The 229,124-nt window shown below is 69.9% G+C and carries 200 protein-coding genes, 1 tRNA gene, 1 pseudogene and 1 riboswitch (2 of these 203 cut by a window edge); of the genes and pseudogenes, 106 read left to right on the forward strand and 96 right to left on the reverse strand.

What is annotated here, in order from left to right; translation table 11 throughout:
* Positions 1-751: the final stretch of a glycerol kinase GlpK gene (glpK, locus tag ACEYYH_RS06160; protein ID WP_374977369.1), read on the forward strand. It extends 788 nt beyond the left edge of the window; 751 of the gene's 1,539 nt are visible here — the last part of the coding sequence; its start codon lies beyond the left edge, outside the window; its stop codon occupies positions 749-751.
* Position 752: 1 nt separating this feature from the next.
* Here glpK and ACEYYH_RS06165 read toward each other — a convergent pair whose 3' ends face one another.
* Positions 753-1,613 carry an Fpg/Nei family DNA glycosylase gene (locus ACEYYH_RS06165; protein WP_374977370.1) on the reverse strand — a complete coding sequence of 287 codons (861 nt, stop codon included), beginning with the start codon at positions 1,611-1,613 and terminating at the stop codon, positions 753-755.
* Positions 1,614-1,700: 87 nt separating this feature from the next.
* Positions 1,701-2,267, reverse strand: coding sequence for a GNAT family N-acetyltransferase (locus ACEYYH_RS06170; protein WP_374977371.1), 567 nt, complete (start codon positions 2,265-2,267; stop codon positions 1,701-1,703).
* A gap of 241 nt (positions 2,268-2,508) precedes the next feature.
* On the opposite strand from ACEYYH_RS06170, the gene ACEYYH_RS06175 reads away from it, so the two are divergent.
* Positions 2,509-3,414 (forward strand): endonuclease domain-containing protein, encoded by a 906-nt coding sequence (locus ACEYYH_RS06175; RefSeq protein WP_374977372.1) that lies wholly within the window; start codon positions 2,509-2,511, stop codon positions 3,412-3,414.
* Positions 3,415-3,716: 302 nt separating this feature from the next.
* Here the strand turns inward: ACEYYH_RS06175 and trpS are convergent, their stop codons facing one another.
* The 7 genes from trpS to sdhC all read right to left on the reverse strand — a co-directional run bounded on the left by trpS (position 3,717) and on the right by sdhC (position 10,642).
* Complete coding sequence (gene trpS / locus ACEYYH_RS06180) at positions 3,717-4,724, reverse strand: tryptophan--tRNA ligase (RefSeq protein WP_374977373.1); 1,008 nt, start codon at positions 4,722-4,724, stop codon at positions 3,717-3,719.
* Between the two features lie 30 nt (positions 4,725-4,754).
* On the reverse strand, positions 4,755-5,621 hold the full coding sequence (locus ACEYYH_RS06185) for an exodeoxyribonuclease III (protein ID WP_374977374.1): 867 nt from the start codon (positions 5,619-5,621) through the stop codon (positions 4,755-4,757).
* Positions 5,622-5,661: 40 nt separating this feature from the next.
* Positions 5,662-7,017 carry a YihY/virulence factor BrkB family protein gene (locus ACEYYH_RS06190; RefSeq protein ID WP_374977375.1) on the reverse strand — a complete coding sequence of 452 codons (1,356 nt, stop codon included), beginning with the start codon at positions 7,015-7,017 and terminating at the stop codon, positions 5,662-5,664.
* A gap of 76 nt (positions 7,018-7,093) precedes the next feature.
* On the reverse strand, positions 7,094-7,894 hold the full coding sequence (locus tag ACEYYH_RS06195; protein ID WP_374977376.1) for a succinate dehydrogenase iron-sulfur subunit: 801 nt from the start codon (positions 7,892-7,894) through the stop codon (positions 7,094-7,096).
* Positions 7,894-9,717: a succinate dehydrogenase flavoprotein subunit gene (gene sdhA / locus ACEYYH_RS06200; protein WP_374977377.1), complete on the reverse strand. Its 1,824-nt coding sequence runs from the start codon at positions 9,715-9,717 to the stop codon at positions 7,894-7,896. Before sdhA ends, ACEYYH_RS06195 begins: the two co-directional genes overlap by 1 nt.
* A 44-nt stretch (positions 9,718-9,761) precedes the next feature.
* The gene (locus tag ACEYYH_RS06205) at positions 9,762-10,211 is read right to left on the reverse strand and encodes a succinate dehydrogenase hydrophobic membrane anchor subunit (RefSeq protein WP_116194102.1); all 450 of its coding nucleotides are present in this window, start codon (positions 10,209-10,211) and stop codon (positions 9,762-9,764) included.
* Positions 10,211-10,642, reverse strand: a complete 432-nt coding sequence (gene sdhC, locus ACEYYH_RS06210) for a succinate dehydrogenase, cytochrome b556 subunit (protein WP_082497100.1) — start codon at positions 10,640-10,642, stop codon at positions 10,211-10,213. Before sdhC ends, ACEYYH_RS06205 begins: the two co-directional genes overlap by 1 nt.
* Before the next feature lie 397 nt (positions 10,643-11,039).
* Between sdhC and ACEYYH_RS06215 the strand changes: the two genes are divergently transcribed.
* The 9 genes from ACEYYH_RS06215 (at position 11,040) to ACEYYH_RS06255 (ending at position 22,014) form a co-directional block, all read left to right on the forward strand.
* Positions 11,040-12,203, forward strand: a complete 1,164-nt coding sequence (locus ACEYYH_RS06215; RefSeq protein ID WP_374977378.1) for an endo-1,4-beta-xylanase — start codon at positions 11,040-11,042, stop codon at positions 12,201-12,203.
* Positions 12,204-12,304: 101 nt separating this feature from the next.
* Entirely contained in the window at positions 12,305-13,420 is a 1,116-nt protein-coding gene (locus ACEYYH_RS06220; RefSeq protein WP_374977379.1) for a mannose-1-phosphate guanylyltransferase, read from the forward strand.
* Positions 13,421-13,599: 179 nt separating this feature from the next.
* Positions 13,600-14,745, forward strand: coding sequence for a BMP family protein (locus ACEYYH_RS06225; RefSeq protein WP_374977380.1), 1,146 nt, complete (start codon positions 13,600-13,602; stop codon positions 14,743-14,745).
* A gap of 113 nt (positions 14,746-14,858) precedes the next feature.
* Positions 14,859-16,373 carry an ABC transporter ATP-binding protein gene (locus tag ACEYYH_RS06230; protein ID WP_374977381.1) on the forward strand — a complete coding sequence of 505 codons (1,515 nt, stop codon included), beginning with the start codon at positions 14,859-14,861 and terminating at the stop codon, positions 16,371-16,373.
* Complete coding sequence (locus ACEYYH_RS06235; protein ID WP_374977382.1) at positions 16,370-17,737, forward strand: ABC transporter permease; 1,368 nt, start codon at positions 16,370-16,372, stop codon at positions 17,735-17,737. Before ACEYYH_RS06230 ends, ACEYYH_RS06235 begins: the two co-directional genes overlap by 4 nt.
* Entirely contained in the window at positions 17,734-19,020 is a 1,287-nt protein-coding gene (locus tag ACEYYH_RS06240) for an ABC transporter permease (protein ID WP_374977383.1), read from the forward strand. The genes ACEYYH_RS06235 and ACEYYH_RS06240 overlap by 4 nt, the downstream gene beginning before the upstream one ends.
* Before the next feature lie 97 nt (positions 19,021-19,117).
* Positions 19,118-19,519, forward strand: coding sequence for a cytidine deaminase (locus tag ACEYYH_RS06245; RefSeq protein WP_116194095.1), 402 nt, complete (start codon positions 19,118-19,120; stop codon positions 19,517-19,519).
* Positions 19,516-20,805, forward strand: coding sequence for a thymidine phosphorylase (locus tag ACEYYH_RS06250; protein ID WP_374977384.1), 1,290 nt, complete (start codon positions 19,516-19,518; stop codon positions 20,803-20,805). The genes ACEYYH_RS06245 and ACEYYH_RS06250 overlap by 4 nt, the downstream gene beginning before the upstream one ends.
* Before the next feature lie 93 nt (positions 20,806-20,898).
* Positions 20,899-22,014, forward strand: coding sequence for an adenosine deaminase (locus ACEYYH_RS06255; RefSeq protein WP_374977385.1), 1,116 nt, complete (start codon positions 20,899-20,901; stop codon positions 22,012-22,014).
* A 121-nt stretch (positions 22,015-22,135) separates the two neighbouring features.
* On the opposite strand, the gene ACEYYH_RS06260 is transcribed toward ACEYYH_RS06255, so the two are convergent.
* The 12 genes from ACEYYH_RS06260 to ACEYYH_RS06315 all read right to left on the reverse strand — a co-directional run bounded on the left by ACEYYH_RS06260 (position 22,136) and on the right by ACEYYH_RS06315 (position 34,261).
* Positions 22,136-22,849 carry an endonuclease domain-containing protein gene (locus ACEYYH_RS06260; RefSeq protein ID WP_374977386.1) on the reverse strand — a complete coding sequence of 238 codons (714 nt, stop codon included), beginning with the start codon at positions 22,847-22,849 and terminating at the stop codon, positions 22,136-22,138.
* A 543-nt stretch (positions 22,850-23,392) separates the two neighbouring features.
* Positions 23,393-24,349, reverse strand: a complete 957-nt coding sequence (locus tag ACEYYH_RS06265) for an SDR family oxidoreductase (protein ID WP_374977387.1) — start codon at positions 24,347-24,349, stop codon at positions 23,393-23,395.
* A complete protein-coding gene (locus ACEYYH_RS06270; protein ID WP_374977388.1) occupies positions 24,346-25,374 on the reverse strand; it encodes a bile acid:sodium symporter family protein in 1,029 nt (342 codons plus the stop codon). The genes ACEYYH_RS06265 and ACEYYH_RS06270 overlap by 4 nt, the downstream gene beginning before the upstream one ends.
* On the reverse strand, positions 25,371-26,762 hold the full coding sequence (locus tag ACEYYH_RS06275) for a flavin-containing monooxygenase (RefSeq protein ID WP_374977389.1): 1,392 nt from the start codon (positions 26,760-26,762) through the stop codon (positions 25,371-25,373). The genes ACEYYH_RS06270 and ACEYYH_RS06275 overlap by 4 nt, the downstream gene beginning before the upstream one ends.
* Positions 26,763-26,875: 113 nt before the next feature.
* A complete protein-coding gene (locus tag ACEYYH_RS06280; RefSeq protein ID WP_374977390.1) occupies positions 26,876-27,604 on the reverse strand; it encodes a TSUP family transporter in 729 nt (242 codons plus the stop codon).
* A gap of 4 nt (positions 27,605-27,608) precedes the next feature.
* Positions 27,609-28,418, reverse strand: a complete 810-nt coding sequence (locus ACEYYH_RS06285; RefSeq protein ID WP_374977391.1) for an alpha/beta hydrolase — start codon at positions 28,416-28,418, stop codon at positions 27,609-27,611.
* 26 nt (positions 28,419-28,444) lie between these two features.
* On the reverse strand, positions 28,445-29,632 hold the full coding sequence (locus tag ACEYYH_RS06290; protein WP_374977392.1) for a mannitol-1-phosphate 5-dehydrogenase: 1,188 nt from the start codon (positions 29,630-29,632) through the stop codon (positions 28,445-28,447).
* Positions 29,632-30,069 carry a PTS sugar transporter subunit IIA gene (locus ACEYYH_RS06295; protein ID WP_374977393.1) on the reverse strand — a complete coding sequence of 146 codons (438 nt, stop codon included), beginning with the start codon at positions 30,067-30,069 and terminating at the stop codon, positions 29,632-29,634. Before ACEYYH_RS06295 ends, ACEYYH_RS06290 begins: the two co-directional genes overlap by 1 nt.
* Positions 30,070-30,233: 164 nt before the next feature.
* Positions 30,234-31,826 (reverse strand): PTS mannitol transporter subunit IICB, encoded by a 1,593-nt coding sequence (locus ACEYYH_RS06300; protein WP_374977394.1) that lies wholly within the window; start codon positions 31,824-31,826, stop codon positions 30,234-30,236.
* 44 nt (positions 31,827-31,870) lie between these two features.
* Positions 31,871-33,526: a phosphoenolpyruvate--protein phosphotransferase gene (ptsP, locus tag ACEYYH_RS06305; RefSeq protein ID WP_374977395.1), complete on the reverse strand. Its 1,656-nt coding sequence runs from the start codon at positions 33,524-33,526 to the stop codon at positions 31,871-31,873.
* A 3-nt stretch (positions 33,527-33,529) separates the two neighbouring features.
* Positions 33,530-33,808: an HPr family phosphocarrier protein gene (locus ACEYYH_RS06310; RefSeq protein WP_045300983.1), complete on the reverse strand. Its 279-nt coding sequence runs from the start codon at positions 33,806-33,808 to the stop codon at positions 33,530-33,532.
* 51 nt (positions 33,809-33,859) lie between these two features.
* The gene (locus ACEYYH_RS06315; RefSeq protein WP_374977396.1) at positions 33,860-34,261 is read right to left on the reverse strand and encodes a PTS sugar transporter subunit IIB; all 402 of its coding nucleotides are present in this window, start codon (positions 34,259-34,261) and stop codon (positions 33,860-33,862) included.
* Positions 34,262-34,624: 363 nt separating this feature from the next.
* Here ACEYYH_RS06315 and ACEYYH_RS06320 point away from each other — a divergent pair, with 363 nt between their 5' ends.
* A complete protein-coding gene (locus ACEYYH_RS06320; RefSeq protein WP_374977397.1) occupies positions 34,625-36,559 on the forward strand; it encodes a BglG family transcription antiterminator in 1,935 nt (644 codons plus the stop codon).
* A gap of 126 nt (positions 36,560-36,685) precedes the next feature.
* Here ACEYYH_RS06320 and ACEYYH_RS06325 read toward each other — a convergent pair whose 3' ends face one another.
* The 4 genes from ACEYYH_RS06325 to ACEYYH_RS06340 form a co-directional block, all read right to left on the reverse strand.
* On the reverse strand, positions 36,686-37,822 hold the full coding sequence (locus ACEYYH_RS06325) for a hypothetical protein (RefSeq protein ID WP_374977398.1): 1,137 nt from the start codon (positions 37,820-37,822) through the stop codon (positions 36,686-36,688).
* A gap of 129 nt (positions 37,823-37,951) precedes the next feature.
* Positions 37,952-38,536 (reverse strand): GNAT family N-acetyltransferase, encoded by a 585-nt coding sequence (locus ACEYYH_RS06330; RefSeq protein WP_374977399.1) that lies wholly within the window; start codon positions 38,534-38,536, stop codon positions 37,952-37,954.
* A 6-nt stretch (positions 38,537-38,542) separates the two neighbouring features.
* On the reverse strand, positions 38,543-40,747 hold the full coding sequence (locus tag ACEYYH_RS06335; RefSeq protein ID WP_374977400.1) for a phospho-sugar mutase: 2,205 nt from the start codon (positions 40,745-40,747) through the stop codon (positions 38,543-38,545).
* 11 nt (positions 40,748-40,758) lie between these two features.
* Positions 40,759-41,592, reverse strand: coding sequence for a purine-nucleoside phosphorylase (locus ACEYYH_RS06340; RefSeq protein ID WP_374977401.1), 834 nt, complete (start codon positions 41,590-41,592; stop codon positions 40,759-40,761).
* Between the two features lie 102 nt (positions 41,593-41,694).
* Between ACEYYH_RS06340 and ACEYYH_RS06345 the strand changes: the two genes are divergently transcribed.
* Positions 41,695-43,152, forward strand: a complete 1,458-nt coding sequence (locus ACEYYH_RS06345; protein WP_374977402.1) for an NAD(P)H-quinone dehydrogenase — start codon at positions 41,695-41,697, stop codon at positions 43,150-43,152.
* 114 nt (positions 43,153-43,266) lie between these two features.
* Here the strand turns inward: ACEYYH_RS06345 and ACEYYH_RS06350 are convergent, their stop codons facing one another.
* From ACEYYH_RS06350 to ACEYYH_RS06360, 3 genes are all read right to left on the reverse strand, one after another.
* Positions 43,267-43,566, reverse strand: coding sequence for a hypothetical protein (locus tag ACEYYH_RS06350; RefSeq protein WP_374977403.1), 300 nt, complete (start codon positions 43,564-43,566; stop codon positions 43,267-43,269).
* A 42-nt stretch (positions 43,567-43,608) separates the two neighbouring features.
* Positions 43,609-45,375, reverse strand: coding sequence for an acetyl/propionyl/methylcrotonyl-CoA carboxylase subunit alpha (locus tag ACEYYH_RS06355; RefSeq protein ID WP_374977404.1), 1,767 nt, complete (start codon positions 45,373-45,375; stop codon positions 43,609-43,611).
* 166 nt (positions 45,376-45,541) lie between these two features.
* Positions 45,542-46,249, reverse strand: a complete 708-nt coding sequence (locus ACEYYH_RS06360; RefSeq protein ID WP_374977405.1) for a Maf family protein — start codon at positions 46,247-46,249, stop codon at positions 45,542-45,544.
* A gap of 123 nt (positions 46,250-46,372) precedes the next feature.
* Between ACEYYH_RS06360 and ACEYYH_RS06365 the strand changes: the two genes are divergently transcribed.
* From ACEYYH_RS06365 to ACEYYH_RS06380, 4 genes are read left to right on the forward strand one after another with little or no spacing between them, the layout of a single operon-like run.
* Complete coding sequence (locus ACEYYH_RS06365) at positions 46,373-47,719, forward strand: class I SAM-dependent RNA methyltransferase (protein WP_374977406.1); 1,347 nt, start codon at positions 46,373-46,375, stop codon at positions 47,717-47,719.
* A gap of 22 nt (positions 47,720-47,741) precedes the next feature.
* On the forward strand, positions 47,742-48,419 hold the full coding sequence (locus tag ACEYYH_RS06370) for a response regulator transcription factor (RefSeq protein ID WP_374977407.1): 678 nt from the start codon (positions 47,742-47,744) through the stop codon (positions 48,417-48,419).
* Positions 48,409-49,659, forward strand: coding sequence for a sensor histidine kinase (locus tag ACEYYH_RS06375; RefSeq protein ID WP_374977408.1), 1,251 nt, complete (start codon positions 48,409-48,411; stop codon positions 49,657-49,659). The genes ACEYYH_RS06370 and ACEYYH_RS06375 overlap by 11 nt, the downstream gene beginning before the upstream one ends.
* The gene (locus tag ACEYYH_RS06380) at positions 49,656-50,774 is read left to right on the forward strand and encodes a hypothetical protein (RefSeq protein ID WP_374977409.1); all 1,119 of its coding nucleotides are present in this window, start codon (positions 49,656-49,658) and stop codon (positions 50,772-50,774) included. Before ACEYYH_RS06375 ends, ACEYYH_RS06380 begins: the two co-directional genes overlap by 4 nt.
* Before the next feature lie 402 nt (positions 50,775-51,176).
* Here the strand turns inward: ACEYYH_RS06380 and ACEYYH_RS06385 are convergent, their stop codons facing one another.
* Both ACEYYH_RS06385 and ACEYYH_RS06390 read right to left on the reverse strand, forming a co-directional pair.
* The gene (locus tag ACEYYH_RS06385) at positions 51,177-51,428 is read right to left on the reverse strand and encodes an acyl-CoA carboxylase subunit epsilon (RefSeq protein ID WP_374977410.1); all 252 of its coding nucleotides are present in this window, start codon (positions 51,426-51,428) and stop codon (positions 51,177-51,179) included.
* Entirely contained in the window at positions 51,425-53,032 is a 1,608-nt protein-coding gene (locus tag ACEYYH_RS06390) for an acyl-CoA carboxylase subunit beta (protein WP_374977411.1), read from the reverse strand. Before ACEYYH_RS06390 ends, ACEYYH_RS06385 begins: the two co-directional genes overlap by 4 nt.
* Positions 53,033-53,128: 96 nt before the next feature.
* Here ACEYYH_RS06390 and ACEYYH_RS06395 point away from each other — a divergent pair, with 96 nt between their 5' ends.
* From ACEYYH_RS06395 to rfbF, 8 genes are all read left to right on the forward strand, one after another.
* Positions 53,129-53,941, forward strand: coding sequence for a biotin--[acetyl-CoA-carboxylase] ligase (locus ACEYYH_RS06395; RefSeq protein ID WP_374977412.1), 813 nt, complete (start codon positions 53,129-53,131; stop codon positions 53,939-53,941).
* Positions 53,942-54,014: 73 nt separating this feature from the next.
* A complete protein-coding gene (locus tag ACEYYH_RS06400) occupies positions 54,015-54,599 on the forward strand; it encodes a PH domain-containing protein (RefSeq protein ID WP_374977413.1) in 585 nt (194 codons plus the stop codon).
* Positions 54,600-54,663: 64 nt separating this feature from the next.
* Complete coding sequence (locus tag ACEYYH_RS06405; RefSeq protein ID WP_374977414.1) at positions 54,664-55,800, forward strand: 5-(carboxyamino)imidazole ribonucleotide synthase; 1,137 nt, start codon at positions 54,664-54,666, stop codon at positions 55,798-55,800.
* Between the two features lie 267 nt (positions 55,801-56,067).
* Positions 56,068-56,535, forward strand: a complete 468-nt coding sequence (purE, locus tag ACEYYH_RS06410; protein WP_374978171.1) for a 5-(carboxyamino)imidazole ribonucleotide mutase — start codon at positions 56,068-56,070, stop codon at positions 56,533-56,535.
* Positions 56,532-58,010, forward strand: coding sequence for an LCP family protein (locus ACEYYH_RS06415; RefSeq protein ID WP_374977415.1), 1,479 nt, complete (start codon positions 56,532-56,534; stop codon positions 58,008-58,010). Before purE ends, ACEYYH_RS06415 begins: the two co-directional genes overlap by 4 nt.
* Before the next feature lie 3 nt (positions 58,011-58,013).
* The gene (locus ACEYYH_RS06420; RefSeq protein ID WP_374977416.1) at positions 58,014-59,144 is read left to right on the forward strand and encodes a glycosyltransferase; all 1,131 of its coding nucleotides are present in this window, start codon (positions 58,014-58,016) and stop codon (positions 59,142-59,144) included.
* A gap of 50 nt (positions 59,145-59,194) precedes the next feature.
* Positions 59,195-59,695 (forward strand): GtrA family protein, encoded by a 501-nt coding sequence (locus ACEYYH_RS06425; RefSeq protein ID WP_374977417.1) that lies wholly within the window; start codon positions 59,195-59,197, stop codon positions 59,693-59,695.
* 62 nt (positions 59,696-59,757) lie between these two features.
* Positions 59,758-60,537 (forward strand): glucose-1-phosphate cytidylyltransferase, encoded by a 780-nt coding sequence (rfbF, locus tag ACEYYH_RS06430; protein ID WP_374977418.1) that lies wholly within the window; start codon positions 59,758-59,760, stop codon positions 60,535-60,537.
* A 15-nt stretch (positions 60,538-60,552) separates the two neighbouring features.
* On the opposite strand, the gene ACEYYH_RS06435 is transcribed toward rfbF, so the two are convergent.
* The gene (locus ACEYYH_RS06435) at positions 60,553-61,542 is read right to left on the reverse strand and encodes a glycosyltransferase family 2 protein (RefSeq protein ID WP_374977419.1); all 990 of its coding nucleotides are present in this window, start codon (positions 61,540-61,542) and stop codon (positions 60,553-60,555) included.
* 82 nt (positions 61,543-61,624) lie between these two features.
* Between ACEYYH_RS06435 and ACEYYH_RS06440 the strand changes: the two genes are divergently transcribed.
* Together ACEYYH_RS06440 and ACEYYH_RS06445 are read left to right on the forward strand one after the other, a co-directional pair.
* On the forward strand, positions 61,625-62,458 hold the full coding sequence (locus tag ACEYYH_RS06440) for a transketolase (protein WP_374977420.1): 834 nt from the start codon (positions 61,625-61,627) through the stop codon (positions 62,456-62,458).
* A complete protein-coding gene (locus tag ACEYYH_RS06445; RefSeq protein WP_374977421.1) occupies positions 62,451-63,332 on the forward strand; it encodes a transketolase family protein in 882 nt (293 codons plus the stop codon). The genes ACEYYH_RS06440 and ACEYYH_RS06445 overlap by 8 nt, the downstream gene beginning before the upstream one ends.
* A 33-nt stretch (positions 63,333-63,365) precedes the next feature.
* Here ACEYYH_RS06445 and ACEYYH_RS06450 read toward each other — a convergent pair whose 3' ends face one another.
* Positions 63,366-64,304, reverse strand: coding sequence for an NAD-dependent epimerase/dehydratase family protein (locus tag ACEYYH_RS06450; protein ID WP_374977422.1), 939 nt, complete (start codon positions 64,302-64,304; stop codon positions 63,366-63,368).
* 93 nt (positions 64,305-64,397) lie between these two features.
* Here ACEYYH_RS06450 and rfbH point away from each other — a divergent pair, with 93 nt between their 5' ends.
* From rfbH to ACEYYH_RS06465, 3 genes are read left to right on the forward strand one after another with little or no spacing between them, the layout of a single operon-like run.
* A complete protein-coding gene (rfbH, locus tag ACEYYH_RS06455; protein ID WP_374977423.1) occupies positions 64,398-65,702 on the forward strand; it encodes a lipopolysaccharide biosynthesis protein RfbH in 1,305 nt (434 codons plus the stop codon).
* A gap of 1 nt (position 65,703) precedes the next feature.
* On the forward strand, positions 65,704-66,765 hold the full coding sequence (rfbG, locus tag ACEYYH_RS06460) for a CDP-glucose 4,6-dehydratase (RefSeq protein WP_374977424.1): 1,062 nt from the start codon (positions 65,704-65,706) through the stop codon (positions 66,763-66,765).
* Positions 66,762-67,742 carry a PDR/VanB family oxidoreductase gene (locus ACEYYH_RS06465; RefSeq protein ID WP_374977425.1) on the forward strand — a complete coding sequence of 327 codons (981 nt, stop codon included), beginning with the start codon at positions 66,762-66,764 and terminating at the stop codon, positions 67,740-67,742. Before rfbG ends, ACEYYH_RS06465 begins: the two co-directional genes overlap by 4 nt.
* 7 nt (positions 67,743-67,749) lie before the next feature.
* On the opposite strand, the gene ACEYYH_RS06470 is transcribed toward ACEYYH_RS06465, so the two are convergent.
* Both ACEYYH_RS06470 and ACEYYH_RS06475 read right to left on the reverse strand, forming a co-directional pair.
* A complete protein-coding gene (locus ACEYYH_RS06470; RefSeq protein ID WP_374977426.1) occupies positions 67,750-69,420 on the reverse strand; it encodes a hypothetical protein in 1,671 nt (556 codons plus the stop codon).
* 133 nt (positions 69,421-69,553) lie between these two features.
* Complete coding sequence (locus ACEYYH_RS06475; RefSeq protein ID WP_374977427.1) at positions 69,554-71,848, reverse strand: LGFP repeat-containing protein; 2,295 nt, start codon at positions 71,846-71,848, stop codon at positions 69,554-69,556.
* A 96-nt stretch (positions 71,849-71,944) separates the two neighbouring features.
* Between ACEYYH_RS06475 and ACEYYH_RS06480 the strand changes: the two genes are divergently transcribed.
* Positions 71,945-72,253 (forward strand): hypothetical protein, encoded by a 309-nt coding sequence (locus ACEYYH_RS06480; protein WP_374977428.1) that lies wholly within the window; start codon positions 71,945-71,947, stop codon positions 72,251-72,253.
* A gap of 143 nt (positions 72,254-72,396) precedes the next feature.
* On the opposite strand, the gene ACEYYH_RS06485 is transcribed toward ACEYYH_RS06480, so the two are convergent.
* Positions 72,397-73,809 carry a sugar nucleotide-binding protein gene (locus ACEYYH_RS06485; protein ID WP_374977429.1) on the reverse strand — a complete coding sequence of 471 codons (1,413 nt, stop codon included), beginning with the start codon at positions 73,807-73,809 and terminating at the stop codon, positions 72,397-72,399.
* Positions 73,809-74,807, reverse strand: a complete 999-nt coding sequence (gene rfbB / locus ACEYYH_RS06490; RefSeq protein WP_374977430.1) for a dTDP-glucose 4,6-dehydratase — start codon at positions 74,805-74,807, stop codon at positions 73,809-73,811. Before rfbB ends, ACEYYH_RS06485 begins: the two co-directional genes overlap by 1 nt.
* A 72-nt stretch (positions 74,808-74,879) precedes the next feature.
* Between rfbB and rfbA the strand changes: the two genes are divergently transcribed.
* A complete protein-coding gene (rfbA, locus tag ACEYYH_RS06495; protein ID WP_374977431.1) occupies positions 74,880-75,764 on the forward strand; it encodes a glucose-1-phosphate thymidylyltransferase RfbA in 885 nt (294 codons plus the stop codon).
* A gap of 6 nt (positions 75,765-75,770) precedes the next feature.
* Here the strand turns inward: rfbA and ACEYYH_RS06500 are convergent, their stop codons facing one another.
* Complete coding sequence (locus ACEYYH_RS06500; protein ID WP_374977432.1) at positions 75,771-78,278, reverse strand: glycosyltransferase; 2,508 nt, start codon at positions 78,276-78,278, stop codon at positions 75,771-75,773.
* Between the two features lie 99 nt (positions 78,279-78,377).
* Here ACEYYH_RS06500 and ACEYYH_RS06505 point away from each other — a divergent pair, with 99 nt between their 5' ends.
* Genes ACEYYH_RS06505 through ACEYYH_RS06520 form a run of 4 tightly spaced genes read left to right on the forward strand, consistent with a single transcriptional unit; the run spans position 78,378 to position 84,218 of the window.
* Complete coding sequence (locus tag ACEYYH_RS06505) at positions 78,378-79,292, forward strand: ABC transporter permease (protein ID WP_374977433.1); 915 nt, start codon at positions 78,378-78,380, stop codon at positions 79,290-79,292.
* Positions 79,292-80,515 (forward strand): ABC transporter ATP-binding protein, encoded by a 1,224-nt coding sequence (locus ACEYYH_RS06510; protein WP_374977434.1) that lies wholly within the window; start codon positions 79,292-79,294, stop codon positions 80,513-80,515. Before ACEYYH_RS06505 ends, ACEYYH_RS06510 begins: the two co-directional genes overlap by 1 nt.
* A 30-nt stretch (positions 80,516-80,545) precedes the next feature.
* Entirely contained in the window at positions 80,546-82,366 is a 1,821-nt protein-coding gene (locus ACEYYH_RS06515; RefSeq protein ID WP_374977435.1) for a rhamnan synthesis F family protein, read from the forward strand.
* Entirely contained in the window at positions 82,353-84,218 is a 1,866-nt protein-coding gene (locus tag ACEYYH_RS06520) for a rhamnan synthesis F family protein (RefSeq protein ID WP_374977436.1), read from the forward strand. The genes ACEYYH_RS06515 and ACEYYH_RS06520 overlap by 14 nt, the downstream gene beginning before the upstream one ends.
* Before the next feature lie 17 nt (positions 84,219-84,235).
* Here ACEYYH_RS06520 and ACEYYH_RS06525 read toward each other — a convergent pair whose 3' ends face one another.
* Positions 84,236-86,560, reverse strand: a complete 2,325-nt coding sequence (locus tag ACEYYH_RS06525) for a glycosyltransferase (protein WP_374977437.1) — start codon at positions 86,558-86,560, stop codon at positions 84,236-84,238.
* Here ACEYYH_RS06525 and ACEYYH_RS06530 point away from each other — a divergent pair.
* Positions 86,450-87,367, forward strand: a complete 918-nt coding sequence (locus ACEYYH_RS06530; RefSeq protein WP_374978172.1) for a glycosyltransferase family 2 protein — start codon at positions 86,450-86,452, stop codon at positions 87,365-87,367. The two genes, ACEYYH_RS06525 and ACEYYH_RS06530, sit on opposite strands and share 111 nt — an antisense overlap.
* 57 nt (positions 87,368-87,424) lie before the next feature.
* Here ACEYYH_RS06530 and ACEYYH_RS06535 read toward each other — a convergent pair whose 3' ends face one another.
* Positions 87,425-88,393 carry a glycosyltransferase family 2 protein gene (locus ACEYYH_RS06535; protein ID WP_374977438.1) on the reverse strand — a complete coding sequence of 323 codons (969 nt, stop codon included), beginning with the start codon at positions 88,391-88,393 and terminating at the stop codon, positions 87,425-87,427.
* A gap of 149 nt (positions 88,394-88,542) precedes the next feature.
* Here ACEYYH_RS06535 and ACEYYH_RS06540 point away from each other — a divergent pair, with 149 nt between their 5' ends.
* Entirely contained in the window at positions 88,543-89,499 is a 957-nt protein-coding gene (locus ACEYYH_RS06540) for a glycosyltransferase (protein WP_374977439.1), read from the forward strand.
* Between the two features lie 5 nt (positions 89,500-89,504).
* On the opposite strand, the gene ACEYYH_RS06545 is transcribed toward ACEYYH_RS06540, so the two are convergent.
* Genes ACEYYH_RS06545 through ACEYYH_RS06565 form a run of 5 tightly spaced genes read right to left on the reverse strand, consistent with a single transcriptional unit; the run spans position 89,505 to position 96,181 of the window.
* Complete coding sequence (locus ACEYYH_RS06545) at positions 89,505-90,758, reverse strand: lipopolysaccharide biosynthesis protein (RefSeq protein ID WP_374977440.1); 1,254 nt, start codon at positions 90,756-90,758, stop codon at positions 89,505-89,507.
* Positions 90,728-91,855 (reverse strand): glycosyltransferase family 4 protein, encoded by a 1,128-nt coding sequence (locus tag ACEYYH_RS06550; protein WP_374977441.1) that lies wholly within the window; start codon positions 91,853-91,855, stop codon positions 90,728-90,730. Before ACEYYH_RS06550 ends, ACEYYH_RS06545 begins: the two co-directional genes overlap by 31 nt.
* Before the next feature lie 3 nt (positions 91,856-91,858).
* Entirely contained in the window at positions 91,859-93,061 is a 1,203-nt protein-coding gene (locus tag ACEYYH_RS06555; protein WP_374977442.1) for a glycosyltransferase family 2 protein, read from the reverse strand.
* On the reverse strand, positions 93,058-94,251 hold the full coding sequence (locus tag ACEYYH_RS06560; protein WP_374977443.1) for a glycosyltransferase family 4 protein: 1,194 nt from the start codon (positions 94,249-94,251) through the stop codon (positions 93,058-93,060). Before ACEYYH_RS06560 ends, ACEYYH_RS06555 begins: the two co-directional genes overlap by 4 nt.
* 4 nt (positions 94,252-94,255) lie before the next feature.
* Entirely contained in the window at positions 94,256-96,181 is a 1,926-nt protein-coding gene (locus tag ACEYYH_RS06565) for a DUF6541 family protein (protein WP_374977444.1), read from the reverse strand.
* Positions 96,182-96,359: 178 nt separating this feature from the next.
* On the opposite strand from ACEYYH_RS06565, the gene glf reads away from it, so the two are divergent.
* The 3 genes from glf to ACEYYH_RS06580 are packed head-to-tail and all read left to right on the forward strand — an operon-like array spanning position 96,360 to position 99,076.
* Complete coding sequence (glf, locus tag ACEYYH_RS06570) at positions 96,360-97,496, forward strand: UDP-galactopyranose mutase (RefSeq protein WP_374977445.1); 1,137 nt, start codon at positions 96,360-96,362, stop codon at positions 97,494-97,496.
* A 24-nt stretch (positions 97,497-97,520) separates the two neighbouring features.
* A complete protein-coding gene (locus ACEYYH_RS06575; RefSeq protein ID WP_374977446.1) occupies positions 97,521-98,327 on the forward strand; it encodes an ABC transporter permease in 807 nt (268 codons plus the stop codon).
* On the forward strand, positions 98,327-99,076 hold the full coding sequence (locus ACEYYH_RS06580) for an ABC transporter ATP-binding protein (RefSeq protein WP_374977447.1): 750 nt from the start codon (positions 98,327-98,329) through the stop codon (positions 99,074-99,076). The genes ACEYYH_RS06575 and ACEYYH_RS06580 overlap by 1 nt, the downstream gene beginning before the upstream one ends.
* A gap of 18 nt (positions 99,077-99,094) precedes the next feature.
* On the opposite strand, the gene ACEYYH_RS06585 is transcribed toward ACEYYH_RS06580, so the two are convergent.
* From ACEYYH_RS06585 to ACEYYH_RS06600, 4 genes are read right to left on the reverse strand one after another with little or no spacing between them, the layout of a single operon-like run.
* A complete protein-coding gene (locus ACEYYH_RS06585) occupies positions 99,095-100,075 on the reverse strand; it encodes a glycosyltransferase family 2 protein (RefSeq protein WP_374977448.1) in 981 nt (326 codons plus the stop codon).
* The gene (locus ACEYYH_RS06590; protein ID WP_374977449.1) at positions 100,072-101,985 is read right to left on the reverse strand and encodes a glycosyltransferase; all 1,914 of its coding nucleotides are present in this window, start codon (positions 101,983-101,985) and stop codon (positions 100,072-100,074) included. Before ACEYYH_RS06590 ends, ACEYYH_RS06585 begins: the two co-directional genes overlap by 4 nt.
* 56 nt (positions 101,986-102,041) lie before the next feature.
* The gene (locus ACEYYH_RS06595; protein WP_374977450.1) at positions 102,042-103,397 is read right to left on the reverse strand and encodes an O-antigen ligase family protein; all 1,356 of its coding nucleotides are present in this window, start codon (positions 103,395-103,397) and stop codon (positions 102,042-102,044) included.
* Positions 103,394-104,857, reverse strand: a complete 1,464-nt coding sequence (locus tag ACEYYH_RS06600) for an O-antigen ligase family protein (RefSeq protein WP_374977451.1) — start codon at positions 104,855-104,857, stop codon at positions 103,394-103,396. Before ACEYYH_RS06600 ends, ACEYYH_RS06595 begins: the two co-directional genes overlap by 4 nt.
* A 301-nt stretch (positions 104,858-105,158) precedes the next feature.
* On the opposite strand from ACEYYH_RS06600, the gene manA reads away from it, so the two are divergent.
* From manA to ACEYYH_RS06620, 4 genes are all read left to right on the forward strand, one after another.
* Entirely contained in the window at positions 105,159-106,307 is a 1,149-nt protein-coding gene (gene manA / locus ACEYYH_RS06605) for a mannose-6-phosphate isomerase, class I (RefSeq protein WP_374977452.1), read from the forward strand.
* 186 nt (positions 106,308-106,493) lie between these two features.
* Positions 106,494-106,820 carry a WhiB family transcriptional regulator gene (locus tag ACEYYH_RS06610; protein WP_374977453.1) on the forward strand — a complete coding sequence of 109 codons (327 nt, stop codon included), beginning with the start codon at positions 106,494-106,496 and terminating at the stop codon, positions 106,818-106,820.
* Positions 106,821-106,907: 87 nt separating this feature from the next.
* Positions 106,908-109,784, forward strand: coding sequence for a glycosyltransferase (locus ACEYYH_RS06615; RefSeq protein ID WP_374977454.1), 2,877 nt, complete (start codon positions 106,908-106,910; stop codon positions 109,782-109,784).
* Positions 109,781-111,187, forward strand: coding sequence for a DUF5719 family protein (locus ACEYYH_RS06620; protein WP_374977455.1), 1,407 nt, complete (start codon positions 109,781-109,783; stop codon positions 111,185-111,187). Before ACEYYH_RS06615 ends, ACEYYH_RS06620 begins: the two co-directional genes overlap by 4 nt.
* A 13-nt stretch (positions 111,188-111,200) precedes the next feature.
* Here the strand turns inward: ACEYYH_RS06620 and ACEYYH_RS06625 are convergent, their stop codons facing one another.
* Positions 111,201-111,641, reverse strand: coding sequence for a metallopeptidase family protein (locus ACEYYH_RS06625; RefSeq protein WP_374977456.1), 441 nt, complete (start codon positions 111,639-111,641; stop codon positions 111,201-111,203).
* A 105-nt stretch (positions 111,642-111,746) separates the two neighbouring features.
* Here ACEYYH_RS06625 and ACEYYH_RS06630 point away from each other — a divergent pair, with 105 nt between their 5' ends.
* Positions 111,747-111,953, forward strand: coding sequence for a DUF3499 family protein (locus tag ACEYYH_RS06630; protein WP_374977457.1), 207 nt, complete (start codon positions 111,747-111,749; stop codon positions 111,951-111,953).
* Positions 111,954-111,969: 16 nt separating this feature from the next.
* On the opposite strand, the gene ACEYYH_RS06635 is transcribed toward ACEYYH_RS06630, so the two are convergent.
* Positions 111,970-112,881, reverse strand: a complete 912-nt coding sequence (locus tag ACEYYH_RS06635; protein WP_374977458.1) for a class I SAM-dependent methyltransferase — start codon at positions 112,879-112,881, stop codon at positions 111,970-111,972.
* Between the two features lie 118 nt (positions 112,882-112,999).
* On the opposite strand from ACEYYH_RS06635, the gene ahcY reads away from it, so the two are divergent.
* Complete coding sequence (ahcY, locus tag ACEYYH_RS06640) at positions 113,000-114,499, forward strand: adenosylhomocysteinase (RefSeq protein WP_374977459.1); 1,500 nt, start codon at positions 113,000-113,002, stop codon at positions 114,497-114,499.
* Positions 114,500-114,557: 58 nt separating this feature from the next.
* Here ahcY and ACEYYH_RS06645 read toward each other — a convergent pair whose 3' ends face one another.
* Complete coding sequence (locus ACEYYH_RS06645; protein ID WP_374977460.1) at positions 114,558-115,430, reverse strand: RDD family protein; 873 nt, start codon at positions 115,428-115,430, stop codon at positions 114,558-114,560.
* A gap of 16 nt (positions 115,431-115,446) precedes the next feature.
* On the opposite strand from ACEYYH_RS06645, the gene ACEYYH_RS06650 reads away from it, so the two are divergent.
* The 3 genes from ACEYYH_RS06650 (at position 115,447) to katG (ending at position 119,344) form a co-directional block, all read left to right on the forward strand.
* The gene (locus ACEYYH_RS06650) at positions 115,447-116,442 is read left to right on the forward strand and encodes a stage II sporulation protein M (protein ID WP_374977461.1); all 996 of its coding nucleotides are present in this window, start codon (positions 115,447-115,449) and stop codon (positions 116,440-116,442) included.
* A gap of 64 nt (positions 116,443-116,506) precedes the next feature.
* On the forward strand, positions 116,507-116,992 hold the full coding sequence (locus ACEYYH_RS06655; protein ID WP_374977462.1) for a Fur family transcriptional regulator: 486 nt from the start codon (positions 116,507-116,509) through the stop codon (positions 116,990-116,992).
* Positions 116,993-117,034: 42 nt separating this feature from the next.
* Positions 117,035-119,344, forward strand: coding sequence for a catalase/peroxidase HPI (katG, locus tag ACEYYH_RS06660; protein ID WP_374977463.1), 2,310 nt, complete (start codon positions 117,035-117,037; stop codon positions 119,342-119,344).
* Positions 119,345-119,414: 70 nt separating this feature from the next.
* Here katG and aqpZ read toward each other — a convergent pair whose 3' ends face one another.
* From aqpZ to ACEYYH_RS06690, 6 genes are all read right to left on the reverse strand, one after another.
* Positions 119,415-120,212: an aquaporin Z gene (aqpZ, locus tag ACEYYH_RS06665; protein ID WP_374977464.1), complete on the reverse strand. Its 798-nt coding sequence runs from the start codon at positions 120,210-120,212 to the stop codon at positions 119,415-119,417.
* 163 nt (positions 120,213-120,375) lie between these two features.
* On the reverse strand, positions 120,376-121,677 hold the full coding sequence (locus ACEYYH_RS06670; protein WP_374977465.1) for a DUF58 domain-containing protein: 1,302 nt from the start codon (positions 121,675-121,677) through the stop codon (positions 120,376-120,378).
* 5 nt (positions 121,678-121,682) lie between these two features.
* Positions 121,683-122,699: an AAA family ATPase gene (locus ACEYYH_RS06675; RefSeq protein ID WP_374977466.1), complete on the reverse strand. Its 1,017-nt coding sequence runs from the start codon at positions 122,697-122,699 to the stop codon at positions 121,683-121,685.
* Positions 122,696-123,883 (reverse strand): DUF4350 domain-containing protein, encoded by a 1,188-nt coding sequence (locus ACEYYH_RS06680; RefSeq protein ID WP_374977467.1) that lies wholly within the window; start codon positions 123,881-123,883, stop codon positions 122,696-122,698. Before ACEYYH_RS06680 ends, ACEYYH_RS06675 begins: the two co-directional genes overlap by 4 nt.
* Positions 123,880-124,566 (reverse strand): DUF4129 domain-containing protein, encoded by a 687-nt coding sequence (locus ACEYYH_RS06685; RefSeq protein ID WP_374977468.1) that lies wholly within the window; start codon positions 124,564-124,566, stop codon positions 123,880-123,882. Before ACEYYH_RS06685 ends, ACEYYH_RS06680 begins: the two co-directional genes overlap by 4 nt.
* Positions 124,557-126,140 carry a glycerophosphoryl diester phosphodiesterase membrane domain-containing protein gene (locus ACEYYH_RS06690; protein WP_374977469.1) on the reverse strand — a complete coding sequence of 528 codons (1,584 nt, stop codon included), beginning with the start codon at positions 126,138-126,140 and terminating at the stop codon, positions 124,557-124,559. The genes ACEYYH_RS06685 and ACEYYH_RS06690 overlap by 10 nt, the downstream gene beginning before the upstream one ends.
* 198 nt (positions 126,141-126,338) lie before the next feature.
* Between ACEYYH_RS06690 and mtrA the strand changes: the two genes are divergently transcribed.
* The 6 genes from mtrA (at position 126,339) to ACEYYH_RS06720 (ending at position 133,371) form a co-directional block, all read left to right on the forward strand.
* Positions 126,339-127,019, forward strand: a complete 681-nt coding sequence (gene mtrA / locus ACEYYH_RS06695; protein WP_045297395.1) for an MtrAB system response regulator MtrA — start codon at positions 126,339-126,341, stop codon at positions 127,017-127,019.
* Between the two features lie 6 nt (positions 127,020-127,025).
* Positions 127,026-128,750 carry an MtrAB system histidine kinase MtrB gene (gene mtrB, locus ACEYYH_RS06700; RefSeq protein WP_374977470.1) on the forward strand — a complete coding sequence of 575 codons (1,725 nt, stop codon included), beginning with the start codon at positions 127,026-127,028 and terminating at the stop codon, positions 128,748-128,750.
* Positions 128,747-130,456, forward strand: coding sequence for a hypothetical protein (locus tag ACEYYH_RS06705; RefSeq protein WP_374977471.1), 1,710 nt, complete (start codon positions 128,747-128,749; stop codon positions 130,454-130,456). The genes mtrB and ACEYYH_RS06705 overlap by 4 nt, the downstream gene beginning before the upstream one ends.
* Before the next feature lie 95 nt (positions 130,457-130,551).
* The gene (locus tag ACEYYH_RS06710; RefSeq protein ID WP_374978173.1) at positions 130,552-131,211 is read left to right on the forward strand and encodes a phosphoribosyltransferase family protein; all 660 of its coding nucleotides are present in this window, start codon (positions 130,552-130,554) and stop codon (positions 131,209-131,211) included.
* A gap of 120 nt (positions 131,212-131,331) precedes the next feature.
* Entirely contained in the window at positions 131,332-131,991 is a 660-nt protein-coding gene (gene hpf, locus ACEYYH_RS06715; RefSeq protein ID WP_116194017.1) for a ribosome hibernation-promoting factor, HPF/YfiA family, read from the forward strand.
* Between the two features lie 168 nt (positions 131,992-132,159).
* A complete protein-coding gene (locus tag ACEYYH_RS06720; RefSeq protein WP_374977472.1) occupies positions 132,160-133,371 on the forward strand; it encodes an amidohydrolase family protein in 1,212 nt (403 codons plus the stop codon).
* Between the two features lie 52 nt (positions 133,372-133,423).
* Here ACEYYH_RS06720 and ACEYYH_RS06725 read toward each other — a convergent pair whose 3' ends face one another.
* Positions 133,424-134,782, reverse strand: a complete 1,359-nt coding sequence (locus ACEYYH_RS06725) for a hypothetical protein (protein WP_116194015.1) — start codon at positions 134,780-134,782, stop codon at positions 133,424-133,426.
* 207 nt (positions 134,783-134,989) lie between these two features.
* Between ACEYYH_RS06725 and ACEYYH_RS06730 the strand changes: the two genes are divergently transcribed.
* On the forward strand, positions 134,990-136,669 hold the full coding sequence (locus tag ACEYYH_RS06730; RefSeq protein WP_374977473.1) for a SulP family inorganic anion transporter: 1,680 nt from the start codon (positions 134,990-134,992) through the stop codon (positions 136,667-136,669).
* 69 nt (positions 136,670-136,738) lie between these two features.
* Here the strand turns inward: ACEYYH_RS06730 and ACEYYH_RS06735 are convergent, their stop codons facing one another.
* The 7 genes from ACEYYH_RS06735 to ACEYYH_RS06765 all read right to left on the reverse strand — a co-directional run bounded on the left by ACEYYH_RS06735 (position 136,739) and on the right by ACEYYH_RS06765 (position 145,802).
* Complete coding sequence (locus tag ACEYYH_RS06735; protein ID WP_374978174.1) at positions 136,739-138,559, reverse strand: DEAD/DEAH box helicase; 1,821 nt, start codon at positions 138,557-138,559, stop codon at positions 136,739-136,741.
* A 120-nt stretch (positions 138,560-138,679) separates the two neighbouring features.
* Positions 138,680-141,490: an ABC transporter permease gene (locus ACEYYH_RS06740; protein ID WP_374977474.1), complete on the reverse strand. Its 2,811-nt coding sequence runs from the start codon at positions 141,488-141,490 to the stop codon at positions 138,680-138,682.
* A complete protein-coding gene (locus ACEYYH_RS06745; protein ID WP_116194012.1) occupies positions 141,487-142,206 on the reverse strand; it encodes an ABC transporter ATP-binding protein in 720 nt (239 codons plus the stop codon). The genes ACEYYH_RS06740 and ACEYYH_RS06745 overlap by 4 nt, the downstream gene beginning before the upstream one ends.
* Positions 142,203-142,820, reverse strand: a complete 618-nt coding sequence (locus tag ACEYYH_RS06750) for a PadR family transcriptional regulator (RefSeq protein WP_374977475.1) — start codon at positions 142,818-142,820, stop codon at positions 142,203-142,205. The genes ACEYYH_RS06745 and ACEYYH_RS06750 overlap by 4 nt, the downstream gene beginning before the upstream one ends.
* A 23-nt stretch (positions 142,821-142,843) precedes the next feature.
* Positions 142,844-144,052, reverse strand: coding sequence for an ABC transporter permease (locus ACEYYH_RS06755; RefSeq protein ID WP_374977476.1), 1,209 nt, complete (start codon positions 144,050-144,052; stop codon positions 142,844-142,846).
* Positions 144,049-144,876: an ABC transporter ATP-binding protein gene (locus tag ACEYYH_RS06760; protein WP_374977477.1), complete on the reverse strand. Its 828-nt coding sequence runs from the start codon at positions 144,874-144,876 to the stop codon at positions 144,049-144,051. Before ACEYYH_RS06760 ends, ACEYYH_RS06755 begins: the two co-directional genes overlap by 4 nt.
* Complete coding sequence (locus ACEYYH_RS06765; protein ID WP_374977478.1) at positions 144,873-145,802, reverse strand: efflux RND transporter periplasmic adaptor subunit; 930 nt, start codon at positions 145,800-145,802, stop codon at positions 144,873-144,875. Before ACEYYH_RS06765 ends, ACEYYH_RS06760 begins: the two co-directional genes overlap by 4 nt.
* Before the next feature lie 237 nt (positions 145,803-146,039).
* Here ACEYYH_RS06765 and secA point away from each other — a divergent pair, with 237 nt between their 5' ends.
* The 3 genes from secA to ACEYYH_RS06780 all read left to right on the forward strand — a co-directional run bounded on the left by secA (position 146,040) and on the right by ACEYYH_RS06780 (position 150,616).
* A complete protein-coding gene (gene secA / locus ACEYYH_RS06770; protein ID WP_374977479.1) occupies positions 146,040-148,877 on the forward strand; it encodes a preprotein translocase subunit SecA in 2,838 nt (945 codons plus the stop codon).
* 81 nt (positions 148,878-148,958) lie between these two features.
* Positions 148,959-150,185, forward strand: a complete 1,227-nt coding sequence (locus tag ACEYYH_RS06775) for a pyridoxal phosphate-dependent aminotransferase (protein ID WP_374977480.1) — start codon at positions 148,959-148,961, stop codon at positions 150,183-150,185.
* A 74-nt stretch (positions 150,186-150,259) separates the two neighbouring features.
* A complete protein-coding gene (locus ACEYYH_RS06780) occupies positions 150,260-150,616 on the forward strand; it encodes a hypothetical protein (RefSeq protein ID WP_374977481.1) in 357 nt (118 codons plus the stop codon).
* Positions 150,617-150,724: 108 nt separating this feature from the next.
* On the opposite strand, the gene ACEYYH_RS06785 is transcribed toward ACEYYH_RS06780, so the two are convergent.
* Positions 150,725-151,165 (reverse strand): Rv3235 family protein, encoded by a 441-nt coding sequence (locus ACEYYH_RS06785; protein WP_116194005.1) that lies wholly within the window; start codon positions 151,163-151,165, stop codon positions 150,725-150,727.
* Between the two features lie 129 nt (positions 151,166-151,294).
* On the opposite strand from ACEYYH_RS06785, the gene ACEYYH_RS06790 reads away from it, so the two are divergent.
* Positions 151,295-151,903 carry a hypothetical protein gene (locus ACEYYH_RS06790; RefSeq protein WP_374977482.1) on the forward strand — a complete coding sequence of 203 codons (609 nt, stop codon included), beginning with the start codon at positions 151,295-151,297 and terminating at the stop codon, positions 151,901-151,903.
* A gap of 45 nt (positions 151,904-151,948) precedes the next feature.
* Here ACEYYH_RS06790 and ACEYYH_RS06795 read toward each other — a convergent pair whose 3' ends face one another.
* Positions 151,949-152,230 carry a helix-turn-helix domain-containing protein gene (locus ACEYYH_RS06795; RefSeq protein ID WP_116194003.1) on the reverse strand — a complete coding sequence of 94 codons (282 nt, stop codon included), beginning with the start codon at positions 152,228-152,230 and terminating at the stop codon, positions 151,949-151,951.
* A gap of 98 nt (positions 152,231-152,328) precedes the next feature.
* Between ACEYYH_RS06795 and ACEYYH_RS06800 the strand changes: the two genes are divergently transcribed.
* Genes ACEYYH_RS06800 through ACEYYH_RS06810 form a run of 3 tightly spaced genes read left to right on the forward strand, consistent with a single transcriptional unit; the run spans position 152,329 to position 155,779 of the window.
* Positions 152,329-152,961 (forward strand): SAF domain-containing protein, encoded by a 633-nt coding sequence (locus tag ACEYYH_RS06800; protein WP_374977483.1) that lies wholly within the window; start codon positions 152,329-152,331, stop codon positions 152,959-152,961.
* Entirely contained in the window at positions 152,958-154,271 is a 1,314-nt protein-coding gene (locus tag ACEYYH_RS06805) for a CpaE family protein (RefSeq protein ID WP_374977484.1), read from the forward strand. The genes ACEYYH_RS06800 and ACEYYH_RS06805 overlap by 4 nt, the downstream gene beginning before the upstream one ends.
* A 23-nt stretch (positions 154,272-154,294) precedes the next feature.
* A complete protein-coding gene (locus ACEYYH_RS06810; protein ID WP_374977485.1) occupies positions 154,295-155,779 on the forward strand; it encodes a sensor histidine kinase in 1,485 nt (494 codons plus the stop codon).
* Between the two features lie 152 nt (positions 155,780-155,931).
* Here ACEYYH_RS06810 and ACEYYH_RS06815 read toward each other — a convergent pair whose 3' ends face one another.
* Complete coding sequence (locus ACEYYH_RS06815) at positions 155,932-156,180, reverse strand: WhiB family transcriptional regulator (protein WP_018171995.1); 249 nt, start codon at positions 156,178-156,180, stop codon at positions 155,932-155,934.
* 246 nt (positions 156,181-156,426) lie between these two features.
* Between ACEYYH_RS06815 and ACEYYH_RS06820 the strand changes: the two genes are divergently transcribed.
* Positions 156,427-156,849 carry a histidine kinase gene (locus ACEYYH_RS06820; protein ID WP_374977486.1) on the forward strand — a complete coding sequence of 141 codons (423 nt, stop codon included), beginning with the start codon at positions 156,427-156,429 and terminating at the stop codon, positions 156,847-156,849.
* Here the strand turns inward: ACEYYH_RS06820 and bcp are convergent.
* The 3 genes from bcp to aroA form a co-directional block, all read right to left on the reverse strand.
* On the reverse strand, positions 156,846-157,316 hold the full coding sequence (gene bcp / locus ACEYYH_RS06825; RefSeq protein ID WP_374977487.1) for a thioredoxin-dependent thiol peroxidase: 471 nt from the start codon (positions 157,314-157,316) through the stop codon (positions 156,846-156,848). The genes ACEYYH_RS06820 and bcp overlap by 4 nt on opposite strands.
* 9 nt (positions 157,317-157,325) lie before the next feature.
* Positions 157,326-158,405, reverse strand: a complete 1,080-nt coding sequence (gene rsgA, locus ACEYYH_RS06830) for a ribosome small subunit-dependent GTPase A (RefSeq protein ID WP_374977488.1) — start codon at positions 158,403-158,405, stop codon at positions 157,326-157,328.
* Between the two features lie 83 nt (positions 158,406-158,488).
* On the reverse strand, positions 158,489-159,862 hold the full coding sequence (gene aroA / locus ACEYYH_RS06835) for a 3-phosphoshikimate 1-carboxyvinyltransferase (RefSeq protein ID WP_374977489.1): 1,374 nt from the start codon (positions 159,860-159,862) through the stop codon (positions 158,489-158,491).
* Between the two features lie 62 nt (positions 159,863-159,924).
* Between aroA and ACEYYH_RS06840 the strand changes: the two genes are divergently transcribed.
* The gene (locus ACEYYH_RS06840) at positions 159,925-160,647 is read left to right on the forward strand and encodes a sigma-70 family RNA polymerase sigma factor (protein WP_374977490.1); all 723 of its coding nucleotides are present in this window, start codon (positions 159,925-159,927) and stop codon (positions 160,645-160,647) included.
* Positions 160,644-160,886: a zf-HC2 domain-containing protein gene (locus ACEYYH_RS06845; RefSeq protein WP_045297433.1), complete on the forward strand. Its 243-nt coding sequence runs from the start codon at positions 160,644-160,646 to the stop codon at positions 160,884-160,886. The genes ACEYYH_RS06840 and ACEYYH_RS06845 overlap by 4 nt, the downstream gene beginning before the upstream one ends.
* 17 nt (positions 160,887-160,903) lie before the next feature.
* On the opposite strand, the gene ACEYYH_RS06850 is transcribed toward ACEYYH_RS06845, so the two are convergent.
* Together ACEYYH_RS06850 and ACEYYH_RS06855 are read right to left on the reverse strand one after the other, a co-directional pair.
* Positions 160,904-161,809 (reverse strand): diacylglycerol kinase, encoded by a 906-nt coding sequence (locus ACEYYH_RS06850; protein WP_374977491.1) that lies wholly within the window; start codon positions 161,807-161,809, stop codon positions 160,904-160,906.
* Complete coding sequence (locus ACEYYH_RS06855; protein ID WP_374977492.1) at positions 161,806-163,479, reverse strand: FAD-binding oxidoreductase; 1,674 nt, start codon at positions 163,477-163,479, stop codon at positions 161,806-161,808. The genes ACEYYH_RS06850 and ACEYYH_RS06855 overlap by 4 nt, the downstream gene beginning before the upstream one ends.
* Positions 163,480-163,513: 34 nt before the next feature.
* Between ACEYYH_RS06855 and ACEYYH_RS06860 the strand changes: the two genes are divergently transcribed.
* The 3 genes from ACEYYH_RS06860 to ACEYYH_RS06870 all read left to right on the forward strand — a co-directional run bounded on the left by ACEYYH_RS06860 (position 163,514) and on the right by ACEYYH_RS06870 (position 167,144).
* On the forward strand, positions 163,514-164,101 hold the full coding sequence (locus ACEYYH_RS06860; RefSeq protein WP_374977493.1) for a TetR/AcrR family transcriptional regulator: 588 nt from the start codon (positions 163,514-163,516) through the stop codon (positions 164,099-164,101).
* Positions 164,098-165,657 carry a glycerol-3-phosphate dehydrogenase/oxidase gene (locus tag ACEYYH_RS06865; protein WP_374977494.1) on the forward strand — a complete coding sequence of 520 codons (1,560 nt, stop codon included), beginning with the start codon at positions 164,098-164,100 and terminating at the stop codon, positions 165,655-165,657. Before ACEYYH_RS06860 ends, ACEYYH_RS06865 begins: the two co-directional genes overlap by 4 nt.
* An 89-nt stretch (positions 165,658-165,746) precedes the next feature.
* On the forward strand, positions 165,747-167,144 hold the full coding sequence (locus ACEYYH_RS06870) for an APC family permease (protein WP_374977495.1): 1,398 nt from the start codon (positions 165,747-165,749) through the stop codon (positions 167,142-167,144).
* A 33-nt stretch (positions 167,145-167,177) separates the two neighbouring features.
* Here the strand turns inward: ACEYYH_RS06870 and ACEYYH_RS06875 are convergent, their stop codons facing one another.
* On the reverse strand, positions 167,178-170,915 hold the full coding sequence (locus ACEYYH_RS06875; RefSeq protein ID WP_374977496.1) for a multifunctional oxoglutarate decarboxylase/oxoglutarate dehydrogenase thiamine pyrophosphate-binding subunit/dihydrolipoyllysine-residue succinyltransferase subunit: 3,738 nt from the start codon (positions 170,913-170,915) through the stop codon (positions 167,178-167,180).
* Positions 170,916-171,093: 178 nt separating this feature from the next.
* On the opposite strand from ACEYYH_RS06875, the gene ACEYYH_RS06880 reads away from it, so the two are divergent.
* Entirely contained in the window at positions 171,094-172,566 is a 1,473-nt protein-coding gene (locus ACEYYH_RS06880; RefSeq protein ID WP_374977497.1) for a GuaB1 family IMP dehydrogenase-related protein, read from the forward strand.
* 232 nt (positions 172,567-172,798) lie between these two features.
* Here the strand turns inward: ACEYYH_RS06880 and ACEYYH_RS06885 are convergent, their stop codons facing one another.
* Positions 172,799-173,767: a hypothetical protein gene (locus ACEYYH_RS06885; RefSeq protein ID WP_374977498.1), complete on the reverse strand. Its 969-nt coding sequence runs from the start codon at positions 173,765-173,767 to the stop codon at positions 172,799-172,801.
* A gap of 345 nt (positions 173,768-174,112) precedes the next feature.
* Positions 174,113-174,988: an LLM class flavin-dependent oxidoreductase gene (locus ACEYYH_RS06890; RefSeq protein WP_374977499.1), complete on the reverse strand. Its 876-nt coding sequence runs from the start codon at positions 174,986-174,988 to the stop codon at positions 174,113-174,115.
* A 160-nt stretch (positions 174,989-175,148) separates the two neighbouring features.
* On the opposite strand from ACEYYH_RS06890, the gene ACEYYH_RS06895 reads away from it, so the two are divergent.
* Positions 175,149-176,477 (forward strand): hemolysin family protein, encoded by a 1,329-nt coding sequence (locus tag ACEYYH_RS06895; protein ID WP_374978175.1) that lies wholly within the window; start codon positions 175,149-175,151, stop codon positions 176,475-176,477.
* Positions 176,474-177,532, forward strand: coding sequence for a hemolysin family protein (locus ACEYYH_RS06900; protein WP_116193986.1), 1,059 nt, complete (start codon positions 176,474-176,476; stop codon positions 177,530-177,532). The genes ACEYYH_RS06895 and ACEYYH_RS06900 overlap by 4 nt, the downstream gene beginning before the upstream one ends.
* A gap of 61 nt (positions 177,533-177,593) precedes the next feature.
* Here ACEYYH_RS06900 and ACEYYH_RS06905 read toward each other — a convergent pair whose 3' ends face one another.
* Positions 177,594-178,658 (reverse strand): NADH:flavin oxidoreductase/NADH oxidase, encoded by a 1,065-nt coding sequence (locus tag ACEYYH_RS06905; RefSeq protein WP_374977500.1) that lies wholly within the window; start codon positions 178,656-178,658, stop codon positions 177,594-177,596.
* A 41-nt stretch (positions 178,659-178,699) separates the two neighbouring features.
* Between ACEYYH_RS06905 and ACEYYH_RS06910 the strand changes: the two genes are divergently transcribed.
* The 5 genes from ACEYYH_RS06910 to ACEYYH_RS06930 all read left to right on the forward strand — a co-directional run bounded on the left by ACEYYH_RS06910 (position 178,700) and on the right by ACEYYH_RS06930 (position 183,291).
* Complete coding sequence (locus ACEYYH_RS06910; protein WP_374977501.1) at positions 178,700-179,566, forward strand: NAD(P)H-hydrate dehydratase; 867 nt, start codon at positions 178,700-178,702, stop codon at positions 179,564-179,566.
* Between the two features lie 35 nt (positions 179,567-179,601).
* Positions 179,602-180,810: a hypothetical protein gene (locus ACEYYH_RS06915; protein WP_374977502.1), complete on the forward strand. Its 1,209-nt coding sequence runs from the start codon at positions 179,602-179,604 to the stop codon at positions 180,808-180,810.
* 54 nt (positions 180,811-180,864) lie between these two features.
* Complete coding sequence (locus ACEYYH_RS06920; protein WP_374977503.1) at positions 180,865-181,191, forward strand: MTH1187 family thiamine-binding protein; 327 nt, start codon at positions 180,865-180,867, stop codon at positions 181,189-181,191.
* 89 nt (positions 181,192-181,280) lie between these two features.
* A complete protein-coding gene (locus ACEYYH_RS06925) occupies positions 181,281-182,498 on the forward strand; it encodes an MFS transporter (protein ID WP_374977504.1) in 1,218 nt (405 codons plus the stop codon).
* Positions 182,499-182,535: 37 nt separating this feature from the next.
* Positions 182,536-183,291, forward strand: coding sequence for an NUDIX domain-containing protein (locus tag ACEYYH_RS06930; protein ID WP_374977505.1), 756 nt, complete (start codon positions 182,536-182,538; stop codon positions 183,289-183,291).
* A 13-nt stretch (positions 183,292-183,304) separates the two neighbouring features.
* Here ACEYYH_RS06930 and ACEYYH_RS06935 read toward each other — a convergent pair whose 3' ends face one another.
* Positions 183,305-184,510 (reverse strand): homoserine O-acetyltransferase, encoded by a 1,206-nt coding sequence (locus ACEYYH_RS06935; protein WP_116193979.1) that lies wholly within the window; start codon positions 184,508-184,510, stop codon positions 183,305-183,307.
* Between the two features lie 68 nt (positions 184,511-184,578).
* Here ACEYYH_RS06935 and ACEYYH_RS06940 point away from each other — a divergent pair, with 68 nt between their 5' ends.
* Positions 184,579-184,827 (forward strand): hypothetical protein, encoded by a 249-nt coding sequence (locus ACEYYH_RS06940; RefSeq protein WP_374977506.1) that lies wholly within the window; start codon positions 184,579-184,581, stop codon positions 184,825-184,827.
* Positions 184,828-184,890: 63 nt separating this feature from the next.
* Here ACEYYH_RS06940 and ACEYYH_RS06945 read toward each other — a convergent pair whose 3' ends face one another.
* On the reverse strand, positions 184,891-186,213 hold the full coding sequence (locus ACEYYH_RS06945) for a bifunctional o-acetylhomoserine/o-acetylserine sulfhydrylase (protein ID WP_374977507.1): 1,323 nt from the start codon (positions 186,211-186,213) through the stop codon (positions 184,891-184,893).
* Positions 186,214-186,382: 169 nt separating this feature from the next.
* On the opposite strand from ACEYYH_RS06945, the gene ACEYYH_RS06950 reads away from it, so the two are divergent.
* From ACEYYH_RS06950 to ACEYYH_RS06965, 4 genes are read left to right on the forward strand one after another with little or no spacing between them, the layout of a single operon-like run.
* Complete coding sequence (locus tag ACEYYH_RS06950) at positions 186,383-187,171, forward strand: SDR family oxidoreductase (protein WP_374977508.1); 789 nt, start codon at positions 186,383-186,385, stop codon at positions 187,169-187,171.
* Positions 187,168-188,037: a metal-dependent hydrolase gene (locus ACEYYH_RS06955; protein ID WP_374977509.1), complete on the forward strand. Its 870-nt coding sequence runs from the start codon at positions 187,168-187,170 to the stop codon at positions 188,035-188,037. Before ACEYYH_RS06950 ends, ACEYYH_RS06955 begins: the two co-directional genes overlap by 4 nt.
* A 1-nt stretch (position 188,038) precedes the next feature.
* Complete coding sequence (locus ACEYYH_RS06960) at positions 188,039-188,731, forward strand: uracil-DNA glycosylase (RefSeq protein WP_374977510.1); 693 nt, start codon at positions 188,039-188,041, stop codon at positions 188,729-188,731.
* Positions 188,732-188,766: 35 nt separating this feature from the next.
* A complete protein-coding gene (locus tag ACEYYH_RS06965; protein ID WP_116193973.1) occupies positions 188,767-189,378 on the forward strand; it encodes a GNAT family N-acetyltransferase in 612 nt (203 codons plus the stop codon).
* A 3-nt stretch (positions 189,379-189,381) separates the two neighbouring features.
* Here ACEYYH_RS06965 and ACEYYH_RS06970 read toward each other — a convergent pair whose 3' ends face one another.
* The 8 genes from ACEYYH_RS06970 to ACEYYH_RS07005 form a co-directional block, all read right to left on the reverse strand.
* A complete protein-coding gene (locus ACEYYH_RS06970; protein ID WP_374977511.1) occupies positions 189,382-189,804 on the reverse strand; it encodes a hypothetical protein in 423 nt (140 codons plus the stop codon).
* Positions 189,782-190,852: a M4 family metallopeptidase gene (locus ACEYYH_RS06975; protein ID WP_374977512.1), complete on the reverse strand. Its 1,071-nt coding sequence runs from the start codon at positions 190,850-190,852 to the stop codon at positions 189,782-189,784. Before ACEYYH_RS06975 ends, ACEYYH_RS06970 begins: the two co-directional genes overlap by 23 nt.
* 254 nt (positions 190,853-191,106) lie before the next feature.
* The gene (locus ACEYYH_RS06980) at positions 191,107-191,856 is read right to left on the reverse strand and encodes an ABC transporter ATP-binding protein (protein ID WP_374978176.1); all 750 of its coding nucleotides are present in this window, start codon (positions 191,854-191,856) and stop codon (positions 191,107-191,109) included.
* A 41-nt stretch (positions 191,857-191,897) separates the two neighbouring features.
* Positions 191,898-192,731, reverse strand: a complete 834-nt coding sequence (locus ACEYYH_RS06985; protein ID WP_374977513.1) for an ATP-binding cassette domain-containing protein — start codon at positions 192,729-192,731, stop codon at positions 191,898-191,900.
* Positions 192,728-193,627: an ABC transporter permease gene (locus tag ACEYYH_RS06990; protein ID WP_374977514.1), complete on the reverse strand. Its 900-nt coding sequence runs from the start codon at positions 193,625-193,627 to the stop codon at positions 192,728-192,730. The genes ACEYYH_RS06985 and ACEYYH_RS06990 overlap by 4 nt, the downstream gene beginning before the upstream one ends.
* Positions 193,624-194,574 (reverse strand): ABC transporter permease, encoded by a 951-nt coding sequence (locus ACEYYH_RS06995; protein ID WP_374977515.1) that lies wholly within the window; start codon positions 194,572-194,574, stop codon positions 193,624-193,626. The genes ACEYYH_RS06990 and ACEYYH_RS06995 overlap by 4 nt, the downstream gene beginning before the upstream one ends.
* The gene (locus tag ACEYYH_RS07000) at positions 194,571-196,085 is read right to left on the reverse strand and encodes an ABC transporter substrate-binding protein (RefSeq protein WP_374977516.1); all 1,515 of its coding nucleotides are present in this window, start codon (positions 196,083-196,085) and stop codon (positions 194,571-194,573) included. The genes ACEYYH_RS06995 and ACEYYH_RS07000 overlap by 4 nt, the downstream gene beginning before the upstream one ends.
* A 162-nt stretch (positions 196,086-196,247) precedes the next feature.
* Positions 196,248-197,204, reverse strand: coding sequence for an alpha/beta fold hydrolase (locus ACEYYH_RS07005; RefSeq protein ID WP_374977517.1), 957 nt, complete (start codon positions 197,202-197,204; stop codon positions 196,248-196,250).
* 68 nt (positions 197,205-197,272) lie between these two features.
* On the opposite strand from ACEYYH_RS07005, the gene ACEYYH_RS07010 reads away from it, so the two are divergent.
* From ACEYYH_RS07010 to ACEYYH_RS07020, 3 genes are all read left to right on the forward strand, one after another.
* The gene (locus ACEYYH_RS07010; protein ID WP_374977518.1) at positions 197,273-197,782 is read left to right on the forward strand and encodes a carboxymuconolactone decarboxylase family protein; all 510 of its coding nucleotides are present in this window, start codon (positions 197,273-197,275) and stop codon (positions 197,780-197,782) included.
* Positions 197,776-198,561 (forward strand): tyrosine-protein phosphatase, encoded by a 786-nt coding sequence (locus tag ACEYYH_RS07015; RefSeq protein ID WP_374977519.1) that lies wholly within the window; start codon positions 197,776-197,778, stop codon positions 198,559-198,561. The genes ACEYYH_RS07010 and ACEYYH_RS07015 overlap by 7 nt, the downstream gene beginning before the upstream one ends.
* A gap of 72 nt (positions 198,562-198,633) precedes the next feature.
* Positions 198,634-199,110, forward strand: coding sequence for an SIP domain-containing protein (locus ACEYYH_RS07020; protein ID WP_374977520.1), 477 nt, complete (start codon positions 198,634-198,636; stop codon positions 199,108-199,110).
* A 15-nt stretch (positions 199,111-199,125) separates the two neighbouring features.
* On the opposite strand, the gene ACEYYH_RS07025 is transcribed toward ACEYYH_RS07020, so the two are convergent.
* The 4 genes and pseudogenes from ACEYYH_RS07025 to ACEYYH_RS07040 all read right to left on the reverse strand — a co-directional run bounded on the left by ACEYYH_RS07025 (position 199,126) and on the right by ACEYYH_RS07040 (position 203,385).
* The gene (locus ACEYYH_RS07025; protein WP_374977521.1) at positions 199,126-199,584 is read right to left on the reverse strand and encodes a Fe-S oxidoreductase; all 459 of its coding nucleotides are present in this window, start codon (positions 199,582-199,584) and stop codon (positions 199,126-199,128) included.
* Positions 199,581-200,456: pseudogene (locus tag ACEYYH_RS07030) on the reverse strand (arginase family protein); the annotation flags it as partial. The pseudogene ACEYYH_RS07030 and the gene ACEYYH_RS07025, both read right to left, overlap by 4 nt.
* 79 nt (positions 200,457-200,535) lie before the next feature.
* Positions 200,536-201,273: a PspA/IM30 family protein gene (locus ACEYYH_RS07035; protein ID WP_116193962.1), complete on the reverse strand. Its 738-nt coding sequence runs from the start codon at positions 201,271-201,273 to the stop codon at positions 200,536-200,538.
* Between the two features lie 99 nt (positions 201,274-201,372).
* The gene (locus ACEYYH_RS07040) at positions 201,373-203,385 is read right to left on the reverse strand and encodes a TPM domain-containing protein (RefSeq protein WP_374977522.1); all 2,013 of its coding nucleotides are present in this window, start codon (positions 203,383-203,385) and stop codon (positions 201,373-201,375) included.
* Between the two features lie 242 nt (positions 203,386-203,627).
* On the opposite strand from ACEYYH_RS07040, the gene ACEYYH_RS07045 reads away from it, so the two are divergent.
* From ACEYYH_RS07045 to ACEYYH_RS07095, 11 genes are all read left to right on the forward strand, one after another.
* The gene (locus ACEYYH_RS07045) at positions 203,628-204,476 is read left to right on the forward strand and encodes a DUF3097 family protein (RefSeq protein ID WP_374977523.1); all 849 of its coding nucleotides are present in this window, start codon (positions 203,628-203,630) and stop codon (positions 204,474-204,476) included.
* 124 nt (positions 204,477-204,600) lie between these two features.
* Positions 204,601-205,266, forward strand: a complete 666-nt coding sequence (gene trmB, locus ACEYYH_RS07050; protein ID WP_374978177.1) for a tRNA (guanosine(46)-N7)-methyltransferase TrmB — start codon at positions 204,601-204,603, stop codon at positions 205,264-205,266.
* A gap of 161 nt (positions 205,267-205,427) precedes the next feature.
* Positions 205,428-206,642 (forward strand): MFS transporter, encoded by a 1,215-nt coding sequence (locus tag ACEYYH_RS07055; RefSeq protein ID WP_374978178.1) that lies wholly within the window; start codon positions 205,428-205,430, stop codon positions 206,640-206,642.
* 32 nt (positions 206,643-206,674) lie between these two features.
* The gene (locus tag ACEYYH_RS07060; RefSeq protein ID WP_374977524.1) at positions 206,675-207,556 is read left to right on the forward strand and encodes a type II CAAX prenyl endopeptidase Rce1 family protein; all 882 of its coding nucleotides are present in this window, start codon (positions 206,675-206,677) and stop codon (positions 207,554-207,556) included.
* A 57-nt stretch (positions 207,557-207,613) separates the two neighbouring features.
* Positions 207,614-207,678, forward strand: a riboswitch (guanidine-III (ykkC-III) riboswitch).
* 9 nt (positions 207,679-207,687) lie between these two features.
* Entirely contained in the window at positions 207,688-208,008 is a 321-nt protein-coding gene (locus ACEYYH_RS07065) for a DMT family transporter (RefSeq protein ID WP_374977525.1), read from the forward strand.
* A gap of 187 nt (positions 208,009-208,195) precedes the next feature.
* Entirely contained in the window at positions 208,196-209,731 is a 1,536-nt protein-coding gene (locus tag ACEYYH_RS07070; protein WP_374977526.1) for a M20/M25/M40 family metallo-hydrolase, read from the forward strand.
* A gap of 317 nt (positions 209,732-210,048) precedes the next feature.
* The gene (locus tag ACEYYH_RS07075; RefSeq protein WP_374977527.1) at positions 210,049-210,219 is read left to right on the forward strand and encodes a hypothetical protein; all 171 of its coding nucleotides are present in this window, start codon (positions 210,049-210,051) and stop codon (positions 210,217-210,219) included.
* Positions 210,220-210,276: 57 nt separating this feature from the next.
* Positions 210,277-211,929 (forward strand): SulP family inorganic anion transporter, encoded by a 1,653-nt coding sequence (locus tag ACEYYH_RS07080; RefSeq protein WP_374977528.1) that lies wholly within the window; start codon positions 210,277-210,279, stop codon positions 211,927-211,929.
* Positions 211,930-211,969: 40 nt separating this feature from the next.
* Positions 211,970-213,841: an alkyl/aryl-sulfatase gene (locus ACEYYH_RS07085; RefSeq protein ID WP_374977529.1), complete on the forward strand. Its 1,872-nt coding sequence runs from the start codon at positions 211,970-211,972 to the stop codon at positions 213,839-213,841.
* A gap of 140 nt (positions 213,842-213,981) precedes the next feature.
* Positions 213,982-214,452 (forward strand): hypothetical protein, encoded by a 471-nt coding sequence (locus tag ACEYYH_RS07090; protein ID WP_374977530.1) that lies wholly within the window; start codon positions 213,982-213,984, stop codon positions 214,450-214,452.
* Positions 214,449-215,438 (forward strand): cation diffusion facilitator family transporter, encoded by a 990-nt coding sequence (locus ACEYYH_RS07095; protein WP_374977531.1) that lies wholly within the window; start codon positions 214,449-214,451, stop codon positions 215,436-215,438. The genes ACEYYH_RS07090 and ACEYYH_RS07095 overlap by 4 nt, the downstream gene beginning before the upstream one ends.
* 13 nt (positions 215,439-215,451) lie before the next feature.
* On the opposite strand, the gene ACEYYH_RS07100 is transcribed toward ACEYYH_RS07095, so the two are convergent.
* The 5 genes from ACEYYH_RS07100 to ACEYYH_RS07120 all read right to left on the reverse strand — a co-directional run bounded on the left by ACEYYH_RS07100 (position 215,452) and on the right by ACEYYH_RS07120 (position 217,758).
* Entirely contained in the window at positions 215,452-215,715 is a 264-nt protein-coding gene (locus ACEYYH_RS07100; protein WP_116196768.1) for a hypothetical protein, read from the reverse strand.
* A gap of 111 nt (positions 215,716-215,826) precedes the next feature.
* On the reverse strand, positions 215,827-216,165 hold the full coding sequence (locus ACEYYH_RS07105; RefSeq protein ID WP_374977532.1) for an ATP-dependent DNA ligase: 339 nt from the start codon (positions 216,163-216,165) through the stop codon (positions 215,827-215,829).
* A 161-nt stretch (positions 216,166-216,326) separates the two neighbouring features.
* A complete protein-coding gene (locus ACEYYH_RS07110; RefSeq protein WP_374977533.1) occupies positions 216,327-216,623 on the reverse strand; it encodes a DUF6766 family protein in 297 nt (98 codons plus the stop codon).
* A 190-nt stretch (positions 216,624-216,813) separates the two neighbouring features.
* Positions 216,814-216,889: transfer RNA gene (locus tag ACEYYH_RS07115), tRNA-Arg, on the reverse strand.
* Between the two features lie 44 nt (positions 216,890-216,933).
* The gene (locus tag ACEYYH_RS07120) at positions 216,934-217,758 is read right to left on the reverse strand and encodes an SGNH/GDSL hydrolase family protein (protein WP_374977534.1); all 825 of its coding nucleotides are present in this window, start codon (positions 217,756-217,758) and stop codon (positions 216,934-216,936) included.
* Positions 217,759-217,919: 161 nt separating this feature from the next.
* Between ACEYYH_RS07120 and ACEYYH_RS07125 the strand changes: the two genes are divergently transcribed.
* From ACEYYH_RS07125 to prfA, 9 genes are all read left to right on the forward strand, one after another.
* Positions 217,920-218,774, forward strand: a complete 855-nt coding sequence (locus tag ACEYYH_RS07125; RefSeq protein WP_374977535.1) for a transglutaminase family protein — start codon at positions 217,920-217,922, stop codon at positions 218,772-218,774.
* A gap of 46 nt (positions 218,775-218,820) precedes the next feature.
* Positions 218,821-220,488, forward strand: a complete 1,668-nt coding sequence (locus ACEYYH_RS07130) for an arginine--tRNA ligase (RefSeq protein WP_374977536.1) — start codon at positions 218,821-218,823, stop codon at positions 220,486-220,488.
* Between the two features lie 2 nt (positions 220,489-220,490).
* Complete coding sequence (locus tag ACEYYH_RS07135; RefSeq protein WP_374977537.1) at positions 220,491-221,324, forward strand: DUF2993 domain-containing protein; 834 nt, start codon at positions 220,491-220,493, stop codon at positions 221,322-221,324.
* A gap of 148 nt (positions 221,325-221,472) precedes the next feature.
* The gene (gene lysA, locus ACEYYH_RS07140; protein ID WP_374977538.1) at positions 221,473-222,921 is read left to right on the forward strand and encodes a diaminopimelate decarboxylase; all 1,449 of its coding nucleotides are present in this window, start codon (positions 221,473-221,475) and stop codon (positions 222,919-222,921) included.
* The gene (locus ACEYYH_RS07145; RefSeq protein WP_374977539.1) at positions 222,918-224,231 is read left to right on the forward strand and encodes a homoserine dehydrogenase; all 1,314 of its coding nucleotides are present in this window, start codon (positions 222,918-222,920) and stop codon (positions 224,229-224,231) included. The genes lysA and ACEYYH_RS07145 overlap by 4 nt, the downstream gene beginning before the upstream one ends.
* Before the next feature lie 24 nt (positions 224,232-224,255).
* Positions 224,256-225,344 (forward strand): threonine synthase, encoded by a 1,089-nt coding sequence (gene thrC / locus ACEYYH_RS07150; protein WP_374977540.1) that lies wholly within the window; start codon positions 224,256-224,258, stop codon positions 225,342-225,344.
* Positions 225,341-226,288, forward strand: coding sequence for a homoserine kinase (thrB, locus tag ACEYYH_RS07155; RefSeq protein WP_374977541.1), 948 nt, complete (start codon positions 225,341-225,343; stop codon positions 226,286-226,288). The genes thrC and thrB overlap by 4 nt, the downstream gene beginning before the upstream one ends.
* 203 nt (positions 226,289-226,491) lie before the next feature.
* The gene (gene rho, locus ACEYYH_RS07160) at positions 226,492-228,717 is read left to right on the forward strand and encodes a transcription termination factor Rho (protein WP_374977542.1); all 2,226 of its coding nucleotides are present in this window, start codon (positions 226,492-226,494) and stop codon (positions 228,715-228,717) included.
* A 6-nt stretch (positions 228,718-228,723) separates the two neighbouring features.
* A protein-coding gene (gene prfA / locus ACEYYH_RS07165; RefSeq protein WP_374977543.1) for a peptide chain release factor 1 crosses the window boundary here: on the forward strand, positions 228,724-229,124 show its 5' portion. Its footprint extends 679 nt past the window's final position; the window shows 401 of its 1,080 coding nt (coding positions 1-401); the start codon lies at positions 228,724-228,726; the stop codon falls past the right edge of the window.

A 229,124-nucleotide genomic window follows, 5' to 3' on the forward strand; every position in this document is an offset into this window, starting at 1 on the left:
GAACACCTACGGCACCGGGAACTTCCTCCTCGTGAACACCGGGACCGAGATCGTGAGGTCCGGCAGCGGTCTCATCACCACCGTCGGCTACCGGATCGGGGATGAGCCCGCCCGCTACGCCCTCGAAGGGTCGATCGCGGTGACCGGATCGCTCGTGCAGTGGCTGCGCGACAACCTCGGCATCATCCAGCGCTCGGAAGACGTCGAGACCCTGGCGGCGAGCGTCGACGACAACGGCGGCGCCTACTTCGTGCCGGCGTTCTCGGGGCTGTTCGCGCCGTACTGGCGCCCCGACGCGCGCGGCGCGCTCGTCGGCCTCACCCGGTACGTCAATAAGGCGCACATCGCGCGCGCGGCGCTCGAGTCGACCGCGTTCCAGACGCGCGACGTCATCGACGCGGTGGTCGCCGACACCGGCCGCACGCTCGACGAGCTGCGTGTCGACGGCGGCATGACCCGCGACGACCTGCTCATGCAGTTCCAGGCCGACATCCTCGGCATCCCCGTCGTGCGGCCGAAGGTCGTTGAGACGACTGCCCTCGGCGCCGCCTACGCCGCCGGTCTCGCGTCCGGCGTGTGGGGCGACCTCGACGAGCTGCGCGCGCACTGGCAGGAGGACGTCCGCTTCGAACCGCGGATGCCAGACGACGAGCGCGAGCGCCGCTACCGGCAGTGGCGCAAAGCGGTGTCGAAGTCGCTCGACTGGGTCGACGACGATGCGCGGGTGCTCATGGGCACGACGGGCGACTGACCTACTTCAGGAGGCGGGACAGGCGCCGGTCGGCGAGGATCTTCCCGCCGGTCTGGCAGGTGGGGCAGTACTCGAGCGAGTTGTCGGCGAAGAAGACGCTCCGCACCTCGTCGCCGCAGACGGGGCAGGTCGAGCCCCGACGCCCGTGGACCTGCATGCCGCGGCGCTTGGCGTCCTTCAGTTCGGCCGGTGGCTTTCCGGATGCCTCGGCGACAGCATCCGTCAATGTCAGGGTCATCGCGTCGAACAGGCGCGTGATGTCGTCGTCGGAGAGCGAGGAGGCGAGTGCGTACGGCGACATCTTCGCCGCGTGGAGGATCTCGTCGGAGTAGGCGTTGCCGACGCCCGCGATGATCGTCTGGTCGCGCAGCACGCCCTTGATCTGCGTGCGGCGGCCGGCGAGGAGGTCGGCGAAGGTGTCGCGGGTGAAGGAGGCGTCGAGAGGATCGGGGCCGAGCCGGGCGACACCGGGCACGTCGGAGGGGTCGCGCACGACGTAGTACGCGAGCGACTTCTTCGTGCCGGCCTCGGTGAGGTCGAACCCGGCGCCGTCGGAGAGCGCGACCCGCAGCGCGATGGGCGTCTTGCCGGGGCGGATGATCGTCTTCGGCAGCTCGTCGTACCACCGAAGCCACCCGGCCTTGGCGAGGTGGAACACGAGGTGCGGGCCGGTCGTGGCGAGGTCGATGAACTTGCCGTGGCGTGCGGCGCCGGTGATCTCCTGCCCGTGGAGGGCGTCGATGGGCGGGTCGTAGGTCTTCAGCGCGGCGATGTTCGCGACGGTCGCCCGCGTGATCTGCACGCCGGTCAGCCGCTCGCCGAGGAAGTCGACGAGTCCCTGCACCTCGGGCATCTCGGGCATGCGCTCATCCTGCCATGCCGCGGCGACACGCGGGCCGGTCGTCGGCGGTCGGGACGACGCTGCCTCGCAACCTGAGCGGGTCGGTCGTCAGTCCTCGAGGACAGGCCAGGGCTGCGGCATCCGTTCGTCCGTCTTGAGGAGTGCTGCGATCCAGCCGTCGTCGCGATGCTTCGCGCTGACGAGCGCCTGGCGCAGGGTGCCCTCGAAGCGGAAGCCCAGGGCGCGGGCGACCCGAGCCGATGCCTCGTTACCCACGACGGCACGCCACTCGATACGCGTAAGGGCCGCTCCCTCGGACGAGAACGCCCAGTCGATCACGGCGTTCGCCGCTTCGCGGAGGCGCCCGCCGCCGCGCTGATCCGGGGCGACCCAGTACCCGATCTCGCCGTTGCCCTGACCGTCGAGGCGGTAGAAACCGATGGTGCCGACGAGGGTCGCGCCGTCGCGGATCACCCACGTGCGGTGCAGCTCGCCCGCCCATTGCTCGGCGACCGCGACGATGAACTTCTCGGCGTCCTCGCGCGCGTACGGAGACGGCACCCGCGTGTACCGCTGGATGTCGGGGTCCTGGCACGCTGCGTAGACGGCGTCGACGTCCGCCGCGCGCGGCACCGACAGCTCGAGGCGCGCGGTGCGCAGGGTCACGGGCTCCATCCGCCCACCCTATGCGGCCGCGGGCGGAGCGGCGGCCGAGCGTCTGCAGCGTCCGTGCGAACCCCCCCGGTTCGCAACTCAGGATGGTTGCCCCCCGTGCAGCCCGGATGCGCCTGGACGAGGCATCCATCCTGAGTTACGAACGCGACCCTTTCTCCCCAGCGGACGGGCCGAAGTGCTTGTCCACAGATCCCGCCGTCGCCGGACTGTTCGGGGGGTTGCCTCCGGGAAGGTCTGAAGCGTGTGGGACACTCATCGAACCCGGGCCGACCTGTTCGCCGACGGCCTGTCCGGTCGCCAGATCACCGCAGCTGTCAGGGCAGGTGAGCTTATCCGGGCACGGCGTGACCGCTACCTGCCTCCTGAGACTCCGGACGAGGTCGTCCGTGCGGTGCGAGTGGGTGGGCGGCTCACTTGTCTATCGCTGCTGCGGCTGCATGAGATCTTCGTGTTGACGAACAGCCGACTCCACGTGCAGCTGCCGCCGCGAATGAGCCGCATGCGGTCACCGCATGACCGCTCCCGCCGGCTCAACCTGGCGAAGCTTCATGGGACGCGGCTCCACTGGCTCGCGCCGCGCGAGGACGACGGCGCCGCCACCTGCGCGAGCGTCGTGGTGGCACTCGCCCACGCCGTTCTCTGCCAGGCGCCGCGCGCCGCGATCGCCTCGATCGACAGTGCTGTGAACAAGGGCCTCGTGCGGACCGAGGACATCGCGACCATCTTCCACCTGCTTCCCGCCAAGTACGAGGTGATGCGCCCGCTGATCGACGGGAGGGCTCAGTCAGGGCCGGAAACACTCGTTCGCCTGATGCTTCTCGGACTGGGGTGCGTGGTCGATCTGCAAGTCGAGTTCGACGGCGTCGGCTTCGTGGACATCGTCGCCGACGGCTGGCTCGTGGTGGAGTGCGACAGCAAGCAGCATCACGCCGACTGGGACCAGCAGGTGAAGGACTACACGCGTGACCTCCAGCTCGCGCAGCGCGGATTCGCAGTGCTGCGCTTGACCGCGAAGGACATCATGGAGCGCCCGGAAGAAGTGCTGGCAGCGCTGCGGGGGCTGGTCTTCGCTGGTGGGCGCCCGTCTTCCCATGCGCGCGGTACCGGCGCCAAGAGACGGAGCTCTCGATCGCGGAGTCGTTCGTAACTCAGGATGGATGCGGCTGGAGGTGCGGTGTCGCTGGCTTTGCGTGCGTTGATCCTGAGTTGTGCACCGGGCGGCGGGGTGCGGCCGGGCGGCGGGCAGGACGGTGCCCGGGGCGGGGGCGTGTCGCGAGGGTGTTCGTAGCTCAGGATTGATGCAGCTTGAGGGGCTGTTTCGCTGGCTTTGCGCGCGTTGATCCTGAGCTGCGCGTCGGGCGGCGGGAGCTTGTCGCGTCGGGCTCGGGCGATGAGACGGAGACTGGGCGGGTTGGATGCTGCGGCCCGGGGCCAGCATCCGCTCCGGGGTCAGCGGGAGCGGCGGAGGAGGCCGACCTTGTCGTAGACGTCGGCGAGGGTGCGGTTCGCGACCTCTTCGGCCTTGCCGGCGTTCACCGCGAGGACGCGGTCGAGCTCGGCGGGGTCGGAGAGCAGCTCCAGCGCCCGCGAGCGCACCGGGCCGAACTCGTTCACCACGACTTCGGCGAGGCCCTTCTTGAAGTCGCCGTAGCCGCGGCCCGCGTACTCGTCCTCGATGGACGGGATCTGGCGGCCGGTCAGGGCCGCGTAGATCACCAGCAGGTTCGAGACGCCGGGCTTGGCCTCACGGTCGTAGCGCACCGAGCCCTCGGAGTCGGTGACGGCGCGCATGATCTTCTTCGCCGAGACCGCCGGGTCATCGAGCAGCCACAGCACCCCGGCGTCCGTCTCGGCCGACTTCGACATCTTCGCGGTGGGGTTCTGCAGGTCGTAGATGCGGGCCGTCTCCTGCTGGATGACCGGCATCGGCACCTTGAACGTCTCGCCGAAGCGGCTGTTGAACCGCTCGGCCAGGTCGCGGGTCAGCTCGACGTGCTGCTTCTGGTCGTCGCCCACCGGCACGATGTCGGTCTGGTACAGCAGGATGTCGGCGGCCATCAGCACCGGGTATGTGAACAGTCCGACCGAGGTCGCGTCCGAGCCGTAGCGCGAGGACTTGTCTTTGAACTGCGTCATGCGCCCGGCCTCGCCGAAGCCCGTGATCGTCGACAGGATCCACGCCAGCTCGGGGTGCGCGGGCACGTGCGACTGCACGTACAGCGTCGACTTCGAGGGCTCGATGCCGGCGGCGATGTACTGCGCGGCGGTGCGGCGCGTCTTCTCGCGGAGGTGCTCAGGGTCCTGGGCGACGGTGATCGCGTGCAGGTCGACCACCGAGAAGAACGCGTCGTACGACTCCTGCAGGTCGCGCCACTGCATGAGAGCCCCGATGTAGTTGCCGATCTGAAGGGAGTCGGCGGAGGGCTGCATGCCGGAGTACAGGCGCGATCTGGTCATCCGACAAGTCTATAAAGCGGATGCTGCGCCTCAGCGCCCGATCGAATAGTCGGCGACGACGGGGGAGTGGTCGCTCCAGCGCGTGTCCCACGACGGTGCGCGCACCACCCGGTAGTCGGCGACCCGCTCGCCCAGCTCGGGCGTCGCGAGGTGGTAGTCGATGCGCCACCCGGTGTCGTTGTCGAACGCGCGTCCACGCATCGACCACCACGTGTACGGCCCGTCGACGTCGCCGTGGAAGCGGCGGCCGATGTCGACCCAGCCGAGCCCGGGGCCGGTCGAGCCGTCCGCACCGGCGACCTCCGCGCCCTCTTCTCCGAAGAAGCGGTCGAAGTACGCGCGCTCGCGCGGGAGGAACCCGGCCTTCTTGACGTTGCCCTTCCAGTTGCGGATGTCGAACTCGCGGTGGCCGACGTTGAGGTCGCCCATCACGAGCGCGAGCGGGGATGCGGCCTTGAGCTGTGGCATTCGCCTCTCCATCGCGTCGAGGAAGGCCCACTTCGCGTCCTGCTTGGGAGTATCGGCCTCGCCGGTGTGGACGTAGGCGCTCACGACGATCAGGCGTTCGCCGTCGATGTCGAAGTCGGCCTCGATCCAGCGGCCGGCGCTGTCGAGTACCTCGGCCGCGTCCTCGGCCGCGGGGCCGAGGACGCGGCGCACCTCGACCGAGGGGATGCGGCTGGCCACGGCGACGCCGGCGCGACCCTTGGCGAGGGCCTCGTCGTTCACGATCTCCCAGCCGGGCAGAGCCGCACGCAGTTCGTCTTCGGTCGCACGGACCTCTTGCAGCGCCATCACGTCGATGTCGGCGGCGTCGAGCCACTCGAGCATGCCCTTGCGCGTCGCCGCGCGGATTCCGTTGACGTTGACAGAGGCGATGCGAACACGGCGAGACACGACGGCAAGACTATCCGGGGCCACCGACACCGGAGCGCGCTCAGAGCAGGTCCGACGGCCCGCCGGCCGCCTTCGACGCCTTCCTGCGCTTCTCGGCCTTCGCCTGCTTACCGTTGGCCGCCTTGCCCTGCGTGCCGTTGGTGCCGTTCGCCGGGGCAGGCGCCGTCGGGGCGCCGTGATGGGACGGGTGCGCCGGCGCGGCGGGCGCGGCAGCCTCGACCTGACTGAGCTCTTCTTCGGCGTCGCGCACCGCCCGGTCGGCGACCCACACGCGGTACCAGGGCGCCTGGTCGCGGGCGTCCTGCGCGGTGCGCAGCCGCACGCGTGCGGCCACGAGCAGCGCCGCGTGCTCGGCGGCGACGCGCTCGGCATCGGTCTGCGGCAGCAGCACGACGTCGCGGTCCTTCGCGGCGACGGCGATCCAGGCGGCGGCGACCAGCATGACGATCCCGAGCAGCCGGAACCACAGCAGCATCCCGATGAAGATGGCGAACGTCGCGAGCAGGGGGTTCGAGGGCGTGTAGCTGAGGAGCAGGCCGGCCCCGAGCTGCAGCACCGAGATCCCGAGGCCGCCGAGCATGGCGCCGGGCCAGATGCGGCGCCAGGGCAGCTTCGTTCCGGTGAGGAAGCGGAAGAGTCCGGTGAGCGCCGCCGACGTCACCACGAAGCCGATCAGCAGCGACCCGATGCTCGCGCTGATCTCGGTGAGCGCGCTGGTGTCCTTCCAGCCGAGCAGCGAGAACACCCAGTTCATCGCGAGGGTGCCGACGGTGCTCAGCGCGGCGCCGAGGATCAGCGCGGCGCCGAAGATGAGCGCCGCAAGGAAGTCGCGGGCCTTGAGCAGGAAGTAGCTGCGCCGATCCGGTGGAATGGCGAAGAGCACGCGAACGGCCCGGCGCGAGTACGTCACCCAGTCGATGGCGGTCCAGATCAGCGTGCCGAGCGCGATGATACCCGTCCACCCGAGCACCCCGGTGTTCGACGAGGCGATCGCCTGTACCTGCTCCGGGGTGGCGAGGCCTCCGGAGTCCGCGATGAGTCCGGGGATGTAGACGTTGATCAGATTGATCAGCGCGTCCACCGCCTCCGAGCTCCCACCCAGCCAGATCCCCACGATCGCGAACACGAGGTAGATCGCCGCGAAGCAGGCGAACAGCGCGACGTAGCTGACACCGGCCGCGAGGAGGAACCCGTTCTCGATGAGGAAGTGGCGCCACACCCGCACCGGGAACCACGCCATCGTCGCCTGCGTGAGCCGCGTCGCGCGGCTGATGGGCGCGTCGAACCGCTGGCGGAGGTTGTGCTCCGTCGCCTCCCAGCGCTCCCGGAGCGATTCCTCCTCGCGCTGCGCGGCGTCCGCCGCCGCACGGGCGTCGGGCGGGGGAGTGTGCGTCACGGTTTTCAGATTAGCGACAGACGGATGCCGCATCCCTCAGGGATGCGGCATCCGTCTGCCTGAAAGAGAACGGGGGCTATGCGCGCCCGCGGAGGACCGCCTGCTTGACCTCGGCGATCGCCTTGGTGACCTCGATGCCTCGCGGGCACGCCTCCGTGCAGTTGAAGGTCGTGCGGCAGCGCCACACGCCCTCTTTGTCGTTGAGGATGTCGAGGCGCACGTCGCCCGCGTCGTCGCGCGAGTCGAAGATGAAGCGGTGCGCGTTGACGATCGCGGCCGGCCCGAAGTACTGGCCGTCGGTCCAGAACACGGGGCACGACGAGGTGCACGCGGCGCAGAGGATGCACTTCGTCGTGTCGTCGAAGACCTCGCGGTCGACGATCGACTGGATCCGCTCCTTGCCCTTCTCGGGCGTGGAGTTCGCGATGAGGAACGGCTGCACCTCGCGATACGACGCGAAGAAGGGCTCCATGTCGACGACGAGGTCCTTCTCGAGCGGCAGACCTTTGATCGCCTCGACATAGATCGGCTGCGAGATGTCGAGATCCTTGATGAGCGTCTTGCACGCGAGCCGGTTGCGGCCGTTGATGCGCATCGCATCGGAGCCGCAGATGCCGTGGGCGCACGAGCGGCGGAACGTCAGCGAGCCGTCGACCTCCCACTTGATCTTGTGCAGGGCGTCCAGCACGCGGTCCGTCGAGTACAGCTCGACGTCGTAGTCGACCCAGCGCGGCTCCTCGTCGACCTCGGGGTCGAAGCGCCGGATGATGAAGGTGACGAGGAACGACTGGATGCCCGTGTCGTTCTGGGCCTCTTCGGCCTTGACGGGAGCGTCGGCGTCGGTGCGCTCGATGACATCGGTGACCGAGGTCGCCATCAGTACTTCCTCTCCATCGGCGGGTAGTTCAACTCGCCCTTCTCGTTCTTCGTGAAGACGACGGGTTTCCAGCCCAGGCGGATGTGGTCCTCGGCGTTCGACGAGTGCGGGTCGCCGGACAGGTACGCCATGGTGTGCTGCATGTAGTTGTCGTCGTCGCGCTTCGGGAAGTCATCGCGCATGTGGCCGCCGCGGCTCTCCTGGCGGTTCTTCGCGGTGACGACGACGACCTCGGCGATGTCGAGGAGGAAACCGAGCTCGACGGCCTCGAGCAGGTCGGTGTTGAACCGCTTGCCCTTGTCGTCGACATGCACGTTCTTGTACCGCTCGCGGAGCTCTTCGATCGTGAGGAGCACTTCGCCCAGCGACTCGTCGGTGCGGAACACCTGCGCCTTGCGGTCCATCTCGTCCTGCAGCGTCTTGCGGAGCACGGCGATGCGCTCGGTGCCCTGGTTGTTGCGGAGGCCCTCGATGAGGTTGCGCACCTCGGCGGCGGGGTCCTCGGGGAGCGGCACGAAGTCGGCGGTCTGGACGTATTCGACGGCATTGCGGCCGGCGCGCTTGCCGAACACGTTGATGTCGAGCAGCGAGTTGGTGCCGAGGCGGTTCGACCCGTGCACCGAGACGCACGCGCACTCGCCGGCGGCGTAGAGGCCCGGGACGACGGTCGTGTTGTCCGAGAGGACCTGCGCGTCGTTGTTCGTGGGGATGCCGCCCATCGCGTAGTGCGCGGTCGGCATGACGGGCACCGGCTCGACGACCGGGTCGACGCCCAGGTATGTGCGGGCGAACTCGGTGATGTCGGGGAGCTTCGTCTCGAGGACCTCGGCGCCCAGGTGGGTGCAGTCCAGCAGCACGTAGTCGCGGTGCGGGCCGGCACCGCGTCCCTCGGCCACTTCCTGCACCATGCAGCGGCTGACGATGTCGCGGGGGGCGAGGTCCTTGATGGTCGGCGCGTAGCGCTCCATGAACCGCTCGCCCGAGACGTTGCGGAGGATCGCGCCTTCACCGCGGGCGCCTTCGGTGAGAAGGATGCCGAGCCCGGCGAGGCCGGTCGGGTGGAACTGGAAGAACTCCATGTCCTCCAGCGGCAGACCCTTGCGCCAGATGATGCCGACGCCGTCACCGGTGAGGGTGTGGGCGTTGGACGTCGTCTTGAAGATCTTGCCGAAGCCGCCGGTCGCGAAGATGACGGCCTTCGACTGGAACACGTGCAGGTCGCCCGTGGCGAGCTCGTAGGCGACGACGCCCGCGATCTGCTTGTCCTTGCCCTCGCCGACGGTGATCAGGTCGAGCACGTAGAACTCGTTGAAGAAGTTGATCCCGAGCTTGACGCAGTTCTGGAACAGCGTCTGGAGGATCATGTGGCCGGTGCGGTCGGCGGCGTAGCACGCGCGGCGCACCGGGGTCTTGCCGTGGTCGGCCGTGTGGCCGCCGAAGCGGCGCTGGTCGATCTTGCCCTCGGGCGTGCGGTTGAACGGCAGGCCCATGTTCTCGAGGTCGATGACCGCGTCGATGGCTTCCTTCGCGAGGATCTCGGCCGCGTCCTGGTCGACGAGGTAGTCGCCGCCCTTGACGGTGTCGAAGGTGTGCCACTCCCAGGAGTCCTCTTCGACGTTGGCCAGGGCCGCCGCCATGCCGCCCTGCGCCGCGCCGGTGTGCGAGCGGGTGGGGTACAGCTTCGTGATGACGGCCGTCTTCGCCCCGGGGCCCGCCTCGATGGCGGCGCGCATGCCGGCGCCGCCGGCGCCCACGATGACGATGTCGAACTGGTGGTAGTGGACGCCGTCCTTGACGTAGCTGTCGGTGGTCTCAGTGCTCACGCTGTGTGCTTTCGATGGTCGATGCTCGGGGGTCGCCCGAACGCTTAGGCGCAGATTCCGATGATGACGTCGGACGCGGTCTCGGGGTCGAAGCCGATGCACGGGTCGAACGTGAAGACGACGAGCGTGCCGAGAACGATGAGGAACGCGGCCGCGAGGCCGAGCGCCCAGACCAGCACCCGGCGCGTGCCGGCGTGGGTCACGTAGTCGTTGACGATCGTGCGCATGCCGTTCGCGCCGTGGATCAGCGCGAGCCACAGCATGAGGACGTCCCACCACTGCCAGAACGGCGTGGCGTACTTGCCGGCGACGAACGCGAAGTCGATGCCGTGGATGCCCTCGCCGACCATCAGGTTCACGAAGAGGTGGCCGAAGATGAGGACCACGAGCAGCACGCCGGAGGCGCGCATGTAGACCCAGCCCCACTTCTCGAGGTTGGCGCCCCGGCGACGGACGGCGGCGCGCGGTGCGCGCGGATCGGCGATGGCGGTCATCAGTGGCCCCCTCCCGGAGCGAAGGCGAGCATGAGGTGGCGCGGGACGAAGCCGAGCATCGTCACGGCCCAGAGGCCGAGCACGCCCCACCACAGCTGGCGCTGGTGGCGGGTGGCCCACGACCACATGTCGACCAGGATGATGCGCAGGCCGTTGTACGCGTGGTACGCGATGGCGCCGACCAGGGCGACCTCGCCCAGGGCCATCACCGGGTTCTTGTACGTGCCGATCACCGCGTCGTAGGCCTCGGGCGATACTCGGATGAGCGCCGTGTCGAGGATGTGGACGAGCAGGAAGAAGAAGATGGCGACGCCGGTGATGCGATGCAGCACCCACGACCACATGCCTTCGTTCCCGCGGTACAGCGTGCCGCGGGGAACTCGGGAGGTGGTCTCGGATACCGACGGTGTGACGCGTGCTGGTGCAGACACGTCCGTCCTCCTTGGATCGAAACACGATGGGGCTGGCCTCGGACTGTGAGGACGTCCCCCGAAGAGGGCCCGGGGCTTCGGCCATCGGCGTCACGCGGGCGCTGCGACCATCCTATTCCCGCATTTCGCGCAGGGGCGACGAAGGCCACCCTTACGGCACCTCCTTCCGGAGGGATCTTCGCGTCCGCAAAGAACCGCCGTTCTTGCGACGCGCGGGGGCCCAGTCGCGAACCAGGCGGCTCTCCGGGACCGCCGAGAGACGTACAAGCGCGCGGATCATGGAAAACCGCTCGAAACTCTTTGCCCGCTCGGAGAGACGCGCCTAGCTTTTGTTGGGCAACGAAACATATGCCTCACCGATGCGGCATATGCACGACGACGATGTCAGGAGTAATCCATGCGCCGATCGATCCGATCGCTCTTGGTGGCCACCGCCGCCGCAGCCCTGGTTCTGCCGCTCTGCGCCGCCACCGCGGCGAACGCCGCGCCCCCGGGATTCAGCCACGCCGACAAGGACGCCCTGCGAAATCAGGCACCGCGCGACCTCGCCATCGGCAGCGCCGTCTGGGGTGAGCGGGACCTCCTCCAGTACGACCGCAAGGCGCCCACCGAATACCAGCAGGTCCTCAGCGCGCAGTTCTCATCGCTCACGCCGGAGAACGACATGAAGTGGGACGCCGTCCACCCCGCTCCCGGCGTCTACGACTTCGAGTCCGCCGACGCGCTGGTCGCCTTCGCCGAGGCGAACCACCAGCAGGTCCGCGGCCACACCCTGCTCTGGCACAGCCAGAACCCGGCGTGGGTGAGCGAGGCGAGCCAGACCTGGACATGCGATGAGGCGCGCGCCGTCCTCGAGGACCACGTCCGGACGGTGGTCGGTCACTTCAAGGGTCGGATCTACGAGTGGGATGTCGCGAACGAGATCTTCCAGGACACCTGGGACGCGGGCGGCGTGCGTCTGCGCACGGAAGCCAATCCGTTCCTCAGGGCTTGCGCCGCGGACCCGGTCGCGCTCCTCGAGGACGCCTTCCGGTGGGCGCACGAGGCCGACCCTGACGCCGTCCTGTTCCTGAACGATTACAACGCGGAGGGGATCAACCAGAAGACCGACGCCTACTACGAGCTCGCGCAGCGCATGCTCGCCGACGGCGTCCCGCTCGGTGGATTCGGTGCGCAGGGCCATCTGAGTCTGCTGTACGGCTTCGACACGTCCATCCAGGCGAACTTCGAACGCTTCGCCGCGCTGGGGTTGAAGGTGGCCGTGACGGAGGCGGACGTGCGCATCCCGCTGCAGCCGGGAGAGACGGGACCCACGCCGGAGCAGGTCGCCGTGCAGGCCGACCGCTACGACGCGATGCTCGAGGCGTGCCTCAACGTGACCGCGTGCTCCTCCTTCACCGTGTGGGGCTTCCCGGACGCGAACTCGTGGGTTCCGGACGTCTTCCCCGGCGAGGGCTGGGCGACGATCTTCGAGGACGACTTCTCGCCCAAGCCGGCGTTCGACGCGATGCTGGAGTCACTGCGCGCGGCGACTCCGGGCACCTCTCCGCGGCAAGGCTGAGCGCAACGGCGACGGCGGCGGGCCGGAAGGCTCGCCGCCGTCGTCACGTCCCGGCCACACGCTCGCCATCTCTTCGAAAAGCTGCCCGATAGCCTGGTGCCATGTCCGGACCCATCGACGACTTCTACGCCGTGATCCCCGCCGGCGGCATCGGCAGCCGGCTCTGGCCCCTGTCGCGCGCCGACGCGCCGAAGTTCCTCCACGATCTCACCGGCTCGGGCAACACGCTGCTGCGCGACACCTGGAACCGGCTCGAGCCTCTCGCCGGGGCCGACCGCATCGCGGTCGTGACGGGCCGCGCGCACAGGGCTGCGGTGGAGAAGGAGCTGCCCGGCATCGCCGACAGCAACGTGTTCCTCGAGTCCGAGCCCCGCGATTCGACGGCGGCGATCGGCCTGGCCGCCGCGATCCTCTCGCGCCGCGAACCGGACGTGATCATCGGCTCGTTCGCCGCCGACCATGTCATCCGCGTGCCGCAGCTGTTCGAGTGGGCGGTGAACCAGGCCGTCGCGACCGCGCGCGAGGGCTACATCTGCACCATCGGCATCCAGCCGTCCGAGCCGTCGGTCGGCTTCGGCTACATCAAGAAGAGCGACGCCCTCAAGGTCGAGGGGGCGCCGGAGGCGGCGCTCGTCGAGAGCTTCGTCGAGAAGCCCGACCTCGAGACGGCGAAGGAGTACTTCGCCGATCGCAACTACCTGTGGAACGCGGGCATGTTCATCGCGCGCGCCGACGTCCTGCTCGGCGAGATCGCCGAGAACGAGCCTCAGCTCTATGCGGGCCTCATGGACCTCGCCGAGGCCTGGGACGACCGCGACCAGCGCGGACCGGTGGTCGACCGGGTCTGGCCGACGCTCAAGAAGATCGCGATCGACTACACGGTGGCCGAGCCCGCCGCCGCGAAGGGGCGCCTCGCCGTCATCCCCGGGCACTTCGACTGGGACGATGTGGGGGACTTCGCCAGCCTGGCCAAACTCAACTCCCACGGCCGCAAGAACGACCTCGCCATCCTCGGCGAGAACGCCCGCATCCTCTCCGACGCCGCCAGCGGCATCGTCGTCAGCCAGACCCGGCGCGTCATCAGCCTCATCGGCGTGCGCGACATCGTCGTCGTCGACACCGAGGACGCCCTGCTGGTCACCACGAGCGAGCACGCGCAGCGCGTCAAGGGCGTCGTCGACGCCCTCAAGCTCAGCGGGCGCGGCGAAGTTCTGTGAAAACGGATGCTGCGGCCCGCGGCATCCGTTTTCCCTGATCGTCTGCTCATCTGAGCGGGATATTGCGTCTTTGTAACCTTTCGCGAACGGGGCCACGCGGAGCATGCAACCGCGCCGTCACAGTGGGTAACTTTATGCAGTCCCCGTGACGGACGCGGGGGAACGTAGTGGAGGCTGAGTTGACCATCTCACGCACCAAGAAGCTCGTCGGCGTCACCGTCGCCGCGGGCATGCTGATCGCCCTCGCCGGCTGCGGCTCCGCCCCTGAGGAGACGGACCCCACGGGAGACGCCGGAGACGTCGTCGAGGGCTTCACCCCCTGCCTCGTGTCGGACGACGGCGGCTTCAACGACAAGTCGTTCAACCAGTCCGCCCTCGAAGGCATGGAGCGCGCCGCCGACGAGCTCGGTGTCGAGGCCATCGAGGTCGAGTCCAGCTCGGCCAATGACTACGCCCCGAACCTCGAGAACCTGATCGCCGAGGGCTGCACCTTCATCGTCTCGGTCGGCTTCAAGCTCTCCGCCGACACGATCACCTCGGCGACGGCGAACCCCGACGTCAGCTACGCGATCATCGACGACTGGGCGGACAACACCGGCGCCACGGACGACGACGGCAACGACATCGGCGACGGCACCACCGATGCGCCGAACATCAAGCCCCTCATGTTCGACACGGTCCAGGCCGCGTACCTCGGCGGCTACGCCGCGGCGGCGTGGTCGGCGCAGGCTGGCGTCAACAAGGTCGGCACCTTCGGCGGCATCCCGATCCCGCCCGTGACGATCTTCATGGACGGCTTCGTCGACGGCGTCGAGAAGTACAACGAGGACAAGGGCGCCGCGGTCGAGACCTACGGCTGGGACGTCGCCGCGCAGGACGGCTCGTTCACCGGTGGCTTCGCCGCCAACGACACCGCCAAGCAGACCGCGCAGGGCATCCTCGACCAGGGTGTCGACGTGATCCTCCCGGTCGGCGGCCCGATCTACCAGAGCGCGCGTGACGCGATCACCGACGCCGGCAGCGGCACGGTCATGCTCGGCGTCGACTCCGACCTCGCGGTCGCCGACCCCTCGGTCGCCGACATGGTGCTGGTCTCGATCATGAAGCGCATCGACGAGGCCGTCTACCAGGCGACCATGGAGGCGTCGACGGGTGACTTCGACGTCACGCCGTACGTCGGCACGCTCGAGAACGAGGGTGTCGGCCTGTCGGGCTTCGGCTCGTTCGAGTCAGAGCTGCCGGAGGGCCTGCTCGACGAGCTCGCCGCCCTGCAGGAGCAGATCATCTCGGGCGACCTCGAGGTGACCTCGCCCAGCTCGCCGTAAGGCAGCAGGAATCAGCGGAACGCGGCCGGGTGGACGACTCCACCCGGCCGCGTTCTTCCCCGTCGCCATCGGATGGATGGCGCGGCGGCCGACAGCATATATAGGGTGCACATATGAAGCTCGAGCTCCGTGGGATCACGAAGCGTTTCGGGTCCCTCGTCGCGAACGACCACATCGACCTCGTGGTCCAGCCGGGTGAGATCCATGCCCTTCTCGGCGAGAACGGCGCCGGCAAATCCACACTCATGAACGTGCTCTACGGCCTGTACCAGGCCGACGAGGGCGAGATCCTCCTGGACGACGCGGTCCAGCACTTCCGAGGCCCCGGCGACGCGATGAACGCGGGCATCGGCATGGTGCACCAGCACTTCATGCTGATCCCGGTCTTCACCGTGGCCGAGAACGTCATGCTGGGCCACGAGGACACCAAGGCGCTCGGCGCACTCGACCTCGCCAAAGCCCGCCAGCACGTGCGCGCCGTCGCCGACCGGTTCGGGTTCGAGGTCGATCCCGACGCCGTCGTCGGCGACCTCCCCGTGGGGGTGCAGCAGCGTGTCGAGATCATCAAGGCGCTGTCGCGCGACGCGAAGGTGCTCGTGTTCGACGAGCCCACCGCGGTGCTCACGCCGCAGGAGACCGACGAGCTGATGACGATCATGAAGCAGCTGCGGGACGAGGGCACGTCGATCGTGTTCATCACCCACAAGCTGCGCGAGGTCCGCGCCGTCGCCGACCGCATCACCGTCATCCGGCTCGGCAAGGTCGTCGGCGAGGCGTCGCCGACCGCGTCCAACGCGGAGCTCGCGTCGCTGATGGTCGGTCGCGCGGTCGAGCTGACCGTCCACAAGGACCCGCCCCAGCGCGGCGAGGGCGGCCTCGAGGTGCGCGACCTCCGTGTCGTCACCGCGAACGGGACCGTCGTCGTGGACGACGTGAGTTTCGACGTCCGCCCCGGCGAGATCCTCGCCGTCGCCGGAGTCCAGGGCAACGGCCAGACCGAGCTCATCGAGGCGATGGTCGGTCTCGGGGAGCGCGTGAGCGGGTCGATCGAGCTCGGCGGCGTCGAGCTCGTCGGCAAGAGCGTGCGCAGCATCCTCGACGAGGGCGTCGGGTTCGTGCCCGAGGACCGCACCGAGGACGGCCTCGTCGGCACTTTCACGGTCGCCGAGAATCTCATCCTCGATCGATCGGGCGACAAGGCCTTCGTCACGGGCGGGACGATCCGCCGCGGGGTGCTCGACGACTTCGCCAAGGCGCGCATCACGGAGTACGACATCCGGACGCAGGGTCCCGATGTCCCCGCGGGGACGCTCTCCGGCGGAAACCAGCAGAAGGTCGTGATCGCCCGCGAGATGAGCCGCGAGCTGAAGCTGCTCGTCGCGGCGCAGCCGACGCGCGGCGTCGACGTCGGCTCCATCGAGTTCATCCACAAGCGCATCGTCGAGACACGGGATGCCGGCATCCCGGTCGTCGTCGTCTCCACCGAGCTCGACGAGGTCGCGGCGCTCGCAGACCGCATCGCGGTGATGTACCGCGGTGCGATCGTCGGCATCGTGCCCGGCGACACCCCCCGTGACGTTCTCGGCCTGATGATGGCCGGCGAGAAGCCAGAGGAGGCCGTCGCGTGAACGACCAGAACCCCGCCTCGGGCGCAGACCCGCTCAAGGGCCTGCCCGCAGAGCAGCTTCCGCCCGTGTCGGGTCCGCTCACAGGTTCGCCCGACCTCCCGGCGCCCACGCCCGAAGCTCCCGGTGCCGTCGACGGCGAGGTGCCCGCGCCGCCACGCCAGAACGTCTTCATCAAGGAGCTGCTGCGCAGCAACTGGGTCACCACGGTGCTCGCGATCGTCGTCGCGATGGTCGTCGGCGGGATCCTCATGGCCCTCACCGACGAGGACGTCCAGGCGGCGTCCGGCTACTTCTTCGCGCGACCCGGCGACACTCTCGGCGCGATCTGGAACGCGGTGTACGGCGGGTACGAGGCGCTCTTCCGCGGGGCGATCTACAACCCCCGCGCGAACGACTTCGCGACGCAGATCCGGCCGCTCACCAACACGCTCGGCTTCGCCGCCCCGCTGATCGCCGCGGGCCTCGGCGTGGCGCTGGCGTTCCGCGTGGGCCTGTTCAACATCGGCGGTCGTGGCCAGATCCTCATCGCGTGCGCGACCGCGGCGCTGTTCACGTTCAACCTGAACCTGCCCTTGTTCCTTCAGCTGCCTCTCACCCTCGCGGCCGGCATCGCCGGCGGTGCGATCTGGGGTGGCATCGTCGGTGTGCTGAAAGCCCGCACCGGCGCGCACGAGGTCATCCTCACGATCATGCTCAACTACGTCGCGTTCTACCTCGTGACGTGGATGGTGCGGACGCCCGGCATCCTGCAGCGTCCGGCCGGCGACCAGCCCATCTCGGCCGCGACGCCCGCGAACGCGCAGTTCCCCGACCTGATCGGGCCTCGCTTCCCGCTGCTGGACTGGGGCTTCGTGATCGTGATCGCCGCCACGGTGTTCGTGTGGTGGCTCGTCGAGCGCTCGAGCCTCGGCTTCCGCCTGCGCGCGGTCGGCGAGAACCCGCACGCCGCGCGCGCGTCCGGCATCTCGGTGCAGCGCATGTACATCTACGCCATGCTCTTCGCCGGTGGCCTGGCGGGCCTCGCCGGCATGAACCAGATCCAGGGCTCGGTCACCACCGGGTTCGACGGGCTCATCGACGCGGGCATCGGCTTCGACGCGATCACCGTCGCCCTCCTCGGCCGCAGCCGGGCGTGGGGCGTCTTCGCGGCCGGCATCCTGTTCGGCGCCCTCAAGGCCGGCTCCTTCACGATGCAGGCGTCGCAGGGGATCCCGGTCGACATCGTCCTGGTCGTGCAGTCGCTCATCGTCCTGTTCATCGCGGCCCCGCCGCTCATCCGCACGATCTTCTTCCTGCCGAAGACCGATGCCGAGAAGGCTGCCAAGGCGCGAGCCAAGGCCGCGAAGAAGGCGGTGTCCGCATGACCTCGCTCGCACCCGCACCCGCGTCCGACGGGACGATCCAGCTCGCCACCGTGAAGGTGCGCCACTTCAAGCTGCCGGTGACGCTCGCGATCGCGACGGTGCTCCTCGCGCTGCTGTTCCTGCTCGTGCCGCGCAACGGCGTCAGCACGTTCCGCCTGGGCGACCCGGGGTCGTCCATCGCGCTGCCCAACATCAGCGTTCCGACGGCGCTCACGTGCTGGATCGTGGTCGCGCTGCTCGTGCTCCTGACGCTGTGGGCGTTCTGGGACGCGATGTCGTACCGCCGCACGGGCATCTGGCTGCCGATCGTGTTCGGCCTCCTCGCCGTTTTCGCATTCCTGGTGTGGGCGTCGGCGGGCGGGCTCGTGCCCGTCACCGGACTGCTGTTCGGCGCGCTGTCGCTCTCGGTTCCGCTGATCTTCGGTGCCCTCGGCGGCGTCATCGGCGAGCGGGTGGGCGTCGTCAACGTCGCGATCGAGGGCCAGTTCCTCTTCGGCGCCTTCAGCGCGGCGCTGCTGGCGAGCATCACGCACAATCCCTTCGTCGGCCTCGTCGGCGCGATGATCGGCGGTGTGCTGGTCGCATTCGTGCTCGCCGCGTTCTCGATCAAGTACCTGGTCGACCAGGTCATCGTCGGTGTCGTGCTCAACGTGCTCGTGACGGGCCTCACCGGCTTCCTCTACGGCGCTCTGCTGGTGCCGAACGAGGCGGAGCTGAACCGCCCCGTCCGCTTCACGCGCTGGGAGATCCCCGTCCTCAGCGAGATCCCGATCATCGGACCGGTGCTGTTCAACCAGACCTTCATCGTCTACCTCATGTACGCCACGGTCGCGCTCGTCGCGTGGGGCCTCTACCGCACCCGCTGGGGCCTGCGCCTGCGCGCGGTCGGCGAGCACCCGCAGGCGGCCGACACCGTCGGCATCAAGGTCAACACGAGCCGGTTCTGGAACGTCTCGCTCGCGGGCGCGATCGCCGGCATCGGTGGTGCGTACTTCACCCTGGTCTCGGTGGGCCAGTTCACGAAGGAGATGACAGCGGGCCTCGGCTTCATCGCCCTCGCCGCGGTGATCTTCGGCCGCTGGGATCCCATCCGTGCGACTCTCGCCGCGCTGCTGTTCGGCTTCGCGACGAACCTGCAGAACCTGCTGACGGTGCTGCGGACGCCGATCCCCAGCGAGTTCATGCTGATGCTGCCGTACGTCGTCACGATCATCGCCGTCGCCGGCTTCGCGGGGCAGATACGCGGCCCCGCGGCGGCGGGCAAACCGTACATCAAGGGGTGACGCGGGTGCCTGCAGTGCCGATGAGGGCCGACGGATGCCGGGACGCGGCATCCGTCGACCCTCCTGATACCCGAACCGACGCGAACGGAGCGCGCTCATGACCGATATCGACTGGGATGAGCTGCGCGCCGCGGCGACGGACGCGATGCAGCGCGCGTACGCCCCGTACTCGCGCTACAAGGTCGGCGCCGCCGCCCTCGTGACCGACGGGCGCATCGTCACCGGGTGCAACGTGGAGAACGCGTCGTACGGCATCAGCCTCTGCGCCGAGTGCGGGCTCGTGAGCGAACTCGCGAACTCAGGCGGCGGAAGCCTCGTGGCGTTCGTGTGCGTCAATGGCCACGGCGACACGATCATGCCGTGCGGCCGCTGCCGGCAGCTGCTGTACGAGTTCGCGATCCCGGGCATGCTGCTCGAGACGGTGTCGGGCATCCGCACCATGGACGAGGTGCTGCCCGACGCGTTCGGCCCGCGAGATCTCGAGGAGGCCGCACGATGACCGTCGAGGCCTTCGACGCGGTCGACGTCATCCGGACGAAGCGCGACGGCGGCGCGGTCGCCGAGCCGGCCCTGCGCTGGATGGTCGACGCGTACACGCGCGGGTATGTCGCCGACTCGCAGATGGCGGCCTTCGCGATGGCCGTGCTGCTGAACGGCATGACCCGCGACGAGATCCGTGTCATGACCGACGCGATGATCGCGTCGGGGGAGCGGATGAGCTTCTCGGGGCTCGGCAAGCCGACGGTCGACAAGCACTCGACCGGCGGCGTCGGCGACAAGATCACGCTTCCCCTCGCCCCGCTCGTGGCGAGCTTCGGTGTCGCGGTGCCGCAGCTGTCGGGCCGCGGACTCGGCCACACCGGCGGCACGCTCGACAAGCTCGAGTCGATCCCGGGCTGGCGCGCCGCACTGTCGAACGACGAGATGTTCGCGCAGCTGCGCGACGTGGGTGCGGTCATCTGCGCCGCGGGCTCCGGCCTCGCGCCGGCCGACAAGAAGCTCTACGCCTTGCGCGACGTCACCGGCACGGTCGAGGCGATCCCGCTCATCGCGTCGAGCATCATGTCCAAGAAGATCGCCGAGGGCACCGACGCGCTCGTGCTCGACGTGAAGTTCGGCTCCGGCGCCTTCATGCGCGACGTCGACCGTGCGCGCGAGCTCGCCCGCACGATGGTCGCGCTCGGCACCGACTCGGGCGTGAAGACGACGGCCCTGCTCACGGACATGAACACCCCGCTCGGCCTCGCCATCGGCAACGCCAACGAGGTGCGCGAGTCGGTCGAGGTGCTCGCCGGCGGCGGCCCCGCCGACGTGGTCGAACTGACGGTGGCGCTCGCGCGCGAGATGCTGGCGCTCGCCGGTCAGCCCGACGCCGACGCCGAGGCGGCACTGAAGGACGGCCGCGCGATGGACGCCTGGCGCGCGATGATCCTCGCACAGGACGGGGATCCGGATGCTGCGCTCCCGACCCCGAACGAGACCCACACGGTCACCGCGACCGAGGGCGGCTTCGTCACCGGCATCGAAGCCCTCCCGTTCGGCATCGCCGCCTGGCGCCTGGGCGCCGGACGCGCGCGGGCGCAAGACCCGGTGCTGCACGCCGCGGGCATCGACCTTCACGTGAAGCCCGGCGATCAGGTCGCCGCCGGTCAGCCCCTGTTCACCTTGCTCGGCGAGGATGCCTCCCGGTTCGACCGCGCTCTCGAAGCCCTCGACGGCGCGTGGGAGATCGGACCGGACGCACCGGAGCGCACTCCTCTCGTCCTGGAACGCATCACGGCCTAGGCTGGGGCAGTCCCGCGCCGGACCCCGACGTGGCGCCCGGGCCGCAGCATCCGTCCACACCCCCACCTTGCGATCGCAACCGAGGAGAACCCCATGCCCATCGATCAGCACGGCGACGCCATCCTCGACGGAGTCTCGCTGCGGAGCCTGCCCAAGGTCTCTCTGCACGATCACCTCGACGGCGGCGTGCGTCCCGCGACGATCATCGAGCTGGCCGACGCGATCGGGCTCGAGGTTCCCGAGTCCGACCCGGACGACCTCGCCGACTGGTTCGCCGAGAAGAGCGACTCGGGCTCGCTCGTCGAGTACCTGAAGACGTTCGACCTCACCACCGCGGTCATGCAGACCCGCGAGGGGCTGACGCGCGTCGCGCGAGAGTTCGTCGAGGACCTCGCGGCCGACGGCGTGATCTACGGCGAGGTGCGCTGGGCGCCCGAGCAGCACCTCGGGCGCGGGCTGTCGCTCGACGAGGTCGTCGCCGCAGTGCAGGAGGGCATCGAGGAGGGCGAGGACGCGGCGGAGAGCCGGGGACACGACATCCGCGTCGGTCAGCTCATCACGGCCATGCGCCACGCCGATCGCTCGCTCGAGATCGCACGGCTCGCGGTGCAGTGGCGCAATCGCGGCGCTGTGGGCTTCGACATCGCGGGCGCCGAGGACGGCTTCCCGGCCTCGAACCACCGCGACGCGTTCGATTACCTCGCCTCGGAGTTCTTCCCGGTCACCGTGCATGCGGGCGAGGCGGCGGGGCTGGACTCGATCCGCTCGGCCCTCATCGACGGCCGTGCCCTGCGCCTCGGCCACGGCGTGCGCCTCGCCGAGGACCTCGAGGTCGTCTCGCGGGCCGGCGAAGAGGTGCTCGTGCAGTTCGGCGACCTGGCGCGCTGGGTGCGCGACCGCGAGATCCCGCTCGAGCTGTCGCCGTCGTCGAACCTGCAGACCGGCGCCATCGAGCGCTGGGGCACGACCCTCGAGGACCACCCCTTCGACCTGCTCTACCAGCTCGGCTTCGCGGTGACCGTGAACGTCGACAATCGCACGATGAGCCGCACGTCGCTCACGCGCGAGCTGGCCCTCCTCGCCGAGACCTTCGAGTACGGCCTCGACGACCTCGAGGCCTTCCAGCTCAACGCCGCCGCCGGCGCCTTCCTCCCGGTGGAGGAGCGCGAGGAGCTCATCGACCTCATCGCCGACGGCTTCGACGCGTAGCCGACACTCCCCCGGAGAAGGGATGCCGCGTCTCGGGGCGTCCATTCTCCAAGTCCGCGGCCGCGTGGTCGCGTCATAACTCCTCAGTTTCCTGGGTTCTGCGCCGATGTCGCGGGCACATTCAGCGCCGGGTTGCGGAAACTGAGGAGTTGGAGCTCCGTGCTCGCCGGCGCGGCCCGTGTCCGAGCACCTCAGCCAGCGCTTCGCGGACCTCGTCACGGTGGTGGAAGACGTCCTCAGCGATCACACGCACGGTGGAGTAACCCAGCCGGGCGGCAGCAAGATCCCTCCGCCGGTCGCGCTTCTGCGCCGCCCACCCGGAGTGATGCTCCTCGCTGTCGCACTCGATGATGAGCCAGCCGTCGACGACGAAGTCCACGCGTCCGACGCCTCGGATCGTGACCTGAAGCTGCACGTCGCAATCGAGTGTGCGCAGGATGAGGCGCATCAGGGTTTCGGAGCCCGACTCGCTGCGCGCGTCGATCAGACGTCGCAGCGCCTGGAATCGCTTCGGCAGTCGAGAGAAGACGCTGTCCAGTGCGTCCTCGTCGATCATTCCCGCGTGCAGGGCACTGTCGAGTGTCGCGACGGCCTCACGCGGCCCCTGACATCGCACGGCCTGGGCCAGTGCCTCCGCCAGATCCGCCGTCAATGCGGCGGCCGGAGACTGCGAGCTCCGCCAGTGGCAGACCGCTCCGGCCAGGCGAGGGGGCAGTCTGCTGGCCCCGACATCCACCTGAAAGTGCAGGGGAGACGGGCTGAGGACGAACACCCCGAGGTGGCGCAGGAGCGAGACGCAATCGAGGCGGCCACCCATCCTCGCGACGGCGATCACGTCGGGATGCAGCTCGCTCTGGACATACCGCCCTCTGCGTACCCGGATGATCCGCTTGTCGCGCAGAGCGCGAGAGAGGTGGCGGCGGGTGATGCCATGACGGGCGAGCTCGTGGCGGCTGAGGAATGTGGCGGACATCAGCTGTGCGGGCGTGCGATCGACTGCGGTGAGCATGCGTGCCAGCGTGCCTGCCGACCGGCGGCGACAGTTCGACCCCCGGGTCGCTCGGTGGACAGGTGGCGCGGACACCTGCCTGGGGAGGAGCCGCAACTCCTCAACTCAGAGCGATCTCGGAGTGCCCCCGAGATGCCGACCGCCGAGGCTCGACGAATCTGAGGAGTTGGCGTCACCCGGCAACGCCTGTCGGCGGCGACGCCCGATATCCCCGGTTCACCCGGTGACCGACCGAGTCCCCCGGGGCGTGGGCGGCAACTCCTCCGATCGCGCCCGTCCCGGGCGGCCGGGCGCGTGTGGCGGGGGCAGGCGCCAGGAGTTTGAGGAGTTGCTGCTGATGGATGCCGTTGCCCGGGGCACGGCGGCCGATCAGCGGCGGGCCACGCCGGGGTGCGACTCGAGGTACGCCTCGAAGGCCTCGGACGACGTCTTCGACGGGGTGAAGCCGAACTCGTCCTTCAAGCGCGCGTTCGCGAGCACCGGGCGATAGCGGAGGAAGCCGACCTGTTCGGGTCCGTGGACGGTGAGGCGCAGCATCCGTCCCATCCGCAGGCCGAAGCCCAGCAACCCGGCCGGCACGGTCACGACCGGCTTGCCGAGGCGCCGGGCGATCTCGGGCACGGTCACCCGGCCGTCGCCGGCGACGTTGTAGACCCCGGCCGGGCCGTCGGTGGCGGCGCGCGCCATCGCGGCCGCGACGTCGTCGACCCAGACGAAGACGAAGGGCGACTCCGAGCCGCGCACCTTGAGAAGGGCGGGGCCGTCCCAGAGGGCCGTGATCTGGTTCTGCACGGTCGGCCCGAGGATCGTGCCGATGCGGAACACCACCTGCTCGAGCTCGGGGTGCGCGGCGCGGTAGCTCCCGAGCAGCTGCTCGACGAGTCGCTTGTGCTTCGAGTACGGGAACTCGTCGTTGCCGCGCACGGGGTCGCTCTCGCTCAGCCATTCGGGGTTGTCGGCGTGGTACCCGTAGGCGGCGCCCGATGACGACACGACGATCCGCTTCACGCCGGCCTCGACGCACGCCTCGAGCACGTGACGCGAGCCGTCGACGTCGACCCGGTACTCGAGACCGTGGTCGCGTCCGGGGTTGACGATGGCGGCGAGATGCACGACCACGTCGATCCGGTGGCGGCGCAGGAGCGCCACGAGGCCTGCCGGCTGGGTCACGTCGCAGTCGTCATAGACGATTCCATCGACAGGATGCTGCGGCCGCCGCACGTCGCCGGCCACGACCAGTTCGACCTCGGGGCGGGCAGCGAGCGCCGCCGCGACGTGGGATCCGAGGAAGCCGGAGCCGCCGGTGACCAGGATGCGCCGGCTCATGCGACCGGCTCCGTGGGACCCGCCGGGTCGGTCGCGGGACCCGCCGGATCGGTCGCCGGGCCCGCCGTGCCATCCGCCGGGGCGCCGCGGCGCGCATGGCGTGACGCGTCGCCCTGGGCCGAGCCCGTGCGATTCTTCGTGTGCCGCGCCCAGAGAGCGGCGACGATGAGTCCGGCGATGATGTCCCAGATGCCCCACCAGCCGGCGACGATCGCCATGCCGCCGAGGCCGCCGAAGAACGCGAACACCAGCCCGAGACCGAGGCCGGCGTTGCGGATGCCGACCTCGAAGGTAATCGCCTTGCGCTCGCGGGTGCCGAGGCCGCCCACGACGGCCGTGCTGTAGCCGATCGCCAGGGCGACGGCGTCGTGGATCGTGACGACGAGCACGATGACGCCGAGGAACGCGACGAAGTACGCCCAGTTGCCCGCGAGGGCGGCGACGATGAACCCGACGAGCGCGAGCAGCGAGAACCACTTCACGAACGGCTGCACCCGCTTGGCGAGCGCGGGGAAGCGGTGGCGGATGAACAGGCCCAGGGCGAACGGCACCCCGATGATGAGCAGGATGTCGGCGAACATCGTCCACGGGTTGAGCTCGACGGCGACCAGCAGCTCGCGCGCGGTCGGGTGCAGCGATCCCCAGAACGCGACGGAGAGCGGGAGCACGAAGATGTAGATGAGGTTCGACACCGCCGTCATCGACACCGACAGAGCGACGTTGCCGCCCGAGCGATGCGTGAGCACCTGCGAGATGTTGCCCGGTGGGCAGCAGGCGACGAGGATCATGCCGAGCGCCATCGACGGCGTCACCGGCAGGATGAGCGTCAGCGCGAACGTGACGGCGGGCAGCACGATGAGCTGCGCGAGGATCGCGATCGCGAACGGCTTGGGCTTGCGCGCGACGACCTTGAAATCCTCGAGGGTGGTGTCCAGCGCGATGCCGAACATGATGAGCCCGAGCACGACGTTGAGGATCACGAGCGTGCCCGGATTGAAGTTGAGCAGCACGTCGTCGGGGTTCATGCCGTCACCTTCTTGCGCGCGGCGCGGCGTCCGCGTCGCGGACCACGGGGCGCAGCATCCGTCTTCAGCGCCCGCGTGGCGGTGCGCACCGCGCCGCGGTACGCGTCCTTGTTGACGTAGTACGACATACGCTCGAGTCCGAGGTAGTTGTACCCGCCGGTGAGGTCGGGCCACGGCTCGCCGGTCACCCGTGCGCGGAAGGCCGCGGCACGGTCGGGGTGCCGTTCGAGCGCTGCGAGGTAGGCGGCGATGAGCTCGGCCTGCTCGTAGCGGCCCTGCCAGCCGATTCCGGATGCCTCGATCATGCCCATCACGTAGAGGCCGTTGAACGTCGGGGTGAACGTGTTGAGGAACAGGCGCGGGGCCATGCCCGACCACTCGAGCGCGGCGCGGTCGACGAACGGATAGTCGAGTCTGTAGCCCGTCGCGAGGAGGACGGTGTCGTACTCGCCCGACGACCCGTCGCGGAAGTGCACGGTGCGGCCGTCGAAGCGGTCGATGTCGGGGACGATCCGGAGGTCGCCCTGGCCGAGGTGGTGGAGGATGAGCGTGTTGACGATGGGGTGGGACTCGTAGATCTTGTAGTCGGGCTTCGGGAACCCGAACCGCACCGGGTCGCCGGTGAAGGCGCGCAGCACGCGCGTGTCGACGAACTGCTTGAACCGAGCAGGCAAGGGCCTGCCTTGGTTGAGGGTGTCGGAGGGCTTGCCGAACAGATACCGCGGCACGAAGTAGTAGCCGCGGCGCACGCTCATGTCGACGGAGGCCGCGTGGTGCACCGCGTCGACGGCGATGTCGCAGCCGGAGTTGCCGGCGCCGATGATGAGCACGCGCTTGCCGGTGAGCTGGGTCGCGGACTTGTAGGCGCTGGTGTGGAGGAGCTCACCCGTGAACTCGCCGCGGAACGCCGGGACGTTCGGCTCGGCGAGGGTGCCGTTCGCGAGGATCACCCCGTCGTAGCGCTGCTCGACCGCGGCCCCGTCGTCTGAGGCGGGGCCGGTCCCTGAGCCTGCCGAAGGGCCTTCGGCGCGCAGCATCCACCCGCCGTCGTCTGTGGGGATGAGCGAAGTGACCTTCGTGTCGAACCGGAAGCGCTCGGTCAGCCCGAAGTGGTCGGCGAACTCACGGAAGTACGTGATGAGCTCGCGGTGGCTCGGGTAGTCGGCCTTCGTGCGCATCGGGAACTCGGCGAACTCGGTGGTCGTGCGCGATGAGATGAGGTGCGCCGACTCGTACATGGTGGAGCGCGGGTTCTCGATGTCCCAGAGCCCGCCGACGCCGCGCGAGGCCTCGAAGCCGTCGAACTCGATCCCGGCCCTCTGCAGCGCCCGAGCGGCGGAGAGCCCTGACGGGCCGGCGCCGATGATGGCATAGCGGCGCGCGCTCATGCGTTCTTCATTCCTTCTCCACACGTCGTCGTGTCGTCGGCGCGACGGTGCCGACCCCAGGTTCGAAGCAACCCTAAGCGTGAGTCGGGATTAACTGAAATCCGGCATCACGCTCAGACGAAGACTGCCAGGAGGCCCCTCACCAGCACCACCGTCGCACCGGCCCACGCGATGGCGAGCATGGCCGCGCGGGCGATCCGCGGAGAGACGTTGCGCGACAGGATCGTGCCGATCGCGATGCCGGCGACGGTGGCGACCACCAGGGTGCCCACGTCTTCGATCGGCGAGACCGGCAGCCCGCGCAGGACGACGGAAGCGACGCCGAACGCGAGGAAGATGACCTGCACGCTGGCCGCGAAACGGCGCTGCGGCCACTTGTCGCCCACGGCGTAGGCGGCCAGAGCGGGACCGGACAGCCCGCTCGCCGCGTTCATGAACCCGGCGGCCGATCCGGCGACGATGGCGCCGGCGCGACCCGAAAGGGATGCGGAGAGCGCGGGGATGTGGCTCGCGACGAGCGCGAAGTACGCCATCGCGGCGATGAGGAGGAGCAGCGCCGCCTCAGGGAGCAGGTGCACCAGCAGGACGCCGAACGGCGACGCGAGCAGGCCCGGCCAGATCAGCCGCCACGTGCGCCGCCACTCGACCTGTGTGAACACGAACGGGACCGCGGTGCACGCGGCCACGAGCGCGAGCAGCACGGCGATCGTGACCCCTTCGACGGGGCCGTAGAGCACGACGATCGGCCCCACGAGCACCAGAACGAACCCGAGCCCGGTGATGCGCTGGATCACGGCCGCGACGAACGTCGCGATCGCCGCGAGGACGAGGGTGAGGGCCACGCGCTCAGCCCTGCGCGAGGGCGAACGTGCCGACGAGCTCGGTGAGGTGGTCCCGCATGTCCTGGTCGGAGATCGTCGGGGTGTTGTCGCCCGCCTGCAGGCCATAGTCGCCGAACGAGGAGTGGCTGGCGCCCTCGATCTCGTGCATCTCGGCGTCCTCGGGGAGGAGGTGCCGCGCGTCGGCGATCTTCTGCGGTGTCGAGAGCCCGTCCTCGCTGCCCGAGACGCTGATCACCGGCAGGCCGGACTCCGACAGGTCGTTGGAGCAGTACGAGCCGAATAGAGCGAGGCCGTCGGCATCCGTCGCGAGCTGGCAGGCCCGCACGCCGCCCAGCGAGTGGCCGCCGACCAGCCACGTGTCGACGTCGGGAGCGAGGCCGGTGAAGGTCGACAGCGGCCTGACGTCGAAGAACGCGAGGTTGAGCCACGGCTTGGTGATGACGACCGTGACCCCGTCCTCGACGAGGCCCGACACCTTGTACGCGTAGGCCCACGGGTCGACCTTGGCGCCCGGGATGTAGACCAGGCCCACGTCGGCGGACTCGCCGGCGGGGGAGAGCACGATGCCCGCGTCGGTGTCGGTGATCTCGATCGCGGGGTTCGCCGTCACCTCGGCGAGCGGCTCGGGTTCGGCGGCCATCACGCCGACCTGGCTCCAGATCACGATGCCGACGACGGCGAGCACGATGAGCGCCCCGAGTGAGCCCAGGATCCACCACAGCACCCGCAGCCCACGCCGCCGGGGCTTCGCCGCCGGCTCGGACCGGGTGTCCGTCGAGGTATCGGGCTCGGGTTCGGCGTCGCGTGCGGTCACCCCACGAGCGTAGCCCGGCCGGGAATCTACCCTTTCTCGCCTCCGAGTTCCGCCTGCCGGGCCGCGACGACGGCCTCCACCTTCGGGAAGAGCGGATGCTGCGGCTCGAGGCCCGTGACCGACCCGGTGAAGGACGCGGCATCCTGTTCCCGCAGCATCCGCTGCAGGTCCACGGACTGGGCGTCCTCGGTGTCGTCGAACGCGAGCGCCGCGCCCATCGCGGCGACCAGGGCGTCGACGCCGAGCCCGCGCTCGGCGGCCTCGGCCGCGGGGCCGACGAACCGTTCGTGGCGCGAGAGCTTGCGCAGCGGCTGCCGGCCGACGCGCCACACCGTGTCGGGCAGGGCCCTGTTGCGGAACCGCCCGAGGATCGTCGCGCGGTAGTCCGCCAGCGACGCGGCGTCGAGCCCGTGCTTGGCCTCCAGCAGCGCCGAGGTCTCCTCGAGGGCTGCCTCCACGCGCGACGCGATGTCGGGATCGGCCAGCGCCTCGGCGATCCCCTCGACGCCGGCCTGCGCGCCGAAGTACGCGGTCGCGGCGTGCCCGGTGTTGACGGTGAAGAGCTTCCGCTCGATGTAGGGCGCGAGGTCGTCGACGAAGTGCGCGCCGGGGATGTTCGGCGGGTCGTCGCCGAATGGCGGCCGCTCGATCGCCCATTCGAAGAACGGCTCGACGGTGACGTCCACACCGGCGCCCTCCGGCTGCGCCGGCACGATCCGGTCGACGGCGGTGTTGGCGAACACCGCGCGCGCCGCGAGTGCGTCCCACGCGTCGCCGGCGAGCGCCTTGATCTCGTCGCGGAGCAGGTCGGTGGCGTTGATCGCGTTCTCGCACGCCATGATCTGCAGCGGCGGGCTCGACGGGTCTCGGAGCGCCAGGCCCGCGACGATGTGCGGTGCGACGAACTTCAGGATCGTCGGCCCGACGGCGGTCGTGACGACGTTGGCGCCGGCGATCTCATCGATCACCCTGTCGGGATGCTCGGCGCTGTTGATGGCCGTGAAGCCCGTCACCACAGCGCTGCGGCCCTCCGTAACAGCACCGTCGCGACCGCCCTCGCCCACCTCGTGCACCGTGTAGCGGGACACGTGGTTGATCGCGTCGACGAGCGGTGCGGCGACGTCCGAGAAGACGAGTTCGTACCCGCCTTCGTGCAGGAGCAGCCCGACGAACCCTCGCCCGATGTTGCCGGCCCCGAAGTGGACGGCCTTCATCACACGCCCGCCGCCGACACCAGGCCGAACAGCTCCTCCGGCGTCTGCGCGGTCTTGAGCCGTTCGACCTCGTCCTCGTCCGAGAACAGGATCGCGATCTGCGACAGGATCTCGAGGTGCTCGTCGCCCTTGCCGGCGATGCCGATCACGAAGGTCACGGGGTTGCCGTCCCAGTCCACACCGCCGTCGTAGCGCACCACCGATAGTGCCGAGTCGAGGATCTCGCCCTTGGTCTCGTTGGTGCCGTGGGGGATCGCGAGCTCGTTGCCCATGTACGTCGACACCGTCTGCTCGCGCTGGAGCATCGCGTCGTAGTAGGCACCGGTGACGGCGCCGGCGGACTGCAGGATGTCGGCCGCCTCCCGCATCGCCTCGTCGCGCGACGCGCTCCCGGAGTGGATGCGCACCTGGCCGATGCTCAGAACCTCGCGTGCCATGTTCTCGCCTTTCTCGTCTTTCGTATCCGTTGTCGTCTGTGCTGTCGTCGGAGGAGATACGGATGCCGCGTCCCGCCGCCCGTTCCGAGCAGCGGGGCGCGGCCGTGCCGAGAGCGGTGGGACCGGGGGCAATGAGCGCCCGCCCGGCCCCACCGCGGTCTCAGCTACGCAGTCCCATCCTCGTGCTGGGCGCGGACGAGGTCCACGACCTCGTCGTAGCGGGGCGAGTTCATGAAGTTGTCGACCGACACGTGGACCGCGTTCGGCGTCTTCTGCCGCGCGCGATCCGTGAGCTGGTTCTGCGTGATGACCAGATCGGCCGACGCGTCCAGGGCAGCGATCGCCTTGTTGGTGACCGTGACGTCCTCGACGCCCGCCTTCTTGATCTTGTTGCGAAGGACGCTCGCGCCCATGGCCGACGAGCCCATGCCCGCGTCGCACGCGAACACGATGTTGTGGATCTCGCGCTCGGTCATCGTGGCCGGCTCGATGCCGCCGTCTGCGCTCGTGGCGGCGCCGCTGCGCAGGCCGTCCAGTGCCGCCGAGGACTTGCCCTTGGCGGCCGCAGTCTGCGTGATCGCCGCGCCGAAGGCGTCGTCGGTCGCCGCCATCGCCTCGAGGTCGCGCTTGCGCGACGCCCGCAGGATGACCCACGAGATGAGGAACGTCACCGTCGCCGCCAGCACCACCGAGAGCAGGACGGCGAAGTACGCGTTGTTCGCGACTTGGGCGATCACCGCGAAGATGCTGCCTGGTGCGGCCGGGGCTCGCAGCGCTCCGCCCAGGAGCATGTTCGTCGTGACACCGGTCATGCCGCCCGCGATCAGGGCGAGGATCAGCATCGGCTTCATCAGCGCGTACGGGAAGTACACCTCGTGGATGCCGCCGAAGAACTGGATCACCGCGGCGCCCGGGGCTGAGGCGCGCGCGGCGCCGATGCCGAAGAACGTGAAGGCGAGCAGCAGGCCCACGCCGGGACCGGGGTTGGCCTCGAGGAGGAACAGGATCGACGAACCCGTCTCGGCGGACTGCTGGATGCCGAGCGGCGTGAGCACGCCGTGGTTGATGGCGTTGTTCAGGAAGAACACCTTGGCCGGCTCGATGATGATGCTCGTGAGCGGCAGCAGGTTCATCTGAACCAGCCAATCGACCGCGTTGCTCAAGACCTGCATGATGCCGTTGACGAGCCACGCGATCGGGTAGAAGCCGATGATCGCGAGGACGAAGCCCCAGATGCCCGCCGAGAACATGTTCACGAGCATTTCGAAGCCCGCCCGGATTTTGCCCTCCCACAGGTTGTCGAGCCACCGCATGCTGTAGGCGCAGATCGGCGCCATGATCATCGCGCCGATGAACATGTGCACCTGGCCGAGAGCTTGGAACTTGTCGGCTTCGTTTCCGGCCGCCAGCCACGCTTCGAGAGCACTGGCGTTGGTCTGAGCGATCAGGTAGTCCGACCCGGCGATGGCGCCGAACGTGCCGATCGAGGCGACCACGCCGCCGCGCACGCCGTAGATGATGTTGCCGCCCGTGTACGCGATCAGGATCGGCAGGAGGTAGTGGATGAAGGGCCCCACCAGCGTCGCGAGCGCCGGGACAGGGGTCCAGCCGACCGAGATGAAGAACGCGGTGAAGATGCCCCACGCGATGAGCGCGGGGATGTTCGGCATGATCATGCCGGACAGGAACGTGCCGAAGCGCTGGACTCCGACCCGCGCCCTGCTTGTGCCCGAGGCGGGCACTGACGCCGTTGTCATTTTGCTGTCTCCCTTGTGTGTGGGTTCCAGGCCGCCGGGGCGACCTATCGGGTGGCCGCCTGCTGGGCTGCGGACCGGGCGGATGCCGCGTCGTTCGCGGCGAGTGCTGCCTGGGCGATGTCGCGTGCCTGGGCGATGGTGTGCTGGAGAAGGGTGGCGCGCACGTCGGCGAGGGCCGTGGGTGCCATGGACAGGCTCGTGGCGCCCAGGCCGACGAGCACGACGGCGAGCAGGGGATCTGCCGCCGCCTCACCGCAGATGCCGACCGGCTTGCCGTTCGCGGCGCCGGCGTCGCCGACCTCGCGGATCAGGCGCAGCACGGCAGGGTGCCACGGGTCCTGGAACGACGCGACCGACCCGAGGAGGCGGTCGGCGGCGAGCGTGTACTGCGTGAGGTCGTTGGTGCCGATGGAGGCGAAGTCCGCGTCCACCAGGATGCGATCGGCGAGCAGCGCCGAGGACGGCACCTCCACCATGACGCCGGCGGTCTTGATGCCGTAGTCGCGCGCGAGGTCTGTGAAGTAGTTCGTCTCCTCGACGGTGGCGATCATCGGCGCCATGACCCAGAGGTCCGCGTCGGTGGCGGCATCCGCTTCGGCGAGAGCCGTGAGCTGTTCGCGCAGGATGTCTTCGCTGGCGCGCAGGGCACGGATGCCGCGCAGCCCGAGTGCGGGGTTCTCCTCGTGTGCGTCGTTCAGGAACGCGAGCGGCTTGTCGGCCCCGGCGTCCAGTACGCGCACGACGACCTTCTTGCCGGGGAACGCGGCGAGCAGCTTCGTGTACGCCTCGCGCTGCTGCTCGACCGTGGGCGCCTGGTTGGAACTCAGGAAGAGGAACTCCGTACGGAACAGGCCCACGCCCTCGGCGCCCAGCGCGACCGCGTCGGTGGCGCCCTCCGGGTTGCCGAGGTTCGCCAGCAGCGGGATGGCGGTGCCGTCCGCGAGTGCTCCGTCGGTGATCGGTGCGGACGCGCGCGCGGCCCGGGCATCGGCGCGGTTCTGCGCCCGCTCGAGCTCGGCCATGGTCGGCTCGGTCGTCACGACGCCGGCGGCGGCATCCACGATCACCGTCTCGCCGTCGCGCAGCCCCGTCGCCGAGGTCGCACCCACGATCGCGACGATCGACTTCTCGCGCGCGAGGATCGCGGTGTGCGAGGTCGGTCCGCCCTCGGTGGTCACGAGGGCAAGCACCTTGTCGAGGTCGAGGAGCGCCGTGTCGGCCGGCGCGAGATCCTTCGCGACGAGGACGAACGGATGCCCCGGATCAGGAACACCCGGAGCAGGCACGCCGCGCAGCCGGGCGATCACCCGCTGTGCGACGTCGTCGAGGTCCGCCGCGCGCTCGCCGAGGTAGCCGCCCATCGCCGTGAGCTGGTCGCGGAAGGACGCGAACGCGTCGAACACCGCGAACTCGCCGGTCTTGCCCTGGGCGAGCCGCGTGCCGATCTCGTCGGCGAGCGTCGGGTCCTCGGCCATCATGGCCTGCGCCTCGAGCACCTCCTGCGCCGCTCCGCCCGCCTGCGCGCCACGAGCCTCGAGCTCACGCGCGACGGCGGCGACGGCATCCGTCACCCGCGCCTGCTCCTCGTCCGCGCTGATCGTGCTCGGCGCGTCCGAAGGTGCCGGGGCAGGCTCGGCCATGCGCGCGACGGGTCCCTTGGCGACGCCCAGCCCGATTCCCACACCCCGCAGTTCGGCCATGGCTCAGGCCTCCGCGTCGTGGTCGGTGGTCAGGAGTTCCGCGAGCGTGTCGAGCGTCGACTCCGCGCCGTCGCCGTCCGCTGTGAGGGTCACGTAGTCGCCCTGCTCGATGCCGAGTGCGATCACGCCGAGGATGCTCGCCGCGTTGACGGGGCTCCCGGCGTCCTTCGCGATGGTGATCGGGATGCCGGCATCCTTCGCCGCCTGCGCGAACAGCTTCGCCGGACGCGCGTGCAGACCGTGCGCCGATCCGATCCGGACGGTGCGGGAGATGGGTGGCATGTCGTGACCTCTCTGTCTGGTCTTGGTTGGTGTCTCAGAACCGCTCGCCTGTCACGAGTCGCCGCATTCGGAGGCAGGTCGTGACAGGGGAGCGGAAATCGAGGGGGGGTTCTGCGGCGCCGCGTCCGCGGCCGGGAGCGGCCCCCCGGGGCTCCCGATCGCGGCGCGGACCAGCGCGAGTGTCCGCGTGCCGTCCCGGTCTCCGAAGATGTCGGGCGGCAGCAGCACCACCGTCGTGCCCCGCGCGGCAGCATCCCGTTCTATGCGCTCGAGCGCATGGAGCAGGTGCGGACCCACGAGGACGACGTCGGCGGCATCGAGATCGATCGGAAGCGACTGCTCGGTGCCGGCGAAGGCGGAATAGTCGAGTCCCTCTGCGTGGGCCGCGTGACGCACACGCTGAGCGACGAAGGTGCTCGAGGCACCCGCTCCGCAGACCACCAGGATCCTCATCGATCCGCCTCCTCTTGGCCATTCTTGTGAGAACGCTGGGAAGGGACAACCACTCCTTCTTCCGCAGGGGCGGAAACGACAGGCGTCGGCGGCCGCAGACCCGGGCGCGTCCTCCCGGTCGTTGAGCGAGCGAGGAACGAGCGAGTCGAAACGCGCTGGGTATCGGGCGGCCTCGGGCACCGTGCGTCTTCCCCCGGTCGTTGAGCGAGCGAGGAACGAGCGAGTCGAAACGCGCTGGGTATCCGGGCGGCCTCGGGCACCGTGCGTCTTCCCCCGGTCGTTGAGCGAGCGAGGAACGAGCGAGTCGAAACGCGCTGGGTATCGGGCGGCCTCGGGCACCGGCGCGCGTGGTTGACTGGGCGTGTGACCCGAGCCCGGCAAGATCGTGTGCTCGGACTGCTCCTGCGCGACGGCGACTGGGTCACAGCATCCGCGCTCGCCGATGCGCTGGGAGTGACTCCGCGCAGCATCCGCTCCTACGTCACCGGCGCGAACGCGCGGGTGGCGCCGGGCGTCGCGGTCGAGTCCGGGCCGCAGGGTTACCGCGCCGGATCAGACGCCGCGGCGGCGCTGCGTGCGGGCGGCGACACGGGCACGCCGCGCGACCGGCTGCACACGCTGGTGCGGGCGCTGCTCGACGCCCCCGACGGCATCGACGTGTTCGAGACCGCCGACGCGCTGCACGTCTCTCCCGCGACCCTCGACGCCGACCTCGCCCGCGTCCGCGGCCTGCTGGGCGGCACCGAACTGACCCTGGAGCGCTCCGCATCGCGTGCGCGGCTGCGCGGAACCGAAGGTGCGCAGCGGCGACTCCTCAGCAAACTTGCGCACGACGAGATGGACGCCGGATCCTTCGACCTCGCCGCCCTTCGCCGCACGCTCGGCGAGGGGTCGGTCGGCGCCCAGGCGTTCGGTCCGTTCAAGACGGAGCTCGTCGCTCGCCTCGGCGAGCTCGGCTGGTTCGTGAACGAGTTCGGCATCGCCGACGTCGTGATGCACATCGCGATCGCGGCCGACCGCACCTCGCGTGACCGCCCGCTCGACGCCGTCGGGGGTGTGGTCCGGGAGCGACCGACCCAGAGCCAGGTCGCCGAGATCATCGCGGAGCTCTCCGAACGACACCTCGGCGTGCGGCTCGGCAGCGCCGATCTGCAGCACCTCGCGACGCTGGTGCTGACGCGCGTCGTGGCTCCCGACGGGCATGAGGACGCAGCATCCGGGACCGCCCCTTCGTCCCTCGATCCCGAGGTCGAGATCGTCGTGCGCGAGGTCGTGACGGCGGCCGCCGATGAGTTCCTCGTCGACATCGCGCACGACGACTTCGTCGCGCGGCTCGCGCTGCACGTGCAGAACCTGCTGCACCGTGCCCGCGAGCAGGCGTGGTCGCGCAACCCGCTGACGCGGTCGCTGAAGTCGACGTACCCGATGATCTTCGAGGTCGCGGTGTTCATCGCGAGCCGGCTGCAGCAGCGGCTGGGCATTCCCTTGCCTGACGACGAGATCGCGTACATCGCGATGCACGTCGGCGGAAGGCTCGAGCGCAGCCGCCGCGCCGACCAGCTGCTCACCGCGACCATCGTGTGCCCCGGCTACTACGACCTTCACGAGCTGCTGCGTTCGAGCGTCGACCGCTCCCTCGGGCAGGCGATCGAGGTCGTCGGCGTCGAGACGCGTGTCGATCCCGACTGGGCATCGATCGACACCGATCTCGTCCTGACCACGATCGACCCGCCGACGACGACGGACCGGATCGTGCGCATCCAGCCGTTCCTCACCGACGCCGACGTCGAGCGCGTGCAGTCGGCGGCGGGCCGTATCCGGCGCTCGCGCCGGCTCGCCCGGCTGCGCGCCGAGCTTGAGCGCTACTTCGAACCGTCGGCGTTCCTGCGCGGCCTCGATGAAGCTGCGGGGGAGGAGGGGGTGATCCGCGGGCTCGGCGCCCTGCTGCAGGCCCGCGGCGTCATCGACGCCGAGTACGTCGAGCGCACCATCGAGCGCGAGCGCCTGTCGTCGACCGCGTTCACCGACGCGTTGGCGGTGCCGCACGCACTCGAGATGACGGCATCCCGCACCGCCATCGCCATCGGCATCGCCGACCCGTCGATCCCGTGGGGCGACGGCCGCGTGCAGGTCGTGGCGCTGGTGGCGTTCTCCGAGAGCGACCGCGAGGCCTTCCAGACCGTGTTCGAGCAGTTCGTCGAGGTGTTCAGCGAGCGCGACAGCGTGCAGCGCATCGTGCGCCGCGGCACCGATTTCAACGCCTTCCTCGACGAGCTCGTCGCGGTGATCGACGGCTGAGCCGCGGCATCCGTCGTCGCGTTGCCCGCGTCTCTGAAGGCTCTGGGTGCACCCGCTCGGAGTTGCCGACGGGTTTGGGGTGCAGATTCTCCCTTGGGGCGTAGATTCTGCGCCCCAAGGGAGAATTCACGCCCCAAACCGAGCGTGCGAAGTGTCGAAGGGCCGGATGCCGAACGCGTCGAGACGCGCGCCGAGTTCGGACGCCGTCACCAGGTGCGGCCAGCCCCATCGCGCGTACCGACGTTGAGTCGTGCCCCGGATCCAATCCTCGCGCTGCTTCTCTTCGTCGAGTGCTTGGGAGGAGGTCCGGCCGTCGAGAAGCCTCCCGTCGATGTACTTGATCGCCCCGTCGAACTCGCCGAAGGCCGCGACGTCCTCGAGGCCGACATCCACGTAGTAGCGCTTCCCGCGCGGCCCAGGAACCATCACCTGCAGCTCGAGGATGCGGAACCCGAGCTGTCGCAGCCGGATCCGGCTGATGCTCTCACCAGGAGACTGGGCGCGGCCGTCGGCGAAGTCCAGAGCTCGTCGGGCTCGCGTCTGGCCGTGCGCAGATCGTCTGACGATCTCGGTGACTCCTTCGCGAAATGCTTCGGCGCCATCCAGGTCGTACTCGCCGGGTCCGATCGCGAACTGTGTGCGCAGTGCCGCATCAGCGATCGTGACCGCCTGCTCGAACGTCGCGGTGCGCGCGACATCCGCGACCGTGCGCGCGAGCGACGTGACTCGCAGGCCGTCGATCTCGACCACGTCGTCGTCGGACAGCTCACCGCGATGGCGGACGACGCCGAAGGCAGCGCCGGGGCGATCCGCCGTCGCGATGGTGTGGACACGCTCTCGATCGGGGCGATAGAGGGGCAGTTCGTGCGCAGCCGCCGCTGTTTCGTGCAAAAAGATGGGCGGGATCACTGACACCGCGGCCAAAGCATGGGCGCGGGCGACCACGCGCGCTTCGGGTTTCGCGGCCCTCCACGCGTCGCCACGAACGAACACGCCGGGTCGAATCCTCACGAGCTTGCCGGCCTGCAGTGCCTGAGCGAGACGCCGCGGGCTCAGCCCGCGCAGGAGCAGGTCGTCATTCCGGAGCAGGCTCAAGGCAGTCACTGTCGAGTATTCGCAACGACCACACTCTCGGTGGGCGCAGGTGGCCTGGCGGTGGACAACGCCGCGGGGCGGCGGGGTGCGGCCGTCTGGGGAGGAACCCGCACCGACCCGCGCGGCTTCGTTGGCGGGGGATCGCGCGGGCTGCGTGGTTTGGGGCACAGATTCTCCGTTGGGGCGGAGAAACTGCGCCCCAACGGAGAAAACGCGCCCCAAACCCGGGAGTGGGTCGGAGGCAGCAAGGTCGGGTCGGCACACACCCAGAAGAGGGACGGATGCTGCGCCCCCGGTTCAGCCGCGGGCGAGGCGCTCGGTGAGGTCGAGGCGCACCGCGGGCCACTCGGTCGGGAGGATCGAGAAGACCACGGTGTCGCGGAGCGTGCCGTCGGGGCCGAGGCGGTGGTTGCGGAGCACGCCGTCCTGCTTGGCGCCCAGACGCGCGATCGCGGCACGGGACTGGCGGTTGTGCCAGTGCGTGCGGAACTCGACCGCGATCGCGTCGCACGGCTCGAACGCGTGGGCGAGCAGCAGCAGCTTCGACGCCGTGTTCACGAAGGTGCGCTGCGCCTCGAGCGCGATCCACGTGTGCCCGATCTCGACATGCCGGTTGGCCTGGTCGATGTTGCAGAACGTCGTCTCGCCGACGACCCGGCCGGTGTCGAGCCGGCGCACCGCCCACGGGTTCATGTGCCCCTCGTCGCGCCATGCCACCCGCTGGGCGATGTCGGCCGCGATGCCCTCCGGGCGCGGCACCGACGTGTACCAGGTGTGCTCCAGGCCGGCCGCCGCGGCGGCCAGGTCGGCCTCATGCTCGGGTGACAGCGGCTCGAGGCGGACGTGCGCGTTCTCGAGCGTGACGGGCGAGGTGAGGAGCACGTCCGGTCAGCCGCCGTACTCGGCGAGCAGCGCGCGGGCGCCGTCGGCGAGGGCGGCGATGCGTGCGGCGGCGGCTTCGCGGGACTCGCCGCGCACGTCGAGGTAGAGCTTGAGCTTCGGCTCGGTGCCGCTCGGGCGCACGATGACCCGCGAGCCGTCGGCCAGCCACAGCCGCAGCACGTCGCCGGGCGGCAGGTCGTCGACGCCGTCGAGCAGATCGTCGATGCGCTCGACCGAGACGTCGCCGACGGACGAGGGATGCCGCTCGCGCAGCGCCGCCATGATCCGGGCGATCTGCGACACGTCCTCGACGCGGATCGAGACCTGGTCGCTCGCGAACGCGCCGAACTGCTCGTCGAACTCGGTCAGCAGGTCGGCGAGGCTCGCGCCCCGGCCGCGTGCCTCGGTCACCAGGCCCAGCATCGCGACGGCGGCCGAGATGCCGTCCTTGTCGCGCACCGTGCCGGGGTTCACGAGGTAGCCGAGGGCCTCTTCGAAGCCGAACACGATCCCCGGTGCGCGGGAGATCCACTTGAAGCCCGTGAGCGTCGCGTGGAAGTCGAGGCCGTAGTGCTCGGCGACGACCGCGAGACCGGGCGACGACACCAGCGAGCACGCGAGCGAGGATCCCTCGACAAGGCCGTCGGCGGTCGCGAGCCGCCCGGCGCGCCAGCCGAGCAGCAGGCCGATCTCGTTGCCCGTGAGGCGGCGCCAGCCGCCCTCGGCGGACTCGTCCGGCAGGGCGACGGCGAGCCGGTCGGCGTCGGGGTCGTTCGCGATGACCAGCTCGGCTCCCGCCTCGCGCGCGGCTTCGAAGGCGAGGTCCATCGCTCCCGGCTCCTCCGGGTTGGGGAACGCCACAGTCGGGAAGGAGCCGTCAGGCTCGAGTTGTGCCGAGACCGGCACCGGCGCGGGGTAGCCCGCGGTCTCGAGGATGCGCGAGAACGTCTCCCAGCCGACCCCGTGCATCGCCGTGTACACCCAGGTGAGACCCTCGGCTCCGGCGGGGGCGGGGGCGACCGCCGCGGTCGCTGCGACGTACTCGTCGACGACGCTCTCGGTCGCGAGCTCGAAGCCGAGCGAGCGCGGGACCGTGCTGATGTCGCCGGCCTCGGCCACGCGCTCGATGTGCGCGGCGATCTCGGCATCGGCGGGCGACACGATCTGCGAGCCGTCGTCGGCACCGCCGAGGTAGACCTTGTAGCCGTTGTCGTCGGGCGGGTTGTGGCTCGCCGTGACCATGACCCCGGCGGCGGCGCCGAAGTGCCGCACCGCGAACGCGAGCACAGGCGTCGGGAGCAGTCGCGGCATCAGGATCGCGCGGAGCCCCGCGCCCGCGAAGATCTCGGCCGAGTCGCGCGCGAACACATCGGAGTTGCGGCGACCGTCGTACCCGATCACCACGATCGGCGCGTCGTCGAGGATGCCGGGGACCCCCGGCCCCTCGGCCTCGAGCGCGTCGGCCGACGGCGTCTCGGTGAGCTCGGGCGCCGACGGCTCGGCGAGCTTTTCGGGAACGGATGCTGCGCCCTCGTCGTCCTGCGCGGCTTCCGCGTCGGTGTCGGTGTCGGTGGCGTCGTCGCTCGGCTGGTCTTCGCGTTCTGCGGCGACGTCAGCGGGACCGTCCGCCGGCGCCGGCGAAGCCGCGTCCTCGGACTCCGCGGGCGTCGAATCCGTCGGCCCGCCGCCCGCCTCCTCGGTCGCCGCTTGGTCCGCAGGCTCAGCGTCCGACTCCGCAGGTGCGACCACGACCCCGTCATCCCGCGTGCCGTCATGGGTGGCGGGAGCAGCTCCCGTGTCGTCGGAGGCGGAGGCGGAGGCGGAGGCGGAGGCGGAGGCGGAGGCGGAGGCGGAGGCGGAGGCGGAGGCTGACGCGGCGTCGACGCCGACCGGCGGGAGTCCCGCCTGCTCGCGGACGAAGGCGGCCAGTCCCGCGGCGGCCTGCGCGACGAGTACGCGGTTCATGCGGTTGCTGCCGGCCCCGAGGGCGCCGCGCAGTCCGGCCGTTCCGAAGGCGAGGCGTCGGGAGAAGCGATCCTCGAGATCTTCGACCGCGGCGGGGTTGCCCGATTCCGCGGCCTCGATCAGCGCACGAAGCTCGGCGCGGGTCTCGCCATCCGGGTCCTGTGCGAGCCACGCATGTGCGCGCGCGAGGACGTCGGCGGCAGCATCCGTTCCCGTCGAAACCTCCTCGCGAGCGGGCTCCTGCACCTCCCCGCCGTTCACAGCGCCCCGATCACGCGGGCCAGCAGCGACGAGATGACCGGCTCGGCCTCGCGGCCGGCGTCGAGCACCTCCTGGTGGCTGAGAGGGGTCTTCTGGATGCCCGCGGCCATGTTGGTGATGAGCGAGAAGCCGAGGATCTCCATGCCTGCCTGGCGCGCGGCGATCGCCTCGAGCGCGGTCGACATGCCGACGATGTGCCCGCCGAACGACTTGACCATCTGCACCTCGGCCGGGGTCTCGTACTGCGGTCCGCGGAACTGCGTGTACACGCCCTCGTCGAGGGTCGGGTCGATCGAGCGGGCGAGATCGCGCAGCCGCAGCGAGTAGAGGTCGGTGAGGTCGATGAACGTCGCGCCCTCGAGCGGCGTGTCGCCGGTCATGTTGATGTGGTCGCTGATCAGCACCGGGCGACCGGGCGTCCAGGTGTGCTTGATGCCGCCGGCGCCGTTCGTCAGCACCATCGTGCGTACGCCTGCGGCGGCGGCGGTGCGCACGCTGTGGACCACGCGGCGCACGCCGTAGCCCTCGTAGTAGTGGGTGCGGGCGCCGATCACCAGCACGCGGCGACCCTTCGGCGTGACGATGCTGCGCAGGGTCCCGACGTGGCCGGTCAGAGCCGGGGCGCTGAAGCCGGTCACCTGCGTGGCGGGGAAGGTCGACGTGGTCTCGCCGAGGAGTTCCGCGGCCTTGCCCCAGCCGCTGCCGAGCGTGAGCGCGATGTCGTGACGCTCGACGCCGGTGATGCGGGCGATGTCCTCGGCGGCGGCGGCGGCGACCGCGAACGGGTCGGCCGTGGGGTCGTCGAGAGGATTGCCGGTGGTGTCTGACATGGGACCACTTTAGGAACGGACGGCGACGAGGGCCAGCGAAGCCGCCTCAGCGCGCTCCCGGGAGTGTCGCCGTGTCGTGCCCAGGGTGCTCGGCAGGGGAGAATGGAATCCATGTCGATCAGCTTCGAGACCACCCAGAGCGTCGCCATCCTCGGCGGCGGACCCGGAGGCTACGAAGCGGCGCTGGCCGCCGCCCAGCTCGGAGCCGAGGTGACGGTGGTCGAGCGCGCCGGCATCGGCGGCTCGGCCGTCATCACCGACGTCGTCCCGTCGAAGTCGCTCATCGCGACCGCCGACGCGGCCGTCGCGATCGCGGGCGCCGGTGACCTCGGCGTGCAGCTGTTCGCGAAGAGCAAGGACGGCAAGCCCCTCAAGCCCGAGATCGCCATCAACCTCACCGCGGTGAACAAGCGCCTCCTGACGCTGGCCCGCCAGCAGTCCGACGACATGCGCGCCTCGCTCGCCGAGGCGGGCGTGCGCATCATCTCGGGCCACGGCCGCCTCGAGGGCGACAACGCCGTCGTCGTGTCGACCGGCCCCGGCGGCACCGACTTCGACCGCATCGAGGCCGACACGCTCGTCGTCTCGGTCGGCGCGTCGCCCCGCGAGCTCGCCAGCGCGAAGCCGGACGGCGTGCGGATCCTCACGTGGACCCAGCTGTACAACATGACGGCGCTGCCCGAGCATCTCATCGTCGTCGGCTCGGGCGTCACCGGCGCCGAGTTCGCCGGCGCGTACATGAACCTCGGCGCGAAGGTCACCCTGGTCTCGAGCCGCGATCAGGTGCTTCCCGGTGAGGACAAGGACGCCGCGGCCGTGCTCGAGCGCGTCTTCAAGCGCGGCGGCATGAAGCTGCTCTCGAAGTCACGGGCCGACAAGGTCGAGAACACCGGTGACGGCGTCGTCGTGACCCTGTCGGACGGCCGCACGGTCGAGGGCAGCCACTGCCTGATGGCGGTCGGCTCGATCCCGAACACGAAGGGCATCGGCCTCGAAGGCGCGGGCGTCCAGATGACCGAGTCCGGCCACATCCAGGTCAACCGCGTCGCGCGCACCTCGGTGCCGAACATCTACGCCGCCGGCGACTGCACCACGTTCGTGCCGCTGGCCTCGGTCGCCTCGATGCAGGGCCGCACCGCCGTCTTCCACGCGCTCGGCGACGTCGTCATCCCGCTGGAGCGTCGCCGCATCACGTCGAACATCTTCACCGCCCCCGAGATCGCGACCGTCGGCTGGCAGGAGAACGACATCGAGGACGGCCACATCAACGGCGTCGTGCACAAGCTGCCCCTCGCGGCCAACCCGCGCGCCAAGATGATGGGGATCAAGGACGGCTTCGTCAAGATCATCGCCCGCGAGGGCAGCGGCACCGTCATCGGCGGCGTCATCGTCGGCCCCCGCGCCTCCGAGCTCATCTACCCGATCGCGATCGCCGTCGAGCGCCGCCTCACGGTCGACCAGGTCTCCCGCGTCTTCGCGGTCTACCCGTCGCTGTCGGGCAGCATCACGGACGCCGCGCGCGCGATGCACGTCGTCGACCACAACGTCTACGGCGGCTGACGCCCCGCGTTCAGATCGTGTGCTCTCACGTTGTTCGCATACACGACGTGTGCGTTCGGCGAGGTCACGTGATGTGAACGGATGCCGCGGCCCGCAGCATCCGTGATCACGAACTCAGCTGAGGCCGGTGTTGCCGCGCCAGAGTTCGGCGGCGCGGTTCGCGGCCGCGTCCACCAGAGCGCGCAGCTCGGGACGGTCGGGCATCGCGAACGACACGTATGCGCCGCGGCCGCCGGCCGTCGGGCGGCCGTACGCCTTGACCGCTACGGAGTGATCGGGCAGCAGCCGCACCGTGAGCGACTGCAGTTCGAACTCCTCACCGCGGCGCACGTCCGTCCAGCGCAGCTCCGGCGGGATCACGACGTTGATCGCGAGCGCCGACACCTCGGGCGAACCGGCGGAGGAGGCATCCATCCGCTCATCCTGCCGCGCGCGCGGCTCCGCGTCGAGGACGCGTCAGGAGATCGTCAGGAGCTGGTGGCCCGCCGACACGGTCGTGCCGGGGTCGGCGTTGATGGTGCCGATGACGCCGTCCTTGTGGGCCTGGATGGGCTGCTCCATCTTCATCGCCTCGAGGACGATGACGAGGTCGCCCTTGACGACCTGCTGGCCCTCCTCGACCGCGACCTTCACGACCGTGGCCTGCATCGGCGACTTCACCGCATCGCCCGAGGCCCCCGCGACGACCGAGGGCGAGTGCGAGCGGCGCGACGGCGGCACGGCGGCCGGGCGTCCGGCGACACCCACGGGCGCCACGACGCGATCGGGCAGGCTCACCTCGAGACGCCGGCCGGCGACCTCGACGACGACCGTGTGACGCGCTTCGGCGGGAGTCGGCTCGCTGAGCTCGCCGTCCCACGGGGCGATGTCGTTCACGAACTCGGTCTCGATCCAGCGCGTGTAGACGCCGAATCGGCCGTCCTCGGCGGTGAACGCGGGGTCGCGCACGACGGCGCGGTGGAACGGCAGCACCGTGGGCAGACCCGAGACCTCGAACTCGTCGAGCGCACGGCGCGAGCGCTCGAGCGCCTCGGCGCGGTCGCGGCCGGTGACGATGATCTTCGCGAGCAGGGAGTCGAACGCGCCCGACACGCTGTCGCCGGCGGTGACGCCCGAGTCGAGACGGATGCCGGGGCCGCCGAACGTCTTGAACACGTGGATCGGTCCGGGCTGGGGGAGGAAGCCGCGGCCCGGGTCCTCGCCGTTGATGCGGAACTCGATCGAGTGCCCCTCGGGCTTCGGGTCGTCGTACCCGAGTTCCTCGCCCTCGGCGAGGCGGAACTGCTCGCGCACGAGGTCGATGCCGGTGACCTCTTCCGAGACCGGGTGCTCGACCTGCAGTCGGGTGTTCACCTCGAGGAAGGAGATGGTGCCGTCGGCCCCGATGAGGAACTCGCACGTGCCCGCGCCGACGTAGCCGACCTCCTTGAGGATGGCCTTCGACGCGTCGTAGAGGGTCTTGTTCTGCTCGTCGCTCAGGAACGGCGCAGGCGCCTCCTCCACGAGCTTCTGGTGACGGCGCTGCAGCGAGCAGTCGCGCGTCGAGATGACGACGACGTTGCCGGCGGCATCCGCGAGGCACTGGGTCTCGACGTGACGCGGCTTGTCGAGGTACTTCTCGACGAAGCACTCACCGCGGCCGAAGGCGGTGATCGCCTCGCGGGTCGCGGACTCGAACAGCTCGGGCACCTCGTCGATGGTGCGGGCGACCTTGAGGCCGCGGCCGCCGCCGCCGTACGCGGCCTTGATCGCGATCGGCAGGCCGACCTCTTCGGCGAACGCGACGACCTCGTCGGCGCCGGCGACGGGACCGGGGGTGCCGGGGGCGAGCGGTGCGCCCACCTTCTCGGCGACCGCGCGGGCGGTCACCTTGTCGCCGAGCGCCTCGATCGCCTCGGGCGACGGGCCGATCCACACCAGCCCCGCCGCGATCACGGCGCGGGCGAAGTCCGCGTTCTCGGCGAGGAAGCCGTAGCCGGGGTGCACCGCGTCGGCGCCGGAGCGACGCGCGACGGAGAGGATCTTGTCGATCGACAGATACGTCTCGGCGCTCGTGGCGCCCTCGAGCGCGTACGCCTCGTCGGCGAGGCGGGAGTGCATGGCGTCGCGGTCCTGATCGGCGTAGACGGCGACGGACGCCTTTCCGGCGTCGCGGGCGGCGCGGATGACGCGGACGGCGATCTCGCCGCGGTTGGCAACGAGAACCTTGGCGATCTGAGGCATGAGTGCCAGCCTACCGACGGCATCCCGAGGGCTTTTGACCGGTTCGTACAAGAACCGACCAGAAACGTGGGCTTCCTACTACAAAGGAGAACGCCCTCACTGCGCCCCGTACCCCACAAAAGAGAACGCCCTCACTGCGCCCCGTACCCCACAGAGGAGAACGCCCTCACTGCGCCCCGTCTTCCACGAACGACTTCTCGCCGATATCGGCCCGCTCGAGCGACGGATCCGTCGTGTTCCACAGCGCCGTCCACTCCACGCCCACCTCGCGCACGAGCCGGCGCAGCGTCGACACCGACATGCCCACCACGGTGGACGGGTCGCCGTCGACCCGCTCGATGAACGCGCCGCCCAGGCTGTCGACGGTGAACGCCCCGGCCACGTGCAGAGGCTCGCCGGTCGCGACGTACGCGTCGATCTCCGCATCCGTCACGTCCGCGACGAAGGAGACGGATGCTGCGGCCGTCGCGTGGACCTCGCGCGGCGGCTGGCCCGGCTCGATGCGCACGACGGCGTGACCGGAGTGCAGCACGCCCGTGCGCCCGCGCATCGCGCGCCAGCGGGCGGCGGCGTTCTCGGGCGTGTACGGCTTGCCCAGCACGTCGCCGCCGATCTCGAACATGGAGTCGCCCCCGATCACGACGCCGTCGAAGTCCGGGATGTCGTCGCGCAGCCTCGCCGCGACGTCCGCCGCCTTGCGCCGCGCGAGCAGCAGCACGTGCTCGTCGGGCGCGAGCGTGCGCGCCTCGGCCGCCTCGACCGCCGCGATGACCGCCTCCTCGTCGACGTCAGGGGCCACGGTGAGCGGACGGATGCCGAACTGCCCGAGCAGCATGAGCCGGGCGGGCGAGGTCGAGGCAAGGCAGACGCGCATGCTCCCACCGTACGCGGCCCGCCCGTTCGCAATTCAGGCGGCAAGGCGGCGTCGGGTATGCGACGGACGTGTTCGGGTCGGTTCCGCCTGAGTTATGACCCGGATGCGCCGTAGGCTCGTCGGGTGAGTGAAACCGGCGACCTCCTCGATCTCGACATCACGGGCGTCGCCCACGGCGGCGTCTTCGTCGCCCGGCACGAGGGGCGCGTCGTGTTCGTGCCCGACGCGATCCCGGGGGAACGCGTGCGCGTGCGGCTCACCGACACCGCGAAGAAGTCGTTCTGGCGCGGCGAGACGCTCGAGGTGCTCGACGCATCGCCGCACCGGCAGCTGCACGTCTGGCGGCAGGCCGACGTGGACGTGCCGCCCGAGCAGCGCCCGGGCGGCGCCGACTTCGGCCACATCGCGCTGGAGCACCAGCGCGCTCTCAAGCTCGAGGTGCTGCGCGACGCCCTCCATCGCTTCGGTGGCATCTCCGAGCCCGTCGCCACGATGAGCGGCGTCACCCCGGTCATCGCGGACGGCGGAGCGGAGGCCGACGGCGAGTCCGTCGACGGCACCGCCTGGCGCACCCGCGTGAGCCTGCACGTCGATGCCGACGGCAACGTCGGCCAGTACGCCGCGCGCAGCCACCGGGTGGTCGCGCTCGAAGACCTGCCCCTCGCCACCGCCGAGGTCGAGCGCGCCGCGCTCGCACTGAACGGCGGCGAGCCCGGCCGGATCGATCTCATCCAGCCCGCGGACGGTCGCGTTCGCGTGCTCCCACGGCCGGAGCGGGGAACGGATGCCGCGCCCCGACGCGGTCGCGGTGCGCGACCGGCCGCCGCGAAGCGCCGTAAGGCCCCGGCGCCCGAGGTCGTCCTCGAGCGCGTGGGCGGCCGCGACTTCCGCGTCGACGCCGGCGGGTTCTGGCAGGTCCACCGCCTGGCGGCGCACACCCTCACCACGACCGTCTCCGCCGCGCTGCGCGCCCGGCCCGGCGATGCGCCGGCCGTGGACCCCGACGCGTGGCACCTCGACCTCTACGGCGGCGTCGGCCTCTTCGCCGCGACTCTCGGCGGCCTCGGCGGCCCCTCGACCCGCGTCACGAGCGTCGAGTCCGACGCACGTGCCACGGAGCACGCGGGGGAGAACCTCGCAGACTGGGTGGGCGCCCGCGCCGAGACCGGACGCGTCGACCGGTGGCTCGCGCGGCTCGCGGCCGAGGCATCCATCCCCGAACGCGAGCGACTGTCGCGGGGCGTCGTGCTGCTCGACCCGCCCCGCTCCGGGGCGGGCCGCGACGTCGTCGATCACCTCACCGCGCTCGCGCCCGCGACGGTCGTCTACGTCGCGTGCGATCCGGTCGCTCTCGCCCGCGACATCGCGACCTTCCGCGCCGGCGGGTACGAGGTCGCAAGTGTCGATGGCCTGGACCTTTTTCCGAATTCGCATCACGTCGAAGCCGTGGCGGTGCTCACCCGCGCGTGACACTCGTCGCTAGGCTGGCGGCATGACGCGGGTGGCCTTCATCGACGATCACGAGTCGGTCCGACTCGGCCTCGAGGCGGCGTGTGCGCGCGCCGAGACCATGAGCGTCGCCTTCTCGGGCAACACCGTCACCGAGTACGTCGACTGGCGTGCGATGTCGAGACAGGCACCCGCCGACGTGGTCGTGCTCGACCTGACGCTCGGCGACGGCACCACGGTCACCGAGAACGTCCGGCGTCTCGTGCTCGACGGTTCGAGCGTCATCATCCACAGCGTGGCCGACCGGCCCGCGGCCGTGCGAGAGGCGCTGGCCGCCGGTGCGGCCGGCGTCGTCAGCAAGTCCTCGCCCATCGGCGATGTGATGGCGGCGGTGCGCACGGTCGCGCGCGGCGAGCCGCTCAACAACGTGGAATGGGCCAGTGCCGTCGAGGGCGACCGCGCCTTCGCCGACGCCCAGCTGTCGGCGCGTGAGCGCGACGTGCTCCGCCTCTACGCCGCCGGGCTGCCCCTCAAGGTCGTCGCCGATCGCCTCGGGGTCGCCTACTCCACGGCGAAGGAGAACATCACGCGCATCCGCGTCAAGTACGTCGAGGTCGGCAGGCCCGCGCCGACGAAGATCGATCTGCTGCACCGGGCCGTCGAGGACGGGATCCTTGTCGAGCCCTCGGCGGACCCGGGAGATCTCACGCGTGGCCGGTGACGCGCAGACCGGCGTGCTCGACACAGCGTGGGGGCAGATCCCTCACTCGCAGCAGACGACTGCCGGGATCGGATCCTTCACGCGCTCGCGCGTCGAGCGCATCATCTCGCTCGTCGCGGGCGGTTTCGGCTCGCTGATCCTCGGACTCCAGTCGTTTCTGAGCGCCCTTGGACCTGCCCCCGAGCGCCCGGGGTGGCACGTGCCGCTGATGGTCGTCGTCTTCGGAGCCCTGGCGGTGATGGTGCTCGCGTGCGTGATCGGCCGGGCGGTGCGCCCGGCCGCCGGCGTGTTCGCGATCGTCTACGTCCTCGTCCTCATCGTGTGGCCGATCGCGACGGCGGGGGTGAAGCCCCCCACCACGGACGAGCCGTGGATCTGGTACCTGCTCAATCTCGCGACACTGGCCGCCGTCCTCGCCTTCCCCTTCCCACTGCAGATCGCCTTCACGATCGCGCTGCCGCTTCTCTTCGGCGTCGTGCGGATGATCCAGGTCGAGTTCGTGGCCGAGTACTGGCCCGTCGTGATCCTGGACGTGACCTTCGCGCTCCTCCTGGGTGGGGTCATCCTGACGCTGGGGTGGCTGTTCCGATCGGTGGCGGTGAACGTCGACAAGACCCGCGCACAGGCGGTCTCGTCGTATGCGCAGGCCGCCGCGGCCGATGCCGCGGAGCAGGAGCGCGTCGCGGTGGCGGCGTTGATGCACGACAGCGTCCTCGCGGCGCTGATCGCTGCCGAGCGGGCCACCACCCCTCGCGAGCGCACGCTGGCGGCGACGATGGCCCGCGAGGCCCTGACCCGCCTGGCCAACACCGAGCAGGACGAGCACGAGGGCCCCGACGAGCCCTGGCTGCCGGTCGCGCTGGCCGAGGAGATCACCCAGGCCGCCCGCGAGCTGGGGGTCGACGTCGATGTGCAGCGCGAGATCGACCCCGACGCCCCGCCCATTCCCGGCCGCGTGGCTCGGGCCATCGCGCTCGCCGCGACGCAGGCGATCGCGAACGCGCTGCAGCACGCCGGCGGCGCAGGGCTGGGCGTCGTGCTGAGGGCCGCGTTCGGGACGGTCCGCGTCGAGGTCCACGACGCGGGCGAGGGATTCGACCTGGACGCCGTGCCGGATGACCGCCTCGGCATCCGGGCCTCGATCATCGCGCGCGTCGCTGCGGTGGGCGGACGTGCCGACCTGGAATCGGGGCCCCACGGCACCGTCGTGCGGCTCACCTGGCAGGAGCCGTCGTCATGATCAGCGTCAAGAACGTCCTCACCGTGCTCGGTGTCGCTTTCACCGCGTACTTCGCCGCGCGGGGTCTGCTGTGGACCGGACAGCCGATCCCTCACCCGGTGATCATCGTCGTCGTCGTGGGCCTGTATCTCGCGACGACGTGGCTCTGCATCTTCTGGCAGCCGGCATCGCCTCGATCCGAGTCGCGGCCCGGCGCGGCCGGCTCGACGGACGCGGAGCCGCCCGAGAGCCTCGAGGCGCAGGCGGCGCCGCATCTGGCCGGCGAAGGCATCCGCGGGCCACTCCCGCTGCCGGTCACAGCCCAGATCCTCGCGCTCGTCTGCGCGGTCATCGTGCCGAACGCCATTCCGATCGCGGTCGGCGAGACCGCCCGCACGGCCTCCTTCGCGACCTGGTATCTCGGCGGGATCGGCGCGCTCATGACCATCGTCATGGTGCGGCGCCGCCCGTGGACGGCATGGGCCGGAATCGTCATTCTCGCAATCGCGTCCTCCCTGTGGATGGGGCCGCTCACCGCGCTCAGGCTCGGACTCGTCGGGTCGATCGTGTGGGTGACGTGCGCCCAGCTGCTCGTGTTCTCGATGGACCGCGCCGCCCGCGACACCTCGCGCCTCACGCGGCTGCAGCGGGCCGCCACCGGCTGGCAGACGTCGCAGGTCGTGCGCCAGCGCGAGCGGCGCGTGCAGGTGCAGCGCGCGCTCGCCGTCGCGGGTCCGGTCCTCACGCGCACCGTCGCGCACGCGGGCGTGCTCAGCGACGCGGACCGCCTGGAGGCACGTATCGCGGAAGGCCGGCTGCGCGACGAGATGCGCGGACCCCGCCTCCTCGACGACGAGGTGCGCGGCGAACTCGAACGCGCGCGGCGCCGCGGCGCCAACGTCACCGTCCTCGACGAGGGCGGACTCGACGATGTCGACGACGAGACCCTCGGCATCATCCGCGCCCAGCTGGCGGAGGCGCTGCGCTCGGCGAGCTCGGACCGCCTCTACATCCGCACCTCGCCGGACGAGCGCGTCGCGGTCACCGTCGTCGGTCGCTCGCCCTCGGTGGGCGGCCCCAGCGATGAGGATTCCGTCGACCTCTGGCGCGAGATCCCGCACCCCGGCAGGGCCTGACCCGCCGCGCCGCATGCCTCGACAGCGGCGTCTGATCGCCTCGTCAGGACGGTGATGGATGCTGCGGCCCCGCGATTCGCGGGTGCCAGATCGGCGCGCTTCGAGGGCAGACTCGCTCTCCGCCGGAAAGGGGGAGGGGATTCTGGCGGAGAGCGGGAGTTGAAGGAGGCGAGGGGCGGCGAAGCCGCCCGCCCCTCGCCTGCGCGGACGGTTACCCGAAAACCATCCGCATGGCCGGACCCGGGGCATCCGCTAAGCGGTGTCGGATCGACCGAACGCAGAAGCGTTCCAGCGAGTCAAGTATCTCGGGGTTGCAACGGATGTGTCTGTAGGTATTTCGGGGGACAAAGCCGCCGACCCGTGGACCGCGTCCAAGAACGCGTTGATCCGGGCGCCCGCGCGTCAGGGGCGTCCGCCGAAACGGCCCCACCCGAGATCGCGGTCGAGCGGCTGACGCAGGGCACGCTGCGACAGCTGCCACCCGGTGCGGTTCTCGCGGTCGTCGGCGACGGCCTCGGCAGCCTCGCCCGTGTACGCCTCGCTCACGACCGCGATGAGCGCGGCGAGCTCTACCTCGGTGGGCGCACCGCGGCGGACCTCGATGGTCGGACCCTGGGGCGCAGCATCCGTCGCCCCACCGTCTGCGAGGCTCACAGCGGGATGTTCCCGTGCTTCTTGGGCGGGAGGCTCGCGCGCTTGCCGCGCAGGGCGCGCAGCGCCTTGGCGATCGAGACGCGGGTCGCGGCAGGCTCGATGATGCCGTCGAGCTCGCCGCGCTCGGCGGCGAGGAACGGCGAGGCCACGTTGTACGTGTACTCGTTCGCGAGGCGCGTGCGCACGGCGGCGACATCCTCGCCGTTCTCCTCGGCCTTCTTGATCTCGCCCCGATACAGGATGTTGACGGCGCCCTGGCCGCCCATCACCGCGATCTCGGCCGTCGGCCACGCGAGGTTGATGTCGGCGCCGAGCTGCTTGGAGCCCATCACGATGTAGGCGCCGCCGTAGGCCTTGCGGAGGATCACGGTGACCAGCGGCACGGTCGCCTCGGCGTACGCGTAGAGGAGCTTCGCGCCGCGGCGGATGACGCCCGTCCATTCCTGGTCGGTGCCGGGGAGGTAGCCCGGCACATCGACGAGGGTGACGATCGGGATCGAGAACGCGTCGCAGAACCGCACGAAGCGGCTGGCCTTCTCGCCGGCCTCGATGTTGAGCGTGCCCGCCATCTGCGAGGGCTGGTTGGCGATGATGCCCACCGAGCGGCCCTCGATGCGGCCGAAGCCGATGACGATGTTCGGGGCGAACAGCGGCTGCACCTCGAGGAAGTCCTCGGCGTCGACGATGCCGCGGATCACCTGGTGGATGTCGTACGGCTGGTTCGGCGAGTCGGGGATGATCGAGTTGAGTGCGCGGTCGGCATCGGTCGTCTCGAACTCGAAGCCGCTCTCGTAGACCGGCAGCTCAGCCATGTTGTTGTCGGGGAGGAAGCCGAGCATCGAGCGCACGTAGTCGATCGCGTCGTCCTCGTCTTCGGCGAGGTAGTGCGCGACGCCCGAGCGGGTGTTGTGCGTGTGCGCGCCGCCGAGCTCCTCCATGCCGACGTCCTCGCCGGTCACGGTCTTGATGACGTCGGGGCCGGTGACGAACATCTGGCTGGTCTTGTCGACCATCACGACGAAGTCGGTGAGGGCGGGGGAGTAGACCGCGCCGCCCGCGGCCGGGCCCATGATGATCGAGATCTGCGGGATGACGCCCGACGCGCGGGTGTTGAGGCGGAAGATCTCGCCGTACTTGCCGAGGGCGACGACGCCCTCCTGGATGCGCGCGCCGCCGGAGTCGAGGATGCCCACGATCGGGATGCCGCTGCGGAGGGCGAACTCCATGACCTTGATGATCTTCTCGCCGGCGACCTCGCCCAGCGACCCGCCGAAGGTCGAGAAGTCCTGCGAGTACACCGCGACGGTGCGGCCGTGGATCGTGCCGACACCGGTGACGACCGAGTCCCCGTACGGGCGGGAGCGGTCCATGCCGAAGGCGGTCGTGCGGTGGCGCACGTACTCGTCGAGTTCGACGAAGCTGCCGGTGTCGAGGAGCATCTCGATGCGCTCCCGGGCGGTGCCCTTGCCTTTCGCGTGCTGCTTCTCCTTGGCGACCTCCTCGGGATCGAGGACGGCCTCCTGGAAGCGGGCGCGGAGGTCGGCGATCTTGCCGGCGGTCGTCGACAGGTCGGGCTGCTCTGGCGCATGAGTCACGGATTCCACCCTATCGGCGGGTCCGGTTGATCTGTTGGAGGGTTCGCACAAGGGGTTGCGGCATCCGCTGTCCATCCCCGGAGCGAGGGGCGTAGCGTGAGCGGCATGACGTTCTCGTCCCAGGGGTTCCCGCTCACCGCCGCCGTGAGTCCGCGCGTCCAGGTCGTGGAGACCACGGACTCGACCAATGTCGACGTCACCCGGCACGTCGTCGATGCGCCGCACGAGTGGCCGCACCTGTCGCTGCTGCTGACGAACGATCAGCGCGCAGGCCGCGGGCGCCTCGACCGGACGTGGGTGACCCCGCCGGGCTCGGCGCTCGCCGTCTCGGTCGCGGTCGACGTGTCGGCACTCCCGATCGCCGCGCGCGGGTGGATCCCGCTCATCGCGGGGGCGGCGATGACCCGCGCGATCGCCGCGCAGCTGGCCGGGTCGGTGCACTCCGCCACGCTCAAGTGGCCGAACGACGTGCTCCTCGACGGCGCGAAGGTCTGCGGCATCCTGGCGGAAGTGGTGCCGGGGCACCCCGACGTCGTCGTGATCGGATCGGGCGTGAACACCCGCATGGCCGAGGTCGACCTCCCCGTTGCGACGGCCACCTCATTCGCGACGGTGGGGCTCACCTGCGATGAGGACCGGCTGCTCGCCGACTACCTCAGCGCTCTCGACGAGCAGCTGAAGGCCTTGGGCGCAACGGGTGGAGACGCGGCGGCCTCGGGAGTGCTCGCCGAAGTCGAGGCGCTGTGCAGCACTCTGGGGAGCGACGTCGCGGTGTCGCTGCCGAACGGCGACACCCTCTGGGGTCGTGCGCAGCGGATCGATCCCGACGGGCGCCTGGTGGTCGTGCAGGACGCCGAGTTCGAGAGCGTCGTCTCGGCCGGAGACGTGGTGCACGTGCGGAGCCGCCCCGCCGGCTGAGTGGCAAGGTCGCGCGTGACGGAAAACGGCGGGTGATCAGCGCACTGTCGGCCGCAACCCGCACAATGGGGACATGACGCAGCCGACGAGCTACGGTGGCAGGCCGCTGACGCCCGCTCCCGGTGCGCCCACGCCGGAGCTGCTCGTCGCGCGCTTTCGCGCCCACGCCCGGCGCCTCGCCTGGTCGGCGCTCGTGCTGATCGTCGTCGCCGGCGTCGTCGGCTACTTCTATGGCAATCTGCCCGCCCCTTTCGAGAATTGGATGCTGCTCGCCGGCGCCGCGCTCGTGGTGCTCCTGCTCGTCGTGCTGCCGTATCTGGCGTGGGCGGGCCACGTCTACACGATCACCACGCGGCGTGTGATGGAGCGTCGCGGAGTCTTCGCCGTCAAGCGCCGGGAGCTGGCGCACGTCCGTGGCTACACGCTCAAGGTTCACCGTGGCCTGCTGCAGCGCATGTGGGGCGCCGGCACGATCACGCTGACGAACGGCGTCGACGAGCCGCTGAAGCTCGCGAACATCCCCAGCGCCGAGCTCGTGCACGAGGCGCTCGTCGACCAGGTCGAGGTGAACCAGATCCTCGCGCACCGCGACGCACAGCCCCTTCCGCCCGGGCCTCAGCCGGCGGTTCCCCCGAGGCCTCCGCTGCCTCCGGCCTGACCCCGGCGCGTTCGTCGTCCCGCGGGTGCGGGATGATGGAGGGACGCTTACGAGAGGGAATGGCATGGCGCTGCGAGTCGGAGTCGTCGGGGGTGGGCAGCTGGCCCGCATGATGATCGCGCCGGCGATCGAGCTCGGAGTCGAGATCCGGGTGCTCGCCGAAGACGAGGGGATGTCGGCATCCCTCGCCGCCACCGCCGTCGGCGATTACCGCGACGCCGACACCGTCCTCGCCTTCGCCCGCGACGTCGACGTCCTCACGTTCGACCACGAGCACGTCCCGCAGGATGTGCTCGCGACCCTCGTCGGCGAGGGCATCTCGGTGCACCCCGGCCCCGACGCGCTGAAGTTCGCGCAGGACAAGCTGGTCATGCGCGCACGCCTGCAGGAGCTCGGGATGCCGCAGCCCGACTGGGCTGCCGTCACGAACGCCGACGAGCTGCAGGCCTTCATCGACGACCACGGCGGCCGTGCCGTCGTCAAGACGCCGCGCGGCGGGTACGACGGCAAGGGCGTGCGCGTCGTGTCGGCAGGTACCGAGGCCGATGACTGGTTCGCGACCCTCGCGGAGGACGCCCACGGCGGCGCCCTCCTCGTCGAGGAGCTCGTCGACTTCACGCGCGAGCTCGCGCAGCAGGTGGCACGGCGGCCGTCGGGCGCGGTCCGCGCGTACCCGGTCGTCGAGACCGTGCAGCGCGACGGCGTGTGCGCCGAGGTGATCGCGCCCGCTCCGCACTCGAGCGATCGCCTGCAGCAGGTGGCGGCTCAGATCGGCGTCTCCATCGCCGAGGGTCTGGGCGTGACCGGGATGCTGGCGGTCGAGCTGTTCGAGACGACCGACGAGCGGCTCCTCGTGAACGAGCTCGCCATGCGCCCGCACAACAGCGGTCACTGGAGCCAGGACGGTGCGGTGACGAGCCAGTTCGAGCAGCACCTGCGCGCCGTGCTCGACCTGCCGCTCGGCGACACCGACCCGGTCGCCGGGTGGGCCGTGATGGTCAACATCCTGGGCGGTCCGGCGGAGGAGTCCCTCGACGCGCGCTTCGCCGCCGCGATGGACGAGCACCCCCAGGCGAAGGTCCACACCTACGGCAAGGCGCCGCGCCCCGGGCGCAAGGTGGGCCACGTCAATGTCGTCGGCGACGAACTCGACGACGTGGCGTACCAGGCCCGGGCCGCAGCATCCTTCTTCCTGGACTGACGTCTTCCGGCTTGTCCCCCCGCTCGTTGAGCGAGCGAGGCGCTAGTCCTCCGGTCGTTGAGCGAGCGAGGAACGCGGTCGTTGAGCGAGCTTGCGAGTCGAAACGCAGAGTCGAAACGCCCGAGCGCGGCGCAGACCTCTCGTCGTGACGCACCTCACCCGGCCGGACGTGCCGCGCCGTTGCGGGGAGTTTCCAGCCTCGACCCCTAGCCTTGACGGGTGACTGCGCCCCTTCATTCCTCCGAGGCGCCGCTCGTCGGCGTCGTCATGGGCTCCGACTCCGACTGGCGGGTCATGAGCGACGCCTCTCAGTCGCTCACCGACTTCGGCATTCCGCACGAGGTGGAGGTCGTCTCGGCGCACCGCACGGTCGACAAGCTCGTCCGCTACGGGCGTGAGGCGCGGGCGCGCGGGTTGCGCGTGATCATCGCCGGCGCCGGCGGAGCAGCGCACCTGCCGGGCATGCTGGCATCCCTCACCGCGCTGCCGGTGGTGGGAGTCCCGGTGCAGCTGGCGACGCTGGACGGCATGGACTCGCTCCTGAGCATCGTGCAGATGCCCGCCGGCATCCCCGTCGCCACCGTCTCCATCAACGGCGCGAAGAACGCCGGACTCCTCGCCGCGCGCATTCTCGGGGCGTCCGATCCCGACGTGGGCGATCGCGTCGAGGCGTACGCGCGCGACCTCGAAGCGCAGGTCGAGCAGAAGAACCGGCGGCTCAAGGAGTCGCTGTGAGCGTCACGAGCGCGCCTCGCACCACCGCCCGCCCGGCAGGGCCGGGCGTCGTCGAGGAGCGTCCGATGCGGAATCCGGATGCCTCGTCCCGCGCCGTCATGACGCGCCGCGGATGGTGGCTGGTCGGGCTCAACTTCCTGATCCCGGGTTCTGCGCAGGTGCTCGCGGGCAACCGAAAGCTGGGTCGCTTCGGGATCGCCGCGACGCTGGTGATGTGGGTGCTGCTCGTCGTCGCGCTGCTGTTCGCGCTGCTTGCGCCGACCGCGGGGCTCAGCATCGTGACGAGCGCGTGGCTTCCCGACTGGCTCGGACTGCTGCGCCCGCTGCCGCTGCTCATCGCGCAGGGGCTGCTGATCGCGTACGCGGTGTTGTGGGTCGTGCTGACCATCGACACGCTGCGCCTGGTGCGACTGGTGAAGACCGGAGGCCTTGCGCGCTTCGCGATCGCGCTCGTGGCCGTCGGGCTTCTCGTGGTCGCCAGCGGCACTGCGGTGTACGCCTCGAACGCCGTCGGCGCGGTGCGCAGCACCATCAGCACGATCTTCGGGGCGAGCGGCCCCACCGTGCCGCCGTCGGACGGCTACTACAACATCCTGCTGCTCGGCGCCGACAGCGGCGAGGGCCGGGACTCGATGAGGTTCGACAGCATCTCGGTGGTCTCGGTGAACGCGGCCACCGGTGCGACCACGATCACCGGCATCCCCCGTGACATGCCGAACTTCCCGTTCGCCGCAGGGCCGATGCAGGACGAGTACCCGAACGGCTTCGAAGGGCACGGCGACCCGAACTGCGGCTGGGGGAGCGGGATCAATCAGCTGACCAACGCCGTCGAGCAGTGCCGCGAGGATCGTGGGACGGGGCTCTATCCGGATGCTGCCGCCCAGGGCTCTGCGCCCGCGATCGAGGCCACGAAGGATGCGGCGTCGGGAATCCTCGGCATCGAGATCCCGTACTACGTCTTCGTCGACATGCACGGGTTCGCGTCTCTCGTCGACGCGCTCGGCGGGGTCGACATCAACGTGGTCGAGCGGCTGCCCAAGGGCGGGCCGCCGGAGGGTGTGGACCCGCACAACGTCGACGCGTGGGCGATCGGCTGGATCGAGGCCGGCCCGCAGCACATGGACGGCGACACCGCCCAGTGGTACGCCCGCTCGCGGTACACGACCAGCGACTTCGACCGCATGCGGCGTCAGCGCGAGCTGCAGGAGGCGATCCTCGCCCAGTTCACGCCGCAGGTCGTGCTGACGCGTTTCCAGGATGTCGCGAACGCCGGTGCTGACATCGTGGAGACGGATCTGCCGCAGTCGCTCATCCCGACTCTCGTCGACCTCGGGCTCAAGGCGAAGGAGCAGCAGGTGCAGACCCTCGAGCTGACGCCCGAGGGCGGCATCGACGAGTTCGCCCCCGACTACGCGTACATCGCCGACCTCGTGCAGACGACGCTCCACCCGCCGACACCCACGCCGGCGGGCTGATCGATGGTGGCCACGCTGCGCGTCATGCTGGATCAGCTGGTTGCGCCTTCCGAGCCCGAGTTGGTCGAGGCGTCGCGCGAGCTCGCGCGGGCGTTGGTGCTGGGTGCGCCGTCGGGATGCGAGGTCGAAGCGATCGCGCCGGCCGGTGGCGTCGACGGGGCTCTGGATGCGGTGCCGGGGCTGGCGGGAGTGCGTCGGACCGCGTTGCCTCGACGGGAGCTCGCCGGTGCGTTGCAGTTGGGGGTGGGCACTGGGATCGGCGGCGGGATGATCCACTCACCGTCGCTGTTCGCTCCCTTGGTGCGCCACGACCGCGTGCACGACCACGATCAGACGGTGGTGACGGTGTGGGATCTGCGGCCGTGGGAGTCGCCCTCGGAACTGCCCCGGGCGGTCGGGGCGTGGCACAAGGCGATGCTGAAGCGCGCGGTGAAGCATGCGGACGCGGTGGTGGTGCCGACGCACTCGCTGGCTGCGCGACTGCTCGAGATCGCGCCGGCCCTTCGCGACCGGGTACGGGTGATCGCCGGCGCGTCGCCACTCGGGTTCGCGGTGCCGACGGATGAGGTCGGGCGTCGTCGATCGCTGGGTGTGCCCGAGGGCTATGTGCTTCTCGCCGGTAACCCGCTGGCCTCGGAGGGCTTGGATGCCGGACTCGCTGCGGTCGTCGCATCCGGTGTCGATCTTCCGGTCGTGGTGATCGACGTCGAGGAGGGCCATGAGCCCGCGGTGGCAGACCTCGCCTCGGCGGTGGGGCTGCCGGAACGGGCGCTTCACGTACGCGGGGTGCTGTCTCCGGAGGATCGCGCGGCGGTGTTTGGCGCAGCCGTGGCGTTTGTGGCGCCTTCGCGACGGGCGGCGTTCCCGTGGCGCGTCGTGGATGCCCTCACGCTCGGGGTGCCGGTGATCGCGGCCGCGTCGGCCGTGCACGACGAGGTCGTGTTCGACGGCGGCACGCTCGTGCCGGCGACCGGTGCTTCAGAGTTGTCCGATGGCCTCGGTGCGGCGCTCTCGGCCGGCGTAGGGTCGACGGCGGCGGCTGAGCGACTCGGCGTGCTCGCGGGCGACCGCGGGCGCGCGTTCTCATGGCGCGAGGCGGCGGACAAGGTGTGGGCCCTGCACGCCGAGCTGTAGTAGTGGGCGCTCGGCAATCTCGGAGCGGCCTCGGCGTAGGCTGTCTCGCGATGGATGAGTCAGACGCGAAGCCCTCCGCAGGCGTGACCGGATTGCGCAAGCTCTGGGCGGATCATCGGATCCGCTTCCTCTTCGTCGGTGGCTTCAACACGGCGTTCGGGTTTCTGATGTTCGTCCTCGTGGGGTTCGCGGTCTCACCCCTCAAGACAGTCACCGGCCCAGCGCTCGCGTCGATCGTAACCCTTCTGGTCTCCCACCTGCTTGCTGCGGTCGTCGCTTTCATTCTCTACCGACGATTCGTGTTCCGGGTTTCGGGAAACGTCGTCATTGACTTCGTGCGGTTCGAGAGCGTGTACCTCATCCCTCTCGGAGCCAACGCCATCCTCCTCCCAGCGCTGGTTGTATGGGGAATGAACCAGGTGATCGCACAGGGATTGATCCTCATCACGATGACCCTCGTGAGCTACTTCGGTCATCGCTACTTCTCATTCCGACGCTCCAGTACAGAGCATCGGAGCACGCCGCCCTCCGCGGATGAGAACGCCGGCTGATACCCTCGGAAAGTCCATGCGCCCATAGGGGGCGCATCTCTTTTTGATTGGGTTCCACGACTATGAAAGCTGTGCTCCTCGCCGGAGGCCTCGGTACCCGGATGCGTGAGGAGACTGAGTTCCGACCGAAGCCTATGGTCGAGGTCGGTGGCAAGCCGGTTCTCTGGCACATCATGAAGATTCTCAGTTCGCAGGGGATCAAGGACTTCGTTGTGTGCACGGGGTACAAGAGCGAGTACATCGCGAACTATTTCGCAAACTATGGCGCCGTCAGCAAGGACTTCACTGTCACGCTCGGAGATGAGCATTCGATCGTCTACCACGATCGGCACGATGAGCTGGACTGGAACGTGACGGTCGCCTACACGGGCGCGGCGACGATGACCGGGGGGCGCATCAAGCGGATCCAGCGGTACGTCGGCGATGAACCGTTCCTCTGCACATACGGCGACGGTATCGCGCCCGTCGACATCACCTCGCTGCGGGAGTTTCATCAGAGCCATGGAAAGCTGGCCACGATGACCACCACCCGGCCCTACAGCAGGTTCGGCGTCGTCGACATCAACGACGATGGCGATGTCGCGAGCTTCCGAGAGAAGCCGCAGAGCGATGACTGGATCAACATCGGCTACTTCATCTTCGAGCCGGGAGTCTTCGAATACCTCGACGACGACACAACCGTGCTAGAACAGGAGCCGCTTCACCGCCTCGCGCGGGAAGGGCAGCTCTCCGCGTTCCGGCATGACGGATTCTGGCAGCCGATGGACACCTACCGCGAGTCGCAGATGCTCAACGATCTGTGGAACTCCGGGGACGCCCCCTGGCAGATCTGGGATCGCTGAGAGGGAGCGCCCGGATCAGCAGTTGATCCGGGCGACCTCGATCATCGGCGGTGCCGGCCGGACGGTCTGATGGATGCTTACCACGTACTCGCCGATCAGGCCTAGGAAGAACAACTGAAGGCCGCCGAAGAAGAACATGCCCACGATCAGTGTCGGAATGCCCTGTGCAACATCCTGCTGGCCGAAGAGGAACAGCACGACATTGACGATCGCCGTCACGATTCCGACGATGGCGAGCAGGATGCCGATCAGCAGCGCCCAACGGATCGGTGCGCGCGCCGTGGAGATGAGTCCGTTCAGACCCTGGTCGATCAGATCGCTGAGCGAGTTCCGGGAGCGGCCGTGCTCGCGCACGCCCCATTCGTAGTCAACCTTGTCCCACCGGGGGTTCGTCTGCGCGACCAGTCCGCGGATGTACGGGTACGTGCCGGCGACCGCGTTCACCGACTGGATGATGTGCGCCCGGGCGAGCAGAAACTCTCCGGCGTGGGACGGCGGGTTGGAACCGCCGCCGACGCGCACGGTCCAGTAGTACGCCGCGCGTGCGGCGGCAAGCCAGAGCGGATCCTTGCGCTTCGTGCGCACTCCGTACACGACGTCGATCTGGTCCGTCATCTTCGCGACCATTGCGGGCACGACATCCGGCGGATCCTGGATGTCGGCGGGAATCATGGGCACGACGTAGTCGCCTGAGACGCTCCGCAGCCCGTTGGCCATGTTCCGGAAAGGTCCGACGTTCCGGGAGTTGACGATGACCTTGACACGCGGATCGGTCGCGGCGATCGTCCGGAGACGCTCGACTGTCTCATCGGTGCTCGCGTTGTCGCAGAAGAAGTGCTCGTAGTCGTACTCCGGCAGCTGTTCCTGCATCACCCGGCGCACCTCGCTCGCACACCGTTCCACGTTCGCCTCTTCGTTGTAGCAGGGCGTGACGATGGAGATCAGCGGTCTGTCGGGTGTCGCCGTGGTCACAGAAATGCTCCTTGTACTTCCAGTGGTTCCCACACGAGGGTACACACCGAGTTCGGTCAGGACGCGTGGTCTAGGCTCGACTCCGTTCCGTTTGCATGAAGGCAGAGAGTCGCGCATGAGTCAGCAGTCGACGACCGAGGCGTTCGCCCGCACGATTCGGCGCCGCACGCTCGAAATGGTCACGAGGTCCGGGTCGTCGCACGTCGGGTCTGCGTTGTCGATCGCCGACGTGGTGGCCGTCCTTTACGACGACGTACTGCGCGTGGACCCCGCGCGGCCCCGTTGGGAGGAGCGCGACCGCTTCATCCTGAGCAAGGGCCACGCCTGCTCGGTGATCTACGCGGCATTGGCGAGCAAGGGATTCTTCCCCATCGAGGAACTTGAGGACTACGCGCAGCCCGGTTCGCGTCTGCTCGCGCACATCAGCCACAGGGTGCCTGGCGTGGAGTTCTCGACCGGCTCCCTCGGACACGGACTTCCGTTCGGAGTCGGCAAAGCGAATGCGGCACGCCTGTCGCGTCGCGCATGGCACACATTCGTAATTCTCGGCGACGGCGAGATGGACGAGGGCAGTAACTGGGAGGCTCTGTTGTTCGCTGCGCATCACAAACTGTCGAACCTCACTGCGGTCATCGATGCGAACAACCTGCAGAGTCTGACAACCGTCGAGGAGACGCTGGGCCTCGAGCCGTTGGGCGACAAGCTCCGCGCCTTCGGCGCGGACGTGGTCGAGGGCGACGGCCACGACCTTGCGTTCCTTCGCGAGGCGCTCACCCCCGGCGACGACTCTCAGCGTTTCGAACGCGGTCCTCGCATAGTCATCGCGCGCAGCGTGAAGGGCAAGGGCGTCTCGTATATGGAGAACAGCGTCGCCTGGCATTACAAGAATCCCACGGCGGACCAGCTGGAGCGGGCCGTCGCCGAACTCGAAGGAGCCTCGCGTGCGTAATCAGTTCGTCGACCACCTCACTCGCTGGGCGCAGCAGGACGAAACGGTCACGCTCATCGTCGGCGACCTGGGGTTCGGAGTCGTGGACGAGTTCGCCGAGGCGCTTCCCCAGCAGTTCATCAACGCCGGCATAGCAGAGCAGTCCATGATGACAATGGCGGCGGGGATGGCCTCCGAGGGCTTTCGCCCCTTCGTCTACTCGATCGCCAACTTCCCCACGTTCCGGGCGGCTGAGCAGATCCGCAACGACGTCGGTCACCATGAGTTGCCGGTGACGGTCGTCGCCGTCGGCGGCGGACTGGTCTATGGGTCGCTCGGCTACTCGCACCATGCAGTGCAGGATTACGCGCTGATGAGGGCCATGCCGGAGATGACGATTTACTCCCCGGGGGATCCGCGCGAGATGGACGCTGTCGTGGCTTTGATGAAAGAGCATCCCGTCCCCGCATACCTGCGGATCGGAAGTCCGGCGACTCCGACCGTGCACGACCGTGAGATCAGTGTCACGCCGGGCGGGCTCGTACACGTCGCCGGTCCGGAGGACGCCGACCGGACCCTGTTGGCCACCGGCGCGGTCCTCGCGCTCGCTCGAGGGTGGCTCGAACTGCCCGAGTACGAAGGGTGGGCGCTCCACTCGATTCCGGTCTGGGGCGCGCGACTGCGTGAGCCGTCCTTTGAACGGCTTGCCGGTTTCTCGGAGATCGTCACCATCGAGGACCACCTTCTCGACGGCGGTTTCGGTTCGTGGGTGCTGGAGACTTTCGCGGCGGCCGAGGACCGTCCGCGCATCCGCCTTCGCGCCCTGGATCCGAGCGTGGCTGAGGCCGTCGGCAAAGAGGACTACCTCCGTGCTGTCGGGGGCCTACTTCCCTGAGAAGCCGTGCGAGGCGCCGCGTCCCCGGTCAGGTCAGCGCTGCGCCATCAGCCCTTCGCGAGTCGCGCGGATCTGGTCGTCGAGCCCGAGTGGCGTGAACGAGAACTCGGCGCACGCCATGCGCCAAGCCAGGCCGTCGTTGTGATACCGGTTCGCGGGGCCGTGGCTCATTGGCGGGCGACTGACTTCAAGGCCTGGGTCGACCACCCGGCGGACCGCATCAGCGAGTCCGGCCATCTCCACGAGTGGGCCGCCGCTCTCCACGATCCCCGACCGCCGCGCCGCCGTTGCGGCGGCGACTGCGAGCAGTTCGTCGACCGCGGTGTACCTGCGCCACACCTCCACCGGCGCCTTGATCTCGATGCCCGTACCACCCTCGGCTTGAAGGATCATGTCGGAAAATGCGAAGGTTCGCGGGAACTGCACGTGCCCACCCGACACAGCCCACGCCCGCGCGACCACAGCGTGAACACCGGAGTCGAGAGCCTGCCCGAGCAGAGCCTGCTCTGCCTCGCGCTTCAGGTACCCGTAGGGGTTGTCGTCGAAGGGGAGTGTCAGCGCGTCCTGCGGGTAGACCGCCGCTCCACTGGAAATGGTGATAACGGTGTGGACGGTGGGCAAAGCCGCGGCCGACAGCATTTGGGACGTCAGCGTCCGATTGATCGTTATGTATTCCGCCATGCGGTCTTCGCTGAGTCGATCGCGGGTGAGGAATGCGCAGTCGATGACGAGCTCGGGCTGGAAGCGTGTGACGTCTTCGGCATCCCACGTGCGAACGTCGATGTCCCGATTCGAGACGCGAATCGTACGAGATGTCGACGCTGTGCAGTAGAGCTGCGCATCTGTGCCGGCGAGAAGGTCGACCGCCGTCCTGCCGAACCAGCCGCTGGCCCCCGTGACCAGAACGCGAGCGCCTTTCGGCACGTTCGAGGTGAACAAGGAACGGGCGGCGCTGCTGATCAGGCGACTCATGCCCGCCATCCTGGCACAGCGGTCCTCGCCGGTCGGTGAAGGTTCGACCGGCCCGTACAATAGGGGGTCGGCTTGTCTTGATAGGAGTAGCGCGTGGTCTCGACACGGGAGCAGATCCTGGGTTCGGTTATGGAGTTCGCGGAGGAGAAGCTGGCGGCTCGCCCCTTCATCGCCGGCGAGACACCGGTGCCCGTTTCCGGCAAAGTACTTGACCCCGCCGACTATGCGTCCCTCGTGGACGCATGCCTCGACGGCTGGCTCACAGCGGGTCGATTCCACCGTGAGTTCGAAGAGAAGCTTGCGGGCTATGTCGGCGCGCGCAGCTCCCTTTTCGTCAACAGTGGGTCCAGTGCCAACCTCGTGGCACTCAGCGGCCTGACGAGTCCCAAGCTCGGGCGTCGCGCGCTCCAGCCGGGAGACGAGGTCCTCACCGTCGCCGCAGGGTTCCCGACGACGGTGAACCCCATCATTCAGAACGGGCTGCGCCCGGTGGTCGTGGACGTCGAACTCGGAACCTATGACGCCATCGCCGACCGGCTTCGCGAGGCAGTCGGACCGAAGACCCGCGCCATCATGATGGCGCACACCTTGGGAAACCCATTCGACCTCGACACGGTTCAGGAGCTGTGCAAGGAGCACCGGCTGTGGCTCGTCGAAGACTCCTGCGACGCGCTGGGCTCGACGTACCGCGGCCAGCGCACCGGCAGCTTCGGCGATACGGCGACGGTGAGCTTCTACCCGGCTCACCACATCACCACGGGCGAGGGTGGTGCGGTGTTCGTGAAGTCGCCGCTCGTCCGCAAGCAGGTCGAGTCCTTCCGCGACTGGGGTCGCGACTGCTACTGCGAGACGGGCCAGGACAACACCTGCGGCAAGCGCTTCGGCTGGCAGCTGGGAGAGCTGCCTGAGGGGTACGACCATAAGTACACCTACAGCCACATCGGTTATAACCTCAAAGCGACCGACATGCAGGCTGCGCTAGGCGTCTCGCAGCTGGACAAGATCGACCGTTTCGTAGAGGCGCGCAAGGCGAACTACCGGTACCTGACCGCGCGTCTGACCGGGGTCGATGGTCTCATCCTTCCGGTCGCCACACCGAACTCCGATCCCTCGTGGTTCGGTTTCCCGATCACAATCGATCCGGCGCACCCCGCCGACCGCGAGGAGCTCATGCGCTTCCTCGAGGAACGCAAGATCGGCACGCGTCTCATCTTCGCCGGCAACCTGACGAAGCAGCCCGCCTATCGCGACGTAGACTTCCGCATCGTTGGTGACCTCACCAACACCGATATCGTGATGACGCGATCGTTCTGGGTCGGCACGTACCCGGGCCTGACCGAGCCAATGCTCGACTTTGTCGCGGACTCGATCATCGAGTTCATGGCCGCCTCGGTCTGATATGCGGATCCTGATAACGGGCCACACCGGCTTCAAGGGCTCGTGGTTGTCGCTGATGCTGGCTTCGGGAGGACACGAGGTCAGCGGCATCGCCCTGGATCCGCTCGCGGGCGGCCTCTACGAAGCCGCGCGCGTTGGCGAGCTTCTTCACCACGATGTGAGGCTCGACATCCGTGATGCGGCCGGACTGCGCGATGCCATGAGCGACTGCGACCCGGAGCTCGTCCTGCACTTGGCTGCTCAGCCGCTCGTTCGGGAATCGTACGCTGACCCGCGCACGACGATCGAGACGAACGTCCTCGGCACGCTCAACGTCCTTGAAGCGCTCGTGGCGGCGCCGTCGGTACGAGCTGCTGTCATTGTCACGACAGACAAGGTCTACCGCAACGTAGGACGGCTCGATGGGTACGCGGAGGACGCCGCTCTCGGGGGTCATGATCCCTACAGTTCGTCGAAGGCGATGGCGGACATTCTGACCGAGTCCTGGGTCGCCAGCTTCCCCGGAGTGCCCACCGCTGTCGCGCGCGCCGGCAACGTCATCGGTGGCGGAGACGTCAGCAAGGATCGTCTGATGGTCGATCTGGTGGCGGGCTTCGTCGAGGCCGATCCGGTGGCCATCCGCTATCCCGACGCGGTACGGCCCTGGCAGCACGTTCTCGACTGCCTGTCGGGCTATATCACCCTCGCCGGCTCGCTATTGCGAGGCGGCGAAGCCGGTGCGTGGAACTTTGGACCGGATCCGGATGGGTTTCAGACGGTGCGTGAGATCGCGGACGCAGCTGTCGCCCAGTGGGGTGGCACTGCCCATTGGGTTGACGACAGTGCAGGTACTCACCCGCACGAGGCCGCTCTCCTCACTCTTGATCCCGCCAAGGCGCAGCGGGAACTGGGCTGGCGGAACAAGATTCCCTTCCCGGAGAGCGTCGCCTGGACGATCGACTGGTACAAGGCTGTCGCGAACGGCGCCGATGCGCGCACAGTCACGCTGGGACAGCTCGATCGCTTTGCCGAGCTCGCACCTGATGCGCCATGGCTACAGGCGCTCTCTAACGTCTCGAGGTGATCGCCACGTCCGCCCCCACTGAGCAGATCCGCTCGACCCGCGTCGTCGGGCGCCGCGAGCTCGCCGACGACGTCATCGAACTGGAACTTGCGGCGAACGGGCCTATGCCCCTGGCCGATTGGGAGCCCGGAGCGCACATCGACCTGAGGCTGGGCCTCGACGTGATCCGGCAGTACTCGCTCGTGCCGGCGGCAAGCGGCGAGGACGGTCGCTGGGCGGTCGCCGTGCTGATCGAGAAGGAAGGTCGTGGCGGGTCGAAACTGATCGGCCATGATCTCCACGTCGGTTCGGTAGTCAAGACCTCTGGCCCTCGGAACCACTTCGCATTCGAGCCTGGCGAGCGTTACCTGTTCATCGCGGGCGGCATCGGTGTCACGCCGTTCATCGCGATGAGCCGTGCCGCGGCTCGCGCAGGCGCGGACTGGCGCCTCGCATACCTCGGACGCTCACGCAGCTCGATGGCCTACGTCGCCGATCTCGAGGCGGAATTCCCGGATCGCGTGGACGTCTACGCTGCGGATGAGGGGCGCCGATTCGACGTCGATTCCACGATCGCAGCACTAGCCCCTGAGACGCGCGTGTACTGCTGCGGTCCGGATCGGCTTATGAACGCCGTGGAAGAAGCAATGAGCACTCCGGAGTTGCTCCCGTACGTTCATCTCGAGCATTTCCACCCGAGGGACACAACCGACGATACGCAGAACGAGGAGTTCACGGTATACGCGGCGGCCTCCGACATCGAGTTCATCGTGCCTTACGACGAGAGTGTACTCATGGCGGCTGACTTCGCTGGAGTCGTCGTACCCGGGGATTGCCTCGAGGGGACGTGCGGCTCGTGCGAGACGCGGGTGCTGTTGGGCGAGGTCCAGCACCGCGACTCGATTCTTAGCCCTCAGCAAAGGCGAGAATCGACATCGATGATGATCTGCGTGTCTCGGGCAAAGCCCGGCTGCCCCCGTCTAGAGCTCGATCTGTAGATCGAGTTCACTGAACCGGGGTGATGTCCGCGTCCGGGAAGGCATCCTCGAGCTGAGCGATCGCGTCGTCCAGGGCATCCGTTCTGATGTAGACGCCCTCGTCAACACCGATCGAGGTCACGTCGATGCGCGAGTAGTCCTGCTCGATGAGACCGGCGAGCGCGGGAGCATTCTCGAGGATGTTGAAACCCCAAACGTCATTGTCCTCATCGCTGAAGACCAGAACCGGGTTGTCGGCGCTGAGACGGTCGGCCATCTCATCGTCCATCATGTCGCTGAACCATGGCACAACTCCCGCGAACCCCCCGGCCGGCATTCGTCGCGTCACCACGAAGTCATAGGCGTTGTTGATGCTCAGCTCGCCGTACTTGCCCCCCTCCGGCACGAGTGTCCGGATGAGTTCGGATCGATTCGCGTTGGGGAAAGCGACAGGTGTCGTGAGGGTGTGTCGAGATTGGTACACCGTGGCGACGTAAGGCAGGGTCGCGACCAGTGAAACGAGGCCTAAGGCGCCCGCGGCAATGAGTACGGGCAGACGTGGCCTGCTCGTCGAACGCCATGCGACTGCCGTGCACCACACCAGAAGTCCCAGGCATCCGATCATGAACGCCCACAACGGTTGGGCGTGGAAGCCGTTCCAGCCGCGCGTCGCAACCAGACTCGCCATCCAGAGCAGGCCCACACCGAGCACGACGCGTACCCTCGCGAACACCACGACTACGCAGCCGAGGACGACGAGCGCGATCAGCTCGCGGATCGCGGCGACCGGGCTCGTGCCGAACAGGGCGGGCAGCCACACGGCGTGTTGGAAGATGTCGACGAGGCCCGAGTAGAGCGGCGTCGCTACGCTCGACCCCAGACCAAACGCTAGATACAACGGATAGTAGGTGCGGTTCAGCACGTACGCCTGCTCGTACGCACCCATCAATGCACCCGTTACTGCGAGCACGGCGAAAATCAGCAGGAAAGGCGCGATGAACACGGCAGCACGCATGGCCACGAATCGGGCCCAAGCTCCTGCGCCGCGGAGACTTCGGCGCGCGTCGATGACTGTGAGGACGGTGGCAGTGAGCACAGCTCCGGCAATGAAGTAGACGGAGACGAACGCGACGCCGAAGGCGAATGCGCTGGCGAGGCCGATCACGATCCACCGTTGGAGCGAGATGTCGCGACGGACCGCCAGGCCAACCACCTCGAAGAGAAGGTAGAGGCACATGATGGCCTGGTAGTTGTCCGACAGGACGGTGTAAGACAGTTCCGGGTTGTAGAAGTGCATCGTCGAAACGAGCGTCACGACGACGAGCAGGGGAACGCGACCGAATTGCCGGACATTGCGTGCGTAGAGTCCGGCGAGCAGCACGGCGAAGACGGCGAACCCGTAAAGACGCTGCCCGCCGAAGTACTGCGCGCCCAGCAACTGACCAAGGCTGGATATCCAGTAGGCGACAGGAGTGTGCTGGCTGAGGTAGTCGACATAGATCGCACCGCCGTGTGCAACGACGTTGCCGCCGATCATGTTGTCGAATTCGTCGAGGAACGTGGGCTGCGACCAATAGGGGAGGTGCAGAACAAAGAGAAGGATCGCCAGGGCGATCGACTCCATTGCGAGGCGCCACCAGGGATGGTGTGCCGCCCGCGGGGAGTAGTTCCTCAGCCCGTCCGCGAACTTCTCGAACACGCTGCTCCTCTTGTGGTCACGGTCTCGGAAACCAATCGGGCGCCGCCGACCGTGATCGTCTTGCCCCAGAAGGTTTGAGTGTAGCTGGCCACGGCGGTGCCCTGCGAATCAGCAGAGCGTGGCCGTCCAGGGATTACTGTCGCGTGTATGTCGGGTTGCCGGCGGCGTCGACCGCGATCGTGCCGCCCTGGAAGTTCTGGATGTAACCGCCGTTGGCGGACGGTTGGGAACCGGAGGTGGGGAAGCCGAGCCATCCGTTCTCGTAGCCCTGGCTCACCCATGCCGTGTGGATGCTGGGGCGCATGGTCTGTGCGCCGGTGGCGGGGGAGTACATGACGAGCCCGCCCTGGAACAGCTGCCAGCAGCCGCCGTCCTTGATGCCGCACACGCTGGGAGAGGTCGGGTACCCCATCCAGCCGTTCTCGTAACCTTCCGCGACCCACGCTTGGTGGACGAACGGGCGCATGGACTTTGCGCCCGTTGCTGGCGAGTACATCACCACCCCGCTCTGGAATGCCTGCCAGCAGCCCCCATCCTTCCCCCCGCAGACGACCGGCGTTCCGGCTGCGCCGAGCCACGATGCCGCCAGGACCTCGTTGGCGATCGCGGCGTGAGGAGTGGTGGTGCCCTTGCCCGTGAAAGTTGGTATCCCGTTTGGGTCGACGGCCACTTCGCCGCCCGCAAACGATTGCGTATAGCCTCCCGAGTTCGTCTGCTGCGGTTCGCTCACGGGATATCCGAGCCAGCCTTCCTCGTACTTCTGCGTGACCCAGGCGGCGTGAGTCTGAGAGCGCATGGTGTGGGCGTCGGTCGCCGGGGAGTACATGACGACTCCACCTTGGAAAGCGCGCCAGCATCCCCCATTGATCGAACCGCACACCACCGGTGTACCCGCGATGCCGAGCCACGGCGCGGTAAGGGCTCGATTCGCGATCGCGGCCGCGCCTGCATTCTGCGCATCTCCGGTGTATGTCGGGTTGCCGGCGGCGTCGACCGCGATCGTGCCGCCCTGGAAGTTCTGGATGTAACCGCCGTTGGCGGACGGTTGGGAACCGGAGGTGGGGAAGCCGAGCCATCCGTTCTCGTAGCCCTGGCTCACCCATGCCGTGTGGATGCTGGGGCGCATGGTCTGTGCGCCGGTGGCGGGGGAGTACATGACGAGCCCGCCCTGGAACAGCTGCCAGCAGCCGCCGTCCTTGATGCCGCACACGCTGGGAGAGGTCGGGTACCCCATCCAGCCGTTCTCGTAACCTTCCGCGACCCACGCTTGGTGGACGAACGGGCGCATGGACTTTGCGCCCGTTGCTGGCGAGTACATCACCACCCCGCTCTGGAATGCCTGCCAGCAGCCCCCATCCTTCCCCCCGCAGACCGTGGGCGTAGTCGGGTAACCCATCCAGCCGTTCTCATAGCCCTCCGACACCCACGATTCGTGGACGAACGAGCGCATCTCATTCGCCCCGGTGGCGGGCGAGTACATGATCACGCCGCCCTGGAACAGCTGCCAGCAACCGCCGTCCTTGATCCCGCACACGACCGCTGTGGCCGCGGCGCCGAGCCAGCTCGCTGAGCCCCCGAGCGAGTTGTACTTCTCAATGATGGCAAGTTCACCCGGCCCCTTCGTTGGAGGACCGAACCAGTCGGTGTAGAAGCGCCAGAAGTTGCGGTTCCCGTATGACGAGCACGCGTCGCCGGTCCCGTAGAGATTGGCCAGTGCGGCTGCGTTCGGGGTGTACGGCGTGTAGATGTACAACGCCCGCGTCGCATCGTTGCGTATGTACACGCGTTTGGTTCCGCATGCAGATTCGACGTCGTAAAGAATGTTGTTCCAGCCGATGCGATATGCGAACGAGCCGGGATATTTCATGTAGATCTGGAACTGGCGAGCCCCGTAGTACACCTGTCGATAGAAGCCGCTGAGAGCGGAATCGCACGGCGCCGTGTCAGGACAGCTCTGCCCCATCGCTGCACGATAGTTCCACGCGGTCGGCGACGTCGCCGTCACCAGACCCTGCTCCTTCTGGAGCATCACGATCAGGACCTTTGGACTTATTCGGCACGATTGAGCGGCGGCCACGATGATCTGTGCGGCGGACATGGTGCCGCCAGGCATCCCTTGACAGATCGAGTCGGCGGCGATCGCCGTTGCGTTGGTGGAATAATCCTTCAGGCACGGTTGGCCGTTCGCCCCCACGCACCTGCTCACCCGCGCGTTCAAGAAGGCCTGCACGGCGCCGGCGTCCAGGGATCCGTAGTCGAAGAAGTTCTGATCGGAGATGATGTAGCCGTCTTCGAAGTCCGCAGCGTTGGCTGCGGCCGCCGACTCGGACGGCATGGGCACCAGCACGGCCGCGATTGCGGCGAGAAGCGCGACGAGGATTCCGGTTGCGCGCCATCGGCTCGGTCGCGTCGCTGTCGACGAAATCACGGGACGCTCACCGCCACCGGACCCGATACAAGTGATTGCCCAGTCGACTGATAAAGGAGTTCGAGAGTCCAGGCGCCAGATGGCACGACGATCCGAATGGTCCCGCAATTCATCGATGACGTCGCCGGAGCGGCATCAAGGGTGGCTGTGTGGACTTCCCCGTTCGCCGTTGCAGTGAGAGTGCACTTCGCTGCCGGCTCCACGAGGTCGGGGACGATACCGGAGGCGTACACGCCGCTGTCGTCGGCGCCGTATGTGACGAGCACCACCCCGGCGTCCCCCAGATCCTGCGAGTCAATCGGAGGAGGCGACGGAGCAGATGATGTCACCCCCGGCGTCGCCGAGCCCGTCGACGCCGGGGACGCCGCCCTCGTCGTCTCCGGCGACGCGGCCGGTGTGGCCTGATCGCCGGCTTCGGGAGCGCACCCCGTGATCAGCAGCGCTGAGGTGAGTAGCACACAGCTCCCACCAACCACACCAGAAACACGGATCACACGGTCACAGTACTCCCCGATGTGGTCTGGTCTGGGGATTCCGCGCCGGGTTGGTCAACCGCGAGTCAAAAGGCGCATCAGCCCAGCGCGTGAATCCTCCGGAGCGAACCCGGTCGCTTCCATCCGTGAGAGGTCGAGGACGCTGTTGCGTGGGCGTGGGGCGACGGGATGAGAAGCGACAGCGAAGTACTCCTCGGTCGACACACGTTGAACGCGGTCGGGGTCGTTCCCGGTGAGCGCGAAGACCTCGCGTGCCACGTCCGCCCACGACATCGGATCTCCGCTGCCGGTGAGGTTGTATGTCCCGTAGGGCGCCTCACTGTCGATCAGGTGGAGGATACCCCTCGCGATGTCGTCCGCGAAGGTGAGGCGTCCGAGCTGATCGTCGACGACCTTCGGGTCGACGCCGCGTTCGGCGAGGGAGGCCATCGTCCGGACGAAGTTCTTCCCTTCGCCGATCACCCACGACGTCCGGATGATGTAGTGCCGAGGAGAGGTGGCCACGATCGCGTCGCCCGCCGCTTTGGTCTGCCCGTAGACGCCGAGCGGCGCGATCGCGTCGTCTTCGCGGTAGGCACGCTCGCTGGTGCCGTCGAACACGTAGTCGCTGGAGATGTGGACGAGCGTGATGCCGTTCTCAGCGGCGATCCTGGCGAGCGTCGACACGCCAGCCACGTTGGCGGCCCATGCGTCGACGCGGCCGGCGGGCGTCTCGGCAATGTCGACGGCGGTGTACGCGGCTGCGTTGATGATCGTCTGGTAGTCACGCCAGCGGCGTGCCGTCGCAAGATCCGCCGACGAGAGATCGAGCTCGGCGCGCGTGGCGTACTCCACATGGTCCTCGTCGCCCAGTTCCACGCGAAGCGCGCGACCGAGTTGACCCGCGGCGCCGATCACGAGGGTCTTGCGCGGCGCCATGGGGGTCACGTCGGCCAGGCGCGGATGTGCGAGGTCCTTAGCCGAGATCTCGACATCCGAAAGCTGGATCGGCCAGTCGATGGCGGCCGTCTCGTCGGCAAGGTTGAGGAAGGTGTAAGTCGCGTCCGGCGACCAGTGGTCGTTGACGAGGTAAACGTAGGCGGTATCGGCCGCCAGAGTCTGATAAGCATTGCCAACCCCGCGGGGGACGAAGATCGCGCGGGACGGATCGATCTCGGTGGTGAACACGGCGCCGAAGGTGGGTCCTTCGCGCAGGTCGACCCAGGCGCCGAAGATCCGGCCGGTCGCCACGGATACCCACTTGTCCCAGGGTTCGGCGTGGATACCGCGGGTGGTGCCGACGGCATCATTGAACGAGATGTTGTTCTGCACAGGCCCGAAATCAGGCAGTCCCGCTGCGAGCATCTTCTCGCGCTGCCAGTTCTCCTTGAACCAACCGCGACTGTCGCCGTGCACGGGCAGATCCCACACCACCAGCCCGGGGATCGGCGTCATCGTCGGTGCCAGGCTCTTGCCGAACTCCGCCATCACTGACCCTTGGAGGCGTAGAACGCCTCGACCCCGTCTTTGGACGGCGCCCACCAGTCCTCGTGCGTCCGATACCAGTCGATCGTCGCTGCCAGGCCTGCTTCGAAGTCGCTGTAACGAGGCGCCCAGCCCAGTTCGGTGCGGAGCTTGGTGGAGTCGATGGCGTACCGCAGGTCGTGGCCGGCCCTGTCGGTCACGTGGTCATAGGCGGCGGCATCCTGACCCATCAGCGTGAGGATGAGCTCGACGACTTCTTTGTTGTTGCGTTCGCCGTCCGCCCCGATGAGGTAGGTCTCGCCGATCTCGCCGGCCTCGAGGATCCTGAGTACTGCGGATGAGTGATCGTCGGCGTGGATCCAGTCGCGGACATTCTCGCCTGCACCGTAGAGCTTCGGACGGATGCCTCGTACCACGTTGGTGATCTGCCTCGGGATGAACTTCTCGACATGCTGGTAGGGGCCGTAGTTGTTCGAGCAGTTCGAGATCGTCGCCCGTACCCCGAAGGAACGTACCCACGCGCGCACCAGGAGGTCGGAGCCGGCCTTCGTCGACGAGTACGGGGACGACGGGTTGTACGGGGTCGACTCGGTGAAGCGGTCGGGATCGTCCAGTTCCAGGTCGCCGTAGACCTCGTCGGTCGAGATGTGGTGCAGTCGCGTTCCGTGCCGACGTGCAGCTTCGAGCAACGTGTACGTGCCGATGATGTTCGTGTCCAGGAACGGGCGCGGATCGTGCAGCGAGTTGTCGTTGTGGGACTCCGCCGCGTAGTGAACCACCGCGTCGGCGGAGCGGAACAGCTCGTCCACCAGCGCGGCGTCTGCGATGTCGCCCTGTACGAACGTGAGGCGGTCATCGGGGATGCCGTCCAGCGAGGAACGGTTGCCCGCATAGGTGAGCTTGTCGAGCACGGTGACGTGGTCGTCGGAATTGCTGATCACGTGGTGCACGAAGTTCGAGCCGATGAAGCCGGCTCCCCCCGTGACGAGGAGTCTGCGCATTCCACAAGACTACCGGCGCCACGAACGTGTCCCGTTTTGTCCGGCGACCCGAGATGACCGAGACTTGTGAACATGCGTGGCATCATCCTCGCCGGCGGCACCGGCTCGCGGCTCCACCCGATCACCCAGGGCATCTCGAAGCAGCTGGTCCCCGTGTACGACAAGCCGATGATCTACTATCCGCTGTCAACGCTTCTCCTCGCGGGCATCCGCGATGTGCTGATCATCACGACCCCCCAGGATTCGGAGCAGTTCCGGCGGCTGCTGGGCGACGGCTCGCGCTTCGGCATTTCGATCGCCTACAAGACCCAACCCTCACCGGACGGGCTTGCGCAGGCGTTCATCCTCGGCGAGGAGCACATCGGCTCTGAGAGCGCGGCGCTGGTACTGGGCGACAACATCTTCTACGGGCAGGGGATGGGGACGCGCCTGCGTCGATACGCCGATCTCACAGGGGGTGTCGTCTTCGGGTACTGGGTCGACGATCCCACCGCGTACGGCGTCGTGGAGTTCGACTCGGGCGGCAATGTCGTCTCCCTCGAGGAGAAACCTGTTGCTCCCAAGAGCAACTACGCCGTGCCTGGACTCTATTTCTACGACAACGACGTCATCGAGATCGCTAAATCTCTGACTCCGTCCGCGCGGGGAGAGCTCGAGATCACCGACGTGAACAAGGAATACCTCTCTCGCGGGGATCTCAAGGTGGAGCTCCTTCCGCGGGGGACCGCTTGGTTGGACACCGGGACGTTCGATTCGCTCAGCGAGGCTACCGACTTCATCCGCACCGTCGAGAAGCGCCAAGGGCTGTCGATCGGCTGTCCGGAGGAAGTAGCTTGGCGGATGGGTTTCCTCTCCGACGACGAACTCCGTGAGCGAGCGGAGCCCCTCGTCAAGAGCGGCTATGGCGCGTACCTGCTGAAGGCGCTCGAACACGGCCGCGAGCTTCCCGCAGGCTGAGCTGGCTCAGAACCCCAGACGGAATCTCACTCGGCGCACGAGGCCTCGAGGCCCCTCCCGCACGAGGTAGTGCGACGCCAGTCTTGCCGACTTTCCGAGTCCACGGTACCTAGCCCGGATGGCGTCGGCTGTCGGGTCCGGCATACGCAGCACATGGGCGTGGGAGCCGCGCTGTCGATCGGGTGCGGTCCGCGGGGCCGCGCAGAAAGAGGTGAGCGGCTCGAGGGCGTGGCTCCACGAGAACTCCTCGCGGACGGATTCGATCGCCGACGCGACCGTCGCCCGGAGGTCCTGGTCGTAGAGCACGCGGATGATGCCCTCGGCCAGCGCATCGACGTCCTGCTCGGGCACCGTGACGCCGAGGGGCGACGAGTCGATCAGATCCGCGAAGCCGTCGCCGCGAGTGGTGACCATGGGAAGCCGCGCCCACAGATAGTCGAGGATCCGCGTGCGGAAGGAGAACGACGTCTCGATGTGCTCGAAGTGCGTGCTCACCCCGGCATCGGCGTCGAGCAGGTAGTTGTGGCGGTCGTCGAACGCCACCCACTCGCGGTTGAAGAAGACGTACTTGTCGGTGAGTCCGAGTTCGGCCGAGAGTTCGAACGTCTTGGCCTGAGCCTTCATCACGGGAACGCCGGGATTCGGGTGCGCAACGCCGAGGAAGAAGAGCCGCGCGTCAGGGTGCGTCTGGACGACCTTCGCCATCGCGCGCAGCAGGGTTGCCGTGTCGAACCAGTCGTAGATTCCACCACCCCACAGCAGCACCTTGTCGTCGGGGCCGATCCCAGGGACGGTGCCCTTGATCGCGTGGCGGCCCTGAGGGGGCATGTCCGGATCGAGCCCGAACGGTGCGACGTCGAGGAGATCGCGCAGAGCGTTGTCGGCCTCGTAGGTCATGGCGTTGACCCGTCCCACGGCGGCGAGCTGCCCTAGCCAGAAGTCGCGCTGCTTCTCCGAGGCGCAGAGGAGGAAGTCCGCCTTCGCAATCTGCTCGTTCAGCACTTCGGAGGCCAGGATGACGTGTGTGTTCCAGTCATCGAAGCGGGCGGTGCGGGCTTGCTCCAGCTGCTCGAGATGGAGCGGGTCGTAGATGTCCGCGACAAGGATCTTCTCCGTACGGGCAAGTGAACGGAACTGGTGCAGGATGTAGCCCTGCATCACGATCACATCCGCCCATTCCTCGTGCTCCCGCATCGCGCGGTCATCCGGCGTGTGGAACACCTGGAACGAGGTCGAGGCCCGCGTCGGCTTGATCGGGCTGACGAGTCTGACATCGTTGCGCACGGCGAGCTGCTCGCACATGTTCCAAGCCCGGATCGCCGGCCCCGCCATGCGCGGGCCGAGAAGGTCGCCCGTGATGACGAGCACGCGGATGCGTCCGCCGGGCGTCGTGATGCCGAGCGCGCCCGCGATCTCGTCGAGGCTCTGTCGAACCGGTCCGTCGGGCTGGAGGGCGTCGGTGGAATTGCCGAACAGCGGGAACACCGCGTCGTCGCGGACGACCCTGCGATTCTGAATCCGGGTTCTCTCAGGAGCGAGTTCGCCGAGGATGTCCACGAACTGGTCGATCCCATAGAGACCAGCGAGGGTCTCGCTCCCCACGGTGACTTCCCCGACGGGCGACACATCTTCTCGATCCGACTCGGGTCTGTCGAACGAGCGAGAGTCCAAATTGGACGCGGTGACTGCACGCCGTGCAGCGAGTCCGAGCGCTCCGGCGAGGAAGCGGCCGAGGTTCGCGTCGTCAACGTTCTTGTACAGCAGGATCAATGAGTTGCGCTCGCGGAGATAATGCGCCTGGGGCCCGTCGCCGTCGCCCGGGGACCCTTCGCCGTTCTCCGGCGCGCGAACTGCCGAGGTCGGCGTGTATCTGAGCCGATGTCCGAAGAGGTTGAGACGCCACCCCAGGTCGACGTCGTCGAATTGCGCAGCGAGCCGCTCGTCAAATCCGCCGAGGTCCGCGAAGAGCTTCGTGCGGACGAAGAGCGCACTCCGGCTGCCGAACAGGAGGTCGCGCGGTCGTTCCGGGGCAGAGGGCGCCCCGTTGCCTGTAAGGCTGTAACCCCTGCCGAACCATGTCAGACTTCCTCCGGCGAAGGAGGCTGTGGCGCCGTCGTGCGAGACGACCTTGCTCGCCACGGCCCCGATCTGTGCGCCAGCATGGAAAGTACGAACCGCCTGACGGATCCAGTCGGGTTCAGGGCGCGCACCCGACTCCAGAAAGCCGACATACTGCCCACGGACGTTCGCGGCGCCGAGGTTCAGTCCGGCCGTCACCGTCGCCTCTGCCCGTGTCCTGACCACCCGTGCGGGAGCCTGAACGGACCGGAACGGGTCCTCGCGACCTTCGGGTGTGTGCGGCGCGACGACCACGACCTCGAGGAGATCCCGGGGCCAGTCCACACGCTCGAGCGCAGCGACACTCGAGATGGTGTCCTCCGGGGAGCCGTCATCCACGATGACGATGGAAACCAGATCAGGGCGGTGAGACGGCATCGAGTTGAACTCCTCCAAGGCGCCGAGACAGGATATCAGGGCCTGCCCGGCGACTCTGGCGGCTGTCCACGGGAACCGTGCGGGCGGCGGATGGCGACGCAACGTAAACTCGTACGGATGTCTCCAGTCAACGATGAGGCGAGCGCCCGCATCCGCCGCCTCGCCTCGATGCCGCTTCAGCCCGTCGGCGGTGTGACGAGCGGCAGCCGCGGAGTCTGGTCCCCGATCGCGAACGTCGTCGGCAGGAGCGAGCTTCTCAGTCTTCTCGTCAGGCGAGACCTGAAGGCTCGCTACAAGGACTCAGCTCTCGGCTTCTTCTGGTCGCTCGTTCGGCCCCTTCTTCAGCTCGCGATCTACTTCGTCGTCATGGGGCAGTTCCTGCAGGCCGCCAAAGGCATCCCGGACTTTGCCGTGTATGTTTTCGCCGGACTGACCGCTATGGGCCTGTTCACTGAGATCGTCGTCGGCGGCACGGGGTCGATCGTGGCGAATGCCGGACTTGTGAAGAAGGTGTACCTTCCGAGGGAAGTGTTCCCGCTCGCCAGTGTCGGGTCGGCTCTTTTCAACTTCGCGATCCAGATGGTGGTGCTCCTCGGTGCCACCTTCCTCGTGGGCCAGCCTCCCATCCACTGGCAGTTCTTCTACGTCATCCCCGCCCTCTTGGTTCTTCTCGCATACGGCACCGCATTCGCGCTCCTGCTCGGCGCGATCAACGTGTATCTGCGCGACATGCAGTACTTGGCCGAAGTCGGGACGATGCTGCTCTTCTGGGCGAGCCCTGTGGTGTACTCGTGGCAGATGGTGAGTGAGCTCGTGACGAACCCGGTGGCGCTCGAAATCTACACGAACAACCCGTTGACGCTCGCCGTCCTCGGTTTCCAACAGGCGTTCTGGGTGGCCGGGGAGTCCGTAGAGCAACCGGACGCGCTGCTGTTGCGCCTTCTCATCGCGCTGGTGATCGGGGTCGTCTTGCTGCTCGTCAGCCATCGTGTCTTCCTGCGCCTGCAGGGCAACTTCGCTCAGGAGCTGTGATGTTCGGAAACACGGAAGCGACCGTGGCTGCTCGAAGCGAGTGGCCGCACGTCGTCCGGATCGCCAGCGCGTCCAAGAGATTCGTTGTTCGCAGGGACTCCTCGATAAAGGAGAGGATCGTCACGTTCGGACGCGCCGGGCGGCGCCACCGGAAGGACTTCTGGGCGCTGCGGGATGTGTCGCTCGACATCAGGGCGGGCGAGACCATCGGACTCATCGGGCACAACGGGTCGGGCAAGAGCACTCTGCTCAAGCTGATCGGCGGAATCATTGAACCCACTTCGGGTTCGATAGCAGAGCGGGGCCGCGTGGCCGCCCTATTGGAGCTCGGGGCTGGGTTCCATCCGGATCTCACCGGGCGAGAGAACGTGTATCTCAACGCCGCAGTGTTGGGTCTGTCGCGAGAGGAGACGGACGCACGCTTCGACGAAATCATCGCATTCGCCGCCATCGACGAGTTCATCGATACGCAGGTGAAGTTCTATTCGTCAGGGATGTACGTGAGACTGGCCTTCGCGGTCGCGGTTCATACCGACCCTGACATCCTGCTCGTCGATGAGGTGCTCGCCGTCGGCGATGAAGCGTTCCAGCGCAAGTGCATGGATCGCATCGCCGAGTTCCAGCGCGAGGGGCGAACGATCATCATCGTCAGTCACGCCCTCGGCCAGATCGAGGAGCTGTGTACTCGCGCGGTGCTGCTCGACAAGGGGCGGATCGTTCACGACGGCGATCCATCGCGTGCGGTCGCGAAGTTTCGTGACCTGTTGGAGGACCGCCGAATCGACGAGCGACGTGCCGCCGTCAGCGCAGAGCAGCGCCGCGACGGCGCCGTGGTGGCCTGCTCCGTTAGTGGCGTCGGCAAGCCGCCAGGCCAGCAGATCTCCCGGGGCGAGGACGTGGACGTCCGACTGACGATCGCGGCCGAACGACTGGAATCATGGATCGCCGCCATCCAGATCGACGACCCGATGGGACAGAAGGTATTCGAGACGGCGACCGATCGATTGAACTTTCCACCCGGTCTCATCGAGGGCCAGCGAGAGATCGTTTTCCGCCTCGCCGATGTGCCGTTCGGTGGCGGCCGCTATTTCATAAACACGCTGCTACGAGATACGGATGGGCACAACCTGCACAGCGCGATGCAGATAGCCTCCTTCGAGGTCGCGGCGGACACCCGGTCGAGCGGGTTCGTCAGCATCGACGTGAACGTCGCGGAGCGCTGAGGTGCGCGCGGCACCTGCAAGGTAATCGAGATGTCGCATGGCCCGTCGCAGTTCCCGAGCCAGGGACGCCGCCTCGTCGTGTTTTCGGTGCGACACTCTGTCAACGGCGACGATCCTGCGCGCGCGTTCGCGCTGCGCTCGCTTCGCCTTCACGCGTCCCGACTGCTGATTGCGGGGCCCGAAGCGATGACCGATTCAGAGCGAGCGATACTGCGCGACCTAGCTGATGCTGTCGTGGTCGTGGAGGACGCGGAGTCGCTGGATGACCCACCGCATCTCCTCACCGAGATCGACGACTTGGACGACTTCGACGAGATCGTTTTCACCGACGACTCCTGGTTCGGTCCCATCTTTCCGTTTGAAGCGCTCTTCGCGCTGATGAACCCGCGGAGAATCGACGGCTGGGTCATCTCCCCACGGCAACGTATGCGCCCCAACTGGATCGCCGTCCGCGCGCGGGGGCTCGCCCAACTGCGCTCCGCCTACGGAAGCGGTGCAGGTGCGGGAAGGCGGCGCCAGCGCATTGATGACCTGGACGTTTACCTCGCCGAGAGCGGCTTGGTGATCGCCGTGGCGGGGAAGGTTGCTGGTGAGTCGGGCAGGGAATCCGTCTCAGGGTCGCAGCCAGGCTTTCCGCTCGACGGCTCTCCGCTGGTGAGCGCAAAGTCACTGTCCGCCGACCCCCTCCTTCTCGATGCGCTGGGAGTCAGCCCTCAGCAGGTGCTCGCAGAGATGGGACGGGCGGGCTTCCCGTCTTCGCTCGTGCTCCAGCGGCTCGCGCGGACGACGGCCCCCCGGGAGCTTCACGTCGATCTCGGAATGCTCGAGGTGATCACAGACGCGAAGGCGTCCAGGGACCGTTCTCGGGCCACGCTCGTCGCGGCTCACGTCGCGCCCGGTTCGGACGCGACCGAGCTGTTCCGTCGGCTGCATTTGGTGCCGAAGCCCTTCGACGTCCTGGTTACGGTCACCACCGCGGATCGCGAACGCGTAGAGGTCATGCTTGCCGGTGACACGCGCTCGTGGGAGAGCGCGGAGGTCCGCACCGTACCCGACGACGCGCATGACGTCGCTGCCCTTCTCGTTGGTTGCCGTGATCTGCTGGTCGATCCGCGGCACGATGTCGTGGTGCGGCTACGGACTGGGTCGGCTCCGGGGGAGAGTGCGAACATCCGCCGCAATGCGAGGCGCGCGACATGGGAAAACCTGCTGGACTCGGAATCGCATGCACGGTCCGTCCTCGACCTGTTCGATCGCGAGACCGGGCTCGGCGTGGTCCTTCCTCCCACCGGCTATATGCTGCCGAACGACGTCGGCAAAGGGTGGGACGGCATCCGCGAGGACGTGGAGCGGCTGCGACGTCTGCTCGGCATCCGTGTCCCTCTTGGCGCCGCACCCCTCGCGCCCGCCGATGGGATGTGGGCTGCGCGGGCGGAGGCGCTCCGGGTCTGGGCAGACGTGACCTGGTCCTGGGACGACTACGCCGCATCCTCGCGCTGGAAGCGTCTGGGCGAAGCGCAGGAGGCGCTCCTCCTCCATGCGGCGGGTGAGCTCGGGTATCACGCCCGGACCGTGGCTACCCCTCGCTACGCGGCGGTGAGCCATGCAGCGGCGCAATACATGGTCGACCAGCTGGCGTCTACCACGGACGGTGCACCGCTCGACCGTGTGCGCCTGCTGCGGAGGCTCGGTCCGGTCCGCGGAGGCGGTGCACTCGACTTCTTCAGGATGCACCTCCGCGCCAATTGTGGGGGACTGCTGACACGTTGCAGGTTGCTCGCACGCTTCGCACGGGCCGCACGTGGCGGACGAGTCCCTCAGACGAAGGGGCAGGACGATGACGGTCGGTAAGCCTCGGCCGGCGGAGCCGCTGCGCGGGCGGCCACGGCGTCTCGTGGTCTTTGCAATATATGACCGCGACGGTCGGGTTGATCCCTTCGTGACCTTCTCACTCGAGGGACTGCGTCCACACGCCGACCGGATCCTGGTCGTCGTCAATGGTCTGCTTCAGCCTGAAGGACGCGCCGCGCTTTCGGCTGCGGATGAGATCCTCGTACGCGACAACTCCGGGTTCGACATCGGGGCGCACCGTGACGCGCTTGCGCACCTGGGGGATGCGATCGGCGAGTTCGACGAAATCGTGCTCACGAACGACACCTGGTATGGGCCGATTAACCCGTGGCAACCGGTCCTCAAGACGATGAATGCGCGCCCGTGCCATTTCTGGGGACTCACCGATCACGCGCGGACGACGCCGAACCCCATCACCCACCGCGGAGTGGCGCCATACCACCTGCAGTCGTATTGGATCGCGGTCCGTAGGGAGATGTTCCTCTCGGAAGATTGGGTGCGGTACTGGCGCGAGCTCGGCCCGCTCCAGAGCTACAACGACGCGGTGCTCCGGCATGAGCTGCGCTTCACCGCCCATTTCACCGATCGAGGTTGGATCGCCGAGGCTGCGTTCCCATGCGCCGAACGGGACACCGAGAACCCGTCTCTCTTCGAAGCGGAAGCACTGGTCGACGACGGCTGTCCCGCACTGAAACGGCGTCCGCTGTTCCATTGGCCGCCGTTGCTGGTGTCGCGCGGCGCCCTGGGGGAGCGCACTCTCGCCGCGGCAGCGGCGCACGGGTATCCGACCGAGTTGATCCTGCGTAACCTCGCCAGGACAGCGCCGCCGGGAACGGTCAACGCCGACGCGGGCCTCGTTACCGCGCTGACCGGTGCGGTGAACGCGGGTGGCTCTGTGCCACATCCACGCACGCTTGTCAGCGCCCACGTTGAGGATTCACCGGACGTTCGTTGGATCCTCGATCGCACCGCGAGTGTGGGCGAGTGCGACCTCGTGCTGACGGTTGCCGACGCGAGGAGCGCGGAGGGTTTGCATCATGTGATCGCGGATCAGACGGATCGGGAAGTGCGTATCGTCACGGTTCCGGGCGCCGTCTCCCCAGACGCAGCGTTCTACGACGGGTGTCGCGAAGCAATGCGCTCCACGCAGTACGACCTCGTGGTGCGGCTCGCTGTGCCTCGAGATGCGGCTTCGCACCCCAGCAGGGATGCGACCGATCCGGTGGGCGCGAAGAACACCTGGCTGGAGGTCGCGAGCTTGTTCGACGCTGAGGCCGGGCTGGGCATCGTCTTCCCACCTGTGCCACACCTCGGTGGGGACTCCTTTGGCCGGGGATGGCGGGGAGGCAAGGAGGACTTCGCGTCGCTCGCACGCCGTGTGGGCATCGGCGTCCCGCTCGACGACGTGACGCCGCTGGCGCCCGAGGGGACGACCTTCGTCGCCCGCCCGGCCGCACTGCGATTGCTTGTCGAACACGACTGGGGCGCAGAGGGGCGTGAAGACTTAGACGCTCCGCGCCTCGCCGCTGCTCTCGCGCGGATGCCGGCATACGCCGCCGGCGAGGTTGGCTTCTACACTCGTACGGTCGCGACCGGCGACTACCTTGCGACGAGCCTCCCGCTGCTCGAGTTCGAGGCGGAGGAGATGTCGGCCACGATTCCCGGTGAGGCCTACAAGAAGATCGACTTCCTGCGGCACTCCGGAGCCGTCGGATCGGGGTCGGGTCGCGATCTCGTTCGCATGTATGCGCGCTTGCGCCACCGGTGGATCGTCGATGTCGCGCGCCGCCTCGCGGACCCGAGACGCGTACCCGGCCGGTGGCTCGCATCGGCGCGCTCGCGAGAGCGCTGACCCACGGACGGAGCTGCTCAGAGGCTCAGCGCGGTGTGGAGCAGGGTCCTCGCCCGGGCATCGAACGAATGCAACGCGCGGACCCTCTGCGAGATTGCGGCGACCTCTTCCTGGGCGGGGAAGATCTGATCGAGATCACCCGACAGCAGTTCGAGCAGTTCGGGGATGTCCGCATACGTGCGAACCGCCCCGCCGAAGAGCTCGGGGATGCCGACGACATGATCGCTCACCGCCCGCCCGCCCGCAGCGACGACGTCGAACAGGCGATTCGAGACGAAGCCGGCGCTCTGCATCGCCGGCCAGTGGTCGTTCAGGATGGCGCCCGCCGACTCGTACACGGCCGGAAGGTCCGCGTTGGCTACGCCGGAGCCTTTGATGGCTGCCCCGGGAATCCACCCGCTCCAGTCCGGACCGAACACGGAGATGGGAATGCCTGCCCTCAGCGGTTCGATGATGGACGGCCGCGGGATTCCTCGTGCCGTGCCGACGAAGACCAGATCCGATGAGCGGGCGAGACCCCGAGGGTGAAACCGGCGGATGTCCGTGCACTGCAGCAGCGGTGAGATCTTGAGGTCCATACGCGCTGAAGCCTCGGCGGCCCATGGCTCCGACGCCGCGAACACGGCGTCGAATCCGACGACGTCCTGCTCCTGAATCTCGTCAGGGTGACTGATGATCCACAGCAGCGATCGCGCCCCGCGCTGGGGAGAGAGCGGTTCGGGGCCGCGAAGGGCCAGCACAACGTCGTCGAGGTACGAGCTCGGCCTCTCGCGAGCCGCGTAGGCGTCGATGACGACCTCCTGGCCCAGTCTGCGGAGGGCGTCGGCGATGCCTCGGGCGTAGTGGGTATCGCCCCACCACTCGCCTCGTGGACCGGGCGGCGCTGCGATCTTCACGGCCCACCTGAGCCGCGGGACGACTCGCCCGTCGTCGAGTGTGGCTGTCGCGGTGAGGCGGCGCAGCACCGGGCTCCCCGACTTCCAGGAGTCCGTGCGGAAACCTGCGCGCGCGATGATGCCGTCTAGATCGGTGTCGGGCGATTGGACGGTGTCCGACGACGCAGCCACGCCCCGCGGCGCGCGGACGAGGGACGCGGTGAGCACCAGCGCGCCGCTGCGCGCCGCCGGCGGCAGTGCGAGAGTCGTGCCGCGCGCTCGCGGCACCTCGAGTTCGGAGTCGAGTGGTTTCGCATCTTCAGCCGGATGCCCGGCGAGGACGTCGAACGGCCGGCCGTGGCGACTGCCCACCCCGGCCGACACGATCGTGCCGTCGGAGAGGTCGAGCCAGACGGGAGCGGCGACCCGTCCGGTGCGCCGCGCGGTCTCTCCGAGGATCCGGAGGGTATCCATGGAGACGTCGGCGGAGGGTCCTCTGACGAGCAGGACCGCATCGGGCGCGATGGCCCGCACCGCCGTCACCGGATCGCCGTCGTCCCGCGTGATCTGGACGTTCGGGAGCCATAGGGTGAGCAGCGACGCGCTCACCCATTGGTCGGCATTTGAACCCGCCAGCGAGATGACGATCGGAACGCCCTGCGACCCGAAGCGGGCGACCAGACGGAGTGGGGTCGAGGCGTCTTCGAGTTCGTCGATCCGGCACACCAGCACGGTTTCGCCCCCGACAGGCTGGAGCGGTGGGATCGTGGTACGCCCCGTCGCCTGGGCAGCGGCCAGGCGCGTGGCCCCCTCAACCTTGGACCAAGCGACGGTCGTCGTGCCCAGCGAGATCGAGCCGTCCGACATCGCTGAACGCCAGGTGGCGCCGAGCGGGCCGGCCGGATCCTCCAGCAGGTCATGTCCGGGTCGCCGCGAATCCCAACTCACATTCGCCTCGATGCGACGCGGATCGTTGACCAGGTAGGCGTACAGCGCCGGCACCCGCCCTACATCCGACAGTTGCGATGCGACCAGGCGCTCCATGATGAGCGGGTTCAGCGAGAAGCCGCTTCTGAAGCCGCCGCGGACGTACCGCCGCACGGCGCGGCGAGCTGACAGTGGGCGCCCCTGCGCGGCGACCAGGCCGAGGTCTACGATGCCGGCCCTTCGGATGACCCGCGCCCACCACACCCGGTCCCCAGCGGCGAGGATAGGGCCAACCACCGGAAGCCTTCGCGCACCCCGCCAAAGCGCTCGGACACGGTTGACCACAGCTCCGATCTTATCGATCATGGGTGCGAACGCGCCGGGTGATAGGGTCAGGCACGATCGGACCGCAGACAGGAGCCTCACGTGGTGGACACCGGGCGCGTCGGGATCGTCGTCCGGACCAAGAACCGCCCCTGGTTTCTCGCCAGGGCGCTCGGCGACATCGCCGCGCAGCATTACGCGGATTGGCGCGCGCATGTGGTGAACGATGGAGGCGATCCTTCGCACGTGGCGGCGGTCCTCGCCGACCTTCCGGACGATGTACGCGATCGCATGACCGTCGCTCACAACGCGACTCCGCTCGGCCGATCGGCAGCTGCCAATCAGGGCGTTCGAGCTTTGCCAGACAGCGAATTCATCGTCCTCCACGACGATGACGACCTGTGGCATCCGCAGTTTCTCTCCGCGACCGTCGCTTGGCTCGACCACCACCCGGCCGATATCGGCGTCGTCACGCGGACGGCCATCGTCTACGAAGACGAGACCTCCGATGGAGGATTCGCCGAGACGGCGAGAGAGATCTTCTGGGCGCAGATGCACGAGGTCACCTACACCGATCTGCTCGAGATCAACCGCTGGGTTCCGATTGCCTACCTCTACCGCCGGGTGCTGCATGACCGTGTCGGCCTGTACGACGAAGAAATCCATGCCGCTGAGGATTGGGACTTCGGACTGCGAACGCTCGTCCGCTACCACGTCGGATTCCTCGATGGAGAGCCGCTCGCCTTCTGGATGCAGAGGCGCGGCGTAGGCGGAGAACTTGGGAACAGCATGTTCGCGCTGGCTGAGGAGCATGGCCGCTACGACGCCATCATCCGTGATCGGGCTCTTCGCGATTTCGCCGCCGCAAATGGGGCCGGGCTGGCCCTCTATCTGGCGAGATACATCCCTGACCAGGTGCGCCGAATTGTCAAGGACGAGTTGGCGAAGGAGTTGGACGCGCGTCCCAGCGATATGGATCGCTTGCGCCGTCGACTTAGCGGCCTCCGCCGACGCCGATCCTAAGCCGTCGGGAAGAGTGTCGGGGATGACCTCCGGCCCAGATACCGTTCGCCGCGTGAGTCAGCGCCTGTTCCAGTACCCCGCCTTCCGCATGGCTAGGGACTGACGGAATCCGATCGATGAGTCGATGCCCCGACCGGGTACAGGGCGCCTGGGCACACCGCGTCCCTTGCGCCATCCATCGACCCGCCCCCGAAGCGACGCGGCATCGCGCCGAGTGAGCAGTCGGAGCGCGGTCACGGCTGCCTCGGTGACGAGGGCGCGAACCGCGTGGCGCCCCCTGAGGATTCCGTAGACCCGTAGCAGGTACCCACGGCCGAACCCCGACAAGTAACGCTGCCGCTCCGATTCCCGGCCGGCGGAAGCACCCCCGATGTGGGTGCCGACGACCTTGGCGACCTCCAGTGCGCCCCAGCCTGCGGCGCGCAGCCGAAGCGCCAGATCGAGCTCTTCTCCGTACATGAAGATGTTCTCGTCGAGGAGCCCGACACCATTGAGGGCGGCGCGGCGGTATGCGGCGGCGGCGCCGTAGGGGCCCAGCAGCGCAGGACCATTGTGGACTCTGTTCAACTGTGCGCCGTGGAACCGGACGAATCCCGCGACTGTGTCGTCGGCAGTGACCCCGAAGGAGTCGACGGTGCCGTCTGGTCCGAGGAGTATCGGCGACACGCTACCGGCGCGGGCTGTGTCGTCCGCGTCGAAAGCAGCGAGGATCGTCGCAGCGAGATCGGCCTGAGCGACGACGTCACTGTTCAGGAGCAAGACGAACTCGGCCCTGCCGGCGCGAATGCCGATATTGCAGGATGCGGCGAACCCACGGTTGACCTTATTCGCGATGACCTGGAAGCCGCCGAAGCGCTCGCGCACGCGACGCAGGGTGTCATCGGGCGAGCGATCATCCACAACGGTCACCCGTACCGGAACGGTCTGCGCCTCGAGCGACTGAAGACACTGCTCGACGAGCTGCCAGCCTCCGTAGACGGGGACGATGATGTCCAGGCGGGGCGCGTCAATCGGGGGCCTCGACACATTCCTCCTCGTAGACAACCCGACCAGTCTACCGGCGCGATCCCGCCCCCAGCCTCCCGATAGGATCGAACGGCCCGGCCGGACGGGATGGCATAGCGATGACAACCGACACTGATAGCGCACACCCCGGGACGACGGGTTGGATCGTCATGGCGGCCTATCGCCCTGATCCTGCTCTCTTCGAGCGACAGCTAGCGTCCATTCGCACGCAGTCGGTCGATGACTTCCGCGTCATTATCTGCGCCGACGGGGGACAGGCGGAAGTCCGAGCTCTCGTGGCACGTCTCACCGATGCTGATCGGCGGTTCTCGGTGATCGGTGCGGATGATCGGTTGGGGTTTTACCGCAACTTCGAGCGAGCTCTGAGTGCAGTTCCCTCTCACGCCGCCTGGGTAGCCCTGAGCGATCAGGATGATTTCTGGCACGAACGCAAACTCGAGCTGATGCTGCCGCATCTCGATCGAGCGTCGATGGTCGCCGCCCAGGCCAGGGTAGTGCGATACCCGGACGGCGCCATCCTGAGTCCGAACACACGGCGTCGGAACGTTGCAGTGGCGGACCTGCCTGTCTTCAATCAATTCACCGGCGGGATGTCGGTTTTCCGGCGGGGGATCCTCGACCTCGCGCTGCCTTTCCCCGTGAGCGATTCGCCGGCGCGCGTTCACGATCAGTGGCTAGCGCTGTGCGCTGCCGTGACAGATGAGGCGCTTGTGATTCCCGACCTCGTGCAGGACTACGTGCAGCACGGTGGGAACGTGCTCGGCGAGACGGCGGACGCGCGTCTCCGCCCCCTCGCTTCCTGGCATCGCCTCCGCGACCGGGTCCGCGAGGAGCACGGGTCGGCGTCGCCACGTGGGTTGGCCGCTGCGGCCTTCGCCGCAAGCGCCGGGTGGGCGGAGACGATGGTCGAGACGCTCGCGGAGCGACTTCCCGCGAATCAGTCCGCGCGCCAGCTCGGGTCGCTCTACGGTCGACGCCGGTCGTTGTTCCGGGTGGCCGCTCACCTCGGCAGATCGGTGATCTCGGGGAATGTCCCGCTGCGTAATGCCATCGTGTACCTCGCCGGATCTGCGCTCCGCCCTCTCGCTCGGCGGCGAGTCCGCTGAGTTTCTCAGCGGAGGCTGCGCGCCTCACTGCGCAGCACTCCCACGGCGAAGCAGCTGACGACGACGAATACGACGACCTCGCTCAGCGCAAGCCCCAGGACGATTCCGATCATCCCGGACTGCGTGCCCCCCACGATCATCGCCGGGAGCCCGATCGCGGCGGACGCGAGGATGGCCCCCAGCACGACGCGGTCCCTCCCCGCAGGCACCAGGATGTTCCTGATGAGGGGGGTTGACAGCGAGATGAGGAAGTATGCCGCGCCGTACGCCGGGAACACCTCGGGGGGTGGCGTCACGGCCGCGCCGAGCAGGAACTCGGTCAGAGGAACACCAAGGAAGGTGAGCACGAGGAAGCCGCCGGCGCCCACGAGCGCGTGCAGCGCGAGCGCGATCCCGTGCCGGCGCATCCGGCCCTCGGAGAACGGTGCCTCGAGCACCCACTTCTGCAGGCTGTTGCCCAGTACGACGACCGCGGTCAATCCGATCCGGTAGATCTTGTCTGCCGAGGTGAGTTCGGCGGCGGCCTGTGTCCCGAGGATTCCCTGCGCGACGGGGACTGGTGCAGTCGTATAGCTTCCGCCTATGCCGTCCGCCACAGCGAGCGCGAGGTTCCCACGGAATGCGGCTCGCACGTCCGTGCCGACGAACGGGGGTATCGCCGAGCGGTAGAGGTGGAAGTTCAGCAACACCAGGCCGATGAAGACCCCACATAGCATCGCAATGGGGTACGCGATCACCGAACCCGTCGTGAGCATGATGCCGATGCTGAGCAATGTCAGGCTCGCGAACGGCACCGCCTCGTACCAGAGTGCGAGGCGTGCCGAACCGACGCCTACGGAGAACCACGTGACGGTCAATCCCGTCGCGCCGGTCGCGAGGGCGGCGAGAGCGGCGACTGGTGCGAAGGTCCCGTCCACGAGCACAGCAGCGAGGATCGCGCCGGCGGTTCCCGCGACCACGAACACGATCAGCCGACACCAGAGGCTTTGCGCGTATACTGCGTGCCGGTGCTTGGACGAGGGCGCCTCGCTGACACGCGCCCCTCCGTTCACATTCCAACCGTAGCTCGCGACCATTGCGACGAAGCTGCCGATCGCCTGCCCGGTGCCGATGGCGGCCCACCCCTCCGGACCGTCCACGCGCGACGCCACGGGAAGCACCAGGAAAGGAACCACAGCCGATATCAGCGGTACCGCGCCGAAGCCGAGAAACCGCGTCAGGAGCACCTTCACGCGCGACCTCGCGCTGCGAGGAGGCACCTTAGCACGGCTGCCACGCCGGCGGCGGCGGAATCCCAGCTGAACTGCTCAGCCCAGCCTCGTCCCTCGGCGATGCGGGTGCGGGGGTCCGGGTCGGCCAGCGCCCCGGCGATCGCCGCGGCGAATGCCGCGGGGTCGGTTGCGTCGGCGTAACGCACGGCTTCACCTCCGACTTCGCGGAGAACCGGAATGTCGTTGGCGACCACCAGGCAACCGCGGCGGAGCGCGTCGACCACGGGCAGCCCAAAGCCCTCCGCGGTTGAAGGGCACGCATACACTGCGGCGCGGGCGTAGAGGGCCTCCAGGACCGGCGCTTCGAGCCAACGCGCGAGCAGCACGTCGCGCTGCAGGCCCAGCTCGGCGACGACACCGGTGAGCGGGTCGTGATCGCGCCCACCAGTGATCACCGCGAACGGCCGAGATCCCGGCGGAAGCGCTGCAAGGGCCTCGAGCAGACCGCCGAAGTTCTTGTGCGGCATCCGATTTCCGGTGCTGAGAAGGAGCGGCCGGGCGCGATCGATGGCCAATCCGTCGAGTTCATCCACAGGAGGCGGGGAGGAGGGCGGAGTGGAGCTCCCGTTCGGCACGACGTGGATTCCGGCTCGGCGGATGCCGAGATGATGGGCGATGGAATCGGCTGCCGCATGCGAAACGGTGATCACGGCATCCGCAGTGCGCGCCGAGCGTCGCATGAGCCAAGCCGTCACTGCACGCACGGCGCGGTCCGTGGCGCCGCCGGGGATTTCGTCGTAGATCACATCATGGATCGTGACGGCGCGGGGGAGCCCCCGACGGATCGGCCCGAAGTTGGCGGGTGTCCACAGGGCGTCGGCATGTGAACGGCGTGCAACCGCGTTCGCGCGGGCGATCTCGGCGGCGGCCCACGAGTGCTTGTCGTCATGGACCCACGGGATCACTCGGAGCTGGCCCGGAAAGAACCCGGCCACTTGCGCGGCACCCGCGGACCCGGTCAATCCGATGAAGTCGACTCCAGGAAGAGCCGCAGGCAGACGAGTCAGGATCTCTGACGCGTAGGTCTCGGTGCCGCCTCGGGTGCCTGTGAAGCCGAGAAGATCGACCATGATGCGTTCGGTCACGCGTCAGCTCTCGATGATCGCCTCGGGCCTGCTTTCCCGCCGCGGGGTCGTCAGCACGCCGCTGAAAAAACTCATCATGATCGTCTGGAATCCGAGGATGATGCCGAGGGCGCTCGGTACGGCGATCCGTATCGCGGCGACGGCATCCTGCTCCCCGAAATCCAGGCTGCCCCATCGCACCACCTGGACGATCCCGATGACGATGCCCAACAGGAAAAGAGCAAGGCCGATGAGCAAGCCCCGCTCGGCGCTCCATCGCGCGACGATTGATCGATACCGCGGACTCGTCGGCAAGAATCCCTCCTGCGTCGCGTAGAGCTTCGTGAGCCAGAAGAAGAGCAGCGCCTGATAACCGAGCACGCACAGTGCGCTCGCATAGACCATGGTTGTGACGCCGAACCCGACGTCGGCCACTTGAACGCCGCCGCCGAACGCCAGGACAGCCACTGCCGCCGCGCCGAGGATGAACGCGATGAGCCCCGGGTAGACGAACAACCAGCGGGGTGCGAAGAGGAGGAGGAACCGCAGGTGTCGCCATCCGTCGTGCCAGCTGCGCAAATGCGGTGGACGCGAGCGTCCGTCCTTCTTGAGCGTCGTCGGGACCTCTTCGATGCGGTAACGATCAAGCGATGCCTTCACGACCATCTCGGAGGCGAATTCCATCCCGGTCGTCTGCAGGTCCAGCTCCTGGATCCGAGCCCGGTTGAATCCGCGAAGGCCACAGTGGAAGTCGCCGATGTTCGGCCGGAAGAACAACTGACCGATACCCGATAGGACGGGATTGCCCAGGTACTTGTGCAGGGGCGGCATGGCGCCGGGCGCGATGCCACCTTTGAACCGGTTTCCCATCACCAGATCGGCACCGTCGCGCAGGCGCTCGACAAACGGATCCAGGTTCGTGAAGTCGTAACTGTCATCCGCGTCCCCCATGATGATGTAGCGGCCCCGCGCGGTGTCGATGCCGTTGAGGAGCGCGGCGCCGTAGCCCCGCCGGCTCGCCGGGGAGACACGTGCGCCGAGGCGCTCCGCGATCGCCTGCGAACCGTCCGTGCTGCCATTATCGGAGACCAGGACCTCGCCTTCGATGCCGGTACGCGTGAGGAAGCCCTGAGCCTTCTCGACGCACGTCGCGAGCGTCTCGGCTTCATTCAGGCAGGGCATGAGGATCGTAAGTTCGATCGTGTTGGTCTGGGCCGCGTTGCTCACGCGTCGTTCCTCTCGGTCGCGGCGGGGCGAGCAGCGCGGTGGCGCCTGTCGCCGTCGAGGACCTCGAGGATCCTTCCTACCGTTTTCTCAATAGTGCGGGTGTGCACGGCCGTCTCGTACCAGCCCCGCGCGCGCGCTCGAAGGGCGTCGCCGCCCCGAATCGCAGCGAGGATGGCGGACGAAAGGTCTTCAGGGCTCGTCGAATGGGCGATGTAGCCGTTCTCACCCGGTGTGATGAGTTCGGTCGCCGCATTGCCCGGGTCGTCCACGAGCACCACAGGAGTTCCGGATGCTGCGGCCTCGACCACGACCAGGCCATAGCCCTCTCGCCGCGACGGATTGACGAGGCAGGCGGCCCCACCCATGTACGCCCCGAGCTGCTCATCGGAAACGAACCCGGGCATCCGGATCCAGTCCCTGCCCTGCGCTGCAGACTCGATTTCGGGTGTGCTCGGGCCCTTGCCGAGCACGACTAGCTCGAGGTCGGGGATGTGCTCCCGAGCGGCGGCGACGGCGGCCGGAAGGACTTCCACCCGCTTGTCAGGAATGTGACGGCCGGCATAGAGCACTTTCGGCGGGACCTCCGATGAAGGCACGAAGTCGACGTCGGCGACCGAATCGATCAATCCCGGGCTCACGAGCGGACGGCTGCGTAGGCCTTCTGCTTGCAGACGCTCCGCGCTCAGAGCGGAGTGACAGGTGGCGATGGGGGTCACGGCGATGGCGAGTCTCTGGAGGGCCCACGCGATGGTGCCCGTGAGGCGACCGGTGTACTCCACCCACTGGGCGCGACGCCAGACCTCCAGATAGTCGACGACGATCCTCGTCCGAGACCCGAGCAGCGCGAACCGCGCGGCGAAGACGTTGAGGACCGGTAGCCCGCTGACGATGATGGCGTCGTATCGCCGCCGGTTGCGGAGTAACGCGCGGAAAAGACCCCAAGCGTACTCAAGCGCCGCAGTAGTACGTCGAACACCCGCTTCGTCGTACAGCCGTAGTCGCCCGGCGACCGGGAGGACGCGGAACCCCGTAGCGGGCGGCGGGTCATCCCACTGTCGGGCGGTCAGGTAGTCGACGCGGCGTCCGCGTCGAACCAGTTCGTCAGCGAAGGCGCGATATTGACGTTCCCCGCCACCCGTGGTGTAGGGGAACAGGCAGTCGTAGGCGATTGCGATCGAATCGACGCTCAACGGTTCAGCATCCTTCGATCTTGAAGAGGCGGGCGCCTGCCCCCTCGGAGTCGACCAGGACCAAATGATCGGAGGGGCTGAGATCATTGAGTCCCAGGTGGTCCAGGCCCGAGGCGGGGCTGTTGAAGACGTTCTGGCTACCGAAGTCAAGCGCATGAGTTACGCCCAGGCTGCGCACCGCTTCACACACGCGGGGATCCTCATCGATGTCACGGAGGTTCGCGTCGAGGTAGAGCTCATCTTCGGTCCGGATGCCGAAGACGTGCTTCTCGACGACTTGTCTACCCGCAAGCGCATAAGCGAGCGAGGTGCCCGTCCATGGGTTTCCGGCGATGAGCGCGTCCGAGGGCGTTTCGCCGGGAAGTCGCGCCAGAAGTGCGGCCTCATCCGCCGTGAGCAGTGCCGACGAGTCGGTGAACGTGTATGAACCCCGCGCATCGGCGGCGGTGCGAACGACGTTTGGTCCGACCCCGACGGTGAAGACGGCCAGTGCGGCGACCACAGCCGCGGTCACCGCGACACCGTGCGGGATACGGCGGAGCTGAATCAGGGATGCCGCGGCATCCGTGATCGTGATTGCACCGAGGGTTGCAACCGGGATGCCGGCGATAGGCAGCAGCGCAGCCAGGCGATAGGGATCGTTGTACCAAGGGTTCGTGACCGCTTCGCGGACGAAGTTGCCTACTCCCGTCCCGGACGCCAGCACGAACATGAAGGCAGCGACCGCGAAGGGAATCGCGAATACCAGTAGGCGCGGTCGGCGCACGGCGGCGATGAGGCCGGTCAAAACGAGAATCGAGACGATCACCGTGATGGGGTACTGCCTCGGAGCGAGGAGCAGGGCCTCGCCGACGGCTTGTGCAGTGCTCTGCCACGGCCCCCATCGGGACATCTCGAACGCTGTGCGTGAGAACCCCCAGATGATCACTCCACCGAGGAGGAGCGCGCCGGCAATCGACCCGTATGTGATCCAGGCGCGCCGATCGTTGCGCGCGAGCCCCGCACGGATGACCTCCCACAGCAGCACGAAGGCGCCGAGCGCATAGAGAGCGAGGAACGCATTCGGATGACCGAGTCCGATCCCGGCGCACACCACGACGAGGAGGACCCCGGCCCGGATGCGTGAGGCGAGTCCACGCGCACGCCACAGCCACCACACCGCGGCGAGACCAGCAGGCAGGATCGCGTACGCCATCGTGTTCGGATAGAGCACGCCGAAGGAGAACAGCAGAATCGGGAATGCGCCGAAGCCGGTGGAGAGGGCTGCAGCGGCGACGAAAGCAACCCCACGGTCGCCGAAGAGTGCGGAAGCGAGCGCGATCGTCGAGGCGGGCCAGGCGATCGCCCCAATCGCGATGTTCGCGGCGTTTACAGCGACCGCGACGGGAACGCCTGTCGCCTGGGCGGTCAGCGCCGCGACGCTGTGCCACGCGTTCGGATAGAACGGAATGTCGGACGTCGCGCCGATGTGGAATGCGGATGCATTCCCTGTATCCACCGCGAACGCCACGGTATTGAGGTGGATGATCGCGTCGAACGTCTGCGAGATGCTCGCAGGCGCAACGAACACGTAGGTGAGTTGTGCCCACATGATGACGGCCGCGGCCGCGAAGCCGATTGCCGCTGCGACAATGGCGAGGACGCCGGGCCGGGGAATCTCTTCCCGGCCCACCCACCTGCGCAGGAAGTAGGCGGCGACACTGGCGATCGCTGTCAGCATGAGGACGGGGACGAGCGACCAGTCGAGTCCGATCCATGGCGCAACTACGGCGGAGATCGCAAGCAGGGCGGCAGAAACCGCTGGCGCAGCGAACAGGAGTCCGATCCGGCGTGCGCCGAATCCGGCCAGGATGACCGCGAGTCCGGGCAGCACAAGTGCAGCGGCGGCGACCAGGAACGGCGGCACCGCGGCGCCCCAAGCCCCGCTCATCTCGATCTGCTCCCCTCAAGGACAACAGTGAGCCATGCTAGCGGACGGGGTGCTGGGCATCCGCCGTGCGGATGGGGCAGCGGTCCGGCCGCTGTCCGTCCGGCCGGTAGACTCTCGGGGGCGATTCGCCCCACCGCCCGTGTCAGCGGCGCATCGATCACACGAAAGCACTCATCGCATGGATCTCCTCATTGTCGGTTCGGGCTTCTTCGGGCTTACTATCGCAGAGCGGGCTGCCGCATCCGGCCGCAACGTCACCGTGATCGACCGCCGCCACCACATCGGAGGCAACGCGTACAGCGAGAAGGAACCGACGACGGGCATCGAGGTCCACCGTTACGGTGCCCACCTTTTCCACACCTCGAACCCGGGTGTGTGGGAGTACGTCAACCGATTCACGACGTTCACGAACTACGTGCACCGCGTGTACACCAATCACAACGGCGTGGTGTTCCCGATGCCCATCAATCTCGGCACCATCAACCAGTTCTTCCAGGCCGCGTACTCGCCTGATGAGGCGCGAGCCCTCGTGCACGAGTTGGCGGGGGAGTTCGACGCGAAGGATGCTGCGAACCTCGAAGAAAAGGGAATCGCGTTGATTGGACGCCCGCTCTACGAGGCGTTCATCCGCGACTACACCGGGAAGCAATGGCAGACCGACCCGAAGCAACTGCCCGCTGAGGTGATCAGCCGGCTCCCGGTCCGTTACAACTACGACAACCGCTACTTCAACGACACGTGGGAGGGGCTGCCCACCGACGGCTACACCGCGTGGCTCGAGCGGATGGCGGATCATGACAACATCGAGGTCAAGCTGGACACTGACTTCTTCGACGAGTCCCAGCCGCTCAACAAGAAGTCCACGGTAGGTCAGGTGCCGATCGTCTACACGGGACCTGTCGACCGTTACTTCGACTACGCGGAGGGCGCGCTGTCGTGGCGCACGCTCGACTTCGAGGAGGAAGTGCTCGAGGTCGGCGACTTCCAGGGCACTCCTGTGATGAACTACGCCGATGCGGGCGTGCCATACACACGGATCCACGAGTTCAAGCACTTCCACCCGGAGCGCGGGGATCGGTATCCCACAGACAAGACGGTCATCATGCGCGAGTACTCGCGGTTCGCCTCAGGGGACGACGAGCCGTACTACCCGGTGAACACTCCGGAAGACCGCTCCGGGCTCGTCGCGTATCGCGAACTCGCGAAGGCTGAGCAGGACGTGCTGTTCGGCGGCCGCCTAGGGACCTACCAGTACCTCGACATGCACATGGCGATCGGGTCCGCGCTGTCGATGTGGAACAACCAGCTCGCGTGATCCCGCCCGCATAGACTCGACCCCGTGACAACAGCCGCCGTCGGCGCCCCCGGATCGCCCCGGCGCTACCTCCACTCGCTGTGGCTGCTGTCGGCGCGTGATCTCAAGGTCCGCTACGCCACGAGCGCGCTCGGCTACCTGTGGTCGATCCTCGACCCGCTCGTGATGAGCGCGATCTACTGGTTCGTGTTCACGCAGGTGTTCCAGCGCACGGTAGGGCACGAGCCCTACATCGTGTTCCTCATCACCGCGCTGTTGCCGTGGGTGTGGTTCAACTCGTCGGTCTCGGACTTCACGCGGGCGTTCAATAAGGACGCGCGCCTCGTGCGATCTACAGCGATCCCGCGTTCCATCTGGGTCAACCGGATCATCCTCAGCAAGGGCGTCGAGTTTCTGTGCTCCCTGCCGGTCCTCGCGCTGTTCGTTGTGCTCTCGTACTTCGGCGACCATCCGGCGCAGCTGAACTGGGGCCTCCTCTGGATCCCGGTGGCGATCGTCCTGCAGGCGGTTCTGCTCGTCGGGCTGGGGCTGCTCGTTGCGCCCCTCTGCGTCCTCTGGACGGATCTCGAGCGTACGACCAAGCTCGTCCTACGGGCGCTGTTCTACGCCTCGCCGGTGATCTACGGCGTGGAAGACCTGCCGGGCGCTTTCGAGACGCTTGCGGCCTTCAATCCGCTCTCCGGCATCTTCGCCCTGTACCGGGTCGGTTTCTTCGCAGAGGAGTGGGACCCGTGGGTGATCGGCATGGGGGCTGTCATGTCGTTCCTCTTCCTCGTCCTCGGAGTCTTCGTCTTCCGGCGGCTCGAGCGACCCGTGCTGAAGGAGCTGTGATGACGGCATCCGGTCTCGCGATCGAGGTGCAGGGCCTCGGCGTGCGCTTCCGCCGCAACAGGCGGGGGAGGCGCAGCATCAAAGACCTCTTCTCGGACTCGACGCGTCGCTCGAAGCCGGGGGAGTTCTGGGCCCTGCGCGACGTCAGCTTCGACGTGAAGCCGGGCGAGTCCATCGGCGTCGTCGGTCGTAACGGTCAGGGCAAGTCGACGCTGCTCAAGCTGGTGGCCGGCGTGCTGCTCGCGGATGAGGGCTCTGTGTCGGTCAACGGCGGCGTCGCGCCGCTCATCGAGATCACCGGCGGCTTCGTCGGTGATCTGACGGTCCGCGAGAACGTCCGCCTCACATCGGGATTGCACGGGATGTCGAAGGCCGAGGTCGCACGCCGCTTCGACGGCATCATCGACTTCGCCGAGCTTCACGACTTCGTCGACACCCCCTATAAGCACCTCAGCAACGGCATGAAGGTGCGCCTGGCGTTCTCGGTGGTGTCGCAGCTCGAAGAGCCCATCCTCCTGGTGGATGAGGTCCTGGCGGTCGGCGACAAGGCGTTCCGCGAGAAGTGCTACACGCGTATCGATGAACTGCTCGCGGACGGGCGCACGCTCTTCTTCGTGTCCCACAGCGAGCGGGATCTGCGCCGTTTCTGCACGCGAGGCCTCTACCTCGACAAGCACCGCCTGGCGATGGATGCGCCGATCAACGAGGTTCTCGACCGTTACAACGCCGACTACCCGACCGGCGCCTGAGGGCCGCTGGCGCCTGAGTCAGGCCTGTGCGTTGGCAGCCTCGAGCGGCGGCATCGGCTGCCACGAGGCATCCTTCGCGATCTTCCACCCGTCCCGCAGGCCCCGGAACAGGTTCGACGTTCCGCGGAAAGTGCGCTCCACGAACACCAGCCGGATGAGCTCCTTGCCGAACGTCAGACTCGTGCCCAGACCGAACAGCAGAGGGTTGTAGACGTCGAGCGAGCGGTAGTACTTCTTGATGTACGCGCGGTTGCGCATGATGTAGTACCGGTACGCGTTGCTCGAGGCGTTCATGTGGCGGATGCCCATGTCCCACTGCTTGATCTCGCGCGTGCGGCGCAGCACGAATTCGTCGACGATCACCGACTGGGTCTTGCGTGACGCCAGCCAGCCGTACATCTGGTCGTCCCAGTAGATGAAGAAGCGCGGGTCGGGCAGACCGATCTGCTGCACGATGTCGCGGTGGATGAACATGCCCTCGAAGCATCCGGAGTTCATCGGCTTGAAGCCGGACTCGTCGAACTCGGCGGGGGCGAAGGGGATCGGGATGCCGAGCGGCTCGGCAACTCGGTACTGCCAGTAGAAGGGACTGCCGTCGTAATCGTAGCGGCGACCCTGGATGCTCTTGAAGCGCGGCGCCCACTTGCCCATCTTGGCAAGCCCGTCGGGGAGGACCTCGACGTCGTCGTCCATGAGCCAGATCCACTCGGAGCCGAGCTCGTAGGCTACTCTCATGCCTTCGCTGAAGCCGCCGGAGCCACCGGTGTTGGTCTCCATACGGTGGTAGACGAGGGTGGAGGGCTCGAGGCTCTCGCGGAAGGACTCGACGACGTCGGTGGTGTCGTCGGTCGAGGCGTTGTCGATCACGACGATGTGGCCGGGCTTCGGGTCCATCGTGGTCATGCTCGTGAGCAGACGGGTGAGCAACCCTGAGCGGTTGTAGGTCACGACGGCGATCGTCGCGTGCGAGGGGTTGAACGCCGAGGTGCCGTCGGTCACTTGGCACCCGCTTCGAAAGTCGAGCGCCAGGCCGCCTCAGAGGTGAGTTCTTCCCCAGCATTCCGGTAACTTGCCGCGAGCCGCGGCCACTCGCGCCGTAGCCGGCGGTGCAGCCGTACGCTGTCGAGCAGCATCGCTCGGAATTGCTTGCGGTCGCGCGAGTAGACGTTCTTGCCCGATCCATCTGCGGAATTCACGAGCGCGCTGTCGTAGATGGGAAGTCGCCACCAATGCGCGTCGCTCTTGCCGAACTCCACTTCCGGCTGTCGCAGGTTCTCGGGCTTCGGACTATGGAACCAATGAGAGATGAGCGTCGTCGCGGTGAACAGCCGCAGCCGAAGTCCAGTCGGGCTGTCGAATTCATGCCGCCGCGCGGTCTTGAAGACGACGCGCCCGCGTCGCGACCTCATCGGCACGCCGCTGTCGCGATGCACGACGGTCTCGGGGAACTCCTTCGCAACCGCACGCGCCCGAGGCATGGCAGTTGCCAGATTTCCCCGCATATGCTCGGGGCCCGAAAGAATATCGCGCAAGGCCTGATGGCGCAGCGCCACCGGGTAGTACTGCATCATCATGAGGTGCTTCAGGTCGACGCGACGACTGTGGCGGATGAGCGTGCCGCCGTTGGGGACTTCGGAGTGAAGCAGCCCCGCGACGATGCGATTGCGCGCGTGGAAGTACGCCTGCCAATCGATCGAATCGTCTTTACCGACCCATGACACGTGCCACAGGGCGACGCCGGGCATCGACACCGTCGGATAGCCGGCAGAGCGGGCGCGAAGGCAGAACTCCGCATCGTCCCACTTGATGAACGCGGGGAGAGGGAGCCCGACCTCGCGGATGATCGACACGGGGATGAGGCACATCCACCACCCGTTGTAGTCGGCGTCCAGTCGCTGGTGCAGGATCGGCGTCTGCCGGAGGTTCGCGACGCTGAAGTCGTGGGGCAGCTTCTCCTGGTAGAGAGCCCGCCACATGAACGGCTCATCGTCGACGACCTCGGCCCACGCGTGGAGCTTCGGCCGGTCGAGAAGGTCGAACATGTGCGCACCGACGATGGTCGGAACACTGGCATAGCGGCCGAACACGACCGAGCGACGGATCGACTCGGGCTCGATGCGAACGTCGTCGTCGAGAAGCTGGACGAAGTCGCTCTCCGGCCGAGCGAGCGTCTCAGACATCGCTCGCGCGAAGCCCCCGGAACCGCCGAGGTTCGGCTGCGTGATGACCTGCAGCGTCTCCCCGAGGCGGTCCGCGACCGCCGGATACTCGGGCTGTCCGTCCACGCGACGATCGCCCTGATCGATAAGGAAGATCCGGTCCACGACATCGAGCACCTCGGGTGCATCCGCGAGGTTCTGCAGCGTCCAGATGCAGTAGTCGGGCTTGTTGAACGTCGTGATCCCGATCGATGCCTTGCCTTCGCGGATCGGCTCCTGCGCCGTCGTCCACTCCGCGCCCTCGAAGATCACGTTCTTCTCGTCGGCGACGATGTCGAACCAGATGAAGCCACCGTCGCTGTACTGGTCCAGTACGAGGTCGAACGTCGACTCCGATGCGCCGTCGACCTCGCGGGTGTCGATCCGCTGACGTACGCCTGACCCGTTCGATCGGTACACGAGGACGGTGGCGGGACCGGTCGTGCGCACCGTGAGAGTGACATTGCGCACCGACGTCCAGTGCTGCCAGTAGGAGGCCGGAAAAGCATTGAAGTAGGTCCCGAACGACACCCGGCGACCAGCGACGATCCGGGCGGTGGTGCGCGAGAGGATGTTGCCCAGTTGAGCCCGGCTCGAGACGCGTACCGGCTCCTCATCGATGACCGACCAGGTCTCCGGGTCGACGTACAGGGGGAGCAGATCAGGATCGCGATCCAACGGGAAGACGACGTTCTGAAGGACGTGGGTCACGGGGATGATCTCCGGAGAAGGGTGGCTGGCGCCGGGACGTCGGGCCGGAGAGAAGCCTACCCTGCCGTCCCTTGCTCTCCCTGGGCGTGCGGCAACCCCGAACCGCTCACAGAGCCCGGCCCCGCAGCATCCGTCCCGCTGTCGAGCGTCTCGCGCCACGAACGCGACTGGCCCGCACGAACGGCGAGCAGCACGAGCATGAGCCACCCCAACCCCGTGAGCGTGAAGCTCTCGAACATCGAGTCCACGAGCAGGGCGACGAGCATCAGGGGCGTCCACGCATACACCACCGACCGGCGCTCGCCTGCAACGAGCCACGACCGCGCCAGCGCCAGCGCCCCCAGCGCGAGGAACAGCACCAACCCCACCCAGCCGAGCTGCAGTGCCACGTCGAAGTAGGCGTTCAGCCCGGTGGCGTGGTCCTTGTCGAGCCAGAAGTTGATCGCGTTGAACGGGTACTCGCCCTGGTCCCATGCGCCGAACCAGCCGAAGCCCTGCACGGGCTTCTGGCGGAGGATGTCGACCATGAAGTTCCACAGCTCGACCCGCATCGAGAAGTCCGTGCCGGCGCCGAGCAGGGCGATGATCGGATGCCGCGCCATGTAGCCCGCGAACACCCCGATGACGACGAGGGCCCCGAGTGCCAGCTGCAGGCCCGCTCGGCGCTCGGGGCGCGCGTGGCGCACGAGCGCGAGGGCGCCGACGGCGAGCCCGACGCCCACGGCGAGCACGACGACGGTGGGGGAGTCGCTCAGGACCGCGAGGCCTCCCGCCAGCACCACCGAAGCCAGCGAGACGCCGGGACGCACCGACTGCGTGCGGTACTCGATGAGGAAGGTGATGAGCGCCATCACGGCGACGAAGCCGAGCAGGTTGCGCGTGCCGAAGATGCCCTGCACCGGACCGAGCTCGGCGATCCTGCCCTGGATGCCGAGGAAGGTGAACGGGATGTCGAGCAGGATGCCCGAGAGCACCTCCAGCGCGAGCGAGACGGCGAGGAGCACACGCAGCACGTCGCCGAGCGCGCGCACGGTCTGCAGCGTGTCGCGCACGTGCCCGATGACGACCGCGAGGAAGGCGAGCGCCGCCATCGACACCCAGTTCCAGAACGACGCGCTCGCATCGCTCGACCAGAAGATGCTCGCGAACGCCCACGCGACGAACACCACGACGGTCGTCGGCACGAGCCGCAGGAGCGACAGCTCGCGGCGGCGCGAGATCATCACCGCAAGACCGAGGACGCAGAGGCCGGTGACGATGCTCACGTAGGTGACGCGGCCGGCGACCCGCTCGATCGCGTACGCCGAGAAAACGGTCGCGAAGACGACGAGGGTGAACGCGCGGGCGAAGGACGCCGAGGCCAGCAGTGTGCCCAGCCACCCGGGCGCTGCGGCATGCGGCGAGTCGGTCACGCGCCGCGTCCCGCGGGCAGATCCCGTGCGGCCCCACCCGTGCCCGGCTCGCGTCCACCGGGTTCGTCGCGCGCGACCGCCTCGCCGCGCTCGATGGCGACCGTCTGCTCGGTCGGCCCGACACCGACGTGCGGCGACTGTTTGATCTTGGAGCCGAGCATGACGAGGAAGAGCCAGCCCCACAGCAGCAGCGGGCTCGACTCGGCGAGCCCCTGCACCAGCAGGATGGCGCCCACCAGCGTGGGCAGGAGCGTGAGCGGCGAATACGGGCGGTCGGCGCGCAGATCCCACCGCGGCCGGTCGATCGCGAAGAACCATGCGCGCCAGACGAACGCGAGGTAGAGCACCGCGAGCAGCATCACGCCGACGATCCCGAGCTGCATCGCGACGTCGACCCACATGTTGTGGGCCTGCATGACGGTCTGGCCGTGGTCGATGATCCATCCGTCGAAGGCCGGGTCGGTCGGCACCCACGGGGTCGCGAAGCCCCACCCGGTCCACGGGCGCTCCGCGGCGCGGGCGAGCACGGCCTCCCAGATGCGCTCGCGACCGGTGAGGTCGCCGCTGCGGCCGAGGGCGGTGAAGATCGTGTCGCGCAGGAGCCACAGCGCCAGCAGCCCGCCGAGGCCCACGACGACGTATCCGACGTAGTACTTCGTCCGCTCGCCCGGCTTCGTCGCCCGCCGCATCAGCAGCACGGTGATCAGCACGACGGCGACGGCGGCGGCCGTGAGGTAGGCCGTGGCCGATCCGGCGCGCACGAACAGGAACGCCGATAGCCCGATCCAGATCCACAGGAAGGTGCGACGGGGCGCACCGGAGAACAGGCGGATGGCGAAAACGATGATCGCGAGCAGGGCGACGGGCGCCAGGAGGTTGGCGTTGCCCATGATCCCCTGGATGCGCTTGTCCCACTCGAAGAGGTTGTTGCGCGACCAGTACTCGATGGGGTCGTCGGCCTTGTCGACGACGAAGCCCGGCAGGATGGGTGCGCGCACGAACTCCCAGACCCAGAGCTCGAAGAGGAACGAGAGCGCCATCACCCACTTGAGCGCCGACGCGGCCGCGCGCACGAGTTCGCGCCACGTGAGTACGCTCCCGATGAACAGCGCCTGCAGCGTGGTGATCCACAGCAGCAGCAGGGTGAGCGCGGTCGTCGCGGGCCACGCCGACCACGCCAGCGACAGCGTCGCCCACGCGACGTAGGCGACGACGAACCAGGGGAGTCGCCGCCACTGCACCGGCGGACGGAGCACGATCCAGAGCACTGCCGAGAGCACGCCACCCGCGATGGTGATGGCCGTCGTGGCGAGCTCGCCCAAGGCGTTCACCCACGCGGTGCCCGACAGCGACATGAAGAGCACGAGGATGCACCAGCCGCGCAGCATGAGGTGGCCGGTCTTCTCGCGGACCGGCGGTTCCGGCGGCGCCGACGCCGGATGCTTCGAATGGACGGCCATCGCTCTCAGGGTACCCCGGGCGTTTCGACTCGCTTCGCTCGCTCAACGAGCGGAATCAGGGCTGCTCGAGGCTCGGGGCGTTTCGACTCGCTTCGCTCGCTCAACGAGCGGGGGACGGCGGGGGTTTCGACTCGCTTCGCTCGCTCAACGAGCGGGATCGGGGCTGCTCGAGGCTCGGGGCGTTTCGACTCGCTTCGCTCGCTCAACGAGCGGGAGCGACGGTTCGCGTTTCGACTCGCTTCGCTCGCTCAACGAATGGGATCGGCGAGGTGCGTCTGCCCCGCCTGGCTAGGCTGATCGGGTGCTGATCCCGCTCGCGAACGACCCCCGTGACTACGCCTGGGGCTCGACCTCCCTGCTCGCCGAACTCGAGGGGCGCGAGGCGTCCAGTCGCCCCGAGGCGGAGGTGTGGTTCGGCGACCACCCCGGCGATCCGTCCGAGACGGCCGACGGCCGCACGCTCGACCGCTGGATCGCCGACGACGGTGCGGCGTCGGGTGTCGACGAACCGCTGCCGTATCTGCTCAAGCTGCTGGCCGCAGCATCCGCTCTGTCCATCCAGGCGCACCCGTCGAAGGCTCAGGCAGAGGCGGGCTTCGCGCGCGAGGAGGCCGCCGGCATCCCGCGCGACGCCGCCGACCGCACCTATCGCGACGCGAACCACAAGCCCGAGCTCATCGTCGCGTTGAGCGACGAGTTCCGCGCGCTCGCCGGCCTCCGCGACCTCGACGCCACGCGTCGCCTCATCGCCGCGCTCGGGCCGGGTGCGGCCCCTCTCGCCGAGCGTCTGGAGGGGACGGATGCTGCGCTCGCGGCCGTCATCGGCTGGCTGCTGTCGGACGGGGCGGACGCCGCACGCGACGTGATCGCGGCCGCCGTCTCGGCGTCCTCCGATGAGTTCGCCGCCGAGCTCGCGCTCGCGCGCACGCTGGATGCCGCGTTCCCGGGCGATCCCGGAATCGTCGTCGCGCTGCTCATGAACCTCGTGACCCTTCACCGGGGAGAGGGGCTCTTCGTTCCGGCCGGTGTGCTGCACGCGTACCTCGAGGGTCTCGGTGTGGAGCTGATGGCGGCGAGCGACAACGTCCTGCGCGGTGGCCTCACGCCCAAGCACGTCGACCCGGCGGAGCTGGTGAGCGTGCTCGACGCGACGCCGGGCCTTCCGCCCGTGATCCGGCCCCGGGAGGTCGCGGCGGGGGTGCGCCGGTACGACGTCCCGGTCGCCGACTTCGCGCTGCTCGCCGTGTCGCCGAGCGGGGAGGGTGTCGACGTCGCGCTCGAAGGGCCGGCGATCGCCGTCGCGACAGCGGGGTCCCCGGCGGTGGCGGGGCTCGCCAGTGACGACGCCGCGGTGCTCGCCCCCGGCGCCGCCGTGCTCGTCACGCCGAACGAAGGGGGCCTGCGCGTGTCGGGCTCCGGCGAGCTCTTCGTCGCACTGCCCGGCCGCTGACCCGTCGGTCTCATGGGTTTCTCATCGGACCGTTATGACAGAGCGACACGCCGTCGGCGCGTCGTGAAGGTTCAAGAACCAGTTGAGCATTTACTATCTGCGACTTGACCTCGCCGAACTACACGGGTGTAATTAGCCGTACAACACGCACCAGCGTGGAGCAGGATCACGGGGGGTGAGAACGACATGACGGTTTCGCAATTCCGTTCCGGCGTTCCCGACGACTGGTTCGTCGATCCGGTTCAACTGGGGGTTCCGGGGGTACGCCGCAACATCGCTGCGGAAGAAGACAATCCGCTCGCATGGCAGACCGACGCACTGTGTGCGCAGACCGATCCGGAGGCGTTCTTCCCCGAGAAGGGCGGCTCCACGCGTGATGCGAAGCGCATCTGCACGTCGTGCGACGTGCGAGGCGAATGCCTCGACTATGCGCTGCAGAACGACGAGCGGTTCGGCATCTGGGGCGGTCTCAGCGAGCGCGAGCGTCGCAAGCTGAAGCGCCGAGCGGGCTGACGCGCACGCCGGTCGGCCGGTTCGATCCGGCCGACCCGGCGCGTGCGCCCGGCGTGACCTTCGAGCGCGACCTAGGCTGACCAGGACATGCCCACCGCCACGTCGAACACCGTCACCTCGAACCGCGTCCACGCCATCCTGGTGGTTCGTCCCGATGGTCGTACCCCGGCGGCATTCCATCTGAAGCGCACGCTGGCGGCGCTCCGCGAGCAGACGCGCCCCGCCGACATCCTCACGATCGTGGTGTGCGGAGGCGACGAGCATCTCTTCGAGATCACGGATGCTGCAGGCGCCGAGTTCGTCTTCCGGGCCTCGGCGTCGATGGGCTACGCGGCGGCGACTGCTCTCGTCGCGCCGCGTCTCGACGGTGACGCCGTGTGGCTCCTGGCGCAGGACACCGCACCGGAGCCCGACGCCCTCGCGCGCCTCGTCGGCGCCCTCGAGCGGTCGCCGTCGGTGGCCTTCGTCGCACCCAAGCTCGTGCGCTGGGACGACCGCACCGAGATCGTGTCGCTCGGCGCCGGGATGACGCGGTTCGGCCGCACGGTCGGCCTCGCCGACGACGAGCTCGATCAGGGTCAGCACGATGCACGGGAGGATGTGCTCGGCGCGGACGTCCGCGGCATCCTGGTCCGTGCCGACGCCTGGAATCGGCTCGGCGGCCTCGATCGGGGACTGTCAGGGGCCGACGAGGGACTGGATCTCGGCGTGCGGGCTCGCCTCGCGGGTGGGCGCGTCTCGCTCGTGCCCAGCGCTCTGGTCGCGACCGCGGGCGACGGCGTCGCGGGCCTCCCCACGCCGCTCACTCCGCAGCGCCGACGCCGCGCCGCCTACGCCGAGCGCGTCGCGCAGCTGCACCGACGGCTGGTGTACGCACCGGCCGTCGTCGCGTTCCTGCACTGGCTCACGATCCTCCCCCTCGCGCTGTGGCGCTCGGTCGTGGATCTCGTCCGCAAACAGCCCGGACGCATCGCCCCGGAGTGGGGCGCGGCGGCCGTCGCCCTCGTGCGTCTCGTGCCGGTGTGGCGGGCGCGGCGCCGCCTCGTGCACGCCCGAACGGTTTCGTGGGCCCAGATCGCGCCGCTGCGCACGACGCGGAGCGAGCTGCTCGAAAGGCTCGACGACGACCCCGAAGTCGCCCTCGGCGGCCACCGCCGCAGCGACCTGAGGTTCTTCGCCGGCGGCGGGGCGTGGCTCGTCCTCGCGGCGATCGTCGTGTCGGTCGCCGCGTTCCCGGCGCTGCTGGCCTGGCCGGTGCTCGGCGGGGGAGCGCTGCAGCCGCTCGCGACCACCGTGGCACAGCTCTGGGATGACGCCATGTTCGGCCAGCGCGCGCTCGGCCTCGACACGATCGGCCCCGCCGATCCGTTCGCGGCCGTGATCGCCGTGCTCGGTTCCCTCTGGGCGTGGGCGCCGTCCCGCGCGCTGGTGCTGCTCTGGGTGCTGGCGCTGCCGCTCGCCGCGCTCGGCGGATGGTTCGCCGCGACGCGGGTGACCGAGCGGGCCGGCCTCCGCCTCCTGGGCGGGGCGCTCTGGGCGCTGTCGCCGACCCTCCTCGTCGCACTGACGCAGGGGCGCCCGACCGGCGTGATCCTGCACCTGCTGCTGCCGTGGCTCTTCTACGCCGGCGCCGTCGCGCATCGCTCGTGGGCGGGTGCCGGTGCGGCATCGATCCTCCTGGCCGGCGTGCTCGCCACCGCACCTTCGCTCGCACCTGCGATGGTCGTGGTGTGGGTCGGCGCGATGCTGATCGCCCTCATCCTGCGCGCAGGCCGGGGCGTCGCCCGTCTGATCTGGACGCTCGTCCCTTCGGCCGCATTGGCGCTGCCACTCGTATGGAACGCGCTCGCGAACGGTCAGGCGTGGAGCCTGGTCGCCGACCCTGGCGTCCCGTGGGCAGGACCCCAGGTGGCGGCTGACGCCGCCGGGCGCGCACTGCTGGCCGCCGGGATCCCGACCCCCGACCTCGCGGGCTGGGCGGCACTTCTGCCCGACGGGCCGACGTGGTGGGTGCCGCTTCTGAGCGTGCCGCTGGCACTCCTCGCCCTCGCCGCACCGCTCACGCAGCGCTGGGCGGCGGGCATCGCGCTGCTCGTGATCACCGCCCTCGGACTCGGCACGGCGTTCGCCGCGGTGGGGATCTCGGTCGCGTTCGTGCAGTCCGCCACCGTGCCCCTCTGGCCGGGCACCGGGTTGAGCCTTGCCTGGCTCGGCGGCGTCGGCGGGGCGCTCGTGGCGCTCGACGCGGGCCTCGCTCCCCGAGTGGCCCTCGTGCGGGGGATCGCGGCGACTCTCGTCTTCGTGGCCGCGGCGACGCTCGCGGTTCCCTCCCTCACTGCGTTCACCCGCGGCACGGCGACCATCGCGGACGGTCCGGCCAGCACGCTTCCCGCCTTCGTCGCCGCGGAAGGCCGCGAGGATCCCGACGTCGGGACGATCGTGCTCACACCCCAGGCGGACGCGGGCGTCGCGGCCCAAGTGGTGTGGGGCGCCAGTGAGACGCTCGGCGGACAGACCACGCTGCTGTCGACGCGCACCACGTCGACGCCGCAGGATGACGAGCTCGCCGAGCTCGCCGCCGACCTGGTCACTCCGTCCTCGCAGGACGTCGTGGGACAGCTCGCCGAGCGGGGCGTCGGCTTCATCCTGCTCGCGCCGAGCACGGAACCCGAGACGGATGCCGCGCGGACGATGCGGCTCTCCGCAGTGACCGCGCTCGGTCAGCGCGACACGCTCGTCGTGGTCGGCGACACCGCCAAGGGTGAGCTGTGGCGCGTCGTGGACCAGATCGCCCCGCGGCCGGAGGAGGCGGCATCCGCCTCGGTGGTCGGCCGCTGGATCGCGTTCGGGCAGCTCGCGATCTTCGGCATCGCGCTGCTGCTCGCCGTGCCGACCGCCGCCTCGATCCGCGAGGCCCGGCGCACGCCGCGCGTCGTGGGACCCTACTGGCAGGAGGGCCGATGAGCGACCGGCGAGTGTTCCGCTGGGCGACGACGAGCGCCCGCCTGCTGATCGGCACGGCCGTGTCGGTCCTGGCGGTGATCGCGGTCGTCACCGCGGTGTCCGTGCCGTGGCCCACGCTCGTACGCCAGCCGCTGAGCATCCCCGCGACCCCGGCCCCCGCCGCATCCGTGATCGCCTGCGACGGCGGACTGCTGTCGATCGGGCGCACTCCCACCGCGGCGTCGACGGTGACCCTCGCCGCGCCGCAGTCGGTCATCGGAGGCACCGCCGACGGCGAAGGAGCCGCGCAGCAGCAGCTGCTGACGACGGGCGTCGGAGCCGGCCCGCTCGCGTACACCGCCGAGCCGCGCGACGACCAGGCGGTCGACATCGCCGCGACGGGTGCCGCGACGGCGAACGCCGACGACCTCGCGGGCTTCGCGGCCTCCGCCTGCCGCCCACCCCTCCTCGACTCGTGGCTCGTGGGCGGATCGGGAGCGACCGGCGCCGCCGATCTGGTGCTGCTCGCCAACCCGGGCACCGTCCCCGCCACCGTGCAGCTGACCGTCTACGGCGTGGACGGCCCGGAGACTCCGCCCGGCGGGGACGGACTCGTGATCGCGCCCGGCACGCAGCGCGTCGTCCCCCTCGCGGGTCTCGCGCTGGGTGAGGAGACCCCGGTCGTCCGAGTGTCGGCGATCGGCGCGCCGATCCACGCATCGCTCCAGGCGAGCATCACCCGCACACTGACCCCCGCCGGCGTCGATCAGGTCGGCCCGATCGCCAGCACCGAGAACACGCAGGTCATCACCGGCATCACGGTCACGCGACAGGCCGACGCCGACGGAGCGGCCGACGAGACGACGGTGCTGCGGATGCTGTCGCCCACGCTTGCGGCCACCGCTCGCGTGTCCGTCAACTCCGCCGGCCGCACGCAGGCAATCGGGGAACCGCAGGAAGTGTCCCTCGAGGCGGGCAAGCCGCTCGAGCTCGCCCTGAACGGCCTCCCGCCCGGCGCCTACACCGTGACGGTCGAGGCGGACGCCCCCGTGGTCGCGGCGGTATGGCAGGCGACGGGCGTCTCGGCGGGTGACGACTTCGCCTGGTACACGCCGGCGCCGGAGGTGACGGTGCCGTCCCTGTTCGCGACGCCCGGTGGGCCGACGCCCTCGCTGACGCTCGTGAATCCGTCCGGCGAGCCCGTGACGGTCGACGTCACCCCGACAGACGGCGGCTCGGCGCTCAACCTGACGGTTCCGGCGAACGGGTCGGTCGCGGTGCGCCTGGCGACGCGCACGATGTACCTGTTCGATCCGCAGGCGCCGGTGCGCGCCGGGCTGTCGTTCGCGGGCGACGGTGCGCTCGCCGGCGTGCCGGTGTGGCCGGCCGACGTCGCGACGCCCGAGATCGTCGTCTACCCCTGACGCGTGCCGGGGGTCAGAAGTACCGGAAGCGCTCCGGTCCGAGATCCCACGGGTCGCGGTCGAGGTATTCGGCGGCTGCGCGGAAGACGGCGCCCTCGACCAGCATGCGCCGGTGCAGCTCGTCGTCGCGATGCATGTGACTGAGGCGCTCGATCGGCAGGCGGTACAGGATGATGCGGCCCGCGTCGGGCAGCACCGTCCACCGGGGGATGCCGTCGTCGTCAGTGGCGGCGGGCATGTCGGCGACCTCGAAGCGGACGTCGCGCAGCTCCGGCCACGCCGACCGCAGGAACTCGGCCGCGGTGCCGACCGACAGGTCGAACCGATCGACGCGGGTGTCGAGCGGGGGCAGCGGCGGACGGACGACGGAGCTGCGCCCCTCGCGTCCGTGGCGTCCGTGACGGGACGCGCGCCGCGCCGTGCGCTCGCTGGTCTTGCTCCGACGCCACGCCATGCCCCCATCCTAGGTCTCGGCGGGAGGCGCGGACTCGAGCATCGCCACGCACGCTGCGGCGCGGCATCCGTCCCGGTGTCCACGGTGCGCGATAGCGTCTTCCCGATGCGCGAGAGAGTCTGCTCCAAGGTCGGATGCGCCCGTGAGGCGGTGTCCACGCTCACCTACGACTACGGCGACCAGATGGCGGCCCTCGGCCCGCTCGGAGCCGCCGGCGACCCGCACGCCCACGACCTCTGCGGGATCCACACCGACCGCCTCTCGGTGCCCAAAGGTTGGGTCGTCGTGAGGCACGAGACGCTCCGCGCCTGACCTGGCGCCGATCCGGTCAATCGCGGTGGGGCAGTGCCCGGCCCACCGCCCGCAGCGGCGCGGTCACGCGCCAACTCGTGCTGGACTCCAGGTCGTGAATCTGTCTGTCCCGCTCGCCGATAACGCCGCGGAGTGCTTCCGCGATCTGTATCCGCCGCTCCAGCTCGCCTTCAAGCTGCGTCGCGTGAAGGCGCGATTGGCGTAGCTGTTCTGCCAGCGACGCAGCCTGGCTCCGCTCCTCAGCTTCCGCGCCCAGACGCTCGAAGTCGCTCCGAATGCGCTCCGCGGTGGTTTCGTCTGCATCGAAGAGCTTGCGAAGTGCGTCCGTCCTTACCTCGCCGACGGCGAGCACACCGAGGCCGTGGCCATGGTGGAACGTGAAGCTCGGATTCACGCGCTGAAGTTGATTCCAAAGTCGCCAGACACCGAAGCCGCGCTCCCGTTCGGCGATGTCGTGAAAGAGGATGAGGCCACCATCGCGCACGACGCTGCGCCACTCCTCATAGTCCTCAACCGAGTCTTCGTAGCCATGGCGTCCGTCGATGTGTAGGAGGTCGACAGACGCGTCTTCGAAGATGGGCCGGGATTCGCTGAACCATCCGCGGACCAGTCTGACCGAGTCCGGATAGTCGCGCTCGGCGATTGCGCGAACCCCCTCCAGAACATCCTCGCCGTAGAACCCCGCGTGGTCATCGCCCTGCCAGCTGTCGAGCGCGCTGATGACCATCGGGTGGCCAAGACGCGCGGCGGCCTCCGCGAAGGCGAAGCATGAGAACCCCATGTGCGTCCCGAGTTCCACGACCGACGCCGGACGCAGGACGTCGATGAGCCACGCAGCGAAGGGTGCGTGCGTGTTCCACGCACTCACCGGGAAATGGACCGGCAGCCAGTACGAGGTCGGCCGCAACCAGAAAGCGCGCTGATCCATCACCGGTGCTCGTTGTGATGTCATAGGAGTGGTCAACGCTGTGCTCCGTCGCTCAAGGTCCTGCCAGCATACGTGCGGGAGAAGCTGCGGGCTTGGGTCCGCGTGGGAGAATGGGCGGATGCCGACCCACACGCCCGTCGCCACGCCTGCTGCCACCGAGGTCATCGAGTCCCGCGAGGGCTTCGAGTACGAGGTCGCCGACCTCTCGCTCGCCGAAGCCGGACGCCATCAGCTGCGCCTCGCCGAGAACGAGATGCCGGGGCTCATGGCGCTGCGCGAGGAGTTCGGCGCGTCGCAGCCGCTGAAGGGCGCACGCATCGCCGGGTCGCTGCACATGACGGTGCAGACCGCGGTGCTCATCGAGACCCTCGTCGCCCTCGGCGCGCAGGTGCGCTGGGCGAGCTGCAACATCTTCTCCACGCAGGACGAAGCCGCCGCGGCCGTCGTGGTCGGCCCGACGGGCACGGTCGACGCTCCCGCGGGCGTCCCGGTCTTCGCGTGGAAGGGCGAGACGCTCGAGGAGTACTGGCGCCTCGCCGACCGCATCTTCGACTGGACCGCCGAGGGCTTCGACGGCCCCAACATGATCCTCGACGACGGCGGCGACGCGACCGTTCTCGTCCACAAGGGCGTCGAGTTCGAGAAGGAGGGTTCGGTTCCGGATGCTGCGGCCGACGACTCCGCCGAGTACCGCATCGTCCTCGACACCCTGCGCGCGAGCCTCGCACGCGACCCGCAGCGCTTCACGCGCATGGCGGAGGGCCTCCTCGGCGTCACGGAGGAGACCACCACGGGCGTCCACCGCCTCTATGAGCTCGCAGCATCCGGCGATCTGCTGTTTCCCGCGATCAACGTCAACGACTCGGTGACGAAGTCGAAGTTCGACAACAAGTACGGCATCCGCCACTCGCTGCCGGACGGCATCAACCGCGCCACCGACGTGCTGATGGGTGGCAAGGTCGCGTTCGTGTGCGGCTACGGCGATGTGGGCAAGGGCGCCGCCGAGGCGCTGCGCGGTCAGGGCGCACGCGTCATTGTGAGCGAGGTCGACCCCATCTGTGCGCTGCAGGCCGCGATGGACGGCTACCAGGTCGCGCGTCTCGACGACGTCGCCGACCAGGTCGACATCGTCATCACGGGCACCGGCAACAAGGACGTCGTGACCGTCGACGACCTGCTGAAGCTCAAGCACCTCGCGATCGTCGGCAACGTCGGGCACTTCGACAACGAGATCGACATGGCGGGTCTCGAGTCCCTCGCCGGCGTCGAGAAGATCGAGATCAAGCCCCAGGTGCACGAGTGGCGCCTGCCGACCGGGCGCAGCGTGCTCGTGCTGAGCGAGGGTCGCCTCCTCAACCTGGGCAACGCGACGGGTCACCCGTCGTTCGTCATGAGCGCGTCGTTCACGAACCAGGTGCTCGCCCAGATCGAGCTGTTCACGAAGCGTGACGAGTACCCCACCGCCGTGTACGTGCTCCCGAAGCACCTCGACGAGAAGGTCGCGCGTCTGCACCTCGACGCCCTCGGCGTGCAGCTCACGGAGCTCACCCCCGAGCAGGCGTCGTACATCGGCGTGCCGGTCGAGGGCCCGTACAAGCTGGAGCACTACCGCTACTGACGGCCGCGGCATCCGCTCGCTCGTCGTCTGCGCGCCCCCATCTCTCGAACCAGGGGAGTCAGCGCTCGGGAAAGCCGCGCGGCGGGGCCGACACCGGTCCCGCCAGCGCATCGGCGCGCGCGGTCTCGAGGCGCAGGGCCCGCAGCTCGCGCTCGCGGCGCACGGCGACGACCCCGATGAGGAAGGTCTCGGTGTCGACGGACGGCACCGGTGAGACGTGCTCGGCGGCTTCGCGGGCGAGGGATGCCGCGACCCGCGCGCGTGCGGTCGGCTCCATGCTGGCCGCGGACCGGGCGAACTGTGCCAGACGCCGCGAGAGACGCTCGGGAAGTCGTGCGACGTCGGCGACGGCCGCCCACTCGACCAGCACCGGCGGGATGCCGAGCTGCGGGTCGGGCAGGCGCGGCGTGCGCGTGCGCTCGGAGTAGGTGCCGGCGAGCAGGTCGCCGAGGCGCTGCGACCGGGGCGTGAAGGCGCCGACGAGCGCGGCGACAGCGCCGAGCGTGAACCACAGCTCGAAGACGCCGACGAGGGCGCGGATGAACGCGTGCCGGAAGCCCGAGGCGCCGCCGTCGGTGCGCACGATGCGCCCGCCCACGGCGAGCTTGCCGAGGCTGCGCCCGCGGGTGGTGGTCTCGACGATGGTCGGGATCGCGACCATGACGAGCACGAGCAGCACGATCGTGAGGATGGGCATCACCGCCTCGTCGACGGCGCCGATCCCGGCGAGCCAGGTGATGCCCCACACCAGCAGCAGGAAGACCACGACGCCGAGGATCATGTCGATGATCACCCCGAGCGCGCGCATGAAGAACCCGAGCGGCTGCACATCCAGCGCGACGGCCTCGCCGGTGAGCACCTCGTCCTGGTGGATGTCGACGATCGCGGGGCGCGTACCGCTCGTGGTCGGGGCAGCGTTCGGAGCGCTCATGGCTACAGTAAAGCGCATGGACCTCGACGCGCTGACCGCCGCTCGGCGCGAGGAATGGGCGCGGCTCGACGAGCTCAGCCGCGCCCGCCGCCTCTCGGGCGCCGAGGTGGACGAGCTCGTCACGCGGTATCGCGCGGCCTCCGCCGACCTGGCGGACGCGAAGACGTCCGCGGGTCGCAGCATCCAAGGCGATCACATCTCGACCATGCTGGGTCGGGCCCGGCTGCGGCTGACGGGTGCACCCGAGAACGTGATGCGCCAGATCCCGCGCTTCTTCGCGCTGCAGCTCCCGGCGGCGCTCTACCGGGTGCGGTGGACGACGCTCGCGATCGCGATCGGCTTCGTCATCGTGATGGTCGTCGTCGCGCTGTGGGTGTCGGGCGACCCTGCGCTGATCGCGAGCCTCGGCAGCCGGGCGCAGCTCGAGCAGTACGCCGAGAACCAGTTCACCGACTACTACAGCGAGAATCCCGCGGCCGTATTCGCCGGCACGGTGTGGACGAACAACGCCTGGATCGCCGCGCAATGCGTGCTGTTCGGGATCACCGGCATCTGGCCGATCATGGTGCTCGTGCAGAACGCCGTCGGCGTGGGCACCGCGGCGGCGGTCATGGCCGCGTTCGACCGCGGCGACGTGTTCGTGCTGTACATCCTCCCGCACGGCCTGCTCGAGCTCACGTGCATCTTCGTGGCCGGGGCGGCGGGTCTGCAGATCTTCTGGGCCTGGGTCGCCCCCGGTCCCCGCTCACGCGGCGAAGCTCTCGCATCGGCCGGGCGGTCCCTCGCGACGATCGCGATCGGCCTCGTGATCGCGCTCGGTGTCTCGGGCGTCATCGAGGGCTTCGTGACGGCGCAGCCGTGGCCGTGGCCGGTCAAGATCGGCATCGGCGCGGCGGCGCTCGCGCTGTTCCTCGTGTACATGCTGGTGGTCGGGCGCCGCGCGCATCGGCTGGGGGAGACCGGGGACCTCACCGAGTACGAGGCCGGCACGCCGACGTTGGTCGCCGGATGAATTCGCAGGACCGAGGCCGCATACCACTGTTTTGAATTACTCAAAACAACGCTAGGCTCGGGGTATGACCCCGCACACTCACGTCGACGCGCGCGCCGTCGACGCGGCGACGCGATTGCGTGCTGCCGGGCTGCGGGTCACCGATTCACGGCGCGCCGTCGTCGACGCGCTGATCGAACGCCCCCACGCGAGCGCCGACGAGCTGTTCGCCGTCGTCGCCAGCACCCTCCCCGCCACGAGCCTGCAGTCCGTCTACAACGCCCTCGGCGACTTCGTCGACGCCGGCCTCGCGCGCCGTATCGAGCCCGCCGGTCGCCCCGGTCTGTTCGAGCTGCGCGTCGCCGATAACCATCACCACCTCATCTGCTCGCGGTGCGGCGCCGTCGAAGACGTCGACTGCGTCGTCGGCGAGGCGCCGTGCCTGACGCCCTCCGATGCGCACGGCTACGCCGTGCGGGTGGCCGAGGTGACCTTCTGGGGCGTGTGCCCCGCGTGCACGGCCGACGTCGACGCCGGGCCCGGCGCACGGGCCGAGGCCGCAGCATCCTGATCCCGTCCCGATTCCCCAGCCCATCCCGATTGGAAGGAAGCCATGACCGACACCAACGAGACGATCCCCGAGATCGGTGAGAACCCGACCGACGTCGATCAGGCGGTCACACCGATCGACACGCCGGTCGACGATCGCGAGGACGGCGAGACCCGCCCGCGTCCGAACGAGACCGAGGGCTGCCCCGTCATCCACGGCGGCCAGCCGCACCCGACCACCGGAAACGCCAACAGCGTGTGGTGGCCGAACCAGCTGAACCTCAAGATCCTCGCCAAGAACCCCGCGGTCGCCAATCCGCTGGGCGAGGACTTCGACTACAAGGCGGCCTTCGAGTCGCTCGACCTGGCCGCGGTCAAGGCCGACATCGCCGAGACGCTCACGACGTCGCAGGACTGGTGGCCCGCCGACTTCGGCAACTACGGCCCGCTCATGATCCGCATGGCGTGGCACAGCGCCGGCACCTACCGCGTGACCGACGGCCGCGGCGGTGGCGGCGCCGGCCAGCAGCGCTTCGCGCCGCTGAACAGCTGGCCCGACAACGTCAACCTCGACAAGGCGCGCCGCCTCCTCTGGCCGGTCAAGAAGAAGTACGGCCAGTCGCTCTCGTGGGCCGACCTCATGATCCTCGCGGGCAACGTCGCGCTCGAGTCGATGGGCTTCAAGACCTTCGGCTACGCCGGCGGCCGCGCCGACGTGTGGGAGCCGGACGCCGACGTCTACTGGGGGCCTGAGACCACCTGGCTCGCCGACGAGCGCTACTCGGGCGACCGCGACCTCGAGCGCCCGCTCGCCGCCGTGCAGATGGGCCTCATCTACGTCAACCCCGAGGGCCCGAACGGCGAGCCCGACCCGCTGAAGTCCGCGCGCGACATCCGCGAGACCTTCGGCCGCATGGCGATGGACGACGAGGAGACCGTCGCGCTGATCGCCGGTGGCCATACCTTCGGCAAGACGCACGGCGCCGCGCCCGACACGAACGTCGGCGACAACCCTGAGGCCGCCGGTCTCGAGGAGCAAGGCCTCGGCTGGAAGAACAGCCACGGCACGGGTCACGGCGACGACACCATCACGTCGGGCCTCGAGGTCACCTGGACCTACCACCCGACGCGGTGGGACAACGAGTTCTTCCACATCCTCTACGCCTACGAGTGGGAGCTCATGCGCAGCCCGGGCGGCGGCCACCAGTGGCGCCCGATCAACGGCGGCGGAGCCGACATGGTGCCCATGGCGCACTCGAACGGCCGTCGCGAGCCGCGCATGCTCACGAGCGACCTGGCCCTTCGCACCGACCCCGCGTACGACGCGATCTCGCGGAAGTTCAAGGACGACCCCGAGGCGTTCGCCGACGCGTTCGCCCGCGCCTGGTTCAAGCTGACCCACCGCGACATGGGTCCGATCGAGCGCTACCTCGGCACCGAGGTCCCCGCTGAGGAGCTGCTGTGGCAGGACCGCGTGCCCGCGGTCGACCACGACCTCATCGACGCCGCGGACGCGGCGGCGCTGAAGGCGCAGATCCTCGACACCGGGCTGAGCGTGTCGCAGCTCGTCGAGACCACGTGGGCGGCAGCATCCTCGTTCCGCGGCAGCGACAAGCGCGGCGGCGTCAACGGCGCCCGCATCCGCCTCGCGCCGCAGAAGGACTGGGAGGTCAACAAGCCCGCCCAGCTCGCCACGGTGCTCGCGAAGCTCGAGCAGATCCAGGCGTCGTTCAACGACGGCCGCACCGACGGCAAGAAGGTGTCGCTGGCCGACCTCATCGTGCTCGCGGGCAATGCGGCGGTCGAGAAGGCGGCGAAGGACGCCGGTGTCGACGCCGAGGTGGTCTTCCACCCGGGCCGCACCGACGCCACGCAGGAGCAGACCGACGTCACCTCGTTCGCGTTCCTCGAGCCGACCACCGACGGATTCCGCAACTACTACGGGCCGCAGGCGTTCATGCCCGAGGAGCACCACCTCATCGACCGCGCCAACCTGCTCACGCTGAGCGCGCCGGAGCTGACGGTGCTCGTCGGCGGTCTGCGCGTCCTCGGTGCGAACTGGGACGACTCGGAGTACGGCGTGTTCACCGACCGCAAGGGCGTGCTCACGAACGACTTCTTCGTGAACCTGCTCGACCTCGGCACCACGTGGAAGCCGCTCGACCGGGGCGCGCACGCGTTCGCGGGCGTCAAGGACGGCTCGGGCGCGCCGGTGGGCATCGGCACCCGCGTGGACCTGCTGTTCTCGTCGAACTCGGAGCTGCGCGCCGTCGCCGAGGTGTACGCCTCGGACGACGCGAACGAGAAGTTCGTGCGCGACTTCGTCAAGGCGTGGGGCAAGGTCACCGAACTCGACCGGTTCGACCTCGTCTGACACCCGCCGAGACGCAGAAGAGCGGCCCGTCCCCGGAAGGGGGCGGGCCGCTCTCGCGTTCGGATCGGGACTACTTGACGCGCGCCTCGGCCTGGACCGGGGGCAGTGTGCCCTTCGGCTCGAAGAGCGCGCGGTGCAGGACGCCGGCGAGCAGGCCGCCGACGATCGGGAACACGATGAACACCCACAGCTGCGACAGCGGGCCCGGGCCGCCGTAGATCGCCGCCGCGATCGAGCGGGCGGGGTTCACCGACGTGTTGTCGATCGGGATCGAGATCAGGTGGATGAGCGTCAGCGTGAGACCGATCGCCAGCGGCGCCAGCGCCGCCGTACCGCGCGTGGAGTGCGTGACACCGAGGATGATGAGCACGAAGATCGCCGTCAGCAGCACCTCCGCGATGATCGCCGCACCCAGCCCGAAGCCGCCGGGCGACCCGAAGTCGCCGGTGCCGTAGCCGTTCGACGCGAAGCCGCCATCCTGGGCGTTGGCCAGCCAGTTGTCGGTGCCGAAGATGCCGATCAGCACGATGAGCGTCGTGCCGAGGGCGCCGCCGATCACCTGCGCGATGATGTAGCCGATCGTGTTCTTCCACTCGAAGCGACCCGCCGCGGCGAGTCCGAGCGTGATCGCGGGGTTGAAGTGGCCGCCCGAGATCGGCCCCCACGCGTAAGCGCCCGCCACGACGGTCAGGCCGAACGCCAGCGAGACGCCGACGAACGCGATGCCGAGCGGATTGCCGTCGTCCCCGGCCGGGAAGTTGGCCGCGAACAGTGCCGCGCCGACACCGCCGAAGACGAGCAGAAACGTTCCCAGGGCCTCCGCGACGAGCCTGTTCACCGTGGTGGGCGGGATGGTGGTATCCGACATGGCGGACTCCTTTCCTCGCCGTGAGGCTAGCGCCATCTTCAGCGGTTTCCCAGGAACCGCGCGCGGAGTGTCCTCGTATAACGCCTGATCTCCGGAAGTTTCTCCACCGCTTCAGGTGATCTTTCCCGCCCGTTCACGGGGACGGATGCTGCGCACCGGCGCGTCAGAGACGACCGGCTGCCTTCAGCGCGAGGTAGCGGTCGGCGATCCGCGGCGGCAGGTCTTCGGGGGTCGCGGCGATCGCCTCGCCGCCAGCCCGGCCGATCGCGGCCGCGACGACCGCGGCGTCGTGGGCGCTCTGCTCGATCGCCGCCGCGCGGTACACGTCGGCCGCATCGGGGCGTTCGGGGAGGGGATCCTGCTCGTCGGTGACCGCGCCCACCAGCACCTGCGCGCCTCGGGCGAGCGCGGGAAGCGAACCGAGGAAGCCCCGCGCCGCCTCGGCGGCGTCCTGCGCCGTCAGCAGCACCACAAGGGAGGGGCGGGAGGTGAGCGTGCGCACCTGGGCGAACGCGGCGTCCCAGTCGGTGTCGATCAGCTGCGGCTCGACGGGCGCCATCGCATCCACCATCGCCGGCAGCAGGCCCGGTCCGTCCACTCGCGTGACGCGGGCTCGGATCGTCCGGTCGAACATCAAGAGGTGCACGTGGTCGCCCGCCCGGGTCGCGAGTGCCGCGAGCAGCAGTGCCGCCTCCATCGCGGCATCCATCCGCACCCCGTCGCCGACCCGTGCCGCGGCCGTGCGTCCGGTGTCGATCACGATCACGACGTGGCGGTCGCGCTCGGGGCGCCACGTGCGCAGCATCGTCGTGCTCGCGCGAGCCGTCGCGCGCCAATCGATCGAGCGCACGTCGTCGCCGCGCACGTACTCGCGCAGCGAGTCGAACTCAGTGCCCTGGCCGCGCACCTGCACGCTCGTGTTGCCGTCGAGCTCGCGCAGGCGGGCGAGCCGCGAGGGCAGGTGACGCCGGGAGGTGAAAGGCGGCAGCACGCGCAACGTGCCCAGTGCGTCCAGACGCGCCTGGCGTCCGGCGAGGCGGAGCGGCCCGTCCGAACGCACGACGACGAACCGCGAGCGCAGTTCGCCCCGGCGACGGGGGAGCAGTGGGATGGCGATGGTCCGGGCCTCGCCGGGCGGGATCGCGATCGCGGTGCGTTCCGCCGATGCCCCCGCTGTGGGCTGCCACGCATCGCGCACGCGGCCGCGCAGCGTGCGCTCGCCGCCGTTGCGCAGCACGAGCTCGGCGACCGCCGGCTGCCCGAGGAGCACGCGCCGAGGCACCCTTCGCGTCACCGCGATCCGGCGCGGATCCGGTGCCGCCGCCGCGTCGCCGAGCGTCGCGGCGAGGCACAGCAGTACCCACCCCGCGGTCGCGATCCACGCGTCGACACCCGCCGCGGAGAGCAGCACGACGGGCACCGCTCCGACGGCGAGGAGCAGCGGCAGACGACCGGTGACGTACATCGGGATCAGATCGGGACGCGGGTCTGCTGCAGCACCGAGCCCAGCACGGCGTCGACGGACACACCCTCGAGCTCCGCATCGGGGCGCAGGCGGATGCGGTGGCGCCACGTCGGCAGCAGCATCGTCTGCACGTGGTCGGGCGTGATCGCGGGATACCCGCCGAGCCACGCCCACGCCTTCGACGCCGCGAGCAGCGCGGTCGCCGCGCGCGGGCTCACCCCCAGCTGCACCGAGGGGCTCCGGCGCGTGGCCTGCGCGAGATCCACGACGTAGCCGAGCACGTCGTCCGAGACGGTGACGGATGCTGCGGCCCGCTGCGCCGCGCGGATCTCCTCGGCAGTGGCGGCGCGACGCAGGCCGGCCCCTGCGAGGTCGCGGGGGTCGAATCCGCTCGCGTGGCGGCGCAGCACGGCCAGCTCGGCATCCCGCGCCGGCACCTCGACGATGAGCTTCAGGAGGAACCGGTCGAGCTGCGCCTCGGGGAGCGTGTACGTGCCCTCGTGCTCGATGGGGTTCTGCGTCGCCGCGACGAGGAACGGGTCGGGGAGCGGTCGGGTCACGCCGTCGGTCGAGACCTGGCGCTCCTCCATCGCCTCGAGCAGCGCCGCCTGCGTCTTGGGCGGTGTGCGGTTGATCTCGTCGGCGAGCACGACGTTCGTGAAGACCGGACCCTCGCGGAACTCGAACTCGCCCGTCTTCGCGTCGTAGACGAGCGAGCCCGACACGTCGCCGGGCATGAGGTCGGGCGTGAACTGGATGCGCTTGGTATCGAGGCCGAGCGCGGTCGAGAACGCCCGCACGAGCAGGGTCTTGGCGACGCCGGGAACGCCTTCGAGCAGCACGTGGCCCCGCGAGAGCAGCGCGATCAAGAGGCCCGTCACGGTGCCGTCCTGCCCGACGACGGCCTTGCCGACCTCGAGGCGCACGCGGTTCATCGCCTCGCGGAGCGCGGCATCGTCGAGGGGCGCGCGGTCGGTCGCGGCGGGAGCCGGGCTGTTCGCGGTGGCGGGCGTGTCCGTCATCGGGGATTCCTTTCGGGGCGGACGGCCGCGCGGACGGCGTCCTCGAGATCTCTCAGGCGTGTGCTCAGGGCGACGAGATCGGCGTCGCCGCGGGGGATGTCGTCGATCAGGATGCCCCGCACCGCCCGCCGGTCGAGCCCCGTGCGGCCTGCGGCGGCATCGGCGATCTCGGGTGCGGCGGCGCCTGCGGCAAGCCCGAGAAGGGCGGCGATGCGGCGCAGGGCGCCGATGCGGAGCCGGTCCGCAGCGTGCAGGGGATCGCCGGCGCGCGCGTAGAGGCGCGCACGACCTTCCGTCGTCTCGGACGCACGCACCGTCACCGGCAGGCGCTCCGCGACCAGGGGACCGAACCGGCGGCCGCGCCACACGCCCGCCGCGATGCCCGCGACGAGGAGCAGCACGATGACCCCGCTCACCCAGGGCGGCGTGAGATCGCCGAGGGAGGGGTCCGTGTCGGCGAGGTCGGTGTCGGCGGGACTCGGCACGTACCAGACGACGAGCGGATGCCGCCCCATGAGGCCCACCGCGAGCGCGGCGTTGCCGTTCTCGGCGAGGTGCTCGTTGGTGAAGAGCGGGCGGGCGTCGACCGCGGCGACGCGGCCGCCATCGGTGGCGTCGACGAGGAGTCCGAATCCGTCGGAGGCCGGGTAGCACCCGTCGTCGGCGCGGTAGAGGGCGCCCGGAGCGACGGCGCCGGCGCGGATGGCGTCGTCGACGTCGCAGTCGGGCTCGATCGCCGTGTCGGGAGCGACCCCGGCGGGCGCGGAGCCCGGGAGCAGCAGATCGAGCGTGCGGGCGCGCGGCTCGACGAGCACGACGTCGGTCGCGCCGGCGGCGAGGTCGGCGACCGCCTCGTCCGAGAGCGCCGGCGCGTCGGGCAGCACGAGCGTGGCGGGTCCGGTGCCGAGAGCCTCGGTCGCCGACGCGCGGTCGCGCGCGACCCGCACCTCGACGCCGTGGTCGCGCAGGATCTCGGCGAGTGCGTGGGTGCCCGCGGGGCCGGTCGAGTCCGGGTCGAGCGCATCGCGCTGGGCCCACTGGTTCGCCGCGGACACCGCGCCGCCGATCCCGCCGATCACGAGCAGGGCGAGTCCGATCGAGACCCACGCCGCGATGCGCCGGCCGCGCCGGGGCGCAGCATCCGGTGTCGATGTCTCGGGCGGGGTGACGGTCGCCGTGCTCACGCGGGGATCTCCTCGCGCGCGACCGGGCGGGCTGACGAGACCGCGTCGTCAGTGGATGCGACGAGACGGTAGAGCTCCTCGGTGCCGGGGCGGCGCAGGTAGCGGACGTCGTCGAAGGCGGTCGCTGCGGCTTCGAGCCGGGGTTCGAGCGCGGGGAAGGCCGCGCCGGCGGCGCGGGCGAACGCGTGCACGGTCGCGCCCGGCGGCGGGTCGACGACGCCGCGTTCGAGGCAGCCGCGCGCGAGCGCGCGGAACCGCAGCACGATCGCGGCGTCCCAGTCCGACGCGCGGGCGCGCTCGGCCGCGGCCGCGCGCAGCTCGGCGGCGGAGCGGTGCTCGGCCTCGCCGAACAGCAGCGGTGTCCGCGGCGCTGCGCGGCGGCTCACGCGTGGCACGCCCCACAGCAGGAATGCCGCGACGATGACGACGGTGACGACGATGGCGGCGACGAGGGCGAACGTCGAGCCCCAGCCGCCCGAAAGATCGGGGTTCAGCAGCGACGCGATGAAGTCGCCGACGGCGCGCGCGATGCGATCGAACGGGGTCGGCTCGGCGATGTCGTAGGCGGGGTCCGACAGCTCCTGCTCCGCCCACCGCCGCGCCTCATCGCCGTCCGGCGTGAGCGGCGGGACGGCGTCGGAGACGCGCGCGAGCGCGCGGGGCACGGCGGGGGTCAGGCCCACGGCGACTCGCGGTCGGCGGCGTCGGGCGCGGCGCCGGGGGCGGTCCAGCGAGTGGGGGAGTGCTCGTCCGACGGCGGAGGAGTCGCGGGGTGCGCGGCGGGCGGAGCGGCCGGCGGCTGAGCGGGCGCCGGTGGCTGAGCGGGCGCCGGTGGCTGAGCGGGCGTCGGCGCCGCGGGGCCGGGCTGCGAGGCGCCGTACGCGGGCGGCTGGGCGCCGTACCCCGGCTGCGCCGGCGTCGCGTACCCCGGCTGCGCCGGCCTCGCGTACCCCGGCTGGGCGGGCGCGCTGTATCCCGGCGGCGGCCCGTATGCCGGCGGTGCCCCGTACCCGGGTTGCGGTGCGTACCCCGCCGGTGGGCCGTAACCCGGCTGCCCCTGCGCGGAGAACACGGCGCCGGCCGGCGCCGGCGGGTAGCCCGGCGTCGGGTACCCCGGTGGGTACGGTGCGTAACCCGGCACCGGGTACGCGCCGGCAACGCCCCGCGGCGCGATCTCGCGCCCGATGTGCTCGCGATAGGGGTCGGCGAGGGCGGTGGCTCCGGCATCCCGTCGTTCCACGTACGCGAGCAGGTCGAGGTCGAGCCCCTCGCGGCGCATGCGGCAGTCGATGTAGATGAGCGCGGTCGCGGTGGACTGCACGACGACGGCGACCGACTGCAGCAGCAGCGTCAGCACCTGCGTGAGGAGGGTCGCGGCGACGAAGCCGATGATGGCCGTCGGCTCGGGATCACCCGTCGGCGCGATGATCGTCGTCAGCCCCATCGAGAGGAAGCTCATCGGGAGGCTCACCACCTGCGCGACGGCGGCGAAGATGACGCTGATCACGATGATGATGCCGAGCGCCGGCCAGAAGCGACGGCGCGTGAGGCTCCACGAACGAGACAGCGCCTGGACGATGGTGGCGTGCTCGATGATGATGGCCGCCGGCACCAGCAGCAGCTTGATCATCAGCCACCACGTGAGGGGGATCGACGCGAGGATGACGAGGATCGTCAGCACGATCGCCGCGGGCGGCGCCGCGATGGCGATGCCGACGATCGCGAGGACGACGACCGCGACCAGCGCGATGATCGCCAGGATCACGAGGAACGAATAGCCGATGAGGCGCCACGCGATGGGCTTCACCTGGCGCCAGAGGGCGCCGAGGGTGAGCTTCTCGGCCACGGCGGCGTGCGTCACCTCGACGACGACGATGCCCTGCACGATGACGCTGAGGGCACCCGCGGCCAGTGACAGCACGATGCCCGCGACGGCGGTGAGCGCGATCGATCCCGCCATGACGGTGTCGTACTCCTCGGTGCCCGGCCGCAGCGTGTCGAGCCGCGAGAACGACGCCCACCCGATCGCGAGCACCCCACCCAGCACCACGATGTAGGCGAGCGTCTGGACGACGAGTGCAAAGCCCAGCAGCACCCGCGGGTTCTGTCGCAGCGCCGAGAACGAGCGGCCCAGGATCGTGCCGAACGACAGCGGGTGCAGCGGGATGATCCCGGGGCGTGACGCCGGCGTCCACGCCGGGTATGCGGACACGATTCCCCTCTCGGTCGGCGGCGCGTCGCGGGCGGTGCGGCGCATCGGCCGCGCCCTCAGGACGGCGCTTGCCCCTATCGTTCCACATCGCGCGGATGCCGCAGCCGCCGTGCGGATGAAGCTCTCGGCGTCCGTTCGGGCGAGCTTCGGCCGGTCCACAGCCCTGGTCGACTACTCTGTGGGAAGCGCACGGGGACGCGCACGTCGTCCTCTGCGCCTGGACAGAAGGAACGAACGCGCGCGATGACTTCACGCATCCTGGTGGTCGACGATGACACCGCCCTTGCCGAGATGATCGGGATCGTGCTGCGCACGGAGGGATTCGAGACGGTCTTCTGCGCGGACGGCGCCGAGGCCGTCGACGCGTGGCGCACCGAGCGCCCCGACCTCATCCTCCTCGACCTGATGCTTCCGGGCATGGACGGCATCGAGATCTGCACCCGCATCCGCGCCGAGTCCGGCATCCCGATCATCATGCTCACCGCGCGCACCGACACGGCCGATGTCGTGAAGGGCCTCGAGTCGGGCGCCGACGACTACATCGTCAAGCCCTTCAACCCGAAGGAGCTGGTCGCCCGCATCCGCACGCGACTGCGCCCGGCGAGCCAGCCGGCGAACGACTCGCTCCGCATCGGCGACCTCACCGTCGACGTCGCCGCGCACGAGGTGCGTCGTGGCGACGGACCCATCGCCCTGACGCCTCTCGAGTTCGAGCTGCTCGTCGCCCTGGCATCCAAGCCCCAGCAGGTGTTCTCGCGCGAGATGCTGCTCGAGCAGGTGTGGGGATACCACTACAAGGCCGACACGCGCCTGGTCAACGTGCACGTGCAGCGGCTGCGGGCGAAGGTCGAGAAGGACCCCGACAACCCCAAGATCGTGACGACGGTGCGCGGGGTCGGATACCGCGCCGGCGCCGTCGTCTAGGCAGCCATGACCGCGCCGATCACGGCCGTGACGCCGGCGCGCGCCCGCATCCGCTGGTGGCGCCTGTGGCGGGCGTGGCCGGGTGACATCGCGGGGCTCTGGCGGCGCTCGCTGCGGTTCCGCACGATCCTCGTGACGATCGGCCTGACCGCGCTCGCCGTCGTGGTCGCGTGCGTGTGGATGGCTCTCGCGATCCAGAACGATCTGTTCGCCTCCCGCAAGGACCAGGTGCTGATGGACGCCGAGCAGGCGCGCGCCGCGGCGCAGCGGACCCTCGACGCCTCCGTGCAGAACGACTCCATCCAGCTGCAGAACGTCATGACCCTGGCGTTCACGGCCGTCCGCGACCAGTCGTCGGCCGTGATCGTCGGCGCCTACCGGATCGGGCCCCTCGTGCCCAACGCGCCCCAGGACTTCAGCACGAACGAGGAGGTGATGAACGAGCTGCTCACCACTCCGATGCGGGCGCTCGTCGGCACCAACCCCGACCAGCAGATCTGGCAGCCCGTCGCGCTCCCCGATGGTGACGACGCGACGGCGCCGGGAATCCTGGTCGGCCAGCAGCTCACCATCGAGGGCGTCGCATCGTACGAGCTGTACCTCGCCTATGACCTCGCGAACGCCCCTGAGACGCTGACGTTCGTGCAGCGGACGCTGTGGGTGGTCGGCATCGGTCTGGTCCTCCTGATCAGCGGCATCGCCTGGTTCGTCCTGCGATCCGTGACGACCCCGATCAGCGAGGCCGCCGACACGAGCGCCAAGCTCGCGTCGGGGCGCCTCGACGTGCGCCTCGAGGTGCGGGGAGAGGACGAACTGGCGACGCTCGGCCGCTCGTTCAACGCGATGGCCGACAGCATGGAGTCGCAGATCAAGGAGCTCGCCGATCTCTCGCTCGTGCAGCAGCGCTTCGTGTCGGACGTGTCGCACGAGCTGCGCACGCCGATGACGACCATCCGCCTGGCCGCCGACATGATCAACGACCAGCGCGACGACTTCGATCCGGCTACCGCTCGCGCGGCCGAGCTGCTCAACGCACAGGTGCAGCGCTTCGAGACCCTGCTCACCGACCTGCTCGAGATCAGCCGCTACGACGCGGGCTCGGTGCAGCTCGAGCTCGAGCCGACGAGTCTCGCCCATCTCGCGGAGGACGTCATCGGTTCGATGCAGCAGCTCGCCGAGCAGCACGGCACGGATGTGCGCCTGGTCGCGCCCGGGGGATATTCCCCGGTCGACATGGACCCGCGGCGCGTGCGCCGCGTGGTGCGGAATCTGCTCGGGAACGCGATCGAGCACGGCGAGGGCCGGCCGATCGTGGTCACTGTCGACAGCAATCAGCAGGCGGTGGCGATCGGCGTACGCGACTTCGGCATGGGGATGAAGCCCGAGGACGCGGAGCACGTCTTCGACCGCTTCTGGCGCGCCGACCCCTCTCGCAAGCGCACGATCGGCGGCACCGGCCTCGGTCTGTCCATCGCCATGGGCGACGCGAAGCTCCACGGCGGCGAACTCGCGGTGTGGTCGGAGGTCGGCCGCGGCACGAACTTCGTCCTGACCCTTCCGCGGCAGGCCGCACCGCTCGACGGCGAATCGCCGATCGCGGTCGACCCGGGCGACGACGCCGTCGCCGCCCTCGACGACCTCGGTCTCACCGCTCCGATCGACCTGCCCCACGCAGACGGCGGGAATGGCGGGAGCGGGACGGATGCTGCGCACCGAGGAGGATCCGCATGACCCGGGTACGCGGCATCCTGGCCCTCATCCTCGCTCTGTGCGCCGTCGTCGTGACCGGCTGCGCGGGCTTCCCCACGAGCGGACCGCCCGAATACGGGCTCGAGAACGGCAACACCGGCAGCGGGTCGCAGAACGTGGTGTTCATCCCGAACAGTCCGCAGCCGGGCGCCACGCCGCAGCAGATCGTCGAGGGATTCATCGACGCCGGCTCCGGCCCTGGCGTGCTGGGCAATTGGGCTGTCGCGCAGGAGTTCCTGGCGCCGTCCCTGCAGGGCACGTGGAATCCCGATGCTCAAGTGATCGTCGATGAGCGCGCCGAGCGGGACTACGTCGAGACCGGTGAGGGCGTCGTCGACTTCGCGTCGGAGGTCGTCGGGTCGGTCGACGACAAGGGCGCCTACCAGCGCGCCGATCTCTCACCGGGGAACTGGACGTTCCGTCTGGAGCAGCAGGAAGACGGCGAGTGGCGCATCACCGAGGCGCCCGACGGCATCTGGCTCGACGAGGCGCAGTTCCCGCAGGTGTTCCACCGCTACCCGGTGACGTACTTCGACCCTTCGTGGCAGTACCTCGTCCCCGACGTCCGCTGGTTCCCGGTCGCGAAGGCGGCGCGGAGCATCGCCAACGCCCTCGTCAACGAGCCGATGAGCGAGTGGCTGGCGGAGTCGGTGCAGTCCGCCTTCCCGGACGGCGTGACGGCGGTGACGGTGGTGCCCACGGCGGAAGAGGGCGTCTCCGACGTGGCCCTCAAGGGCGATGCGATGCTGGCTGCCAGCAGCGACGCCCGCAACCGGATGCTCACGCAGCTCGAGGAGAGCCTGCGCGCCGCGGGAGTGACCGAGGTCGTCATGACTGTCGACTCCGCCCCGATCGACGCGCAGCCCGTCACCGTGCGCTCGACACGTGTGCCGGCCACCCCCCTGGTGCTGACGGAGGCCGGCTTCGGCTTCCTCACCGGGGACGAGATCGACAAGATCCCCGGTCTCTCGGACGCGGTCGAGACGGTATCGCCCGTCAGCGTGCAAGTGGGGGCCGAGCGCGACCTCGCCGCTGCGCGCCTGTCGTCGGGGGCCGTCGTTCGGCTGAACTCGGCAGGGACCGAACCCGAGGTGCTGGACACCCGTCCGGGCCTGGTGGATCCCGTGATCGATCCGTCCGGGGTGGTGTGGAGCGTCCCCCAGGACGACCCGTCCGCCCTGCGCGCCTACCTTCCCAACGGGGATGTGATCGATGTCGCCGACGCGTGGGGCGACGCGACGGCCATCGCCGGCATGGCGTTGTCCCGCGACGGCACGCGGCTGGCCGCGGTGGTGAGTGCGGGCGGCCGCACGGTCGTGTCGGTGGCCGGTGTCGTCCCCGAGGACGGCGTGCCGGCTCGCATCGGTGAGCCGATTCAGCTCGCGGTGGCGGGCGGTGCCGTCGTCGGCGTGACGCGGATCGGCGTCACGTGGATCGACGAGGTCTCGGTCGGCGTGCTGACCAGCGGTGCCGACACCGACTCGACGGTCATCGAGCAGGTGGTCGGTGCGCCGACCGCCGCCTCGACGGCACCCTCGGGCATGGCCTCGATCGCCGGCGGCACGGGGATCTCGAGCCTGCGCCTGCGCGCCGAGGACGGCACGCTCTACGTCAAGCGCGGCACGAGCTGGCAGCCGACGGCGACCGGCGTCCTGGTCCTCGCCACCCAGCAGGGCGCACCGCAGTAGCGGCTCCTCCCCACCGACCTGCGCGATCGCGTCGTCCACGGATCGCCGGCGGTGAGAACCTGGCCGTCTCCCGCGCCCGGGATGCTGGGGCGGTGATGTCGGAGATCGTGCTCGCCGTGCGAGAGGCCTGTGCGGACGCACTGGCGCTTCTTCTTCCCGTCTCGTGCGCGGGGTGCGACGAACCCGACGTCGCCCTGTGCGAGCGATGCGTGCTCGCGCTCGCGCCCGATCCGCGGCAGCAGGTGATCGAGGTGCACGGCGGCGCCGTGACGGTGTGGAGCGGGATCCCCTTCGAAGGGGTCGCCGCGCGGGTGCTCCGGGCGATCAAGGAGGACGGCCGCACCAGCCTGGCGGCCGCGCTTGCCCCTGCGCTGACGGCGGCTCTCGCCCGCGCGGGCGCTGCGGACGCCGTGCCCGTGCCGATGCCCACGTCTCGCGGGGCGTACCGACGGCGCGGCTACCGTGTACCCGATCTCCTCGTGCGGCGCACGGGGCGGCGTCCCCGGCGTCTGCTGCGATACGCCCGACGCACGTCCGATCAGCGAGGTCTCGACCGCGACGCCCGGGCGCGGAACGTCGCTCACAGTCTGGCAGCGGTGGATGCTGCGGGCCTGCGCGTCGTGGTCGTCGACGACGTCGTGACGACCGGCGCGAGCCTTGCCGAAGCGGTCCGCGCGCTGCGCGCCGCAGGTGCCGATGTGGTGGCCGCGGTCGCCGTCGCCGCCACGCCGAGACGGCTCCCCACGGGTCGGTGAACGCATTCTGACGCATTCGGAATTCACAGGTGACAGAGTCCGAACGCCGGGCTACCGTGGGGGTGACAAGGCGACTGAGGTCCGCCCTTGGCCGGGTGGACCGGAACAAGGAGGTCAAGGATGGAAACCAGCATCGTCGGCGTGGGAGTGGGGATCACAGATCGCTTCCGCGGTGTCGTCGAAGAAAAGGCCCTCCGCATCGAGAACCTCGCTCCGCGTGCGCAACGCGTGGAGGTCAAGGTCACACACCGCGCGTATCACAACGGTCGCATGGAGGATGAGACCGTCGAACTCACCGTCAACGGCAAGGGTCCCGTCATCCGGGCCGAGGCCACCGACGGCGACAAGTTCACTGCACTGGACCTCGCGGTCGACAAGCTGTGCGAACAGCTGCGCCGCGCGAAAGACAAGCGCGTCGACGCGCGCAACCACCCCCGTGGCGCCAAATTCGAGAAGGGCAGTGGCGCGCTCCAGGGGATCGATCTGCAGCCGGCGTCCGTCGATGTGCTCCGTGCCGTCGCGACCGGCGAGATCCCGATCGTCACGGGCAACGAGGAGGAGGAGGGCTACACGCCCGTCGTCATCCGCACGAAGGAGTTCCACCCCGAGTGGATGTCGGTGGAGGAGGCCGTCGACCGCATGGAGCTGGTCGGCCACGATTTCTTCCTGTTCATCGACGCCCGCACCGACCACCCGAGCGTGGTGTACCGCCGCAAGGGCTGGGACTACGGGGTGATCTCACTGACCACGCTGGCGCAGCCGGAGGAGCTGGCGTCCTGACACGTACTCCGAGGGGTGCGGCTGCTGCGGCGGCCGCACCCCTCGTGCATGTCCCTGATATCAGACGGATGCCGCCACCCGACCGAACACCGTTGGTATTCGGTATACCATCGACGGGTCGCGCGCTCGTGGCCGCGGCATCCGTCCATCCGTCGAGAGGCACCTGACGTGATCATCCGCAACGCCCGCCCGTGGGGCGTCGACGCCGCCGACATCGTCCTGGAGGGCGACCGCATCACGCAGATCCAGCCCCACGACTCCTCTGCACCCGCCGGCGCGGACGACGTCGATGGCCGGGGCAGGCTCCTGCTGCCGTCGTTCAGCGACGTGCACGTGCACCTCGACTCCTCGCGCATCGGTCTGCCGTTCCGCCCGCACACAGGAGCCCCGGGCGTGTGGGGCATGATGCTCAACGACCGGAACAACTGGCGCGATACCGACGTGCCGCACGCCGAGATCGTCGCCGGCACCCTCGAGCAGATGATCGCGAAGGGCACGACGCGGGTGCGCACGTACGCGCAGGTCGACGTCGACTGCAAGCTCGAGAAGTTCGACTCCGTGCTCGCTGCGAAGGAGAGGTTCCACGAGCACGCCGACGTCCAGATCATGACGTTCCCGCAGGCCGGCATCCTGCGCGAGGCGGGCACCGTCGAGTACCTCGAGGAGTCGCTGAAGCAGGGCGCCGATGTGATGGGCGGCATCGACCCGAGCCAGCTCGACCGCGACCCGGTCACGCACCTCGACATCGTGTTCGCGCTCGCCGAGAAATACCAGGTCGAGATCGACATCCACCTGCACGAGCCCGGCGCCCTGGGCGTGTTCAGCACGGAGCTCGTGATCGAGCGCACGCGGGCGCTCGGCATGCAGGGCAAGGTCACGATGTCGCACGCCTACGACCTCGGCTCGGTGTCGGAGGCGGTGAGCCGCCGCCTCATCGACGAGTTCGCCGAGCTCGATATCGCGATGGCGACGGTGGCGCCGTCCACCACCGGGCATCTGCGGCTCGTCGACCTCGCCGAGGCCGGAGTGCGGGTGGGCCTCGGTGAAGACGGCCAGCGCGATTACTGGAGTCCGTACGGCAACTGCGACATGCTCGACCGCACCTGGCAGCTCGCCTTCGTCAACGGTTTCCGCCGCGACGACCACATCGAGCTCGCACTCGCCGTCGCCACGATGGGCGGGGCCTCGATCATGAACCACGCATCGCCGCGGGTCGCAGGCGTCGGTGACCGGCCGGGTGTCGCGATCGGCGATCGGGCCGATCTCGTCCTCGTCGACGGCGAGACGCCCACGAGCGCGGTGATGGACCGTGGCCTCGACCGCACCGTGATCCACGACGGCCGGGTTGTGGCGGACGCACTCGAGGTCCTCACCCTCTGAACACTCGGTTCGGCGCACAGGCCTGGGCCAGAACCCGAGCCGGGTGCCGCGGTCAGTCGATGAAGCCGTCCAGGATGCTGCCGATCACGAGGCCACCGAGGATGCCGCCCATGAGGTCGCTGCCACCGCTTCGGCGGCCGCCGCCCCATCCCTGCTGGCCGTAGCCCGGGCCGCCCCACTGGTCGGGCTGTGGGCGGGCGGCGTCGATGTCGCGCTGGGCGAGCTGCAGCGCCTCGCTCGCGAGGAACGCGGCGCGGCGGGCCATCGCGAACGCCTGCTCGCGGTGGTCCTCGTCGATCGCGGTGACGGCGGCCGCTGACGAGCCGAGGTAGCGGTCGAGGTCGAGCCGCACGCGTTCGGCCTCGGCGAATCGCGTGCGGGCGTCGGCGCCGATCCAGCCGCGGTGCCCGGCGATCACGTCGCGCGAGACGGCGAGCTGGCGGTCGGCGTCGTCGATGGCGTGGCGCACATGCTCGAGCGGCGGGATCGGGCGCGCGGCGCGCTCGCGAGCGGTCGCGATCGCGGCATCCAATCCCGCGTTCGCCTCGCGCAGCCGCGAGAGCTGTTCGAACGGGTCGGTGTTCACGCCGGCGGCCGGCAGCGCGGCCAGCGCCGCCTGCAGCTCCTCGATCGCGGTCTGCACGGCGGGGGAGTGGGGTTCCTTGAGCGCGACGACGAGGTCGCCGCGGGAGTCCTCGACGATCGCGGCGAGCGTGGACTCGGCGCGCAGGGCCTCGACCTCGAAGGTCTCGACGGCGTCGAGCAGCGTCTCGGCGCGCCGCACAGATTCGGTGGATGCCTCGAGCGCCATGTTCGCCTGCTCGCGCTGTCCCGCCTCGCGACGGCGCTCGGCGACGCCGGCGCTGTGCTCGGCGAACCCGAGCAGCTGCTCCGCCTCGGCCGGGTTCGCGTCGATCTGCGAGAGGGCGTGCGACGAGTAGCGGATCGCCAGCCTGTCGACGGTGGAGCGGGCGTCGGGGAGCCGCAGGCGCAGGCGCGCAGCATCCGCTCGCACCTTCGCGATGATCTCGGGAGCGCGACGTGCGCGCTCGATCGGCGCCGCGAGCGCCTCGGTGCGGTCGTCGAGGAGGTCCTCGGCCCATTCGCACAGCTGCACGATGCGCGCGTTGCGGGTGCGCAGCTCTTCGGGGGTGTCGGGGATCTCGTCGTGGTTGAGCTGGTGGAGGTGGAACGCCTCCTGCAGGTGCGTGCGCACCGACGCGAGCGCCTCGCGCAGCTCCGCGGTGGGGCCGGCGCCGAGCTCGGCGTCGGCGAAGGCCAGTTCGTCGGTCGTGAGGCGGATGCGCTCATCGGCCGCGACCAGCGCCTGCTGCGCGCGGCGCGCCAGGTCGGCGTCCTGCGTGTTCAGTTCTTCCTGCTCGCGCTTGCGTCTGCCCCAGAATCCGGCCATGAATCGATCCTACGGGGGCCGCTGGGAGGGGGCTGAGGCGGGCGGGCCCGACGGTGGATTGTTCGCGCAGAGCGTGGCTCTGGCGTGGCTGCGCCCCGGTGCCCCAGAATGGGCGCACACGTCGCGTGGCCGGGTGCCTGGGGGCCCTCGCGGCACCTCCCCGTCGACGCGGAGGCGTCGGCGCGATCCTCGCCCAAGGAAGTCGACATGGCCCTGCCCAAATTCCTCGTTCCGGTCTCGCTGCGCGGCTACAAGATGTCGTGGCTTCCGAGAGACGTCATCGCGGGCGTGACGCTCGCCGCCGTCGCGATTCCCGAGGTGATGGGATACACCTCCATCGCCCAGACGCCGATCGTCACAGGCCTCTACACGATCCTGCTCCCGCTGCTCGCGTTCGCGCTGCTCGGTGCGTCGAAGCTCCTCGTCGTCGGCGGCGACTCGGCGACGGCGGCGATCATGGCGGGAGGCCTGCTGACCGCCGGCATCGCCGGGCTCGATCCCGGATCGCCGCAATGGGTGGCGCTGTGCGGCTTGACCGCGCTCGTCTGCGGCCTCCTGCTGATCCTGGCCCGGGTGCTGCGCCTGGGCTTCATCGGCGACTTCCTGTCGGCCTCGGTGCTCATCGGATTCCTCACGGGTGTCGGCATCCAGGTCGCGACGAGCCAGATCCCCGACATCCTCGGCGTGCCGAAGGGATCGGGCAACTGGTTCCAGCAGCAGTGGGCGTGGATCTCGGAGCTCGGCCAGGTGTCGTGGCCGACCCTCGCCTACGGCGCCGCGACGATCGGCATCATCTTCGTGTTCAAGGCGTTCCTGCCGAAGGTGCCCGGGGCGATCATCGCGGTCGTCGGTCTCCTGATCCTCGCCACGGCGACGAACGCCTCGAGCTACGGCGTCGAGGTGATCGGCGCGATCCAGGGCGGGTTCCCGCCGATCGGCTTCCCGGCCGGCGTCACGTGGAACGACGTCCCTGCGGTGCTGTCCACTGCCTTCGCGTGCTTCATCATCATCATCGCGCAGAGCGCGGCGACCTCACGCAGCTTCGCGGCCAAGCATGGGGACCGCGCGGATGTGAACCGCGACATCGTCGGGCTCGCAGCATCCAATCTCGCCGCCGGCTTCAGCGGCACGTTCGTCGTGAACGGGTCGCCCACCAAGACGCAGATCCTCGACGGGCAGAAGGGGCGCACGCAGGTCGCGAACCTCACCGTCGTCGTCGTGGTGCTCATCGTGCTGCTGTTCCTCACGAATCTGCTGACCGACCTGCCGAAGGCGGTGCTGGGCGGCGTGGTGTTCGTGATCGGCCTCGAGCTCATCGACATCCGCGGTCTGGTGCGCGTGTCGCGCGTGCGCCGCCGCGAGTTCTTCATCGCGCTCGCAACCGCGCTGACGGTCTTCATCGTCGGGGTCGGCGCGGGCGTGATCCTGGCGCTCGCGCTGTCGCTGCTCGACGTCGTGCAGCGGCAGTACCGCCCGCGCGACTTCGTGCTCGGCGTGCGCGGCAAAGAGGGGTACGAGTACACGACTGCGGCCGCCGGCGCGCAGACCGCACCGGGACTCGTGGTGTTCCGCTACGACGCCGACCTGTTCTACGCCAACGCGTCGCGCTTCGTCGACGACGTGCAGCAGGTGGTGCAGAACGCGCCCGACCCGGTGAGGTGGCTGGTGCTCGATTGCGCCGGCATCTCCGATATCGACTACTCCGCCGGCGAGGCGTTCTCGAGTCTCGTCGACTGGCTCGACGCGCGAGGCGTCGCGCTCGTGCTGGCACGGCCCGAGACCGCCGTCATCGAGGAGTTCACGGCCTACGGCATGAGCAAGCGGATCCCCGCCGACCGCATCTACAACGACCTCGACGAGGCGGTGCGGGCGTTCCCGACTCAGTAGGGCACCACCGGCGCGCCCGCGTGACATACGAGAGGGGGACGGATGCTGCGCCCCGGCGCAGACGCCGGGTCAGCCGTCGCTGCGCTTGTGGCGCGGCTTGCGAGCCGGACGGTCGTCGCCGTACGAGTCGCGCGAACCCGAGTCACGGTACGAGCCGCGGCTCTGCGAGCGGTCGCCCGAGCCGCGGTTGTCGCGGTACGAACCAACCGTGGCATCCTTCCGGCGCTGCGGTCGCCCGGCGTCGGGACGCAGCTCGATGAGCTGGCCCGAGATGCGGGTGTCGGCGAGGCGGTCCAGCGCGTCCGCGGGGAGGTTCGCCGGAAGCTCGACGAGCGAGAAGTCGGGCATGATCTTGATCGCGCCGAAGTCGTCGCGGCGAAGTCCGCCCTCGTTCGCGAGCGCGCCCACGATCTGGCGCGGCTCGACGCGCTGACGCTTGCCGACGTTGATGCGGTAGGTCGCGAAGCCCTCGCGGGGCGTGCGGCGCTCGGGCCGGTCGCCGCGGTCGCCGCGGTCGCCGAACGCGGGACGGTCGCCGTGGTCCGGGCGGTCCGCGCGCTCGCGGCGCGGGGCGGGCTCGGGGTCGGGCTCCAGGAGGAGGGGCGTCTCGCCCTGGGCGACCACCGCGAGAGCCGCGGCGACGTCGACCTCGGGCACGTCGTGGTTGCGCACGTAGTGGGCGATGATGTCGCGGAACGCCTCGATGCGGGCGCTCTCGTCCAGGGCCGCGGTGATGCGGTCGTCGAAGCGCGACAGACGCGTCACATTGACCTCGTCGACGCTCGGCAGCGACATCTCGGTCAACTCCTGGCGGGTGGCGCGCTCGATCATCTTCACGAGCCCGCGCTCGCGGGGCGTGACGAAGCTGATGGCGTCGCCCGAGCGACCGGCGCGGCCGGTGCGGCCGATGCGGTGCACGTACGACTCCGCGTCCGTCGGGATGTCGTAGTTGACGACGTGCGAGACGCGTTCGACGTCGAGTCCGCGCGCAGCGACGTCGGTCGCGACCAGGATGTCGAGCTTGCCCGACTTCAGCTGGTTGACCGTCTTCTCGCGCTGCGGCTGGGCGATGTCGCCGTTGATGGCTGCGGCGGAGTAGCCGCGGGCGCGCAGCTTCTCGGCGATCTCCTCGGTGACGCTGCGGGTGCGGCCGAACACGATCATGCCGTCGAAGTTCTCGACCTCGAGGATGCGGGTGAGGGCGTCCATCTTCTGCTGCCACGCGCTGATGAGGTAGCGCTGCGAGATGTTGGCGGACGTCTGCGTCTTCGCCTTGACGGTGATCTCTTCCGGGTCGTGCAGGTACTGCTTCGACATGCGGCGGATCGTGGCGGGCATGGTCGCCGAGAACAGCGCGACCTGCTTGGTCTCGGGGGTCTCGGCGAGGATCGTCTCGACGTCCTCGGCGAAGCCCATCTTGAGCATCTCGTCGGCCTCGTCGAGCACGAGGTACTGCAGCTCGGAGAGGTCGAGCGTGCCCTTCTCGAGGTGGTCGATGATCCGGCCGGGGGTTCCGACGACGATGTGCACGCCGCGTCGGAGGGCGGACAGCTGCACGCCGTAGCCCTGTCCGCCGTAGACGGGAAGGATGTGCACGTCCTTCAGGTGGGCCGCGTACTTCTCGAACGCCTCGCAGACCTGCAGCGCGAGCTCGCGCGTGGGGGCGAGGACGAGGGCCTGCGGGGTCTTCTGCCCGAGGTCGAGGCGGTCGATGATCGGCAGCGCGAACGCCGCGGTCTTGCCGGTTCCGGTCTGCGCCATGCCCACGACGTCGCGGCCGCCGAGCAGCGTCGGAATGGTCGCCGCCTGGATCGCCGAGGGGGTCTCGTAGCCGATGTCCTTGAGGGCCTTGAGGACGGGCTGGCTCAGCCCGAGGTCGGAGAAGGTCATCGCTGCGGGCTCGGTCTGAGCCTCGGCTTCGATCTGGTCGGCGTTCGTGTGCACAGTCAACCGTAGCGCGGCGCGCCTGTGAGACGACAGGATGCCCCTTCCCTGCGCCTGCGCGACCGTTCAGGTGATCGCGGTGCGGCGGGTCAGATCGGGGTGCCGCGGGGGCGCGAGCCAGGCGGCCACCGTCACGGCGGTCGGCAGTGCGAAGCCGAGGACGGCCAGCCACAGCCAGGGCGTGTCCGCCAGGAGGTACGACTGCGGGTTCGCCTTCGCGTAGCCCCAGACCGACAGCGCCCCGGTCGCCGTGCCGATGACCGCTCCGACGCCGACGATGATCGCGGCCTGCCACGCGTTCACGTTGCGCCGCAGCAGCCGGCCGCCGCCGATCGCGGTCAGCGTCGCGTCGTCGGGCCGGCGCTCGAACCGCGCGAGGCCGAGACTCACCGCCGCGGCGGCGACGACGAGCGCGACGGCGACAGCCGTGATGAGCCAGAGCCACGGATCGATCGGGGCGGGGCCGGTCTCGACGTGCGCGTACAGCCCGGCTTCGGCCGAGACGCGGAGGTCGACCGTCTGCCCCGTCAGCTTGTCGACCGTCGCGGTGGGCAGCGGCTCCTCATAGGTCGCGACGATCGCGTTCGGCTGCAGCGTCACGCCGAGAGCGGCCGCCGTCTCGGGCGCGATGATGATCTGGAACGGCTGCTGATGGCCGGGATCGACGAGGGCCGCGGACAGCCGATGCTGCGCCGCGGGCTGCGCGGTCGAACCGCCCATCTGCATCAGCTCGAGATAATCCGCGACCGTCCACTCCGTCACGACCAGCCGGCCGTCTGCCGCGAGGTAGCCGGGATCGGTGACGATCGCGCCGCCGTCGCGCAGCGTCGCACGCGCCGCGGCGTCGAGCGGTATGCCGAGCAGCGTCTCGACGTCGGAGGCGTCGACGATCGACAGCGTGCCCTGGGCGAGCTCGTGGGCTTCCAGGTCGCAGTCCGGCGCGCACCAGTCATAGCTCTGGCGCGCGGCGGCGAACGTATGCGCTCGGGGATCGGAGGGAGTGCCCGTCGCATCGACCGCCGGCCATGCCGGCGTCTCGACCAGCGCCGTGGAGCGCGGCGCCGTCGACGCGACGATCTCTTCAGCCGCCGCCATCAGTTCGTCGGTCGCCTCGGTGCCCGTCTGCCACAGCTGCACCGACAGTGCGCCTTCGGGCGCCTGGTACCAGTGCTGGCGGGCGTTGCCCGCCGCCGTCATCGCGGTCAGCGAGAGCACGAACGACGCGGCGAAGATGCTCGCGCCGATGACGGCGAACGCCGGCACCACGCGTGACGGGTGCGCGGCCGCGTCGCGACTGGCGAGGCGGGGTGCGAGCCCGACGCGCGATGCCGCCTTCGAGAGCTGCACGAGCACCCAATGCGACGGGATCAGCAGCCCGATCTGGAAGATGATCGGCCCGAGCGCGACCGCGTAGACCGCGACGTAGAAGGGCGGGGTGTCCGTGTCGCCTCCGGTCATGACCGTCGCCGCCATGTACATCCCGCCCACGACGAGCGCGACGATGCCGGTGATGATGACGAGGAGGCCCCACAGCGGCCGGCGTGGTGTGAGCCGCGCGGGGCGCCGGGCGCCGCGCAGTGCCGCGAGCGTGTCGCCCCGCATCGCCGCGCGTGCGGGCGCGACGGCCGCGATCGTGCCGACGAGCACGGCGAAGACGACGATCGGCACGATCAGGTGCCAGGGCACGGTGAAGCCGAAGTTGCCCCAGAAGGTGCCGAGCGCGCCGCGGTCGGTGGCCGCGAGCACGATCGCCGCGCCTCCGAGCCCGACCGCGGTGCCCATGAGCCCTCCGACGACGCCGAGGACCGTTCCCTGCAGCAGCACGACGCGGAAGACGTCGCCGCGGGCCGCGCCCACGCTGGCTGCGACCGCGAGTGCCTGCTGCTGCCGGCGGGCCGTCACAGAGAAGGCGGCGCCCGACAGGAGGACGGTGATGTAGCCGCAGATCGCGGCCGCGATCGCCCCGACGAGCAGGATGTTCCACAGCTCCGGCGACCCGTCACCCCACGTCGTGCGCGCCGCTCCGGGCGGCGGATCCAGCACGAGGTCGCGGGCGTAGGCGATGAACCCCTCGCGATTGAGCGCGGCGAGCTCAGCGACGCCCGGCTGCCAGTCCGCCACGTACCAGCGCTTCGTCGCCGGCCCGTCGGGCGTGGCCATGCTCGCCGGAAGGAACAGTGTGACGCTCGTCGCCTCGGCGCCCACGGGTCGCAGCGTTCCGGTGACGGTGAGCGTCACGCCTGCGTCAGGGAAGTCGACCGCATCGCCGATCTCCGCGCCGATGCGCTCCAGCGCGCCGGGCGTCGCCATGAACTCGTCGGGGTGCGTCGGCGCGACGCCGTCGATCGGCACGTACAGGCCGGCGAACGACGGGGCCCAGACCTCGCCCGATGTCATCGTGAGCCACGCGACGCCGTCCGGGGTCTCGACGGCGGCCGACCCGTACTGCTGCACCGGCAGCACCGTCGCATCGTCGGGGACCACGCCGGGCAGTTCGGTCGGAAGCGGGAGGAACGGGTTCAGCGGGTTTCCCGACTCGTCGGTGGCCACCCCGTTCTCGTAGGGCTGATCGACCGCCTGCCATCGCGTCGGATCGGCCCCGCCTGTCACCTCGAGCCAGGCTTCGTTCGCGCCCAGTTCGAGCCCGACGCGCTCCTGAGGCGACGCATTGTGGGATTCCCAGAAGGCCGCTGTGCCGGCCAGGCCCGCCACGGGCAGCGCGACGAGCGTCACGACGAGCGCGCTCGCCCCCTTCGTGCGCCAGGTCTGGCGCCGCGCCAGGCGCGCCGCGATCCGCCACCGCCCCCAGCCCGGCGCGGGGCGAGGGCGCATCGCGTCCGTCGTGTCCGCACGGGGCGCTTCGAGCAGTTCCGTCATCGCGATCCGGTGAGGAGCGAGTCCGCGCTCGAACGGCGCGACTCGTCGACGATGCGGCCGTCGCGGAGGAACACGATACGGTCGGCGAAGGCGGCGTGGCGCGCCTCGTGGGTGACGAGGATGCCGGCGGCTCCGGCATCCACCCGCGCGCGCAGCATCTTCAGCACCATCTCGCCGGTCACCGAGTCCAATGCGCCGGTGGGCTCGTCGGCGAGGATGAGCCGGCGCCCGCCGACGACGGCGCGGGCGATCGCGACCCGCTGCTGCTGGCCGCCCGACAGGTCGTCGGGGTACGCGTCCGCCTTGCCCTCGAGGCCGACCGACGCGAGCGCATCGCGCCCGGCGCGTCGCGCCACCCGCGCCCGGAAGCCGTCGAGCTCGAGCGGCAGCGTGACGTTCTCGAGCGCCGTGAGTGTCGGGATGAGGTTGAAGTCCTGGAACACGAAGCCGAGCGAGCGGCGCCGCAGCCGTGCCAGCTGCGCGGGCGTCTGCTCGCTGAGATACTGCCCTTCCACGATGACCTCGCCGGTCGTCGGGATCGCGAGCCCGCCCGCGATCGACAGCAGCGTCGACTTGCCCGAACCCGACGGCCCCATCACCGCGACGAGCTCGCCCTGGCTCACCTCGAAGTCGACGCCCGACAACGCCGAGACGGCCGTCGCGCCGGTGCCGTACTGCTGCGTCACCCCGATGAGGCGCAGCACGGTGTCGGTCATCGCGGCTTCTCACCGGTGGCGGATGCCCCGGCCCGAGCAGGGCGGCCGCGCTTGGGCTTGTCGGTCGAGAGCTCGAGCGCCATCGCGTGGTGCGGGTGCAGCGCCAGGCGCTGCTCGGAGTGGTCGAGCCAGCGGACCTCCGCCTCGGCGGAGAAGATCATCGAGTCGACCACGAGCGACCACGCCAGCTCCTCCGGGCCGTCGGGGCCCGCCCCGGCGTACTTTGCGCGGTTCAGCTCCTGCAGCTGCACGAGCGAGGCGCGGCGCTGGGTCTGGATGATGTCCGCCACGTCCACGCCGGGCAGGGTCGCGGCCACCGCGAGCTTGATCGCGAGCTCGTCGCGGGTGCCTTGCGCACGCTGCACCGGGGAAGCCAGCCAGTCCCGCACCTCGGCGGATCCGGCATCCGTGATCTCCCAGTAGACGTGACCGTGCTCGTCGACGTCGCCCTTCTCGACCAGTCCGTCGCGCTCGAGGCGGTCGAGGGTGTTGTAGATCTGGCCCACGTTCAGCGGCCAGGTCGATCCTGTGCGCCGGTCGAACTCGGCGCGCAGCTGGTAGCCGTAGCACGGGCCCTGATCGAGGATCGCGAGCAGACTCTGTCGAACGGACATGGGATTCTCCTTCGGGTGGAGGGTCAGAAGCGCAGCGCGTCGATGACGTTGGAACGCACCGCCACGAGCGCCGGGATGAAGCCGGCCAGCGCGCCGATCGCCACGGCGGCGACGAGTCCGGTGACCGCGGCGCGCACCGGGAAGGGCGGGATGTCCTGGAGCCCCGAGAACATGTCCATCACGAACGGCGCCCTCAGGATCGCGACCGCGATCGCGATGCCGATCACTCCCGCGACCGCCGTCGCCACCACGCTCTCGAGCAGCACCGACGTGAAGATGCGGCCCTGCGTCGCGCCGAAGCTGCGGCGCACGCCGATCTCGCGGATGCGCTGGCGCATCGCGACGAGCTGGATGTTGACGAGTCCGAGACCGCCGAGCAGCAGCACGAGCCCGGCGATGCCGCCCGTCACAGCCTCGAAGACGGCCATCGAGCTCTGCGCGTCGGGCCGCGAGGCCCAGTCGGTGCGGTTGACGTTGATCTCGATGTCGTCCTGCCCGGCACGCAGATCCGCCGCGAGCGCGGGCCCGAGGTCGGCGACGCCGTCCTCCGGCACCCACGTCTCCCACGCGATCATGGCGTCCGACGGCAGCGCATCGCGGCGCGCGGCGTAGGAGTCGAACATGAGCGTCACGCGCTTCTCCTCGTCGCCGGCATACAGCCGCGGCGTCACGCCGACCACCGTGTACTCCCCGGCGAGGTCGCCCTGCAGGCTCACCGCGAACCCCGGGCCGAGTGCGGGGCGCCCGTAGACGTCCCACAGCGCCTCGGTGATCACGACCGGGGGAGCGAGCAGCTCGGCGTCGGCGTCCTGGAACCACCGTCCCTCGAGCACGGGGGAGCGGTGGATCACCGCGTACGCGGGGTCGACGAGACGCGCCATCACCGGCCGCACCTGTTCGGGCGTCTGCACCTGCAGCTGCACCGGGTCGACGATGCGCGTGAGGTGCGAGAACGAGTACCGCTCCGCGACGCGGCCGAGGTGGGCGTCGAACGACTCCCAGTCCATCGGCGCGCCGTCGATGCGGGACGCCGTGATCGACAGCGTCGCCGGCCGCCCGCCGCTCTGGTCGGACTGCTCCGCCATCTGCTGCCGCTGGTACTCGCTGAGCGCCACGACGGCCGTGAGCGCCCCGACCGAGACCGCGATGCCGATGAGGCTCAGCAGCACCCGCAGCTTGTGGTGGCGAAGCTCGGACCACGCCTCGCCCACCGCTCCGACGAAGCCGCTCACGAGGCCACCTCCGCGGGTTCAGTCTCGTCCTCCCAGGAGGCGGAGTCGACGGATGCCGCGCCCCCGGCGGGCGCCTCGTCCACGCTCGCCGCGAGTTCCGGCGCCGCCGCGCTCGCCGCGGCCGGCACCGGTGCGCCGGCGAGATCGAACGGGGTGAGCACACCGGCGTCGAGGCGGTAGTGCCGCCGCGCGCGGGCGGCGACGTGGAGGTCGTGCGTGATCGTCACGAGCGCGGCGTCCGCCTCCGAGGCGATGTCGTCGAGGAGCTCCATCACCGTCGCGCCGGTCTCGACGTCGAGGGCGCCGGTCGGCTCGTCGGCGAGGATGAGCGCGGGACGGCGGACGAGGGCGCGGGCGATCGCCACGCGCTGCTGCTCGCCGCCCGACATCTGCTCGGGCGTCGACTCGATGCGGTGGCCGAGGCCCACGCGCTCCAGCATCTCGGTCGCGGTGCGCCGGCGGCGCCAGAACTCCCGGCCGGTCGCGTAGCCGAGCGGCATCTCGACGTTCTCGAGCGCCGTGCGCCCGGCGAGCAGGTTGAACTGCTGGAAGACGAAGCCGACGTTTCGCCCGCGCAGCCGGTCGAGCTTGCCGCGCCGCATCGTGCGGACAGGTTCCCCGCGGAACCACACCGCGCCCTCGGAGGGGCGGTCGAGCATGCCCATCAGGTTCAGGAGCGTGGACTTGCCCGAGCCGCTGCGCCCGACGATCGCGACGTGGTCGCCGGCGGCGACCGCGAGGTCGATGCCGCGGAGGATGTCGAGTCGGCTGTCGTCGGGCAGCAGCACGTGCTTGGCGACGCCCTCGAGGCGGACGAGGGTCACCAGCTCCACCCCGCGGGCTCGCAGTACTCGCCGCCCATGCCGTCGTCGTAGCAGACGGGGTCCTCGCCCGCGAGGACACCGGGCACGTACTGACGCACCTGCTCGCCCTCCTCGAGGCCGGTGGTGACCTCGACGATGGCGCCATCGCTGACCCCGAGCGCGACGTCCCTCTCCTCCAGCTCGCCGGTGCCGGCGTCGACCCAGACGACGCCGGTTCCCGACCCGCCCTTGACGGCGGTGGTCGGCACGACGAGCACGTCGGAGACCGTGCCGAGGTCGATGTCGAGCTGCGCCTGCAGCCCCGCGAACACGACCTGATCGGCGGGCACCGCGCAGGTGACGGTAGTGGTGCCGTCCTCGGCGACCGAGACCTTCAGCCCGGTGCACGTGAACGGCGCGGGACCGCCCTGGATCGTCACGGATCCCTCCGACGGCGCACCCTGCAGGCGGTACAGCTGCACCGGGTCGACCGTGGCCTGCACGTGGAAACGCGCGGGCGTGAGCGTCGCCAGGTCGCCGCCGATCGATGCGGGCTGCCCCTTCACGACAGCGATCTCGGTGACGTCGCCCGCCTCGGGGGCCAGGACATCGATGTTCTTGACCGGGTCGGTCTGCTTGATGGTGAAGAGCTTCTGCCCCGCGGTGACGGCCTGGCCCTCGCCGACGTGGACCGCGGTGACGGTGCCGTCGACCTCCGAGCGGACCGGATATGCCGTGTCGCGGGCGATCGTGCCCGGCAGGCTGAGCGCGTTGGTGACCGCACCGCGCTCGACGGGGACGACCGGATCGGCGATCTGGGCGGACGGCTGCGCGGCGGCGGTCGGCGCCGTGTCGGGGAAGAAGGCGATCTTCACCAGCGCTGCTGCGGCGATTCCCAGCACGAGCACCAGCAGGATCGGGAAGACCCATCGACGCCAGACAACCATGTCGCACCTCTCCGTAGGGGGCATACCGAGTATGTAGTCACTGAGTATATGCATACCCGGAATGCATTCGCACGGATGCTGCGCCCCTGCGCGTGTCGCGGGCCTCGGCACGCATGCACACCCAGCGCACACCAAGGTCACGGGTGGATAACATAGGCAGGTATGCCTGGGGCCATGCACCCGGGCGGCATTGGCGCCGTTGCGCCGCTCCCGAAAGCCAGAAGATGGAGACACTCCGTGGCCAACCCCCTCGAGAAACTGCTTCGCGCCGGTGAGGGTCGCATCCTCCGGCGGCTCCAGCAGGTCGTGAAGGCCGTCGGCGCGCTGGAGGAGGACTACGAGCACCTCACGGACGAAGAGCTCCGGGGCGAGACCGCGGAGCTGCGTGCGCGCTACCAGGCCGGCGAGACCCTCGACCAGCTGATGCCCGAGGCGTTCGCCGCCGTGCGGGAGGCCGCCAAGCGCACGCTGGGACAGCGTGCGTACGACGTGCAGATCATGGGCGGGGCCGCGCTGCACCTCGGCAACATCGCCGAGATGAAGACCGGTGAGGGCAAGACGCTCACGGGTGCCTTCCCCGTCTACCTCAACGCGATCGCGGGCCAGGGCGTGCACGTCGTCACCGTCAACGACTTCCTCGCGTCTTATCAGTCCGAGCTCATGGGCCGCATCTACCGTGCACTCGGCATGACCACCGGCACGATCGTCGCGGGTCAGACCCCCGAGGTCCGCCGCGAGCAGTACAACTGCGACATCACCTACGGCACGAACAACGAGTTCGGCTTCGACTACCTGCGCGACAACATGGCGTGGCGCAAGGAGGACCTCGTGCAGCGCGGTCACTTCTACGCCATCGTCGACGAGGTCGACTCGATCCTCATCGACGAGGCGCGCACGCCGCTCATCATCTCGGGACCGTCGTCGGGCGAGGCGAACCGCTGGTTCGTCGAGTTCGCGAAGATCGCGAAGACGCTCGAGGCCGGCGTCGACTACGAGGTCGACGAGAAGAAGCGCACCATCGGCGTGCTCGAGCCCGGCATCGAGAAGGTCGAGGACTACCTCGGCATCGACAACCTCTACGAGTCCGCGAACACCCCGCTCATCTCGTTCCTCAACAACTCGATCAAGGCGCTCGCACTGTTCAAGCGCGACACCGACTACGTCGTCATGAACGACGAGGTCATGATCGTCGACGAGCACACCGGCCGCATCCTGGTCGGGCGCCGCTACAACGAGGGCATCCACCAGGCCATCGAGGCCAAGGAGGCCGTGCCGGTCAAGGCCGAGAACCAGACGCTCGCGACCGTCACGCTGCAGAACTACTTCCGCCTGTACGACAAGCTCGCGGGCATGACCGGCACCGCCGAGACCGAGGCGGCCGAGTTCATGTCGACGTACCAGCTCGGCGTCGTGCCGATCCCGACGAACAAGCCGATGATCCGCAAGGACCAGCCCGACCTCGTCTACAAGAACGAGACCGCGAAGTTCGCGCAGGTCGTCGAAGACATCGCCCAGCGCCACGAGGCCGGTCAGCCCGTGCTCGTCGGCACGGTGAGCGTCGAGAAGAGCGAGTACCTCTCGCGGCTGCTCGCGAAGAAGGGCATCAAGCACGAGGTCCTCAACGCGAAGAACCACGCACGCGAGGCCGAGATCGTCGCCCGCGCCGGGCGCCTCGGGGCCGTCACGGTCGCCACCAACATGGCCGGCCGCGGCACCGACATCATGCTCGGCGGCAACGCCGAGTTCCTCGCCGTGCAGGAGCTCAAGACCAAGGGTCTCGACCCGGTCGAGACGCCCGACGAGTACGAGGCCGAGTGGGACTCCGTGTACGAGCAGACGCGCGACCGCGTCGCCCAGGAGGGCACGAAGGTCGTCGAGGCCGGAGGACTGTACGTCCTCGGCACCGAGCGTCACGAGTCGCGCCGCATCGACAACCAGCTCCGCGGTCGCTCCGGCCGTCAGGGCGACCCCGGCGAGAGCCGCTTCTACCTGTCGCTGACCGACGACCTCATGCGCCTGTTCCAGTCGGGCGCGGCCGAGGCGATCATCGCCCGCACCAACTTCCCCGACGACGTCGCCATCGAGTCGGGCATGGTCACGCGGGCGATCAAGTCGGCGCAGAGCCAGGTCGAGGCGCGCAACGCCGAGATCCGCAAGAACGTCCTCAAGTACGACGACGTCCTCAACCGCCAGCGCGAAGCGATCTACTCCGACCGTCGCCACATCCTGCAGGGCGACGACATCGCCGACCGCGTGCAGCACTTCATCGAAGACGCCATCAACGCCGTCATCGACGACCACACCGGCGCCGGTCACAGCGAGAACTGGGACTTCGACGCGCTGTGGACGGAGCTGAAGACGCTCTACCCGGTGGGCGTGACGATCGACGAGGTCGTGGCCGAGGCCGCAGGCCGCAAGGGCGGCATCACCTCGGAGGGCCTCAAGCGCGAGATCCTCTCGGACGCGCGCATCGCCTACGACACGCGCCAGAACACGCTGGGCGAGGCCGCGACGCGCGAGCTCGAGCGCCGCGTGGTGCTGCAGGTGCTCGACCGCCGCTGGCGCGACCACCTCTACGAGATGGACTACCTCAAGGACGGCATCGGCCTGCGCGCCATGGCCCAGCGCGACCCGCTCATCGAGTACCAGCGCGAGGGCTACCAGATGTTCCAGGCGATGATGGGGCAGATCAAGGAGGAGTCGGTCGGCTACCTCTACAACCTCGAGGTCGAGGTGCGCCGTCAGGGCGAGGCCGGCGCCGAGCAGGTCACCCAGGTCGAGGCCAAGGGCCTCGGCGCGCAGCCCGTCGACAACCAGCGTCTGCAGTACTCGGCGTCCAACGACGCCGGCGAGGTCGAGGTCCGCAACGACCGCGGCCAGGTGCAGCAGGCCGCCACCTCGCGTCTGCGTCAGGCGGCCGCGGCAGCGGGTGCGGCACCCGGTCAGCAGCAGGCGCCCGCCGCCGAACCGCAGCGCGGTGCCTTCGGCCAGCGGACGGATGCCGAGGCACCTGCCGCGGCGCAGGCGCCGCTGAACCGCGCCCAGCGTCGCGCGGCAGAGCAGCGCAAGAAGTAGGACGAAGACCGGGTGGCCCGCGCGCGAGCGCGGGCCACCCGACGTTCATTGGCCCTCCTCGCCCGCCGATATCCTGAAGCGATGAGTCCACTCCGCCCCCTCGACCAGTCGAGCAAGCTCCAGAACGTTCTCTACGAGATCCGCGGGCAGGCACTGGCAGAGGCAGACCGGCTGGAGGACGAGGGGCACACGATCCTCAAGCTCAACACGGGCAACCCGGCGGTGTTCGGATTCGAGGCGCCCTTCCAGATCGTGCGCGACATGATCGAGGCCGTGCCGCACGCGCACGGCTACAGCGACAGCAAGGGCATCATGTCGGCGCGGCGCGCGGTCGTGTCGCGGTACGAGCAGGTCCCGGGCTTTCCGCAGTTCGACCCCGACGACGTCTACCTCGGCAACGGGGTGTCCGAGCTCATCACGATGACGATGCAGGCGCTCCTCGACGAGGGCGACGAGGTGCTCATCCCGGCACCGGATTACCCGCTGTGGACGGCGATGACGAGCCTCGCCGGCGGCACGCCTGTGCACTACCGCTGCGATCCCGACGACGGCTGGCAGCCCGCGCTGGAAGACATCCGCGAGAAGGTCACGCCCCGCACCAAGGCGATCGTCGTGATCAACCCGAACAACCCCACGGGGGCCGTCTACACCCGCGAAGTGCTCCAGGGGATCATCGAGATCGCGCGTGAGAACTCGCTGCTGCTGCTCTCGGATGAGATCTACGACCGCATCCTGTACGACGAGGCGCGGCACATCCCGCTCGCGACGCTCGCGCCCGATCTGCTCTGCCTCACGTACAACGGGCTGTCGAAGACCTACCGCGTCGCCGGCTACCGCTCCGGATGGATGGTCATCACCGGTCCGAAGAAGCACGCCGCGGGCTTCCTCGAGGGCATCCAGCTGCTCGCCTCGACACGCCTGTGCCCCAACGTCCCGGCGCAGCACGCCGTGCAGGCCGCGCTCTCGGGCGTGCAGTCGATCGATGCGCTCATCGCCCCCGAGGGGCGCTTGCACGAGCAGCGCGACGCCGCGTGGGAGGGTCTCGAGAGCATCCCCGGCGTGGCGTGCCTGAAGCCCCAAGGCGCGCTCTACGCGTTCCCGCGGCTCGACCCGAACGTGTACGAGATCCGCGACGACGCCAAGCTCGTCTACGACTTCCTCGTCGCCGAGCACGTGCTGCTGGTGCAGGGGACCGGCTTCAACTGGCCGACCCCCGACCACCTCCGCATCGTCACGCTCCCCGAGGCGCGCGTGCTGTCGGAGGCCGTCGAGCGGCTCGGCAACTTCCTCTCGTCGTACAAGCAGTGAGAGAGCGGATGCGGCGGCCCGCGGCATCCGTCAACCCCCTCGTGTGACGGCGGACGGCGTCGTAGCGTCGCGTCATGTCCATCGAACTGAACCAGCCGGCACTGCGCCACATGCGGGCACTCATCCGGGACGGCAAGGTCGTGCGCGATGAACGCGACGATTGGTCGGAGGCCGCGCCGACCGCCGACGAGGAGAATGCGTACATCAAGCGAGAAGGATGGACCGAGTACTCCCACTGGCACATCGGGATCGACCATCGCGAGAACGAGGAGACGAAGGGGGCGTACTCGTTCCCCGTGGGCGACTTCAAGAAAGTCCACCGGTCGGGGGTGATCTCGGCGGAGAGCCGCGCGGGTCAGCACGACCACGACGAGATCCGCGACGCCCTCCGGTCGCTGCTCGAGCTCATCGACAAGGACGACAAGAGCTGACGACGGGACCGGCCGCATCGTCGGGGCCGGTCCCGTCGCCGGGTCGTGCGCGCCTTTGCGTCGCGCGCGTCGCCGTCAGGCGTGCGCGCGCCGCGGCGGCGGGGTCGGTCAGAGCAGCGCGAGCGAGGTCGCGCGCCAGCGGCCGTCCATGCCCTCGATCCGCACGGCCAGCGCACGCGTGCGCGCCGGCCCGCGGACGATGACGACCGCTTCGATGATGCCGTCGGCGGGGGAGGACTCGTGCACCGACATGATCGCGTGCACGGGGCGCTTCGCCGCCACCCCGCGCGCGCTGCGCGCGCGGGTCGCGAGGTTCGCCCGGGTGAGGAGCTTGCGGTAGGCGTCCTCGGTGAGCCAGCGGGCGAGCTGGTCGACCTCGCGGACGCCCGCGAAGACCTCCAGCACACCCACGGTGAGGTTGCGCAGGAACGTCTCGGAATCGGGGAGCGCGGTGGACGGTGTCCGCTGCGGCGCGAAGAACTCTGCGACCTGCGCGCTGCTGCGGGACGCATACGGTACGCGGGCGGTGCCCGCGGGCGTCGTTGCCATGAGTGCCAATCTCGACAGGGGGATGTCTTCCCGGACAGTAGACCACACAGCGAACTCTCAGGAAAATCCGACCTGGTCGGCTGTGGATAACTCGCGGACGGATCGGCCGTGGTGCCCTACTCTCGCTGAGTGCGCTGGGACCGCTTCTTCGACGACCTCGAGGATCAGCTCGCCTCCGAATGGGAGGCCGAGCGCGCCGCGCTCGACACCGAGGCCGAGCGCCTCCGGCTCTCGCGGGTGCAGCTCTCGGAACGGCTCACCCTGCTCGCCGCGCGGGAGGGGGTCGCCCCGACGGTCGCGTCGTTCGACCTCGCCGACGGCGCGACGCTGCGCGCCTCGGTGACCGGCGTCGGCGCCGACTGGGTTGCCCTCGCCGTCGCCGACGGACCCGGCGGCGCGGTCGTCGTGCCGTTCGCATCGATCGGCACGATCGGGATGCCGCATGCCGACCTCCTGCGCACCGCGCGCCCGGCGCCGCCGCGCTCGCCCCTGGCCGACCGCCTCACCTTCGGGTTCGTGCTGCGCGACCTCGTGCGCCGGCGGGCCGGCGTCGCCGTGCACCTCGTCTCGGGGCGGGTCCTCACGGGGACCATCGATCGCGCGGGCGCGGACCACCTCGATCTCGCGGTGCACGACCGGGGAGCGCCGCGGCGCGCCGACGCCGTGTCGGGCTACCGACTGGTGCCCCTCGCCGCCATCGCGTGGGTCCGCGCCGACGAGGCACCTGCGATCCCGTGACCCGCCGCCGGTTCGACCGGCCGGTCCGCGTAAGCGCTTCCCGGCTCAGTCCGGGTGGCGGACGATGCGGCCGCCCCATAGCTCGGGGAAGCTGGCGTTCTGGGACTGGCGCCACAGCGCCATGCGCCGCGCCTCCTCGGCCTGATCGTCGAGGTACTCGCCGACGCTCGCGGCATCGATCCGCCAGCGCGCGGGCGCGCCGACGCGAAGGCCGCGAAGCCGCCCTTCGTTGACCAGAGCCATGACCTCGTCGACCGACACGCCGAGCACCTCGCCCACCTGGGCGGGTGCGAGCAGCCGCACGTCGGACGTCGGGTCATCTGACATGCCCCCATTATGGACCTGCCTCCCCGGTGCGGGCCTTGCCCCCTCACCCCTGTGGATAACGCCCGACGCCCTCGCGCCGAGTCGGCGACGATGGACTCATGACCGCCGCCCACGACCCCGTCCGCACCCCGCGCCGAGCCTTCTGGGGTGACGCGCGGTTCTTCCTCGGTGTGCTCCTCGTGGCGGCATCCGTCGTCGGCGTCTGGCTCGTCGTGGCGGCCGCACGCCAGACCGTTCCCGTCTACGCCGCCGCGCACACGATCGTGCCCGGCGAGGCGATCGGCACCGGGGACCTGAAGGTCGTCGACGTCGCACTCGGCGCCCTCGCCGGCACCTATCTCACGGCCGACGACCTCGACGACCCCGTGGTCGCGACCCGCACGATCGAGGCGGGCGAACTGGTGCCCGCGGCATCCGTGGGCGATCCCGCGTCCGCGCGCACCACGAGCGTCGTCGTCCGCAGCGCCGTCGACGTGCCGGCGTCGGTCGAGGCGGGCAGCGTCGTCGAAGTCTGGTCGGCCCCGCTCCTGGAGCAGGGGGCGTACGACGAGCCGCGCATCCTCGTCGCCGACGCCACGGTCGTGTCGGTCACGCGGGACGACTCCATGATCGGCGGCGGTGCAGCCGCGCTCGAACTCGTCATCCCCCGGGCCGACGTCCCCGCCACCCTCGCCGCGATGGCCGACGAGTCCGCCCTGTCGATCGTCCCCACGACGGGATCCGGCTCATGAGGGTCGTCGTCGCCGTCGACGACGCGCGGCTGCTCACCGAGGGACTGCGGCGCGAGGGGATCGAGGTGATCGCCGAGGTCGCGGCATCCGCTCCCGCCCTTGCGGCGGCGGATCAGATGCTGGGCGCCGATGCGCAGGCGATGCTCCGGGCGCTCGCCGACGCCGACGCGCTGGTGGTCGCGGTGTCGCGTGCCACGATGTCGCCGACCGTCGTCGCGCTCTGCGACCGCGCCGGCACACGAGTCGTGCCGCTCGTCGAAGATGCGGCGGGGGAGCGGATCGCCGCGTCGTGCGGACTCGAAGCTCCGTTGAGCCTGCACGCCGAACCCTGGCGCATCGCCGAGGCGCTCTCGGCCGCGCCCCGCGCGCCGGCCCCGGCAGCGCCGGAGCGCCCGCAGCCGCGCGTGATCGCCGTGTGGGGTCCTGCCGGAGCACCGGGCCGCTCCACCGTGGCGACGGAGCTCGCCGTCGAGCTCGCCCGCGGCGGACGCCACGTCGCCCTCGTCGACGCCGACGCGCACGCGCCGTCCCTCGCGCTCACACTCGGCCTCGCCGACGAGGGACCGGGATTCGCCGCCGCCTGCCGGCAGGCCGAACTCGGCGGCCTCGACGTGCGCGAGCTCACCCGCATCGCCGTGCCGCTCGGGCGGACCGGCGTCGACGTCCTGACGGGTATCAACCGGCCTTCCCGCTGGCCGGAGCTGAGCGACCGGCGCGTGGTCGCCGCCCTCGCCGCCTGCCGCGAGTGGGCCGACTACACGGTGGTCGACGTCGCCTCGTCGCTCGAGCGCGACGAAGAGATCATGAGCGACCTCGACGGCCCGCGCCGCAACGCGGCGACACTCGCCGCGCTGCGCGCCGCGGATCTCGTGGTGGCCGTGGTCGCGGCGGATCCCGTCGGCGTCGCACGGTTCCTGCGCGGACACGCCGACCTGCGCGCCACGATCGGCGCGACCCCGGTGGCCGTCGTCGCCAACCGCCTCCGCCCGGGAACCCTCGGCATCGACGCCCGCGGGCAGGTGCGCCGCACGCTCGACCGCTTCGGCGGCATCGAGGACGTCTGGTTCCTGCCGCAGGACCCCAGATCAGCGGATGCTGCGATCCTCGCGTCGCAGCCGATCGCCGAGGTCGCTCCGCGATCGCCGTTGACGCTCGCGCTGCGGCGCTTCGTGGGCGAGGCGATCGTGCCCGCACCCGACCCGCAGCGGGCCGGGAAGGCGCGGCGCCGCGGCATCCATCGCGCCGGTTCCGGGCGATCCGCGCACGCCGGCGCCGCCGACATGGCACCCGTCGGCGAACGGGTCGTGTGAGCCGCGCGCTCTAGGCTAGGTCCGTGTCGACCCTCAGCGATCTCGTTTACGCCCAGGGCCGCTCCAGCGAAGAGGACGTGGAGTGGCTGCATCGTCTCGCGGGGGACGGCCAGCTCCTCGCCGATCTGGCTTTCGCCGACATCGTGCTCTGGGTGCCGACATCCGATGACTCCTTCGTCGCCGTCGCCCATACGCGTCCGGGCGGCGCGGCGACGCTCTTCTACCGCGACATCGTCGGCGACCGCGTGCGGCCGCAGTGGCGCACGCAGGTGCGCGAGGCGTTCCAGACGGGCCGCATCGTCGACTCCGCCTCGCCCGACTGGTTCGAAGAGACGCCCACGCGTGTGCGTGCGGTGCCGGTGGCCCGCAAGAGCGGGAAAGAGGTCACCGTGATCGGCGTGATCACCCGCCACACCAACCTGGGTGAGGCGCGCACGCCGTCGCGGCAGCAGATCACCTTCAACGACTGCGCCGACGACCTGTTCGGCATGATCGCTTCGGGCGACTTCCCCGACCTGACGGCGCCGACGTCGCCGCGACGCGGCGCGCCGCGCGCGTCCGACGGCCTGGTCCGCCTCGACGTCGACGGCATCACGACGTTCGCGAGCCCCAATGCGCTGTCGGCGTTCAACCGGCTGGGCTTCGACGACGAGCTCGAGGGCGAGTCCCTCGTCGAGGTCGTGACCGGCATCCTTCCGACGAAGCGCCAGTTCGACGAGTCGCTGCCTGTGGTCGTCACCGGCCGCGCGCCGTGGCGCGCCGACCTCGAGGCCCGCGGCGTGACGGTGTCATTGCGCACGATCCCGCTCCGCGACCACGGCACCCGCATCGGCGCGATCGTGCTCTGCCGCGACGTGACCGAGATCCGCCACCAGGAGCAGGAGCTCATCACCAAGGACGCGACGATCCGCGAGATCCACCACCGCGTCAAGAACAACCTGCAGACCGTCGCATCGCTGCTGCGCATCCAGGCCCGCCGCTCGCACACCGAGGAGGCGCGCGACGCGCTCACGCAGGCCATGCGCCGCGTGTCGGCGATCGCCGTCGTGCATGACACGCTCTCGGAGGGACTTGCGCAGAACGTCGACTTCGACGAGGTGTTCGCCCGCGTGCTCAAGCTCGTGGCAGAGGTCGCCGCAGCGCCCAACACGCGCGCGAAGACGCACTCCACGGGTCGCTTCGGCACCCTGCCCAGCGAGTATGCGACGCCCCTCGCCCTGGCCCTCACCGAGCTCGTCACGAACGCGGTCGAGCACGGGCTCGCCGGGCAGGAGGGCGACGTCGAGATCATCGCCGAACGCACCGACGACCGCCTCGAGGTGCGCGTGCGCGACACCGGCTCCGGCCTGCCGGAGGGTCAGGTCGGCCGCGGTCTCGGCACGCAGATCGTGCGCACCCTCATCCAGGGCGAGCTCGGCGGCACCATCGACTGGCACACCATCATGGGCAGCGGCACGGAGGTCACGATCGACATCCCGCTGCGCTACATCGAGCGCTCGAAGAGCTGACAGCAGTGAGCGGATGCCGCGGGTCGCGGCATCCGCTCACGTGAAGCGCTGTGGCACCAGGCGTCAGGAGGCGCGGCGCGCGCGAGCGGCGCGGCTGTGCTGGTTGCTGTGCTGGTTGCCGCCGGACTCCGTCCGGCGCAGGGGCGGTACCGCTACGAAGCTCGTCTCGCCCTGGCAGCACGGCGCTTGAGTGCGCGGCGCTCGTCCTCGGAGAGGCCGCCCCACACGCCCGAGTCCTGGCCGGTCTCGAGGGCGTACTGCAGGCAGATCTCGGTGACGGTGCAGCGTGCGCACACCGACTTGGCCTTCTCGATCTGATCGACGGCCGGTCCGGTGTTTCCCACGGGGAAGAACAGTTCGGGGTCGACGGTCAGGCAGGCGGCCTTGTCGCGCCAGTCCATGGTGGTGCTCCTTGTGACAGAGGGGTGGGGAATAGGGGCCCGGTTCGGGTCCGGTACCCTGTGGGATGTGCGAGAGGATCTCGCCCCACGTCGCTGTGGGAGCACACGGCTTCACCAATCGTCCCATAGCGGTTTACCTGAATCAAGGGTTCATCGGCGGGTTTGTGTAGGACTTGCTGAGTGTTCCCCGGGGGGTATGGAGGGTTCGCACAACCTGCTGTCGGTGGAAGAAGGAGTCGACGGAGAATGCGGACAAACCTGTCCGGAAGGATCGCCGCGGTGCTGGTGGGGCTCGAGGGACTCGGGCTGGCAGCGCTGACGGTGCGGGAGATCGTCGCGATCGTCTCGGGCGACACCGGCTCGATCGAGAGCGCGATCGCACTGGCGGTGCTGACCCTCGTGGGCGCTGCGGCGGTCATCGCGTTCGCGTTCGCGATCTGGCGCGATCAGTCGTGGGGGCGATCGGGTGGCATCGTCACGCAGCTGCTGATCCTCGCCGTCGCCTTCGGCGCCGCCACCGGAGCGTTCGCGGACACGACCGTCGCCCTCGTGCTCGCGACCCCGGCTCTGATCGTGCTGGTGCTGCTCGTGATCGCCGTGCGCGACGCCGGACGCGCCGCGCGCCGCCGGCGCGACGAAGAGGCCGGCGGGCAGGCCCCGGGGGCTTAGACGCCGAGCAGTGTGCGCACGCGCGCGACGTGGCCCGTTGCCCGCACGTTGTACAGTGCGTGCGTGATGCGGCCCTTCTCGTCGATGACGATCGTCGAGCGGATGACGCCCATGAAGGTCTTGCCGTAGTTCGTCTTCTCGCCCCACGCGGCGTAGGTCGAGAGCACCTTGTGGTCGGGGTCGCTCAGCAGGTCGTAGGCGAGGCCATCGCGCTCCCGGAATCGTCTCAGCTTCTCGGGCTCGTCGGGGGAGATGCCGAGCACCGTGTAGCCGGCCGCCTGGAGCGGGGCGAGGCTGTCGCGGAAGTCGCACGCCTCCTTGGTGCACCCCGGCGTCATCGCCGCGGGGTAGAAGAAGAGGATCACGCGTCCGCCCCGGAGGTCCTTCAGCGTCACGGCCTGCTCGTCCTGGTCGGGGAGCGTGAAGTCGGGTGCGAGGGAACCGGGTTCGAGGCGCGTCGTGGTCACCGTCCCACTCTAGGCGCCGGGCTCCTGGGCCTTCTTGGCGAACGTCTCGAGCAGGCGCTGCAGCGAGTCGAGACGGGCGGCGCCGCCCGGGCCGAGCCGGCCCTCCTCGACGGCCTCGACGATGGCGCAGTCCGGCGCGTCGGGGAGGTGCGTGCAGCCGCGCGGGCACTCCTCGGCGATCTCGTCGAGGTCGGTGAAGGCGCGCAGGATGTTCGCGGGGTCGACGTGGCCCAGGCCGAACGAGCGCACGCCGGGGGTGTCGATGACCCAGCCGTTGCCCCGCACGGCTCCGTCGAGCGCCTCGCCGCGGTAGCGCAGCGACACCGTCGAGCTCGAGGTGTGGCGCCCGCGTCCGGTCACCACGTTGACGTGGCCTGTCGCACGCTTCGCGTCGGGCACCAGCGCGTTGACGAGGGTCGACTTGCCGACGCCCGAGTGCCCGACGAACACGGTCGAGTGGCCGACGAGCGCCGCGCCGATCCGCTCGAGCGGCATCTCCTCGCGGCCGCTCGTGAACACCTCGAGGTCGAGGCCGTCGAAGTGAGCGAGGAACGCGGCGGGATCGGCCAGGTCGGTCTTCGTGACGACGAGGAGGGGACGGATGCCGGCATCCAGCGCGGCCACGAGGTAGCGGTCGACCAGGCGCGGGCGGGGCTCGGGATCGGCGGCCGCGACGACGATGAGCATCTGGTCGGCGTTGGCGACGATGACGCGCTCGACCTGGTCGGTGTCGTCTGCGCTGCGCCGGAGCAGCGACGTGCGGTCCTCGATGCCGACGATGCGCGCGAGCGTGCCCTCGTCGCCGGACGCGTCGCCGACGACGCGGGCACGATCGCCCGTGACGATCGGCGTCTTGCGCAGCTCCCGCGCGCGGGCAGCGAGCACCGTGCGCTCGGTCGGGAGATCCTCGTCGACGAGCACGGTGTACCGGCCGCGGTCGACGCCGAGCACACGTGCGATCTCCGCGTCGCTGTGCGCCGGGCGGCGCTTGGTTCGGGGACGGTTCGCCTTCGGGTTCGGCCGGACCCGGACGTCGGCCTCGTCGAACTCCGGTTCGTCGTCGTCGTCGAGGTCGTCGAGCCAGCTCACGGTGTCGTCCCGCTCATAGGGTCATCCCGGGTCGGTTCACGCTGGTCACCCCGATCGCTCCGCGAACGCTTGCACGCGCCGTCTCACGAGGCGCGCATCGTCTCCTCGGAGACCCCGCCGTCGGCGTGCTCGCCGTCGAGCATCCGCTGCCAGATCTGCGGGAACTCGGGCATCGTCTTGGCGGTCGTGCCGATGTCGTCGACCTCGACGCCGGGCACGGCCAAGCCGATGAGGGCGCCTGTGGTCGCCATGCGGTGGTCGTGGTATGCGTGCCAGGTCCCGCCGTGGAGCGGGCGCGGCACGATGCGGATGCCGTCGGGCAGCTCCTCCGCCTCGCCGCCGAGGCCACGCAGCTCTGCGACGAGCGCCGCGATGCGGTCGGTCTCGTGGCCGCGGATATGGCCGATGCCGTGCAGGGTCGACGGGGAGTCGGCGAAGGCTGCGAGCGCGAAGATCGTGGGGGTCAGCTCGCCGGCGGCCGACAGGTCGAGATCGACGCCCTGGATGGCGGAGCCCGCGGTCACGGTGAGTGCGCCGCCGCGGCGCACCACGCGGGCGCCCATGAGCGAGAGGATCTCGGTGAGCATCGCCCCGGGCTGGGTGGAGTGCGCGGGCCAGCCGGTTACGGAGACGGAGCCGCCCGCGACCATCGCGGCCGCGAGGAAGGGCGCCGCGTTCGAGAGGTCGGGCTCGATCGCGACGTCCTTGCCGCGGATCGGGCCGGCCGGCACGATCCACTCGCCGACGCCCGGACGCTCGACGTGCACGCCGCGGTGCCCGAGGGCTTCGACGGTCATGTCGATGTGGGGGATGCTCGGCAGGCGCTCGCCGGAGTGGCGCAGCTGCAGGCCGACGTCGAAGCGGGGTGCCGCGAGCAGGAGGCCCGAGACGAACTGGCTCGACGCGCTGGCGTCGATCGTCACCTCGCCGCCGCGCACGTGACCGTGGCCGCGGATGATGAAGGGGAGCGCCCAGTGCCCGCCGTCGTCGATGTCGACGCCGACGTCGCGCAGCGCGGTGATCATGGCGCCCATCGGGCGGTGCAGCGCGCTCTCGTGCGCTGTGAGGGTGACGTCGCCGCGGGCGAAGCCGCCCAGGCCGGCGACGAAGCGCATGACGGTGCCGGCCTGCCCGCAGTCCACCACGGTGTCGCCGTGCAGCGGCCACACCGGTGTCACCTCGATGTCGTCGCCGTAGAGCCCGGTGCCCTCGACGAGCTCGATCCCGACGCCGAGCGAGCGCAGCGCGTCGATCATGCGGGCGGAGTCGTCGGAGTGCAGCGGCGAGATCAGGCGGCTCGGGCCGTCGGCGAGGGCGGCCAGGATCAGCTCACGGTTGGTCAGCGATTTCGACCCGGGAACGGTCACCGTGGCGTGCAGCGCGCCGTCGGCGACGGGCGCGGGCCAGTGACCGCGCCCCATCGGCGCGGCGGGCGGGGAATACGCGTCGGCTGTCATCGGGTTCTACCCTACTGAACCCGGTGGGAACGAGCCGGGAGCAACCTACTGAGCGGAGCCGGATGTTCGCCACTCTCGAGCGCCTCGACCACGAGGCGCCCCTCCTCGCCGGGCGTGACCCGCTCGTCCCAGGCGGCCGGCAAGAGCCCGCCGTAGACTGGCGCGTGATGAGCGACTCGACCGACCAGGCTGCTGAGGCGGACCAGGCCCAGGATCCCCGCGCGCAGTTCGAAGAGCAGGCGCTGCCCTTCATGGACCAGCTGTACGCGGCGGCCATGCGCATGACGCGCAATCCCGCCGACGCGGCGGACCTCGTACAGGAGACCTTCGTCAAGGCGTTCGCCTCGTGGAAGACCTTCACGCAGGGCACGAACCTCAAGGCGTGGCTGTACCGCATCCTGACGAACACCTATATCAACACGTATCGCAAGAAGCAGCGCGAGCCGCACCAGGGCACGATCGACGACCTCGAGGACTGGCAGCTGGGCGGTGCCGAATCCACGACGGCGACGAGCACCCGTTCGGCCGAGGCCGAGGCGATCGACCACATGCCCGCGTCGGTCGTGAAAGACGCGCTGCAGTCCATCCCGGAGGACTTCCGGCTGGCGGTGTACCTCGCCGACGTCGAGGGCTTCGCCTACCAGGAGATCGCCGACATCATGAAGACCCCCATCGGCACGGTCATGAGCCGTCTGCACCGTGGCAGGCGGATGCTGCGTGAACTGCTGGCCGACTACGCGAAAGAGCGCGGCATCACCCCCGCCGCCACAAGGAGCACGAAATGACGGACTGCGGCTGTGAGAAGGCGCGGCGCGACCTGGAGGAGTACCTGCGCCACGAGGTCTGCAAGACCGAGCAGAGCGACATCGCCGAGCACCTGGCGAACTGCGAGGGCTGCCGTGACGAGGCGCTCGTCGCCACCACGCTGACCGAGGTGCTCGCGCGGGCGTGCAAGGAGAGTGCACCCGAAGAGCTGCGCGACCAGGTGCTGGCCAAGCTCCGGGCGGTCCAGGCGGCGCACTGACGCCGCCGCCCGCCGGGTCAGCCGGCGGGCGTGAAGATCGTGAGCGCGCTGCGCACGACGTCGATCGTCAGGGGCAGCTCACCGATCGGGTCGCCGTCGGCGTAGGCCGTTACCCCCGGCGACGACAGTCGCACCGAGCGCACCCGTCGCATCGCCACTTCCGGCACTCCCGCGTGCGTGCCCTGGTACACACGCGGGAGAAGGCGCAGCAGGCGCAGCCGCCCGGCGGGACGCACGAGGACGACGTCGAGCAGGCCGTCGGCCGGGTCGGCATCGGGACAGATCGGGATGCCGCCGCCATAGGTGCGGCCGTTGCCCACTGTCGCCATCACGAGGTCACCGCGCACCTCTTCGCGGGTGCCGTCGGGCAGCTCCATTTGCACCTCGTACGGCATGCCGGCGAGCGTCAGGAACTCGATGAGGATCGCGATGCTGTACCGCGAGCCGCCTCGTGGCCACCTCATCGCGTTGGCGCGATCGTTGACCTTCGAGTCGAACCCGCTCGCGAGCACCGACCCGTAGTACCGCGTCGACCCGTCTTCACGCGTGACGCGGGCGAGGTCGATCGACCGGGTGCGGCCTCCCGCGATCGCGTCGGCCGCGGCGGTCGCGTCGAGCTCGCGCAGCCCGAGCGTCGCCGCGAAGTCGTCGCCGGTGCCCGACGGCACGATGCCGAGCGGGATCCCGGAGCCCGCGACCTCCTGGATCGCGAGGTTCACGGTGCCGTCTCCGCCCGCCACGACCACCGCGTCGACGCCGACCTCGATCGCGGCCCGCAGCAGCGCAGACGACTCCGCAGCGCTGCCGCCGCTCAGGATCGAGGTCTGCACGCCGTGCGCGCGCAGGCGCTCGGCGGCGTGCGTGGCGGCGCCCGTGTGCGCGCCGGCGCGCGCTGCGGGATTGACGAGCAGCGCGACCTTCACGCGCGCTTCGCCGTGTCCGTACCGGGCGCGACCAGTGCGCCGGGATTCATGATGCCGAGCGGGTCGAGCACGCCCTTCACCGCGCGCAGCACCTCGACGCCGAGCAGGCCGATCTCTGCCTCGAGGTAGGGGCGGTGGTCGCGCCCCACGGCGTGATGGTGGGTGATCGTGCCGTGTGCGTCGCCGATCGCGCGGGACGCGGCATCCTTCGCCCTCATCCACTGCGTCTCGGGATCGTCGGTGAGCGCGGCGACCACGGTGAAGTAGAGCGAGGCGCCCGCCGGGTACACGTGCGAGATGTGGCACAGCACGATCGGCCTGGTTCCCGAGGCCGTGAGGCTCTCGGTGAGCGCGGCGGTGACGGCGGTCTTGAGCGCGGGCAGGTGAGTCCAGGTCGTCGCGGTCTCGAGCGTCTCGGCGAGGACGCCGATGTCCATGAGCGTGTCGCGCAGGGCCGGAGAAGCGAAGCGGCCGCGCTCCCACGAGCGCGCGGGATCCTCGCCGCGCGACGTCGCGCCATGAGCGCGGAAGACGGCGTCGAGCGCGTCGCGCGTGGCCTCGGCCTCGGCGGGCGTGGCACCTTCGAAGGTGGCGACGGCGAGGCATCCGCGCATCCGGGCGAGGTGCCCGCCCATCGCGGCGTTCACGCGGGTCTCGGTCTCGTCGCTCAGACGCAGGACGGTGGGACGGATGCTGCGCTGCGTGGCTTCGCGGAACGCCGACGCCCCCGCGGCGAAGTCGGGGAACGACCACGCGCGGTACGCGGTGGCCGCCGGGATCGGGCGGACGCGCACCGTGACCTCGGTGAGGACGCCGAACGCGCCCTCCGAGCCGAGGAACAGCTCGCGCAGGTCGGGGCCGGCGGCGCTCGCGGGGGCGCGGCCGAGGTCGAGGTCGCCCGCGGGGGCGGCGACGCGCAGCGCATGGACGAGGTCGTCGAAGCGGCCGTACCCGCGTGACGCCTGGCCGCTGGAGCGGGTCGCGGCGTATCCGCCGAGGGACGCGTAGAGGAAGCTCTGCGGGAAGTGGCCGAGCGTGTACCCGCGGGCACCGAGGAGCTCCTCCGCCTGCGGACCGGTCGTGCCGGCGCCGAACGTGGCGAGCAGCGACACCTCGTCGAGCGCGAGGAGTGCCGCGGTGCGGCCGAGGTCGAGCGCGATCACCGCGCGGTGCACGCCGCGCACCGGGTCGACGCCGCCCACCACCGAGGTGCCGCCGCCGAACGGCACGACCGCGATGCCGCGGTCCGCGCACGCGCCGAGCACGGCCGCGACCTCGTCGTGCGTCGCGGGGGAGACCACCGCATCGGGCGCGGCCTGCGGCTCGTCGAGGCGGCGCCGCAGCAGGTCGGGTGTGCTCTTGCCCCCGAGGTGCAGCATGCGCACCGCGTCGTCGCGGGTCGCCGCATCGGGGCCGACGATCCCGGCGATCCCGGCGAGGTCGTCGTCGGGGAGCAGTGACGGTGTGAGGACGGGCGCGGGGCGATGCGGCACGGGATGAGCCTTCCCCGGCAGCAGCGTCGCGACGATCGCCTTCGCGGCGGCCGGAAGGCGGGCGGGCTCGGATCCCCAGGCGTCCCAGTCGCCGCGCGGGCGGGGTGTCGGGACGGCGAGCGGCCGCGCCGGGCTCGCGGCGTCGCTCGGGGAGTCGGTGGGCACCGTCGCAGCCATGGCGACAGTATGACACATTCTGTATGGTTGTCACATGGCCGATGGAGTGCCCGACACAGAGACCGCGATCCTCGACGCCGCGCTCGCCGAAGTGCTGGCGCACGGCATCCGCCGGACGACGGCATCCGACATCGCCCGTCGCAGCGGCATCGCCCGCCAGACGCTCTACCGCTACTGGCCCGACGCGCAGGCGGTGTTCGCCGCCCTCGTCACGCGTGAGCTCGTGGCGGCGCTTCCCGCCGAGGCGGGGGAGTCCGCCGACCTCGATGAGCTCGTCGCGCTGCTGGTCGAGACCTCCGACCGCGTGCGTCGCCTGCCCCTCGTCGACCGGCTGCGCGACACCGACCCCGAACTGTTCGCCCGGTACATCCTCGACCGCTTGGGCACGAGCCAGCGCGCGATCCACGCCGAGACCGCCCGGCGCATCGCCGCGGGGCAGCGCGCCGGGTTCGTGCGCACGGGCGAGCCGCCTCAGCTCGCCGCGATGGTGCTGCTCATCGCGCAGTCCGCGGTGCAGTCCGCACCGCTCGTCGCCGAGTGGCTTCCCGAGAGCGCCTGGCGCACCGAACTCGGGCACGCGCTGCGGGGATACCTCGCACCGGTCTCCGGGGAGCGGCGATGACCACGCGGATCATGGGGCGCACACCCCGTCCCTCGGCGCTCTCGGCGACCCGCCGCGCGCGCGAGCTCGACGCCCTGGCCGACGAGCGGGAGATCGACGTTCTCGTCATCGGCGGCGGCATCACCGGAGCCGGGATCGCGTTGGATGCTGCGTCCAGGGGCCTGCGCACCGTGCTGGTCGAACGGCACGACCTCGCGCACGGCACGAGCCGCTTCAGCTCCAAACTCGTGCACGGCGGCCTGCGGTACCTCGCGTCGGGACAGGTCGGGATCGCGCACGAGAGCGCGACCGAGCGTCACCTCCTCCTCACCCGCACCGCGCCCCACCTCACGCGAGCGCTCGCGCAGGTCGTGCCGCTGCACGAGCCCGGGCATATCGCCCGCGGGGCGTACATCGGCATGGGGTACGAGCTCGGCGACGGCCTGCGCCGCGCGGTCGGAACACCCGGCTCGCTGCTGCGGGCACCCGCCGCGATCGGCCGCGACGCGACGCTCGCCCTCGCTCCCGCCGTTCGCGCGGAAGGTCTTCGCGGCGGCGTGCGCGGCTGGGACGGGCAGCTCATCGACGACGCGCGGCTCGTCGTCGCCGTCGCGCGCACGGCCGCGGGGTACGGGGCATCCATCCTGACCCGTGTCGAAGCGGTGGGGGTCACCGGGCGCGAGGCGACCCTGCGCGACGTCGTGACCGGAGCGACGCTCCGGGTGCACGCCCGCGCCGTCGTGAGCGCGACCGGCGTGTGGGCGGGCGAGCTCGACCACGAGGTCCGGCTGCGACCGAGTCGCGGCACGCATCTCGTGGTGTCGACGGCGCGCCTCGGCGGCTCGGATGTGTCGCTCACCGTGCCGATCCCCGGTTCGTCGAGCCGCTTCGTGTTCACGCTGCCCGCGCAGCACGGCCGCACCTACATCGGCCTCACGGATGTGCTCGCCGACGGTCCGATCCCCGACGTGGCGCACGCGACCGAGTCCGAGATCGACATGCTCCTCAGCACCGTCAACACCGTGCTGGAGGAGCCCCTCGCGCGCACCGACGTGCTCTCGACGTTCGCGGGCCTCCGCCCGCTCCTCGCCGGCGCGGACGACCACGACACGAGCGACCTGTCCCGCCGCCACGCGATCATCGAGTCCGAAAGCGGTGTGCTCAGCATCGTCGGCGGCAAGCTCACGACCTACCGGCGCATGGCCGAGGACGCCGTCGACGCCGTCATCCGTCGCGACCCCGGGTTCGCCCCCCGCCCGTCGCCCACCCGCGCCCTCCCGCTCGTCGGCGCGTGGCCCCGGCACCGCCTCGGCGAGATCGTCGCGACCCCGCGCCTGGTGCGCCGGTTCGGCGCCGAAGCCCCGTACGCGGCCGCCCTCCCGTCGGGCATGTCGGCCGCATGCGGCGTGACGGCGCAGGAACTCGAGTGGGGCGTGCGCGTCGAGGGTGCCCTGAGCATCGCCGATCTCCTCGACCGGCGCACGCGTCTCGGCCTCGTCGACACCGATCGTGAGGAGTCGACGGATGCTGCCACCGCCGCCTTCGCCCGCGCCGGCGTGGACCCCATCGAGGTGTGACGGGCGGCCGCCGAGGGTTGGCAGGAATCCGCACCAGGACGGCCGCGCAGGCGCGGCCGGGTGTCGGATGTGCTCGCCAGACTGGGACGGTGACGCGAAGCGGAAAGCACGGAGGCCTCGGTGTCGTCCAGGGCACCGCGCTCTACATCGCGTCCGTGCTCGGCACCGGGCTGCTGGTGCTCCCCGGACTGGCGGCCGACGTGGCGGGCCCGGCGTCCATCGTGTCGGTGCTCGCCGTGATCGTGCTCGCGGTGCCGCTCGCGGGCACCTTCGCCGCGCTCGCCGCGCGCTACCCCGATCCCGGCGGGGTCGCGAGCTACGTGCGCCGCGCGCTCGGCAGCACCGCCGCCCGTGCGACGGGCTACTGGTTCTACTTCGGCGTGGCCGCAGGGTTCCCGGTGCTCGCGTTCCTCGGCGCCGAGTACCTGTCGGCGATCCTGCACATCGATCGCGTCGCCGTGCCGATCCTCCTGTTCGCGATCCTCGTGCCGCCGTTCGCCGTCAACATGCTCGGCGTGCGGGTCGCCGGCTGGGTGCAGTTCGTACTCACCGGACTCCTCGTCGGCATCGTCGTCTTCGTCGTCGCCACGGCGTTCCCGGCAGTCGAGGCCGCGAGCTTCTCGCCGTTCCTGCCCCACGGATGGGCGGGCGTCGGCACGGCGATCAGTCTCTTCGTCTGGGCGTTCGCCGGCTGGGAGGTGGGCACGCACATCTCGGGGGAGTTCCGCGACCCGCGCCGCAGCATCCCGATCGCCACCGCCATCGCGCTCGTCGTGACCGGCCTCGCGTACCTGCTGCTGCAGGTCGTGACCGTGGGCGTGCTCGGCGAGGATGCGGGTGCCGGTGCGGTGCCGCTGCTCTCGCTCGCCGACGCCGTCGCGCCCGGCTTCGGGCCTACCGCCATCGGAGCCATCGCGGCGATCGTCGTCCTGGGGGTGATGAACGCCTACCTCGCCGCGTTCGGCAAGCTGGGTGCCTCGCTCGCCTCATCGGGCGACCTGCCCCGCGTGCTCGCGCCGGGAGCCGAGTCCGGCGGAGTGCCGCGGCGCGCCCTCCTGCTGACGTTCGTCATCGCGATGGTCTACTGCGCGATCGCGCTCGCCACCGGCGGTGACCTGCAGACGTTCATCCTCATCCACACCAGCAACATGGTGTCGATCTATGCCGCCGGCATGATCGCCGCGACCCTCATCCTGCCGCGCTTCACGGCGGGCTGGTTCATGGCGGTGGTCGCCGCGGTGCTCTCTGTCGGCCTGCTGCTGCTGGCGGGAGCGAATCTGCTCCCCGCCGCCGCGCTCGCGCTCGCCGCGATCCTCGTCACTGTGTGGAAGCTGCTTCGTCGCTCATCGCGACCCGCCGACCGTGGTCCCGGCGACGAGGCGATCGATGCCGGCCGCGCCGCAGACCCCGGGGCCATCGTCGAGGTGAAGACGACGACGGGCCAGGCGGAACGCCGTTCGGCCCTGGATTCCTCAGCGCAGAGCTGAGGCCTCCAGGGCCGAACCGGCGGAATGCTCCGTCTACAGCGTGAGCGCCTCCTGCATGATCGCGGCCTGCTCGGCGGCGTGCACCTTCGGCGAGCCGGTCGCGGTCGATGCCGCCGACGCGCGCGAGACACGGCTGATGGTGCGGCCGTTGAGGTTCTTCACGACCTCGAGGGCGATGAAGGGCCAGGCGCCCTGGTTCTCGGGCTCGTCCTGCACCCACACCAGCTCGGCGTTCGGGTACGAGTCGATGACGGCGTTGAGCTCGTCGATCGGAGCCGGGTAGTACTGCTCCAGGCGCACCAGGGCGATCTCGGGGTTCGGGTTCTTGTCGAGCTCGGCGCGCAAGTCCCAGTGGATCTTGCCGGCGTGCAGCAGCACGCGCTTGACGGCGGGCTTGTCGACGGCGCGGTCATCGTCGATCACCGGCTCGAAGCGGCCGGTGAGGAAGTCCTCGACCGGGCTCGTCGCGCCGCGTAGACGCAGCATCGCCTTCGGCGTGAAGACGACCAGTGGCCGGCGCGGACGCGAATACGCCTGCCGGCGCAGCAGATGGAAGTACGACGCGGGGGTCGACGGGCGCGCGACGGTCATGTTGTCCTGCGCGCACATCTGGAGGTACCGCTCGATGCGGGCCGACGAGTGGTCGGGTCCCTGGCCCTCGTAGCCGTGGGGGAGCAGCAGCACGACACTCGACTGCTGGCCCCACTTCTGATCGGCGGCCGAGATGTACTCGTCGATGACCGACTGGGCGCCGTTCGCGAAGTCGCCGAACTGGGCCTCCCACAGCACGAGGGAGTCGGCGCGCTCGACCGAGTAGCCGTACTCGAACGCCATCGCCGCGTACTCGCTCAGGAGCGAGTCGTAGACGTAGAAGCGCCCCTGGTCCTCGCTGAGGTTCGTGAGCGGGATCCACTCCTGGCCGTTCGCGCGGTCGTGCAGCACCGCGTGGCGCTGCACGAAGGTGCCGCGACGCGCGTCCTGGCCGGCCAGGCGCACATTGGTCTTCTCGAGCAGCAGCGAGCCGAACGCCAGCAGCTCACCGAAGCCCCAGTCGATCGACCCGTTGCGGCTCATGTCGAGGCGCTTGTCGAGCAGCTGCTGCAGCTTGGCGTGGACCGTGAAGCCGTTCGGCTTGTTCACGAACGTGTCGCCGATGAGGGAGACCATCTCGCGCGAGACGCCGGTCGTCGCCGGCTCGCCGGTGGCCGGCTGGGCGCTCGCGTCGGGCACGAGGATGGGCGAGGAGCCCGTCTCGGCCGCGTGCGTCTCGGCGAACGCGATCTCGAGGCGGTTCTGGAAGTCCTGCTTGGCCTTCTCGTACTCTTCCTCGGTGATGTCGCCGCGACCGACAAGAGCCTCGGTGTAAAGGCGCCGCACCGAGCGCTTCGCCTCGATGAGGTTCGTCATGAGGGGCTGCGTCATCGACGGGTCGTCGCCCTCGTTGTGACCGCGGCGGCGGTAGCAGACGAGGTCGACCACGACATCGCGGTGGAACCGCTCGCGATAGGCGAAGGCCAGCTGCGCGACACGCGTGACGGCCTCAGGGTCGTCGCCGTTGACGTGGAAGATCGGCGCCTGGATCGTCTTGGCGACATCCGTGGCGTACACCGAGCTGCGCGCGTCGGTGGGCGTCGTGGTGAAGCCCACCTGGTTGTTGACGACCACGTGCACGGTGCCGCCGGTGCGGTAGCCGCGCAGCTGCGACATCTGCAGCGTCTCGACGACGACGCCCTGGCCGGCGAAGGCCGCGTCGCCGTGGACGAGGATCGGCAGCCACGTGAAGGTTCCGACCGGCTTGCGGTCCTGCTTGGCGCGGACGATGCCTTCGAGCACGCCGTCGACGGTCTCGAGGTGCGACGGATTCGCGGCGAGGTAGACGGGCAGCTCGGACTCATTGTCGGCGACGAACGTGCCCTCGGTGCCGAGGTGGTACTTGACGTCGCCCGAGCCGCTCTTCGAGCCGATCGCGACCGACCCCTCGAACTCGCGGAACACCTGGCCGTACGTCTTGCCGGCGATGTTCGTCAGCACGTTGAGGCGGCCGCGGTGCGCCATGCCGATCGCGGCACCGTCGAGGCCCGCCTCGGCCGCGCCCTGAAGGATTTCGTCGAGGAGCGGGATCAGCGACTCGCCGCCCTCGAGGCTGAAGCGCTTCTGGCCGACGTACTTCGTCTGCAGGAACGTCTCGAACGCCTCGGCCTGGTTCAGCTTGTCGAGGATGCGCAGCTGCTCGTCGTGGCCCGGCTTCTGGTACTTGACCTCGACGTTCTCCTGGAACCACGCGCGCTGCGTCGGGTCCTGGATGTGCATGTACTCGATGCCGATCGTGCGGCAGTACGAGTCGCGCAGCACGCCGAGGATGTCGCGGAGCTTCATCTGGCGCTTGCCGCCGAAGCCACCGGTGACGAATTCGCGGTCGAGGTCCCAGAACGTGAGGCCGTGCTGCTCGATCTCGAGGTCGGGGTGCGTGCGCTGAGCGTACTGCAGCGGATCGATGTCGGCCATCAGATGGCCGCGGACGCGGAACGAGTTGATGAGCTCCTGCACGCGCGCGGTCTTGTCGACCCGCTCCGCGAGGTCGACGTTGATGTCGGCCGCCCAGTGGATGGGCGCGTAGGGGATGCGCAGCGCGGCGAAGATGTCCTCGTAGAAGCTGCGCTGGCCGATGAGCAGCTCGTGCACCTTCTTGAGGAACTCGCCCGACCCGGCGCCCTGGATGACGCGGTGGTCGTAGGTGCTCGTCAGCGTGATGGTCTTGCCGATCGCGAGCTCGTTGAGCGTCTTCTCGCTCGCGCCCTGGAACTCGGCGGGGTACTCGAGCGCGCCTGCGCCGACGATGCAGCCCTGGCCCTTCATGAGACGCGGCACAGAGTGCACGGTGCCGATCCCGCCGGGGTTGGTGAGCGAGATCGTGGTGCCCTGGAAGTCGGCCGCGGTCAGCTTGTTGCCCCGCGCACGCGTGACGAGGTCTTCGTACGTCGTGAGGTACTCGTTGAACGTGAGCTGCTCGGCGCGCTTGATGCTCGGCACGAGCAGGGCGCGGGTGCCGTCGGGCTTCGGCAGGTCGATCGCGATGCCGAGGTTGATGTGCGCCGGCGCCACGAGCGACGGCTTGCCCTCGATCTCGGCGTAGAAGACGTTCTGGCTCGGGAACTCCTTGAGCGCCTGGATGATCGCCCAGCCGATGAGGTGCGTGAAGCTCACCTTGCCGCCGCGGGTGCGCGACATGTGGTTGTTGATGACGATGCGGTTGTCGATCATCAGCTTCGCCGGAACGGTGCGGACGCTCGTCGCCGTGGGGACGGTCAGCGACTCGTCCATGTTGGCGGCGAGGGTCTTCGGCATGCCGCGCAGCGGCGTCACGACGTCGGCATCGGCCTCGCCGTCGGCTGCCGAGGGCGAGGCCTTCGGAGCCTGCGCCGGGATCGGCTGCGGTGCGGCCGGGCGTGCGGTGGTGCGCGCCACCGGCTGTGCGCCGATCACCGGGATGGGCGCCGTCACCGGGCGCGGCTCGGATGCCGCCGGCTGGGTCGTCGCCGGAGTCGAGGTCGCTGGGGCCGGGGCCGCGGCCGAGGTCTCAGGCGCCGCGGGGACGTCCGGGGTCGGTGCTGCTCCGTCGGCGGGGTGGTAGGCCTCGAGAACGGGCCACCACGCCTTGTCTACGGAGTTCCGGTCGATCTTGAACTGTTCGTACAGCTCCTCGACGAGCCACTCGTTGGCTCCGAACTCTCCCTCGTTCGAAACCCCGACGCCCGTCACCTGGCTCGACACGCTGAATCGCCTGCTTTCATCGGTGAAGTTCTGGGATGCGCGCGGGGCGCTGAAAGGCCTCACACACGACGGTTAAGCCTAGCCCCTTCTTCGCGGGCCGTTCCGGCCTCCGGTGGTCGCGAACCTGAAAGAACCCGCATGATTATCCGCACAGGAACTGTCACTAACCTTGGCGGTCATGGAGTTCTACGGCGAAACACCCGACGTCGACCTGACCTACTCTGACGTCTTCCTCGTCCCGCGTCGCTCGGCGATCACGAGCCGCCTCGATGTCGATCTCGCCCCGGGCGACGGTACGACGGCCACCCTCCCACTCGTCTCGGCGAACATGAACTCCGTCACGGGTGCGCGGCTCGCGGCCACCCTGGCCCGTCGCGGCGGCCTCGGAGTCCTCCCGCAGGACATGCCGCTGCAAGAGCTCGATGCCGCGATCCGCTGGGTCAAGGCGCAGCCGGTCGCGTGGGACACCCCGCTGGTGCTGCCGCCGGACGCGACCGTCGCCGACGCGGCACGGCTCCTTCCGGCCACCGAGGGCCACGGCATCGTCGTCGCCGATGCCCACCCCGCAGCGGGCACCGCCGGGCACGTCGACGCCGACGACATCCTCGGCATCGTCCCGGCGACCCGGCTCGGCACGGCCCTGCCCGACGCGCGCCTGGGCGACCTCGCGCGCGGGCGCGCAGCATCCGTCGATGCCGACGACATCGAAAGCGCCCGCCATGCGTTCGACGTGATCGTCGCCGCCGAGGCCGAGACGGTGTGCGTGCTGCACCACGGGCACCTCGTCGGCACCCTCTCCCGCCGCAGCGCGCTGCGCTCTACGCTGTACCGTCCCGCCGTCGACGCATCCGGCCGCCTCATCGTCGCCGCCGCGATCGGCATCAACGGCGACGTCGCCGCCAAGGCGAAGGCGCTCGCCGGCGCCGGCGTCGATGTGCTCGTCGTCGACACCGCGCACGGTCACCAGGAGGGCATGCTCCGGGCGCTCCGCGCCGTCGCCGACCTCGACCTCGGCATCCCGATCGCGGCGGGGAACATCGTGAGCGCCGAGGGCGTGCACGACCTCGTCACCGCCGGCGCGACCATCCTCAAGGTCGGCGTCGGCCCCGGCGCCATGTGCACGACCCGCATGATGACGGCGGTCGGTCGCCCGCAGTTCTCCGCGGTGCTCGAGACGGCCGAGGCCGCACGCATCATGGGCGCGCACGTGTGGGCCGACGGCGGCGTCCGCTACCCGCGCGACGTCGCGCTCGCGCTCGCGGCGGGCGCGGCATCCGTCATGATCGGCTCGTGGTTCGCGGGCACCATCGAGGCGCCGGGCGAGCTGCAGGTCGACGACGCCGGCCGCGCGTACAAGGAATCGTGGGGCATGGCCTCGACGAAGGCGGTGCACGAACGCTTCGGGCGGCTCGACCCGTACGAGCTCGCCCGCAAGGAGCTGTTCGCCGAGGGCATCTCGTCGTCGAAGATCTACCTCGACCCGCTCCGTCCGGGCCTCGAGGACCTGCTCGACATGATCACGTCGGGCGTCCGGTCGTCGTTCACGTACGCGGGTGCGTCGACCGTCCCCGAGTTCCACGACCGCGCGCGCGTCGGCCTGCAGTCGGCGGCCGGTTACGAGGAGGGCAAGGCCCTGCCGGTCAGCTGGTGATGTTTCCGGATGCTGCGCGCCCGCAGCATCCGTGATCCCGAAGGCATCGTCAGCGCGGGTGTCCGCGCTCGGCTCCGCGCTGCCGGAATCGGCATCCGCGGTCCACCTCGTCGTCGTCCCGTGGTGTGCGCGGTCGAAATCGGCGGGCGCTGCAGTCCCGTTCGTGCGCTCATGCCGATTCCTGCAGCGCCATCGGGGAACACCAGGTCGAGGGGCACCGACGCCGACCGTCTCATGGTCGTTGCTGGGAGCTCGGCAGCCCGTCGGCGGTCAGGATGTCGTACACCAGCCGCGGGTTGTCGAAGTCGGTGGCCTCGAGCCGGGAGAACCCGCGGACCTCGCGGCGGATCTCGTTCTCGCGGTTCTTCTCGTCTATCACGATCTCGTCCGGATCGCGGTCGTCACCGAACTCGGGGCTGAGGTACTTGCCGCGGCCATCGATTTCGAGCCAGTGGTCGAACGCGGGGAAGTAGCGATCGCCGAACACGAGGCGCCCGCTGCGGAGCACTCGCCGTTCCTGCGACCGTGACTCGGGGAACCCCAGTCGGCGCAGCACGTGTGCAGCCTGTGTTTCGCGAGGGTTCGCCGCCCCGGTGTCGGCGAATGCGACGACGTGGCGCGCCCGCACGTCGCCCCGCCGCCGCGGCTCGTTGCCGAGGAGCCGGAGCAGTTCGTCGATCGTCGTGAGCGGGCCGCCCTCGCGCCCGATCCATACCGCCTGGTCGACGGCGGTCGCCGCGACGAGGAACGGGGCCGTGCGGGCGAGGTCGAGCGCTGTCTGGGCGGGTGTGGTCAGCTCGTGCCGGCCGAACGGGACTCGTTCGACCCCCTCGAGACCGAGCGCGTGCCTCCTCACCGCGCCACCGGATCGGCCGCCCGTCGCGCGTTCGATCATCACGTCCACCTGTCGCGGCCACTGCCCGAGGATGTCGATGCCGTGTTCGGCAGCGGCCGCGAAGTGCGACAGCACCGCACCGGGTTCGAGCCGGCGCGCGACCTCCGAAACGACGATGCGGTGCCGTTCGAGAGGACGGAGCCTGCGCCACTCGGTGCTCAACACGTAGGAACCCGCTGTGACGCGGGTCCACTCGCCCGACGCCAGGTTCTTGCGAATCCGACGGTCGTCGGCGAGATCGAACTGATCGCGCCGGCGGAGGATCGCGATGTCGGGCGAGATTCGTGGTTGTGCGGTGGACGTCACTCTCCCACGATGGGCGCGGCGGCGCCGGGCGGAGGGCGATGCCGCCGGGTCGGTGGAAACCGAGACGCGACGCTGGCCTGGGGAGAAGTCGCGGATCGCGACGGCGGCCGTGTGCCGTGCGCCAAACGGCCCTGACGAGCTGCGACGCCCGCGCGGTCCAAAACGGCATCCGGTGCTGGTTCGGCGTACGCGAGGGGGGTGCACGCTGTCGAAATCGTCGTGCGCTGTCGTGCGGTGTGGGCGCGAACGCCGATTTCCGCAGCGCAACCGGTCTCGGCGAGCGAGAGCAACGCCGGAGATGACGGATGCTGCGGGCCTGCAGCATCCGTGATCCCGAAGGCATCGTCAGCGCAAGCGGGCGAGGGCCTTCTCGTGGACGGCGGGGTCGGAGCCCATGCCCGCGGGGGACTCGGGTGCGTACACGACGAGCTCCGTAAATCCGAGTGCGGCGGCGTGCTCGGCGGCGGTGAGGTAGTCGTCGACGCCCGTCGTGGGACGCACGCGGCCGAAGCCCAGAAGCAGCGACCGGCGCACCGCCGCCGGATCGCGGTGCGCGCTGCGGCACGCCTCGTCGAAGCCGCGCGCCTGCGTGCCGAGCAGCTCCCAGTAATCCTGAGGATCGAGCTGGGTCGACCCGGGTCCGCCGTAGGTGTTCCAGGTGTCGGCGTAGGCGGCGGCGAGGGCGAGCGCGCGCGGTCCGTGGGCCGCGAGCAGTAGTTCCGGACGAGCGAGCCCCTCCGGTGCCGGGAGGGTCTCGAGGCCGCGGAACGACGTCGTGCGACCGTCCCACTCGGTCGCACCGTCGAGCACCGCCCGGTAGCCGCGCACCACGTCCGCAAAGCGTCCCGACATCTCGGCGGGCGTCTCGCGGGTGCCGCGGTCGGCCAGTGCGCACGTCGGCGCGCCCATGCCCAGCCCGAGCACGAGACGGCCGCCCGAGACGTCCTGCACGGTCATCGCGATGCGCGCGAGCGTGACCGGCGTGCGGAACACCGCCGAGGCCACCAACGTGCCGAGGCGGATGCGCTCGGTGACCGCTGCCGCCGCTGTGAGCGTGGTGAAGGCCTCGCTCAGCCACAGGCCCGGCGCGGTCGCGTGCGTGAGGTGGTCGTAGGTGTAGACGACGTCGTAGCCGACCTGCTCCGCCCAGCGGTACCACCGTTCCTGGGCACGCCAGGCTCCGACGGGGGGAATCACGAGGCTGATCCTGTCCAATGCCATGGCGCCATGCTGGCACCGATCCCCAGGCTCGTGCCGGGTGGGCCTCCCATAGAATGGTCCGCACGATGGACGACCCTCCCAGTTGCAGACAATCGCCCCACCGACCCTCCACCCCGATGAATCGGCCTGACCGCCGGTTGCAGCGAAGGGGGCGTGCGTGATGGATTACGTCATGTTGGGCGTGGGGCTTCTTCTCACAATCGGCACCGGCCTGTTCGTCGCCAGCGAGTTCGCGCTCGTGAACCTCGACCGGGCCGACCTCGAGGCCCGCCAGGCAGCGGGCGAGACCCGGCTGTCGCTCACGATCAGCGCCCTGCGCATCACCTCGACCCACCTGTCGAGCGCGCAGCTCGGCATCACGCTGACGACTCTCCTCACCGGTTACACGATGGAGCCGGCGATCTCGAACCTGCTCGCTCCGGTGTTCGACGCGTGGGGCATCCCGAGCGGCGTCTCGCGGCCGCTGTCGGCGATCATCGGCGTCTCGATCGCGACGATCTTCTCGATGATCATCGGCGAGCTCGTGCCGAAGAACTTCGCGCTCGCTGTGCCGCGGCAGACCGCCAAGCTCGTCATGCCCTTCCAGGTCGCGTTCACGACGGTGTTCCGTCCGGCGATCGTCGTGCTCAACGGCAGCGCCAACGGCGTGCTGCGCTCCGTCGGCATCGAGCCCAAGGAGGAGCTCTCCGGCGCCCGCACGGCCGAGGAGCTCTCGAGCCTCGTCCGCCGATCGGCCAGCGCCGGCGTGCTCGAGGAGGACACCGCGTCGCTCCTGGACCGCAGCCTCACCTTCGCGCGGCTCTCGGCGGCCGACGTCATGACGCCGCGGCCGAGCATCCACGCGCTCGCCGCCGACGACTCGGCCGAGGACGTCATCCAGCTCGCCCGCCGCACGGGTCACAGCCGCTTCCCGGTGTACGGCGAGGACATGGACGACATCACCGGCATCGTGCATCTCAAGGCCGCCGTCGGGGTGCCGCGCGAGCGCCGGGCGGACGTCCCGGCTGCGGCTCTCGCCACCGAGCCGCTGCGCTTCCCGGAGGCGGTCCACCTCGACGTGCTCGTCTCGGAGCTGCGCGCCCGCGGGTACCAGATGGGCGTGGTCGTCGACGAGTACGGCGGCACCGCCGGTGTCGTCACCCTGGAGGACCTGGTCGAGGAGATCGTCGGCGAGGTGCTCGACGAGCACGACCGTCGCCGCGCGGGCATCGTGCGGCTCGAGGACAGCGTCATCTTCCCGGGCGAGCTCAGGCCCGACGAGGTGCGCGACCGCACCGGCATCCGCATCCCCGAGGGCGATGTGTACGACACCGTCGGCGGCTACATCATGAGCGTGCTCGAGCGGATCCCGGTCGTCGGCGACCGCGTCGAGATCGAGGACGGCACGATCGAGGTGCAGCGCATGGACGGCCGCCGCGTCGACCGTGTGAGGTTCACGCCCACGCCGATGCCCCATGAAGGCGCGACCGAGGGGGGTGACCGCCGATGAGTGACTGGGCAGGAATCGCCTGGCTGGTGGTGCTCCTCATCGCCAACGCCTTCTTCGTCGGGGCCGAGTTCGCCGTCATCTCGGCCCGCCGCTCGCAGATCGAGCCGCTCGCCGAGAAGGGGTCGCGCGCCGCCAAGACCGCGCTCTACGCGATGGAGCACGCGACGCTCATGCTGGCGACGAGCCAGCTCGGCATCACGATCTGCTCGCTGCTGATCCTGAACGTCTCGGAGCCCGCCATCCACCACCTGCTGGCTGAGCCGCTGGGGCTCACCGGCTGGTCGGAGGCCGTCGTCGACGGCGTCGCCTTCGCGGTGGCGCTGATCCTGGTGTCGTACCTGCACGTCGTGTTCGGCGAGATGGTGCCGAAGAACCTCGCGTTCTCGGTGCCCGACCGCGCCGTGCTGATGCTCGCGACGCCGCTGGTGTGGGTGTCGAAGGTCTTCCACCCGGTGATCGTGAGCCTCAACTGGACGGCGAACCACATCGTGCGGCTGTTCGGCGTCGAGCCGAAGGACGAGGCCGCCTCGACCTTCACGCTCGAGGAGGTCGCGACGATCGTCAACCAGTCCCGCATCGAGGGCGTGCTCGACGACGCGTCGGGCACGGTGGCCGCGGCCGTCGAGTTCACCGACAAGAAGGCCGCCGACATCGCCGTGCCGCTGTCGCAGCTCGTGACGCTCCCTGTGATCACGACGCCCGACGAGATCGAGCGCGCGGTCGCCAAGCACGGCTTCTCGCGCTACGTGATCGTCGACGAGGCGGGCCTGCCGCTCGGCTACGTGCACCTGAAGGACATCCTCCGGGCAGCGGAGGGACCGGATGCCGCGACCGACGTCGCGCTCCCGATCGCGACGAAGCGCATCCACCACATGGTGCCGGTGCTCGAGTCGACCGATCTGGAGGACGCGCTCGCCGTGATGCGTCGCGCCGGCCGCCACCTCGCGCAGGTGCGCAACGAGGCCGGTGAGATCACGGCGGTGCTGTTCCTCGAGGACATCATCGAGGAGCTCATCGGCGAAGTGCAGGACGCCACGCGTCGTCGCCTCTTCTGACGGACGAGATGAGCGGATGCTGCGGCCCGGGGCCGCAGCATCCGCTCATCGCTTTTCCGGGTCAGAGGCGGGCGCGGAGGTACTGCGCGGGCCAGTAGTCGATGTCGGCCCCGAGCTCGGCCGCGGCGCGCAGGCCGTAGTGCGGGTCGCGCAGCCACTCGCGGCCGGCCATGACCGCGTCGGCGTCGCCGGCCTCGAGCACGCGTTCGGCGTGCGCGGCGTCGTCGATCATGCCGACGGCGTTGACCGGTACGCCGGCCTCGCGCCGCACGCGTGCCGCCAGCGCGACCTGGTAGCCCGGCCCGGTCGTGAGCTTCTGGTGGGCGACGAGGCCGCCGCTGGAGATGTCGAAGAAGTCCGCACCGCGCTCTGCCGCCCACCGGGCGACCGTCGCCGTCTCGTCGGGGTTCCAGCCGCCGTCGGCCCAGTCTGTGGCGGAGAACCGCACGATGAGGGGAACGCCGGGTGCGGCATCGGCCACGGCGTCCAGCACGCGCAGCAGCAGGCGGGCGCGGTTCTCGAGCGAGCCGCCGTACCGGTCGTCGCGCAGATTCGACAGCGGCGACAGGAACTGGTGCAGCAGGTATCCGTGGGCGCCGTGGAGTTCGAGCACCTGGAAGCCGGCCTCGACGGCGCGGCGCGCGGCCGCCGCGAAATCGGCGACGACGCGGTCGATCGCCGCGAGGTCGAGGGCGACCGGTGCAGCGTAGCCGTCGAACGCGATCGCCGACGGGGCCACGGTGGTCCAGCCGCCCTCGTCTTCGAGGACCGAGCCGCGACGTCCCGAGAACGGCCACCAGGTGGACGCCTTGCGCCCGGCGTGGGCGAGCTGGATGCCCGCGACGGCGCCCCGGCTGCGGATGGCCGCGACGATCGGCGTCCACGCGTCGCGCTGCTCGTCGTTCCAGAGCCCCGTGTCCCGCGGCGAGATGCGTCCCTCCGGCGACACCGCCGTGGCCTCGGCGACGACCATCCCCGCACCGCCCGACGCGAACTGCGCGAGGTGCGTGTGGTGCCACTCCTGCGGCACGCCGTCGACGGCACTGTACTGGCACATCGGCGAGACCCACAGGCGGTTGCGCACCGTCACGTCGCGCAGGGTGAGAGGGGTGAAGAGGCGGGTCATCGGGTCTCCGGATCGGATCGGGTGCGCGGTACTGTGGCCGCATGGTGAGGACGTGGAGGCGCGCCGATGCCGCGCGCGCCCTGCGGAGGCCAACCGCCGACGACGACAAGTATTCCCGAGGCGTGCTGGGCATGCGGACGGGTTCCGAGGCCTATCCGGGAGCGGCGGTCCTCGGTGTCGAGGCGGCCTGGCGCACCGGTCTCGGCATGGTGCGCTACCTCGGACCCGCGCACCCGACCGATCTCGTGCTCGCACGCCGGCCCGAGACGGTGACCGCCGACGGGCGCGTGCAGGCGTGGGTGATCGGATCGGGAACGGATGCCTCGGCCCGCACGCCGTCCGACACCGCCGCCCTGCGGGCGCTGCTGTCCGACACCGACCCCGTCGTCGTCGATGCGGGAGCGCTCGACCTCGCGGCGGAGGCCACCGCCCCGCGCATCCTCACCCCGCACGACCGCGAACACGCGCGGCTGCGTTCGGCACTCGGCCTCGGGCACGCGCCGCCCGACCGCGTCGCCGCCGCTCGCGAGACCGCCGAAGTCACCGGCGCCGTCGTGCTGCTCAAGGGCGCCGTCACCGTGGTCGTCGCCCCGGACGGGTGGGCGGCAACGGTCGACGCGGGCACGCCCTGGCTCGCGACCGCGGGAACGGGCGACGTGCTGGCCGGCATCATCGGAGCACTCGTCGCGGGTGCGGTCGCGCAGAACGGGCACACGGATGCCGCGTCCCTCGCCGCGCTCGCCGCCTCGGGCGCGTGGCTGCACGGGCGGGCGGGCTCGATCGCCGCTCTCGGTGCGAGCAACGCGGCGCTGCCCGGTGCTCCGGCGTTCGGTGAGGGACCGATCACGGCGCTGGACGTGGCGGACGCGCTGCCTCGCGCCGTCGCCGAGGCCCTCGCCCACGCCTGACGGTCGGCGGTGCGCCTCGTCCCTAGGATGAAGGGGTGTTGCGGCGGACGTGGGTGTGGATCGCATTCGTCCTCGTCCATGCGGTGGTCATCTGGCTCGGGTTCGTCGACGACCACGCCGCCTCGTGGGACGTCGACCAGCTGTATCGCTGGTGGGCCGGGCTGACGCTCAGCGGCGACATGCTCCCCGGCATCACCGCGGACTGGATCTACCCGCCGCTGGCGCAGGTGCCCATCGTCCTCGTCGGGGCGTTCCGTGCCGTGGACTACACCCTCGGCTGGGGGCTGCTGGTGACGGCGCTCGACGCCGCGGCCTTCGCGGTGCTCGTCGGACGCGGGCGCTCGCGCGGTCGCATGATCGCCGCGTGGTTCTGGCTGGCGGCGATCCTCGCGCTCGGCGGCGTGGGCATGTTCCGGCTCGACGGCGTGACGGTGCCGCTCGCGGTCGCGGGCTCGCTGTGGCTCGTCGGACGGCCGTGGCTCGGCTCGGTGCTGCTCGCCGTCGCCACCTGGATCAAGGTGTGGCCGGCGGCACTGCTCGCGGCCGCGGTGATCGCGGTGCGCCGCCGGCTCGCGATCGTCGGGGGAGCGGCCGCCGTCACGGCGGTGGTCGTCCTGGCCGTCCTGCTCGCCGGAGGCGGGGCGCACCTGCTCGGGTTCGTCGGCGACCAGACCTCGCGGGGCCTGCAGATCGAAGCGCCGGTGAGCAGCGCGTACATGCTGCTCGCGATCGCGGGCGTCCCGGGCGCGCGGATGTTCTACGACCCGGACCTCATCACCTTCCAGGTCACCGGACCCTCCATCGACACGGTGATCATGCTGATGACCCCCGTGCTGATGGTCGGGATGGTGGCGATCGCGGCGGTCGGCGCGCTCAAGGCATGGCGGGGCGCGTCATTCGTCACGCTGTTCCCGCCGCTGTCGGCTGCGCTCGTGCTCGGCTTCATCGTGCTCAACAAGGTCGGGTCGCCCCAGTACATGACGTGGCTGATCGCGCCGGTCGTCGTGGGCCTCGCGATCGATCGGCGCCGCTGGCTCCGCCCGGCTGCGCTCACGCTCGTGATCCTCGCCGTCACCCAGCTGATCTTCCCGATCTTCTACGACTGGATCCTCGTGCTGACGCCCGCAGCCGTCTGGCTTCTCGTCGTGCGCAATGTGCTGCTCGTGGCGCTGTTCGTGTGGGTCGTGGTGCGCCTGGCGCGGGTGCCCGTACGCCAGCCGACCCGGCTGAGCGTGTCAGAGTAGACGTCGGGGCGCAGCATCCGTCGCCCGTCGTTCCCCACACAGCCGGAGGTCCCCATGCTCGTCGCCTTCTCCGTCGCCCCCAGTGGCACCGGCCGCGCCGACGGCTCGGTGCACGACGCCGTGGCCGCCGCGGTGCGTGTCGTGCGCGAGAGCGGCCTGCCGCACCGCACCACGTCGATGTTCACCGAGATCGAGGGGGAGTGGGACGAGGTCTTCGACGTCGTCAAGCGCGCGACCGACGCCGTCGCACCCTACGGCTCGCGCGTCTCGCTCGTGCTCAAGGCCGACATCCGGCCGGGATTCTCGGGCGAGCTCGACGGCAAGATCGAGCGCCTCGAGGCCGCGATCGACCGCCAGGCGAGCGAAGCCCACGCCGACTGAGGCTCCGGTCCCGCGCGTGCGTGACGGGGGGCGTCGGTCGCTTCCGAATCGATTCGACAGGATGCCGCGACCGCGGCTAGCATGACGCCGTGACCTCCTCGAATCTGACGAGGGGGGCGGCGACGTGGGCGCTCCTTTCCCTCGCCGTCGGCAGCTTCGGCATCGGCATGACCGAGTTCGTCGTCATGGGCCTGCTGCCGAACATCGGCTCCGACCTGCTTCCGTCGCTCTGGCAGCTGCGCCAGGAGGATGCGATCTACCAGGCCGGCTGGCTCATCTCGCTGTACGCGCTCGGCGTCGTCGTCGGTGCGCCGACGATCGCGGGCGCCGTGGCGAAGTACCCGCGCCACCGCGTGATGATCGGGCTGGCCCTCGCGCTCACGGTCTTCAACGCGCTCACCTTCCTGGCCCCGACGTTCGAGTGGGTCGCGGCATCCCGGTTCCTGGCGGGTCTCCCGCACGGTGCGTACTTCGGCATCGGCGCGCTCGTCGCCGCCGACGTGCTCGGTCCGGGCAAGCGGGCGAAGGGCGTCGCGTTCGTGCTCACCGGCCTCACGGTCGCGAACGTCGTCGGCGTGCCGCTCGGCACCTACCTCGGTCAGCAGCTCGGGTGGCGTGCGGCGTTCATGGTCGTGGCAGGCATCTTCGCGGCGGCGACCGTGCTCATCGCTTTCTTCGTGCCGGAGCATCCCGGCGATCCGTCGCGCACGCTGCGCGCGGAGCTCAAGGTGTTCCGCATCGGGCAGGTGTGGCTGGCGCTGGGCGTCGGCGCGATCGGCTTCGGCGGGTTCTTCGCGGTCTACAGCTACGTCGCGCCGCTGGTGACCGAGGTGGCCGGCTCCCCGGAGTGGGCCGTGCCGATCGTGCTCGTGCTCATCGGCCTCGGCATGACCATCGGCAACCTCGTCGGCGGCCACCTTGCCGACGTCGACCTCAAGCGCACGCTGATCGGGGGTCTCGTCGGGCTTGCGGTGGTGCTCGCGCTGCTCGCGGTGACCGCGCCGTGGATCTGGGCGCTCGCGTTCTTCGTGTTCGCCATCGGCTTCGTGGCGTCCGCCCTCAGTCCCACGATCCAGACGCGGCTGATGGACGTCGCGCAGGACAACCAGTCGATCGCTGCGGCGCTGAACCACTCGGCCCTCAACATCGGCAACAGTCTCGGCGCCTTCCTCGGCGGTGTCGTCATCGCCGCAGGCTGGGGCTTCGGCGCACCCGCGTGGGTCGGCGTCGGGCTCGCCCTCGCCGGCTTGGTGCTCGCGTCGGCCAGCCTCGTCCTCGAGCGGCGCCGGGTCGTGGTCGCGGTCTGACCCGCGGCGCCGTCTCGCGCCTGGGTAGAGTGTGCGGATGCCGGATCCGACGCCGACCGACCGCGCGCTGCAGGCGCTGAGCGACTCGATCGGCGGCGCGCGGACGCGCCGCCCGGAAGATGCCACGGACCCCGACGTCCCCGTCGCCGCGACGGTCGTGCTGCTGCGCGACGGCCGTGACGGTCTCGAGGTGCTCATGATCGAGCGGCCCGACCGCGGATCGTTCGCGGGTGCCTGGGTGTTCCCCGGCGGCAAGCTCGAAGACGCCGACCGCGGCGCCGACCACGAGCCCGAGCAAGACGTCGCCCGCCGCGCCGGCGTGCGTGAGACGCACGAAGAGACCGGGCTCGCGCTCGACACGGATGCGCTCGTGACGCTGTCGTGCTGGGATCCGCCGCCCGGCCTCGCGCTGCGCATCCGCACCTGGTTCTTCGTGACGCCGGCGGACGCGGGCGCACTGACGCTGTCGGCCGATGAGGCCGTCGACGCCGAGTGGCTGCGCCCCGCCGACGCACTCGCACGGCACGGCCGCGGCGGATTCACGCTGTATCCGCCGACCTGGGTGACCCTCCACGGCCTGGCCGAGCACGCCGACGCCGAGTCGGTGCTCGGGGCTGTGCGGCTCCGTGGCGTCCAGCGCTTCGAGACCGTCGCGCGTCGCGGCGGCGAGGGGCCTCTGCTGCTGTGGCAGGGCGACGAGGAGTGGGAGGCGGACGCCGGGGGCGCAGCATCCGGTTCCCGTCATCGTCTGGAGATCGGCGCGCTGCCCTGGCGCTACCAGCGCACGGAGTGAGAAAACGCGGGCGTCAGGCCTCCAGAAGCCGACGCAGGTGCGTGCCGACCGCCGTCGTCTCGATGAGGAAGCCGTCGTGGCCGAAATCGCTCGAGAGGACGACGGCGCGGTCGCCGTCGAGGGTGTTGCGGATGCCGCGCGCGATGCGGTGCTGCCCGTCGATGGGGAAGAGCCGGTCGCTGTCGATGCCGAGCACCAGGGCCGTGGCGGTGACGAGGGCGAGGGCGTCCTCGACGCCGCCGCGGTCGCGGCCGACGTCGTGCGAGTTCATGGCCTCGACGAGCGTGATGTACGAGTTCGCGTCGAAGCGCCGCGTGAACTTGTTGCCGTGGAAGTCGAGGTACGACTCGACGGCGAAGCGCCCGCCGTGCCCGAGCGGGCTGACGCCCGACTGCCACGTGCGCTGGAAGCGCTGGTTGAGCTCCGTGGGGGAGCGGTAGTTGAGCAGGGCCATGCGACGCGCGAGCGCGAGCCCGCGATTGGGGCCGTCGCCGTCGCCGGCGTCGTAGTACTCGCCGCCCTGGAACCGCGGGTCGATGCGGATCGCCTCGAGCTGCACGGAGTTGAGCGCGACCTGGTCGGCGGTGTTGACCGGCGGCGCTGAGAGGACCGCGACACGCTCTACGCGCTCGGGGCGCGAGATCGCCCACTCGAGCGCGTGCATGCCGCCCATCGATCCGCCGACGACCCCGGCCCAGACATCGATGCCGAGCGCGTCGGCGAGGCGCACCTGCGCCGCGACCTGGTCGCGGATCGTGAGGTACGGGAAGCGCGAGGCCCATTCGTAGCCGTCGGGACCGATGGACGCCGGACCCGTCGAACCCTGGCAGCCGCCCAGCATGTTCGGGGCGACCACGAACCAGCGGTCGGTGTCGATCGGAGCGCCGGGGCCGACGATGTCGTCCCACCAGCCCGACGTCGGATGCCCCGCCCCGGCCGGCCCGCGCACGTGGCTGTCGCCGGTGAGGGCGTGCAGCACGAGCACGGCGTTGTCGCGGGCGGAGTTGAGCTCACCCCAGGTCTCGTATGCGAGACGGTATGCGGGCAGCTCGCGGCCGCCCTCGGTGCGGAACGCCCCGAACGCCGCGAAGTGGCGCTCGCCGAGCGGGTCGCCGTCGCGCCAGGCGCCGGTGGCCGGAGGACGGCCGAGCAGCAGGCGGGCGTCAGCCTCCGTCACGGGCGCGCTCGGCACCGTGTCCTCGGAGGTCTGCCAGTCCATCCGTCCATTCTCGCCTGCGCATGCCTGTTGACGCCGTCTGTTACACCGCACATGGCAGAATGCGCGGCATGTCCACCGCTGAGCCCTTCATGCCCGCCCACGAGCCCCGCCCGGCGGTGCCGCCGCAGGAGCACGACCTCGATCACGACACCGACGTCATCTTCGACGAGGCCGATGATGCCGCGGTTGCGGGCGAGCCCTGGCACGCCGACGACGCCGCGCCGACGCTCCCGCGCCCGGTCCCGGGGGCGCAGCTCACCGCCGAGGAGCTGGCGGCCGACTTCGAGGCGGACGAGCCCGACACCGAGCAGGAATGACGGATGCCTCGTGCCCCGCGCGTATGCGCAGGGCACGAGGCATCCGTCGCCCGAAGAGGGGTATCAGGCGCGAGCGGCCTCCGACACCCGGCGAGCCGCCGCGAGCGCCTGCTCGAGGTCGGCCTTGAGGTCGTCGATGTTCTCGAGACCCACCGAGAGGCGCACGAGACCCGGGGTGACACCGGTCGTGAGCTGCTGCTCGGGGGTGAGCTGCGAGTGCGTGGTCGACGCGGGGTGGATGACGAGCGAGCGCACATCGCCGATGTTGGCGAGGTGGCTGAAGAGCGTCAGCGAGTTGACGAACTCGCGGCCCGCCTCGACGCCGCCCTTGAGCTCGAACGACAGCACTGCGCCGACGCCCTTCGGCGCGTACGTGTTCGCGGCGGCGTACCACGGCGAGGTCGGCAGACCCGAGTAGTTCACCGATGCGACGTCGGAGTGGTTCTCGAGCCACTCGGCGATCTCCTGCGCGTTCTGCACGTGGCGCTCGACACGCAGCGACAGCGTCTCGATGCCCTGGATGAGCAGCCAAGCGCTGTTGGGCGAGATGGCCGAGCCGAGGTCGCGGAGCAGCTGCACGCGCGCCTTGATGATGTAGGCGAGGCCGTCGCCCACCGCGGCCGTGTACGAGGCGCCATGGTACGAGGGGTCCGGAACGGTCAGGCCCGGGAACTTGTCGACGTTCTTCGACCACTCGAACGTGCCGCCGTCGACGATCACGCCGCCGATGGTGGTGCCGTGGCCGCCGAGGAACTTCGTCGCCGAGTGCACGACGATGTCGGCGCCGTGCTCGAACGGCTTGATGAGGTACGGGGTCGCGATTGTGTTGTCGACGATGAGCGGCACGCCGTTCTCGTGCGCGACGTCGGCGACGCCGCGGATGTCGAGCACGTTGATCTTCGGGTTGCCGATGGTCTCGGCGAAGAACAGCTTCGTGGTCGGGCGGACCGCGCGGCGCCACTCCTCGAGGTCGTCCTGATTCTCGACGAAGGTGACCTCGATGCCGAGCTTGGCCAGCGTGTACTTGAAGAGGTTGTAGGTGCCGCCGTAGATCGAGCTCGACGACACGATGTGGTCGCCGGCTTCGGCGATGTTGAGCACCGCGAACGTCGCCGCGGCCTGGCCCGACGCGAGCAGCAGGGCGCCGGTGCCCCCCTCGAGCGCGGCGAGGCGCTCCTCGACGACGGCCTGCGTCGGGTTCTGGATGCGCGTGTAGATGTTGCCGAACTCGGCGAGCGCGAAGAGGTTCGCCGCGTGGTCGGCGTTGTCGAAGACGTACGACGTGGTCTGGTAGATCGGCGTGGCGCGAGCCTTGGTCACCGGGTCGGGCTGAGCCCCCGAGTGGATCTGCTTGGTCTCGAAACGCCAGTTCTCGGCTGCGGACATGGCCTGCTCCTGCGGGATCGGGTGCCGGGAGCGTGCCCCCCAGCCGGGTTCGAGAGTACGGAGAACCTGGTGTTGTCAACAACGTCGGGGAAATGTGACGTAACGCGCTCCCGTCCCGGATTCCCGGTCGGGGAGTGCAGCCGGGCGGCACGTGGGTAGCGTTGTGGGTATGGCGAACAGACGTGCAGTGGTGACCGGGGCGAGCTCGGGGATCGGCGAGGCGGCGGTGCGCGCGCTGCGCGCGAGCGGATGGGACGTTGTCGGCGTCGCACGACGCGCTGATCGGCTCGCCGCGCTCGAGGCCGAGACCGGCGCCGTCGCTTTCGCCGCCGACCTGACGACGGATGCCGACGTCGAGGCGCTCGCCGTGTTCCTGGCGGAGTCGGGCCCGGTCCACGCTCTGGTCCACGTCGCGGGCGGCGCGCGCGGCACCGACCGCGTCGAGGACGGCCGCGTCGAGGACTGGCAGTGGATGTTCGACGTCAACGTCCTCTCTGCACAGCGGCTGGTCGCGGCGCTGCTGCCGCAGCTGCGCCGGGCCGCAGCATCCGACGGTTACGCCGACACCCTCTTCGTGACCTCCACCGCCGCGCAGACCGCGTACGCCGGAGGCGCGGGCTACAACGCCGCGAAAGCGGGCGAGGCGATGATCGCGCACGCGCTGCGGCTGGAGCTGAACGGCGAGCCGATCCGCGTGATCGAGGTCGCGCCCGGCATGGTGCACACGCCCGAGTTCACCCTCAACCGTCTCGGCGGCGACAGCGCGGCCGCCGAGCGCGTGTACGACGGCGTCGAGAACCCGCTCACCGCGGACGACGTCGCCGACGTCATCGCGTACGCGCTCAACGCCCCCGGGCACGTCAACCTCGACCTCATCACGATGCGCCCGGTCGCGCAGTCGGCGCAGTTCCTCCTCGCGCGCGGCCCGCTGCGCGCGCGCGGCACGGAGGAGCTGTGACCCTCACCGACGGCACCGTCGTCACCTTCCCGGCCGGCGCCGTCTCCTCCCACGGCACCGTGGTCCACGTGGCCGATGCCGGCGACGGGCGGACGGCCGTCGTGCTCGATGAGACCGCCTTCCACCCGGTCGACTCGGCCTGGCCGGACCAGCCCGCGGACCGTGGCACGCTGCGGGTCGGTGACACCGAGCTCGTCGTGGTCGACGCGCTCGTCGGCGCGACGCAGGGCGACGGCTTGCTGCTCGGCCCGGACGTCCCCGTGCGCACGGGGACCGAGGGGTGGACCTTCGTCGTCGCACACCTCGTCGAGCGCGGCGCCGCGGTCGCGGCGGGGGAGACGGTGGACGTGGCGGTGGATGCCGCGTACCGCGCCGCGCTCTCGGCGGGTCACACCGCGTGCCACCTGGCCGCGCTCGCCCTCGACGCCGCACTGGCGGACGCCTGGCGCAAGGATGCGCCGGCCGATGCGCTCGGTGCGCCGGCATTCGACGCGCTCTCGATCCAGAAGTCGCGCATCCTGCCGGACGGCTCGCGCGACGTGTACCGCATCGGCAAGTCGCTGCGGCGCAGGGGATTCGACCCGGACGCGCTCGACGACCTCGATGCCCTCGCGGCCCGAGTGGACGCGCAGCTCGCCGCGTGGATCGCCGCGGGCGGCGCCGTGCGCATCGAGCGCGACGGCGACACGCTCGCCGACCGCCGCGCGTGGGTGTGCGAGCTTCCGGGCGCCGAGGCGCGCATCCCGTGCGGCGGCACGCACGTCGCCTCGCTCCACGAGCTGACGGGGGCGAAGGTCGCCTTCGCGTCCACCACGGTCGAGGGCGGGCTCGAGCTCGTCATGACGACGAGGGCGGAGCGCGCCTGACATGGCGATGACGCTGCCCGAGCTCGCCGACGCAGGACTCGTCGACCCGGAATGGTCGACGGCGCTCGCGCCCGTCGGTCCCGACATCGCCGCGCTCGGCCAGCGACTCCGTGCCGAGGTCGCCGCCGGACGCCACTACCTTCCGGCGGGCGACCGTGTGCTGCGCGCGTTCCAGCGCCCGCTGCAGGACGTCAAGGTGCTCATCGTCGGGCAGGATCCGTACCCGACGCCGGGGCATCCGATCGGGCTGTCCTTCGCGGTCGACGCGCACGTGCGGCCGCTGCCGCGCAGTCTGGGCAACATCTACCAGGAGCTCGAGTCCGACCTCGGCGTCCCGCGGGCGGAGCACGGCGACCTGTCGGCGTGGAGCGACCAGGGCGTCATGCTGCTCAACCGCGTGCTGACGGTCGCGCCCGGGGCACCGGCATCCCATCGCGGCTGGGGCTGGGAGAAGGTGACAGAGCACGCCATCCGCACGCTCGTCGCGCGTGACCGGCCGCTCGTGGCGATCCTGTGGGGGCGGGATGCTGCGAACCTGCGTCCGCTCCTGGGCAGCACGCCCATCATCGAATCGCCGCATCCGTCGCCGCTGTCGGCGAGTCGCGGGTTCTTCGGCTCGCGGCCGTTCTCGCGGGCCAACGAGCTGCTCGCCCAGCAGGGTGCCGACCCCGTCGACTGGCGGCTGCCCGCATAGGGGCGGCGGTCGACCGCAGACACCAGGAGGAGCTCATGCTCGAAGAGGAATACGAGAAGGACCGCCGCAAGCTGCCGCGCCACCTGCAACGGCAGCCCGAGCCCGAGCGCCCGTTCTCGTTCACGATCCGTCCCGTCGAGGACCAGGACATCCCCGACATCCGCGAGATCTACAACTACTACGTCACCAACTCGGTCGTGACCTTCGACGAGGACATCTGGTCGGTCGCCCAGTGGCGCAAGAAGCGGGATGGGCTCGCGAAGCAGGGGCTGCCGTTCCTCGTGGCCGAGTCACCGTCGGGACAGATCCTCGGGTACGCGCTCGTGCAGCCCATGTCGAGCAAGTCCGCGTACCGGTTCTCCGTCGAGAACTCGATCTACCTCGGCCAGGCCGCGACCGGGAAGGGGCTCGGCCGGGCGCTGCTCGAAGCGCTCATCGAGGCGTGCGAGGCCGCGGGCATCCGCCAGATGGTCGCGGTGATCAGCGACAAAGGCGCCGAAGGCTCGGTCGCCCTGCACGAGAAGCTGGGATTCGTCGAGGTCGGCCGGATGGGCAGGGTGGGCTTCAAGTTCGGCCGCTGGCTCGGCACGATCTACATGCAGAAGGCCCTCAAGCCCGCGAAGAAGAAGGGGCTCTTCGCGCGCTGAGCCTCAGCGGCCCGGCCGGCCGGGGTCGGAGCGCTGCCGGCTCCAGTCGCGGACGGCATCGACGAGCTCGCGCCAGGCGCCCACCACCTCGTCGTCGGGCAGCTCGGCCTCGCGCGCGTGGGCACCCGACCACGTCGCGCGGATGAACCACACGAAGCCGTCGGGCATCGGATCGCTGCGTCGCGCCACGGGACGCGGCGGAGCGGCGGCGGGATCCTCGTCGGCGTCTTCGCCCGCGGGGCTGGGCGCCTCGCTCCACGGGCAGCGGTCGATGAGCGTGATCCACTCGGGGGCCTCCGCCTCGGGCGGCTGCGCGGACCAGCGCCGCGTGATGCCGGCGAAGCCGCCGGTGCGCGCGACGTCGACCTCGACCGCCGGCTGCGCGGCGGACGATGCGGTCGGGTCAGGCTTCGGCTTCTCGGTCATCCGGGATCACGCCGACGCCGGTCCACCCGGCGCGGACGGCGTCGACCTCCTCCGACTCCTCACCGTACTCCGCGGCCGCCGCAGCGAGGGTGGCGCGGGCGAACATGGTGAAGTCCGCGGTGGAGGGGAGGGTACCCGACGTGAGCGCGCGGTACCAGATGAGGCCGGCGCGCTCCCACGCGCGACCCCCGACAGCCTTCGCCGTGAGATAGAACGCGTGGTTGGGGATGCCGGAGTTGATGTGCACGCCGCCGTTGTCGTCGCGGGTCTCGACGTAGTCGCGCATGTGCGCCGGCTGCGGGTCTCTGCCGAGGACGTCGTCGTCGTACGCGGTGCCGGGCGCCTTGAGCGACCGCAGGGCGACGCCCTCCACAGCATCCGTGAAGATCCCTTCGCCGATGAGCCACGTCGCCTCGTCGACGGTCTGCCCCTCGCGGTGCTGCTCGGCGAGGGCGCCGAAGACGTCGGCGATCGATTCGTTGATCGCGCCGGACTGACCCCGGTACAAGAGGCCGCCCTCGTCTTCGATCACGCCGTGGGCGAGCTCGTGGGCGATGACGCTGAGCGATCGCGTGAAGCCGCGGAACACCTCGCCGTCGCCGTCGCCGAAGACCATGCGCTCGCCGTTCCAGAAGGCGTTGTCGTAGTCGCGGCCGTAGTGCACGGTCGCCAGCAGCGAACTGCCCGAGCCGTCGATGCTGTCGCGCGCGTACGCGTCCCACCAGAAGTCGTACGTCGCGCCGAGCCCGTCGTACGCCTCGTCGACGGACGCGTCTCCGGTGGCGGGCTCGCCCTCCCCGCGCACCCGGGTGCCCGGAAGCACCTCGCGGTGCGTCGCATCCGAGATCTCGCGATCGGGCGCGGGCGTCGCCTCGGCGACGAGTGTGCCCGGCTCCTGGATCGACAGCCGCAGGCGCGAGCGCACCGGACGGTAATCCCGCGGCGCGGCGAGAGTGCGGTGCGCAGCATCGGCCGCCCGAGCCCAGTCCTCCTCCTGCACGGCGGCGATGCGGGCGAGCAGGTACGGGGGGACGATTCCGGGGCTCATGCTCCGAACTTATCGGCGGCCCCCGACGACCCCGCACCTCGCCCCGGCGAGTCAGCCCCGGCTCGCCCCCGCCTCTCATCCCGTCACTTCTGGCGAGTCGCCAAGGACGACGGCTCCCCTCGCCTTTCTTGGCGAGTCGCCAGATCACGGCCGCCCCCGCGTCTTGGCGAGTCGCCAGGACGCGCGGCGGTCCACGTCGAATTGTGGCGAGTCGCCAAGACCGGTGGGAAGGAGGAAGTCGGCGGGCTCCGCGACTACCGGCCGGCGTCGATGACGGGGATCGACGCGAGCAGCCGCCGGGTGTAGGCGACCTGAGGCTGCAGAAGCACCTTCTCGGTCGGGCCCTCCTCGACGATGCGGCCGTCCTTCATGACGACGACCTCGTCGCACAGGTTCTGCACGACGCCGATGTCGTGCGACACCAGCAGGAGGGTCAGCCCGTCGCGCACGCGCAGCTCGCCGAGCAGCTCGAGGATCTGCGCGCGGACCGTGACGTCGAGCGCCGACAGCGGCTCGTCGCCCACGAGCAGGCGCGGGCGGTGCACGATCGCGCGGGCGAGGGCGATGCGCTGCCGCTGGCCGCCCGAGAACTCGTGCGGGAAGCGGTCGGCCATGTCGGCCTCGAGCCCGACGTCCTCCAGCACCTCGCGCACGCGTGCACGACGGTCGCCCTCGATCCCGAGCGCCCACAACGGCTCTCCGACGATGCGGCCCACGCTCATGCGCGGGTCGAGCGACGCGTAGGGATCCTGGAACACGATCCCCGTCTGCCGGCGCAGCCAGTGCAGCGATCGTGCCGAGGCGCGCGCGTCGACCGGCTGCCCGTCGAACTCCACGGTGCCCGCGGACGGCGTGTCGAGGGCCAGCAACAGGCGGACGAGCGTCGACTTGCCGGAGCCCGACTCGCCGATGAGGCCGACCGCCGAGCCCTCGCGCACGTCGATGTCGGCGTCATCGAGTCCTGTCGCGAACGCCTGCTTCTCGAACAGGTGCGCCTTCGGCATGGGGTAGCGGCGGGTGAGCCCGCGGCCGCGGATCAGCACGTTCATGCTCCTCCTTCTGGGGCTTCGCCCCAGACCCCCGGCGCGCGAGCGCGACCTCCCTCCGGCCGCCACAGGGTCGCGGTCGCGTCGCGGAGCAGCTCCTGGGTGACGGCGGATGCCGGAGCCGAGAGCAGCTGCGACACCGGCGCCGCCTCCACCACGCGTCCCTGCTCGAGCACCACTCCGTGCGTGGCGATCTGCGACAGCACCGCGAGATCGTGAGTGATGAAGACGAGGGACATGCCGTCGTCGCGCGCGAGCGACAGGAGGAGCTGGAGGATCTCGGCCTGGATGGTCACGTCCAGTGCCGTCGTCGGCTCGTCGGCGATCAGCAGTCGCGGCCGGCACGCGAGCGCCATCGCGATCGCGACCCGCTGGCGCTGACCGCCCGACAACTGGTGGGGGTACCGCGCCACGATGCGCTCCGGATCGGGGAGCGCGACACGGGATGCCTCGGCGACGGCGCGGGCGGCAGCATCCCGTTTCGACAGCCCTTCGTGGATGCGGATCGACTCGGCGATCTGACGGCCGACGGTGCGGATCGGGTTGAGCGCGGTGCGCGGCTCCTGGAACACGATGCCGATCTCGTCGCCGCGGAGCTCAGCGAGCTCGTCATCGGAAAGACCGAGGATCTCGCGACCGTTCCATCGCACGCTCCCCGACGCCGTCGCGCCGTCAGGGAGGAGACCCAGGATCGCGAGCGCCGTCAGCGATTTGCCGGAGCCCGATTCGCCGATGAGCCCGACGCGGGCGCCGTCGGGCACGGCGAACGAGACGCCGTCGACGACGCGGCGGTCACCGATGTCGATCGTCAGACCCTGCACCTCGAGGCTCATGAGACGACCTCCGGAACATGGAGCCGCGCACGGCGCGTCGCGAACGGGCTGCGGGAGAGGGTCGGGTCGGTGGCCTCGCGCAGGCCGTCGCCGAGCAGGTTGAGACCCAGCACGGTGAGGGTGATCGCGAGGCCCGGCCACACCACCGACAGCGGGTGCACGGCGATGAACTGCTGCAGCTGCGCGAGGAGCAGGCCCCACGACGGCTCGGTCACCGGCGCGCCGAATCCGAGGTACGACAGGCCCGCCTCCGCGAGCACCGCGACGGCCATGCCCCACGACAGCTGCACGATGAACACCGGCGCGACGTTGGGGAGGAGGTGGCGCCAGAGGTTCTGCGCCGGCGTGAGGCCGGACGCGCGTCCGGCGAGGACGAAGTCGCTGTGCAGCACCCGCCGGAGCTCCGGTCGCGTCACCCGGGCGATGTTGACGCCGAAGCCTATGCCGACCGCCCAGATCACGACCCACAGCGATCCGCCCCACACCGCCGAGATCATCATCGCGATGATCAGCACCGGGAACGCGATGAGGATGTCGACGAACACCGCCACCGACTCGCGCACCCAGCGCGCAGTGAGGGCGCCGAGCGCGGCGAGCGAGATGCCGATCACGGTCGCGACGATGCCGGCACCGACCGCGACGAACACGGTGGTGCGGGCGCCGGCCATCAGCAGACTCAGGATGTCGCGGCCCGACCCGTCGGTGCCGAGCAGGTGCGGCCACCCCGGCAGCGCCCATCGGTTCGCGATGTCGACCCGCTGCGGGTCGAACGGCGTCCAGAACCGCGCGACGATCGCCGTGAGCACGACGACCGCGACGACGATGAGTCCGAAGCGTCCGGTCGAGAGCGCCCAGAGACGCCTGAGCCACGCCCACCGCGACCGACGTGCGCTCATGACGCCTCCCGCTGCCGGGGGTCGATGACGCGGTGCACGAGGTCGACGACGAATCCGACGATGAGCACGAACCCGGTGAGGGCGAGGAGCTCGCCCTGCACCTTCGGCAAGTCGCGCGCGGCGACGTCGGCCACCAGCATGCGGCCGATGCCGGGAAGGGAGAACAGCTGCTCGATCACGACGGCGCCCACGATGATGCCGGCCACCTGCAGACCGAGCACCGTGATCACCGAGAGGCCGACGACGGGGAGGCCGTGGCGGATGAGCGCCTGGTCGCGGGTGAGGCCCTTGGCGGCCGCGGTGCGCACGAAGTCCTGCCCGACGGCCTGCAGCGTCGCACTGCGCACGAACCGCAGCAGCATGGCGCCCTCGACGATGCCGATCGTGAGAGCAGGGAGGATGAGCGACCGCAGCGCCGCCCACGGATCGCTCCACCCCGACCGCGGGAAGCCCTGCGCGGGCAGCCAGCCCAGCCACACCGCGAAGACGACGACGAGCATCATGCCCGCCCACACCACCGGCACCGCGGCGAGGGTCTGCGCGCCGACGCTGAGTCCCGTGCCCGAGGCGCGCCCGCGCTGCATCGCCGAGAGCACGCCGAGCGGCACGCTGATCACGACGGCGATGAGGAGGGACAGGATGCCGAGGGGCACGGTCACCTCCGCCTTCTGGGCGAGCTCGTCCACGACGCTCGTGCCCGTCAGGAGGGACGTGCCGAGGTCGCCGCGGAACAGCCCGCCGATCCACGTGAGGTACTGCTCCGGGAGAGGGCGGTCGAGGCCGAGCCGCTCCCGGATGGCGTCCTGCTGCTCGGGGGTGGATCCCACGCCCGCGATGAGGTGGGCGATGTCACCCGGCAGCACTCGGAGGGTGACGAAGATCAGCACGCTGGCGACGAGGAGCCCGACCAGAAGGAGGGCGAATCGGGTCAGCGTGTAGCGGATCACCCGTTGCTCTTGGTGATCTCGGCGATGTTCAGGCGCTCGTTCACGTTGATCGAGGGCATACCGGCGATGTTCGTGCCGACGGCCACGACGGAGGCGCCGTTGTAGAGCCAGTCTGCCCCGGCGTCCTCGGAGACGATGCGAGCGGCCTGCTCGAGCAGATCGGCGGCTTCGGATTCGTCCGTGGCTGCCAGCGACTGCGCGTACAGATCCTGCACCTCGGGGTTGTCGTACGTGAAGTAGTAGTCGGGGTTCGCCCAGTTCTCGAAGTCGCGGGCCTCGGTGTGCAGCACGAAGCTCAGGTCGTAGTCCTGGTTCGTGTAGACGTCGGTGAGCCACGTGGTGAAGTCGACGGAGTCCACGTCGAGCGTGATGCCGACCTCGTCGAGGTCCGACACGAGGATCTGCGGGATCGTCGTCGAGTAGAAGCTCGGGATCGTCAGCGTGAGCTCGAGGTCGTCCTCGAAGCCGGCCTCCTTGAGGAGCTCTCGGGCGGCCTCCGGGTCGTAGGGCGCGACGTCCGAGAGGTCCTCGTAGCCCGGGTCGAGTTCGGGGATCGGGCCGTACTGCGTCTGCCCCGACGCGAGCGCCTCGATGATGGCGTCGTGGTCGATCGCCTGGCGGATCGCCTGGCGCACCCGCTTGTCGGCGAGCGGACCGGAGGTCTGGTTGAACGCGAGCGTGCCCTTGTCGGTGGACTGCCCGAGCACGAGCGCGAAGTCGCCGTTCGCCTCCACCTGCTCCTTGAGGTTCGCGTCGAACCCGGTCAGCACGTCGACCTCGCCCGCGAGCGCCGCGTTGAGCGCGGCCTGGTTGTCGGGGATGTACTCGAACACGACCTCGGCGGCGCCGGACGCCTCGCCCCAATAGGCGTCGTTGCGCGCGAACGTGATGCTGTCGCCCTCGCGCCACTCCTCCAGCACGAAGGGGCCCGTGCCGTTGGCCGCGGTCTTGTAGTCGACGGTGTCGCCCTCCTTGAGGACGATGCCGGCGCGGCCGGTGAGGTTCCACAGCAGGCTCGAGTCGGGCTCGCTGAGCGTCAGCGTGATGTCCTGCCCCTCCGCGGCGATCGAGGTGACGTTCGCCAGTCGCGCCGAGTCGCGCCACGTCGGGGTGTCGCGCCGTGTGGTGAGAGACCAGACGACGTCCTGGGGAGTCAGCGCCTGGCCGTCGTGGAACGTCACGCCCTCGCGGAGCGTGAAGGTGTACGTGAGGCCGTCGGGCGAGACGGTCCAGTCGCTCGCGAGTGCGGGGACGATGTCCTGCTCGGGCGTGCGGGCGACGAGGCCCTGGTAGATGTTGTCGACGAGGATCTGGTCCAGCGCCGACCCCGCGGTCTCGCGGATGTCGAGGTTGCCGGGCTCGAGCACCAGCCGGACCGCGACCGACGCGTCGGGGTCGGGCTCCCCGGGCGACGTGGGCGCGGTGGCGCCGCTCCCACCGCTGCAGGCGGTGAGGACGAGCAGACCGGCGGCCAGCAGCGACGCTGCGGCGAGAGCGGTGCGACGGAGCATGAAGGTCCTTTCGGGGACGGTCCCGTGTGCTGTTCGAGCTTCGGCTGCCAGGGGGTGAGAGCCGGTGTGCCTCTCAGCCTAGGGATATCGCCGAGGCGTGCGGCAACCCGGTACCCGGAACGCAACAGAAGCGTTAATGCTTCCCGACCGGCGCCGCAGCGGTCAGCCGCCGGAGGCCATCGCGCGCAGGCCCGCCCCCAGCTCCTGCGGGATCTCCTCCTGCACGTTGTGCCCCGACGCGACGACGGCGACGGATGCTGCGGGCACGCGTCGCGCGAACTCGGCGGCGTCTTCGTCCGTGACGTAGCCGCGCGCGCCGCGCAGGAGCGTCGTCGGGGCGGCCACTGCCGCGAGATCCTCCCAGCCGGACTCGCCGAGCACCGCGGCGACGGCGTCCTGCTGCGCGGCCGCGCTGGCCGCGTCCGCGGGGGATGCGGACGCGGCGTTCGCCAGGCGGGCGAAGTGGTGCTTCCACTCGACCCGGCCATCGCCGCGGATGCGGGAGTTGAAGAAGACGCCGCGCTCGGCCCTGCGTCGAGTGCCGCCGCCGAGCCCGTAAGCGAGCGCGCGGTCGACCAGCTCGTCACGCGACGCCCAATCGACCGGGCCGGCGAAGAAGTCGCGGATCTGCTTCGCCCCGGCGTTCGGGTCGAGGCCCGGCGTGATGTCGATGACGACGAGCTCGTGCACGAGATCCGGTCGGGAGGCCGCCACAGCCGCGGCCGTCAGCCCGCCGAGCGACTGTCCGACGAGCAGCTGCGGGGCGTCCGTCCAGGCATCGATGCCCGCGGCGACGTCGGGTGCGAGCACGCGTGCGAGGTAGGCGGCATCGTCGCGCCACGACGAGTCGCCGTGGCCGGGAAGGTCGATCGCCAGCGCAGGAAGCCCGAGCGCGAGGATCGTGGTGTCCCACGTGTGGGCGTTGAGGCCCGCGCCGTGGAGGAACGTCACCACGGGAGCGGCGTCGGGGGAGTCCGCCGGAGAGTAGCGCAGCGCGCTCAGGGTGCGTCCGTCGGCGAGGGTCAGCGACAGCCTCTCGCCGCGCGGGACGGGAGCGTGGATGCCGGCCTCGTCGGCCTGCTCGGGGAGGAACGAGAACTCGTCGATGGGGTCGCTCACCCGCTCATCATGCCCCACCCAGGCTCCGCCCGGCCCCCGCGCGAGCGCTCCCTGGGTAGTCTGGCGTCATGACGGCAGAACACCGCGTGCACCTCTCGCGAGCGGCGCGACCCGCCTACCAGGCGCTCTCGGCCTTCTCGAAGACCGTGGGCGGCATCGCCGCCGAGAACGGCATCGATGACCGGCTCAAGGAACTCGTGCAGATCCACGCCTCGCAGCTCAACGGCTGCGCGTACTGCGTGCGGGTCCACGTCGAGCGGGCGGTCGCCGCCGGTGTCACGGCGGACGACATCGCGCAGCTGCCGGTGTGGCGCGAATCCGGCGTCTTCTCCGACCGGGAGCGTGCGGGTCTCGAGCTCGCCGAGGCCTACGTCTACATCCACGAGGACGGCATCCCCGACGACGTGTACAACCGCATCGGCGGCGTTCTCAGCGAGAAGGAGTACGTCGGCCTCAGCTGGATCCTCGTGTCGATCAACGCGTTCAACCGGATCGCCATCGCGGGCCGGTACAGCACGCCGCCCCGCGACGACCTCGTCGGCGAAGACAAGGACGCCGCCGCGGGCGCGGCGTGGTAGCGGACGATCCGCCGTCGGTCGACCCTGTCGACCCGGCGGACCCGGGCCGTGCGGCGTTCTCCGACCCCGTGATCCCCGGTGCGGTGAACCTCCGCGATGTCGGAGGGCTGCGCGCGGGGACGACGACGACGCGGTACGGCGTGCTGTTCCGCTCGGGCAACCTGGCACGGATCGGCGCGAAAGGCGGAAAGGCGCTCGCGGGCCTGGGCCTGCGCCGCATCATCGATCTGCGCGCCGACGACGAGGTCGCCCGCGACCCCAGTCGCATCGGGGGCCTGGACGTCGTGACCCAGCGCGTGCCGCTCTTCGTGGGATCGGTCGACTCGTTCTTCCGCGACGACCTCACGCTCGACGAGATGTACCGCCTCATCGTCGACGAGTCATCGGACGGCGTCGTGGCGGTGGTGCGGGGCATCCTGGCCGATCACCCGGCGCTCGTGCACTGCACCGCGGGCAAGGATCGCACCGGCGTCACCGTCGCGCTGACGCTGGCGGCAGCTGGCGTCGACGCCGATGAGGTCGTCGCCGACTACGCGCGCACGGAGGCGCTGCTGCCGGCGCGACGCAACCGCTACGTCGTGGCGCTGATCCGATCCCTGCACCCCCGCGCGGTGAACGTCGAGGATCTCGTCGCGCGCTCCCCGGCGCCGGTGATGCGCGCGCTCCTCGCCGACGTCGAGGACCGCTACGGCTCGGCCGCGGACTATCTGCGTACGCACGGGCTCGCCGACGATGAGATCGCCGAGCTGCGCCGCGTCCTGCTGCGGCGCGACGCGTAGGGACGCGGCATCCGTGTCATCATCCGAAATGAGGTAAGGCAACCCTTCATCACCGGTTATAGTGGAGGGGTCATGGTCCAGAACATCCAGCCTCAGAGCGCCGCGCACAACGCGTCGGCGTGCCGTGCGTCGCGTCACACGCGCGTCCAGCACCTGATCACGGCCGACGAAACGTCGCTGGCCGAGCTCGAGGCCGTGCTCGCGACCCTGCCGATCTGCTCGACGGGCCGCGTCTTCATCGAGATCCCGGACGCCTCGTGGCTGGCCGAGATCACCGCGCCGAGCCGCATGAGCGTGACGTGGCTCGACCGCTCCCAGCGCTCGGGCGCTCCCGGCACCGGTCGCGGCTGCGGGTCGGGCGAGGCGCTGACGCGTGCCGTCACCGCGTGGGCCGACGAGATGCTGTGCACCGAGGGCGACGAGACCCGCATCCACCTGCTGGGCGGCTATCTCGGCACGGCCGACATCGTCGATCACCTGGTCGAGCTCGGGATCCGCAAGGATGCGATCCACACCCCCGCGCAGTACGGCCTGACCACCGCGCGCTGACGCCGCGTTCGTGATTCAGGCCGCGCCGCGCGGCACGTAGTTGCCGTCCTCCAGGCCCGCCTCGATCTCGAACCGGTTGCGCAGCGGGTTGCGGCCGGAGAGCAGATACAGCACGGGCATGAGCAGCCCGTAGCGCTGCCACTGGCGCTTGTGCACCGCCTCGTGCCGCAGCAGCGCGTCGGTGATGCGACCGTCGCCGGTGAGGAAGCATCCGCCCACGCACGACCCGCCGCGCGGGAACGTCCAGCGCGGCATCCCGCGGAACACCCAGAGACCTTCGCGCCTCTCGACGCGGCCGATGCTCCAGAGCGTTCCCCAGAGCCATCCGACGGTGCAGCCGTACCAGTACCCGACGCGGCTGATCGGCGAGTCCAGCAGGAACGACGGGATCGCGTCGTCGATGCGCCGGCCCCGAATGACCGCGCGCTCGGCGGCGGCGCGCCACCCGGCAGGCGGCGTGGGGATGGGACTCACGCGAGCGCCCCGATCACGCGCAGGATCGCGCCCAGGTCGTCGGTGGCCGCCGCGAGCGAGGCGGGGGAGTAGCCGGCGAGGGACGCCCCGACCAGGGGCACGCGCTCGCGCAGGCGCGCCACCGCGACGGTCAGCTCGGCCACCGTCACACCGAACGGCTCGGGGTGCGCGTTGCCCGCGATCTCGGCGGGATCGAGCGCGTCGATGTCGACGTGGACGTACACCGCGTCCGCGCCGGTCGCGAGCACGGCGTCGGCGAGGGCGTCGGCGTCGCGCAGCGCCTCCACGGTCAGGGCCGCGATGCCGCGCTCGGACACCAGCTCGAGCTCCGGGTCGTCGAACGAGCGTGCCCCGCCGACGACGACGCGCTCGGCGGCGATCGTGCCCGCGGGCAGTGCCAGACCGGGGTCGCCGTCGCCGATCACGGCGCGCAGCGCCATACCGGCGAACGCGCCCGACGGCGACGAGTCCGGCGAGTTGAGGTCGGGGTGCGCGTCGATCCAGACCACCGCGAGCCCGGGGGAGCGGCGCGCGGCGTGCGCGATGGGGGCGAGAGCGATTCCGCAGTCGCCGCCGATCGTGAGCACAGGTTCATCGGGCGCGGCGGCGTCGTGTGCCTCCAGCGCCTGCGCGACCAGTCCGTTCACGCGCTGCAGCGCGCTCAGGCGGTGGATGCCGGTACCGAGCGACTCGCCCGCCTCCATGGGAATGTCGAGCACGGTGGTGGAGGCCCGGGGGAGGTCTCCCGCGATCGCCTGGGCGCCGTCGATGAGCTGCATCGCACGGGAGGACGGGCTTCCCTGCCACTGCGGGACCACGAGGTAACGCGTCATCTCTTCATCTTCGCGCAGACCGCGGGCCGCGGCATCCGTCCCGCTCGTCGTTCGCTGGAGGCAGACGCGAGGGGCGCCGGATCCGTGAGGACCCGGCGCCCCGGCGCGAGCGGTGGGCTCAGTTCTCGATCGCGGCCTGCACCGGCGCGCCGGACTTCAGCGCGGCGAGACGGGCCTCGACCTCGGTCAGCTCGCCGACGTCCTCGAGGGCGTTGAACTGCGCGTCGAGGGTCGACGCGGCCAGCTCCTGCTTGCCGGCGGCGAGGGCCTCCTGGCGGCGGACCTTGTCTTCGAAGCGGCCGAGCTCGCTCGTCGGGTCGAGCACGTCGATCGACTTGACGGCGTCGTGCACCTTGTTCTGGGCCTCGGCGGTCTTGGCGCGGGCGAGAAGCTCGGAGCGCTTGGCCTTCAGCTGCTCCAGCTTCTGCTTCATGCCGTTGAGGCCCTCTTTGAGCTTGTCGACGACCTCGTTCTGCGTGGCGATGGTGGGCGCGATCGCCTTGGCTTCGTTCTCCTCGCTGATCTGGCGCTGCAGCGCGATCTTGGCGAGGTTGTCGAACTTGTCGGCGTCGGTGGTGTTGCCGACCCCGCGCAGCTCGTCGGCCTTGCGGCTGGCCGCGAGCGCCTTGTTGCCCCACTCGGCGGCCGCCTGAACGTCCTCCTGGTGGTCGCGCTCGAGCAGGCGCAGGTTGCCGATCGTCTCGGCGATGGCCGACTCGGCGTCGGCGATCGAGTTCGTGTAGTCGCGCACGAGCTGGTCGAGCATCTTCTGCGGGTCCTCGGCAGAGTCGAGGAGCGCGTTGATGTTGGCCTTCATGAGGGTCGAGATGCGACCGAAGATGGACTGCTTCGCCATCGGATTTCCTTCCTGTCGGACTTCAGTTCTGGGTCGATGAGTCTGGTCTGGAGACGGATGCCGCGGCCTCGGGTATCCGGACGGCTCCGCGATGTCGGGTCAGAAGCGGCCACCTCCTCGGCGGGCGCGCGTGCCGCCGCCTCCGAAGCTACCGGGTCGCATGCCGCCCGACGAGCGTCCTCCGCCGCCGCCCAGCATGCCGCCGAGGCCGCCGCCGGAGGAGCGGCCGCCGCCCAGCACCGAGTTGAGCACGATGCCGCCGAGGACCGCGCCGAGCATGCCGCCGCCCCCGCCCTGCTGGCCGCCGCCGAACATGCCGCCCATACCCCCGTCGAACGCGCCGACGTCGTTCTGGGCGAGCTGGATCGCCTGACCGGCCAGCTGGTCGGCGCGCTGCGCCTGCTGCATCGCCTGCTGCGGATCGCTCGCCTGCAGCGCCTGGGCGCGAGCGAGCGAGGCACCAGCCTCGGCGAGGCGTGTGCGCGCCTGGGCGCCGACGGCGCCGCGACGCGCGGTGATGTAGTCCTCGGCGGCTGACACCTGGGCCTGCGCCTGCATCATGACCTGGCCGACCATCTGCCGCGCGCGCTGGGCCTGGGCCTCGGCATCCCTGACGCCCTGCACGAGCGTGTCGATCTGCGTGTTGGCCGCCTCGAGGCTCTGGAGCGCGGCGAGCGGGCGCTTGGCCGTGCCGGTGAGCCGGCTCCGGGCGGCGTCGAGCTGCTGCCGAGTCGAGGCGATCACGCCCGCGATCCGTCCGTCGGCGTCGGGCAGCGCCGACGCGGCGGCGATGTCGGACTCGAGCTCGGCGACGAGGGCAGCGGCGTTGCGCTCGCCCTCGGCGAGATCGGTCTCGAGCTTGTCGATGGCGTTCTCGAGCAGCGTCGCCTGGCCGACCGCCTCTTCGGCGGCACGAATCCCGACCGCGGCCTCTCCGCCGTCACCGGCGCCGATCGCGGCCTGCGCGGCGGTGAGCTGCTCGTCGGCGAACGCGAGCCGCTGCCGGGCCTGCTCGGGGTTGTCGACGACGGTCGCCAGCGCCTCGGGTGCGTATGCCGTCTGCAGCCTCTGCAGCCGGGACGTCGCCTGGTCGAGGGATGCCTCGGCCTTCGCCTTGGCGTCGTGCACGCGCGCGAGCGCCTCAGGGGCGTTCTGCTCGAGCTTGCGCAGCTCGTCGAATGCGGCGGCCTTCTCGTCGAGCAGAGCATTGGACGCCTCGCAGAGCGCGATGATGCGCTCGTTCCAGGCCCGCGTGTCCTGCTCGGAGTCGGGGATGTGGTCGTCGAGCTTCTGCTTGAGACCGAACGCTTCGTCAAGGCTCTGCTTCGCGGTGGCGAGGGCGGCCTCGAACTCGGTGGTCGCGGCATCCCCGAACTGCGCCTTCGCGAAGCCGAGCTCCTGCGCACTGGTCTTGATGGCGTCGTCGGTCTCGACGAGCAGCGACGACGCGCGCCGCTCCAGCTCCTCGATGCTGGGCTGCGGCGGACCCGCGGGGCCCGCGGTCACGGTGCCCTTCCTACGACGCCGCAGGAAGACGACGAGGAGCACGATGCCGACACCCACGACCACGATGACGAGCAGCCAGGTGAGCCAGCCGCTGGCGCCCGCGTCGGTGCCCGGGGTGCCGCTTCCGCCCCCCACGGCGTCGGTCATTCCGTCGGCCGCCGCGTCGACGGCGCCCAGCCAGTCGTCCTGCCGGAGGGCGGGCTGGATCTGCTCCTGCTCGATCGTCGCGATCTGCTCCTGGCTGAGGGGGCCGTCGGAGGAGCCGGAGAGATAGTACTGGCGTCCCTCGGTGGCGACCGCGAGCAGGTACTGGCTGACCCCGAGCCCGTTGTCATCTGCCGTCTGGTTGGCCCAGTCCTCGGCGCGGGACGGGCCGGTGAACTGGTCGACGTACACGACCCACAGATCGAGTCCCGTGTCGGTCTTGAGCTGCTCGAGGCGGTTCTGGGCCTGGGCTTCCTCCCCCGATGACAGCACGTCCGCGTCATCGAGCACGTAGCCGGACCCGAGCGTCACCGGAGGAGTCGCGAGCGCCGAGCCACCGCCGATCGCCGTGACCGCGACCACCGCAGCGGACGCCAGCGCTGCAGCCCATCGCAGTCGCATCGATCCCCCCTCTGGGACTCGGGTTCCCCCTCCCGCGAGTCTATTCAGCCGCGGGGATACGACGATAGCCCACGGTCCCGGCGCCTCATGTGTGTTCGCCGAGAACGTCTCCGGAGGCATCCCCACCCGCCGTTCTCGCGGATCCGGACGGATGCTGCGGTCGCGCGGTGCTGCGCCGGGCGCGGGTCGCTGCCCGGCCGGACGCGGGCGGGCGGGTAGCCTTGCCGATCCGGAGGAGGACCATGGACGATCGCTACGGCGCCGATGTGCTGGCCACGGGCTGGAAGGGCCACGGGATGCGCGAGCTCCCGAGGGTGGCAGCATCCCGTGATCTCGTCGTCGAGGTGGCCGACGACGGCTTCTGCGGCGCCGTCGTCGGGGCGTCGGGCGGCATGGTGGAGCTCGAGGACCGCCGCGGCCGCCGCCGCCTGTTCCCGCTGGGCGCGGGCTTCCTCATCGACGGCAAGCTCGTCGTCCTCGGTCCGCCGGCGCCCGCGGCCGCGCCGACCGGCCCGAAGCGCACGGCCTCGGGATCGTTCGCGACCGCCGATTCCCGTGCGCGCGTCGCGCGTGCGAGCCGCATCCTCGTCGAGGGCCGGCACGATGCCGAGCTCGTCGAGAAGGTGTGGGGCGACGACCTGCGCGAAGAGGGCGTCGTCGTCGAGTACCTGCAGGGCATCGACCTGCTCGACGCCGCGCTCGACGAGGAGCCGCCCTCGGCCGACCGCCGCTACGGCGTGCTCGTGGACCACCTCGTGCCCGGCTCGAAGGAGTCGCGTATCTCCGACGCCATCGCGCGCGGCCGTCACGGCAGGCACGTCCTCATCGTCGGCCACCCCTGGATCGATGTGTGGCAGTGCGTCACACCGCGCGCCGTCGGCATCGAACGCTGGCCCGAGGTGCCGCGCGGCATCGAGTTCAAGGTGGGCGTGTGCCGCGCGCTCGGCTGGCCCGCCCGCGACCAGGCCGACATCGCGCGGGCGTGGCAGCGTATCCTCGCGTCGGTGAAGACCTACCGCGACCTCGAGCCCGCGTTCCTCGGCCGCGTCGAGGAGCTCATCGACTTCGTCACCGTCGATTCCGCTCGTTGAGCGAGCGTGCGAGTCGAAACGCCGCCCTGGGTAGCCTGGAGGGGTGACGAACCCTGCCACGCCTGCGCCCGAGCCCCGCACCTTCCGTGAGAAGCCGGTGTCGTTCGTTCGGCGGAGCGGCCGGATGTCGGACGCCCAGGAGCGTGCCTGGAGCGAGCTCGCCCCGCAGTACGTGATCGAGGTGCCGCGCGACCGTGCGGCGACGAGCATCCTCCCCGACTCGGAGATCGACCCCGCGGCGGTGTGGGGGCGCGAAGCGCCGCTCGTCGTCGAGATCGGGTCGGGCCAGGGCCACGCCATCGTGCACGCGGCGACCTCGCGCCCCGATACCGACTTCCTCGCGATCGAGGTGTTCCGGGCCGGGCTCGCACGCACCATGCTCGACGCCGACCGCGCGGGCGCGCGCAACCTGCGCCTCGTCGAGGCGAACGCGCCCGAGGTGCTGCAGCACCTGCTGCCCGCAGCATCCGTCGATGAACTGTGGATCTTCTTCCCCGACCCGTGGCACAAGAAGAAGCACACGAAGCGGCGCCTCGTCGCCGAGGGTTTCGGCGCGATCGCTGCGCGGGCGTTGAAGGACGGCGGGATGCTGCGACTTGCGACCGACTGGGAGGACTATGCGCTGCAGATGCGCGAGGTCATGTCGGCGGCGCGGGACTTCGAGGCGACCTTCGAAGGGGAGTGGGCGCCGCGATTCGACGGCCGTGTGCTCACGGCGTTCGAGCGCAAGGGCGCGCGCGTCGGACGCGACATCCGGGATCTGTCGTACCGCCGCGTCGCGAGGTCATGAGCGGACCCTCCGGACCCCTCACCGGCCCGGTCCCGGTGCCCGGACCGACGTCCGAACCCGCGCGCGAAACGGCAGGTGAGGCGGCTGCACCTCGCGAGGTGCCGCGCTCGAGCCGCGACCCGTGGCGGTTCGTCAGGCCCCTCGGCCACCGCGACTTCCGCATGCTGTTCGGGGCGGTCGTGCTGTCGATCTTCGGCGCCGGCATGTGGGCCGTCGTCATGGTCTACACGGTCATCGGCGCAGGCGGCGGACCGGTCGAGCTCTCGGCCGTCGCCGCGGCGAACGCGGTGGGGCTTCTCGTGTGCGCGATCCCGGGCGGAATCGCCGCCGACCGCGTGCCGCGACGGCTGCTGCTGCGCCTCGTCGAGCTCGTCAACCTGCTCGCGATCACCTCGGTCGCCGTCGCCGGCGTGTTCGGCGCCGTGACGATCCCGCACCTCGCGATCGTGGCGTTCGTGATGGGCGCCGGCGCCGGCTTCTTCTTCCCGGCGTACAGCGCGATCCTGCCGCGCATCCTCCCGCCGGCACAGCTCCTCGCGGCCAATGGCCTCGAGGGGGCGATCCGGCCCGCCCTGCAGCAGGCCGCGGGCCCGGCGGCAGCCGGCGTCATCGTCGCGGCGGTTCTCGCGCCCGCGCATGCGGCCTGGGGAGTGGTCGCGGCGCACGCGCTCGCGTTCGTGCTGCTGCTGTTCGTCCGGCCCGAGCCGCCCGCCGCGCCGGGGGAGCACCACGAGGCGCCTGAGGGTGTGCGCGGCGTGCTCCACGACCTGCGCGAGGCCGTGGGGTTCACCGTCCGCACGCCGTGGCTGCTGTGGACCCTGCTGTTCGCGACCGGATGGGTGCTCGTGTTCGTCGGCCCCGAAGAGGTGCTGCTGCCCTTCGTCACCCGCGACCGCGTCGGCGAGGACCCGCGCCTGTTCGGCTTCCTCCTCGCGATCTACGGCATCGGCGGCGTGCTCGGGTCGATCGTGGTGTCGTCGATGAAGCTGCCGCGCCGGTACCTCACCGTGATGATGGGCGTGTGGGGCGTGAGCACACTGCCCTTCGCGATCGTCGGCATCACGCACCAGTACTGGCTCATGGCGGTGTGCCTGTTCGTCGTCGGCTTCGGCTTCAGCTACGGCAACGTGATCTGGGGCACGCTGCTGCAGCGCCGCGTGCCTCGCCACATGCTCGGCCGCATCTCGAGCCTCGACTTCTTCGTCTCGCTCGCCCTCATGCCGCTGTCGATGGCGCTCGCCGGCCCCCTGGCCGAGGTCGTGCCGATCGAGGCGATCTTCATCGCGGCCGGCGTGATCCCGCTGATCCTCGGCGCGCTCGCCTACGTCGTGGCCCGCATGCCGAAGGATGAGATCGACCACCCGCTCGACCGCTGACCCCGACCCAGAACCGACCGGAGCCGCCGCGCATGCCCGCACATCCCGACGCCCCGCCCGCGGCGGCCGTACGCACGTGGTCGTGGGGTCTCGCCCCCGCCCTCCTCGTCTGTCTCGCCGCTCCGGCGTTCTTCGTCGTGCGCGTGCCGTGGCTCGGGTGGGTGCTGCTGGCCGCGGGGCTCGCGGTGGCGCTGCTCACAGAACGGATGGATGCTGCCGCCCGACCGCCGGCACCGGGTGGCAGCATCCGTCCTCCCTCACTCGTGCGCGATCTCTCACTCATCGCTGTCGGCCTGCTCATCGTGAGCGCGATCCCGCTGAAGGCGGAGCTCGACGATCTCGCGATCCTGCGCTTCGCGATCGCCCTCGGGGGTGCGGTCGCGGTGCCGTACGTGATCTCGCGGTGGGTGTACCGGGATCGGGCGATCCGGTTCCCGTGGCGCGGCGGAGGTCGGTGGACGCGGTTCCAGTGGACGTGGCTCATCGCGGTACTGCTGCTCGGCTGGCTGATCCTGCCGTTCTACTTCATCACCTCGGGCGTCTACCTCAACTGGCCCGTCGTCGACACCCCCGAGCTCATCGCGCGCCTGTTCGTCGGCGTCGGCGCCGTCGGCATCTGGGACGAGCTCTTTTTCATCTGCACGTGCCTCGCGCTGCTGCGGCGCCACTTCCCGTTCTGGCAGGCGAACATCCTGCAGTCCGTCGTCTTCGTGTCGTTCCTGTGGGAGCTCGGGTACCAGGCATGGGGGCCGCTGCTCACCATCCCGTTCGCGCTGCTGCAGGGCTTCATCTTCATGAAGACGCGCTCGCTCACATACGTCGTCACCGTGCATCTGCTGTTCGACGCCGTCGTCTTCCTCGTGCTCGTGCACGCGCACAACCCCGGCATGCTCGACTGGCTGTTCTTCGTGTGATCCGGCGCTGCGGGAGCTCTGCCCAGGGGGTGCCCAGGGGGAGCGGCTAGGGTGGGCAGCGGATCCCCGACCGGATCCCCGGACGACGGATCAGTACCCGGTACGCGACAAGACTGGCCAGGAGCACAGTCATGGCGTGGGTCATCCTCATCGTTTCCGGCATCCTCGAGGCCGTCTGGGCCACCGCGCTCGGCAAGACCGAGGGCTTCACGAGGCTCTGGCCGTCGGTGATCTTCGGCGTCGCGCTCGTCGCCAGCATGGGCGGACTCGCCTGGGCGATGCGCGACATCTCCACCGGCACCGCGTACGCGGTGTGGGTCGGCATCGGCGCGTCGCTGACCGTCGCCTACGCGATGATCACCGGCGACGAGGCGTTCTCGCTCGTCAAGATGCTCCTCATCCTCGGCCTGGTCGGCTGCGTCGTCGGCCTGAAGCTCGTCGGCCACGAGTGACTTCCGGGAACGGATGCTGCGACCCTGGCGTCCGCGCCGGGGCGCAGCATCCGTTCGATGACCGGCGATCATGAGAGCTCGATGAGAGTGCCGGAGGGGGGACTGGCCGCGCCATCGGGAGTGTGTGAGCATCCCCGCAGGAAGCCGGCGACAGAGGGGTCGCCGGCGGAGAGGCAGGACCATGCCCATGAGAACCAGGCGCGCCTGGGCCATCGCCACCGCGGTCGCCCTGACGTCCACCGTCGCACTGGCCGGACCCGCGTACGCGGCACCGAACAACAATTCGGTGAAGAAGATCACGAAAGCGGTGACGCTCGACGGCGTCATGAATCATCTCGAGGCGTTCCAGGACATCGCTGATCAGTGGGGCGACCGAGCCGCCGGACGCCCCGGGTACGAGGCATCCGTCGACTATGTGGTGAGCGAGCTCACCGCCGCCGGCTATACGCCCGAGGTGCAGCCGTTCGAGTTCGACTACTTCGAGGAGAACAGCGAGCTCATCCGCGTTTCGCCGAACCCCACCGCGTTCGTCGACGAGGTGGACTTCCTCCGCAACACCTTCGACAGTGGCAGCCCCGAGGGCACCGCCACCGGGCCGCTCGTGCCGGTCGGCGTCGTCTACCCGTCCGAGACGCTCCCGCCGAACAGCAACACCAGCGGGTGCGAGCCAGCCGATTTCGCCGGCTTCCCGGCCGGCGCCATCGCCCTGGTCCAGCGCGGAACATGCGGCTTCGCGGTCAAGGTTCTCAACGCCCAGGCGGCCGGTGCCGCGGGCGTGATCGTCATGAACGAGGGACAGCCCGGCCGCACCGGGCTCGTCGGCATGATCGGCGACGCCACGGGACTCACCATCCCGGCCGTGTTCGCGACGACGGCGACGGGTGCGAACCTGCTGTCGGTGCCGAACTCGATCGTCACGGTGACGGTCGATTACGAGCAGGACACGCGCACCGCGTGGAACGTCCTCGCAGAGACGAGCAGCGGCAACGACGCCAACACCGTGATGGCGGGCGCGCACCTGGACAGCGTGCAGGACGGCCCCGGCATCAACGACAACGGCTCGGGCAGCGCTGCGCTGCTGGAGACCGCGATTCAGATGCAGAAGACCAAGCCGAACAACACGGTGCGGTTCGCCTGGTGGGGCGCGGAGGAGAGCGGTCTGCTCGGTTCGGAGCACTACGTCGCTGCGCTGTCGGACGAGGAAGCGGGCGACATCGCGCTCTACCTCAACTTCGACATGATCGGCTCGCCGAACTACTTCATGGGCGTCTACGACGGTGACAACTCCAGTGGAACGGCCGCACCCGGGTTCATCCCCGAGGGGTCCGCCCAGATCGAGGACGTCTTCGAGCAGTACTACACGAGCGTCGGAGAGCCGTTCCAGGACACCGAGTTCTCGGGCCGCAGCGACTACGGACCCTTCATCGCCGTAGGCATCCCCGCGGGCGGTCTGTTCACCGGTGCCGAGGGCGTCAAGACGGCCCAGCAGGCGGCGATCTTCAGCGGTACGGCGGGCATCGCGTTCGACCCGTGCTACCACGCACCCTGCGATGACATCGCGAACCTCAGCGCGCACGCGCTCGACGTGAACTCCGACGCGGTCGCCGCAGCGATCATGACCTTCGCGTTCGACGCGTCGACCGTCAACGGGGTCCGCACACCGGGCAAGTCGCACGGTGCCGGCCACAGCATGGACGCGTTCACGGGAGACGCCAGGCAATGATCGAGCGGATGCTGCGCCCCGGCGGACCGCGCCGGGGCGCAGCATCCCTCACCCTCAACCTCACGTCGAGATGATTTCTTCGTGAACTCTTGACGGCGAGGCCCCCGAGGAGGACATTCAATCTTGCGAAGAGAAAACAGAGACGTAAGGCCCGAAAGGACCCGGAACACAGAAACCCCTTCGCATTGACGATCCCCCCGGCGCTTCGGCACCGAGGGGATCATCGCTGTGCACCCGCCATCGTCGGGGCTCTCGTTCGAAGCCGGAGCCCCGGCGAGGCGTGCTCGGCCCCGGCGCGACGCTCGTCGTCTGACGATGTGGACTTCAGCCAGTTCCTGAACACGCCGATCATGTGGTGGCGGGTGCTGTGGGCGATCGTCGCCCCTGCTCGCCGGGTGGATCTCCCCGCGCATCGCCAAGCGCGCCGTCACCGACCGGTGACGAGCGAAGCGGTCGTGCCGCCGCTCGTGCCCGGCGATCCGGTCTGACGCCGCTCACCCGTGCCAAGGTGGAGACACTGTGTCCCACGTACCTCAGGAGCAGGAATGCAGCGACCCCTCGCCGGCCTGACCAGGCGGAATCTCGTCACCGAGCTCACCGCCGGCGTCACGCTCCTCGCGATCGCCATCCCGCTCAACATCGGGTACGCCCAGATCGCCGGGCTGCCGGCGACCGCGGGCCTGTACGCCCTCATCGTGCCGACGATCGTCTACGCGCTCGTGGTGTCGTCGCGCCAGCTCGTGGCATCGCCGGACGCCGCGGCCGCCGCCCTCGTCGCCTCGTCGATCGGCGGCCTCGCGACCGCGGGCAGCGTGGACTACGCGACGCTGGCGCTCGCGCAGGCGATCATCTGCGGCGTCATGTTCGTGCTGATGGCCGTGTTCAAGCTCGGCTTCCTCGCGAACTTCCTCTCCAAGCCGATCCTGATCGGCTTCGTCGGCGGTCTGGCCCTCGACATCCTGGTCAGCCAGATCGCGAAGATGCTCGGCGTCAAGATCGACTCCGGTGGCGAGTTCGTCGACAAGGTGTTCGGCCTCGTGTCGAACCTCGAGACGATCAACGCGTGGTCGCTGGCGATCTCGGCGGTGTCCGTCGCCGTCCTGCTGCTCGGCGCGCGATTCCTGAAGGCCGTGCCGTGGGCGCTCGTCGTGCTGATCCTGTCGACCCTTCTCGTCGTGCTCACGGGACTCGACAAGCAGGGCGTCGACGTGCTGGGCGAGGTTCCTGCCGGTCCGCCCACGCTCACGTGGCCCGTCATCGACTGGCAGATGTGGGGGGCGCTCATCCCGTCGGCGATCGCGCTCACCCTGGTCACCACGGCTGAAGGGCTCCTCGTTTCCCGGTCCTATGGCGAGAAGCACGGCTATCCCTTCCGCGCCAACCGCGACCTCCTCGCGTTCGGCCTCGGCAACATCGCCGCCGGCGCCCAGGGCAGCTTCTCGATGGGATCGTCCACCTCGCGCACCGCGGCGATGGAGCAGGCGGGCTCGCGCACCCAGCTTCCGTCGCTGGTGCTGGCGGTGGGCACCCTGCTGCTCCTGGTGTTCGGCACCGCCCTGCTCGCCGACATCCCGTCACCGGCCATCGGCGCCGTCGTCGGCGTCGCGATCCTGCCGCTGCTCGGCATCCGCGAGTTCCGTCAGCTGTGGCGACAGGATCGCTTCGAGTTCGCGATCGGCGCGGTGTGCTTCCTGGTGACGCTGTTCATCGGCGCGATCCCGGGTATCCTCGTGGCGTTCGTGCTCGCCCTCATCAACCTCGCCAAGCGCGCGGCGAACCCGTCGATCGACGTGCTCGCCGCCGACGACGACGCGAAGCAGTCGCTCCTCCAAGACGCGGAGGCCGGCGCGACGACCGCGCCGGGCATCGCGGTCGTGCGGATGGCGGCGCCGCTGTTCTTCGCGAACGGCGCCGTGTTCTCCGCTGCTGTGAAGCGCGCGGTGACCGGGGCCGACGAGCCGGTGAACCACGTGGTCATCGACATGGAAGCGGTGACCGACATCGACGTCACCGGTGCGGAGGCGTTCGCGTCGCTCGAGGAATGGCTCGCCCAGCAGGGTGTGAGCCTGGGATTCAGCCGGGTCAGGCCTTCGACCCGAGCGCGCCTGGAGGAGCTCGGACTGCTCTCGGGGCAGACGTTCTTCGCGACCAACCGCGAGGCTGTCGCGGCGCTCGAAGCACCCGCGCCGCGGGAATGAAGACCACGGCCCGCGGGGCCGGGACGAAGGGAACAGGAACATGCAACAGCGGGAACCCGAAGCGTCGATCCGCGACGCGCAGGCGGCGGCCCTCGCCGCCCTGCCGTTCGACGACGTCGATGACTTCGCCGCCGCGGATCGTGGATTCATCGGGACGCTCGACGACCCGAAGATCCGGAACGACAAGGGCGAGGTGGTGTGGGATGCCTCGACCTACGACTTCGTCGAGGGCGACGCGCCCGACTCGGTGAATCCCAGCCTGTGGCGCCAGTCGAAGCTGGTGGCCAAGCATGGCCTGTTCGAGGTCGTGCCGGGCCTGTACCAGGTGCGCGGGCTGGACCTCTCGGTCATGTCGGTCATCGAGGGCGACACCGGCGTGATCGTCGTGGACCCTCTGATCTCCGTGGAGACGGCCGCGGCCGCGATGGCGCTGTACCGCAAGCACAGGGGAGACCGCCCGATCCACGCGGTCATCCACTCGCACAGTCACATCGACCACTTCGGCGGCGTGCTCGGCATCGTGAGCCAGGACGACGTGACAGCGGGCAAGGTGCAGATCGTGGTGCCCGAGGGCTTCCTCGAGCACTCGGTCGCTGAGAACGTATACGCGGGAACAGCGATGGCGCGCCGTGCCGGCTACATGTACGGCGCGGCGCTCACGCGCGGGCCGAAGGGCCAGGTCGGTGCCGGACTCGGGCAGACGACGTCGACCGGGAACCCGACGATCCTCCCGCCGACCCTCGAGGTGACGACGACCGTCCAGACGCACACCATCGACGGCGTCGAGTTCGAGTTCCAGATGGCGCCGGGCACCGAGGCACCCTCCGAGATGCACTTCTACCTGCCGCGTTACCGCGCGCTGTGCATGGCCGAGAACGCGACCCACACGCTGCACAACCTGCTGACGCTGCGTGGCGCGGTCGTACGCGACCCGCACGTGTGGTCGCAGTACCTGACGGAAGCCATCGAACGGTTCGGCAGCGAGGTTGAAGTTGTGTTCGCGTCGCACCACTGGCCCACCTGGGGCAACGCGGAGGTGCGGGCGTTCCTCGCGATCCAGCGCGACCTGTACGGATACCTGCACGATCAGACCCTGCGGCTGCTCAACCAGGGCTACAACGGCGCAGAGATCGCGGAGATGATCGAACTGCCGCCGGCGCTCGAGGCGTCGTGGAGCACGCACGGCTACTACGGCTCGGTCAGCCACAACGTCAAGGCGATCTACCAGCGCTACATGGGCTGGTTCGACGGCAACCCGGCGCGCCTGTGGCCGCATCCGCCGCAGGCGCTCGCGGAGCGGTATGTCGCGGCGATCGGCGGCGTCGACCGCGTCGTCGAGCTCGCCCAGGAGGGCTTCGACGCGGGGGACTACCGCTGGGCTGCGACGCTGCTCGACCACGCGGTCTTCGCGGACGCCCACCACGCCGGAGCCCGTGCCCTCTACGCGGACACGCTCGAGCAGCTGGCGTACGGCGCCGAGAACGGCACGTGGCGCAACTTCTTCCTGTCGGGTGCCACCGAGCTGCGCGAAGGCAACTTCGGCACGCCGACGCAGACGGCGGCGCCGCTGATCATCGCCCAGCTCACGCCAGAGCAGCTCTTCGACGCCGTCGCCATCCGCGTGAACGGCCCGAAGGCGTGGGATCTCGACCTGTCGCTCGATGTCACCCTCACCGATCTCGATCGCAGCTTCCACGTGACGCTGCGCAACGGCGTGCTGGTCTACGTCGAGCGCGACGCCGACGCGGCGACGCCGCTGCAGCTGACGCTGTCGAAGCCTCGTCTGATCCGGCTCGCCGGAGGCGACACGGACTCGGACGGGATCGAGGTGCGCGGCGACGTCGACGTGCTGACGCAGATCCTGGCGGTGCTCGACCAGGGCGACCCGGACTTCGAGATCGTCCTGCCGTAGCCGGCCGTGCTCACCGATCGCCGGCGTCGCCTCCCGCGGCGCCGGCGATCGCCTCGAGGACTGCGTTCCGGCGTTTAGCAGTCCGATGAGGGAGGGTCAAGGCGGTCCCGACCACCGGGGCCGAGGGCGAGACTCAGCGCATGAGCCGGTGGCGACGCGTGTGGAGCGTGCCCCTGCTGGTGCTGACACTGTGCGTCGCAGGTTGCGGCATCACAGTGCCGAGCGATCCACAGGGCACGGTGGATCGGGTGCGCGGCGGTGAGCTGCGGGCCGGCGCGTCGGCCTCGGGCGAGCTCGTGACCATCGACGGGTCGGAGGTCGGCGGCTCCCTCGCGGAGCTGGTGGAAGACTTCGGCGCGTCGGTCGACGCCAAGGTCACCTGGACCGTCGGCAGCGAGGAGGACCTCGTCGATGGACTCGAGACCGGAGACCTCGATCTCGCGATCGGCGGGATGACCGACGCGACCCCGTGGTCGCAGCGGGTCGCGGTCACCCGGGCCTACGACTCGATCCCCGGTGCCCGGGGTCCCGTGGTGCTGCTCGCGCCGCTGGGTGAGAACGCGTGGCTGGCGGCCCTCGAGGGCTACCTCGACCGGGAGCTGGCGCGATGAAGAAGATGGGGCGCACCGATCTTCCCGAGGCGCAGCAGAAGGCCCTCCGCAGTGCGATCCGGTGGGAGTGGTTCACGATCGGCTACACGCTGGTCACCATCGGGCTCATCGCGCTCGTCGTGGGCGGCTCGCAGGCGATGAAGACGGCATGGATCGAGGACATGCTGTCGCTCATCCCGCAGATTTCCTTCCTGATCGCGCTGCTTTTCATCCGGCGTCCGCCCACCCGGGCCTTCCCGTTCGGATATCACCGCGTGATGGGGGTGGGGCATCTCGTCGCAGGAGTCGCGCTGCTCGCGGTGGGAGGCAACCTCGCCTTTGAGGCGATCAGCGGGCTCGTGCGTGCCGAGCACCCCTCGATCGGCACGGTCTACCTGTTCGGCCAGACGATCTGGCTCGGCTGGCTCATGGTGGCCGTGATGAGCGTGATCGTCATCGGCCCGTTCTTCTACGGGCATGCCAAGGCGAAGCTGGCGCCGAAGTTGCACAACAAGGTGCTGTATGCCGACGCCGACATGGCCAAGGCAGACTGGACATCGACGGTGGCGTCGATCGTCGGCGTGCTCGGCGTCGGCATCGGCCTGTGGTGGCTCGACGGCGCCGCGGCGCTGTTCATCTCGCTCGGCATCATGTGGGACGGCTGGCGCAACAGCCGCGGCGCAATCCGCGACCTCATCGATCAGCGAGCACGCACCGAGGACGACGCGCGTCCGCATCCGCTCATCGCCCGCATCGCCGACCGTGTCGAGGAGTTCGGGTGGGTCCGCGAGACCGCGGTGCGCATGCGCGACATGGGGCAGGTGTTCCACGTCGAGGTCTTCGTCGTGCCGCGCACCGACGAGGTGCGCCTCGAACAGCTCGAGGAGGCACGTGACGCGGTGGCGCGGCTCGACTGGAAGGTGCAGGACGTCGTCGTCATCCCGACTCCGTCGCTCCCGGACGAGGCCGAGCCCGCGACACCGCAGCCGTCGTCGACGGGCGCCTGAGGCGCAGCATCCGTCATCCGGCGACGGGCGGGCCGCCCTTCGACCAGACCTCGTCGGGGGCGAGGGGGGGCGACTCGTCGGGGATCGGCACGATGGCCAGCGGCACCCCCGGGGTCACCAGCAGGTGCGCCGTTCGCATCATGCCCTCGCCGTCGTTCACCTCGAGCCAGTGCACACCCCCGGCGAGGCCGGCCTCGACCTCCTGGCGGAGGTCCTCGAGGCGTCGCCCGCCGATGCTGTAGTGGTCTCCGCCGTAGTAGATGTCGATTCTCTTCATCGCCGCTCCCGTCGCCGTCAGCCCCATCCCAGTGCGTCGACCGCGTCACGCCTATCGCCTTGACAAGCGCACGCCGCCGGTTTAGCTGCGTGGCGGAATCGGCCGCACCCGCTACTCGACGGCCTCGTGCTCTACGTGGTCGTGGTTCACCGGCATCGCCGGCTCGGGCACCAGGTACAGTCCGGTCGACGAGTTCGCGGTGTACGCGAGCGCGTCGATCCAGGCGGGGTTCAGCTGCGGCTTGCGGCTGCCATAGAACTTGTAGACGAGGGCGCATCGCGGGTGCACCCAGATCGTCGTGCGTCCGTCGCCGATGCTGGCGTCGTCGCGCCACGTGAAGTGGAACGGCTCACCACGCCGCAGTTTCGTGCCGATCACGAGCTGCAGGTGAGCGAGTGTCCGGTCGTCGAAGTCGACCTTGATGGTCCCTTCGTAGATCAGCTTGCCCATCGTGCGGCCTCCCTCCGGAGATGTCGGCGAAACGAAGCGCTGGGGACGCAAGAGGGGGTCGTCGATCAGCTCCACTTCCGATGATCCTCCGCGCCGGGACGGTCACCTAGCCCTTGACAGGATCCGGCGGGGATGCGAAGACCGGCCGCAGCGAGCTCATCTCACTCGCCCGACACCACCGTCTCGTGGTGCGGCGCACCGACCGGCTTGGACTCGCTCGAACCACGCTGGCGGAGGAAGATCGACAGCGCGATCATCGCGCCCACCGCCAGGAATTCGGACTGCCAGTTCTGAAGTGTCCGGTTCCAGAAGTCGGGAGTGGCGAGGTAATCGACCCACCTGATCGCGGGCTGGCCGTGTTCAGCGTTCTCGGCGTTCATCACGACGGTTCCCGCCAGCGACTGCGCCAGCCACGACAGTACGAAGACGGCTCCCATCATCAGCAGCAGCTCCACCACCTCCTGCTCCTCTCGTGCGAGCGAGCATCACGCGATGGTTTACAGACTGCGGCGGTGCGGGACACGGAGGAACGGGCGTGACAGTCGTGCCGGGGACCGTCCCACACCCTGCCTCTCGTCGCGCGGGAAAAGCAGAAGGACCGCGGTCTTGATGACCCGCGGTCCTTCTCACTACCAGTGGTGATGGTGGTGGTGCCCCCGACAGGAATCGAACCTGCGACCTTTGGTACCGGAAACCAACGCTCTATCCCCTGAGCTACGGAGGCGTGCCGATCGAGACTACCATCCAGGCGCCCGCGGCCCCGCCACTTCAGGGTGTCGGGGGAGTCTCGTCGAGGGGCGCGTCGGCGACGATCGCCGGCTGCTGCTCCATGCGCTCGATCGCCGTCGCGACACGGTCGGCGAGGTAGGCGTGGCCGACGGTCGACGGGTGGTCGCGCCCGATGGGCCCGGTGTCGATGACCTCCAGGTAGTTGGCGTCGGTGATCCAGGCCTCCATGATGGGGGAGATGTACCACCAGCCGCGCGCGCCCGCGAGCTCGCCGAGATCGGCGTCGATCTCCCGGGTCGCGTCCTCCACGGGCAGCACCTGTGGCGACGGGCCGAGGATCACGATCTCGGCGTCGGGGTAGCGGGCGTCGAGAGCGTCCCACGCGGCGGTGACAGCATCCCGATATCCGGCCGGATAGAGCTTGCGGTCGTTGATGGACCCCTCGACGATGATGAGGTCGGGGTCGAGTGCCGGGTCCAGTGCGTCGATGCGTTCGCCGTAGGCGGGTCCGTCAAGGCCCGGCTTGAGGTAGCCGCTGCCGCGCACGCCGTCCACGACGGTCTCGACGCCGAGCTCGTCGGCGAGCAGATACGCGAAGCCGAGGGTCGGCACGGTCGCCGCCGACCCGTAGACCCACGAGTCCCCGAAGACGAGTACGCGCGCGCCCTCTTCCAGCACCAGAGGGGCGGGAGGGACGGATGCTGCGACCGCCGCGTCGCCCTCGGCGACCGCTGCGGGAGCAACCGGCTCGGGAGCGCCCCAGGGTCGCAGGACGGCCACCGCGCACACCGCAGCGACGGCCAGCGCGGCGCCCGCGAGAGGAAGCCACGGCCGCCGAGCTCGGGTGCGGCCGGGCGCGTGCATAGAGAGAGGGTAAGTCATGCCCGAACGAGGTCCGTACAGGGGCCGCGAACTGGGGAAGACCGGTGCCTGATCCTGAGGGTTGGAATCGCTTGCGGAACACTCGCAGCGAGACCTTGTCAACCCCGCACTTCCCCCTCCTCGCGGCATGCGAGGATACTTCGGTGCAACGCGTCGTGACCGCCGAGATGGACCTCGAATTGGGGGCATCCGTCGACCTCATCTTCCAGATCGCAGCCGCTCAGGCGGTGCCGATCTCGAGCGAGCAGCTGACGTTCACACAGGGTGATCGCGTGTACACGCCGACCGAGATCGTCGATCAGTCCGGCAGCCGTCTGCACCGCCTCACGGGCGAGCCCGGACACCTCGAGATCCGCTACGAGGCGACGGTCGACGGGCAGGCCGCGAGCAGCCGCACGAGCGACCTCGAGGCCATCACGTACCTGCGCCCCAGTCGCTACGCGCAGTCCGACGAGGTGTTCCAGCAGGCCCGTCGCCAGTTCAAGGGGCTGTCGGGCCACGACCTCATCGCCGCCGTCTCGGAGTTCGTCGCGACGAGCACGACGTATACGCCCGGTCTCAGCCAGGGCACCGACAGCGCGGTCACGACGCTGATGACCGGCCAGGGCGTGTGCCGTGACTACGCGCATGTGGTCATCGCGCTCCTGCGCGCCATGGACATGCCCGCCCGCTACGCGGCGTGCTTCGCGCCGGGCCTGCGCCCGATGGACTTCCACGCCGTGGCCGAGGCCTACCTCGACGGCGCCTGGTACGTCATCGACGCGACGCGACTCGCGAACCGCAACTCGCTCGTGCGCATCGCGACAGGTCGCGACGCCGCCGACTGCGCGTTCCTCAGCTACCACGGCGGCTACGTGGGCCTGAAGCGCCTGCGCGTCGACGCGTGGGTCGTCCCCGAGGCCGCGACCCTCGACGGGCTCGACACCCTGCCCGAGGCGCTGCCCGAGGCATCAGATCCCGCCGCCGACGACTTCGGTGCCCTGGTGCAGATGTCCTGACCCCGGTCAGGGGCGCAGCGGGCGGCGCCCGTAGACTTGACGGGCTATGAACCCCGAAGCCCTCTCCGCCGCCCTGCTCGCCGTCGTCGCCCCGCTCGCGGAGGCGCGACGACCCGGTGCGGCCGAGGGACTCACCGTCGCCGACCTGCCGCTCGAGCGGCCCAAGAACCGCGACCACGGCGACTGGGCCTCCAACGCGGCGCTCAAGCTCGCGAAGGCCGTCGGCGCGAACCCCCGCGAGTTCGCTGCCGACATCGCGGCCGGCCTCGCCCAGGTCGACGGCGTCGCCGACGTCGAGGTCGCCGGACCCGGCTTCATCAACATCCGACTGGATGCTGCGGCCGCCGGCGCGCTCGCGAAGACCATCGTCGACGCGGGCGCGGCGTTCGGAACGAACGAGTCCCAGCGCGGCAACACGATCAACCTCGAGTTCGTCAGTGCGAACCCGACGGGTCCGATGCACATCGGCCACACCCGCTGGGCGGCGCTCGGCGACTCGATGGCGCGCCTGCTGCTGGCCAGCGGCGCGACCCTCGTGCGCGAGTTCTACGTCAACGACGCGGGCGCGCAGATGGACCGGTTCGGCCGTTCGGTGCTCGCCGCCGCCAAGGGCGAGCCCACCCCCGAGGACGGCTACCCGGGTTCGTACATCGACGACCTCGCTCAGCGCGTGGTCTCGGCGGTGCCCGAGCTGCTGTCGCTCCCCGAGGATGAGCAGCTGCGGATCGCACGCGACCGGGCCTACGAGCTGCAGCTCGGCGACCTGCAGTCGTCGCTCGAGAAGTTCAACGTGCACTTCGACGTCTTCTTCAGCGAGCGCACGCTCCACGCGAAGGGGTCCCAGGGTGAGCCGAGCCTGGTGGACGAGGCCGTCGACCGCCTGCGCGAGCAGGGCCATGTGTTCGACGACGAGGGCGCCGTGTGGGTGCGCACCACCGACTTCGGCGACGACAAGGATCGCGTCATCCGTCGCTCCAACGGCGAGTACACCTACTTCGCGGCCGACGCCGCGTACTACCTCAACAAGGGCGACCGCGGCTTCGCGCACAAGATCTACCTCCTCGGCGCCGACCACCACGGCTACGTGCACCGCCTCAAGGCGCTCGCGGGCGCGGCGGGCGACGACCCTGAGAAGGACATCGAGGTGCTCATCGGGCAGCTCGTGTCGGTGAACGGTGCGCGGCTGTCGAAGCGCGCGGGCAACATCATCGAGCTAGACGACCTCCGCGACTGGATCGGCACCGACGCGCTGCGCTACTCGCTCGCCCGTTATCCCGCCGACTCGCCGCTCACGCTCGACCCCGAGATCCTGCGCAAGCGCACGAACGACAACCCCGTCTTCTACGTGCAGTACGCCCACGCGCGCACGCACAACGTCGCGCGCAATGCGCACGGCTCGGGCGTCGACCGCTCCGCATTCGCACCCGAGCTGCTGACGCACGAAACCGAGTCGGCGCTCCTCGGCGCGCTGCAGGAGTTCCCGCGCATCGTGGCGTTCGCCGCCGAGGTCCGCGAGCCGCACCGCGTCGCCCGCTACCTCGAGGAGCTGGCCGGGCTCTACCACCGCTGGTACGACAACTGCCGCGTGATCCCGCTGGGCGACGAGCCCGTCGAGCCGGTGCACCGCACCCGCCTGTGGCTCAACGACGCCACCGGCCAGGTGCTGCGCAACGGGCTCGATCTTCTCGGCGTCACCGCACCGGAACGGATGTAGATATGGCCAGAGGCGACACGCAGGTGACCGAACCCCTTCCCGGCGGCTCGGTGCCGGCAGAACCGGAGCGATCGCGCCGCGTGTGGCCCTGGATCGTCGCGTTCGCGATCGTCGCGGTGCTCGCGGTGGCCGCGTGGTTCGCGGCCGAGGCGATCGCCCGCCAGGTGGTGACCGGGATCGTGCAGGACCAGGTGCGCACCCAGCTGTCGCTGCCGGCCGATCAGCAGATCGAGGTCGGGATCGAAGGAGCCGTGCTCCCGCAGCTCATCGCCGGCACACTGACCGAGCTGACGATCTCCTCCGACGACGTCACGATCGGCGGCCAGGGGGCCGACGGGCAGGTGACGGGCGACATCTCGGTCGTCGCTCACGGCGTCGGGGTTCGCGACGGTGCCATCGAGAACGCGGACGCAACTGTGGTGCTCGACGAGCAGCAGCTGCGCGAGCTGATGTCGAATGTCGACGGCTTCCCCGTCGACAGCCTGGGGCTGGCGGCGCCCAACGTCACCATGGAGGTCGATCTCACGCTGTTCGGCGCGACCGTCCCGGTCGGGGCGGCGCTCACCCCGTCGGCCGATCAGGGAGACCTCGTGCTGACGCCCGCGTCGCTGCAGCTCGGCGGCGCCGAGGTGTCGGCGGCACAGGTGCAGAAGACGTTCGGCCGACTCGCCGACGGCGTGGTGCGCGACTGGGACGTGTGCGTCGCGCGGTACCTGCCGGCAGGCGTCACGCTCACCGGGGTCGAGGTGACCGGCGACGTCCTGGTCGCCGACTTCGACGTCGACGGAGCCATCGCCACCGATCCGGCGCTCCAGGAGAACGGCACCTGCGCCTGAGACGCCGTGGGGCGTCACACGACACGGGGCCCTGGAGCCGTGTGCCCTAGACTGCTAGCACCGCCAGGCGCGTGACCCCTCCGGCCTGGCAGAGCCGCCCCCGGACTCCCGGACGGCCAGCGTCGAAGCTCCCACCGATTGGTCCACCGTGTCCGCCGACCCGCATACCCGTTCCGTCGCTCCCGCGTGGCTCGAACGCCCCGCCGACGCGAATGGGCTTGCGCCCGCCGTGTGGCCGGCGGCCGCGACGCGGGACGCCGACGGCGTGCTCGAGCTCGGCGGCATCCCCGCCACCGCGCTGCGCGAACGGTTCGGAACACCGCTCTACGTCGTCGACGAGGACGAAGTGCGCCAGGCCGCCCGTCGCACCCTGGACGCCTTCCGCGCGGCCGCCGCGCTGCACGGCGTGCAGGCCCGCGTCTACTACGCCGGCAAGGCGTTCCTCAGCACCGAGGTCGTGCGCTGGGTCACCGAAGAGGGGCTCGCGGTCGACGTGTGCAGCGGCGGCGAACTCGCCGTCGCCCTCGCGGCGGGTGCTGACCCGGCGCGCCTGGGCTTCCACGGCAACAACAAGTCGGCGGCCGAGCTCGAGCGGGCCGTCGAGGTCGGGATCGGCTCGATCGTCATCGACAGCCTCATCGAGATCGAGCGCCTCGGGGCGATCGTGGAGCGCCGCGGAGCGACGCAGGCCGTGCTCCTGCGGGTCAACAGCGGCGTGCACGCCGAGACCCACGACTTCCTCGCGACGGCTCACGAAGACCAGAAGTTCGGCTTCACGCTGACGGATGCCCCTGCCGCCGTCGCCCGCATCCGCGAGCTCCCCGGCCTCGAGTTCGTGGGCCTGCACTGCCACATCGGCTCGCAGATCTTCGGCACGGCCGGGTTCGAGGAGTCCGCCTCCCGCCTGGTGGAGCTCCACGCCGAGCTCCGCGAGGGCGGGGAGCTGCCCGTCCTGAACCTCGGCGGCGGCTTCGGCATCGCCTACACGTCCGTCGACGATCCGACGCCGATCGAGGCGCTCGCCCTCGGCATCGCGGAGGCCGTGGCGCGGCAGTGCGAGGTGCGCGGCATCCCGGTTCCGAATCTCGCGTTCGAGCCCGGTCGCGCGATCGTCGGCCGCGCCGGCGTGACCCTGTACGAGGTGGGCACGACCAAGCCGGTCGCGCTCGAGAGCGGTGACACGCGCCTGTACGTGAGCGTCGACGGCGGCATGAGCGACAACGCCCGCCCCGCGCTGTACGGTGCACAGTTCTCGGCCCGCATCGCGTCGCGCACGAGCGACGCCGAGCCGGTGCTCGCGCGCGTCGTGGGCAAGCACTGCGAGTCCGGCGACGTCGTCGTGGACGCCGAGTACCTCCCGGGCGACGTCTCGCCCGGCGACCTGCTGGCGGTCCCCGCCACCGGCGCGTACTGCTTCTCGCTCTCGAACAACTACAACTACGTCCCCCGCCCGCCCGTCGTGGCGCTGCGCGGGGGAGAGGCACGCGTCATCGTGCGCGGCGAGACGATCGACGATCTGCTCGCCCGCGACGCCGGCCTCAGCACCGTGCACCGCGGGCGCGAGCTCGCCGGCGCACCGACGGAAGGGAACGCATGACCGACTACCGCCGCCTCCGGGTCGCACTGCTGGGAGCCGGAGCCGTCGGCTCGCAGGTCGCCTCGCTGCTGCGACAGCACGCCGACGAGCTCGCCGACCGGGCGGGCGCGCGACTGGAGCTGGTGGGCATCGCGGTCCGCGACGTCGACGCCAAGCGCGACGCCGACCTGCCGCGCGAGCTCTTCACGACCGACGCCGACTCGCTGATCGTCGGCTCCGACATCGTCATCGAGCTCATGGGCGGCATCGAGCCGGCGCGCGAGTACCTGCTGCACGCGATCAACTCGGGCGCCGATATCGTGACCGCCAACAAGGCGCTCCTCGCCACACATGGCCCAGAGATCTTCGACGCCGCCGACCAGGTGGGCGCCGAGGTCTACTACGAGGCGGCCGCCGCCGGCGCGATCCCGATCATCCGTCCGCTGCGCGACTCGCTCGCCGGCGATCGCGTGCAGCGGATCATGGGCATCGTCAACGGCACGACGAACTACATCCTCGACCGCATGGACACCGAGGGGGCGGACTTCGCCGACGTGCTCGCTGACGCGCAGCGCCTCGGCTACGCCGAGGCCGACCCGACCGCCGACGTCGAGGGCTACGACGCCGCGCAGAAGGCGGCGATCCTCGCCTCGCTCGCGTTCCACACCACGGTGCCGCTGGACGCCGTCCACCGCGAGGGCATCACCTCCATCGACAAATCGATGATGGATGCTGCGCGCCACGCCGGGTACGTCATCAAGCTGCTCGCCGTGTGCGAGCGCCTCACCGAGGCATCCGGTGAATCCATCTCGGTGCGCGTCTACCCGGCGCTCATCGACCGAGCGCACCCGCTCGCGAGCGTGCACGGCGCCAACAACGCGGTGTTCGTGCAGGCCGAGGCGGCCGGCAACCTGATGTTCTACGGCGCGGGCGCGGGCGGCGTGCAGACCGCATCCGCGGTGCTCGGCGACGTCGTGTCGGCGGCGCGCCGCCACATCGCGGGCGGCGTCGGCGTCGGCGAGTCGACGCTCGCGAACCTGCCGATCGTCCCGGTCGGACGCGTGACGACCAGCTACCAGATCACGCTCGAGGTCGACGACCAGCCGGGCGTGCTGGCGACGGTCGCGGGAATCCTGAGCGAGGGGCGCGTGTCGATCGCGACCCTCGAGCAGACGGTCGTGGGATCGGGCGACGGCGAGAGCGGCGTGGCGCGGCTGGTGATCGGCACGCACAAGGCTCTCGAGCAGGACCTGAGCGAGACGGTCGACCGCCTCGCAGCGAGCGGCGTCGTCGAGCGCGTCGTCTCGGTGCTGCGCGTCGAAGGCAATTGAAGACTTTTCTGAAGGAGAACTGACATGGCACACGTTTGGCGCGGAGTCCTCCGCGAGTACGCAGATCGTCTGGGCGTCACGGATGCCTCGACCGTGGTCACCCTCGGCGAGGGCGGCACGCCGCTCCTGCCCGCGCCGGCGCTGTCGCGCCGCACCGGCACCGACGTGTGGGTGAAGTTCGAGGGCATGAACCCGACGGGCTCGTTCAAGGACCGCGGCATGACCGTCGCCGTCTCGCGCGCGATCGAGCACGGCGCGAAGGCCGTCATCTGCGCCTCGACCGGCAACACGTCCGCCTCGGCGGCCGCGTATGCCGCGCACGCGGGCATCACGGCGGCGGTGCTGGTGCCCGAGGGCAAGATCGCGATGGGCAAGCTCAGCCAGGCCGTCGCGCACAACGGCCGCCTCATCCAGATCCGCGGCAACTTCGACGACTGCCTCGAGATCGCGCGGGAGCTCGCCGACAACTACCCGGTGCACCTCGTCAACTCGGTCAACCCCGACCGCATCGACGGTCAGAAGACCGCCGCGTACGAGGTCGTCGAGCAGCTCGGCGACGCCCCCGACTTCCACTTCATCCCGGTCGGCAACGCCGGCAACTACACGGCCTACACCCGCGGCTACCGCGAAGAGGCCGAGGCCGGCGTCTCGACCCGCGTCCCCCGCATGTTCGGCTTCCAGGCCGAGGGCTCCGCGCCGCTCGTGCGCGGCGAGGTCGTGAAGCACCCCGAGACGGTCGCCAGCGCCATCCGCATCGGCAACCCGGCTTCGTGGGACCTCGCCCTCGAGGCCCGTGCAGCGACGGACGGGTACTTCGGCGCCATCGACGACGACCGCATCCTCGCGGCGCAGAAGCTCCTCGCGGGCGAGGTCGGCATCTTCGTCGAGCCGGCGTCGGCGATCAGCGTCGCGGGCCTGCTCGACCGTGTCGAGGCGGGCGTCGTGCCGCAGGGCGCGCGCGTCGTGCTCACCGTGACCGGCCACGGCCTCAAGGACCCGCACTGGGCGCTGCGCAACGCCGACGGCTCGGAGGTCCAGCCCACCGTGGTCGACGCCACGACGTCGGAGGTGGCGTCCGTCCTCGAGCTCGCCCCCGCGGCGGCGACCGCGTGAACGCAGCCGTCGCCCCGGCGCCCGGCCGCCGGGTGGTGGTACGGGTGCCCGCGACGAGCGCCAACCTCGGACCCGGGTTCGACACCCTCGGCCTCGCGCTGAGCGTGTACGACGAGCTCCACGTCACGTCGCTGCCCGAGGGCGAACTCGAGATCGAGGTCGAAGGTGCCGGTGCGGCGGATGTGCCGCGTGACGCCTCGCACCTCGTGGTTCGGGCGATCGCCTACGCGTACGAATCTGTGGGGCGACGGATGCCGGGCCTCCGCCTCGTCGCCAAGAACGTGATCCCGCACGGACGCGGCCTCGGTTCGTCCGGCGCCGCGGTTGTGTCGGGCCTCTTGGCCGCGAAGGGCCTGCTCGAGGGCGACGTCGAGCTCGGACCCGACGCGCTGCTGCGCCTTGCGACGGAACTCGAGGGTCACCCCGACAACGTCGCACCGGCCCTGTTCGGCGGCCTCACCATCGCGTGGGTCGACGAGGACGGTCCGCAGCACAAGAAGCTGCTGGTGCACCGCGGTGTGTCTCCGCTCGTCTTCGTGCCGACGTTCACGATGTCGACCAAGCTCGCACGCAGCCTGCAGCCGATGCACGTTCCGCGCGAGGACGCGGTCTTCAACGTCTCGCGCTCCGCACTGCTGATCGCGGCACTCACGCAGAGCCCCGAGCTGCTGCAGGCGGCCACGGAGGACAAGCTTCACCAGAACTATCGCGCGAGCGCGATGCCCGAGACCGACGGTCTCGTGCGAGCCCTCCGTGCGGCGGGCTTCGCGGCCGTCGTGTCGGGGGCGGGACCGAGCGTGCTCGTGCTCGCCGACGGCCCGGGACGCCGCCTCGAAGCGGCCGCCCTCGCCGCGTCGGCGACCGACACCCCGTGGGAGTCGCTCATGCTCGCCGTCGACTTCAAGGGTGGTACAGTGAGGGAGTACGCGGAGGGTTCCACGTAAGACGTGAATCTGGCCTCCGTCGCAAATCTGCGAAACCACCGCACGGCATTCTGACCTGCCGACGTCCGCTGAGCACCCTCGCGGTCCCTCACCCCGTCGGCGGGAGCTTCGACAGGCGTGACAACTGTTCGAAGCAGGCAGACGCCACCCGGCAGCGCCGTGCGATCGTGCACAATCGTTCCGTTTTTCACAAGGGAGAACTCGTGGAGTCCATCTCCGAGATCCACGCCGACGTTCCGGCCGACGAGCGCGCGGAAGCGCCCGAGGCCGGCGAGAACGTCGACAGCATCGAAGCCCAGGCCGAGGCCGTGGCTGAGGAAGCCGACATCGAGGCCGTCGTGGCCGAGGAAGTCGCCGAAGGGGCCGTCGAGGTCGCGGAGGCGGCCGACGCCGTCGCCGAGGAGGCCGTCGTCGAGGCACTCGCCGCGGAAGCTGTCGCGGAGGAGGCGGTCGCCGAAGCGATCACCGCCGAAGCGTCCGGTGATGCTGCCGCCGCCGAGGCCGCTGAGGAAGCGGCCGAGGAAGCCGTGGCCGAGGCGATCATCGCCGACGCCATCACCGAGGAGGCCGTCGCCGAGGCCGCGGTCGCGGTCGCGGACGCGGTCGCCGAGGAGGCAGTCGCCGAGGCGGTCGTCGCCGAGGCCGTGGCCGAAGAAGTCGTCGCCGAGGTCGTCGTGGCCGAGGCCGCTGCCGAGGCGCCCGTCGAGGCTCCGGCTGCGCCGGCCAAGGCCCCGCGCAAGCGCGCGCCGCGTCGCGCCAAGAGCACCGACGTCGCTCCGGCCGAGCCCGCCGCCGAAGCACCCGCCGACACCCCGGCCGAGGCAGCGCCCGCGGAGGCACCCGCCGAGGTCGCGCCGGCGGAGGCCGGCGAGCAGACTGCGGAGGAGGCATCCGTCCCCGCCGACGCGCCTGCCGCCGACGCCGAGGTGCCCGCCGAGGGCGAGGGCGCCGAGCAGGCCGCCGAGGCCGAGGGCGCCGAGACGCCGTCGCGCAGTCGCAGCCGCAGCCGCAGCCGCAGCCGCAACCGCAACGCGCAGAACCAGAACGCCCAGGGCGGCCAGAACGCGCAGGCGCAGAACGGCCAGGGCGGGCAGAACCAGAGCCAGCCCGCCGCCGAGCCCGCGAAGGCCGACACCCAGGAGGACGAGCAGCAGGGACAGGCGGGCGGCCGCGGCCGCCAGCGCAACAAGCGCCGCACCGGCCAGGCGACCGGCGACGAGTTCGAGACCGAGATCGGCGAGGACGACGTCCTCATCCCGATCGCGGGCATCCTCGACGTGCTCGACAACTACGCCTTCGTACGCACCACCGGCTACCTCCCGGGTCCGAGCGACGTCTACGTCTCGCTCGGCCAGGTGAAGAAGTACAACCTGCGCAAGGGCGACGCGGTCGTCGGCGCGATCAAGCAGCCGCGCGAGGGCGAGCAGTCCAGCCGCCAGAAGTACAACGCGCTGGTCAAGGTCGACGCGATCAACGGCCTCTCGGTCGACGACGCTGCTGCGCGCGTCGAGTTCGGCAAGCTCACGCCGCTCTACCCGCAGGAGCGCCTGCGCCTCGAGACCGCGCCCGAGAAGCTGACGCAGCGCATCATCGACCTCGTCGCGCCGATCGGCAAGGGCCAGCGCGGCCTCATCGTCGCGCCCCCGAAGGCCGGCAAGACGATCGTGCTGCAGCAGATCGCGAACGCCATCGCGATCAACAACCCCGAGGTGCACCTCATGGTCGTGCTCGTCGACGAGCGCCCCGAAGAGGTCACCGACATGCAGCGCACGGTGAAGGGCGAGGTCATCGCCTCGACCTTCGACCGTCCCGCCGAAGACCACACCACGGTCGCCGAGCTCGCCATCGAGCGCGCGAAGCGCCTCGTGGAGCTCGGTCGCGACGTCGTCGTGCTGCTCGACTCGATCACCCGTCTCGGCCGCGCCTACAACATCTCGGCGCCGACCTCGGGCCGCGTGCTCACCGGTGGCGTCGACGCGTCGGCACTGTACCCGCCCAAGCGCTTCTTCGGCGCGGCGCGCAACATCGAGAACGGCGGATCCCTCACGATCCTCGCGACGGCGCTCGTCGAGACCGGCTCCAAGATGGACGACGTGATCTTCGAGGAGTTCAAGGGCACCGGCAACAGCGAGCTGCGTCTGAACCGCCAGCTCGCCGACAAGCGCATCTTTCCCGCGGTCGACGTCAACGCGTCGTCCACGCGCCGCGAAGAGATGCTGCTCTCGCCCGACGAGGTCAAGATCACCTGGAAGCTCCGCCGCGCGCTCGCCGGCCTCGAGCCCCAGCAGGCCCTCGAGGTCGTGCTCGGCAAGCTCAAGGAGACGCAGTCGAACGTCGAGTTCCTGGTGCAGATGCAGAAGTCGATCCCGGCGCCCGCGAACGGGCACGGTGGTGGCCGCAGCCACGATCACGACAACAGCATCCGCTGATCCTCGATGTTCGAGTCAGTCAAAGGGCTGATCGACGAGCACCGCGCGGTCCAGGAGGAACTCTCGGACCCCGCGGTGCACGCCGATGCGGCGCGCGCCAAGCGGGTCAACCGGCGCTACGCCGAGCTGTCGCGCATCGTGAAGGCCCACGAGGACTGGGTGGCGGCATCCGATGATCTGGATGCCGCCCGCGAGCTCGCCCGCGAGGATGACGCGTTCGCCGAGGAGGTGCCGGTTCTCGAGGCCGGGCTCGCCGAGGCGCAGGAGAAGCTTCGGCGTCTGCTGATTCCGCGCGACCCCGACGACGCGCGCGACGTGATCATGGAGATCAAACAGGGCGAGGGCGGTGCCGAGTCGGCGCTGTTCGCGGCCGATCTCCTGCGGATGTACCTGCAGTACGCCGCGTC

Origin of the sequence: Microbacterium trichothecenolyticum (genome assembly GCF_041938625.1) — a bacterium.
Classification (GTDB): domain Bacteria; phylum Actinomycetota; class Actinomycetes; order Actinomycetales; family Microbacteriaceae; genus Microbacterium; species Microbacterium trichothecenolyticum_D.

Bases quoted from the DNA above. Each gene is read 5' to 3' on its own strand.
- ACEYYH_RS06865 (WP_374977494.1), top strand. From the start codon at position 164,098: ATGACCACGCGGATCATGGGGCGCACACCCCGTCCCTCGGCGCTCTCG.
- ACEYYH_RS06975 (WP_374977512.1), bottom strand. From the start codon at position 190,852: ATGAGCCCCGGAATCGTCCCCCCGTACCTGCTCGCCCGCATCGCCGCC.
- ACEYYH_RS06220 (WP_374977379.1), top strand. From the start codon at position 12,305: ATGTCCGGACCCATCGACGACTTCTACGCCGTGATCCCCGCCGGCGGC.
- ACEYYH_RS06170 (WP_374977371.1), bottom strand. From the start codon at position 2,267: ATGGAGCCCGTGACCCTGCGCACCGCGCGCCTCGAGCTGTCGGTGCCG.
- ACEYYH_RS07055 (WP_374978178.1), top strand. From the start codon at position 205,428: ATGCTGTTCGGGGCGGTCGTGCTGTCGATCTTCGGCGCCGGCATGTGG.
- ACEYYH_RS07105 (WP_374977532.1), bottom strand. From the start codon at position 216,165: ATGGGCAAGCTGATCTACGAAGGGACCATCAAGGTCGACTTCGACGAC.
- ACEYYH_RS06245 (WP_116194095.1), top strand. From the start codon at position 19,118: ATGACCGATATCGACTGGGATGAGCTGCGCGCCGCGGCGACGGACGCG.
- ACEYYH_RS06345 (WP_374977402.1), top strand. From the start codon at position 41,695: ATGGAATCCATGTCGATCAGCTTCGAGACCACCCAGAGCGTCGCCATC.
- ACEYYH_RS06855 (WP_374977492.1), bottom strand. From the start codon at position 163,479: ATGGCTGCGACGGTGCCCACCGACTCCCCGAGCGACGCCGCGAGCCCG.
- ACEYYH_RS07145 (WP_374977539.1), top strand. From the start codon at position 222,918: ATGACCGACTACCGCCGCCTCCGGGTCGCACTGCTGGGAGCCGGAGCC.
- ACEYYH_RS06725 (WP_116194015.1), bottom strand. From the start codon at position 134,782: ATGGCCGGATTCTGGGGCAGACGCAAGCGCGAGCAGGAAGAACTGAAC.
- ACEYYH_RS06845 (WP_045297433.1), top strand. From the start codon at position 160,644: ATGACGGACTGCGGCTGTGAGAAGGCGCGGCGCGACCTGGAGGAGTAC.
- mtrA (WP_045297395.1), top strand. From the start codon at position 126,339: ATGACTTCACGCATCCTGGTGGTCGACGATGACACCGCCCTTGCCGAG.
- ACEYYH_RS07020 (WP_374977520.1), top strand. From the start codon at position 198,634: ATGGTCCAGAACATCCAGCCTCAGAGCGCCGCGCACAACGCGTCGGCG.
- ACEYYH_RS06895 (WP_374978175.1), top strand. From the start codon at position 175,149: ATGGATTACGTCATGTTGGGCGTGGGGCTTCTTCTCACAATCGGCACC.
- ACEYYH_RS06395 (WP_374977412.1), top strand. From the start codon at position 53,129: ATGACGTTCTCGTCCCAGGGGTTCCCGCTCACCGCCGCCGTGAGTCCG.
- ACEYYH_RS06275 (WP_374977389.1), bottom strand. From the start codon at position 26,762: ATGAGCGCGCGCCGCTATGCCATCATCGGCGCCGGCCCGTCAGGGCTC.
- ACEYYH_RS06215 (WP_374977378.1), top strand. From the start codon at position 11,040: ATGCGCCGATCGATCCGATCGCTCTTGGTGGCCACCGCCGCCGCAGCC.
- ACEYYH_RS07100 (WP_116196768.1), bottom strand. From the start codon at position 215,715: ATGAAGAGAATCGACATCTACTACGGCGGAGACCACTACAGCATCGGC.
- ACEYYH_RS07120 (WP_374977534.1), bottom strand. From the start codon at position 217,758: ATGCACGCGCCCGGCCGCACCCGAGCTCGGCGGCCGTGGCTTCCTCTC.
- ACEYYH_RS06750 (WP_374977475.1), bottom strand. From the start codon at position 142,820: ATGTCCGTTCGACAGAGTCTGCTCGCGATCCTCGATCAGGGCCCGTGC.
- ACEYYH_RS06990 (WP_374977514.1), bottom strand. From the start codon at position 193,627: ATGAGCGCACGTCGGTCGCGGTGGGCGTGGCTCAGGCGTCTCTGGGCG.
- ACEYYH_RS07070 (WP_374977526.1), top strand. From the start codon at position 208,196: ATGAGAACCAGGCGCGCCTGGGCCATCGCCACCGCGGTCGCCCTGACG.
- ACEYYH_RS06960 (WP_374977510.1), top strand. From the start codon at position 188,039: ATGGCGATGACGCTGCCCGAGCTCGCCGACGCAGGACTCGTCGACCCG.
- ACEYYH_RS06520 (WP_374977436.1), top strand. From the start codon at position 82,353: ATGACGGTCGGTAAGCCTCGGCCGGCGGAGCCGCTGCGCGGGCGGCCA.
- ACEYYH_RS06300 (WP_374977394.1), bottom strand. From the start codon at position 31,826: ATGACAACGGCGTCAGTGCCCGCCTCGGGCACAAGCAGGGCGCGGGTC.
- trmB (WP_374978177.1), top strand. From the start codon at position 204,601: ATGTCGGACGCCCAGGAGCGTGCCTGGAGCGAGCTCGCCCCGCAGTAC.
- ACEYYH_RS06265 (WP_374977387.1), bottom strand. From the start codon at position 24,349: ATGAGCCGGCGCATCCTGGTCACCGGCGGCTCCGGCTTCCTCGGATCC.
- thrC (WP_374977540.1), top strand. From the start codon at position 224,256: ATGGCACACGTTTGGCGCGGAGTCCTCCGCGAGTACGCAGATCGTCTG.
- ACEYYH_RS06965 (WP_116193973.1), top strand. From the start codon at position 188,767: ATGCTCGAAGAGGAATACGAGAAGGACCGCCGCAAGCTGCCGCGCCAC.
- ACEYYH_RS06165 (WP_374977370.1), bottom strand. From the start codon at position 1,613: ATGCCCGAGATGCCCGAGGTGCAGGGACTCGTCGACTTCCTCGGCGAG.
- ACEYYH_RS06230 (WP_374977381.1), top strand. From the start codon at position 14,859: ATGAAGCTCGAGCTCCGTGGGATCACGAAGCGTTTCGGGTCCCTCGTC.
- ACEYYH_RS07060 (WP_374977524.1), top strand. From the start codon at position 206,675: ATGCCCGCACATCCCGACGCCCCGCCCGCGGCGGCCGTACGCACGTGG.
- ACEYYH_RS06310 (WP_045300983.1), bottom strand. From the start codon at position 33,808: ATGCCACCCATCTCCCGCACCGTCCGGATCGGATCGGCGCACGGTCTG.
- ACEYYH_RS06890 (WP_374977499.1), bottom strand. From the start codon at position 174,988: ATGGCATTGGACAGGATCAGCCTCGTGATTCCCCCCGTCGGAGCCTGG.
- ACEYYH_RS06910 (WP_374977501.1), top strand. From the start codon at position 178,700: ATGGTGAGGACGTGGAGGCGCGCCGATGCCGCGCGCGCCCTGCGGAGG.
- ACEYYH_RS06615 (WP_374977454.1), top strand. From the start codon at position 106,908: ATGCCCACCGCCACGTCGAACACCGTCACCTCGAACCGCGTCCACGCC.
- ACEYYH_RS06525 (WP_374977437.1), bottom strand. From the start codon at position 86,560: ATGCGCGCGCCAATCCGCGTAATGCTGCGCGGCGATGTCGCCGAGCGC.
- ACEYYH_RS07000 (WP_374977516.1), bottom strand. From the start codon at position 196,085: ATGCTCCGTCGCACCGCTCTCGCCGCAGCGTCGCTGCTGGCCGCCGGT.
- ACEYYH_RS06205 (WP_116194102.1), bottom strand. From the start codon at position 10,211: ATGACCGCCATCGCCGATCCGCGCGCACCGCGCGCCGCCGTCCGTCGC.
- ACEYYH_RS06315 (WP_374977396.1), bottom strand. From the start codon at position 34,261: ATGAGGATCCTGGTGGTCTGCGGAGCGGGTGCCTCGAGCACCTTCGTC.
- ACEYYH_RS06635 (WP_374977458.1), bottom strand. From the start codon at position 112,881: ATGGATCAGCGCGCTTTCTGGTTGCGGCCGACCTCGTACTGGCTGCCG.
- ACEYYH_RS06920 (WP_374977503.1), top strand. From the start codon at position 180,865: ATGCTCGTCGCCTTCTCCGTCGCCCCCAGTGGCACCGGCCGCGCCGAC.
- ACEYYH_RS06380 (WP_374977409.1), top strand. From the start codon at position 49,656: ATGATCAGCGTCAAGAACGTCCTCACCGTGCTCGGTGTCGCTTTCACC.
- ptsP (WP_374977395.1), bottom strand. From the start codon at position 33,526: ATGGCCGAACTGCGGGGTGTGGGAATCGGGCTGGGCGTCGCCAAGGGA.
- ACEYYH_RS06655 (WP_374977462.1), top strand. From the start codon at position 116,507: ATGACCCCGCACACTCACGTCGACGCGCGCGCCGTCGACGCGGCGACG.
- ACEYYH_RS06650 (WP_374977461.1), top strand. From the start codon at position 115,447: ATGGACCTCGACGCGCTGACCGCCGCTCGGCGCGAGGAATGGGCGCGG.
- ACEYYH_RS06815 (WP_018171995.1), bottom strand. From the start codon at position 156,180: ATGGACTGGCGCGACAAGGCCGCCTGCCTGACCGTCGACCCCGAACTG.
- glf (WP_374977445.1), top strand. From the start codon at position 96,360: ATGGATCTCCTCATTGTCGGTTCGGGCTTCTTCGGGCTTACTATCGCA.
- ACEYYH_RS06705 (WP_374977471.1), top strand. From the start codon at position 128,747: ATGACCCGGGTACGCGGCATCCTGGCCCTCATCCTCGCTCTGTGCGCC.
- ACEYYH_RS06930 (WP_374977505.1), top strand. From the start codon at position 182,536: ATGCCGGATCCGACGCCGACCGACCGCGCGCTGCAGGCGCTGAGCGAC.
- ACEYYH_RS06840 (WP_374977490.1), top strand. From the start codon at position 159,925: ATGTTCGCCACTCTCGAGCGCCTCGACCACGAGGCGCCCCTCCTCGCC.
- ACEYYH_RS06730 (WP_374977473.1), top strand. From the start codon at position 134,990: ATGGCCCTGCCCAAATTCCTCGTTCCGGTCTCGCTGCGCGGCTACAAG.
- ACEYYH_RS06765 (WP_374977478.1), bottom strand. From the start codon at position 145,802: ATGGTTGTCTGGCGTCGATGGGTCTTCCCGATCCTGCTGGTGCTCGTG.
- rfbA (WP_374977431.1), top strand. From the start codon at position 74,880: ATGCGTGGCATCATCCTCGCCGGCGGCACCGGCTCGCGGCTCCACCCG.
- ACEYYH_RS06880 (WP_374977497.1), top strand. From the start codon at position 171,094: ATGGAGTTCTACGGCGAAACACCCGACGTCGACCTGACCTACTCTGAC.
- ACEYYH_RS06690 (WP_374977469.1), bottom strand. From the start codon at position 126,140: ATGCGCCGCACCGCCCGCGACGCGCCGCCGACCGAGAGGGGAATCGTG.
- rfbF (WP_374977418.1), top strand. From the start codon at position 59,758: ATGAAAGCTGTGCTCCTCGCCGGAGGCCTCGGTACCCGGATGCGTGAG.
- ACEYYH_RS06735 (WP_374978174.1), bottom strand. From the start codon at position 138,559: ATGACCTTCTCCGACCTCGGGCTGAGCCAGCCCGTCCTCAAGGCCCTC.
- ahcY (WP_374977459.1), top strand. From the start codon at position 113,000: ATGCCGACCCACACGCCCGTCGCCACGCCTGCTGCCACCGAGGTCATC.
- ACEYYH_RS06290 (WP_374977392.1), bottom strand. From the start codon at position 29,632: ATGAAGGCCGTCCACTTCGGGGCCGGCAACATCGGGCGAGGGTTCGTC.
- ACEYYH_RS06480 (WP_374977428.1), top strand. From the start codon at position 71,945: ATGGTCCCGCAATTCATCGATGACGTCGCCGGAGCGGCATCAAGGGTG.
- mtrB (WP_374977470.1), top strand. From the start codon at position 127,026: ATGACCGCGCCGATCACGGCCGTGACGCCGGCGCGCGCCCGCATCCGC.
- ACEYYH_RS06935 (WP_116193979.1), bottom strand. From the start codon at position 184,510: ATGGACTGGCAGACCTCCGAGGACACGGTGCCGAGCGCGCCCGTGACG.
- ACEYYH_RS06195 (WP_374977376.1), bottom strand. From the start codon at position 7,894: ATGGCGACCTCGGTCACCGATGTCATCGAGCGCACCGACGCCGACGCT.
- ACEYYH_RS06540 (WP_374977439.1), top strand. From the start codon at position 88,543: ATGGCGGCCTATCGCCCTGATCCTGCTCTCTTCGAGCGACAGCTAGCG.
- ACEYYH_RS07035 (WP_116193962.1), bottom strand. From the start codon at position 201,273: ATGGCGAAGCAGTCCATCTTCGGTCGCATCTCGACCCTCATGAAGGCC.
- ACEYYH_RS06950 (WP_374977508.1), top strand. From the start codon at position 186,383: ATGGCGAACAGACGTGCAGTGGTGACCGGGGCGAGCTCGGGGATCGGC.
- ACEYYH_RS06610 (WP_374977453.1), top strand. From the start codon at position 106,494: ATGACGGTTTCGCAATTCCGTTCCGGCGTTCCCGACGACTGGTTCGTC.
- ACEYYH_RS06900 (WP_116193986.1), top strand. From the start codon at position 176,474: ATGAGTGACTGGGCAGGAATCGCCTGGCTGGTGGTGCTCCTCATCGCC.
- ACEYYH_RS07045 (WP_374977523.1), top strand. From the start codon at position 203,628: ATGGACGATCGCTACGGCGCCGATGTGCTGGCCACGGGCTGGAAGGGC.
- ACEYYH_RS06805 (WP_374977484.1), top strand. From the start codon at position 152,958: ATGAGGGTCGTCGTCGCCGTCGACGACGCGCGGCTGCTCACCGAGGGA.
- ACEYYH_RS06600 (WP_374977451.1), bottom strand. From the start codon at position 104,857: ATGGCCGTCCATTCGAAGCATCCGGCGTCGGCGCCGCCGGAACCGCCG.
- ACEYYH_RS06450 (WP_374977422.1), bottom strand. From the start codon at position 64,304: ATGAGTCGCCTGATCAGCAGCGCCGCCCGTTCCTTGTTCACCTCGAAC.
- ACEYYH_RS06565 (WP_374977444.1), bottom strand. From the start codon at position 96,181: ATGAGCGGGGCTTGGGGCGCCGCGGTGCCGCCGTTCCTGGTCGCCGCC.
- ACEYYH_RS06670 (WP_374977465.1), bottom strand. From the start codon at position 121,677: ATGTACGTCACCGGTCGTCTGCCGCTGCTCCTCGCCGTCGGAGCGGTG.
- ACEYYH_RS06740 (WP_374977474.1), bottom strand. From the start codon at position 141,490: ATGACGGAACTGCTCGAAGCGCCCCGTGCGGACACGACGGACGCGATG.
- ACEYYH_RS06905 (WP_374977500.1), bottom strand. From the start codon at position 178,658: ATGACCCGCCTCTTCACCCCTCTCACCCTGCGCGACGTGACGGTGCGC.
- trpS (WP_374977373.1), bottom strand. From the start codon at position 4,724: ATGACCAGATCGCGCCTGTACTCCGGCATGCAGCCCTCCGCCGACTCC.
- ACEYYH_RS06505 (WP_374977433.1), top strand. From the start codon at position 78,378: ATGTCTCCAGTCAACGATGAGGCGAGCGCCCGCATCCGCCGCCTCGCC.
- katG (WP_374977463.1), top strand. From the start codon at position 117,035: ATGACCGACACCAACGAGACGATCCCCGAGATCGGTGAGAACCCGACC.
- ACEYYH_RS06820 (WP_374977486.1), top strand. From the start codon at position 156,427: ATGCGGACAAACCTGTCCGGAAGGATCGCCGCGGTGCTGGTGGGGCTC.
- ACEYYH_RS06945 (WP_374977507.1), bottom strand. From the start codon at position 186,213: ATGTCCGCAGCCGAGAACTGGCGTTTCGAGACCAAGCAGATCCACTCG.
- ACEYYH_RS06420 (WP_374977416.1), top strand. From the start codon at position 58,014: ATGGTGGCCACGCTGCGCGTCATGCTGGATCAGCTGGTTGCGCCTTCC.
- ACEYYH_RS06940 (WP_374977506.1), top strand. From the start codon at position 184,579: ATGTCCACCGCTGAGCCCTTCATGCCCGCCCACGAGCCCCGCCCGGCG.
- ACEYYH_RS06675 (WP_374977466.1), bottom strand. From the start codon at position 122,699: ATGACGGACACGCCCGCCACCGCGAACAGCCCGGCTCCCGCCGCGACC.
- aroA (WP_374977489.1), bottom strand. From the start codon at position 159,862: ATGACAGCCGACGCGTATTCCCCGCCCGCCGCGCCGATGGGGCGCGGT.
- ACEYYH_RS06985 (WP_374977513.1), bottom strand. From the start codon at position 192,731: ATGAGCCTCGAGGTGCAGGGTCTGACGATCGACATCGGTGACCGCCGC.
- ACEYYH_RS06515 (WP_374977435.1), top strand. From the start codon at position 80,546: ATGTCGCATGGCCCGTCGCAGTTCCCGAGCCAGGGACGCCGCCTCGTC.
- ACEYYH_RS07065 (WP_374977525.1), top strand. From the start codon at position 207,688: ATGGCGTGGGTCATCCTCATCGTTTCCGGCATCCTCGAGGCCGTCTGG.
- ACEYYH_RS07085 (WP_374977529.1), top strand. From the start codon at position 211,970: ATGCAACAGCGGGAACCCGAAGCGTCGATCCGCGACGCGCAGGCGGCG.
- ACEYYH_RS06350 (WP_374977403.1), bottom strand. From the start codon at position 43,566: ATGGATGCCTCCTCCGCCGGTTCGCCCGAGGTGTCGGCGCTCGCGATC.
- ACEYYH_RS06745 (WP_116194012.1), bottom strand. From the start codon at position 142,206: ATGACCGACACCGTGCTGCGCCTCATCGGGGTGACGCAGCAGTACGGC.
- ACEYYH_RS06860 (WP_374977493.1), top strand. From the start codon at position 163,514: ATGGCCGATGGAGTGCCCGACACAGAGACCGCGATCCTCGACGCCGCG.
- ACEYYH_RS07095 (WP_374977531.1), top strand. From the start codon at position 214,449: ATGAAGAAGATGGGGCGCACCGATCTTCCCGAGGCGCAGCAGAAGGCC.
- ACEYYH_RS07135 (WP_374977537.1), top strand. From the start codon at position 220,491: ATGGCCAGAGGCGACACGCAGGTGACCGAACCCCTTCCCGGCGGCTCG.
- ACEYYH_RS07130 (WP_374977536.1), top strand. From the start codon at position 218,821: ATGAACCCCGAAGCCCTCTCCGCCGCCCTGCTCGCCGTCGTCGCCCCG.
- rfbB (WP_374977430.1), bottom strand. From the start codon at position 74,807: ATGCGCAGACTCCTCGTCACGGGGGGAGCCGGCTTCATCGGCTCGAAC.
- ACEYYH_RS06485 (WP_374977429.1), bottom strand. From the start codon at position 73,809: ATGGCGGAGTTCGGCAAGAGCCTGGCACCGACGATGACGCCGATCCCC.
- hpf (WP_116194017.1), top strand. From the start codon at position 131,332: ATGGAAACCAGCATCGTCGGCGTGGGAGTGGGGATCACAGATCGCTTC.
- ACEYYH_RS06625 (WP_374977456.1), bottom strand. From the start codon at position 111,641: ATGGCGTGGCGTCGGAGCAAGACCAGCGAGCGCACGGCGCGGCGCGCG.
- ACEYYH_RS06785 (WP_116194005.1), bottom strand. From the start codon at position 151,165: ATGGCAACGACGCCCGCGGGCACCGCCCGCGTACCGTATGCGTCCCGC.
- ACEYYH_RS06400 (WP_374977413.1), top strand. From the start codon at position 54,015: ATGACGCAGCCGACGAGCTACGGTGGCAGGCCGCTGACGCCCGCTCCC.
- ACEYYH_RS06630 (WP_374977457.1), top strand. From the start codon at position 111,747: ATGCGCGAGAGAGTCTGCTCCAAGGTCGGATGCGCCCGTGAGGCGGTG.
- ACEYYH_RS06255 (WP_374977385.1), top strand. From the start codon at position 20,899: ATGCCCATCGATCAGCACGGCGACGCCATCCTCGACGGAGTCTCGCTG.
- purE (WP_374978171.1), top strand. From the start codon at position 56,068: ATGGGCTCCGACTCCGACTGGCGGGTCATGAGCGACGCCTCTCAGTCG.
- ACEYYH_RS06710 (WP_374978173.1), top strand. From the start codon at position 130,552: ATGTCGGAGATCGTGCTCGCCGTGCGAGAGGCCTGTGCGGACGCACTG.
- ACEYYH_RS06270 (WP_374977388.1), bottom strand. From the start codon at position 25,374: ATGAACCCCGACGACGTGCTGCTCAACTTCAATCCGGGCACGCTCGTG.
- ACEYYH_RS07080 (WP_374977528.1), top strand. From the start codon at position 210,277: ATGCAGCGACCCCTCGCCGGCCTGACCAGGCGGAATCTCGTCACCGAG.
- ACEYYH_RS06440 (WP_374977420.1), top strand. From the start codon at position 61,625: ATGAGTCAGCAGTCGACGACCGAGGCGTTCGCCCGCACGATTCGGCGC.
- ACEYYH_RS07090 (WP_374977530.1), top strand. From the start codon at position 213,982: ATGAGCCGGTGGCGACGCGTGTGGAGCGTGCCCCTGCTGGTGCTGACA.
- ACEYYH_RS06780 (WP_374977481.1), top strand. From the start codon at position 150,260: ATGTCCATCGAACTGAACCAGCCGGCACTGCGCCACATGCGGGCACTC.
- ACEYYH_RS06795 (WP_116194003.1), bottom strand. From the start codon at position 152,230: ATGTCAGATGACCCGACGTCCGACGTGCGGCTGCTCGCACCCGCCCAG.
- ACEYYH_RS07040 (WP_374977522.1), bottom strand. From the start codon at position 203,385: ATGCGACTGCGATGGGCTGCAGCGCTGGCGTCCGCTGCGGTGGTCGCG.
- ACEYYH_RS06355 (WP_374977404.1), bottom strand. From the start codon at position 45,375: ATGCCTCAGATCGCCAAGGTTCTCGTTGCCAACCGCGGCGAGATCGCC.
- ACEYYH_RS06970 (WP_374977511.1), bottom strand. From the start codon at position 189,804: ATGACCGAGAAGCCGAAGCCTGACCCGACCGCATCGTCCGCCGCGCAG.
- ACEYYH_RS06250 (WP_374977384.1), top strand. From the start codon at position 19,516: ATGACCGTCGAGGCCTTCGACGCGGTCGACGTCATCCGGACGAAGCGC.
- ACEYYH_RS06510 (WP_374977434.1), top strand. From the start codon at position 79,292: ATGTTCGGAAACACGGAAGCGACCGTGGCTGCTCGAAGCGAGTGGCCG.
- ACEYYH_RS06405 (WP_374977414.1), top strand. From the start codon at position 54,664: ATGGCGCTGCGAGTCGGAGTCGTCGGGGGTGGGCAGCTGGCCCGCATG.
- ACEYYH_RS06580 (WP_374977447.1), top strand. From the start codon at position 98,327: ATGACGGCATCCGGTCTCGCGATCGAGGTGCAGGGCCTCGGCGTGCGC.
- ACEYYH_RS06980 (WP_374978176.1), bottom strand. From the start codon at position 191,856: ATGCCGAAGGCGCACCTGTTCGAGAAGCAGGCGTTCGCGACAGGACTC.
- aqpZ (WP_374977464.1), bottom strand. From the start codon at position 120,212: ATGTCGGATACCACCATCCCGCCCACCACGGTGAACAGGCTCGTCGCG.
- rfbG (WP_374977424.1), top strand. From the start codon at position 65,704: ATGCGGATCCTGATAACGGGCCACACCGGCTTCAAGGGCTCGTGGTTG.
- ACEYYH_RS07010 (WP_374977518.1), top strand. From the start codon at position 197,273: ATGACGGCAGAACACCGCGTGCACCTCTCGCGAGCGGCGCGACCCGCC.
- ACEYYH_RS06775 (WP_374977480.1), top strand. From the start codon at position 148,959: ATGAGTCCACTCCGCCCCCTCGACCAGTCGAGCAAGCTCCAGAACGTT.
- ACEYYH_RS06370 (WP_374977407.1), top strand. From the start codon at position 47,742: ATGACGCGGGTGGCCTTCATCGACGATCACGAGTCGGTCCGACTCGGC.
- ACEYYH_RS06360 (WP_374977405.1), bottom strand. From the start codon at position 46,249: ATGCGCGTCTGCCTTGCCTCGACCTCGCCCGCCCGGCTCATGCTGCTC.
- ACEYYH_RS06340 (WP_374977401.1), bottom strand. From the start codon at position 41,592: ATGTCAGACACCACCGGCAATCCTCTCGACGACCCCACGGCCGACCCG.
- ACEYYH_RS06425 (WP_374977417.1), top strand. From the start codon at position 59,195: ATGGATGAGTCAGACGCGAAGCCCTCCGCAGGCGTGACCGGATTGCGC.
- ACEYYH_RS06295 (WP_374977393.1), bottom strand. From the start codon at position 30,069: ATGGCACGCGAGGTTCTGAGCATCGGCCAGGTGCGCATCCACTCCGGG.
- ACEYYH_RS06240 (WP_374977383.1), top strand. From the start codon at position 17,734: ATGACCTCGCTCGCACCCGCACCCGCGTCCGACGGGACGATCCAGCTC.
- ACEYYH_RS06800 (WP_374977483.1), top strand. From the start codon at position 152,329: ATGACCGCCGCCCACGACCCCGTCCGCACCCCGCGCCGAGCCTTCTGG.
- ACEYYH_RS06645 (WP_374977460.1), bottom strand. From the start codon at position 115,430: ATGAGCGCTCCGAACGCTGCCCCGACCACGAGCGGTACGCGCCCCGCG.
- ACEYYH_RS06620 (WP_374977455.1), top strand. From the start codon at position 109,781: ATGAGCGACCGGCGAGTGTTCCGCTGGGCGACGACGAGCGCCCGCCTG.